Consider the following 228,037-nt stretch of genomic DNA (forward strand, 5'->3'; position numbering starts at 1 on the left):
TGGATGTGTTCTTCGGCCCGCCCGCCACCGACTTGCCACACACGCCCCACGAGCCGCCGCGCTGGATGCGGGCACCGGTCGAGCTGTTGGTGTTCACCTGCCTGCTGGTGGGGATTTTCCCGGCCCAGGTGGTCGGCTCGATCCTCGCCGCTGCCGCCCTGCCGGTGGTGGGCGGTACGTTGCCGGAATATAGCCTGGCGATCTGGCACGGCTGGAACGCGCCGATGATCATGAGCCTGGTGGCGATGACCGGCGGCGTGGTGCTGTACCTGATGCTGCGCAAACAACTCAAGCGTGGCCGCTTCGAATACCCGCCGCTGATCGGCTACTTCAACGGCAAGCGCGGTTTCGAACGCTGCCTGGTGGTGATGATGCGCGGTGTGCGCCGGATCGAGAAACGCATCAGCACCAAGCGCCTGCAAACCCAGTTGTTCCTGTTGGTGCTACTGGCAGTGATCGGCGCGATGATCCCGATGATCAACAGTGGCCTCAGCTGGGGCGACCGCCCGAAAATCCCGGGGTCCATCGTCTTCGTCACCCTGTGGTTGCTGGCGATTGCCTGCGCCCTCGGCGCCGCCTGGCAAGCCAAGTACCACCGGCTGGCGGCCCTGACCATGGTCAGCGTGTGCGGCCTGATGACCTGCGTCACCTTCGTGTGGTTCTCAGCGCCGGACCTGGCCCTCACCCAATTGGTGGTGGAAGTAGTCACTACCGTGTTGATCCTGCTTGGCCTGCGCTGGCTGCCACGGCGGATCGAAGAGGTCTCACCCCTGCCCAGCTCGCTGCGCAAGGCGCGTATCCGCCGCCTGCGTGACTTGCTGCTGTCCACCGTAGTCGGCGGCGGCATGGCGCTGTTGTCCTATGCGATGCTGACCCGCCAGACGCCCAACGATATTTCCTCGTTCTACTTAAGCCGTGCCCTGCCCGAAGGCGGCGGCAGCAATGTGGTGAACGTGATGCTGGTGGACTTCCGTGGCTTCGACACCCTGGGCGAAATCACCGTACTGGGCGCTGTGGCCTTGACCGTGTACGCCTTGCTGCGCCGCTTCCGCCCGTCCAAGGAAAGCATGGAGTTGCCGCCCCAACAGCGCCAACTGGCGCCAGACGTGGCCACCGACCTGGTCAACCCGCGCCAGGCCAGCGACACCGCCCTGGGCTTTATGATGGTGCCGGCGGTGCTGGTGCGCCTGCTGCTGCCGATTGCGCTGGTGGTGTCGTTCTACCTGTTCATGCGTGGCCACAACCAACCGGGTGGTGGTTTCGTCGCCGGGCTGGTGATGTCGGTGGCGTTTATCCTGCAATACATGGTTGCCGGCACCCAGTGGGTCGAGGCGCAGATGAGCCTGCGGCCCATGCGCTGGATGGGCTTCGGCCTGCTGTCGGCCACCTTGACCGGGCTGGGTGCGCTGTTCGCCGGGTACCCGTTCCTCACTACGCATACCTGGCATTTCAGCCTGCCGCTACTGGGCGATATTCATATCGCCAGTGCGTTGTTCTTTGACGTCGGCGTGTACGCCATGGTCGTGGGCTCGACCCTGTTGATGCTCACCGCCCTCGGCCACCAGTCGGTGCGCGCGCATAAACCGAGCAACCAGCCCAAAGTGGTTGCTGCAACCGAAGGAGCCGCCTGATGGAAGAAGTCATCGCAATAGCCATTGGGGTCCTGGCGGCCTCCGGCGTCTGGTTGATCCTGCGGCCACGGACGTTCCAGGTGGTCATGGGTTTGTGCCTGCTGTCCTACGGGGTCAACCTGTTCATCTTCAGCATGGGCAGCCTGTTTATCGGCAAGGAGCCGATCATCAAGGACGGCGTGCCCCAAGACCTGCTCAACTACACCGATCCACTGCCCCAGGCCCTGGTGCTCACGGCCATTGTGATCAGCTTCGCCATGACCGCGTTGTTCCTGGTGGTGCTGCTGGCCTCCCGGGGCCTCACCGGCACTGACCATGTAGACGGCCGGGAGCCCAAGGAATGACGTGGATGAATCAACTGATCGTCGCGCCGATCCTGCTGCCGCTGCTCACCGCCGGGCTGATGCTGATGCTGGGCGAGAAACGCCGCCCGCTCAAAGCCCAGATCAATCTGTGCTCCAGCATCGTCGGCCTGGGCGTGGCCATCCTGCTCTTGTACTGGACGCAACAAGGCGGCCCCGGCTCCATTGGCGTGTACCTGCCGGGCAACTGGCAGGTGCCGTTCGGCATCGTGTTGGTGGTGGACCAACTGTCGGCGATGATGCTGGTGCTGACCGGAGTTATCGGCGTCAGCGCGCTGCTGTTCGCCATGGCCCGCTGGGACCGTGCGGGCACCAGCTTCCATGCCCTGTTCCAGATCCAACTGATGGGGCTGTATGGCGCCTTCCTCACCGCCGACCTGTTCAACCTGTTCGTGTTCTTCGAAGTGCTGCTGGCCGCCTCATACGGCCTGATGCTGCACGGTTCCGGCCGCGCGCGGGTATCGTCGGGGCTGCATTACATTGCGATCAACCTGCTGGCGTCGTCGCTGTTCCTGATTGGCGCGGCGATGATCTACGGCGTCACCGGCACGCTGAACTTTGCCGACCTGGCGTTGAAGATCCCGCTGGTGCCGGAGGCGGATCGCGGCCTGTTGCATGCCGGTGCGGCGATCCTGGCTACGGCGTTCCTGGCCAAGGCCGGCATGTGGCCGCTGAACTTCTGGCTGGCGCCCGCCTATTCCTCGGCCAGCGCGCCGGTGGCGGCAATGTTCGCGATCATGACCAAGGTCGGCGTGTACACCGTGCTGCGCCTGTGGACCCTGCTGTTCTCCGGCCAGGCCGGCGCCTCGGCGCTGTTTGGCGGGGATTGGCTGGTGTATGGCGGCATGGCGACCATCATTTGCGCGGCACTGGCGATGGTGGCGGCGCAGCGCCTGGAGCGCATGGCCAGCCTGAGTATCCTGGTGTCGGCCGGGATCCTGCTGTCAGCGGTAGGGTTTGCCCAGCCGAGCCTGACCGCGGGGGCGCTGTTCTATCTGGTCAGCTCAACCCTGGCACTGAGTGCATTGTTTTTGCTGGCGGAGTTGATCGAGCGTTCGCGTTCGGCCAACGACCTGCCGCTGGATGAGGAGATTGATGCGCTGCCCAAAGCCATGGAATCGCTGCATCCGCGCCCGGGTGTGAACCTGGACGATGAGCAAAAAGCGGTGATCGGCCAGGTCATCCCTTGGACCATGGCCTTCCTGGGCCTGAGCTTTATCGCCTGCGCGCTGTTGATTATCGGCATGCCGCCGCTGTCCGGGTTTATCGGCAAGCTCAGCCTGTTGAGTGCGCTGATCAATCCACTGGGCCTGGGTAACGCCGTGGACGAGTCCATCCGCCCGGCGGCCTGGGGCCTGGTCGCGCTGCTGATTCTCTCTGGCCTGGCCTCGCTCATCGCTTTCGCCCGCCTCGGCATCCAGCGCTTCTGGACCCCGGAAGAACGCCCATCACCGCTGCTGCGCCGCTACGAGTGTGTGCCGATCTTCCTGCTGCTGGGGTTGAGCATCGCGCTGACCTTCAAGGCCGAGGCGCTGATGCGCTACACCCAGGCCACCGCCCAAAGCCTGAACAACCCGGAACACTACGTGATGGCAGTGCTCGCGACCCGCCCAGTGCCCAGCCCTGAAGCCAAGGCCGCCGCCCTGGAGGTGCAGCCATGAAACGTCTGTTCCCGGCTCCCTGGCTGTCGTTGGCGTTGTGGGTATTGTGGCTGGTGCTGAACTTGTCGATCAGCCCCGGCAACCTGCTGCTGGGCGCACTGTTGGGCTTTCTTGCGCCGCTGATGATGGCGCCGCTGCGCCCGCTGCCGATCCGCATCCGTCGCCCTGGGGTGATCATCCGCCTGTTTTTCCGGGTCGGCCTTGACGTAATCATCTCCAACCTGCACGTGGCCTGGGGCGTACTCACTTGCGGCTCACGCCCACCGCGCTCGCGCTTTATCAAGATCCCCCTGGACCTGCGCGACGCCAACGGCCTGGCGGTGCTGGCGATGATCACCAGCGTGACCCCCGGCACCGTCTGGTCGGAACTGGCCCTGGACCGCAGCATCCTGCTGCTGCACGTTTTCGACCTGGATGACGAAGCCTCGTTTATCCAGCAATTCAAGCACGCCTACGAACGGCCCCTGATGGAGATCTTCGAATGAGCGCCCTGCTCGCCAATGCGATCCTGTTCAGCCTGTTCCTGTTCTCCCTGGCCATGGTGCTGACCCTGGTGCGCCTGTTCAAAGGCCCCTCGGCCCAGGACCGGGTACTGGCGCTGGACTACCTGTACATCCTGGCGATGCTGATGATGCTGACCCTGGGTATTCGCTATGCCAGCGACACTTACTTTGAAGCAGCGCTATTGATCGCACTGTTCGGCTTCGTCGGCTCGTTCGCCCTGGCCAAATTCCTGCTGCGTGGGGAGGTGATTGAATGATGCCGTTATGGGTTGAGATTATCGTGGCGGCGTTGCTGTTGCTCAGCAGCCTGTTTGCCTTGATTGGCGCGATTGGCTTGCTGCGGATGAAAGAATTTTTCCAACGCATGCACCCGCCGGCACTGGCCTCGACGCTGGGGGCGTGGAGCGTGGCGTTGGCGTCGATCATCTATTTTTCGGTGCTCAAGTCCGGACCGGTATTGCATGGCTGGTTGATTCCGATTTTGCTCGCGATCACCGTGCCGGTCACCACACTGCTGCTGGCGCGAACGGCGCTGTTCCGCAAACGCATGGCCGGTGATGACGTCCCCGCCGAAGTCAGCAGCCGCCGCTGATGTTTTTGTAGGAGCGCAGATCGTTCCCACGCTCTGCGTGGTAACGCCGCCCAGGACGCTCCGCGTCCGCCCCACTCGGGCGAGCGGGCGACGCGGAGCGTCTCGGTATGCATTCCCACGCAGAGCGTGGGAACGAGAGTGCAAAAAAACGCCCCGAACCAGTCGGGGCGTTTTTCATTCAGCGTGCAGCTTTCAACGATCAGTCAGCCAACCGCCACGTCGTCCCACCCTTGCCGTCTTCCAACACCACACCCATCGCGGTCAGTTGGTCGCGGATACGGTCGGATTCCGCCCAGTCTTTATTGGTGCGAGCCGCCAGACGCGCCTGGATCAGTGCATCTACCTCAGCGGCATCCACACGCCCTTCGGCACCCGCTTGCAGGAAGTCATCGGCTTCCATCTGCAACACGCCCAGCACGCTGGCCAGTTCTTTCAGGCGCGCCGCCAGGCCCGCCGCTGCGTCGATATCGGTCTCGCGCAAGCGGTTGATCTCGCGCACCATCTCAAACAGCACGGCGCAGGCTTCCGGGGTGCCGAAGTCGTCGTTCATCACTTCGGTGAAACGTGCCACGAAGGCTTCGCCGCCTGCAGGTGCCACCGCGGGCAGGCCTTTCAACGCGTGATAGAAACGCTCCAAAGCGCCCTTGGCGTCCTTGAGGTTGTCTTCGGAGTAGTTGATGGCGCTGCGGTAGTGGCTCGACACCAGCAGGTAACGCACCACTTCCGGGTGGTACTTTTCCAGCACGTCGCGGATGGTGAAGAAGTTGTTCAAGGACTTGGACATCTTCTCGCCATTGATGCGGATCATGCCGCAGTGCATCCAGGCATTGGCGTAGGTCTTGCCGGTGGCGGCTTCGCTCTGGGCGATTTCGTTTTCGTGGTGCGGGAACTCAAGGTCGCTGCCGCCGCCATGAATGTCGAAGGTCTCGCCCAGGCAGCAGGTGGACATCACCGAGCATTCGATGTGCCAGCCCGGACGCCCGGCGCCCCACGGCGACTCCCAGCTCGGCTCGCCCGGCTTGGTACCTTTCCACAGTACGAAGTCGAGCGGGTCCTGCTTGGCTTCGTCGACTTCGATCCGCGCGCCGATGCGCAGGTCTTCGATCTTCTTGCGCGACAGCTTGCCGTAGCCCATGAACTTGGCGACGCGGTAGTACACGTCGCCGTTGCCTGGGGCGTAGGCGTAGCCCTTGTCGATCAAGGTCTGGATCATCGCGTGCATGCCAGGGATGTGGTCCGTGGCACGCGGTTCCATGTCCGGCTTGAGGATGTTGAGGCGCGCCTCGTCCTCGTGCATGGCGGCGATCATGCGCTCGGTCAGCGCATCGAACGACTCGCCGTTTTCGTTGGCACGGTTGATGATCTTGTCGTCGATGTCGGTGATGTTGCGCACGTACGTCAAGTCATAGCCACTGAAACGCAACCAGCGGGTCACCAGGTCGAAGGCAACCATGCTGCGGCCGTGGCCGATGTGGCAGTAGTCGTACACGGTCATGCCGCACACGTACATGCGCACCTTGTTGCCATCCAGCGGCTTGAAGACTTCTTTGGTCTTGCTGAGCGTGTTGTAGATCGTTAGCACGATGTTTCCCTTAAATCACTGGCCCCACGAATCTCGCAAGGTCACGGTACGGTTGAATACCGGAGTGCCTGGTTTCGAGTCCTTGATATCCGCGCAGAAGTAGCCTTCGCGCTCGAACTGGAAACGGTCTTCCGGCTGTGCGTCGCCAAGCGATGGCTCGGCACGACAACCAGTGAGTACTTGCAGGGAGTCAGGGTTGATGTTGTCGAGGAAACTCGCGCTGTCTTCCGCCTTCTCAGGGTTCGGCGAGCGGAACAGACGATCGTACAGGCGCACTTCGCACTCGATGCTGGCAGCGGCCGGTACCCAGTGGACCACACCCTTGACCTTGCGGCCTTCAGGGTTCTTGCCCAGGGTGTCCGGATCGTACGAGCAACGCAGTTCAACGATGTTGCCATCGGCGTCCTTGATCGCTTCGTCCGCACGGATCACGTAGCTGCCGCGCAGGCGCACTTCGCCATTCGGCTCCAGGCGCTTATAGCCCTTGGGCGGCTCTTCCATGAAGTCGTCACGGTCGATGTAGATTTCGCGGGCGAATGGCAATTTGCGCACGCCCAGCTCTTCTTTCTGCGGGTGGCGCGGCAGTTCGAGGTTCTCGACCTGGCCTTCCGGGTAGTTGGTGATCACGACTTTCAACGGACGCAGCACGCACATGGCGCGCGGTGCATTGGCATCCAGGTCCTGACGGATGCTGAATTCGAGCATGCCGAAATCGACCACGCCGTCGGAGCGGTTGGTGCCGACCATGTCGCAGAAGTTGCGGATCGACGCCGGGGTGTAGCCACGGCGACGGAAGCCCGACAGGGTGGACATGCGCGGGTCGTCCCAGCCATGCACGTGTTTTTCATCGACCAGTTGCTTGAGCTTGCGCTTGCTGGTGATGGTGTAGTTCAGGTTCAGGCGGCTGAACTCGTACTGACGCGGGTGCGCCGGAACCGGCAGACTGTCCAGGAACCATTCGTACAGCGGGCGATGGCTTTCGAACTCCAGGGTGCAGATGGAGTGGGTGATGCCTTCGATGGCGTCCGACTGACCGTGGGTGAAGTCGTAGTTCGGGTAGATGCACCACTTGTCACCGGTCTGGTGGTGATGGGCATGGCGGATGCGGTACATGATCGGGTCACGCAGGTTCATGTTCGGCGAGGCCATGTCGATCTTGGCGCGCAGCACGCGGGCGCCGTCCGGGAATTCGCCGGCGCGCATACGGTTGAACCAGTCCAGGTTCTCTTCTACCGAACGGTCGCGGAACGGGCTGTTCTTACCCGGCTCGGTCAGCGTGCCACGGTATTCCTTGGCCTGCTCCGGGGTCAGGTCGTCCACATAAGCCTTGCCGGCCTTGATCAGCTCGACGGCCCAGTCGAACAACTGGTCGAAATACTTGGAGGCATAGCGCACTTCACCGGACCATTCGAAGCCCAGCCACTTGATGTCGCTTTCGATGGCGTCGATGTATTCCTGGTCTTCCTTGGCCGGGTTGGTGTCGTCGAAACGCAGGTGCGTGACGCCACCGAACTCCTGGGCCAGGCCGAAGTTCACACAGATCGACTTGGCGTGGCCGATGTGCAGGTAGCCGTTGGGCTCTGGCGGGAAACGGGTGACGATCTGCGTGTGCTTGCCCGAATCCAGGTCCGCCTGGATGATCGGGCGCAGGAAATTGACCGGGACGGCAGGTCCGGCCTTGGTATTCGAGGTAGGGTCGACAGTGGGCTTGCTCATAGGATCCTTGAACAGACAGGTGCATGGCCAGGTGGGGCCAGATAAAACAAAGGGCTCATAATAGCCGAAGCAGTCAAGACACATACAGAGCGCGGCCAATTAATTGCCCGGGCGGTAAAAAACCACCTCGAAATTCCCGCAGGGCACGCTAAACTGCGCGCCTTGGCCGTCGTTTAGCCAGACAGGTAAGGTGCCCAGGCGCCCACACCCACGAATTCCCTGAAAAGAGTAGTGAACATGACTCAAGTCAAACTGACCACCAACCACGGTGACATCGTCATCGAGCTGAACGCCGAGAAAGCGCCGATCACCGTCGCCAACTTCATTGAATACGTGAAAGCCGGCCACTACGAAAACACCGTTTTCCACCGTGTCATCGGCAACTTCATGATCCAGGGCGGCGGTTTCGAGCCGGGCATGAAAGAGAAGAAAGACAAGCGTCCAAGCATCCAGAACGAAGCGGACAACGGCCTTTCCAACGACAAGTACACCGTCGCCATGGCCCGTACCATGGAGCCGCATTCGGCCTCCGCGCAGTTCTTCATCAACGTCGCCGACAATGCCTTCCTGAACCACAGCGGCAAGAACGTGCAGGGTTGGGGCTACGCGGTGTTCGGTAAAGTCACCCAAGGCACTGACGTTGTCGACAAGATCAAAGGCGTATCCACCACCTCCAAGGCCGGTCACCAGGACGTTCCAGCCGAAGACGTGATCGTCGAGAAAGCCGAGATCATCGAAGCGTGATATTGCTGATTTCAGACTTGCATCTGGAAGAGGAACGCCCGGACATTACCCGGGCGTTTCTGGATCTGCTCCACGGCCGCGCCCGTGGTGCCCAGGCGTTGTACATTCTGGGGGACTTCTTCGAAGCCTGGATTGGCGACGATGGCATGACCCCCTTCCAGCGTTCCATCTGCGCGGCTCTACGCGAGCTGAGCGACAGCGGCACCCCGATTTTCATCATGCACGGCAACCGTGATTTCCTGATCGGCAAGGCGTTCTGCAAAGCGGCAGGCGCTACCTTGCTCAAAGACCCGACGGTCGTGCAGTTGTATGGCGAGCCTGTGCTGTTGATGCACGGCGACAGCCTTTGCACCCGCGACCTTGGCTATATGAAGCTGCGGCGCATCCTGCGTAACCCGATTGTGCTGTTTATCCTGCGCCACCTGCCCTTGGGCACCCGCCATAAACTGGCGCGCAAGCTGCGCAGTGAGAGCAGCGCCCAGGTGCGCATGAAGGCCAATGACATCGTCGATGTCACGCCTGAAGAAGTGCCACGGGTGATGCAGCAGTTTGGCGTGCGCACCCTGGTCCACGGCCATACCCACCGCCCCGCCATCCATAAGTTGCAGATCGGCGACCAAGCGGCCAAGCGCATTGTGCTGGGGGACTGGGACAAGCAAGGCTGGGCATTGCAGGTGGATGAGCAAGGCTTTCAACTGGCGGCGTTTGACTTCGTCAATCCGCAGTTGGCGTTGCCTGGCGCCTGAATCTCTGCCACAACAACGATCAACCTGTGGGAGCTGGCTTGCCTGCGATAGCATCACCTCGGTGCATCTGATACACCGAGGTGTCTGCATCGCAGGCAAGCCAGCTCCCACACAAGCCAGCTCCCACAGGAACCGCGCTGACCTTATGATCAGTGCCCCGAAGCCGCAGGCCCGGCCTTTGCGGTAAACGGCGGCTTGGCCAGCCACACCAGCAACATCAAGCCCATGAACATCCACCCTAGCAACGTGAAGTAATCCACGGTGGACATCATGTACGCCTGGCTGGTGAGAATCTGGTCCAGCTGGGTATAGGCCTTCTGCCCTGCCCCGCCCAGCGCCTGCAACGCATCGCGGGTGGTCGAGTCGTAGACGGTCATGTTCTCGCTCATGTAGGCATGGTGCTGGTCGGCCCGGCGGATCCAGATCCATGTGGTCAGCGACGCCGCGAAGCTGCCGCCCAAGGTACGCAGGAAGGTCGCCAGCCCCGCGCCGTCGGCAATCTGGTGCGGCGGCAGGTCGGACATCAGGATGCTCAAGGTCGGCATGAAGAACAGCGCCACGCCGATGCCCATGAACAGCTGCACCATGGCGATGTGGGTAAAGTCCACTTCGTTGGTGAAACCGGCGCGCATAAAGCAACTCAAGCCAATCGCCAGGAACGCCAGGCCCGCCAGCAGGCGCAGGTCGAACTTGTGCGCGTACTTGCCCACGAATGGCGACATCAGCACCGGCAAAATGCCGATCGGCGCCACCGCCAGCCCGGCCCAGGTGGCGGTGTAGCCCATCTGGGTTTGCAGCCACTGCGGCAGGATCAGATTGATGCCGAAAAAGCCCGCATAACCGAGGATCAGCACAATGGTACCGATCCTGAAGTTACGGTGTGCGAACAGCCGCAGATTGACCACCGGGTGCTTGTCGGTCATCTCCCAGATCACGAACACCGCCAGGGCAATCACCGAAATGGCCGCACCGATGATGATGAAGTTGGACTCGAACCAGTCCAGGTCATTGCCCTTGTCGAGGATGATCTGCAAGGCACCCACACCGACGATCAGGCTCAGCAGCCCAACGTAGTCCATCGGCTGGTGACTGGTGACCACCGGGCGCTTTTTCAGCTGCGCACGCACCACCATCACCGCGAAGATACCGATGGGCACGTTGATGAAAAAGATCCACGGCCAACTGTAGCTGTCGGTGATCCAGCCGCCGAGGATGGGCCCGGCAATCGGCGCGACCACCGTGACCATCGCCAATAACGCCAGAGCCATGCCGCGCTTGGCCGGTGGATAGACCGCAATCAACAAGGTCTGGGTCATCGGGTACAACGGCCCGGCGACCAAGCCTTGCAGCACCCGAAAGCCGATCAACTCAGGCATCGAGGTGGAAATACCGCACAGGAACGACGCCAGCACAAACAGCAGGGTCGCCCACAAAAACAGCTTCACCTCGCCAAAGCGCCGGCTCAACCAACCGGTGAGCGGCAAGGCGATGGCGTTGCTCACCGCAAACGAGGTGATCACCCAGGTGCCCTGCTCCGAACTCACCCCCAGGTTGCCGGAGATGGTCGGCAACGCCACGTTGGCGATGGTGGTGTCGAGCACCTGCATAAAGGTCGCCAGCGACAGGCCAATAGTGGCCATCAACAGGCTGGGTGGCGTGAACGAGGCGTTATTGCTCATCAGCGTTGCGCAGCCTTGGGAGCGGCGACGCTGTTGTCATGGATCAACTGGTTGATCATGGCATCGGCTTCGGCCAATTGGCGGTCATACACGTTGGTGGTGAACGAGGCTTTTTGCGGCGCCTGTTGCGCCAGCACCGGGCCGCTCTGGTCGTGCAGGTCTACATTCACCACGGTGCTCAAGCCCACGCGCAGCGGGTGCTTGGCCAGCTCTTCGGCGTTGATGTGGATACGCACCGGTACCCGCTGCACGATCTTGATCCAGTTGCCGGTGGCGTTCTGTGCAGGCAACAAGGCGAACGCGCTGCCGGTGCCGGCGCCGAGGCTGTCGACGGTGCCGCTGTACTTGACGTCGCTGCCGTAGATGTCCGACTCGATATCCACCGGCTGGCCGATGCGCATATCCCGCAGTTGGGTTTCCTTGAAGTTGGCGTCGATCCACAGCTGGTCCAGCGGGATCACCGCCATCAGCGCCGTGCCCGGCTGGACGCGCTGGCCCAGTTGCACGGTGCGCTTGGCCACATAGCCGGTGACCGGCGCGATCAAGGTGCTGCGGGCATTGGTCAGGTACGCCTGGCGCAGTTGCGCGGCGGCCGCTTGCACATCGGGATGGGACGAAATCACCGTGTCATCCACCAGGGCATTGGTGGTTTTGAGTTGTTGCTCAAGGTTGGTCAAGGCGTTCTTGGCGGCGGTCAGGCTGTCGCGAGCGTGGGAGAGTTCTTCCTGGGAAATCGCGCCGCCCTGGGCCAGGGTCTTACGGCGGTTGTAGTTGTCCTGGGCGGTTTGCACATCGGCTTTCTGCGCATTGACCTGCGCTTTCATGCCATCGACGTTGCTATACAGGCCGCGTACCTGGCGCACGGTGCGGGCCAGATTGGCCTGGGCACTTTGCAGGCCGACTGCGGCGTCGTTGGGGTCGAAATTGATCAGCACCTGGCCTTCATGGACCAGGTCACCATCGTCGGCGCCGATGCTGACCACGGTGCCGGTGACCAGCGGGGTGATCTCCACCACGTTGCCGTTCACATAGGCGTCGTCGGTGCTTTCATTGAAGCGCCCGTAGAACTCATACCAGGCCCACACGCCCACCACACTGAGGATGACGATCAGCGCCAGGCCGATCAGCATCACTTTGCGTTTGCGCGGGTTGGTGTCTTTGGGTTGTTCGGTTGCGTTGGTGCTTTCGGCAGTGGCCATGACAAATACCTCAAATTATTCCGTGCGTGTTGCGGGGGTGGTCGCGGCCACGCTGTTGGCGTGATACCCGCCACCCAGGGCCTGCATCAATTGAATCGACAGGTCGATCTGCGCCGCATTCAGGGTCGCCAGCTGACGCTGGGCCTGTAGCAGTTGCTGCTCGATGCTGAGCACATCCAGGTAGTTACCGATGCCTGAGCTGTAGCGTTGCACCCCGGTGTCGTAGGACTGTTGCGCGATGTCGGCCGCGTGTTGCTGGGCCTGGATCTGCCGACCGGTATCGCGCAGTTGGGACAGGCTGTTGCCGATATCACCCAAGGCTTGCACCAGGGTTTTGTTGTACTGGGCCACGGCCAGGTCGTAGTCGGCGTCGCGGGCATCGAGATCAGCACGCAGACGGCCGCCGTCAAAGATCGGCAGCGAAATCGTCGGTGCGATATTGAAGAAGCGGCTGGCCGAACCGAACATCGCATCGCCCAGCAACGACTCGGCACCGGCGCTCGCGCTCAGGTTGAGGTTGGGGTAGAAGCGGGTCTTGCTGGCATCGATGTTCTTGCTCGCGGCCTCTACGCGCCAACGTGCGGCGACCAGGTCCGGGCGACGGCCGAGCAGCTCGGCAGGCAACACCGCCGGCACGGCCACGGCGCTGGGTTTGAGCACCGCTGGGCGCGCCAACTCGTCACCGCGGTCCGGGCCTTTGCCGAGCAACACAGCCAACGCGATCTTGGCGCTTTGCAGTTGTTTTTCCGCATCAATCAGTTGCGACTGAGAACTGGCTTCCAGGCTCTCGGTCTGCTGGAACTGGTACTCGCTGTCGATACCGGAACTCAGGCGGCGCTTGCTCAGGTCGAGCATCTGGCGGGTACGCTTGAGGTCATCGACGGCCAGGTCACGCACGATATGCGCCTGGCCCAGGTCGCTGTAGGCCTTGGCCACGTTCGCGGCCAGTGTCAGGCGCGCGGCCTGCTGGTCGACTTCGGCAGCACGGGCCTCGCCCAACGCCGCTTCCCAGGCGGCGCGCTGGCCGCCCCAGAGGTCGAAGTTGTAATTGAAGCTGGCGCCGATGTTACGCACCGTCGAATAGGCATCGCCCTGCCCGCGTGGGTCCTGGTCCTTGGCCAGGCGCGAACGGCTCACGCCAGCGCTGGCATCCACGGTCGGCATACGCGCGGCGTTGGCGGCATAGGCGGCGGCTTCGGCCTGATGCGCACGAGCGTCGGCGACTTGCATGTCGGGGCTGTTTTGCAGGGCTTCCTGGATCAGGCCGTCAAGCTGAGGGTCGCCCAGGCTTTTCCACCAGTCAGCGGCCGGCCAGGCGGCGCTCGACAGCGTCACCCCGCTCAGGGACTTGCCGGTGTGCAGGGTGTTGGCGTCGAGGCGCTGGCCCTGGGTATCGAGGCCGCTGTAGTTGGCACAACCGGCCAACGTCATCGCCGCCAGCACCAGGCTGAGTGCGCGTGTGTTCATGATCGACCTACCCGCTGGATCGTGATGGGGTCACCCGCAGCGATCAGCATTTTCTTCAGGATCCGCTCCAGGGTTTCCAGCTCGCCCGGCTCAAGCACGCCGGCCAACTGGTTGAGCGCCTTGGCGCCAATATGCGGGAGCATGTCCGCCAGGCGCTGGCCTTCGGCGGTCAGCACCAACTGCACTTGGCGGCGATCCAGCTCGGAACGCTTGCGGCTGAGCAAGTCTTTTTGCTCCAGCCGGTCGAGCATGCGCGTCATCGAACCGCTGTCCAGGGACAGGTTGCGGCACAGCTCCGCCGGGGTGTCGACGCCGAACTGGGCCATGATGATCAACACCTTGAACTGCGCCGCGGTAATGCCGTGGGGTTCCATATGGGTGTCGATGATGCGGTCCTTGAGGATCGCGGCGCGGCCCAGCAACAGGCCGAGGTGGCAGTTGTGGAAGTTGTCAGGGGTGAAGTGAGGCATCGAAAGTCACCTTATTACTGCCTAGGCAGTGAATGTGTGACGGGATGTTACTGCTTAGGCAGCGAATGTCAAATGGAATAATTAGGTTGCTTGGTAGTTGGTCGAAGGCTGGAGTGAAATGAAAACCAAAATGTGGGAGGGTGCTTGCCCCCGATAACAGTATGTCAGTCAACTTGTTTGTAGCTGACCCACCGCTATCGGGGGCAAGCCCCCGCCCACATTTTTACCGGATACCGGTCAGAAATCGCGCTTGTAGAAGATATCCAGAGAGCTGGCGACACCCGTCGCCACTTCCAGGTACACCTTCTTGCTCAGCAAATAGCGCAAGGCAATGGTATTGGCCGGCTCGAACACCCCTACCCCATAACGCAGGCTGAGCTTCTCGTTGATCTTGCCGCTGGCCACCACCGCCGTACTGTTGCCAGTGCCTTGGGTGTCCAGATCAAAGTCCTGAATCCCCAGCTTGTTGGCAATGTCCGAGGTCACCCCCGCGCTGCCCATCAAGCCCAGGCCCAAGGCGGCTTCGGCGAGCATGTTGTTGTCTTCGCCGGTGTTGGTGCGCGAACGGCCCAGCACCAGGTATGACAACGCATCTTCTTGGGCCATGGCCGGCTCGGAAAAGATCTGCGTGGTGGGTTGTTCGGCGCTGCCGCTCAGGCGAATCCCAGCGGTCACGGTGCGCGACGATTCGACCACCACGCGCACAGCTTCGATATCCAGGAACGGTTGGTCCAGCGGCCCGGCAAACAACAGCCGTGCACGGCGCACGTTGAGGCGTTGGCCGTAGGCGCGGTAGCGGCCGTCGTTGAGCCACAGCTCGCCGCGGGTGTCCATGTTGTCGCCGATATGCACATGGCCCTGGACCTTGGCGGTGAGGCCGAAGCCGGCGAAGTTGAGCTGGTCCTCGCCTACCTCCACGTCGATATCCATGGCCATAGCCATCGGCGCTTTGCCCTCTTCGGTCTGGCTGCCAATGATCACGGTGTCGTCGGACACCTTGACCGTCGAAGGCGGCAGTTCGCGTACGGTGATGTCGCCACGGGGGATGTGGACTTTACCGGCAATCGCCAGCTTGTCGTCCTTGAGGCTGATCTTCAGGTCGGGGGCCACTTCCAGCTTGGCGTAGGGCTCCACGGTGACCGGCAGTTGCGAGCCTTTGAGGCTGAGGTCAACCACCAGGGCACGGCCCCAGTCGATCTGCCCCGTGAGGCTGCCCTGCCCGGCCTTGCCGCTGCGCCAGCCGCCGTTGAGCTGCACGCTTTCGCCGGCGATTTGCGCCTGCAGGTTCAGGCCCTCGAGGCTGATGGGCAGTTCCGGCCCGGAGACTTCGCCGTCCACAAGGTTCAGGTTGCCGTTGACCAGGGGCGCGAGCAAGCCGCCGGAGATACGGCCATTGCCGTTGAGTTTGCCGTTGAGCGTTTCCACCATCCGCACAAAGGGCCGCGCGACGGCGAGGTCCAGGCCGGTGAGGCTGAACGTGCCAGTGATCGGCTTGTTGTTCGGCAACGGGTTGATCTGCGCCTGCAACAACAGCTCGCCGAGCTTGCCGCCACGGAAATTCAGCTGGGTGTCGATGCGCTTGGGGTTGAGAGTGGTTTCCAGTTTCAGGGTGTCGTAGGGGAAATCCAGCCACTGGCCCTTGTCGCGCACGCGCAGGGTGCCGCCACTGGCGTCCACCGCGACCACACCTTTTGGGCCGCTCTGGGGCAGGTCCAGTTGCACATCGGCGTTGAGCCTGCCCTGCCAGGCGAAGTCTTTGGGCAAGAACCCCGCGAGGCTGTCGAGGGGGAATTGCTTGAGGTGGTAACGCAACTTCGGCTCGGGCATCAGGCGCTGGTCTTCGCCACACAGGCTGGCGCCGCCGGAGACCCAGCAGTGCGCGCCAAAGGTCAGCTTGCCATCGGCCAGCCGCTCGATTTTTGCCGGGGCTTGCAGCCGCCAGTCCTGGCCACCGGCTTGCACGTCGCCACTGGCCAGGCGCCCGCGCCAGTTGTCTTTGTCGAGGTTGCCGTCCAGGGCCAGGGCCAGTTTGACCAGCGGGCCGGTCAGGGCCAGTTGGACCTTCTGGTTCTTGATATCGGCCTGGGCGCTGGCGGTGAGGTTGCCAACTTGCGTCTCGCCGCTTTGAATGCCGCTGGCCTTGAGGTCGAGCTTGGCGCGTTGGGCGCTATCGAGGTTGGCGTCCAGGTTGAGGCTTTGCAGGCGGTTGTCGGCAAAGGCCAGTTGCTGGCCCTTGAGGTCGAGCTTGCCTTGAGGGGCTTTCAAGGTGCCGGCCACCTCGACACGCCCGTTGACTTGCCCGCGCAGTTGCGGCCACAGCTGGGCCAGGCGCGCCAGCTTGATGTCGATCTGCCCGGCCAGACGCTGTTGCAGGCTGCCGCTGCCGTTGATGCGGTTGTCGCCCAGGCGGATGTCCAGGTTGGCGAGGGTCCATTGTTCGCCTGCACCTTCGGCCTTGGCCGCCAACACAGCGGTTTGCCCGCGCAGGCGCCCCTTGAGGTCCAGGTCTGCGTTGAGCTTGAGCTGTTCGTTCTTGAACTCGCCTTTGCTGCGCAGCGGTCCGGCCAGGGTGCCGGGCAGCTCTGCGACCCAGTAGGCGGGGTTCAGCGCCGACAGATCCAAGGCGGTGTCCCAGGCAATGCCGTCGGCAAATTGCAGGTTCAGGTGGCCTTCGGCCTTGCCTTGGCCGGCACTCAGTTTCAGCTCAGGCAGGAAGACCTGCTTGAGGTCGCCACTGAAGGGCGTGACCACATTGAACTTGCCCGCCGGGCCGTCGAGGTCAGCCTTGAGATTGCCCAGGTAGTTGCCGTCTTTATAGGAGATTTCACCGTTGAAGGTGCGCAAGGCCACTTGCGGTTCGTCGATGAGCGGATAGAGGCGGTGCCAGGGAAAATCCAGCCAGTCGATCTTGGCGTCCGCGCTGAAGCCTTGCTGCCAGTCCAGGTTGGCACTGAGCTTGAGGCTTTGCTTGTCGCCGGCCGTCAGGTCCAGACCGGCGATCTGCGCGCCCTTGGCGTCAACCTTGCCCTTGAGCAGTAAATCCACCGGGCCTTTTTCGGCCGGTAGCACGGCTTTACCCAGCAATTGGTAACCATTGCTCAGGTCACCTTTGGCGCTCAGGTCCAGTTGGTTGAGTTGCAGGGTATCGGGCAGGTCTGCGCTGGGTTTGAACGATTCGGAGGTGATGTGCACCTGCGCTGGCAGGTTTTCCACCAGGGGTTGCAGCTCGCCAGTGAGCTTGGCGGGCAGGTAGCCGCTGCTGTCGGCGTCGAGCTTGAGGGTCTTGAGCAGGTCGCCATCGATCTTGAGCGCAACGCTCCAGGGAACACCGCCTGGGGCGTAGGGCAGGCTGAGGTTGCCGGTGGCGTTCAGCGGCCAGTCGCCGGTGGGTTGCAGCAGGCCGGCGAGGTCCAGCACCAGGTCGTCGCGTTGTAAATGTACCGAGTCGATCTGCATACCGGCGCCAGTCCAATGCGCCGCCAGTTGCAGGCCCTTGAGTTCTTCGCTGCCGTTGAACAGCAGGCGACCGATGCGCACATCGCCCAACTGGATTGCAACCGGCAGCTTGAGCTCAGGCAACTGGATCGGCCCGCTGCTGCTTTCGTCGGTACTGGGCGCAAATTCCAGGCTGACCTGTTCCACATCCAATTGGTCGATGCAAAGGGTCATGCGAAGCAGGCAGCCGGGCGACCAGTCAAACTTTGGCGCATTCAACTCGACGCGGCTGCCATCCTGCTGCCACAGCAGATGGTCGGCGCTCCACTGCCCGCCCAGACGCCCCTGGAAATTTTCCACGCTCAAACCTGGCACCTGGCCCAAGGCCCAGCGACTGCCCGCCTGGGTGCCAAGCACTGACCACAGCGCCAACAACAGCAAGACGAGGATGGCAACCAACGCCAGCCCCGCTATTTTCAAACCACGCATCACAGCTCAGGCCCCATGGAAAAGTGCAAGCGAACGCCGCCCGGATCTTCGAGGGCATGGGCCAGGTCGAGGCGAATCGGCCCCACCGGGGAGACCCAGCGCACGCCGACGCCCACGCCGGTTTTCAGGCTCGGCAGGTCGAGGTTGTTAAACGAGTTGCCCTGGTCGATAAAAGTCGCGATACGCCATTTGTCGGTGATGGAATATTGATACTCGGCGCTCAAGGCCACCATGTAGCGGCCACCGATGCGGTCGCCCCTATCGTTCTCGGGCGACAGCGTCTGGTACTCGTAACCGCGCACGCTCTGGTCACCACCGGCGAAGAAGCGCAGCGACGGCGGCACGGATTTGTAGCCATTGGTGGCACTGCCGCCAAATTGCGCACGGCCCAGGAAGCGGTGGTTGTCCCACAAGGTGGTCAGGCCTTTGACGGTGGCCGTGCCGTAAAGCAGGTTGGTGTCGGACCCCAGGCCCTCTTTGGCGACCTTGGTGTCGAACATCAGGCGGTAACCATGGTGCGGGTCGATGCGGTTGTCACTGCGCAGGTAGGAATAACTCACGCCGGGCATCAGCAGGTTACTCAGGCCCGAGTCATTGCCCAGGCGGTATTCCTCGCGTTGGTACTTGAGGGAGATCACACGCGTCCAGCCACTGGGCAACTTGCTGTGCCATTCGGGGCCGATGGTGAGCAGCTTGCTCAAGGTGTCGGTGTTGGCGATCTCTTCGTTCTGATAGCCGCCGGCAAAGCGCAGTTTGTCGGTGAGCGGCGGGTCGAGCGGGATGTCGTACCACAGCCCGACGTTCTGCCGCGGCGCCGACAGTTCGGCTTCCCAGCCATAACTGTGGCCCTGGGGGTTGACCCAATGGCGCGTCCAGTTGGCTTTGCCCCGTGGGCCGACGTCGGTGGAGTAACCCAGGCCCAGGCCCATGGTGCGCGGCTTGCGGGTGTCCAGTTGCACCGCCACCGGGATCACGTCATCGGTGGCGGCGGTGGGGCTGGCGTCGACGCGCACGCCTTCAAAGAAGCCGCTGGCTTGCAGGTTCTGATTGAGTTCGGCGACCAGTTCGGAGTCATAGGGCGTGCCGGGTTTGAACGGCACCATGCGCTGCAACAGCTCTTCATCAAAGGGCGTGTCGCCCGTAAAGCTGACCTTGCCCATGCTGTAGCGCGGGCCGCTGTCGTAAATGAGTTCGATGTCGGCCACGCCCGCTTGAGGGTCTACGGCAAGTTTCTGGCTGGTGAAGCGCCCGCTGAAAAAACCGTAGCGCGAGGCCTGGTTCTGGATCAGGCGCTTGGCGTCTTCGTAATGGCCGTGGTTGAGCACGGCGCCGGATTTGAGGTCGTCGCTGGCGGGCACGCGAAAGGCCTTGAGGCTCGCAGCCGGGCCATCGACCCGCAGAGTCACGTTGCGCAAATGCACCGGTTCGCCGGGGTCGATGGTGAGGGTCAGGCGCGGGTTCTTGCCGCCCTTCACCTCGCTGGCAATCTGTGGCTGATAGTAGCCCAAGGCCTGCGCGGCTTTGCGCGCCTGCTCCTCGGCGCCACGGCTGAACCGCAGCAAGGCTTCTTCATCACGATCGCCCACACCGCCGATATAGCCTTCGATGTTGGCTTTCAGCGCGTCGTTTGAGGGTTTGATCCGCACGTCCAGTTCGCTTTGCGCCAATGCGCCGCAGCTTGTGAACAGCAGAATCAAGCCGCTGGTAAATCTTCCTGGAAACTTCATAGGCGCGGATGCTACACGAGCGAGGGAGGAACTTTGAACCAGGATTAGTCTGAATAATTCTGTTCTAAGCCGTTGCAGGATGTAACGCCTGGGGATTGGGATGGTAAAACACATGCTCGCGCACCGGCCCCACCGCGACTTCGCCGATTTCCTCATAGCCCTGTCGCTTGTAGAAATCCAGATAACGGGAGTTGCCGGTGTCGAGCACCACGCCAAATGAATGCGGGTCGTCGGCACACCAATTGTGTACCGCTTCCAGCAACTGCTCACCATGGTGCTTGCCCTGAAACTGCGGGTGAATGCCCAGCAGCGGCAACACATGCACAGACTCGTGGGGCAGGCACGCCATGACGGCATGATGGTATTCAAGATAACGCCGCGTACCCCGCACGCCTGTGCTCAGCCACATGCGGATTTGCCAGGCCCAGCTTTCGGTGATGCCCAGGCGCCGTTGCGGCGGTGCAATCAGGGCGATGCCGATCAGCCGGTCGTTGACGAACAGGCCGATGGCCGGAAGTTTCTGGAAGAAATGCTGCTTGACCAGTTCGCGCACAGTGGCACGTACTCGCTGCTCATAGCCCGGCCGCTCGGCTTCGAAAATATAGGCGAAGGTCGGCTCATGGCGATACGCCTGGTACAGCAGGGATCGCGCTTCCCGGGAGTAGCCGCTATTGAGCAGGCGGATTTCGGCAGTGGCCGTCGAAGTGTCTGGCATAACAATCAATCTCCCTGGGCGCCACTCAAACATGGCGTTCTTATGGGTACGAACCTGCACAGCTCCAGTCGTTCCCACCTTAGCAGCGCATTCACCCTACCGCCACGCTGGCCCCCGTCCGACTTGTCGGCTAGCATCGCCCTTTTGCCAGACTGGACTGCCGACCATGAAAATCGTCTCCTTCAATATCAACGGGCTGCGTGCTCGCCCTCATCAGTTGGCGGCGCTGATTGAAAAGCATCAACCGGACGTGATCGGTTTGCAGGAAACCAAGGTCCACGATGATCAGTTCCCGTTGGCCGAAGTGCAGGCCCTGGGTTATCACGTGTACTACCACGGGCAGAAAGGCCACTACGGCGTGGCCCTGCTCTCGCGCAAAGAAGCGTTGAGCGTGCACAAAGGCTTTGCCAGCGATGAAGAAGACGCCCAGCGTCGGTTTATCTGGGGCACCTTCGCCGATGAAAACGGCCACCCAGTGACCATCATGAACGGCTACTTCCCCCAGGGCGAAAGCCGCGACCACCCAACCAAGTTCCCGGCCAAACAGCGCTTCTATGCAGACTTGCAGCACTTGCTGGAAACCCAGTTCAGCAATGACCAGGCACTGGTGGTGATGGGCGACGTGAACATTTCCCCAGAGGACTGCGACATCGGCATTGGCGCCGACAACGCCAAGCGCTGGCTGAAAACCGGCAAGTGCAGCTTCCTGCCGGAAGAACGCGAGTGGATGGCACGCTTGAAGAACTGGGGCCTGGTCGACAGCTTCCGCCACCTCAACCCGGACGTGACCGACCGTTTCAGTTGGTTCGATTACCGCAGCCGTGGCTTTGAGGACGAGCCCAAGCGCGGGCTGCGCATCGACGTGATCTTGGCGTCCACCGGGTTGGTGCCACGGGTCAAGGACGCCGGGGTGGATTATGATTTGCGTGGGCTGGAGAAACCGTCGGACCATGCGCCGATCTGGTTGGAACTGAGCTGACAGTTGGCTTGGTGAAGATCTGAATGTGGGAGCGGGCTTGCCCGCGAAGGCGGTGTGTCAGTCACCGCACCTGCTGCTGCACTAACGCTTTCGCAGGCAAGCCAGCTCCCACAGTTGATTTGTGTTGTGTCGGTCATATGACTGCAATCCAACTGACTTAATCTCCCGGCACTCCCTTGGCTTGAGAAGGTGCCGGCATGATGCTGCGCGTTCTGTTCCTGTGTTTTGCAATCGCACTCCCCGCCGTGGCGGCCCCTCTGTCCATTCCCGACCAAGGCCCGGCCCTGCGCATCCAGGGCTCCAACACCATCGGCGCGGCACTCGGCCCGGCGCTGGTCAAAGGCTTGATGGAGTATCAGGGCTTGCAGGATGTGCGTGCTGAACCGGGTGCCGGGGTGAATGAGCAGCGCGTGGTCGGCAAGACACGCCAAGGCCAGACGGTCACGATCGAGGTCGCGGCCCACGGTTCCAGCACCGGCTTTGCGGCGCTGAAAAACAACCGCGCCGACCTCGCCGCCGCGTCCCGCCCGATCAAAGACAGCGAGCTGGTGGACCTCGATCCCCTGGGGGACTTGAAAAGCCCAGGCGCCGAGCATGTGATCGCCATCGATGGCCTGGCAATCATCGTCAACCCGCGTAACTCACTCAGTACCCTGAACACCGAACAATTGGCGCAGATCTTCAACGGCGAGGTCAGCACCTGGGAGGCGCTGGGAGGTACAGGCGGGCCCATTCATTTATATGCCCGGGATGATCAATCCGGCACCTTCGACACCTTCCGCGAACTGGTGCTGAGCCGCCGCGGCCAACCGCTTGCACCCTCGGCCAAGCGCTTTGAATCCAGCGAACAGCTGTCCGATGCGGTGAGCCAGGACCCCCAGGGCATCGGTTTTATCGGCCTGCCCTCTGTGCGCCAGGCCAAGGCGGTGGCGATTGTCGACGGCGACTCGCAACCGATGTTGCCGCTGACCAGCCTGATCGCCACCGAGGATTACCCGCTGTCACGTCGGCTGTTCTTCTACTTGCCGCCCTCTTCCCGCAACCCATGGGCCAAGGCGTTGGTGGAGTTTTCCCAAGGCAGCAAGGGCCAGGCGATTGTGGCTGCCAATGGCTTCATCGCCCAGCAGGTGCAAGCGATCGGTGTCGCGCCGCGCCCGTCGATGCCCGACGACTACCAGGCCATCGCCCGAGACGCTCAGCGCCTGACGGTGAATTTTCGCTTCGACGAGGGCAGCGCCAGCCTCGACAATAAGGCGCGCCAGGATGTGCAGCGGGTGGTCGCCTATATCAGAAGCCACGGCAAGCTGAATAAACAGGTGACGCTGGTGGGGTTTGGCGACACCAAGAATGATCCGCAACGTGCGGCATTGTTGTCGAAGTTGCGAGCGATGGCAGTACGCCGGGAGCTGGTCAAGAGCGGCGTGGTGCTCAAGGATATTCGCGGGTTTGGCGCGCAGATGCCGGTGGCGGCCAATACTGCGGATGAAGGCCGGATCAAGAATCGGCGAGTGGAGGTTTGGGTGTACTGAGGATCGTTCCCACGCTCCGCGTGGGAATGCCGCTCTGGACGCTCCGCGTCCGCTCTTGAAAGGGTGACGCAGAGCGTCACGGGAGGCGTTCCCACGCAGAGCGTGGGAACGATCATCGGTGTTACTGCCCGCCGCGCATCAATTCCCGCGGCACATATTTGCCAATCTCGAACTTGCCAATCGCCGCACGGTGCACTTCGTCCGGGCCGTCGGCCAGGCGCAGGGTGCGTTGCATGGCGTACATATAGGCCAGCGGAAAATCATTGGACACCCCGGCGCCGCCGTGCATCTGGATCGCGCGGTCGATGACCTTCAAGGCCACATTCGGCGCCACCACCTTGATCTGGGCGATTTCGCTTTTCGCCACTTTGTTACCCACGGTGTCCATCATGTACGCCGCTTTCAAGGTCAACAGGCGCGCCATGTCAATTTCCATGCGTGAGTCGGCGATCTTGTCGATATTGCTGCCCAATCGCGCCAAAGGCTTGCCGAAGGCAGTGCGGCTGACCGAGCGTTTGCACATCAACTCCAATGCGCGTTCGGCCATGCCGACCGAACGCATGCAGTGGTGGATACGGCCAGGGCCAAGGCGGCCCTGGGCGATCTCGAAGCCACGGCCTTCGCCCAGCAACACGTTTTCATAAGGCACGCGCACATTGTCGAACAGCACTTCGGCATGGCCGTGGGGCGCATCGTCGTAACCGAATACCGGCAGCGGCCGCAGGATTTTCACACCTGGGGTATCGACCGGCACCAGGATCATCGAGTGCTGCTGGTGACGCGGTGCATCGGGGTTGCTCAGTCCCATGAAGATCAGGATCTTGCAGCGCGGGTCGCAGGCGCCGGAGGTCCACCACTTCTTGCCGTTGATCACCCACTCGTCGCCCTGGCGTTCGGCGCGGGCGGCCATGTTGGTGGCGTCCGAGGACGCCACGTCCGGTTCGGTCATGGCAAAAGCCGAGCGAATCTCGCCGCGCAGCAAGGGTTCGAGCCAACGCTGCTTCTGTTCTTCGTTGGCGTAGCGCACCAGCACTTCCATATTGCCGGTGTCGGGAGCGGAGCAGTTGAATGGCTCCGGGCCCAGCAACGAGCGGCCCATGATTTCCGCCAAGGGTGCGTATTCCAGGTTGCTCAGGCCGGCGCCCAGTTCGGATTCCGGCAGGAACAGGTTCCACAAGCCCTCGGCCTTCGCCTTGGCCTTGAGCTCTTCCATGATTGCCGTGGGCTGCCAGCGATCCCCTTCGCTGACTTGGCGTTCGAACACCGGTTCGGCTGGGTAGACATAAGCGTCCATGAACGCAGTGACGCGTTCACGCAGTTCCTGAACCTTGGGCGAATAGGCGAAATCCATGAGCAGCTCCCTTCTCTGAGAGGTTGTTTAGGTCATGCATTCGATGCTAGAACAGCGCTCATAATTTACCTAGCCTATTCTCGCCGTGTATTAACATTCATCACCGATATATGATCGGCGTATGAGCACCTCACAATAAGAGCGCAACGAAATGAATCTGAGCAAGGTCGATCTCAACCTCTTCATCGTCTTTGATGCGATCTACACCGAAGCCAACCTGACCCGCGCCGGGCAGATCGTCGGTATCACCCAGCCGGCGGTGTCCAACGCCCTGGCACGGTTGCGCGAGACCTTCAACGACCCGCTGTTCGTGCGCACCGCCCAAGGCATGGTGCCCACGCCCATGGCGCAGAATATTATCGGCCCGGTGCGCAATGCGTTGTCGTTGTTGCGCGTGTCGGTGCAGGAAAGCCGCATCTTCAACCCGCAGCAGGCGGCCAAGACCTACCGCATCAGCATGACCGACCTGACCGAGGCCGTGATCCTGCCGCTGCTGTTCCAGCGCCTGCGTCGCCTGGCGCCGACCGTGGTGATCGAGAGTTTCCTGTCCAAACGCCGCGAAACCACCAAGGAACTGGCCGCCGGGCGCCTGGATTTTGCCGTGGATGCGCCGCTCAATACCGACCCGCAGGTGCGTCACGTCAAGCTGATGGAAGACCGCTACGTGTGTGCCATGCGCAAGGGCCACCCGATGGCGGGCAAGGATAAATTCACGCTGGATGATTACCTGTCGCTGACCCATATCCATATTTCCAGCCGCCGCAACGGTTTGGGCTATGTGGACCTGGCCTTGGGCAAGATGGGCATTCAGCGCAAGATCGCCCTGCGTTCCCAGCATTACCTGATGGCCTCCCAGGTGCTGCAACAGACCGACATGGTGATGACCGTGCCCGAGCGTTTCGCTCGCCGTCATGAACTGCACTGGTTCCATTTGCCGGTCAACAACGTGCCGCCGGTGGAAACCCATTTGTACTGGCACGAAAGCACCGACCAGGACCCGGCGAACCGCTGGATGCGTGAACAGATGATCGAGTTGTGCCAGCAGGTGACGGCCCAGGAAAAGAAAGCCCAGCAGCCTTGACGTTTACGTCAACCTGCAATTAGCTTAGCGCCAAGACTTCCTTGAGCACCGCCATGAGCACCACCTACAGCATCTCCGACCTCGCCCGCGAGCTCGACATCACCACCCGCGCCATTCGTTTCTATGAAGAACAAGGCCTGCTGGCCCCCGAACGTCGGGGCCAGGAGCGCATTTACTCGGCGCGGGACAAGGTCAGCCTCAAGCTGATCCTGCGTGGCAAGCGCATCGGCTTCTCCCTGGCCGAATGCCGCGAACTGATCGAACTCTACGACCCCACCGGCGGCAACCAGATCCAACTCAACAGCATGCTGGCCAAGATCGCCGAACGCCGTGAACAGCTGGAACAACAACTGCTGGATATCGAACAGATGAAGCTGGAACTGGACACCGCTGAAGAGCGTTGCACCCAGGCCCTGGCGCAGACCATCAGCCAAGCCGGCCATTGACCAGAAGGTAACTGCCATGTCCCTCCCCTCCCACGTACGCCTGGTTGAAGTCGGCCCGCGCGACGGTTTGCAGAACGAAGCCCAGCCCATCAGCGTGGCGGATAAAGTCCGATTGGTAGACGCGTTGAGCGCCGCTGGCTTGAGCTATATCGAAGTCGGTAGTTTCGTCTCGCCCAAATGGGTGCCGCAAATGGCAGGTTCAGCCGAAGTGTTTGCGCAGATCCAGCGCAAGCCCGGCGTGACCTATGGCGCACTGGCACCGAACCTGCGTGGGTTCGAGGATGCGCTGGCGGCCGGGGTCAAGGAAGTCGCGGTGTTTGCGGCGGCGTCCGAGGCGTTCTCGCAGCGCAATATCAATTGTTCCATCAGCGAAAGCCTGGAGCGCTTCGCACCGATCATGGCCGCCGCCAAGCAGCACGGCGTCAGCGTGCGCGGTTATGTGTCCTGTGTGCTGGGTTGCCCCTATGAAGGCGAGATCGCCCCGGAGCAAGTGGCGGCCGTCGCCCGCGAGCTGTATGCCATGGGCTGCTATGAAGTGTCCCTGGGCGACACCATCGGTACCGGCACGGCGGGCGCTACCCGGCGCCTGTTCGAAGTGGTCGGCGCCCAAGTGCCACGGGACAAGCTGGCCGGGCATTTCCATGACACCTACGGGCAGGCCATCGCTAACATCTACGCCAGCCTGCTGGAAGGCATCACGGTGTTCGACAGCTCAATCGCAGGCCTGGGCGGCTGCCCTTACGCCAAAGGCGCCAGCGGTAACGTCGCCACCGAGGACGTGCTGTACCTGCTCAACGGCCTGGGCATCGACACGGGCATCGACCTGGAACGCTTGATTGGCGCCGGCCAGCAGATCAGCCAGGTGCTGGGACGGCCTACGGGTTCCCGCGTGGCGAAGGTGCGTAACGCAGGTGAGTAGCACAGCTGTGAGAATGTGTTACCGCTTCCCGGCATAACGGGTAACGCGGGAACAAAATCCGCCGTGCAAACTGAAAGAAAATACTGACAAAAAACCAACTCGTTGATTTTAAAGGCTTTTAAAAAGTTGGCACGCCTTCTGCTATCTCTATGGCATAACAAGAATAAAAAGCGCCAAACCTAATAAAAATAAGACGAAACGACTCTGACATAACAAAAACAACACGGCAGAGACGCAGCTAACAGATTTTTTTGGAGAAGATGTGCTTCCCAGGGTACGGCATGCCGCAACCCGCAACCGGATAGAGAAAAATAAAACTACCTCAGGTAGCTACCCACTGGTTGGATCGTTTACGAAGAAGCAGGTCAGCGTTCAAAAAAATACGTTTGCTCTTGACCCCGGATGGGGGTCGCCAAAAAAAGCGGTACGGGCCACGGCTACCAAAAACAACAACAGGCCGCCCCTCAATAATAAGAAAAGAGCACGCAACGACAAATTAAAGGGGACCTTCGGGTCCCCTTTGTGCTTTCTGGGTTTCACTATTTGGGTGGCACAGCAGGTTCGCGGGGTATCAGGTAGATGTGGGCCGGCAGTCAGGCCGCCATCGCAGGCAAGCCAGCTCCCACAGGGGTTTGACGTTGTCAGCGCGCTTGCAGCTCCTGGATGGAAATCTCGCGCATCCGAAATTTCTGAATCTTGCCCGTCACCGTCATCGGAAACTCATCCACGATCTTGAAATACCTGGGCGTCTTGAAATGGGCGATGCGGTCCTTGCACCAGCTCAACAACTCCAACTTATTGGCCACCTGACCGGGATGGAACTTGATCCAGGCAACAATCTCTTCGCCATAACGCTCATCCGGGATGCCAACGATCTGCACGTCCGCCACCGCCGGGTGAGTAAAGAAAAACTCTTCCAGCTCCCGCGGGTAAACGTTCTCCCCCCCACGAATGATCATGTCCTTGTTACGCCCGGCAATGCACACGTAACCCTCCTCATCCATGGTCGCCAGATCACCGGTGTGCATCCAGCCGGCATCGTCGATGGCCTCACGGGTGCCTTCAGGGTTGTTCCAGTAACCCAGCATCACGCTGTAGCCCCGGGTGCACAGTTCACCGATCACGCCACGGGCCACGGTGTTACCGGCCTCGTCGACAATCTTGGTTTCCAGTTGCGGTTGGGTGCGGCCCACCGTGGTGACACGCCGTTCGATATCGTCATCTGCGCCGGTCTGCAGCGACACCGGGCTGGTTTCAGTCATGCCATAGGCAATCTGCACCTCTGCCATGTGCAGCTCATGAATGACCCGACGCATCACCTCGATCGGGCATGTCGCCCCGGCCATGATCCCGGTGCGCAGGCTGGACACCTCGAACTCGGCCCGGCGTGGGTGATCGAGCAGCGCGATAAACATGGTCGGCACGCCATATAAGCCGGTGGCTTGTTCTTCGGCGACGGCGCTCAGCGTCAGCAACGGGTCGAAGCCGTCATTGGGGTAGATCATGGTGGTGCCGTGAGTGATACAACCGAGGTTGCCCATGACCATGCCGAAGCAGTGGTACAGCGGCACTGGGATCACCAGGCGGTCCCCTGCCGTCAGGCCCAGGCTTTCACCGACCATGTAACCGTTATTGAGGATGTTGTGGTGACTGAGGGTGGCGCCCTTGGGGAAGCCGGTGGTGCCGGAGGTGTACTGGATATTCACAGGTTGATCGAAATGCAGGCTGGCCTGACGGCTTTGCAGTTGCTCGGGCGGCACGCCTGCGCCAAGGGCCGCCAACTGCGACCAGGGCATGAATTCAGGCGGCGGGCTGGGGTCCAGGCTGAGAAGGCCGCGCAGCTCGGGCTTCAGCGCCTGGAGCATGGCGTGGTAATCGGAGCTTTTGAACGAGCCGGCGCACACCAGCCATTGACAGCCGGATTGTTTGAGCACGTAGTCCAATTCGCTGCTGCGATAGGCCGGGTTGATATTGACCAGGATCACCCCGAGCTTGGCGCTTGCCACTTGGCAGATCAGCCACTCGGCACAGTTAGGCGCCCAGATACCCAGGCGGTCACCGGTTTGCATACCCAGGGCGAGGAACGCGCGGGCGTGCAGCTCAACCGTCTCGGCCAGCTGCCGCCAGGTGTAGCGCCGCTGCTGGTGGCGCACCACCAAGGCTTCGCCATCTGGATACTGCGCAACGGTGTGATCGAATGCCTGGCCAATGGTCATGGCCAGCAAGGTCTTGTCCTGGGAGCCACGGCTGTAGCTCGGGTGCAGTTGATCCATAACGACCCCTGTTATCTTTTTTGTAGGTTGACGTATACGTAAACTACGATTGACAGCGCCGTAACGCAAGCTTACGTTAACGTAAAGGTGAGTGCCCTCCTCCCGCGCCCCGCCCACACAACAACAAAGCTCACATTAAGGTGCCTGTCCATGAGTTACCCGTCCCTGAACTTCGCCCTCGGCGAGACCATCGACATGCTGCGCGACCAGGTGCAGTCCTTCGTGGCCAAGGAGATCGCACCGCGCGCGGCCCAGATCGACATCGACAACCTGTTCCCCGCCGACCTGTGGCGCAAGTTCGGCGACATGGGCCTGCTGGGCATCACCGTGCCCGAGGAATACGGCGGTGCCGGCCTGGGTTACCTGGCCCATGTGGTGAGCATGGAAGAAATCAGCCGTGGCTCGGCCTCGGTGGCGTTGTCCTACGGGGCGCACTCCAACCTGTGCGTCAACCAGATCAACCGCAACGGCAACCACGCACAAAAACTCAAGTACCTGCCCAAGCTGATCAGCGGCGAGCACATCGGCGCCCTGGCCATGAGCGAGCCGAATGCCGGTTCCGACGTGGTGTCGATGAAACTGCGCGCCGACAAGCGCGGCGACCATTACGTACTCAATGGCAGCAAGACCTGGATCACCAACGGCCCGGACGCCCATACCTATGTGATCTACGCCAAGACCGACCTGGAAAAAGGCCCCCACGGCATCACCGCCTTCATCGTCGAGCGCGACTGGAAAGGCTTCAGCCGCAGCAATAAATTCGACAAGCTGGGCATGCGCGGCTCCAACACCTGCGAGCTGTTTTTCGACGACGTCGAGGTACCCGAAGAAAACATCCTCGGCGTGCTCAATGGCGGCGTGAAAGTGTTGATGAGCGGCCTGGACTACGAGCGCGTGGTGCTCTCCGGAGGGCCTACCGGGATCATGCAGGCATGCATGGACTTGATCGTGCCCTACATCCACGACCGCAAGCAGTTCGGCCAGAGCATCGGCGAATTCCAGTTGATCCAGGGCAAGGTCGCCGACATGTACACCCAACTCAACGCCAGCCGCGCCTACCTCTACGCGGTGGCCCAGGCGTGCGAGCGTGGCGAGACCACGCGCAAGGACGCCGCGGGCGTGATCCTCTACAGCGCCGAGCGCGCCACGCAAATGGCCCTGGATGCGATCCAGATTCTGGGCGGCAATGGCTATATCAACGAATTCCCCGCCGGGCGCCTGTTGCGTGACGCCAAGCTCTACGAAATTGGTGCGGGCACCAGTGAGATTCGGCGGATGTTGATCGGTCGCGAACTGTTCAACGAAACCCGCTGAAGGAGCACGCCCATGGCCACCCTGCACACCCAGCTCAACCCGCGTTCTGCGGAATTTTCCGCCAACCGCGCGGCGATGCTTGAACAGGTCGACGCCCTGCACAGCCTGCTCGCCCATGTCCATCAAGGTGGCGGCGCCAAGGCCCAGGAACGCCACACCTCACGCGGCAAACTGTTACCCCGCGAGCGTATCAACCGTCTGCTCGACCCGGGCTCACCGTTTCTCGAGCTGAGCCAACTGGCCGCCCACCAGGTGTATGGCGAAGACGTCCCGGCTGCCGGGGTGATTGCCGGCATCGGCCGGGTGGAAGGTGTCGAATGCATGATCGTGGCCAACGATGCCACGGTCAAAGGCGGCTCCTATTACCCGCTGACCGTCAAAAAGCACCTGCGCGCCCAGACCATCGCCGAGCAGAACCGCCTGCCGTGCATCTACCTGGTGGACTCCGGCGGCGCCAACCTGCCGCGCCAGGACGAGGTGTTCCCCGACCGCGAGCACTTCGGGCGGATCTTCTTCAACCAGGCCAATATGAGCGCCCAGGGCATTCCCCAGATTGCCGTGGTGATGGGCTCGTGCACCGCCGGCGGCGCCTACGTGCCGGCCATGGCCGACGAAGCGATCATGGTGCGCCAGCAAGCCACCATCTTCCTCGCCGGCCCGCCGCTGGTGAAGGCCGCCACCGGTGAAGTGGTGAGCGCCGAAGACCTGGGCGGTGCCGATGTGCACTGCAAGGTCTCGGGCGTAGCCGACCACTATGCCGACAGCGATGAACACGCCCTGGCACTGGCACGGCGCAGCGTGGCCAACCTCAATTGGCGCAAGCAGGGTGAGCTGCTGCAACGCCCGCCGGTGGCGCCGCTGTACAGCAGCGAAGAGTTGTACGGCGTGATCCCGGCGGATGCCAAGCAACCCTTTGATGTGCGCGAAGTCATCGCACGGCTGGTGGACGGCTCGGTGTTCGATGAGTTCAAGGCCCTGTTCGGCACGACCCTGGTGTGCGGCTTTGCGCACTTGCATGGCTACCCGATAGCGATCCTGGCCAACAACGGCATCCTCTTCGCCGAAGCCGCGCAAAAAGGCGCGCACTTTATCGAACTGGCCTGCCAGCGCGGGATTCCGCTGCTGTTCCTGCAAAACATCACCGGCTTTATGGTCGGCCAGAAGTACGAAGCCGGCGGCATTGCCAAGCACGGCGCCAAGCTGGTCACCGCCGTGGCGTGCGCCAAGGTGCCGAAATTCACCGTGATCATCGGCGGCAGCTTTGGTGCGGGTAACTATGGGATGTGTGGCCGCGCCTATGACCCGCGCTTTTTGTGGATGTGGCCCAACGCACGCATTGGCGTGATGGGGGCCGAACAGGCCGCCGGGGTGTTGGTGCAGGTCAAGCGCGAACAGGCTGAGCGCGCCGGCAACGGTTTCAGTGCCGAGGAGGAAGACGCGATCAAGCAGCCGATCCTCGACCAGTATGAAACCCAGGGCCACCCCTACTACTCCAGCGCGCGCTTGTGGGATGACGGCGTGATCGACCCGCTGCAGACCCGTGACGTGCTGGCCCTGGCCTTGTCCGCCGCACTGAACGCCCCCATCGAGCCGAGCCGCTTCGGCGTGTTCCGCATGTAGCCTGTAGGAGCGAGCTTGCTCGCGAAGAACCTCAGGGCAACGCGGTCATTCTGAAGCCCCGCGTTATCGTTGACGATCTTCGCGAGCAAGCTCGCTCCTACAGGAGGCCTCTCATTATTTCGGAGCTCCTTGCATGAGCGACTTCAACACCCTCGAACTGATCACTGACCGCCGTGGCTTTGCCACGCTGTGGCTCAGCCGCGAAGCCAAGAACAACGCGTTCAACGCGCAGATGATCCGCGAGCTGATCCTGGCCCTTGACCGCGTACAAGGCGACCCGTCCCTGCGCTTCCTGGTACTGCGCGGGCGCGGCAAGCACTTCAGCGCCGGTGCCGACCTGGCCTGGATGCAGCAATCGGCCGAGTTGGACTACCACACCAACCTGGACGACGCCCGGGAACTGGCAGAGCTGATGTACAACCTGTCCAAGCTGAAAATCCCCACGCTGGCGGTGGTGCAAGGTGCGGCCTACGGGGGCGCGCTGGGCCTGATCAGCTGCTGTGACATGGCCATCGGTGCCGATGATGCGCAGTTCTGCCTGTCGGAAGTGCGTATCGGCCTGGCGCCGGCGGTGATCAGCCCGTTCGTGGTGCAGGCCATCGGCGAACGCGCTGCCCGTCGTTATGCACTGACAGCCGAGCGGTTCGGCGGCCAGCGCGCACGGGAGATCGGCTTGCTGGCGGACAGTTATCCGGCCGAGAGCCTGGATCAACAGGTGGACCTGTGGGTCACCAACCTGCTGCAAAACAGCCCGGCGGCCATGCGTGCCAGTAAGGATTTGCTGCGCGAAGTGGGCAACGGTGCCCTCACCCCCGCATTGCGACGCTATTGCGAAAATGCCATAGCGCGTATTCGGGTGAGCGCCGAGGGCCAGGAAGGTTTGCGCGCGTTTCTGCAAAAGCGTGCGCCAAGTTGGCAAAATCAGGAGCCACGCTCATGAGCACACTCACCACCGTTCTGGTGGCCAACCGTGGCGAGATCGCCTGCCGGGTCATGCGCACCGCCAAGGCCATGGGGTTGACCACCGTGGCTGTGCACAGCGCCATCGACCGCGATGCCCGCCATAGCCGTGAAGCCGATATCCGCGTCGACCTGGGCGGCAGCAAAGCCACCGACAGTTACCTGCAAATCGACAAGCTGATTGCCGCCGCCCACGCCAGCGGCGCCCAGGCGATTCACCCCGGCTACGGCTTCCTTTCAGAAAACGCCGGCTTCGCCCGAGCCATCGAGGCGGCAGGCTTGATCTTCCTCGGCCCGCCCGCCTCGGCCATCGACGCCATGGGCAGCAAATCCGCGGCCAAGGCCTTGATGGAAACGGCTGGCGTACCCCTTGTGCCGGGTTATCACGGCGAGGCCCAGGACCTGGAGACCTTCCGCGCCGCCTGTGAGCGTATCGGCTACCCGGTGCTGCTCAAGGCCACGGCGGGCGGCGGTGGCAAGGGTATGAAGGTGGTCGAGGACGTCAGCCAACTGGCCGAAGCCTTGGCCTCCGCCCAGCGTGAGGCGCTGTCGTCGTTCGGCAACGGGCAGATGCTGGTGGAGAAATACCTGCTCAAGCCGCGGCATGTCGAGATCCAAGTGTTTGCCGACCAGCAAGGTCATTGCCTGTACCTCAATGAGCGCGACTGCTCGATCCAGCGGCGTCATCAAAAGGTCGTGGAAGAAGCACCGGCGCCGGGCCTGAGTGTTGAGCAACGCCGGGCCATGGGCGAAGCAGCCGTGCGCGCTGCCCAGGCAATCGGGTATGTGGGCGCAGGTACGGTGGAGTTTTTGCTGGATGCCCGTGGCGAGTTTTTCTTTATGGAGATGAACACGCGGTTGCAAGTGGAGCATCCGGTGACCGAAGCGATTACCGGCCTCGACCTGGTGGCCTGGCAGATCCGGGTTGCCCAGGGCGAGGCGCTGCCGATCACGCAAGAGCAGGTCGCGTTGAACGGTCATGCAATTGAAGTGCGGTTGTATGCCGAAGACCCGGCCAATGACTTTCTGCCCGCCACTGGGCACCTGGCGCTGTACCGCGAGTCCAGCCAGGGCCCTGGACGCCGCGTGGACAGTGGCGTCGAGCAAGGCGACAGCGTGTCGCCCTTCTACGACCCGATGCTCGGCAAGTTGATTGCCTGGGGTGAAGACCGCGAACAGGCGCGCCTGCGCTTATTGAGCATGCTGGATGAGTTTGCGGTCGGCGGGCTCAAGACCAACCTGGGCTTTTTGCGGCGCATCATCGGGCACCCTGCGTTTGCCGCCGCCGAGTTGGACACCGGGTTTATCCCGCGCTATCAGGATGAGCTGTTGCCGACGCCAGGGGCCTTGAGCGATGAGTTCTGGCAGGCGGCGGGCTCGGCGTTTATGCAGAGCTTGCCGGCGGGTGACGGGCCTTGGGCCAATCGCCAGGGCTTTCGTGCGGGCCTGCCTGCCGAGGTGTCGCTGCACCTGAGCTGCAATGGGCAGGATCGGTTGGTGACACTGACCGGGCAACCGTCTCAGTTATGCGGCGAACAGTTGCTGACTGAACATCAGGGCGTGCGCCGTGCTCATCTGGCGGTGCGCAGTGAAGGCAGCCTGTACCTGCGTTGGGACGGCGAGATGCATGCCGTCAGCCTGTTCGACCCGATTGCGGCGGTCGAGGCCAGTCAATCTCATCAGGGCGGCCTCACCGCACCGATGAACGGCAGCATCGTGCGAGTACTTGTGGAGGTGGGCCAAACTGTTGAAGCCGGCGCTCAACTGGTGGTGCTCGAAGCCATGAAGATGGAGCACAGTATCCGGGCGCCCCACGCCGGGGTGGTCAAGGCGCTGTTCTGCCAGGAAGGTGAAATGGTGGCAGAAGGCAGCGCGCTGGTGGAGCTTGAAACGGCCGGCTAGAACTTCGCCGTGGCTTGCACCACCACACCCAGGAGGCGGCAGCCGTCGGTGAGCAGCACCTTGGGGTAAGTGGGGTTGAGCGGCACCAGGTAGTGCTGGCCGCTTTCTTCCTGCAATCGGCGAAAGGTGGCCTGGGGGGTGCCAGCCCATTGGGCCACCACCAGCCTGCCGGGCTCGGGCGCGATGGCCGGGTCAACCAGGATCATCATGCCAGCCGCAATGCTCATGCCCGTGGGGGCGGTCATGGCGTCTCCCGTCACCGGCAGCCAGAATGCCTCGCCTCGGGCGTGGTAATCGGTCAATTCGTAGCGCTCGGTGCTATAAGGCGCACGCTCTTCACGCAGCTCGCAGGCCTGCTTCCAGTCGCTGACCGGGTAGCGGAAATACGGGTTGTAGTGCGCTTCCCGTTCAGGCACTTGCGCGGCCCGTTCACGAATCTCCAGCGCCACCTCCAAATACCCCAACCCCAGTTCGGCCAGCACGCGGTTCATGTCCGCCAGGCTCGGCACGCGGCGTTTATTGAGCCAATGGCCGATGCCGCCCTGGGACATCCCCAGGCGCTGCGCCAGTTCATCCTGCGTGACCTTGCGGTCTTTCATGTTGGCTTTGACCAACGCTATCCAGTTATCCATGGCGCATCACAATACGGCGCCCATTTTTGCGGGCAATAAACAGTTTGTAGTAATCCATAAAACGACAGGAATACGATACGTACTATCATCAAGCCCAAGGATTTCGACACCCACCGGAGTACTGCCGCTTATGACGACCCGCACACACCCAACGCCCGACACATCCGAACTGACTGAAGTAAACGACATGTGCAACAGTGGCGCAGCCCAGCGCGCACTGGACTACTACTTGAAAGAAAATCGGTCGACGCCGGATTCGGACGGGGCCATGTTCGCGATCAAATCCGATGTCAGCCAGGAGGAAGCCCTGATACACGCCTCGGACCTGTTGCGCAGTGCAGCGGCAACCGCCTACGAGTCGGCGTGCAGCCATCAGGGCAACCAACGCGACCTGGCGTTTTCAGTGGTGTATTTGATCGATATGGCGAAGGCGATGGTGGAGCGGTCGTTGCAAGCGCCCAGAGCGGCGGCAAACGCGTAGCAGGCATGAAAGAAAAATATTTCTATCCCACGGATAAAAACATTTGACTTGCAAATGATAATGATTATTATTGGGCTCAGCTGATCGCAAGATCAGTCGATAGACCAAGAGACCTTAGGTCGGACTCTTGGAATATCTCCTCATCAGGCTAATCACGGTTTTTGACCCGGCTCTTTGGCCGGGTCTTTTTTTTGCCAGTTTTCCTGGCGTGGCTTCAGGCTAATGAAGACTGTGTGTTGCTTGATGCCGCGCATGGTAGCAAAAGACTATCGCCCAACGAAAGTCGTCCGAGTGCTCTAGCGCGTATCTCTGCGAATTAGCGCTTGAGAATCAATCTCATAGACTCTAAGCTGCGGCGGCGTCAGGGATGACGCCCCCTCCCCCTGCAACAATTTTTGCATCCAGGTTTTACCGAACGCCTGTGTAAGATAGCCGCCACATCACTCATATTCAGGCAACCAGACTATGACCGTGGCCTTGACCTCCATCAAGATCAGCACCGACTTCGACAGCGGCAACATCCAGGTCCTGGATGCCAGCGACGCTTATCAGTTGTTGCTGGCAATCAATCCCGACACCCGCAGCGATCACTACCAATGGTTCCACTTCAAGGCCGAAGGCATGCACGTGGGGCACACCCACACCTTTCGCTTGAGCAACGCAGGGCGCTCGTCCTACAAGCATGCCTGGAGCGGTTACAACGCCGTGGCGTCCTATGACCATATCAACTGGTTCCGGGTACCGACGCGCTTTGATGGCGAGATCCTGCACATCACCCTCCAGACCCGGCAAAAGTACGCCTGGTTTGCCTACTTCGAGCCCTACAGCCGTGAACGTCATGACTGGTTGATCGAGCAAGCCCTGAAGTACGCCGGGGTCACCCTGCTAGCCACCGGCAAGAGCGCTGAAGGCCGCGATATCCAACTGCTGCGCCGTGGCAAAGGGATCGAAGGCCGGCGCAAGGTGTGGATCATCGCCCAGCAGCACCCCGGCGAGCACATGGCCGAGTGGTTTATGGAGGGCGTGATTGAGCGCCTGCAAAAGGACGGCGACGACGAACTGAAAAAACTGCTGGCCGTCGCAGACCTGTACCTGGTACCGAACATGAACCCGGATGGCGCCTTCCATGGCCACCTGCGCACCAACGCCATGGGCCAGGACCTTAACCGCGCATGGCAAAGCGCCAGCCAGGAACTCAGCCCGGAAGTCCTGTTCGTCCAGCAACAGATGGAAAAATACGGCGTGGATATGTTCCTCGACATCCACGGCGATGAAGAAATCCCCTACGTGTTCACCGCAGCCTGCGAAGGCAACCCCGGCTACACGCCGCGCATCGAAGCCCTGGAAAAACATTTCCGCAGCCATTTGAGCCACCTGACCCGAGACTTCCAGACCACCCACGGCTACACCCGCGACCTGCCTGGCCAAGCCAACATGACCCTGGCCTGCAACGCGGTGGGGGAAAAGTACGACTGCCTGTCCCTGACCCTGGAAATGCCTTTCAAGGACAACGACGACGCACCCAACCTGCGAACTGGCTGGTCAGGCGATCGTTCGAAACAGTTGGGCAAGGACGTCTTGAGCAGCGTCGCTGATATCGTCGGGCGTTTGCGCTAACCCCTGAGGCGAGCTCTGGTGACGAGCGAGCTTGCTCGCCACCAGAAGCGGTCAATCCTTGCTGCCGGTCATGCTTTGCAAGACACCATCGCGGCGGATCAAACCGTGGAATAACGCGGCTGCCAGATGCACCAGCACGGTGAGAAACAGCAGATAGGCCAAATAACCGTGAGCCTTGCGCAACAACGCAAACAACGGCGCATTCGCCCCCAGCAGCGCGGGCAGTTGCAGGTTACTACTGAGCATCACCGGGTCACCGGCCGCTGAAATCATCGCCCAACCCAGCAGCGGCAACACCAGCATCAACGCGTACAACAGCACATGAGAGGCCTTGGCTGCCAGCCTCTGCCACACCGGCAAATCCGCTGGTAACGGCGGCTGACGGGTGGAAAAACGTACCGCCAGGCGCACGATCACCAGTGCCAGAATCGCAATGCCCAGCGGCTTGTGCAGGTGGATCAGCCACTCATGGCGCTCCGACACCGACGCCGCCAGACCCGCGCCGATAAACAGCATGGCGATGATCATCAACGCCATCAGCCAGTGCAACACGCGCGCCAAGGACGCAAAGAACCGTGGTTGAGCATTCATGGCTTCGACTCCTGAGGGGCGCTGTGCAACGGGCTGACTTCACCGGCGCGGCGCAGGTACGAACTGGCATACGCGGCCGAACGTGCGGCCAGCAAGGGGTCGTCGGAGGCTTGGATACCACTGGGCAGAATCAACGGGTCAAAGTTGATATCGCGGCAATCACCGTCTGCCTGGGGCTGGCTGCTTTGCAACACCAACGTGCCGGCGTTGAGTACCTTGTGCGCGCCGGTCCAAGTCTTGCTTGCGTCGTCCAGCGGGTCGCCGGGGTTGGCCAGGGTCATGTTCAACTGCCACCGCAAGGGCCCGGCAGCCAGGCGTCGCACCAAATCCTGCTCCAGGAAGTCACTGCCAGCAGGTGCGGTATCACCCGCCGCATCCTGGCTCTGGGGCACCACCTCCCAACGCACGGCCTGGCGCGAACCATCGGCAGCCACCAGGTAAAACGCGTTGATGCCGTTATAGGTTTCAGTCGCATAACTGGCCGATGGCCTGGCGGTCTTGACCCAGGCCAAGAATGGCGCTGTCTCCGGGTGTGCGGCAAAAAAAGCCGGCATGCTCGACGGGTTCGGCTTGCCAGTGGCCGGGTCTGGCGCGCCGGCCTTGAGCAACTGGTAGAACGCCTCGGGCGTGCCCACCGGGAACACCGGCATGCTGTTCATCCCTGTACGCCATTGCTGGCCGTTGGCCTGGCTGAACTGCACGGCGAAACTGCGAATCGGCACACTGCTGTCCGGCGCGTAGGGGTTGCCGCTGGGCAAGGCAAACCGGCCGATGATCGGGGTCTTGGCCTCGCTGAACACCTGGGCGCTGGAATAGGCACGGGCCTCGGTACTGCTCTGGAAATAACCCGCCACGCATACGCCCTTGGCATGGTTACGGCGAAAACCCGAATGCACGCCGTTATTGGTTTCCAGGGCATTGACCAAGGTTTTTGGCCGCAGGCGTTGTGGGTCGAGCGTGCCATTGACGTAGGCAAATGCGCCGGCAACAACCGCAACCACGGCACCGATGCCGGCGAGTCGTGCGATCAGGCTCGCAGTGCTCAAGGGAGGACGGGGTGGTGATGAGTGATCTACCATGCAGGAACTCCAGGGCCAGAGGCCTCAGGCTGAAACATAAGGTCGGAGCATTAAGACGAACGCCGATGGGCTCTATTCCCAGGCCCTGGATTTATTTTGCGGGACGGGGAATAACCTTCAACGCCAAACGTCTCTCTAGTCCCAGCGTAGTGATCAGCCAGACACCCATGCATGAACTCGACGAACAGTTACGCGAACTCATCCCCAGGTTGCGGCGTTTTGCCGTGTCCCTGACGCGCAACAGCAGCAGCGCCGATGACCTGGTGCAATCGACCCTGGAGCGCGCGATCGTCGCCTGGGCCGATAAACGTATCGAGGGCGACCTGCGCGCCTGGCTGTTTTCGATCCTCTACCGGCAGTTCCTCGACGCCCACCGCCGCAACCGCCGCTATGCGCGCATGCTCGAATTCTTCACCGGCCGCGATGACGTGCAACCTTCGGTAGAACGCACGGTGCTGGCCCAATCCACCCTGCAAGCCTTCGACCAACTGAACACCGAACAGCGCGCCCTGTTGCTGTGGGTGTCCGTCGAGGGCTTGAGCTACAAGGAAGTGGCCGAGATCCTCAAGGTGCCCATCGGCACCGTAATGTCACGCCTGTCCCGCGCACGCCAAGCGTTGCGTCAGCTCAGCGATGGCGAAATGGCCGGCCCTGCCCTGCGGAGACTCAAATGATCAGCCTGCCCCCCAGCGAACGCGATTTACATGCCTACGTCGATCACCAATTGCCGGACACTGATCGCTGTGTGCTTGAAACCTGGCTGGCCAGCCACCCCGAAGTGGCGGCCCGGGTACAGGCCTGGCAACAAGATGCGCAGTTGCTGCGCGCGTCGTTGAGCGGCGCCCTGCAACAGCCGCACAACCCGGCATTGGACCCGGCGCTGATTCGCCAGCGCATCAAGAAACAGTCCCGTCGGCACTTGGCCACGGCGGCGTTGTTGCTGATCGCCGTGAGCCTCGGCGGGGTTGGCGGTTGGCACGCCCGTGAAGCCACCCAGCCGCCGCTGTTGCCGATGACCGACGCCATGCAGGCCTACCGCCTGTTTGCCCAGGACGGCATCATGCCTGCCGACTACAACGCTCAGGACCCTGGCACCATGCAGGCCTGGCTCGACCGTTATTTCAACCAGGCCCATCGCCTGCCCGACCTGAGCCAAGCCGGTTTCAAGCCGGTCAGCGGGCGCCTGCTCACCACCGACCAAGGCGCGGCAGCCATGGTGCTGTACCAGGACGCGCAAGGCCGGCGCATCAGCTTCTATATCCGCCCGCCGGGCCCGAACAACGGTTTCCTGCCTCGCGGCAGCCGCAGTGCCGATGGCTTGCAGGCCGACTACTGGTCGGGCGGCGGCTACAACTACGCGATGGTCAGCCCGGTGGATCAGGCCGCCGCGTTGCAGACGCCATTCTAGAAACCGACGTCCAGCACCACGTTATCCAGATAGGTGCCAGCCGGCGGCGTGGGCTGGTCGGTGTAGACCTTGGCGTTGTAGTTGTACACCTGGCTGCCATTACCCAAGCCGTTGCCGGGATTGACCTCGGCCGTGGAGCTGGCCCGCCGCGCCGCGCCGACACTGCCCCAACGCGTGGTGCCGGCACTTTTGAAAATGTCATAGGCCAGGTAATTGCCGCCGGAAACCATGCGCCGCCGGCCGCCGACACTCACCGGGTTCTGGCCATCGCTCAAGCCCACGGTATAGGCGCTGCCCTTGGTGCAGGCGATGTTGATGGTCTGCCCGCTCACCGCACTAAACCCACTGACCACCGGCGCGCTGCCGAAGCTGATATTCGGGGCGGTGATCTGGCAATCGTTGGTCACGGTCATGCTGACGGTCAGGGACGCCGTGCCGCTGCCAATGTCACGTCCCAGGCAAATGCCGCCAAGGCCGATCCCCGAGCAATAATTCCACACCCAGGCGATGCTCAATGTCTCGGTGTACACCCCGGCGGCGACGTTGCTGCCAGTGATGCTGCTCAGGTACAACGGCACAGTTTTCGCGCCGGGCCCGGCGATCAGGCCGATGCTCTGGGCGATGCCGCCAGCGCCGCCGAAATCGAATTGGCTGCCACGGGTGATGGGATAGCTGGTGCTGTTGTTGCCATAAATCGTGTAGCTGATCACATCACCGGTCGGCCCGACCATACCGGTCTGGGGCGAGGTGATCGTGGCGTAAAAATGGTCGGTGGACACCAGCAGCGATATCAGCGCCGAGGTGCAACTCAACCCTGAGTTGGCCGTAGAGCTGGTTTGCGCGGCGGTGCGCACCGTCATCGAACTGATCGAACCAAAACTGGCCGGCACGGTGGACACCACCGAACACGCCGCCATGGCCTGCCCGCAAAACAACAAACCCACGCCATACAACCCTACGCTGCCCCTCACCTGAACACTCCCTGTTCAATCCCTCATTGGCACACTAATGGCCCGATCAAGGGCACGTCCTGTTGCTGCTCGTCCATATCGAAGGTTGCCTGGCAGGTGCGGCCCTGTCCCAAAGTGACCTGCAAGGTGTTGTGGGCGCTGAGGTTTTCCAGGTACACCAGGCCATCCCAGCCGACCACCGCCTGGGTGTTGCTTTGCTCGTGCACCACCAGGCTGCCCAGCGGCAACTCCTGATGCTGGCGGTCCACCAGGGTGATGCTTGCAGCGAGCACCCGGCGCAGGGGGAATTCCAGCAGGTAGCCACTGCCTCGGCGCACCGACACGCGCTGTTCCACATTGGGGCTTTGCACATTCGCCGGTAGGTTCAACGGGTCGATCTCGTATTTGCCGCGGTAATAGGCACTGCTCCACGGCACCAGCAAATGGCCGTTGCGGTCGGTCTGGCCCACCAGCTGGTTTTCGTAGCGCACCGGAATCCCGGCAAAGCCCTGGGTGCTCACGACCACAAAGGCGTCATTGATGCGGTTGGCGGCAAAGGTTTCGCCGCCCATCCACACCAGTGAGCCGCTGGCATCGGCCCAGCGCGTCATGGCCTCGCTGCTGCCGTACACGCCGGCCTGCAACTGCACCGACTGCAAGCGCCAGGTCAGGTCGGCCTGTCGATAGCTGGGGGCATCGCCCTGGGCATAGCCGAGGTTGTAGCCCACCCCGCCTTCGCTGGGCACCGCGCGGCTGTAGTTGATGCGCTGGCGACTGGCGCCGTCCTTGCTGCGCTCGGTACTCAAGGCCAGGCTGCCGTTGAGGTCGAACGGGATGACCAGTTGCGCCTGCATGGCCCAGTTGCTGTCACCGATTTCGCGGTTGGCTGACAGATAAAAGCTGGTGTTGCGCCACAACGGTTTGCTCCAGCTCAGGTTGAGCAGGCGCGTGCGCGAGTCGTCCGCCGCCTGCACGTCGAAATAACCCAGGCCCAGGCTGCCGAAACGTTGGAGGTTGAGACTCAGGGTCACCTGCTCGCTGCGCTTGCTGAGGCTGGCGTAAGGGGTATCGACCAGAGTCAGGTCGGCGTAGTCGTCGCGGCGCTCCACCCGTTGGTACATAAAGCTGTAGCGCGTGCTGTTGTACTGGTAACCGAGGCTCAGTTGCTGGCCCGTGCGGCTGTCGAACTGGCTCTGGCTGAGGGCGGTATTGAGCACGCCGAAGTTGCCCAGGCGCAGGTTGCCGCCGAGCCCGCCGAGGGTCAGGTCGCTGGAGGCTTCGGCGTGGCTTTCCAGGGTCAGGTTATCGGAATAGCCGTAGCGGAACGTGCCACTGGCCACGCCCGGCCCGTAGCCGAAGTCCCGCAGGGTGTAGTCACGGCGCAAGGTACCGGCGGCCAGCGAAAAATCCGTCAAGCCTTGTTGCAGCAAGGTGCTGGTGACGTAGAACGGCACCGTGGTCGACACTTGGCGTCCCAGGGCGTCGGTAGTGACCACCACGGCCTCGCCGGCACCGTTGATAAACGGGATGTTGGTCAGGGTGTAGGGGCCGGGTTGCAACTGTGCGCTGTCGGATTTATAGCCGTTGATAAACAGATCCACCGACGACGGCACCGCCGCCTCACCGGCAAACTGCGGCAAGGGGTACGTGACCAGGTCGGGGCGCACGGCAAAATCCCGCGACAGTTGCACCCCGCCCAGGCGCACCGAACTGCTCCAGGGCAGCGCACCGCTGATCACGTCGCCAGCCTCGTAGGTCAGCAGGCGCTCATCGTCGGAGAAACGCCAGGTGGTGTCGTAACGTCGGTAACCATTGTTGAGGGTGCCGCCGCTGACTCCGTCGGACAGGGTCTGGCGCAGTTGCCCGGTGTTGGACAAGGTGCCCCAGGTGTCGAACAGCCGCACTTCGTTCCACGCTGCGAGGTAACTGCCGCCGTCGTCGGTGTCATTGAAATACACGTCATAGTTGAGCAAGGCGCCGAAGCTGCTCATGGCCTGGGTACGCGGATAGGTATTGCGGTTGCCGATGAACTGTTCCTGCAGCCAGGAAGGCGGCACATCCAGCAGCAGGCGCTGGCCGTTGCTGTCGTAGTCGCTGTGCAGGCCCGGCACCTGGTCCAGGGCCACACTGCCGACGGGCTCACCGGGCAGTTTCATGCCCACGTCCTGCAACGCGCTGGCCGGCACAAACAGCTGGCCGGCGCGCTGCTCGACCGCGATGACGCGGCCGGTGTCCATCTGGTTGACCACCAGTTCCAGAAACAGCTGTGCATCGGCAACTGCCTCCATGCTGCCGGGCGGCGGCGGTAAGTCGCCCGCCATCGCTGCGCCCCACAGCCCGCTTGCCACTGCCACCGACGGCCATAAAACCCGAGCCCAACCACGACTCACCATGGCGTTGTGTCCTTCAATGGACATCTCCATCCTGTGAAAACCCGGGCGTGTGCCCGTTGCGCTACATAACGGTTAGCGCTTGGGCGCCAGGCTCTCCAGTTGCGGCGCGCCGTTGACCCTGACCTGCAACGGCTGGTCGGCCGATACGGCATCCGGCACCGGCCAGCGCATGCTCGCGCCCGGCAGCACATAGCCGAGCAAGCCTTCTACCAACGGCCGGGTCTGCCCGCCCTGTTTGAATGACGCATCGGTAAGCCGCGCATGCACGGCGCCCTGGTTGCGCACCTCGATGTAGTTGCGCCCTGCCACGTTGACCTTTTGCCAGCTCAACTGCGGCTTGCCCGCGCCCTTGGGATCGCGCTGCCGGGTAGCGTCATCTTTGCTCCACAAGCCGGCGCCGTAGGCAAACAGCGGCACCGAATAACGCATCTGAAAGCGAATCGCCGCCGCCGTGTTCTTGCCCTCCGGCGGCGCCGGCACCTGCAACGCCGAGGGGATTTCATCAATGATGATGCGATAGGCCAACTCCTGCCCCGGCGGCACTTCCCGGGTGCGGGTCAGGCGCACCAGTTGCTTCTGGCCCGGCTCGATCTTGGCCACCGGCGGGCTGCCGATCACATCGCGCTGGTTCTGGTACTGCTCGTCAAAGCCATTCTGGCTCCAGGCAAACACGCGGATCTGCAGGTTGGCGGTCTCGGTGCCACGGTTCTCCAGCCACAGCGCGCTGGCCTGTTGGTCAGCCTCCAGCACCGGGTCGATGGGCCAGATCAGCACCGAACTGGCCGCCTGTACAAACCCTGCCGAGCACAACGCCCCCAAGGCGAAACCCGCGGTCCATAACCGTCGCAAAGCACAACCCATGACACCCCTCCTTAAAACCGTTAGCCCTACCACGTCAGCTGCACCTGCAGCGTGTCGCTGTACGTCCCCCCAGGCTGATTGCCCGGTAAAACCACCCGCCCGTAAATCGGCAGGCTGATGTTGCTCGCATCGCTGTAGGTCACGCTGACGCTCTGGTTGATCCCCAGGCTCTGGCTGAACGCCGCATCGCGAAACAATTGGTAAGCCACCCGCGCGCTGCCACTGTTGAGCTGCAAATTGCGCCCGGTGCTGCTGTACAGGCCGCCATCCACGCTCATGCTCAGGGCCACGCCCGGTGTGCATTGCAGGGTTACGCCGCCAGTGAGAGCCGCTGTGACCGTGCTGGTGGCCAGGGCCGAATAGCTGCCGTAGGCCAAGGTGCCGTAGTTGGCGCCGCCGCCCACGATCAGACAGCCCGGCGTGATGGTCGCACTCACCTGGAAGCTCTGGTTGACCACCGCCGACAGCGGCAACGGTATCGCCAGGCCGATGGCGAGCAACACCCTGGGCCACATCGTTAGAACGTCAGTTCCACGGCCACGGTGTCGGTGTAGGTGCCCGCCGGCAGTCCCGCCTTGCCCACCGCCCGGCCGTAAAGGTTGACGGTCTGCGCCACGCCGGTACTGGTGGCGAGGGTCACCACGCCGTCAATCGCCAACAGCGCTGAACGCCCGCTGTCAGTGTAGAAATCGTAGGGCACGAAGTTACCCACGCCATCGGCCAGCGCACGGGTGCCACCGGGGGAAGCACCGTCGTGGGCGCCGGCACGCACCTTGATCGTTGGCGCGGTGCCAGCCGAACACAGGATCGACAACGCCCCGCCGGTACCGGTGCCGCCGAGCAGCTGGGCGTCGGCATTGGTAAACAGGCTGTTGGTGGTGCCGAAGTTCAAGCTACCGAAATTCAACCCGGTGGCCGCCCCGGAGCCGTTGACCTGGCAACTGGCGATCAAGGTCAGGCTGGAACTGATCTGCCCGGTCACCGTGGTCGCCGCGTTCAGGCTGGACGCCAGCCCCAGGCCCAGGGCACAGAGGCCGATTCGCGATACAAGTACATGCATGATATCCATCCTCATGGTTTACCAATCCAGAGTCACCGTCAGGGTGTCTGTGTAGAGGCCGGCCGGTAGGGCCCTGGTATTCGCCACCACGGAACCGAATACCGGGATCGGTACCTGGGTGCCCTGGGTCACGACGAAATTGCGTTGCTGGCCGATCCTGTAGGCACTGTGCCCCTGGGGGTCAGCCGACAGTCGATAGGGAATGGTCTGGCGGCCATTGCTCAGGCGTCGCGTGGTCCCGTCGCCGTTAGCACCCCCGTCGATGGTCACCGTGAAACTGCTGACCACCGAAGGATTGCACGACACCGACAGCGGCGCCTTGTCGCCATCGGAGATCGCCGCGTCCAAGGTCTCGTTCCAGGTCGGCCCCTGGCTGCCAAAGTCCAACAGCGCGGTGCCGCCTTCGGGCGTGACCGGCGCGGTTTCCACGCCCTTGCTCACTTCGCAACTGGCGGTGATCACCAACCGCGCGTGGACCTGGCCGTTGACCACCGCCGCCTGCGCGTCATCCGCCAGCAACAGCAGGCCACCCAGGGCCGTCACGGCCAGGTAGCGGCTTACCATGTGACCGTGACCTTGAGCAGGTCGGAATAACGGCCGACGGCGGGGATGTCCTTGAGCGGTTCGATGCGCCCATACAGCGGCAGGTCGACAGAGCCAGTGTCCGGCACGCGGCCACTGATCGGCACGTCCACCGGCAAGGGGATCAGCCGCGCGGCGTCAGCATAGATTCGATAGGGAATGGGCCGGCTGGAGGGCGCCGGATTGGCGAGATAACGCACTTCGCCGGCGCCGCCATGCAGGCCGCCGTCAACGCGCATTTGGTAAGGCGTGTCGGGGTTACATTCCAGGCGCGGCTGGCGCTGGCTGATCAGGGCCGCACTCAGGGGGCCGGCCGGGTCATCCAGACGCGGGCCGCTGCCGAAATCCAATACGCCAAGTTGCTCGATGCCCGCATTGCGGGTGGTGCCCACCAACTGGCAACCCCGCTGCACGTCGATGCGCACCTGCACCTGGAGTTGCGCAGCAAACACCGTGTTGCAGAGCATCGTGCCCATGACAGCCAATACCGCCGGTCCCTTCACAGCCCCAATTCCTTATACAGGGGTGACAACTGTGTATGAGGTTAGCCAGTTAACGCGAAAGTGCCAGTTTGCAAGGCTTGGGGCCCTTCACTATTGGTCAAATGGCATCGGGCGTCCTACAGTGAGCGACCACCGTAATACAGAGTGTTTATTCTTGGCCGTGCTTGCCCTGCTCCAGCGCCTGCTGGGTAAAAAAACCGACGCCTCGGACGCCTCGCCTATCCCGGCGTATTTTCAAAAAAAGGCCGAACAACAGGGCTATACCCTCAGTGATGGGCAAATCCGGGCGATTACCGCCCTGAATCGCGAAGCTCAACACCTGCTCAACGGCCAGACCACGCGCAGCCTGTACCTGCATGGCCCGGTGGGGCGTGGCAAAAGCTGGCTGCTGGATGGATTTTTCCAGGCACTGCCCATCGCCGAGAAGCAACGTGTGCATTTCCACACTTTCTTCGCCCGGCTGCACCAAGGCATGTTCCTGCACCGCGGACATGATGATGCTCTGGGCGTCACGCTGGACGAGCTGCTGGCCGGCTGCCGAGTGCTGTGTTTCGACGAATTCCATGTGCACGATATCGGCGATGCGATGCTCATCAGCCGTTTGTTCAAGGCCCTGTTCCAGCGCGGTGTGCTGGTGTTGGTGACCTCCAACTACCCACCCGAAGGCTTGCTGCCCAATCCGCTGTATCACGAGCGTTTCAAACCGGTGATCGAGCTGATCGCCGCGCGCATGGAGGTGCTGGAAGTCAGTGCGCCTCAGGACTTTCGCAGCCTGGCCCAGGCCCACGCGCAACAGCGCTTCACGGGCGGCCAGTACGTCTGGCCAGGTACCGCTGGACAGCGTGAAAGCCTGGGCCTGCCTGCCACAGATTGCCCGGCGCAAACCCTGAAGGTCGGCACTCGGCAGTTAACGTGCCGAGGCCATCAGGCACGAACCATCGCGTTCACCTTCAATGACCTGTGCGAACAACTCACGGCGGTCATGGATTACCTGTTGTTGTGCCAGGACTTCGACCACTGGATCATCGACGGCCTGCCGCAGTTGGCCGAATGCCCCATCGCCGTGCAACAGCGCTTTATCAATCTGGTAGACGTGCTCTACGACCAGGACAAGCAAGTGACGCTGATCGGCCATCAGCCCTTGGATAAATGCCTGGAAGGCCAAGCCATCGACCTCGCCCGCACCGCCAGTCGCCTGCGCCAATTGCAGACGCTGTGCCCGCAAACCGCGTCCGAGCCGCTATCATGAGCGCCTTTTACGCCCTCTTCCGAGCACCGCGCCCTGCATGAATACCCTCGCCCAACTCAAGGCTGGCCAATTGGCTGGCGTTACGCGCCTGGACCTGGCCTGCGGGCTGACCGAGTTTCCCCGGGAAATCTTCGAACTGGCCGACTCGCTGGAAATCCTCAACCTCACCGGCAACGCCCTGAGCAGCTTGCCCGACGACCTGCACCGCCTGACGAACCTGCGCGTGCTGTTCTGTTCGGACAACGCCTTTACCGAACTGCCGCAATGCCTGGGCCAGTGCGCCAAGCTGAGCATGATCGGCTTCAAGGCCAACCAGATCAGCCAGGTAGCCGCCGCTGCCCTGCCGCCACAATTGCGCTGGCTAATCCTCACCGACAACTGCATCCGCCAATTGCCCGATGAACTGGGTCAGCGCCCGTTACTGCAAAAGTTGATGTTGGCCGGTAACCAGTTGACCGACCTGCCGCCAAGCCTGGCCCAGTGCCAAAACCTGGAGTTGATCCGCATCGCCTCCAACCGCCTCACCCACCTGCCGCAGTGGCTGCTGACCCTGCCGAGCCTGACCTGGCTGGCCTACGCCGGCAACCCGGTGGAAATGGCCGTGCAGGTAAGCGCTGACGAGGCGACGCCGAACATCGCCTGGCAGGAACTGGAAATGGGCGAAGTCCTGGGCGAAGGCGCTTCGGGGATTATTCGCAAGGCGCTGTGGAAACCCCATGCGTTGCCAGTCGCGGTCAAGCTGTACAAGGGCACCATCACCAGCGACGGTTCACCGCTGCATGAAATGCAAGCCTGCATCGCTGCCGGCCTGCATCCCAACCTGATCAAGGTTGAAGGGCGCGTCGTCGGCCATCCCGATAACCAGGCCGCCCTGGTGATGGAGCTGATCGACCCCAGTTACCGCAACCTCGCAGCCCTGCCGAGCCTGGCGTCGTGCACGCGGGATGTCTACGCACCCACCACCCGTTTCAGCCTGGACGTGGCACTGCGCATGGCGCGGGGCATTGCTTCGGTGGCGGCGCACCTGCATCGGCACGGCATTACCCATGGTGACCTGTATGGTCACAATATTTTGTGGAACGCAGAAGGTGATTGCTTGCTGGGAGACTTTGGCGCGGCCTCCTTCCATGCCACGGCGGACACGTTGGAAACCCGTGCGCTGCAGCGTATTGAAGTGCGCGCGTTCGGAGTGTTGCTGGGGGAATTGTTGGCGCGGGTTGAGGCCAGTGACGAAGGCTTGCAGGCACTGCAACAACGCTGCTGCCAGCCGGATGTGCTGGCGCGGCCGGGCTTTGAAGAAATTGAGGTCTTGCTCGAATCTATGCAACACCACTAAACCAATGTGGGAGCGGGCTTGCTCGCGAATGCGGTGGAACAGCCAATACATCTGTTGACTGTCACACCGCATTCGCGAGCAAGCCCGCTCCCACAGGTTGACCGCGTGTACTCAGATAAACATCAGCCCGCCAGGCCGACAAACATATCCTGCACATCATCATGGTTGTCCAGGCCTTCCAGGAACGCCTCGACTTCTGCCATCTGCTCATCGGTCAAACCGCTGACCGGGTTCTTGGAGATATAACCCAGCTTGGCCGACAGCACGGTGAAGCCCTGCTCCGGCAAGGCCTTCTGCACAGCATCCAGGTCGGTGGTTTCGGTGATGAACAAGGTGGCGCCTTCTTCACCCTCTTCAAAGTCCTGGGCGCCCGCTTCGATAGCGGCCATTTCCGGATCAGCGTCCGGCGTGTCCGGCGATGCTTCGATCAGGCCCACATGGTTGAAATCCCAGGCCACCGAACCGGAAGCGCCCAGTTGGCCTTTGCGGAAGGCCACGCGGATTTCCGCCACGGTGCGGTTGATGTTGTCGGTCACGCACTCGACGATCAAAGGCACCTGGTGCGGCGCGAAACCTTCGTAGGTCACGCGGTGGTATTGCACGGTCTCACCGAGCAGACCGGCGCCCTTTTTGATTGCGCGGTCCAGGGTTTCCTTGGGCATCGAGGCTTTTTTGGCCTGTTCCACCACCAGGCGCAGGTGCGCGTTGGTCGCGGTATCGGCGCCGTTGCGGGCGGCGATGGTGATTTCTTTCACCAGCTTGCCGAAAATCTTGCCCTTGGCATTGGCTGCCGCTTCTTTATGTTTGACTTTCCACTGTGCGCCCATGACTTACTCTCTTATTTCCATCGCGCCGAAACGTCTACTGGCCGGCGCTTTGGGGGCAGAGTTTATAGCGCGAGAACGCTTCGTTCCACCAAAAAACCGGCCAGGGTACTCAGGTGCGCAAGGGTTTGATCACCGCATTGCGGTCCGGCACAAAATCCCCCGCCTGGGCCAGTACGGCGGGCCTGGCATTCCAATAGGGCATCAGCACCAACGAAGAAAACAGCGCCGCACCGGCAAACACGATAAATACCGTCACGGTATCGAAATAGCCTGGCAGCAAACCACCCAGAATCGCCCCCACCGAACCGCAGCCGTTCACAAAACCCGCGGCGGTAGCGCCGGCCTTGGCGGTGCCGAAGTCGATGGCCGCCGTGCTGCTGATCATTGAGTCGGGCCCATACAGCGTCAGCCCCATGACAAACAGCAACGTCATCACCAGCACCACACTGCCGGTGTGCAGCGCGCCCATGAAAAGCGCCAGGGCAACCGTCAGCGCCAACAGGCTCAGCACACAGGCGGGCATGCGCCGGGCGCCGAACAGTTTGTCGGAGGCCAGGCCGATCAACACTGGCCCCAGTAAACCAGCCAACTCAAACGCGGTGGGCACGATGGCGGCGCCGACCTTGCCCACCGACGGCATCTGCTCGTAGACGATCACCGGCCCCCACAACAGAATCGCGTAGCGCGCCGGCTTGAGCAGGAAGTACGCCAGCCCCAGGGTCAACACTGTGCGGTTACGCAGGATCGCGCGCAGGGGTTCGAGTACGCTGACGCGCTGCTGGGCGGCCAACTGCTCGGCGCTCAGCACCGGCTCAGGCTCGACTGCCGGCAAGCCCACATCCTGCGGGGTATTGCGCTGGAACATAAAGAACAGCACGGCCACCACCGCTACCACTGCGGCACTGGAAATAAACGCCGCATGCCAACTACCGATCAGCGTATAGGCCCACCAACCGGCAAACGGTGACGCGACCAATCCGCCGAACGCGTAACACGAACTCCATAACCCCAGCACCCGCCCCCGCTGCTGGGCCGGGAAGAAACTGCCGAGGTTCTTGCACAGCCCCGACCAGCCAGTGGACTGGGCCAAGCCCTGTACCAACATGCAGGTAACAAAGATCGGCAAGGTGGCAAAGGTGCCCATCACCAGCGCTGCGCCTGCGGAAATCAGCAAGCCACCGAGCACCACCACCCGTGGTCCAAAGCGGTCGGCAAGCATGCCCCAAGTGAACTGGCCTACGGCATACGCGGCGAGGTAGAGGCCATCCAGGTTGGCCATCATCATTTTGTCGAGGGGGAAACTCGGGTCGTCGCCGATCCCCAGCTTCGCCACTGAAAACGCTTTGCGGGTGAAATAGAACGCGGCATACGCCAGCCAGGTGATGGCAAAAATCTGCACGCGCCAACGCTTGATGCTACCCATAGGGATATTCATGGTGGTTCTGACCTCAGGTGTGAGTGTGCCGGCAGAATCGAAAGAAAACGCCTGTTGTTTTTATGGTTGAGCACTGCAATGCCGGGCCTTGGAGAGCGCGGTATTGGTCAGATGGGTGCGGTGTGCCTGCCCCCATGGCAGCCGTGGTTGTAGGACTCAACCTACGGCGACTGAGGCGCATGAAAGCAATGGCTGACTCATAGGTAAAATCGATTTATCGTATTTCAAATATAAGCCCAGCTTGTAAGAGGACGCGCTATGTCGGTTTCCCATGCCCAGCTCAAAGCCTTCCATGCGGTGGCCATTCACGGCAGTTTTACCGGGGCGGCCGAACGCCTGTTCCTGACCCAGCCTGCGATTTCCGACCAAGTGCGCAAACTGGAAGAGCGCTTCGGCGTGTTGCTGTTCCACCGCAACAAGCGCTCGGTGCGCCTGACCGATCTGGGTGAGCGCCTGCTGGGCATCACTCAGCGCCTGTTTGTGATCGAAGCCGAAGCCGAAGAATTGCTGCAGGATTCACGCGCCCTGCTCACCGGCACCCTCACCCTGGCGGTGGATGCGCCCGTGCACGTACTGCCGCAGATTGCGCGCTTCTGCCAGCGCTACCCTGGGATCAGCGTGAAAATCGAAACCGGCAACACCGATGAGTCGCTGTCGCGCCTTTACAACTACCAGGCCGACCTGGCGCTGTTGGGGCGCGATGTCGATGATCCGCGCCTGTTGTCACTGCCGCTGCCCGACGATCAACTACTGGCTTTTGTCGCACGTGACCATGCCTGGGCCGGGCGCGAATCGATTTGCCTGGCCGACCTCGATAACACTCCGCTGGTGCTGCGGGAAACCGGCTCGGTCACCCGTCAAACCCTGGAGCAGGAAATGCGCCAGGCCGGCCTGCGCATTCGCTCGGCCATCCAGGTGGAAGGCCGCGAAGCCGCCCGGGAAGCCGTGGTGGTGGGGATTGGCGTGGGCGTGGTGTCGGCGGCAGAGTTCGGCGCAGACGCGCGGGTATACGCCATGCCGATCCGCGATTGCACACAACGCATGAAAGAAACCCTGGTGTGCCTGAAAGAGCAGAGTTCACGCCGCGTGGTCGCGACCTTCCTGGAGATCGTGCGTGAGAGCCTTCACGCCAACTCGAAAAACGCCTGAATCAAGCGCAGCGAGCGGCGCCGCTCCATGCAGCCGAGCATGTGCCGGTTCAGCAGGCCATCGCCCAGGATCGGTACCGCCTGTACACGCGGGTCCGGGCTGACCTCCATCGACGACACCACGCCCACCCCTAACTCTGCCGCCACCGCTTCGGTCACGGCTTCACGACTGTCCAGTTCCAGCAGCACCTTGGGTTGCACATTCGCCGCCAGGCACGCGTCATCAAAAGTGCGGCGGGTGATGGAGCTCGGCTCGCGCAGCACCATGATCACCTCATGCAGCTGCGCCAGTTCAATACCGCTGGCCTGCCTGGCCCACGGATGCGCAGCCGGCACCAAGGCGCAAATCCGTGACTCGTCCAGGGGTTGCAAGTGCAGGCCATTGCGCGGCTCCACCTCGGTGAGCACCGCCACATCGGCATGTTCGGACAGCAGCGCCGCCAGGGTTTCCTGAGCATTGCCCAAACGCAGGTTCACGGTAATGCCAGGGTAGCGCGCGCGCAGGCTGGCGATCATCGGCATGACCAAGTGAGGGCCGTCCGCCGCCACTTCCAGGCGCCCGGTGAGCAACTGGCGGTTGGCCTCCAGCATGGTTTGCGCCTCGTCGACCAAACCGAAGATCGCCCGCGTGATGGCCGCCAGGCGTGCGCCCTCCTCGGTCAACTCCACCCGGCGGGCGGTGCGGCGCAACAGCGGGATCTGGTAGTGCTCCTCAAGCGCCTTGATATGCCCGGTCACTGCCGGCTGGCTGATAAACAGCCGAGCCGCCGCGCGGGTAAAACTGCCCTCACGGGCCACGGCATCGAATGCACGCAGTTGGAATAGGTTCATCGTTATCGGCCTCACTGATAGCTCGCATAACAACAAACAATTTGATTGATGACAAGCCAAACTGCAATTTAGGCGCCGTAGCTTGAACCCCAACACCTTGCGAGGATTTGACATGCCCACTGCCGCGCCGATCCTGTTGACCCCCGGCCCCCTGACCACCTCGACCCGCACCCGCCAGGCGATGATGGTGGATTGGGGGTCGTGGGACGACCGCTTCAACCAGCTCACAGCCAGTGTGTGCACGCATCTGCTGGCGATCCTCAACGGTGCGGACAGCCACCACTGCGTGCCGCTGCAAGGCAGCGGCACCTTCGCCGTCGAAGCGGCGATCGGCACCTTGGTTCCTCGCAATGGCAAGGTGCTGGTGTTGATCAACGGCGCCTACGGCAAGCGCCTGGCGAAAATCTGCGAGGTGCTTGGCCGCGAATTCAGCACCTTTGAAACCGCCGAAGACGAGCCCACCACTGCCGCCGATGTGGATCGCCTGTTGAGCTCCGACAGCGCCATCACCCACGTTGCGCTGATCCATTGCGAAACCAGCACGGGCATTCTCAACCCGTTGCCGCAGATCGCCGAGGTGGTCAAACGCCACGGCAAGCGCCTGATCATCGACGCCATGAGTTCCTTCGGCGCGCTACCGATTAATGCCCGCGAAATCCACTTCGACGCACTGATTGCCGCCTCGGGCAAATGCCTGGAAGGCGTGCCGGGGATGGGCTTTGTCTTTGCCGAAAAAGCGGCGCTGGCTGCGTCCCAGGGCAACTGCCATTCCCTGGCGATGGACCTGTTCGACCAGCACACCTATATGGCCAAGACCGGACAATGGCGCTTCACCCCGCCGACCCACGTGGTCGCCGCCCTGCATGAAGCCTTGCTGCAATACGCTGAGGAAGGCGGCCTGCCCGCCCGCCATCAACGCTACGCGGACAACTGCCAGGCACTGCTGGATGGCATGGCCGCGCTGGGCCTGCGCAGCTTTCTGCCGGCGGCAATCCAGGCGCCGATCATCGTCACCTTCCACGCCCCAAAAGACCCGCGCTACCAGTTCAAGGAGTTCTACGAACGGGTCAAGGCCCAGGGTTTCATCCTGTACCCCGGCAAATTGACCCAGGTGGAAACCTTTCGCGTGGGCTGCATCGGCCATGTCGACGCAGCCGGCATGCGCGCGGCGGTCGAGGCCATCGCCGAGGTGCTGCAAGAAATGGAAGTGTTGGATATTTGACTCCCCCCATTACCACAGGATCTGAACCATGAACTATCAAAACCCCAACACCCTCCAGGCCGTTATCCTCGACTGGGCCGGCACCGTGGTCGATTTCGGCTCCTTCGCCCCCACGCAGATTTTTGTCGAGGCCTTCGCCGAGTTCGACGTGCAGGTGTCTATCGAGGAAGCCCGTGGTCCGATGGGCATGGGCAAGTGGGACCATATCCGTACCCTCTGCGACCAGCCGCAGGTTGCCGAACGCTACCGCAAGGCGTTCGGCCGCACGCCGACCGACGACGATGTGACCGCCATTTACCAGCGCTTCATGCCGCTGCAGATCGAGAAGATCGCTGAACACTCGGCCCTGATCCCCGGCGCCCTCGACACCATTGCAGCGCTGCGGGCGCAAGGGATCAAGATCGGCTCCTGCTCCGGCTATCCCAAGCAAGTGATGGACAAGGTCGTGGCCCTGGCCGCCACCAACGGCTATGTCGCCGACCACGTCGTGGCTACCGACGAAGTCCCCAACGGTCGCCCTTGGCCGGCCCAGGCACTGGCCAACGTGATCGCCCTGGGCATTGATGATGTGGCCGCCTGCGTGAAGGTCGACGACACCGTGCCGGGCATTCTCGAAGGCCGACGTGCCGGCATGTGGACCGTGGCCCTGACCTGCTCGGGCAACGCGCTGGGCCTCACCTACGAGCAATTCCGCGCCCTGGACAGCGACACACTGGCTAGCGAGCGCCAGCGCATCGAGGCGATGTTCGAAGCTTCACGTCCACACTACCTGATTGACACCATCACCGATCTGCCACGGGTCATCAGTGACATCAACCAGCGCCTGGCCCGCGGGGAAATGCCGCAGGCCTACTGACCGAAGTCAAGACAAGGGCATTGGCGACAAGCGCAGCGCTCAAAACAGGCATACAGTTAATGCACTCCATCGCTAAAGAATGGAGGTATGCCCTGATGAGTGAGGAACACAGCGATGCCGTGGAAAAATTCCGATACGCGCTACAGCACTATGTCCATTGCGTTGCACTGGTTGATGGTGGTGCTGCTGGCGGTGGTCTACGCCTGCATTGAACTGCGCGGGCAATTCCCCAAAGGCAGCGGCGCACGCACGCTGATTGTGGAAATGCACTTTATGCTCGGCCTTACCGTGTTTGTGCTGGTATGGCTGCGCCTGTTCGCACGCAGCCTGGGGGTGGCGCCGAAGATCGTGCCGGCACCGCCGCAATGGCAGAACCTGCTGGCGAAGCTGATGCACTGGGCGCTGTATGCGTTGATGATCGGGTTGCCGATTGCCGGTTGGTTGATCGTCAGTGCCAAAGGGCATTCGGTGATGTTCTATGGAATGGAATTGCCGCCGCTGATCGCGGAAAACAAGGCGCTGGCCGAGGAGATTGAAGGCTGGCATGTGCTGTTCGCCCAGGTCGGTTATTGGTTGATCGGGCTGCATGCACTGGCGGGGATCTTTCATCATTATGTGGTGCGCGATAACACGGCGCTGCGCATGATGCCGGGTGGGAGGAGGCTTTAAGCCAACCCATTCATCGACTGAACTCAGGCCATCAGTTAAGCGCAACTCCCCTGTGGGAGCGGGCTTGCCCGCGAAGGCGGTGTGTCAGTCACAGTATCTCCTACTGCACTACCGCCTTCGCAGGCAAGCCCGCTCCCACAAGGGGTTTGCGTCAGTCGCTGAAGCCTCGGCGGCCTTGCAGGCCGCCGGTGTGGATGAAGATCAGGCGCGTGCCGGGGGCAAAGCGTCCGGCCTCGATCTGCTGTTTCAATGCCAGCAGCGCCTTGCCGGTGTAGAGCGGTTCCAACGGTAGACCGCATGCTTGCTCGGTGCACTGGATGAAGTCCAACAACAGCGGATCGACCTTGGCAAAGCCACCGCGACTGGCGTCCAGCAATGTATAGCCGTCCTGCACGATGGCACTCACGTTCTGCGCTACACCGTGATCATCCGGCACCGCCAGAGCACCATACACCCGATGCGCACCCGCCTCCGCCAGTGCCAGCCCCGCCACTGTCGTGCCGGTACCTGCCGCCAGCCACCAGGCGTCGTAATCGGTCCAACCGAGGCTGCCCAACTGCGCCCGCGCCTGCTCGGCCAACACGCCACAGCCCTGCGCCCCGGCCAGCCCACCGCCGCCTTCAGGTATCGGATGGAGGTGGGGATATTGTTCGCGCCAAGGCAGCCAAAAGCCCGGCTCGTGGCGTGCGCGATAGCCACCATAACCGAGCCAATGCAGTTGCATGCCGAAGGCCTTGAGGTCGAGCACCGTGGGTGTGTCTTGAGGATGGCCGCGCAACAGGCCGACGGTGGAGAAATCAAAGCGCTTGCCCGCGGCCGCCAATGCGTGCAGATGATTGGAGTAGGCTCCGCCGAGGCTGATAATACCTGACGCTCCGGCATCGCGAGCCTGGGCCAAGTGCTCGGTGAGCTTGAACCACTTGTTGCCGCTGATCAGCGGATCGATACGGTCCAGGCGCAGCACGGCCAGCTCGACTCCGTTCAGCCAATCCAACTGCAAAGATTCAAGGGGCGCGTGGGGCAGCCAGTCGAAAGGACCCATGTGGGCGCATCTGCATGAAAAAAGGGGCGGTAGTCTAACACCGCCCCTATTGTCGCCTTACAACTCGGCCGCCAGGCGCGAGCCCTGGTTGATGGCGCGCTTGGCGTCCAGTTCGGCCGCCACATCGGCGCCGCCGATCAGGTGCACGTTCTGGTTGGCCGCGACCAGGCCGTCGTGCAATTCGCGCAGCGGGTCCTGGCCGGCGCAGATGACGATATTGTCCACCGCCAGGACTTGCGGCTCGCCCTCAGCGCCGATGCGGATATGCAAGCCTTCATCGTCGATCTTCAGGTACTCAACGCTGTTGAGCATCTGCACCTGCTTGTTCTTCAAGCCGGTGCGGTGGATCCAGCCCGTGGTCTTGCCCAGGCCGTCGCCCACCTTGGAAGCCTTGCGTTGCAGCAGGAACACTTCACGGGCCGGCGCGTGGCGCTCGGGTTTGATCCCGGCCACGCCGCCACGGGCTTGCAGTTGGGTGTCGATGCCCCATTCTTTCCAGAACGCCTCGCGATCCAGGCTGGTGGAGACGCCTTGGTGCACGAGGAATTCAGACACGTCAAAACCGATGCCACCGGCGCCGATCACCGCCACGCGCTTGCCCACCGGCTTGCGCTCAAGGATCACGTCCAGGTAACTCAGGACCTTGGCGTTGTCGACACCGGGAATCGCCGGGGTACGCGGTGCGATGCCGGTGGCCAGGATCACCTCGTCATAACCACCCGCTACCAGTTGCGCAACGTCCACACGGGTGTTGAGGCACAGCTCGACGTGGGTGGTCTGCAATTTGCGCTTGAAATAACGCAGGGTCTCGAAGAACTCTTCCTTGCCCGGCACGCGCTTGGCGATATTGAACTGGCCGCCGATCTCGCTGGCCGAGTCGAACAAGGTCACTTGATGCCCGCGCTCGGCGGCCACGGTGGCAGCGGCCAGACCCGCGGGGCCTGCGCCGACGACCGCGACCTTTTTGATCTGCTTGACCGGCAGGTAATTGAGTTCGGTTTCGTAGCACGCCCGCGGGTTGACCAGGCAGGTGGTGAGCTTGCCGCCAAAGGTGTGGTCCAGGCAGGCCTGGTTGCAGCCGATGCAGGTATTGATCTCATCAGCGCGCCCGGCAGCGGCCTTGTTGACGAACTCGGGGTCGGCGAGAAACGGCCGCGCCATCGAGACCATATCGGCGTCGCCTTCGGCCAGGATCTGCTCAGCAATTTCCGGAGTGTTGATGCGGTTGGTGGTGATCAGCGGGATCTGTACCGAACCGCGCAATTTGGCCGTGACTTTACTGAACGCACCACGGGGTACCTTGGTGGCGATGGTCGGGATGCGGGCTTCGTGCCAGCCGATACCGGTGTTGATGAGCGTCGCGCCGGCCTGTTCGATGGCTTTGGCCAACTGCACGATTTCTTCCCAGACGCTGCCGCCTTCCACCAGGTCGAGCATCGACAGGCGGAAGATGATAATGAAGTTCGGGCCTACGGCTTCGCGTACCCGGCGCACGATTTCCACCGCCAGGCGCATGCGATTTTCAAAGCTGCCGCCCCAACGGTCGGTGCGATGGTTGGTGTGGGCGGCAAGGAACTGGTTAATGAAATAGCCTTCGGAACCCATGATTTCGACGCCGTCATACCCGGCGACCTGGGCCAGCAGCGAGCAGGTGACAAAATCCTGGATCTGCTTTTCGATGCCCTCTTCATCCAATTCCTTGGGCTTGAACGGGTTGATGGGCGCCTGGATAGCGCTCGGTGCCACCTGCTTGGGGCTGTAGGCGTAACGCCCAGCGTGGAGGATCTGCATGCAGATCTTGCCACCCGCGTCGTGCACGGCCTGGGTGACGATCTTGTGCTTGCGCGCCTCTTCTTCGGTGGTCAGCTTGGCTGCACCGGCGTACACGCCGCCCTCGTCATTGGGGCCGATACCGCCGGTGACCATCAGGCCCACGCCGCCACGGGCACGCTCGGCAAAGTAAGCGGCCATACGCTCGAAACCGCCGGGCTTTTCTTCCAGGCCAGTGTGCATCGAGCCCATCAGGGTACGGTTGCGCAAGGTGGTAAAACCCAGGTCCAACGGGGCCAGCAGGTGCGGGTAGGCAGCAGCGGTCATGGTACAGCTCCACAACGGATCATCACGGGACGTGGCGCACTCGAACGGCGTGCCATCGGTTTATGTCCCACAGACTAAGAGGCGGTGGACCACGGCTCAATGACTGAAACTGACAAGTTATTGATCCAAATGCACAGTGCCCCTTGGCAAGCCACGCCATGGGCCCTACCCTAGTCGCGAACCCTGCACCTGGTCTGTTGTCTGTTGCCCCATGCGTAAACTTCTAGCGTTCACCGTCATCATGGCCCTGGTTGCCTCCCTCGCCGCGTACTTGGTCTGGACCCAGGAGCGCCCCGTGGCGCATTACCTGTCCGACCTGCGCATCACCCTCGCCGTCAACGAGGGCGAACCGGCCGACCGGGGCAACCTGTTGGGCATCCAGCCGGAACTGTTCCCTGCCGATTACCAAAGCCTGGAACGCCTGCACCTGAAGCTGTCGGCCTACCTGCAAAATGCCCGGGACCTTGGGCTGATCAATGCCAAGACCGTGGTGGTGCTGCCGGAACATATCGGCACCTGGCTGATGCTCGGCGCAGAGAAGAATGAGCTGTACCAGGCCGCTCACCTCAAGGACGCCATGAACTGGCTGTCGATCAGCAACCCGCTGCAATTTGCCAAAGCCTGGATCAGCGCCACCGGCGACAACCGCATGGACGATGCATACCTGCGCATGAAAGCCCCGGCCATGGCCCGCGACTATCAAGTGTTGTTTGGCGGCCTCGCCAAAGAATTTGGCGTGACCCTGGTGGCCGGCTCCATCGCCCTGCCCAACCCAAGCGTGATCCAGGGACAACTGGAGATCGGCCACGGCGCGCTGTACAACGTCAGCGTGGTGTTTGCCGCCGACGGCTTGCCGCTGGGCCAGCCGCAGCGCCAGCTTTACCCGATCTACGATGAGCGTGGCTTTATCGAGCCGGGCGATGAGCATGTCGTCAACGTTGTCGACACCCCCGCCGGGCGCCTGGGCATCCTGGTCGGCAGCGACAGCTGGTACCCGGACAACTACCGCAAGCTCAACGAGCAAGGCGCGCAATTGATCGCGGTACCCGCTTTTGTCACCGGCCGCGATACCTGGGAGCGTCCGTGGCGCGGTTTCAAGAGCGTATCTACGCCCTCAGAAGTGAGCCTCAAGCCCGAAGAAACCAGTGAGGGCGCGGCCTGGCGTCGTCTTACCCTGATCAGCCAGCCACCTGTCAGCGAAGCCACCGCGGGCATGAGCGTTTTTCTGCGCGGGCAATTCTGGGACCTGGGCAGCGCCGGCCAGAGTTTTCTCAGCCGCAATGGGCAAGTCTTCGCCGATGGCGACGCCCGTGGTGCGCGCTTGCTGAATATCTGGCTGTAGCGCCTTGAAGCCGGTGCGCCTGGGGGATCTGTCGGTGGGCTTCGTGCACACCCTGGCCGACGCCATCCACAGCCACGGCCTGGACCCACAGCCCCTGCTGCTGCAATACGGCCTTGATCCAGCTCGCCTGGCTGAGGCCGGCGCACGCTTGTCGATCCCGCGCTACATGCGCCTGGGCCACGCGGCCATCCAACTGACCGGCAACCCCGGCCTGGGCCTGCGTATGGGCCAGCTCAGCCGCTTGAGCCAGGCTGGTCTTGCCGGCGTCACCGCCGCCCAAGCGCCCACAGTGCGCGAAGCGGCGCGCACGCTCACACGCTTTGAAGCGCTGTACGGCTCCAACTATCGCGGGCAATCAAGCTTTCATGAAGACGCTGAAGGCGCGTGGCTGCGGTTTTATTCCATCAGCCCCTATAACGCCTACAACCGCTTTGTGGTGGATTCGATCATCGCCGGCTGGCTGCAGCAATTGTCTGGCCTGGCGCAACAGCCGGTGCAGGCCCAGCGGATTGAAATCGAATTCGACGCGCCGGACTACCACGACCACTACAGGGTGTTGGGAGAGGGCGTGGTCCACTTCGGCGCCGAGGTCAATCAACTGCGCCTCAGCCAACCCACCCTGGCGCTGCGCAACCCGCAGCATTGCCCAAGCACCTGGCACCTGTTGCTACAGCTGTGTGAAAGGGAATTAGAGCAATTGACCCGCACCCGCAGCCTGCGCGAGCGCATTACCCGTTTGCTCGGGCCGATGCTCAATGGCGGCCGGGAACCCGACCTGGAGGAAGTGGCGGCACGCTTGAAGCTGCCAACCTGGACATTGCGGCGCAAACTGGCCGAGGAAGGCACGCAGTTTCGCGCGATCCTCAATGACACCCGTCGCGACCTGGCCATGACCTACATTCGCGATACGGAACTGGCGTTCGGCGAGATCGCCTACTTGCTCGGTTTTGCTTCGGCCCAAGCCTTCCAAAGGGCCTTCAGACGCTGGAACAACCAGACCCCAGGGGAATTTCGCCGCAGTCAGCGGCATTCCGCCTGAAGTCAGCGTTACAGCTCGGTGGCATCGTCGACCGGATCCAGCGGGTCCAATTCGAATGCCTGGTACTCCAACAGCTCTTCCTGGTAATCGTCCATGGTGGACTCCTTTTCGTGTTGAAAGTGGTTGCAGATTAATGACCTGCGAACCCAGCCTAAAGTGCCGTCATGACGAAAAAATGTCGACGTCGTGACATTCCTGCTCTTCAGGATTAAACGTAGCGGCGATCACTGGATTTAACTTAACCGCAACCTCGGTCAAAATGTGGGAGCGGGCTTGCTCGCGAAAGCGGTGTGTCATTCAACACACCTGGCGACTGTTACGCCGTATTCGCGAGCAAGCCCGCTCCCACATTAAAAGAGCATTGCGTTATTGCGCAGGCATCGGAAGCGGTGGAATCGCTTCTGTCGGGGCCGGCAAGGCAGGATCAGTCGGCGCCGGCGCAACCGGAGCGGGCTCTGTCACCGGTGCAATCGGTGCAGCTTCAGGTGGCGGCGCAAGCGGCTCTGCAGCGGCAGGCGCTACAGGCACCTCCTTCGGCGCTTCGACCTTCTCGGGTGCCGAAGCGGGCTTGGGTTCAGGCACGCCCAGGTCAGCATTGGGCTGCTCGGGTATATGCTCGGCCTGCTTGACCTCCTGCGGCAGGAACACGTCCACCAACGCAAAGTAACGCTCGTAGAACTTCGGTGCCGAGACGGTCTCACTTGCCACCTTCACCATCGAGTCGTCGGTGGAGCCAATCGGCATCGACACCGAGCCCAGCACGCCCACACCGAGGCTCGCGGAGTTGTTGACCTTCTTCAGCGCATAGCGGTCCTGCAAGGCGTTGGCAAACATCGTCGAGTGATTGCTGCCCTTGCCATCAGCAGCGCACACCACATTGAAACTGATCTGCAGGTGGGTCTCGCCGGTCTGCTGGAAACTCTTGTTGCCGGCCACCAGTTTCGGATCGCTGCTGGTGATGATATAGCCCTGGCTCAGCAGGGCACGGCGCGCAGCTTCACAGGCCGCCACATCGCTGACCGGGTAATCGCGGGAAAACGTACCGGAATCGTCGAAATTCTCATGTTCATAGATAGCGGTCTTGGGTGACGAGCAGCCCGCGGCGCCCGCCAGCACCAGCGCCAACCCGAGATTGCGCAAGTGAAATGATGTCGACATTGAAAATCCTGAAGAAAACGGTCCGGACGGTATTGTGCAACAGAACGCGACATTGAAGCGCGATTCCTGTCGGTAAAACATCTCAAGCTCAGACAGCGGCGTCAGTAGGAAAAAGCCCGGCGCACATATGATCGATAAAGGCCCGCAGCTTGGCCGAAGCATGGCGACTGGCCGGCCACAGCAACCAGAAACTGCCGCGATGTTCGAGGTGCTCATCCAGCACCCGTCGCAAACGCCCATGTTGTACGGCCTGGTTGATCATGTAGTCCGGCAGGCACGCAATGCCCAGTCCTTCTTGCACCACATGATTGAGGGACTCGATGGTGGTGCTGACCAGCGGTGCGCGCAGGTTCAGTTCCGCAGCCCCCGGGACAGGACGCAGTGGCCAGGGCTCCAGCTTGCCGGTGGCGCAGAATTTGTGCCGCAGGCAGGCGTGATGATTCAGGTCCTGTGGCCGATGGGGCGTACCATGCTGGTCGAAATAGCCGGGCGTACCGACGAGAACCAACTGGTAATGCCCTAGATGGCGCACCATCAAGCGCGAATCTTCTGGCTTGCCGGTGCGAATCACCGCGTCGAAGCCCTCCTCTATCACGTCCACCATGCGGTCGGAAAAATCCACATCCAACTCAATGTCCGGGTAGGCGCGCATAAAATCGCTGATCACCGGCATCAACAAGCCGCGCACTTGGGGCACACTGATCCGCAGCTTGCCGCGAGGGCTGGCAGTGACCTCAGTCAACTCCTGTTCGGCCGCCTCCAGTTCCGCCAGGATGCGCCGCGAACGCTCCAGGAACAGCGCGCCCTCGCTGGTCAGGGTGATACTGCGGGTGCTGCGATGAAACAACCTGACGCCCAGGCGCTCCTCCATCCGCGCAATGCTTTTACCCACCGCCGACGATGACACGCCCAGTACGCGGCCCGCAGCGGTAAAGCTGAGGGTTTGCGCGACCTGCACAAAAACCGAGAGGCTGCCCAGATTGTCCATGGTGATGCCTTTGCCGATTGCGGACATCAACGTCCGATAAGTTCGGAACCTTAGCCTGTTTTTCCGCGCCTCGCAGCCCCCTACCCTGGCTCCTTGCCCTTTCAAGGAGAGCGCCCATGAACGACAGTCCCCTATTGGTCGATACAGCGCCCCACGCTGAACGCCTGCCCCTGGCCGGTCTGCTGGCGTTGGCCTGCGCCGGCTTTATCACCATCCTGACCGAGGCGATGCCCGCCGGCTTATTACCGCAAATCGGTGCTGGGCTTGGGGTCTCCCAGGCCCTGGTCGGGCAACTGGTGACCCTCTATGCGCTCGGCTCGTTGCTTGCTGCTATCCCCCTGACATTGCTGACCCGGGGTTGGCGCCGGCGGCCGCTACTGTTGATCGCCATCGGCGGTTTTGCATTGGTTAACAGCGTCACCGCGTTCTCCAGCCTCTATGGCTTGACCTTGGCTGCACGATTTTTCGCCGGTGTGTTCGCTGGCTTGCTGTGGGCCTTGTTGGCGGGTTACGCCAGTCGTATGGTCGCACCTCATCTGCAGGGCCGGGCGATTGCCGTGGCCATGCTGGGTGCGCCGCTGGCCTTGTCCCTCGGCGTGCCCGCCGGCACCCTGCTGGGCACGCTTGTCGGATGGCGCGCCAGTTTTGCCATCATGACTGGCCTGACCCTGTTACTGCTGATATGGGCGCGTTGGCAACTGCCGGATTTTGCCGGTGAACCGCCAAGCAAACGCCTCGGCTTACGTCAGGTACTGGCGTTGCCAGGCATCAGGCCGGTGCTCTGGGTGACCTTTACCTACGTGCTCGCGCATAACATTCTCTATACCTACATCGCCCCTTTGCTGGTGCCCGCCGGTATCGACCGCGAGATTGATCGCGTGCTGCTGGTGTTCGGCCTGATGGCCCTGCTGAGCATTTGGCTGGTAGGCATCTGGATTGACCGGCACCTGAGGCTGCTGACCCTCATCAGTTGCGCGATGTTCGCCGTTGCGGCCCTGCTGCTCGGACTATGGTTCAACTGCGTAGTCGCCATTTACGTCAGCGTGGCGTTGTGGGGGCTCGCCTTCGGTGGCCTCCCAGCGCTATTGCAAACCGCGCTGGCCAAGTCGGCTGGCAACTCGGCCGATACCGCCCAATCGATGTTGGTTACGGTATGGAACCTGGGCATCGCCGGAGGTGGATTAGTGGGCGGGCTCTTGCTCGAACGTTGGGGCGTCGTGGCATTTCCATGGGCAGTTCTAGGATTGATCGTGTTGGCGCTGGGTGCAATCCGGGGTAAAGCGCTGCCCGCGCGATGACAAGTTTGTTTACAACTTATTCCTCACCTTCCTATCATCGCCCCTGGGTGCGTTGTTGCATAAAGCACGGCGCAGGTTAAAAGCCAAGCATTGGTCGGGCCGCCAATGGAGATTTGTCGTGCCTGATAAACACCCTGCCATCCCCCGCCCCCAGCGTTTGACTGAGGGCGCGCTGTCCGCCCTTGAGCGCTTTTCACACATCGAAGCCGTTAGCGGTATCGTGCTGCTGCTGGCCGCCATCGTCGCGCTGGTGTGGGCCAACAGCCCCGCCGCCGCGACCTACGAGCATTTCTGGAACACGCCCATCACCCTCGGGCTGGGCGATTACAGCGTGTCGCGCTCCCTGCATTTTCTGGTGAATGACGGGCTGATGACCATTTTCTTTCTGGTAGTCGGAGCCGAGATCCGCCAGGAAATCAAAGACGGCGCCCTCGCTAACCTGAAGCTGGCCACGCTGCCGTTGGGCGCGGCGTTGGGCGGTGTGCTGATGCCCGCCCTCATCTATACCCTGCTCAACCACGGCACCACCGCCGCGAGTGGCTGGGCGGTCCCCACCGCGACCGACATCGCCTTTGCCGTGGGCGTGCTCGCGCTGCTGGGCAAATCGATTCCCAGTGGCGTGCGCATCCTGCTGCTGGCCTTGGCGATCATCGATGACATCGTGGCGATTCTGATCATCGCGATCTTTTTCACCGCCAGCCTCGACTACATGGGCTTGGTGATTGCTGTCGGCGGGCTGGCCCTGGTGTTGGTGTTCCAACGCATGGGCATCAGCAAGGCGGCGATCTACCTGCTGCCAGGCGCTATCGTGTGGTTTGGCCTGCTCAAGACCGGCGTGCACCCAACACTCGCCGGGGTGATCCTTGGCTTGATGACCCCCGTCAATTCCAAGCCCACCCGGGAACGCCCGCTGGAAACCATCGAACGCACCTTCAACGAGCTGATGGACCGGTTCTCGCAGCCAGCCGAAGGGGCCCAGCAAGTCGCCACGCCCCTCAAACAATTGCGCGAAGCTCAACGGGAAATACTGCCGCCAGTGCAGCGTGTTCAATCGGCGCTGCACCCCTGGGTCGCGTTCGGCGTGATGCCGCTGTTTGCATTGGCCAACGCCGGTGTGAGCCTGGACGGTTTCAATCTGGATGACCCGCTGGCCCACGGTGTGTTCATGGGCGTCATCTTCGCCCTGGTGCTCGGCAAGCCTCTGGGTGTGATGCTGGCGAGCCTGGCGCTGGTCAAGCTCAACATCTGCAAACTGCCTGACGGTGTGACCTGGACGGGCGTTGGCCTGGTAGGGCTGTTGGCGGGGATCGGTTTCACCATGTCGATCTTTATCTCGTCCCTGGCATTTTCCGACCCGGCCCTGCTGTCGGCTGCGAAGCTGAGCGTATTGGCGGCTTCAACCCTGGCGGCGGTGATCGGGTTGACGTGGGGCAAGCTCAAGTTTGCAGCCAAGAACGCCTAAAGCGCATTCAGCACTCACTTTATCAAGGGCAAAAAAAGACCCCGGCCTTTTCAGGTCGGGGTCTTTTTATTCAGGCCGGCATCAGTACTTCTTGATGTCTGCCTGGGTTTCCAGCTGCTTGCGGTAGGCCGCGAAGTCCTGCTGGCCAATACGGGAAGCGAGGAAGCGGCGGTATTGCGCCTTTTCTTCGTCCGTGGGGGCCGCCGCTTCGTTCACGCCGTTCAAGCGCACGATCATCAGGCTGCCATCGCGCAGGGTCACGGTGGTAAAGGTAGGCTTGTCCTTGGCCGCCGGCTTAGGCATGCGGAACAAGGCTTGCAGCACGGCCGGGTCGATAGACTCCTGACCACGGGTAGCCGCCTCAGTCACCTTCCAAGCCTGACCGTCAACCGGCTGGTCCAGCGCGGTCTTGCCATCACGCAGGCTGGCGATCAACTCGTCGGCACGGGCTTTGGCAGCAGCGCTTGCGCGCTCCTTGGTCATCTGGGTGCGAATGGCCGCCTCGACCTTCTCGAGCGGCAGTTGGGCCGGCTTGAGATGCTCCTTGGCACGCAGCACGATGATGGTTTCCGGGTCCAGTTCGATGGCGCTGCTGTTGGCACCTTCATCCAGCACTTCCGGGCTGAATGCGGCAGTGACCACGGCACGGTTGGCCGCTACACCTTCGCCACCTTCGCGGCCAAACGGCGCGGAAGTATGGACGGTCAGCTTCAGGTCAGACGCCGGCTGGGCCAGGTCAGAGGCTTCGAATGCCGCATCTTCCAATTGCTTGGTCGCTTCGACAAAACGCTGTTCAACCTGCTGTGCCTTGAGCTCGCGGGTCAGCTTGTCTTTCAGGCTGGCGAACGATGGCACTTCAGGCGCTTCAACGCCCAGCAACTTGATCAGGTGCCAACCGAAGGTGGTGCGCACCGGCGCCGACACCTGGTCTTGCTTCAAGCCGTACAAGGCGGTTTCGAAGTCCGGGTCGTAAACACCAGGGCCAGCAAAACCGAGGTCGCCGCCATTGTTGGCCGAACCTGGATCCTGGGAGAACTCCTTGGCCAGAGCTTCGAACTTCTCACCCTTGGCCAGGCGCGCCTGGATGTCTTCGATCTTGGCCTTGGCTTGCGCCTCGGTGACCTTGTCGTTGACTTCAATCAGGATATGCGCGGCACGACGCTGTTCAGCGAGGTTGGCGGTTTCCTTCTCGTAGGCAGCCTGCAGCTCATCGTCCTTGACAGTCACCTGGTCGAAGAAGGAAGACTTCTTCAATTCCAGATAGTCGATGACCACTTGGTCCGGGGTCATGAACTCTTTGGCGTGCTGGTCGTAGTAGGCTTTGACCTCATCGTCGGTGAGTTTCACCGCCGCGGGATCAGCCTTGATGTTGACGGTGGCGAAATCGCGGGTCTGTTTTTCCAGACGGGCAAATGCCAGCACCTCGGCGTCGGTCACAAACCCGCTGCCGGCGATGCCTGCGCGAACCTGGCCGATCAGCATTTCCTGGGTCAGCATCTGACGGAATTGCATGCGGCTATAGCCCAGCTGACGGATCACCTGGTCAAAGCGTTCGGCGTTGAACTTGCCGTCCACCTGGAATTCCGGCGTCTGCAGGATCACCTGATCCAGCGCAGCTTCCGAGAAGCCGAACTTGGAATCGGCAGCGCCTTGCAGCAGCAGCTTGCGATCGATCAGGCCCTTGAGGGCAGCATCGCGCAGCAGTTTTTCGTCGAGCAGGGAAGCATCGAAATCCTTACCCAACTGTTGCATCAGCTGGCGCCGTTGCATATCGACAGCCTGGCTCAGCTCGGTCTGGGTGATTTGTTCACCGTTGACCTTGGCCACGTCCTGCTTGTTATTACCCGAAGCCTGGAAAATGGCTTCGATACCGGTGAACGCCATCAAAGCGACGATGATCCCGATAATGGTCTTGGCAATCCAGCCTTGTGAATTGTCCCTGATATTTTGCAGCATGCGTCCCCCAGAAACGGTTGAACTTCAAAAATTAGGCAACCGTGGAGCGTGGGTAGAGTCCGGATAGAAGAAAGGCGCATCCGAGGATGCGCCTTCTCGTAACTGGCGGAGCGGACGGGGGTTCGAATCTGCACCCCCGGCGTGGCGACCCGATACGTGGGTCAGCTACCGCTCCGCTGCCAGGCCAGACCTGCGTCCGACCCGGGTAAGCAAAGGCTTGAACGAAGCTTAGTTAACGGCTTCTTTCAGGGCTTTACCGGCTTTGAAACCTGGTTTCTTGGCAGCAGCGATTTGCAGTGCTTTGCCGGTCTGTGGGTTACGGCCAGTGCGAGCTGGGCGGTCAGTCACAGAGAAAGTACCGAAGCCTACCAGTACCACGGAGTCGCCGGCCTTCAGAGCGCCAGTGACGGATTCGATTACTGCGTCCAGCGCACGGCCAGCAGCAGCTTTCGGGATATCAGCGGATGCAGCGATAGCATCAATCAGTTCCGACTTGTTCACTCTAAGTCCCCTTATATATCTATTGAGTATGATTCTAAGTTTTTTGGTAAAAAGCAAAACCAGTGCTGAATGGCCTACAGACACTTAAGAGCCGCTTTATAACAAGGGCTCTAAAAAGCTGTCAAGGAAGCCCCCCAGGCTCCAACACATTAATGCGTGCTAATTCTTTCCTTGGAATCGGACTCGCGTTTTTCGTCCTTCGCGACGATCTCCGGGGCCACATCCGGCAAGGGCTCCGGCGCGTATTGCAGCGCAATTTGCAGGACCTCGTCAATCCATTTAACCGGTTTAATCTGAAGATCCTGCTTGATATTGTCAGGAATTTCCTTCAAGTCGCGAACATTCTCTTCAGGAATGATCACGGTCTTGATTCCACCTCGGTGCGCAGCGAGTAATTTCTCTTTCAGACCACCGATCGCCAATACCTGGCCACGCAGGGTAATTTCTCCGGTCATCGCGACATCAGCGCGCACAGGAATGCCGGTCAACGCTGATACCAGCGCCGTGCACATGCCTACGCCAGCGCTAGGGCCGTCTTTGGGGGTCGCCCCTTCCGGCATGTGGATATGGGTGTCGTGCTTCTCGTGGAAGTCCAGCGGGATGCCCAGGCTGCGGGCGCGGCTGCGTACCACGGTCTGCGCGGCCGTAATGGATTCGACCATCACATCACCCAGGGAGCCGGTCTTGATCAACTGGCCTTTGCCCGGAATCACCGCTGCTTCGATGGTGAGCAATTCGCCACCCACCTGGGTCCACGCCAAGCCAGTCACCTGGCCGACCTGATCCTGCTGCTCGGCCAGGCCGTAGCGGAATTTCTTCACGCCCAGGAAGTGTTCCAGGGAATCGGCGACCACCTTCACAGAGAAGCGTTTTTCCAACGCGTGCTCCTTCACCGCCTTGCGGCAGATCTTCGCGATCTGGCGCTCAAGGCCCCGTACACCGGCCTCGCGGGTGTAGTAGCGCACGATGTCACGGATCGCCTCGACCTCGAATTCGATCTCGCCCTTCTTCAGGCCGTTGGCCGAAATCTGCTTGGGCGCCAGGTACTTGACCGCGATGTTGATCTTCTCGTCTTCGGTGTAGCCCGGCAGACGAATCACCTCCATCCGATCCAGCAAGGCTGGCGGAATGTTCATGGAGTTGGAGGTGCACAAGAACATTACGTCAGACAAGTCGTAGTCGACTTCCAGGTAATGGTCGTTGAAATTATGGTTCTGCTCGGGATCAAGCACTTCGAGCAAGGCCGACGCCGGGTCGCCACGCATGTCGCTGCCCATTTTGTCGATTTCATCGAGCAGGAACAGCGGGTTGCGTACACCCACTTTTGTCATCTTTTGAATCAATCTTCCTGGCATCGAACCGATGTAGGTACGGCGATGACCACGGATCTCAGCTTCGTCACGCACGCCACCCAAGGCCATGCGCACGAACTTGCGGTTAGTCGCGCTGGCAATCGATTCCGCCAGGGAAGTTTTACCCACACCTGGAGGCCCGACCAGGCACAGCACCGGACCGCGGATTTTTTTCACACGTTTTTGCACGGCGAGGTACTCAAGGATGCGCTCCTTGACCTCTTCCAAACCGTAATGGTCAGCGTCGAGAATCTCTTCAGCACGGGCCAGGTCCAGGCGCACCTTGGTCTGGGCCTTCCACGGCACTTGCACCAACCAGTCGATATACGAGCGCACCACAGTGGCTTCGGCCGACATTGGCGACATCTGCTTGAGCTTGTTCAGCTCGGCGGTGGCCTTGGTCAGGGCGTCTTTGGGCAGGCCAGCGGCATCGATACGCTTTTTCAGCTCTTCGATTTCGTTGTGGCCTTCCTCGCCGTCGCCGAGCTCCTTCTGAATGGCCTTCATCTGCTCATTCAGGTAGTACTCGCGCTGGCTACGTTCCATCTGCTTCTTCACGCGGCCACGGATACGCTTCTCAACCTGCAACAGGTCGATTTCGCCATCCAGCATCGCCAATACGTGTTCGACACGGGCCGACAGGTCGATGATTTCGAGGATGTCTTGCTTCTGCTCGATCTTCAGCGCCATGTGGGCGGCCATGGTGTCGACCAGGCGGCTTGGCTCATCAATGCTGTTGAGGGACGACAGGACTTCAGCCGGAACTTTCTTGCCCAGTTGCACATACTGCTCGAACTGCGAGAGCAGGCTGCGCACGAACACCTCGGATTCACGCTCCGGGGCTTCGACTTCTTCGATCAGCGCCACTTCCGCGCGCAGGTGGCCGTCCACCTCCATAAAGCGCTCTACGGCACCGCGCTGCTCACCTTCGACCAACACCTTGACGGTGCCATCGGGCAGCTTGAGCAATTGCAGGACAGTGGCAATGGTGCCGACGCGATACAGGGCATCTTCACCCGGATCATCATCAGCAGGATTCTTCTGGGCCAACAGCAGGATTTGCTTGTCGCCCGTCATCGCGGCCTCGAGGGCTTCGATAGACTTCTCGCGCCCCACGAACAGCGGGATAACCATGTGCGGATAGACGACGACATCGCGCAACGGCAGGAGAGGCAATTCGATGGTTGTCTTCATGATTTCGCCTCTATGACAGTTCAAAAATAAGCTTGAAACCAAGATGGGGGTTACATGCAAAAAAAACAAGCTCAATGCCAGTAGTTAAACGCATGAATACACGCGAATTTAACCACCGCCCTAAGAAACGCCCCCAAAGACAAGGGGCCCCTAGAGGCCCCTTGCTTGTACCGCAACTGCTGAACGCTTATGCGTCGGGTGCAGCCTTGGCAGCCGGCTCACTGTTTTCGTAGATATACAGTGGCTTGGACTTGCCTTCGATCACGCTTTCATCGATCACCACTTTACTCACCTCAGACTGCGAGGGGATTTCGTACATGGTGTCGAGCAACACGCCTTCGAGGATAGAACGCAGGCCACGTGCACCGGTCTTACGCTCCAGTGCTCGCTTGGCCACCGATTTCAGCGCGTCGGTCCGGAACTCGAGGTCTACACCTTCCATCTCGAACAATTTGCCGTATTGCTTGGTCAGGGCGTTTTTCGGCTCGGTGAGGATCTGGATCAAAGCCGCCTCATCCAACTCGTCCAACGTGGCCAGGACCGGCAGACGGCCAACGAATTCCGGGATCAGACCGAACTTGACCAGATCGTCAGGCTCGACTTCACGCAGGGACTCGCCCACCTTCTTGCCCTCTTCCTTGCTGCGCACTTCCGCACTGAAACCAATGCCGCCACGGGTGGAACGCTGCTGAATCACCTTCTCCAGACCGGAGAACGCACCGCCACAAATGAACAGGATGTTACGCGTATCAACCTGAAGGAATTCCTGCTGCGGATGCTTGCGACCACCTTGCGGCGGTACGGACGCAACCGTGCCTTCGATCAGTTTCAACAGGGCCTGCTGCACGCCTTCACCGGAAACGTCCCGGGTGATCGACGGGTTATCAGACTTGCGCGAGATCTTGTCGATCTCGTCGATGTAGACAATACCCATCTGGGCTTTCTCTACGTCGTAGTCGCACTTCTGCAGCAGTTTCTGAATGATGTTCTCGACATCTTCACCCACGTAGCCAGCCTCGGTGAGGGTGGTGGCGTCGGCGATGGTGAACGGAACGTTCAGCAGGCGAGCGAGGGTTTCTGCAAGCAGGGTTTTACCCGAGCCTGTAGGACCGATCAGCAAGATGTTGCTCTTGCCGAGTTCAACCTCATCACCTTTCTTGTCACGCTGGTTCAAGCGCTTGTAGTGGTTGTACACCGCTACGGCCAGAACCTTCTTTGCACGTTCTTGACCAATGACGTACTGGTCAAGGATGCCGCTGATTTCTTTAGGCGAAGGTAATTTATGCGCACTGCTCTCGGCCTGGGCTTCCTGCACCTCCTCACGGATGATGTCATTGCACAGGTCGACGCATTCGTCGCAGATAAACACCGAGGGGCCGGCAATCAATTTGCGTACTTCATGCTGGCTTTTGCCACAGAAGGAGCAATAGAGCAGCTTGCCGTTGTCCTCGCCGTTGCGGGTGTCAGTCATTCGTTCGATCCAAATCCGATAGGCTTGCAACACAAGATGAAGGCTTATGCGGGCTTTTTCAAGCCCGCCAGTGGTCGGACATGCCGACCAGCCCTATTTTGAGCGGCTTATATTAAGCGGGGCGCTTGTCGATCACTGCGTCGATCAACCCGTATTCCTTGGCGGCTTCAGCGCTCATGAAATTGTCACGGTTGGTATCGCGCTCGATTTCTTCCAGGGTGCGCCCGCTGTGCTTGGCCATCAGCGTGTTGAGACGCTCACGAATGAAGAGGATTTCCTTGGCGTGGATTTCGATGTCCGACGCCTGGCCCTGGAAACCGCCCAGCGGCTGGTGAATCATCACGCGCGAGTTCGGCAGGCAGAAACGCTTGCCTTCGGCACCCGCAGTCAGCAGGAAGGCGCCCATGCTGCACGCCTGGCCAATACAGGTGGTCGACACGTTTGGCTTGATGAACTGCATGGTGTCGTAGATCGACATGCCCGCAGTCACCGAACCGCCCGGTGAGTTGATGTAGAGATGGATGTCCTTGTCCGGGTTTTCCGCTTCAAGGAACAGCAATTGCGCACAGATCAGGTTGGCCATGTAGTCCTCTACCGGGCCAACCAGAAAGATCACTCGCTCCTTGAGCAGGCGCGAGTAGATGTCGTAGGCGCGTTCGCCACGAGCGGACTGCTCGACAACCATCGGGACCAAGCCGCCTGCGGCCTGGATATCAGAGTTCTGCTGAATATAGGAATTACGGAACATGCTCTGCAGTTACTCCCAAATAGTCATGTCTTGAAAACGCATAAGCCAGCGCGAGGCTGGCTTATGGTTGAATTTCCAACGAGTTGGACAATCAGTCGGCTTGTGCTGCTTCCGCCGGTTTGACTGCTTCTTCGTAAGAGACCGCTTTATCGGTCACCTTAGCCTTCTGCAGAACAGTATCCACAACTTGTTCTTCCAGCACAACCGAACGTACTTCGTTCATCTGCTGCTCATTCTTGTAGTACCAAGCCACGACCTGCTCAGGCTCCTGGTAGGCCGAAGCCATTTCCTGGATCATTTCACGAACGCGGTCTTCGTCTGGCTTGAGGTCGAACTGCTTGACCACTTCAGCCACGATCAGGCCCAGCACAACGCGGCGCTTGGCTTGCTCTTCGAACAGCTCGGCCGGCAGTTGGTCAGGCTTGATGTTGCCACCAAACTGCTGAACCGCTTGAACGCGCAGACGATCCACTTCGTTGGACAGCAGGGCCTTAGGCACTTCGATCGGGTTGGCGGCCAGCAGACCGTCCATGACCTGGTTCTTGACCTTGGACTTGATAGCCTGGCGCAGCTCACGCTCCATGTTCTTGCGAACTTCGGTGCGGAAGCCTTCGATGCCGGTTTCCTTGATGCCGAACTGGGCGAAGAACTCTTCGTTCAGCTCTGGCAGCTTAGGCTCGGAAACGCTGTTGACGGTAACGGTGAACTCGGCGGCTTTGCCAGCCAGGTCCAGGTTCTGGTAGTCAGCAGGGAAAGTCAGGTTCAGAACGCGCTCTTCGCCGGCTTTGGCGCCAACCAGGCCGTCCTCGAAACCAGGGATCATGCGGTTGGAACCCAGCACCAGCTGAGTGCCCTTTGCGGAGCCGCCAGCGAAGACTTCGCCGTCAACCTTGCCAACGAAATCGATGTTCAGTTGGTCTTCGTTCTGGGCGGCACGGTCGGCCACTTCAAAACGAGTGTTCTGCTTGCGCAGGATTTCCAGCATGTTGTCCAGGTCCGAATCGGCCACTTCGGCGCTCAGACGCTCGATTTCGATACCGTCGAAACCGGCCACTTCAAATTCCGGGAACACTTCGAATACGGCAACGTATTCCAGGTCCTTGCCCGCTTCCAGGGACTTGGGCTCGATCGAAGGCGAGCCTGCCGGGTTCAGCTTTTGCTCGACAACGGCTTCGTAGAAAGAAGCCTGGATCACGTCACCTACAGCTTCCTGGCGCGCATCGGCACCAAAACGACGCTTGATTTCGCTCATCGGCACTTTGCCTGGACGGAAACCAGCGATCTTGGCCTTTTGGGCAGTCTGCTGCAGACGCTTGTTGACCGCAGTCTCGATACGCTCTGCCGGCACGGTGATGCTCAGGCGGCGCTCGAGAGCAGTAGTATTTTCAACAGAAACTTGCATGGATATTCCTCGTTGCACAGACATTAGCCGGCCATTTCCGACCCCAATCAAGGGCATGCATTCTAGTGGGTCAAACTCAAGAAGTCACCCTACTGAAAACACAGCGGAAAACAGCCGGCAATTTATCGGTACGAAAGCACTGAAGTACCTCGCCCCGGTGACAAATACAGCCAAATTGCGCCAGGGCCCTGCGCCGCCCCTCTCTATATATAGAAGGAACACGCATCCATCTCCCTGGCGGCCCGCCCTGCGAACAAGGCGAGCAAGCAACGCGGCATCATCGAGATACATAAATACGACGACACGCCCTGCCGGGGCAGCCCAGCACCTGCGACCACCCAATCTCAAACCGCCAAAACCAAAAAAGGCGCCAGACTGTTAAATCTGGCGCCTTTCGAATATGGGGTGGACGAAGGGGATCGAACCCTCGACAACGGGAGTCACAATCCCGTGCTCTACCAACTGAGCTACGCCCACCATATTGCGTTAACAAAGAAACCAAACCACTTCTTTGTTGAGCCCTGCCCCGCCTGACGACCGGGAAAAGCTTTAATTGGTGCGGATGAAGAGACTCGAACTCTTACGCCTCGCGGCGCTGGAACCTAAATCCAGTGTGTCTACCAATTCCACCACATCCGCGCTTGAAGCTCTTAAAGCAAAGGCGCCAGACTGTTAAATCTGGCGCCTTTTCAGAATATGGGGTGGACGAAGGGGATCGAACCCTCGACAACGGGAGTCACAATCCCGTGCTCTACCAACTGAGCTACGCCCACCATATAGCGCTACTTGTGCCAAAGCTGCCTAATGGCGCACCCGGCAGGACTCGAACCTGCGACCATCCGCTTAGAAGGCGGATGCTCTATCCAGCTGAGCTACGGGCGCCTTATTAATCTGTACTCTTGGAGGATTACAAACTAAGTGCTTCCAGCCTTGCAGTACAACTATTCTGCTCGACCTTCTTAACCAGTGCTAGGCTGTGCCCGACAAGTGCGACGAATAGTATAGATGCCCCGGAAACCCGTCAAATCTTTTTTGAAAAAAACTGATTTTATTTAAGGGGTTAGGGCAATTTGCAGACCAAGCGCCTTTGCCCTCGCGCCTTGGCATGCGAGAATGCGCGCACTTTTCTTCCCCCTCTCGATGGTTAATCACGCGTAATGACTGCACAACTTATCGACGGCAAATCAATCGCCGCCAGCCTGCGCCAGCAGATCGCCAAACGAGTCACCGAGCGCAGCCAGCAAGGCCTGCGCACGCCTGGCCTCGCGGTGATCCTGGTCGGCAGCGATCCTGCCTCTCAGGTTTATGTCTCGCACAAGCGTAAAGACTGTGAAGAGGTCGGCTTTATTTCCAAGGCCTATGACTTGCCTTCGGACACCACTCAACAGGCCCTGACCGACCTGATTGACAGCCTCAACGATGACCCGAACATGGACGGCATCCTGCTGCAACTTCCACTGCCCGAGCACCTGGACGCCTCCAAGCTGCTGGAGCGCATCCGCCCGGACAAAGACGTCGACGGTTTCCACCCTTATAACGTCGGCCGCCTGGCCCAACGCATTCCCCTGCTGCGCCCATGCACCCCCAAAGGCATCATGACGCTGCTGGAAAGCACCGGTGTCGACCTGTATGGCCTTGACGCTGTGGTGGTGGGCGCATCGAACATCGTCGGTCGCCCGATGGCCATGGAGCTGCTGCTGGCCGGCTGCACCGTGACCGTCACCCACCGCTTCACCAAGGACCTGGCCGGCCACGTCGGCCGCGCTGACCTGGTGGTAGTCGCCGCCGGCAAGCCGGGCCTGGTCAAGGGTGAGTGGATCAAGGAAGGCGCCATCGTCATCGACGTGGGCATCAACCGCCAGGAAGACGGCAAGTTGGTGGGCGACGTGGTGTATGAAACCGCCCTGCCCCGCGCTGGCTGGATCACGCCAGTGCCAGGCGGCGTCGGGCCCATGACCCGGGCCTGCCTGCTGGAAAACACCTTGTACGCAGCGGAAACCCTGCATGGTTAATAACCAGGCGTAATGAAAAAGCCCTGCCTTAGCGCAGGGCTTTTTATTGCACGTAAAAAAACCGTTTTTTCTTAGTTTTTAAGCACTTTCGTCTGGTTCTAGAAGAACATTCGACAGTTCTTCATCCATACTCCTAAAATGTAACGCCATTTGTCACAAGATCCGTTCTACAACGGCATTTCCTTACTTTTTTAGCGAGTTCATCCGCGTGAAAATTCGTCTTTCTATTGTCAGCCTGTTTTTTGCTTTGGCAGGTACCTTCGCCCACGCCGCCGAAACCACCCTGGCCCCGCGTGACGCCTCCAAGCTGCAGATCGCCTCCGGCAGCGCCATGCTGGTCGATTTGCAGACCAATAAAGTCATTTATTCCAGCAACCCCGACGTGGTGGTACCTATCGCCTCGGTGAGCAAGCTGATGACCGGCCTGATCGTCCTCGAAGCCAAGCAGAATATGGACGAGTACATCGACATCAACATCAGCGACACGCCCGAGATGAAAGGCGTGTTCTCCCGGGTGAAGATCGGTAGCCAGATGCCGCGCAAGGAAATGCTGCTGATCGCGCTGATGTCTTCGGAAAACCGCGCCGCCGCCAGCCTGGCCCACCACTATCCAGGCGGTTATTCGGCCTTCATCGCCGCGATGAACGCCAAGGCCAAATCCCTGGGCATGACCAGCACCCACTACGTGGAGCCCACCGGTCTGTCGATTCATAACGTCTCGACCGCCCGCGACCTGAGCAAGCTGCTGGCCTATGCGCGCAAGTTTCCGATGCTCAGCCAGTTGAGCACCACCAAGGAAAAGACTGTGTCGTTCCGCAAGCCCAACTACACCTTGGGCTTCTCCAACACCGACCACCTGATCAACCGCGCCAATTGGGATATCAAGCTGACCAAGACCGGCTTCACCAACCAGGCCGGCCATTGCCTGGTGCTGGTGACGAGCATGGGCAATCGCCCGGTGTCGCTGGTAATCCTGGATGCCTTTGGCAAGTTCACCCACTTTGCCGATGCCAGCCGTATTCGTAGCTGGGTCGAGACCGGCAAAGGCGGCGCCGTGCCGGATGTGGCGCTGCGTTACAAGGCCGATAAGAACCTCAAGAATCGAGCGACTGCTACGGAAGTACGTCGATAAACAGCGATTTTAGTGTGGGAGCGGGCTTGCTCGCGAATGCGGTGGGTCAGCCTAAGCATTCAGCGACTGACACTGCGCCTTCGCGAGCAAGCCCGCTCCCACATTTGAGTTTCACTTCTTCTCTGCCAACACCTTGAGCGCTTGGGCCGCCGCTTGCTCCTGCCCCGCCTGCGCCGTGGCGTTGGCCGCATCGCGCCAGCGCTGCGCATCCACGTTGGCCGGCAACTGGCTCGGGCGCTGGGTGAGGATGGCCCAATGGCCCGCGCCCTTCCACGCCGAATCGAAGTCGCTGAAGCTCATGCTCAATCGACGCTCCTTGCCTGAGCGCAACAGCACGGTACTTTTCTGCTGGTTGAACCCCACCACCACGACATAACGCTCCCCGGACCAATAGCTGGCGTTGATCCGCGCCATCACCGGGTAACCCGCCGCTACCTGGGCAAACACGGCGGTCAGCTTGGCGTCCAATGGGTACACCATCAGCCCATACTCACGCGCCAGCACCTGCATGTTGCGTTCAAGGTCCGCCTCGGCGCCGGGCAGGCGCAGTGGTTTATCAAGCAAACCCGGCGTCATGACAATGCCTTGTTGCGACAGCATGCTGGCAAGTGCCGCAGGACCACTCTGATAAGCCTCGCTGCGAAAGGTTGGCACGCCATTGAGTTCAACGCGCTCCGGCAAGCCTGGCAGTTTCGACGGGGTACTGGAACAGGCCGCCAGCCCAAGGGCAACGGCCAGCAGCAAGGAAGTTTTAAGGTTCGACCGTAAGCGCAATTTTTTCACTCTCTTGATCAACTGCCGGTAAAGGCCCCGATCATAGGGCGCCCCGCCCCGCCGGTATAGCCCACTGGCCCAGTAAAGCGGCGCTGATAGAGCAAACAAGTTGGACAGACTCGACCATTGGTCAATAGCAGGCAACCGCCGGCTGGCTAGACTGTCCATTGAGAAGACTGTGTGTGCCCCAAGTGGGCGAAAGGAGGCCCGAATGAGCCTTGCGACAACGATTTTCCTGTTGATCTGTGGTTGGCTGGCCGTCGCCGCCGCCATGCTGTGGGGGGTCATGCGCGTGACGCGCCGGCATCATCATCCCCACGTCAAACCTGCTGAACCCGCCGAGCCACGCAAGACGACGGCGCATCACGCCTAGCCAGGCATGCAATTGAAGTCCTGGGTCGCGGCAATTTCCTTGCCGTGGCCGTCCTCAAGGGACGCACGCACCGTGGTGCCCAGGCTCGATTCCACCAGGGTGTAGTGCTCACCTGCCTTGAAATGCTTGTACTCGATGCGGCCCTGGCAGTCCTGCTGGTTGTCATCACCCGGCTCGTCTTCAAATAAAGTCACGTCCAGGCGATGGTCCCCCGGGGTCACTTCAAAATAGCGCCCATCGTCCACACGCTTGCCATCGACACGCTCGGCCATCAGGTCATTCGGCGCTTCTTCCTGCAAGCCGATCCAGGCTTGGCTGGGGTCCGCCTTGGGGATCGGGCCGGCGCACGCCGACAACAAACAGACAAAGCCAAGGACGGGAACTAACAACAGTGGTTTAAGTGACATGACAGGGCTCCAAAGGGCAGATGTAAAAAGGGCGTATCCGATGGCTGACAAGCTTGATCAGCCGCCCTTCCTGGAACAAATGAATCCCTATGAAAGTATCTTCAGCCCTTGACTAAAACTTCCTTCACCTGGCTGAAAGGTGCGTGTTAGGTGGGTCGGTCAAGACTGCCGGGGTTTGCAATCCTGCTCTTCTCGGAGACTCACGCATGCTCGGGCTGGTAAAGACCGCACTGCACAAGCCGTACACCTTCATCGTGCTGGCTATATTCATCTGCATCATCGGGCCGATGGCGGCCCTGCGCACGCCCACGGATGTTTTTCCCGATATCGGCATTCCCGTGGTCGCCGTGGTCTGGCAGTACAACGGCCTGTCCCCGGACGCCATGGCCGGCCGGGTGATCTACACCTACGAACGCTCACTGAGCACCACCGTCAACGACATCGAACATATCGAGTCGCAATCGCTGCCCGGCATGGGCATCGTCAAGATCTTCTTCCAGCCTGGCGTCGATATCCGTACCGCCAACGCCCAGGTCACGGCGGTGTCACAGACTGTGCTCAAGCAAATGCCACCGGGCATCACCCCGCCGCTGATCCTCAACTACAGCGCCTCCACGGTGCCGATCCTGCAAATGGCGTTTTCCAGCCCCAGCCTGTCGGAAGCCAAAATTCGCGACCTGGTGCAGAACAATATCCGCCTGCCCTTGAGCGCCCTGCCCGGCCTGGCCATGCCTACACCGATGGGCGGCAAGCAACGGCAAATCACCCTCGACCTCGACCCTCAGGCGCTGGCCGCCAAAGGCTTGTCGGCCCAGGATGTGGGCAATGCCCTGGCGCTGCAGAACCAGATCATCCCGGTGGGCACCGCCAAGCTGGGCCTCAACGAATACACGATCCTGCTCAATAACAGCCCCAAGGCCATCGATGAACTCAACGACCTGCCGATCAAGACGGTTGACGGGGCGCTGATCACCATCGGCCAAGTGGCCCACGTGCGCGACGGTTCACCGCCGCAAACCAATATCGTGCGGGTCGACGGCCATCGCGCCGTGCTGATGCCGGCGCTGAAAAACGGCAGCATCTCCACCCTGTCGATCATCGACGGTATCCGGCAGATGCTGCCGCGCATCAACGAAACCCTGCCGCCGTCGCTGAAAACCTCGCTGCTGGGCGATGCCTCGGCGTTCGTCAAGCAGTCGGTGGGCAGCGTGGCCCAGGAAGGCATCATTGCTGCACTGCTCACCAGTGCGATGATCCTGCTGTTTCTCGGCAGTTGGCGCTCGACCTTGATCATCGCCGCGTCGATTCCCCTGGCAGTACTGTCGGCCATCGCGCTATTGGCTGTCAGTGGGCAAACCCTCAACGTCATGACGTTGGGCGGGCTGGCGTTGGCGGTGGGCATCCTGGTGGACGACGCCACGGTGACCATCGAAAACATCAACTGGCACCTGGAGCAAGGCAAGGCGGTGAAGGCCGCGATTCTCGACGGCGCCGCGCAAATCGTCGGCCCGGCGTTCGTCTCGCTGTTGTGCATCTGCATCGTGTTCGTGCCGATGTTTTTGCTGCAAGGCATCGCCGGTTACCTGTTCCGGCCAATGGCGCTGGCGGTGATCTTTGCCATGGCCAGTTCGTTCATTCTCTCGCGCACCCTGGTGCCGACACTGGCGATGTTTTTGCTCAAACCGCATAGGCCGGAGCCAGGCGCGGGGCATCATCCGGAAGATGCATTCATCAATCACCACGAGGGTGAACAACACCCGAAACCACGCAATGCGTTGCTGCAATCGGTGCTGAATTTTCAACAGGGATTCGAGCGGCACTTTTCCAATGTCCGCGACACCTACCATGGCCTGCTGACGCTGGCACTGGGCGCACGCAAGCGCTTCATTGTCGGGTTCCTGGCCTGCGTACTCGCGTCGTTCCTGTTGTTGCCGAGCCTGGGCCAGGACTTTTTCCCGGCCACCGATGCGGGTGCCTTGGCCCTGCATGTGCGCTTGCCACTGGGCACGCGCATCGAGGAAAGCGCCGCGGCGTTCGACCGCATCGAAGCGCGGATCCGCGAGGTCATCCCCGCCGAAGAGCTGGACACCATCGTCGATAATATTGGCATTCCGCTCAGCGGCATCGACATGGCCTACAGCAGCAGCGGCACCATCGGCCCGCAGGATGGCGATATTCAAGTCAGCTTGAAAACGCACCACGCGCCCACCGCCGACTATGTGAAAAAACTGCGCGAAGCCCTGCCGCAAAGTTTCCCCGGCAGCCACTTTGCGTTCCTGCCCGCCGACATCAGCAGCCAGATCCTCAACTTCGGCGCCCCCGCCCCGCTGGACGTCAAAATCTCCGGGCGCAATGACGCCGAAAACCGCGCTTATGCCGTCGAGCTTGAACGGCGCTTGCAACATGTACCGGGGATTGCCGACCTGCGGATCCAGCAGTCCACCGGCTACCCCTCGCTGCAAGTAAACGTGGACCGTATGCGCGCCAATGGCCTGGGCATCACCGAGCGTGACGTCACCAACAGCATGGTCGCCTCCCTCGCCGGCAGCTCGCAAACCGCGCCGACCTTCTGGCTCAACCCGGCCAACGGCGTGTCTTATTCCATCGTCGCGGCCACCCCGCAATACCGCCTCGACAGCCTGCCGTCCCTGGAAGCGTTGCCGGTGACCGGTGCCAATGGCCAGGCGCAAATCCTCGGCGGCGTGGCGACTATTTCCCGGGTACAAAGCCCGGCCGTGGTGACCCACTACAACATCGAACCGACCCTGGACCTGTACGCCAACGTGCAAGGTCGCGACCTCGGCGGTGTGGCCCGCGATGTGCAAAAGGTGCTGGATGACACGGCGTCCATGCGCCCCAAAGGCGCGACCATCAGCCTGCACGGGCAGATCGATGCGCTGCATGAGGCGTTCAGTGGTTTGAGCTTCGGACTGCTCGGCGCGGTGGTGCTGATCTACTTGCTGATCGTGGTCAACTTCCAGTCGTGGGCCGACCCCTTTGTGATCATCACGGCGTTGCCGGCAGCATTGGCGGGCATCGTGTGGATGCTGTTCCTCAGTGGCACCTCGTTGTCGGTGCCAGCACTGACCGGTGCCATCTTGTGCATGGGCGTGGCCACCGCCAACTCGATCCTGGTGGTGAGCTTCTGCCGTGAGCGCCTGGCCGAACACGGCGATGCGTTGAAAGCCGCGCTGGAAGCCGGCTACACACGCTTTCGCCCGGTGTGCATGACCGCCCTGGCAATGATCATTGGCATGTTGCCCCTGGCGATTTCCGAGGAGCAGAACGCCCCGCTCGGCCGAGCGGTCATCGGTGGCCTGGTCTTCGCCACCGTCGCCACTTTGTTGTTTGTTCCCGTGGTCTTCAGCCTGGTCCACGGTCGTCATCCTACTCGCGCAACTGCTGGAGAAACGCCCCATGTCGCCTGATCAAAAACCCTCGCGCAAGCGCCTGATGCTCCTGGGTGTCGGTGGCCTGACGTTGGCTGCCTTGCTGGTCGCCAGCGGCCTGCACGCGCGTACGCTGCACGAGCAATCGGTCACTGCCTGGACCGAAGCCGCCGCCGTCCCCCAGGTGATGGTGTTCCAACCCAAGCCAAACGCCGGCGGTGACACCCTGCGCCTGCCCGCCCACCTGGAGGCGTGGAGCAAGGCGGCTATCCATGCGCGGGTGAGCGGCTACTTGAAGGACTGGAAAGTCGACATCGGGACCCAGGTCAAGACCGGGCAAATCCTCGCCGAAATCGACAGCCCCGACCTTGACCAACAACTGGCCCAGGCCCATGCGCGCCTGATCCAGCAACAAGCCAATGCACGCCTGGCAGCCACCACGGCGACCCGCTGGCAAAACCTGCTGGCCAGCCATTCGGTATCGCGCCAGGACGCCGATGAGAAAACCTCCAACGCCGCAGCCGCCAAGGCCAACACCGAAGCCGCTGCAGCAGACTATGCGCGACTGTGCGCCCTGGAAAGCTACAAGACCCTGCGCGCGCCGTTCGCCGGCACCATCACCGCCCGCAACACGGACATCGGCCAGTTGATCAAAGCCGATAACGCCAGCGATCCAGAACTGTTCAACATTGCCGACACCCACCAATTGCGCTTGTACGTGCCGGTGCCGCAGAACTATGCAGCGGTCATTCATGCGGGCCTTGAGGTCGAACTGACCGTCCCCGAGCACCCCGGCGAGCATTTCAAGGCACGCCTGATCGGTGACTCCACCGCCATCGACCGCCGCTCCGGCACCCTGCTGGCCCAGTTCGTCGCCGACAACCCCAACGGCGAACTGCTGCCGGGCGACTACGCCGAAGTCACCCTACCGATTCCGGCTGACACCCATGGCGTAAGCATCCCGGCCAGCGCCTTGATCTTCCGCGCCCAGGGCACCCAGGTTGCGGTGCTGGACGGGCGCAATCATGTGCACCTGCAAGACATTCATATTGGCCTGGACCTCGGCGAGCGCCTGGTGATCGACCAAGGCCTGAAGCCTGCTGACCGCATCATCGACAACCCGCCCGACGCCCTGCGCGAAGGCGACCCAGTGCAACTGGCCGCCGCCTCGGGAGGTGCGCATGCGCCCAAGGCTTAAGTCGCTGGCGGCACTTATGGTGCTGGCGTTGCAGGGTTGCTCGATGGCGCCCACCTATACGGTGCCGTCGATTGACCTGCCCGCCCACTACCGCGAACAAACCAGCGATGGCCCCTGGCACAGCGCGCAACCGTTGGATCAACTGGCGCCCCAGTGGTGGCAGCTCTACAACGATTCGCGCCTGAACGCGCTGCAGCAACAACTGCTCAAGGCCAACCCGGACCTGGCCGCGGCGCTGGCGCACTTCGATGCGTCCCAGGCCTATGCCAGTCAACTGCACGCGGGCCTTTTCCCGCAAATCACCGCCAGCGTGCAACCGCTGCGCCAGCGTCAATCGGATTCACGACCGTTACGCGGTACTACACAGCCGTCGGTGTACAACAGCAATACCGCTGGGTTCTCCCTGGGATACGACCTCGACCTGTGGGGCAGAATCCGCAACCAGGTCGCCGCGGGCGATGCCCAGGCACAAGCGTCCTTTGATGATTTGGCGGTGGTGCGCTTGAGCCTCCAACAGCAGTTGGCGAGCCTGTATGTGCAGCTCAATGGGCTGGATGCGCAGCGCCGAATCCTGAGCACTTCGTTGCAAGACTTCAGCCAGGCGCTGCAACTGACCCGCAGCCGTTATGAAGGCCAGATTGCCTCGGAATTGGACCTGACCCGCGCGCAGAACCAACTGGCCGAAGCCAAGGCGCAGCTGGACGAAGTGCGTGGCCAGCGCAACCTCGCCGAACATGCCATCGGCGAATTGGTGGGCGTGACGGCCAGTGAGTTTTCACTGCCGCCCAGCTCGCAGTTAATGGCGTTGCCAGGCATTCCGGCGCAGTTGCCCAGCCACCTGCTGCAGCGTCGTCCGGACATTGCCGCAGCTGAACGTCGCGTGTTTGCGGCCAACGCAACGATCGGCGTGGCCAAGGCGGCGTGGTTTCCGGATTTCAGTTTGACCGGTGTGCTGGGCGGGCAGACCCAAGGTGTTGGCAACCTGCTGTCCGCCGGCAACCGGTATTGGGCACTGGGGCCGCTGATGAACCTGCCGATCTTCGACGGCGGGCGCTTGAGCGCCAACGAGCGCCAGGCCAAGGCCGAGTTCGAGGAGGCCGCGGCACAGTACCGTAGCCACGTATTGAAAGCCGTGCGCGAGGTGGAAGATAACCTCGCGCAACTGCGGGATCTGCAGCAGCAAGCCGAGGACGAGCAAGCGGCGGCAGAGGCGGCGCAACATACCCAGGCCTTGGCGATGAACAGCTATCAGGCCGGGGCAGTGAGCTATCTGGATGTGGTCACCGCCCAAACCGCCGCGTTGCAGGCACAGAGAACGTTGCAGGCGGTACAGACCCGGCAGTTGCAGGCGAGCGTAGGGCTGTTGACCGCACTGGGCGGCGGCTGGCAGCCGGGTTAATACCCACTGATCGTTCCCACGCTCTGCGTGGGAACGCCGCTCAGGACGCTCTGCGTCTGCCTCTAAAATCGTGACGCGGAGCGTCACAGGGTGCATTCCCACGCGGAGCGTGGGAACGATCAGGCCGCGAGCTGGCCGCTGGCGATGGCCGCTGAAGCGGCCACCATCGCCCGCAACAACACCGCACACCCCGCCGCCAGGTCATCCGGCGCGGCATTTTCGATTTCGTTATGGCTGATGCCGCCTTCACACGGCACAAAGATCATCCCCGCCGGGCCAAGCTCAGCGACGAAGATCGCGTCGTGCCCTGCCCCGCTGACGATGTCCAGGTTCGACAAGCCCAAGCCATTGGCGGCATTGCGCACCGCCTCCACGCAGCTTTTGTCGAAGTACAGCGGCGGGAAGTCCGCCGTAGGCTGCATGTCGAAACTCAAGCCATGTTTGGCGCAGGTGTCTTCGATCACCTGACGCACCTGGGCAATCATCGAATCCAGCCGCGCCGGTTCAAGATGACGAAAATCCAGAGTCATGCGCACTTCACCGGGAATCACGTTGCGCGATCCCGGATACGCTTGCAGGCACCCCACCGTGCCGCATGCATGGGGCTGGTGCGCCAACGCCGCCGCGTTCACGGCGGCCACCACCGCTGCCGCGCCGACCAGGGCGTCCTTGCGCAAGTGCATGGGTGTAGGGCCGGCATGGGCCTCAACACCGCGCAGCTTCAGGTCGAACCACTTTTGCCCGAGGGCGCCGAGCACCACGCCGATGGTTTTGTGTTCATCCTCCAGAATCGGCCCTTGTTCGATATGGGCCTCGAAATACGCGCCGACCTTATGCCCGCTGACCGGCCGCGTTCCCGCATAGCCAATCGCGTTCAACGCCTCCTCCACGCTGACGCCGTCCGCATCGACCTTGGCCAGGGTATCGGCCAGGGTGAACTTCTCGGCAAACACCCCTGAGCCCATCATGCACGGCGGGAAGCGCGAGCCTTCTTCGTTGGTCCACACCACCACTTCCAGCGGTGCCTCGGTTTCCACCTGGAGGTCGTTGAGGGTGCGCAGCACTTCCACACCGGCCAGCACGCCGAAGCAACCGTCGAACTTGCCGCCGGTGGGCTGGGTGTCGATATGGCTGCCGGTCATTACCGGTGGCAGGTCGGGATTGCGACCGGGGCGGCGCGCAAAGATATTGCCGATGCCGTCGACGGTCACGGTGCAACCCGCCGCTTCACACCACTGCACGAAGAGGTCGCGAGCCTTGCGGTCGAGGTCGGTGAGGGCCAGGCGACACACACCGCCCTTGGGCGTGGCGCCGAGTTTGGCCAGGTCCATCAGCGACTGCCACAGACGGTCGCGATTGATGTGCTGATGGGGCGATTGCAGAACGTCGAGGGCAGCGTTCATGGGGGGTCTCCTCAGGCTACAGGTTCTTATGAATTGACGCGGTCAACTGTGGGAGCTGGCTTGCCTGCGATGGCGGTGTGTCAGGCGACACGGTTTTAACTGATAGTCCGCTATCGCAGGCAAGCCAGCTCCCACCTCGACCGTGGTTTACAACGGCGCCTTGGCGGTGATCGGGCTCGCCCCGCGCTTGGCGTTCAAGCCGTAATACAACACCCCGCCCAACGCCGAACCGGTAAACCAGCCGTAGCTGTAGAACCAGCTGAACGCATCGCTGCCCAGCGACAGCAGCGTCAGCACCACCGGTACGCCAAAGGCGATAAAGCCGCTCCAGTTCCAGGCCGGGTACACGTCGTCGCGGTACAGGCCGGCCAGGTCCAACTGTTGTCTGCGGGTGATGAAATAGTCCACCACCATGATCCCGGCAATCGGCCCCAGCAGGCTTGAATAACCCAGCAGCCAATTGGAATACACGGTTTCAAGACTCACGTCCGAGACGATCAGCCCGAGTTTTTTCAGCAGTTCATGGGCCATCAGCGCCAGCCCTACCAGGCCGGTGAGGATCACCGCCGTGGTGCGGTTGATCAGCTTGGGCGCAATGTTCTGGAAGTCGTTGGTGGGCGAGACGATGTTCGCCGCGGTATTGGTGGACAAGGTCGCGACGATGATCAGCGCCATGGCGATGGCCACCCACACCGGGCTCTGGATATGCCCGATCAGGCTCACCGGGTCGGAGACGCTCACCCCCACCAGTTTCACCGAGGCGGCGGTCATCACCACGCCGAGGGCGGCGAACAGGAACATGGTCAGCGGCAAGCCGAAAATCTGCCCCAGAATCTGGTCTTTCTGGCTCTTGGCGTAGCGGCTGAAATCCGGAATGTTCAATGACAATGTGGCCCAGAAACCCACCATCGCCGTGAGCCCCGCCATGAAGTAACCGGTGAGGCTGGCGCCTTCGGGGCGCTTGGGTGGGATCGCCATCAACTCGCTGAGGGACACGTTGGGCATCGCCCATACCAGCAGCCCAACCCCCACCGCCACCAACAACGGCGCCGACAAGGTTTCCAGGCGCTTGATCGACTCGGCGCCACGCAGCACCACCCACAGATTCAAGCACCAGAACAGCATGAAACCGATCACCTCTCCGGTACCGCCGAGGGCTTTCCAGCCGTCGAAAATCGAGCCCAGGAACAGGTGGATCGCCAGCCCGCCGAACATCGTCTGGATACCAAACCAGCCGCAGGCCACCAGCGCGCGGATCAGGCACGGTACGTTGGAGCCGAGGATGCCAAAGGACGAACGCAACAGCACCGGAAACGGAATGCCGTACTTGGTGCCGGGAAACGCGTTGAGGGTCAGCGGGATCAACACCACGATATTGGCCAGCAGGATCGCCATCAGCGCCTCCCCCACCGACAGCCCGAAATACGCCGTGAGCACCCCGCCCAGGGTGTAGGTGGGCACGCAGATCGACATGCCGACCCACAGCGCCGTGATGTGCCATTTGTTCCAGGTGCGCTCGTGTACTTTGGTAGGTGCCATATCGTGGTTGTAGCGAGGGCTGTCGAGGACGTCGAGGCCGGCGTCGAGTTCGTACAGGCCGTTGCGCTCGATGACTTGCGATCTGTTCTGTTGCATGGCCGCTCCACGGTTTTTTTTAAAATTATTGTTGCTCACCTGCACGCTAGGTTCAGGTGGCCGGAGTACCGCATCGACAACATGACATCCAGGGTTCCGGCCAACTGCCCGTGCACTCAATAACCGTGCCGACAACCGTCTCTGAACCCGCACCGCTTATATAACGTGCTGATGTTTATCAGCTTTCCAATTGAACCTGCAGTACTTGCCGCATGCGTCAGGCTAAACAATACGCAAGTTGCCAGAACCTTCAGGTCTCAATCTGGTGCATCACAATTATTTTTATTTCTCGACGGCGTCAAGCGGCATATCTCAAGCGCCTGATTTGCAATAAGAAATATTGATCAGATCAAGAACCTGTCAAGTGCGTCAAAACAGGGTGGGCATGCTTCATTTTGGTGAAAATAGGATTTTTCTTATAAATATCAACAAGATGAAACACACAAAAGTTTGCGAAAAATCTGCTTGCTCATTCGAAAAACTCGGGCTAGTTTCTATTCCTGTCACCGATGACAGGAATTAACCGACCCTCGGTGCGCAGTATTACAACACTTAGAACTGGCACAAGCCGGTCAAGCCTGTGAGGAACTCGACATGTCGCTGTTGATCCGTGGCGCCACCGTTATTACCCATGATGAAAGTTACCGCGCCGATGTGTTATGTGCAGAGGGTCTAATTCGCGCCATTGGCACGAATCTGGATATTCCCGCAGGCACTGAAATACTCGATGGCAGCGGCCAATACTTGATGCCGGGCGGCATCGACCCCCATACCCATATGCAACTGCCCTTCATGGGCACGGTGGCCAGTGAAGACTTTTTCAGTGGCACGGCGGCAGGCTTGGCCGGTGGTACCACGTCGATCATCGACTTCGTGATTCCCAACCCGCAGCAATCGCTGATGGAAGCTTTCCACCAGTGGCGCGGCTGGGCCGAAAAGTCCGCCGCCGACTACGGGTTTCACGTAGCGATCACTTGGTGGAGTGAGCAGGTACGTGAGGAAATGGCCGAGTTGGTCAGCCATCACGGCATCAACAGCTTCAAGCATTTCATGGCTTACAAGAACGCGATCATGGCGGCCGATGACACCTTGGTCGCCAGTTTCGAACGCTGCCTGGAACTCGGCGCCGTGCCCACCGTGCATGCCGAAAATGGCGAGCTGGTGTATCACCTGCAACGCAAACTGATGGCCCAGGGCATCACCGGGCCGGAAGCCCATCCGCTGTCGCGCCCGTCCCAGGTGGAAGGCGAAGCGGCCAGCCGTGCCATCCGGATTGCCGAGACCATCGGCACGCCGCTGTACCTGGTGCATGTGTCGACGAAAGAAGCCCTGGATGAAATCACCTATGCCCGAGGCAAAGGCCAGGCGGTGTACGGTGAAGTGCTCGCCGGCCACCTGTTGCTCGATGACAGTGTGTACCAGCACCCCGACTGGCAGACCGCCGCCGGCTATGTAATGAGCCCGCCATTCCGCCCACGCGGGCATCAAGAGGCGCTGTGGCACGGCCTGCAAGCGGGCAACCTGCACACCACCGCCACCGACCACTGCTGTTTCTGCGCCGAGCAAAAAGCCGCCGGGCGTGACGACTTCAGCAAGATTCCCAACGGCACCGCCGGCATTGAAGACCGCATGGCGCTGCTGTGGCACGAAGGGGTCAATACCGGGCGTTTATCGATGCAAGAATTTGTCGCGCTGACCTCCACCAACACCGCGAAGATTTTCAACCTCTACCCCCGTAAAGGCGCGATACGCGTGGGCGCCGATGCCGACCTGGTGCTATGGGACCCCGAGGGCACGCGGACCATTTCCGCCAAGACCCACCATCAGCAGGTGGACTTCAACATCTTCGAAGGCAAGACCGTGCGCGGCGTGCCCAGCCACACCATCAGCCAGGGCAAGCTGGTGTGGGCCGATGGTGACCTGCGCGCCGAGCGAGGGGCCGGACGATATGTGGAGCGGCCGGCGTATCCGTCGGTGTTCGAGCAGTTGAGCAAGCGGGCAGCGCTTTGCAAGCCAGTGGCTGTGAACCGCTGAGTCCAAAAAAAGCGGACGCGGAGCGTCCAGTGAGGCATTCCCACGCAGAGCGTGGGAATGATCGCCCATCAGAGGCAGCACCTCAATAACCGTGAGGCCAACACCGTGATCCAGACCCTGACCCACCTCCCCCACCCCCGCGAAGACGGGGCCACCCTCGCCAGCCAGTTCACAGACCTGGCACCGCCCCTCAACGCACGCCAGGCCCAACTGGAAGCCTCGCGCTGCCTGTACTGCTACGACGCGCCTTGTGTGAATGCGTGCCCCAGCGAGATCGATATCCCCTCGTTCATCCGCAATATCCACACCGAAAACGTGCAGGGGGCCGCGCAAAAAATCCTCTCGGCCAACATCCTCGGTGGTAGTTGCGCACGGGTGTGCCCGACGGAAATCCTTTGCCAGCAAGCGTGCGTACGCAATAACGCCGAAGAATGCGCCCCTGTGCTGATCGGCCTGCTGCAACGCTACGCCATCGACAACGCGCACTTCAGCGAACACCCGTTCCAACGCGCCGCGTCCACCGGCAAGCGTATCGCTGTGGTCGGCGCCGGGCCTGCCGGTTTGGCCTGCGCTCACCGCGCCGCCTTGCACGGTCATGACGTGGTGATATTCGAGGCGCGGGAAAAAGCCGGCGGCCTGAATGAATACGGAATCGCCAAATACAAACTGGTGGACGACTTCGCCCAGAAGGAACTGGATTTCCTCCTGCAGATTGGCGGCATCGAGGTTCGCCACGGCCAGCGCCTGGGTGACAACCTGACCTTGAGCGAACTGCACCAGCAGTTCGATTCGGTGTTCCTCGGCCTGGGGCTCGCTGCCAGCAAACAGCTGGGCCTGCCCTTTGAGGACGCCCCCGGCCTGCTCGCCGCCACCGACTATATCCGCGAACTGCGCCAGGCCGACGACCTCACCCAACTGCCCCTGGCCGACCGCTGCATCGTGCTCGGCGCCGGCAACACCGCCATCGACATGGCCGTGCAGATGGCCCGCCTCGGTGCCCGCGATGTCAACCTGGTGTACCGCCGTGGTCTGGCCGACATGGGCGCAACCCACCACGAACAGGACATCGCCAAGGCCAATCAAGTCCGGCTGTTGACCTGGGCCCAACCCGACGAGGTGTTACTCGACGACCAAGGCCGCGTACGCGGCATGCGCTTTGCCCGCACCCGCCTGGAGAACGGTCGCCTGCTGCCTACCGGGGAAACCTTCGAACTGGCCGCCGATGCGATCTTCAAGGCGATCGGGCAAGGCTTCGACAACGACGCCCTGCACGACCCGCTGGCCCAGCAGCTGCACCGCGTCGGCGAGCGCATCTTCGTCGATGAGCAACTGCGCACCAGCATCCCTGGGGTGTATGCCGGCGGCGACTGCGTCAGCCTCGGCCAGGACCTCACCGTCCAGGCAGTACAACATGGCAAGCGGGCCGCCGAAGCCATGCATGCCCAACTCATGCTGACTGTGGAGGCTGCGTAATGGCCGATCTCTCGATTGTATTCGCCGGAATCAAAGCGCCCAATCCGTTCTGGCTGGCTTCCGCGCCGCCCACCGACAAAGCCTACAACGTAGTGCGCGCCTTCGAGGCCGGCTGGGGTGGCGTCGTGTGGAAAACCCTGGGGGAAGATCCGGCGGCGGTGAACGTGTCGTCGCGTTACTCCGCGCACTATGGCGCCAACCGCGAAGTGCTGGGCATCAACAATATCGAACTGATCACCGACCGCTCCCTGGAGATCAACTTGCGGGAAATCACCCAGGTGAAAAAGGACTGGCCGGACCGCGCGCTGATCGTCTCGCTGATGGTGCCTTGTGTCGAAGCGTCCTGGAAAAACATCCTGCCCTTGGTGGAGGCGACCGGCTGCGACGGCATCGAGCTGAACTTCGGCTGCCCTCACGGCATGCCCGAACGGGGCATGGGCGCCGCCGTCGGCCAGGTGCCGGAGTACGTGGAGCAAGTGACGCGCTGGTGCAAGACCTATTGCTCGCTGCCGGTGATCGTCAAACTCACGCCGAACATCACCGACATCCGCGTGGCGGCGCGAGCGGCCTATCGCGGTGGCGCCGATGCGGTGTCGCTGATCAACACCATCAACTCCATCACCAGCGTGGACCTGGAACGCATGGTCGCGCTGCCGGTGGTCGGCACCCAGAGTACTCATGGCGGTTACTGCGGCTCGGCGGTGAAGCCGATTGCATTGAACATGGTCGCCGAAATCGCCCGGGACCCACAGACCAACGGCCTGCCGATCTGCGGCATCGGCGGCATCGGTACCTGGCGCGACGCCGCGGAATTCGTCGCCCTGGGCTGCGGCGCGGTGCAGGTGTGCACGGCGGCGATGCTGCATGGGTTTCGCATCGTTGAAGAGATGAAGGACGGCTTGTCGCGCTGGATGGACAGCCAGGGCCATGCCAACCTGCAGGCGTTTTCCGGGCGGGCGGTGGGCAATACCACGGACTGGAAGTACCTGGACATCAACTACCAGGTCATCGCCAAGATTGATCAAGCGGCGTGCATTGGCTGTGGGCGTTGCCATATTGCCTGCGAGGACACCTCGCACCAGGCCATTGCCAGCTTGAAGCAGGCTGATGGCACGCATCTGTATGAGGTGATCGACGATGAGTGCGTGGGCTGCAACCTGTGCCAGATCACCTGCCCGGTGGCCGGCTGCATCGAGATGGTGCCGATCGATAACGGCAAGCCGTTTTTGAACTGGACGCAGGACCCGCGCAATCCTTACCGCGAAGCGGTGTAACCCTTGCCCCTCGTTCCCACGCTCCACGTGGGAACGCATCCTGTGACGCTCCGCGTCACCCTGGCAAGAGCGGACGCAGAGCGTCCAGGGCGGCATTCCCACGCGGAGCGTGGGAACGATCAGCTCAGGGTTCCAAGCCAATCCCGCGCAAAATCACACCGGTCACCGTCTGTATCGCCTTCTCGAACTGCCTGTCCGACAACGGCTGGTGATCATTCAAAATCTTCACTTGGTGGTCGAAGTCGGCATAGTGCTGGGTCGAGGCCCAGATCATGTACAGCAGGCTCGAGGGCTCCACCGGCAGGATGCGTTTGTCTTGCACCCATTGGCGAATCTTCGCTTCCTTCATCTTGGCCCAGTCGTACAGGCTTTCATCCAGGGCCTCGCCGAGTGTGGGCGCGCCGTGGATGATTTCATTGGCCCAGACCTTGGAGCCATACGGGCGCGTGCGCGAGCGCTGCATCTTGGCGCGGATGTAGCTGCTGAGCACTACCCGAGGGTCGTCGAAGGTTTCAAAGCTCAGGGCGTCCTGCTTCCACAATTCCAGCAGGTCGAACAGCACCGCGCTGTACAGCTCGCTCTTGGTGGTGAAGTAGTAATGCAGGTTGGAGCGCGGCAGTTGCGCTTCTTCGGCGATGTCGGCCATGGCGGTGCTGCCATAGCCTTTGTTGGCGAAGACCTTCTCCGCCGCCAGCAGGATTTTCTCGACGTTGACCCGACGAATTCCGATCTTGTGATTGCCCATAAGGGCTCCCTGACAACAACACGGCCTAAAGACTACCACCGGCTCTAGATCGGGGCGACAGGCCAAGCCGAAACTTCGTACACTGCCGGCTCCTATCCTCTGATCGGTGTTGAACAATGTTGCTCAAGAAGTCCCTGACCGCTGCTGTCCTGTTCACTGCCCTGCTGGGCGCTTCTGCCGCGTTTGCCCACGCCCACCTCAAGAGCGCGCAACCTGCGGCTGACAGCCGCGTCGCCGCCCCCACAGACCTGCGCCTGACCTTCAGCGAAGGCGTCGAAGCCACCTTTACCAAGGTCTCCCTGAGCAAGGACGGCACCGAAATTGCCATCAAGGGCCTGGAAACCCCGGACGCCGACAAGAAAACCCTGGTGGTCACGCCTGCCGCTCCGCTGGCAAGCGGCACGTATAAGGTCGAATGGCATGCGGTGTCCGTCGACACTCACAAAAGCGAAGGCACTTACAGCTTCAAGGTCGGCCAATAACCCATGGCAACCCTGCTGGTGCTGTGCCGCTTCCTGCACTTTTGCGTCGTGTTGCTGATGTTCGGGGCCTGGGTGTTCAGGCCCTGGCTGCTCGGCGCTCACGTCGTGCAGCCGACACTGGACCGGCAATTGCTGCGCATCACCCGTGGCCTGGCCAGCCTGGGGCTGCTCACCGGGGTTGCGTGGCTGCTGTTGATCACCGCCAGCATGGCTGGCAGTTGGGACTCGGCGCTGCAACCGGCCACGGTGCAGTTGGTGCTGGGCAAAACCTTTTTTGGCCAGGTATGGACCTGGCATCTGCTGTTTAACCTGCTGCTGGTGATCGTGCTGATCAAGCCCTGGCCGGCCTTGCGCTTGCCGCTGCTCGCCCTGCTGCTGGCGACCCTGGCCCCGGTAGGCCACGGCGCCATGCTCGACGGGCTGAGTGGGCGGCTGCTGATCCTTAACCAGGTGGTGCACCTGCTGTGCGTGGGGGCCTGGCTCGGGGGGTTGCTGGTGTTGGTGCTGATCCTCCGGCAGGCGCATGACCAGCGCTTGGAACCGATTCTGCATCGCTTCAGTGGTGTGGGCTATGGCCTGGTCGGTGGCCTGCTGGTAACCGGTCTGATCAACGTGCGCGTGCTCACCGGGCAACTGTGGCCCACTCCGCTGTTCGAGGGCTTCGCCTTGATCCTGCTGATCAAGGTGGGGCTGGTGCTGGGCATGCTCGGGTTGGCGCTGTTGAACCGGTTGCGTATCAAGCGCTGCGAACAGCGCCTGGGCAGTTTGAGAGCCAGTGTGATGATGGAGTGGCTGCTGGGCCTTGCAGCCGTGGCGGCAGTTTCCCTGCTTGGCACCCTGCCGCCGATGGTCATGGCTGGCTGAAAAGTCTTGTGCAATGCAATCAATGTGGGAGCTGGCTTGCCTGCGATGGCGGTGGATCAGTGACTGCATACTGTCTGATTCGCCGCCATCGCAGGCAAGCCAGCTCCCACACTGACCGTGCCCCATCAGTTGAATCGTTTCACCCAAGTCATCGTATAACTTCTGCTTGACACGCCCTCAAAACCCCGCAAATATCGCGCTCAATGTTGTACGACAACGTATAACAAATAATAAAAACAACAAAACAAAGGGAGCCTCACTGTGAGTCAATCCGCCCGTCATTCTTGCACGCGCCTGGGCCTTCTCGGTCTCGGCAGCCTGGCCGTCACCCTGCCGCTGGGCGTCAACGCCGAAGGTTTTATCGACGACGCCAAGGCCACGCTCAACCTGCGTAATGCCTACTTCAATCGCAACTTCACCAACCCGACCAACCCCCAGGGCAAGGCCGAAGAGTGGACGCAGAATTTTATCCTTGATGCCAAGTCCGGCTTTACCCAGGGCACGGTCGGTTTCGGGATTGACGTGCTGGGCCTGTATTCGCAAAAGCTTGATGGCGGCAAAGGCACCGCCGGCACCCAACTGTTGCCGGTGCATGACGATGGCCGCCCCGCCGACAATTTCGGGCGTCTGGGTGTCGCGCTGAAAACCAGGCTGTCGAAGACCGAGTTGAAGGTTGGCGAATGGATGCCGGTGCTGCCGATCCTGCGTTCCGATGATGGCCGCTCCCTGCCCCAGACCTTTCGTGGCGGCCAGGTCACCTCCAATGAAATCGCCGGCCTGACGCTCTACGGTGGCCAGTTTCGCGGCAACAGCCCACGCAACGACGCGAGCATGGAAGACATGTTCATGAACGGCAAAGCCGCGTTCACTTCGGACCGTTTCAACTTCGGCGGCGGCGAATACACCTTCAACGACAAACGTACCCAGGTCGGCCTGTGGTACGCCGAACTGACTGATATCTACCAACAGCAGTACCTCAACCTCACCCACAGCCAGCCGCTGGGCGACTGGACTCTGGGCGCCAACCTCGGGTTCTTCAACGGCAAGGAAGACGGCAGCGCCCTGGCCGGCGACCTCGATAACAAGACCCTGTTCGCTCTGCTCTCGGCCAAATACAACGGCCACACCTTCTACGTTGGCCTGCAAAAACTCAGCGGCGACAGCGCCTGGATGCGCATCAACGGCACCAGTGGCGGCACCCTGGCCAACGACAGCTACAACGCCAGCTACGACAACGCCAAGGAAAAGTCCTGGCAGGTGCGCCACGACTTCAACTTTGTGGTGCTCGGCGTTCCAGGGCTCACCCTGATGAACCGCTATATCAGCGGCAGCAATGTACACACCGGAGCGATCACCGACGGCAAGGAGTGGGGACGTGAGTCGGAGTTGGCCTACACGGTGCAGAGCGGTGCGCTGAAGAACCTCAATGTGAAGTGGCGCAACTCGACCATGCGCCGGGATTTCAGCAATAACGAGTTCGACGAGAACCGGATTTTTATCAGCTATCCGATTTCGTTGTTGTAGCTCCAAAGGCAAATCCGATCTCTAAGGTGCCACCTATCCATGTGGGAGCTGGCTTGCCTGCGATAGCGGTGGGTCAGTTACCACATCCTTTTCATACTCACCGCTATCGCAGGCAAGCCAGCTCCCACCTTTGATCTCATGTGCCTGGAAGGACGTTGACAACACCAGGAATCCCTAACACTATTTCCCCATAGTCATACGACAACCTACAACAAAAATCTGGAAGGCCCATGACCACCACCACCCCCGCTCCCTTCAACCGTCTGTTGCTAACTGGTGCCGCCGGCGGCCTGGGCAAAGTCCTGCGCGAACGCATGCGTCCTTATGCCCAGGTGCTGCGCCTTTCGGATATCGCTGAAATGGCCCCCGCCACCGATGCTCGCGAAGAGGTACACACCTGCGACCTGGCCGACAAACACGCCGTGCATCAGTTGGTAGAGGGCGTCGACGCCATCCTGCACTTTGGCGGCGTGTCAGTGGAGCGCTCGTTCGAAGAAGTACTGGGCGCGAATATCAGTGGCGTGTTCCATATCTACGAAGCCGCCCGCCGCCACGGGGTCAAGCGGGTGATCTTCGCCAGTTCCAATCACGTGATCGGTTTCTACAAACAGGGCGAGCAACTTGACGCCCACTCCCCGCGCCGCCCGGACAGTTACTACGGCCTGTCCAAGTCCTACGGCGAAGACATGGCCAGTTTCTACTTCGACCGCTACGGCATCGAGACCGTGAGCATCCGTATCGGCTCCTCGTTCCCGCAACCGCAGAACCGCCGGATGATGCACACCTGGCTGAGTTTCGACGACCTGACCCAACTGCTCGAACGCGCGCTGTACACGCCCAACGTCGGCCATACCGTGGTGTACGGCATGTCGGCCAACCTCGATACCTGGTGGGACAACCGCTACGCCGCGCACCTGGGCTTTGCCCCCAAGGACAGCTCCGAGGTGTTCCGCGCCCAGGTCGAAGCCCAGCCGCCCGTGGCCGCCGATGACCCGGCCAAGGTCTATCAGGGTGGTGCGTTCTGCGCGGCGGGGCCGTTCGGTGACTGAGTGCCCAGCAACCCAAGGGAATGACCATGACTGCTGAATTGATTGTCGATGCCCGCAATGCCGTGGGCGAATGCCCGGTGTGGGTGCCTGAAGAAAACGCGCTGTATTGGGTGGATATCCCCAACGGTGGCTTGCAACGCTGGAACGCCGCCACCGGCCATCTGGCAGCGTGGAAAGCCCCAGAGATGCTCGCCTGTATTGCGCGCACTCAAGCAGGCAATTGGGTCGCCGGCATGCAAACCGGCTTCTTCCAACTCACGCCCCACAACGACGGCAGCCTCGACACCGTGCCGCTGGCCAGCCTCGAGCATTCGCGCAAGGACATGCGTTTGAACGATGGCCGCTGCGATCGCCAGGGCCGTTTCTGGGCCGGCAGCATGGTGCTGGACATGGGCTTGAACGCCGCCGATGGTGTCCTTTATCGCTATGGGTCCGGGGCTACGCCCCACGCGCAACTGGACGGGTTCATCACCCTCAACGGCCTGGCCTTCAGCCCCGATGGCCGCACGATGTACGCTTCCGATTCGCACCCGAAGGTGCAAAAGGTCTGGGCGTTCGACTACGACATCGAGACCGGCACACCGTCCAATCGCCGCCTGTTCGTTGATATGAACGACTTCCCCGGGCGGCCCGACGGTGCAGCCGTGGACGCCGAGGGCGGCTACTGGATCTGCGCCAACGACGCCGGACTGATTCACCGTTTCAGCCCCGACGGCCGACTGGACCGCTCCCTGAGCGTGCCCGTGAAAAAACCCACCATGTGCGCCTTCGGTGGCAGCCGCCTGGACACCTTGTACGTCACTTCCATCCGTGACGACCCGAGTGAGCAGTCGCTGTCTGGTGGCGTGTTCGCCCTCAACCCCGGCGTCCAAGGGCTGCCCGAACCCCGCTTCATCGTTTAATCGCTGTGCCTTGAATACAACAATAACAAGACAGGAGTGACTTCCATGGACTTCAAACGCACCTTGCTCGCCGCTGCAATCTTCACCCTCAGCAGCGCCGCCCACGCGCTGGAAATCAAGTTCGCCGACATCCACCCCGCTGGCTACCCCACCGTGGTCGCCGAAGAGAACATGGGCAAGGCCCTGACCAAGGCGAGTAACGGCGAGCTGACCTTCAAGTACTTCCCCGGCGGTGTGCTGGGCTCCGAGAAGGAAGTGGTCGAACAGGCCCAGGTCGGCGCCGTGCAAATGACCCGCGTCAGCCTCGGCATCGTCGGCCCGGTGGTGCCTGACGTGAACGTGTTCAACCTGCCGTTCGTGTTCCGCGACCAGGCGCATATGCGCAAGGTCATCGATGGCGAGATCGGCGACGAGATCCTCGCCAAGATCACCAACTCCGAGTTCGGCCTGGTGGCCCTGGCCTGGATGGATGGCGGCACGCGCAATCTCTATACCAAGAAACCGGTGCGCAAGATCGAAGACCTCAAGGGCATGAAGATCCGCGTGCAAGGCAACCCGATTTTCATCGAAGCCTTCAACGCCATGGGCGCCAACGGCATTGCCATGGACACCGGCGAGATCTTCAGCGCCCTGCAGACCGGGGTCATCGACGGCGCGGAAAACAATCCGCCGACCTTGCTGGAACACAACCACTTTCAGAACGCCAAGTACTACACCCTCACCGAACACCTGATCCTGCCTGAACCCATCGTGATGTCGAAAATCACCTGGAACAAGCTCGACCCCGCCCAGCAGGACATGGTCAAGGCCGCTGCCAAGGCCGCCCAGGCCGATGAGCGCGTGCTCTGGGACGCCAAGTCCGCCAGCAGTGAAGAGAAACTCAAGAAGGCCGGCGTGGAGTTCATCACCGTCGATAAAAAGCCCTTCTATGAGGCCACCGCCCAGGTGCGTGCCAAGTACGGTGCGCCGTATGCGGACATGATCAAGCGCATCGACGCGGTTCAATAACCTCCCCTGCCCCTGCATAAGGCCCGGCGCGGTCGGCATCGACGCGCCCGGTCACGGTGAACGCCATGAAGACTTTACTGCTGCGCTTCAATGACTGCCTTTACATGACCTGTATCTGGGTCGCCGGCCTTTCGGTCCTGGGGGTGGCCTTGATCATTCCCTGGGGTATCTTCACCCGCTACGCCCTCGGTACCGGTTCCAGCTGGCCGGAGCCCACCGCCATCCTGCTGATGCTGGTGTTCACCTTTATCGGCGCCGCTGCCAGTTACCGTGCCGGCGCGCACATGTCGGTGGCGATGATCACTGACCGCTTGCCGCCTGTCCAACGCCGCCTCGTCGGCATCCTCTCGCAACTGCTGATGGGCACCATCTGCGTGTTCATGACGATTTGGGGCACCAAGCTGTGCCTGTCCACCTGGAACCAATTCATGAGCGCCATCCCTACCCTGCGCGTAGGCATCACCTATATGCCGATCCCGATTGGCGGCGTGCTGACCCTGGTGTTCGTGGTCGAAAAGCTGCTGTTCGGTGACCAGAGCAACCGCAAGGTGGTGCGCTTCGACTTGGTTGAAGAAAACGAAGGGGCCGCCTGATATGGACGCATTGATTCTGTTGGGCAGCTTTGTTGTATTGATTCTGATCGGCATGCCGGTGGCCTACGCGTTGGGGCTGTCGGCGCTGATTGGCGCGTGGTGGATCGACATCCCGTTCCAGGCCCTGATGATTCAGATTGCCGGTGGGGTGAACAAGTTTTCGCTGATGGCGATTCCGTTCTTCGTGCTGGCCGGGGCGATCATGGCCGAGGGCGGTATGTCGCGGCGCCTGGTGGCCTTTGCCGGGGTGCTGGTGGGCTTTGTGCGTGGCGGGTTGTCCCTGGTCAACATCATGGCTTCGACGTTTTTTGGCGCGATTTCCGGCTCATCCGTGGCCGATACCGCCTCGGTCGGCTCGGTGCTGATTCCGGAAATGGAACGGCGGGGTTATCCGCGCGAATTCGCCACCGCCGTGACCGTCAGCGGTTCGGTGCAGGCGCTGCTGACGCCGCCCAGCCATAACTCGGTGCTGTACTCCCTGGCGGCGGGCGGCACGGTCTCCATCGCCTCGCTGTTCATGGCCGGTGTGGTGCCAGGCTTGTTGATGAGCGCGTGCCTGATGGTGCTCTGCCTGATCTTCGCGAAAAAGCGCGACTACCCCAAAGGCGAAGTCATCCCCTTGAAGCAGGCGCTGAAGATCGCCGCCGATGCGCTCTGGGGCCTGATGGCCATGGTGATCATCCTCGGCGGCATCCTCTCGGGCATCTTCACCGCCACCGAGTCGGCGGCGATTGCGGTGTTGTGGGCATTCTTCGTGACCATGTTCATCTACCGCGACTACAAATGGCGCGAGCTGCCCAAGCTGATGCACCGCACGGTGCGCACCATTTCCATCGTGATGATTCTGATCGCCTTCGCCGCCAGCTTCGGCTACATCATGACCCTGATGCAGATCCCGGCGAAGATCACCACGCTGTTCCTGACCCTGTCAGACAACCGCTACGTGATCCTGATGTGCATCAACGTCATGCTGTTGTTGCTGGGCACGGTGATGGACATGGCGCCGCTGATTCTGATCCTCACGCCGATCCTGATGCCGGTGATCCTGGGCATCGGCGTCGACCCGGTGCACTTTGGCATGATCATGCTGGTGAACCTGGGTATCGGCCTGATTACCCCGCCGGTGGGCGCGGTGCTGTTCGTTGGTGCGGCGGTGGGCAAGACCAGTATCGAGAAAACCGTGAAGGCACTGCTGCCGTTTTATGCGGTGTTGTTCTTGGTGCTGATTGCGGTGACCTACATCCCGGCGTTGTCGCTGTGGTTGCCCCACTTGGTGCTGTAAACCTTCTTTCAGAAACAAAAGTGAGCAGCTGTGGGAGCTGGCTTGCCTGCGATAGCGGTGTATCAGTCACGGATGCATTGACTGACAGGTCGCTATCGCAGGCAAGCCAGCTCCCACACTTGCATCCTCAGTGTTTGTTTTGACTTCATCAGGCAGGTCAATCGTGATTGAGCTTTCGGATCAATTCACCCATCTGGTGCTCGCCCCCGCCATCGGCGGCAGCCTCGTCAACTGGACGGTGCGCGCCACCGGGCAGCCGCTGTTACGGCACAGCGATGCACAGGCGATCAATACCGGGCTGCCGGGCAAGCTGGGTTGCTATCCCTTGGCACCCTGGTCCAACCGAATCGCCCAAGGCGGGTTCGACAACCCCGGTGGTTGGCTGGCACTGGCAGCTAATAGCCTCACTGATCCTTTACCGATTCACGGCTCGGCCTGGCAGCAGGCATGGCAGGTGGTGAGCCATACCACGCATGAAGTGGTGCTGGAATTGGAATGCGCCACACCCTTCGCCTATCACGCCCGCCAGCGGTTGCGCTTGAACAACGGTGAGTTGAATATTCAATTGTGTGTAACTCACTTGGCCGAGCAACCCGCGTGGCATGGGCTGGGCTTGCATCCGTACTTACCTCGCCGGCCGGGTACGCGGCTGCAGGCCAAGGCTGGGCAAGTGTGGATGAGTGATGCAGCCAAGCTGCCCACCGAGTTGGCACCGGTTCCCGAAGCCTGGGATTTCCGGCAACTCAAAGGATTGCCAGAGGGGCTGGTGGACAACGGCTTTTGCGGCTGGGATGGGCACTGCCTGATCGAACAACCGGAGCTTGGCTACCGTCTCGAATGCCAGGCCAGCGGCGCCGATTATTTCCTGTTGTACTGCCCGCCGGGGTTGGAGTTTTTCTGCATCGAGCCGGTGAGCCATCCAGTGAATGCCCATCACCTGGCGGGCAAGCCTGGCCTGAAGCTGTTGGAGCAAGGCCAGTCAACCCACCTCAATTTCAACCTGAAATACACGCCAAGCGTGCCAGTGTCAGGGCGGTGAATTTTTGAGACGCCCTGCCGTGTCGATACTCACCACCACCGACAACCCCGGCCGCAAGCGCTCACTCTCGGCTTGATCCGGATCCACGGTGATGCGCACGGGCACCCGCTGGGCGATCTTGACGAAGTTGCCGGTGGCGTTGTCCGCCTGCAACAGGCTGAACTCGGAACCGGTGGCCGGGGAAATATGCTGCACCGTGCCATGGAATTTGCGGTGGTTCAGCGCATCCACGGTGAACGTCACCGGCTGGCCGACCTGCACATTGTCCATCTGGGTTTCTTTCATATTGGCAATCACCCACAACTGCTTGGGCACCAGCGCCATCAGTTGCGCGCCGGAATTGACATAAGCGCCCAGGCGCACGCCAATCTGCCCCAGCTGACCATCCCGTGGCGCCGTGATGCGGGTATTGGACAGGTCGATGCGCGCCAGTTCCACTGCCGCCTCGGCACTCGCGACAGCTGCCTCCAGGGAGCCGCGGTTGACGATCACCGTCTGCAAATCCTGGCGCGCAATTTCCAGGCTGGCCTGGGCCTGGGCCACGGCAGCGATGGTCTGCGCGTTGGCGGCACGGGTCACGTCCAGTTCGCGTTTGGACACCGAACCATCGCTGATCAGTTCTTCATTGCGGCGCAAATCCGCAGTGCTCTTGCGTGCCTGAGCCTGACTGTCGACCAACGCGGCCTGGCGCAGCTTGATGGTCGCTTCGGCGCTGTTGCGTTGCTGCACCACGTTGGCCAACGAGGCCTTCTGCACCGCCAGTTGTGCCAGGGCCTGGTCGAGGCGTTGCTTGTAGATACGGTCATCCAGGCGCACCAGCAGGTCGCCGGTCTTGACGTACTGGAAGTCCTGCACCGGCACTTCGAACACATAGCCACTGAGTTGCGGGCCGATAATCGTCACCTGCCCACGCACCAGGGCGTTTTCGGTGGTTTCCACCGCGCTGCTGAACGGCGGCAGTTGCCAGGCGTACAACACGATCAGCACACCGATGATGGCGATGGCGGCAAAGCCCAGGGACGAGATGATCCGCACGCGCAAGGGCCGCAATTGGGTGGGCACCGCGCCCGGTGGCGTGCTGCCTTCCGGCGTGGCGGCAATGGCAGTCGTGGTGGTGGTTGAAGGTTCAGTCATGAAGTCGCGCCGCTGGGTTGAACAGGAGGAGTTGCCTTGGTAGTGCTCATCAGCCACAGGCTGCGGGTGAAGATCCACAGCATGGTCAGGATCGCGATAATCGCGATCAGCATGAAGACATCGTTGTAAGCCATGACGTTCGCCTCACGGGTGGCCGCCGTGGCCAGGCTGCGGATGCCCATGAGGTTGCGCAGTTCCGGGTCAGCGACGATCTTGCCATAGGCCGCCCCACCACTCTGCACCCGCGCCGCCACAAGCGGATCGATCAGGGTCAGGTGCTCGACGATCATGCTCGAATGGTACTTCTCGCGCACAATCTGGAAGGTGCCCAGCAACGCCGCGCCGATCAGGCCGCCAAGGTTCTGGCAGATCCCGAACATCACCGAGAAGCTCACCAGGTTGCGCGGGTTGGTCAGTACGTTTTTGGTGCCCAGCACCATGGTCGGCCCCAGGAAGAATGTACCGCCGAAGCCTAGCAGGAACTGGCTGATATAGAGGTTCTGCGGACGGGTCAGGTTGCTGGAAAAACTGTCCATCACCGAACCGGTCGCCATCAGCGCCAGGGAGATGATCAGCGGCATCAGCAAATGCGCCGGGTTGATCGTCAACGCGCTGACCACCAGCCCGGCAATCGCCCCGGCCAGCATCACCACGTACAGGGTGTGCATCTGCTGGTAGCTCATGTTCAACATCTGCATGAACCCCACCGCACCGGTGGATTGCTCGGACAGCACCATGCGAATCAGCACCACCGCCAACGCCAGGCGGATCATCACGCCGCTGCCCAGCCAGCGCGTCATCAGCATCGGGTTGCTGCGGTTATGCTCGATGGCGAGCCCCGCCATGATCAGCACCAGGGAACAGGCGGAGGCCACGCCGATCCACGGCGCTTCCAGCCACCAGTCAATACGCCCCAGGGACAGCACAGCGCAGAGCAAGGCCACGCCGCTGGCGAGGATGGCAAAGGTTAGAAAATCGAGTTTTTCAAAGGTCTTGAAGCGATCACCCGGCGGCAGCTTGAGCAGGAACACGCAGCCCAGGCAGATCAGCGCCAGGCCCAGTTCGAACAAATACAGCCCGCGCCATTCAGCGATTTGCAGCAAGTCTTCGGAAAACAGCCGCGCCAGCGGTAACGCTAACTGCGCGGTGCCCAGCCCCAGTACCAGCGCTTTCAGCCGCCACTTGGCCGGGAATGCCTGGATCATGTAGTACAAGCCCAACGAACTGAGCGCCGCACCCACCATGCCATGGGCGGCCCGTACCGCAATTGCCGAACTGAGGTCATTGACGAACAAGTGGCCGAAGGTCACCAGCGCGTAGAGCACCAGGAACACCTCGGTAAACGCGCGCAGGCCGAACTGTTGGCGAAACTTTACCAGCAGCAGGTTCATGCACACGTTAGTCATTACATAGGCGGCGGGCAGCCAGGCCATTTCCGCGGTGGTCGCGCCCAGGGCGCCTTGCAGGTATTGCAGGTTGGCGATGACCAGGGCGTTACCCAAGCCGCCGGTGATTGCCACCAGCACGCCGACCAGCGCGAAAAGCCAGCGCTTACGTGTAGGGTGCAGAGGCGTCGACGGCGAGCCAGGCAGGCTTGGCCGCTCGTGGGGTTGCCAGGTGTGGGGGGTGTATTTATCCATTCGGTGACCTTGGTAAGCCGGGGTGCAAGGCCGGTGAATCCGTTACACAGAGGAACAGTAACCTGAGAGGCGTTCATGTTGCCATCTCGTGGACGCATTTGATCCTCAGGTGGACACAGTCACAAGTAGAAGCTTTTAACCTTATAGGACGGCCTTGAGTAACATGCCAACAGCCACTACGACGCACAAACTGGCAAACCCCACTTGCAAGGCCCGTGCGGGAATCACCGAACACAACCGCCTTCCCGCCAACATGCCGACGACGCTCGCACCAATAAACACCCAGCCCACCGGCTCGATGCTCACGCCCGCATGAAACGCACCGGCCACGCCGATCAGCGACAGCAGGCTGACCACCATCAACGACGTGGCGACGATGCCACGCATCTGCACATCGGTGAGCTGCTTGAACGCCGGCACGATCAGGAAGCCGCCACCCACGCCCAACAACCCCGACACGGCGCCGGTCACCGCACCCAATGCGGCCAGGGTGGCGCTGCACTTGGCGGTCCAGGCCAGGCGCCCGGTCTGCTGGTTGAGCATGCAGTTCTTCTGGCCCCACGACGCCGAACCATGGTCACTCGGCCCGGCCTCGCGCTTTTCCCGTTGCAGCATGCGCCAGGCCACCAGCACCATCAGCGCGCTGAACAGTCCCATCAGCACCGGCTCCGACAGTTGATGGGCGAGGAACACACCCAACGGCGAAAACAACGCGCCAAGCAAGGCGATCAGCAACGCCGCGCGATACCGCACCAGGCCATGGCGCAAGCCATCAATGGCCCCCACCGCTGCCGCTGCGCCCACCGCGAGCAATGACACGGGCGCGGCCTGGGTCATGGTCAAGCCCAGCCCCAGCACCAGCGCCGGCACCCCGAGGATGCCGCCGCCCGCGCCGGTCAGGCCCATGACCAGGCCCATCAATACGCCTAACAGACTGGCCAGCAGCATTCAGTCCACCTTGCTCAGACGGGTCAGCCACTCGCGGCCCTTGAGCATGCCATTCCAGTAGAACCACGGCAGCAGCGTGGCCTTGAGGAACCACATCGAACGGCGCGCCTGCGTGGGATCGAGGGGAAAGGTCGGCAGCAATTTGCCGCCGTAGCCAAACTCGGCCAGCACCACCTTGCCCTTCTCCACCGTCAGTGGGCAGGAACCGTAGCCGTCGTATTTGAGCGGCAATGGCGCCTGTTTGCGCAGGGCCAGCAGGTTTTCCGCCACCACCACGATTTGCTTGCGCACCGCCGCAGCAGTCTTGGCGTTGGTGGTGCCGCACACATCGCCAAGGCCGAAGATATGTGGGTAGCGCAGGTGTTGCAGGCTGTGGGGGTTCACTTCGCACCAGCCGGCGGCATCGGCCAGCGGGCTCTGGCGGATAAAGTCCGGGGACAACTGCGGCGGTACGACGTGGAGCATGTCGAAGGTTTTCTCTTCGACCGTCGCGTTGCCTTCGGCGTCTTTGACTTCAAACCAGGCTTTGCGCGCCGGGCCGTCGACTTTCACCAGGTTGGAATTGAACGCCAGGCGGGCGTTGTATTTTTCGACGTACTTCATCAGCGGCGGCACAAAGGTTGGCACACCGAACAACGCGGCACCGGCCAGGTTGAATTCGACGTCGATGTGTTTGAGGTCGCCCTGCTTGAGCCAGTGGTCGCAGGACAGGTACAGGGCTTTTTGCGGCGCGCCGGCACATTTGATCGGCATCGCCGGCTGGGTGAACAACGCCTTGCCACCCTTGAGTTGCTGCACCAACTGCCAGGTATACGCGGCGTGCTCGTAGCTGTAGTTGGAGGTGACACCGTGCTGGCCAAGGGTGTCTTGCAGGCCTTCGATTTTTTCCCAGGCCAGGCGCAGGCCGGGGCAGACGATGAGGTTCTTCCAGGTGACGCGCTGGCCGCTGTCGAGCACCAGCGTATTTTCATCGGGCAGCACTTCGCTGACGGCGGCCTGCACCCAGCTGACGCCATTGGGCAGCACATCGGCCAGGGGCCGGCGGGTCTTGTGCAGGTCGTAGGCGCCGCCGCCGACCAGGGTCCAGGCCGGTTGGTAGCTGTGATAGTCGTTAGGTTCGATGAGGGTGATGTTCAGCTGCGGGTCGCGCTTGAGCAGGCTGGCCAGCAGGCCGATGCCTGCCGAGCCGCCGCCGATGACTACGATATCGCCACTGATGGTGGGTCCCCAGTGTTGTTCGGTCATTGTCTACTGCCTTTTTGAGTCAATGCACACAAGGGTCGCTGCCGGATGGCGTCACGCCCAGCTTCTTATGACCGCGCCGCAATACAGCCCGGACAGGGTCTTCATCACTTGAATCACTTCGTGGCTGGCCAGCCCGTAGAAAATGTATTTGCCTTCCCGACGGGTGGCGACCAGCCCTTCATCGCGCAAGATGCCCAACTGTTGTGACAGGGTGGGCTGGCGTACCCCGGTCAGGGCTTCCAGCTCGCCGACGTTGCGCTCGCCCTGGGTCAACTGGCACAGGATCAACAAGCGGTCTTCATTGGCCAGGGCCTTGAGCAAGGCACAGGCCTTGGACGCCGATGCACGCAGCTGGGCGACCTCGCCCTCACTCAACGTAGATTCCATTTGCCTCGGGTCCTTTAAGTCACTTAAGCTCAAAACATTATGTGTAAACGTAAACTGATTGTAACCACTTTTTTCTTCAGCAGAGACAGCCGCCATGCCAGCGTTGATTCAAGCCTTTCTGGATGACGCATCGTCGACCTACACCTATATCGTCTATGAAGCCGATGGCGGCCCTTGCGCCATCGTCGACTCGGTGCTCAATTACGACCCGGCGTCCGGGCGCACCGACACGACGCAAGCCGACAAGGTGATTGCCTTTGTGCGCGAGCATGGCCTGCACGTGCAATGGCTGCTGGAAACCCACGCCCACGCTGACCACCTGTCCGCCGCGCCCTACCTGCGTCGCACCTTGGGCGGCAAGATCGCGATAGGCGAATCGATCAGCAAGGTGCAGGGCGTGTTCAAAAACCTGTTCAACCTCGAGCCGGAATTTCGCGTGGACGGCTCGCAGTTCGATCACCTGTTTGCGCCGGATGACATCTTTCATATCGGCAACTTGAAGGCCCAGGCGTTGCATGTGCCCGGACACACCCCCGCCGACATGGCCTATTTGATCGATGGCCGCTTGATCCTGGTGGGCGACACCCTGTTCATGCCCGACGTCGGCACCGCCCGTTGCGACTTCCCCGGCGGCGATGCGCGGCAGTTGTACGCATCGATGCGCAAGCTGTTGGCGTTCCCTTCGGACACCAAGTTGTACGTGTGTCATGACTACCCGCCCGAGGGTCGAGAAGCCAAATGCCAAACCACCGTGGCGGAACAGCGGGCGGGCAATATCCATGTGCATGACGGCGTGGATGAAGCGGCGTTTGTAGAGATGCGCACCCAGCGTGATGCCGGGTTGGGAATGCCGACCTTGTTGCTGCCGGCGATCCAGGTGAATGTGCGAGCGGGGAATATGCCGCCGGCGGAAGAGAACGGCGTGACGTACCTGAAAATCCCCCTCAACCAACTCTAGAAACACCGATCCCCTGTGGGAGCTGGCTTGAACTGCGATAGCCATAGGTATCTACACAACTTTTTAGGCTGTCGCAGCAAACGGTAACCACGATGCGAAGCGAGCCGCTCTTGATCTTGATCTTGATCTGCTGTTGATCTTAGGCGCCCCGTTAAACCACGATGGCCGGAATTCGACAGGGATTTGGGGGGTAAACCGGCAGGGATGCCGGTTTAGCCGCCCCGCGCCATGGATGGCGCGTGGCGGCGGCCCCCCAAATCACTGGCGGATTACGGGCACACCGAGCCTGGGCGAGGTGCCGAGTGGTGGGGCAAGAGCCCTTTTGGTGGGCCTGTCCCGTGACAACGGACGCCAAGAAGCGATACTTAAATCGTTCTCTTGGAGGTTGCCATGTATCCATCCACTCGCCGTAACTACACCGATGAGTTCAAGACTCAAGCGGTTGCGTTAGCTGAAAGCGTTGGCAGAACCGAAGCTGCCCGCCAGCTAGAGATGTCCGTCAAAACGCTCGATAACTGGGTGAACGCCACGCGCAAGGGTCAACCGTTGAGCTCGCCCGAGCGCAAGCCCATCACTAAGGAGGACAGCGAGCTTGCCCGCCTGCGAGCCGAGGTTGCCGAGCTAAAAATGGAGCGTGAAATCCTAAAAAAGGCGGCGGTATTCTTCGCCAGAGAGTCCAGGTGAGATACGCCTTCGTCGCTGCTGAACGGACTCAATACCCGGTACGTATGTTGTGCCGGGTGATGGAAGTCTCAACTTCAGGTTTCTACGATTACACGCACAGGCAGCCTCGCCCTGATCCTGACGCTCAGATTCGCATTGAGTTGCGCAGCGTCTATGCGGCCAGTCGACACACCTACGGTCGGCCACGGTTGGTCGCAGCCTTACGCCAGAAATCGTATGCAGTGGGCCACAAGCGAGTCAGCCGGTTGATGCAGGAGGAGGGTATTCACGGCAAGTCCAAACGCGGTTTCAGGCCCTGTACCACTGACAGCAACCATTACTTGCCGGTCGCGAACAATGTGGTGGCGCGGCAGTTTGCCATCGATAACCCCACTCCGACTTGGGTCAGTGATATCACCTATCTCCCAACCAGAGAGGGTTGGCTGTATCTGGCCGTAGTGTTGAGCATCCAGACCCGCCAGATCTTGGGCTACAGCTTGTCAGACCGCATGCCAGATGGCCTGGTGGAAAGTGCGTTTCTGAATGCCTGGAGCGCCTGTTCTGGCACTAGCGGAGCAGTATTTCACTCCGATCAGGGCCGTCAGTACGCAAGCAGTAAGTTCCGTCTAGCGTTAGCTAAGAAGGACTTCAAACAGAGCATGAGTCGAAAGGGAAATTGCTGGGATAACGCAGTGGCGGAGAGTTTTTTCGCTACGCTGAAAAGAGAGGAGGCTTTTGGGGTCTACCCCACCAAAAAACAGGCACAGCTATCGATCGCCAGCTATGTGCATGGGTTTTACAACAGCAGTCGACTGCACTCAGCTTTGGGGTATCGGTCTCCGAACGAATATGCAAAGAGCTTGAGGCAGAAGACTGGATAACCAGCTTCATGGCGTACGCTGCCGGGGGACAGGCCCATGGTTACTTTTGGGGCTCTTTTCCAAAAGTGACCCGCTGTAAAAGCGGAACCCTAGGTGGCCGTTACCGCAGGAATGGATATGTACACAATCCAACTGTGTCGCCTGCCAGGCCGCCTTCGCGAGCAAGCCCGCTCCCACAGTTGGATTGCGGGGGTGTCAGGTAGATATGTGTCGCCTGGGAGGCCGTCATCGCAGGCAAGCCAGCTCCCACATTTGGACTGCGGGGGTGTCAGGTAGATTGGCGTCGGCTGTCAGGCCGCCATCGCAGGCAAGCCAGCTCCCACAGTTGGATCGTTGGGTGTCAGGTAGATTGGCGTCGGCTGGCAGGCCGTCATCCCAGGCAAGCCCCACATTTTGTCCCGTGTTGAATCAGGAACCGAGGCTGATGCCGTTGGCCGGCAATGGCAATGCGGTTTTGTAGCGCACTTGCTTCAAGGCAAAGCTGGAGCGAATGTTCGCCACCCCCGGCACCTTGGTCAAAAAGTCCATCATAAAGCGCTCCAGGGACTGAATCGTGGGCACCAACACGCGGATCAAATAGTCCGGGTCGCCGGCCATCAGGTAGCACTCCATCACCTCAGGCCGATCCGAGATCGCCCCTTCGAATTGCTGCAGCGCCAGCTCGTTCTGTTTTTCCAGGCTCACATGGATGAACACATTGACGTGCAGCCCCAGCAAATCAGCATCCAGCAGCGTGACCTGCTCACGAATCAGCCCCAGTTCTTCCATCGCCTTGACCCGGTTGAAACACGGCGTGGGCGACAGGTTGACCGAGCGGGCCAGGTCGGCATTGGTGATCCGGGCATTCTCCTGCAGGGCGTTGAGAATGCCGATATCAGTACGGTCCAGTTTGCGCATGAGACAAAATCACCTGTTTATTATGTTTATGCAGTTTTTTTATCCGCAAATGACCGTGAGCGCAATGAAACACAGATAAATATTCTTCTACGCCACGCCTATGATTGTTGTAGGACAAGATTTCTTCTACCCGAAGACTGACTGTCAGCTAGCGCGCCCACTACAAGAAATTCACAAGATAGAGCGTAGAAAGCCATGACCCAGCCGTATGCACCGCTGCGCCTGCATGTTCCCGAACCCTCGGGCCGCCCAGGCTGCAAGACCGACTTTACCTACCTGCGTTTGACCGACGCCGGCCTGGTACGCAAACCCGCCATCGACGTAGAACCGGCCGACACCGCCGACCTGGCCAAGGGCCTGATCCGTGTGCTCGACGATCAGGGCCAGGCCCTTGGCCCGTGGGCCGAGGGTGTCTCCACCGAGATCATGCGCCGCGGCATGCGCGCCATGCTCAAGACGCGCATTTTCGACAACCGCATGGTGGTCGCCCAGCGTCAGAAAAAAATGTCGTTCTACATGCAAAGCCTTGGCGAAGAAGCCATCGGCAGCGCCCAGGCCCTGGCCTTGAATATCGACGACATGTGCTTCCCCACCTATCGCCAGCAAAGCATCCTGATGGCCCGCGAGGTGCCGCTGGTGGACCTGATCTGCCAACTGCTGTCCAACGAGCGCGACCCGCTCAAGGGCCGCCAGTTGCCGATCATGTATTCGGTCAAGGAGGCGGGCTTCTTCACTATTTCCGGCAACCTTGCCACCCAATTCGTGCAGGGCGTGGGCTGGGGCATGGCCTCGGCGATCAAGGGCGATACCAAGATCGCCTCGGCCTGGATCGGCGACGGCGCCACTGCTGAATCGGACTTCCACACCGCCCTCACCTTCGCCCACGTGTACCGCGCGCCAGTGATTCTCAACGTGGTCAACAACCAGTGGGCGATTTCCACCTTCCAGGCCATCGCCGGCGGTGAAGCCACCACCTTCGCCGGACGCGGCGTCGGTTGCGGCATCGCTTCCCTGCGCGTGGACGGCAACGACTTTATCGCCGTGTACGCCGCCTCGGCCTGGGCCGCCGAGCGTGCGCGCCGCAACTTGGGGCCCACCCTGATCGAGTGGGTCACCTACCGCGCCGGCCCACACTCCACCTCCGATGACCCATCCAAGTACCGTCCCGCCGACGACTGGAGCCACTTCCCGCTGGGCGATCCGATTGCCCGCCTCAAGCAGCACCTGATCAAAATTGGCCAGTGGTCCGAAGAGGAACACGCGGCGGTCAGTGCCGAACTTGAAGCCGAAGTGGTCAAGGCGCAGAAGGAAGCCGAACAGTACGGCACCCTCGCCGGTGGCCAGATTCCAAGCGCCGCGACCATGTTCGAGGACGTCTATAAAGAGATGCCAGAGCACCTGAAGCGCCAGCGTCAAGAGTTGGGGGTGTGACATGAACGACCACAACAACAGCATCGAACTGGAAACCGCCATGACCACCACCACCATGACCATGATCCAGGCCCTGCGCTCGGCCATGGATGTGATGCTTGAGCGTGACGACAACGTGGTGGTGTTCGGCCAGGACGTCGGGTACTTCGGCGGCGTGTTCCGTTGCACCGAAGGCTTGCAGACCAAGTACGGCAGCTCGCGGGTGTTTGACGCCCCCATCTCGGAAAGCGGCATCGTCGGCGTGGCCGTGGGCATGGGCGCTTACGGCCTGCGCCCGGTAGCGGAAATCCAGTTCGCCGACTACGTCTACCCCGCCACCGACCAGATCATTTCCGAAGCGGCACGCCTGCGTTATCGCTCGGCCGGCCAGTTCACTGCGCCCTTGACCATGCGCATGCCCTGCGGTGGCGGCATCTATGGCGGCCAGACCCACAGCCAGAGTATCGAAGCGGTGTTCACCCAGGTCTGCGGCCTGCGCACGGTGATGCCGTCCAACCCCTATGACGCCAAGGGCCTGCTGATCGCCTCCATCGAAAACGATGACCCGGTGATCTTCCTCGAACCCAAGCGCCTGTATAACGGCCCTTTCGATGGCCACCACGACCGCCCGGTAACGCCGTGGTCCAAACACCCCCAAGCCCAGGTGCCGGACGGTTACTACACCGTGCCGCTGGATGTGGCCGCCATCGTGCGTCCGGGTTCGGCCGTGACCGTGCTGACCTACGGCACCACCGTGTATGTGTCGCAAGTCGCCGCTGAAGAAACCGGCATCGACGCCGAGGTCATCGACCTGCGCAGCCTGTGGCCGCTGGACCTGGAGACCATCGTCAAGTCGGTGAAAAAGACCGGCCGTTGCGTGGTGGTGCATGAGGCCACGCGCACCTGCGGCTTTGGTGCCGAGTTGGTCTCGCTGGTGCAAGAGCATTGCTTCCACCACCTGGAAGCGCCGATCGAACGCGTCACCGGTTGGGACACCCCCTACCCGCACGCGCAGGAATGGGCGTATTTCCCAGGGCCGTCCCGAGTGGGCGCGGCGTTGAAACGGGTCATGGAGGTCTGAATGGGCACGCACGTTATCAAGATGCCGGACATTGGCGAGGGCATCGCGGAAGTTGAATTGTCGGTATGGCATGTAAAGGTCGGCGACCTGGTGGTTGAAGACCAGGTGCTGGCGGATGTGATGACCGACAAGGCGATGGTGGATATTCCCTCGCCGGTCCACGGCAAAGTGATTTCCCTCGGCGGCGAGCCGGGTGAGGTCATGGCAGTGGGCAGTATTTTGATCAGCATTGAAGTAGAAGGCGCAGGCAATACCAAGGATGTACCCGTGGTTGCCGAGCCGGCGAAGGCCGCGCCGCCTGTGGCCGAAGCCAAACCGGTACAGGCGCCGGTAGAAAGCAAGCCCGCTGCAGCAGTGAAAGCGCCGCAAGCGCCCGTGGCCCGTGAAGCCAGCGAACGCCCATTGGCCTCGCCTGCCGTGCGCAAACACGCGCTGGATGCCGGGATTCAACTGCGCCTGGTCCAGGGCACAGGGCCTGCCGGCCGAATTCTGCATGAAGACCTGGAGGCTTACTTGCGCCAGGGCACGGCAACGGGCGCCAGTGCCGCCAACCCTTACGCCGAGCGCAACGACGAACACCAAATCCCGGTGATCGGCATGCGCCGCAAGATCGCCCAGCGCATGCAGGACGCCACCCGGCGCGCCGCGCATTTCAGCTACGTGGAAGAAATCGACGTCACCGCCCTCGACGAGTTGCGCGTGCATCTCAACGAGAAGCACGGTGCGACACGCGGCAAGCTGACCCTGCTGCCGTTTATCGTGCGGGCCATGGTGGTAGCCTTGCGCGACTTCCCGCAGATCAATGCGCGTTACGACGACGAAGCCCAGGTCATCACTCGCCTCGGTGCCGTGCACGTGGGCGTCGCCACCCAGAGCGACGTGGGCCTGATGGTGCCGGTGGTACGTCACGCCGAAGCCCGCAGCCTGTGGGGCACTGCCGAAGAAATCGCGCGTTTGGCCAATGCCGCACGCACAGGCAAGGCCAGCCGCGATGAGCTGTCCGGTTCCACCATCACCCTGACCAGCCTTGGCGCCTTGGGCGGCATTGTCAGCACGCCGGTGCTGAACCTGCCGGAAGTGGCCATCGTCGGCGTCAACCGTATCGTTGAGCGGCCGATGGTGATCAAGGGCCAGATTGTGTTGCGCAAGATGATGAACCTCTCCAGCTCCTTCGATCACCGCGTGGTCGATGGCATGGACGCGGCGCAATTCATCCAGGCCATTCGCGGCCTGCTCGAACAACCCGCCAGCCTGTTCCTGGAGTAAGGGCATGACTCAGACATTGCACACCACGCTGCTGATTATCGGCGGCGGCCCCGGCGGTTATGTCGCGGCGATTCGCGCAGGCCAACTGGGCATCCCGACCATCCTGGTGGAAGGCCAGGCGCTGGGCGGCACCTGCCTGAACATTGGCTGCATTCCCTCCAAGGCGCTGATCCATGTGGCCGAGCAGTTCCAGCAAACCGTGCACCATAGCCAGGGCTCGCAGTTGGGCATTGAGGTGGATGTACCGACTTTGGACATCCGCAAGAGCGTGGAATGGAAAGACGGCATCGTTGACCGCCTGACCACCGGCGTCGCCGCACTGCTGAAAAAACATAAGGTGCAGGTGATCCATGGCTGGGCCAAAGTCATCGACGGCAAGACCGTCGAGGTGGGCGAGCAACGCATCCAGTGCGAACACCTGCTGTTGGCCACCGGCTCGACAAGCGTCAACCTGCCGATGCTGCCGATTGGCGGGCCGATTATCTCGTCCACCGAAGCCCTGGCACCGACCCATGTACCCAAACGTTTGATCGTGGTGGGCGGTGGTTATATCGGCCTGGAACTGGGGATTGCCTACCGCAAGCTGGGTGCCGACGTCAGCGTGGTCGAGGCCCAGGCGCACATTCTGCCGGCCTACGACGCCGAGCTGACCCTGCCGGTGGCTGAATCCTTGAAGAAACTTGGCGTGAAGCTGTACCTGGAACACAGCGTCACCGGCTTTGCCGACGGCAAACTGCAGGTGCGCGCCCCCAACGGCGACATCTTGGCGCTGGACACCGACCAGGTGCTGGTCGCCGTGGGGCGCAAACCCAACACCCAGGGTTGGAACCTCGAAGCGCTGAACCTGGACATGAACGGCGCGGCGATCAAGATCGACAGCCGCTGCCAGACCAGCATGCGCAACGTGTATGCCATCGGCGACCTCAGTGGCGAGCCGATGCTGGCGCACCGGGCCATGGCCCAGGGCGAAATGGTTGCCGAACTGATCAGCGGCAAGGCCCGCGAATTCAACCCGGCGGCAATTCCGGCGGTGTGCTTTACCGACCCGGAACTGGTGGTGGTCGGCAAGACCCCGGACGAGGCCAAGGCTGCCGGCCTGGATTGCATTGTGTCGAGCTTCCCCTTCGCCGCCAATGGCCGGGCCATGACGCTGGAGTCCAAAGCCGGCTTCGTGCGGGTGGTGGCGCGACGTGACAATCACTTGATTGTTGGCTGGCAAGCCGTGGGGGCCGGAGTGTCCGAGCTGTCGACCGCGTTCGGCCTGAGCCTGGAAATGGGTGCGCGCCTGGAGGATGTGGCTGGCACCATCCATGCCCACCCGACTCTGGGTGAAGCGGTGCAGGAAGCCGCGCTGCGGGCGTTGGGCCACGCGTTGCACCTGTAAAACCGTGGCGTGGCTATCGCAGGCAAGCCAGCTCCCACACTTGGAATGCATTCCAATGTGGGAGCCGGGCTTGCCCGCGATAGCGGTGCATTACCCAATGCAGAGGTTGAATGGTCCGCCGCCCTCCTCCCACACCGGCCAAGAATGCAGTATTGTTGCGCCCATCCAGAAAAAAAATCCGACTTGACCAGAGATAGAGGGTGTCATGGGTAACGAGAGCATCAATTGGGACAAGCTGGGTTTTGACTACATCAAGACCGACAAGCGGTTTCTCCAGGTCTGGAAAAACGGCGAATGGCAAGCTGGCACCCTGACCGACGACAATGTGCTGCACATCAGCGAGGGCTCCACTGCCCTGCATTATGGCCAGCAATGCTTCGAGGGCCTGAAGGCCTACCGTTGCAAGGACGGTTCGATCAACCTGTTCCGCCCGGACCAGAACGCCGCCCGCATGCAGCGCAGCTGTGGCCGCCTGCTGATGCCACAAGTGCCGACCGACGCGTTCATCGACGCCTGCAAACAAGTGGTCAAGGCCAACGAGCGCTTCATCCCGCCGTACGGCAGTGGCGGCGCGCTGTACCTGCGCCCGTTCGTGATCGGCACCGGTGACAACATCGGCGTGCGTACCGCGCCGGAGTTCATCTTCTCGGTGTTCTGCATCCCGGTCGGTGCCTACTTCAAGGGCGGCCTGGTGCCGCACAACTTCCAGATCTCCGGCTACGACCGCGCCGCGCCGCAAGGCACCGGTGCCGCCAAGGTCGGTGGCAACTACGCCGCCAGCCTGATGCCCGGCTCGGAAGCGAAGAAATCCGGTTTCGCCGACGCGATCTACCTGGACCCGATGACCCACTCGAAAATCGAAGAAGTCGGCTCGGCCAACTTCTTCGGGATCACCCACGACAACCAGTTCATCACGCCGAAGTCGCCTTCGGTATTGCCAGGCATCACCCGCCTGTCGCTGATCGAACTGGCCCAGACCCGCCTGGGCCTGGAAGTGGTCGAGGGCGAAGTGTTCATCGACAAGCTGGATCAGTTCAAGGAAGCCGGCGCCTGCGGTACCGCAGCGGTGATCTCGCCTATCGGCGGCATTCAGTACAACGGCAAGCTGCATGTGTTCCACAGCGAGACCGAAGTCGGCCCGATCACCCAGAAGCTCTACAAAGAGCTGACCGGTGTGCAGACCGGTGACGTTGAAGCGCCAGCGGGTTGGATCGTCAAGGTCTGACAGCCACGAAAGCCAGCGACACCACAAAACCCCTGTGGGAGCTGGCTTGCCTGCGATAGCGATCTGTCAGCCAGCATATGATCGTTCCCACGCTCCGCGTGGGAATGCAATGCATCCCCTGACGCTCCGCGTCACCTGTTGTCCGGCGGGACGCGGAGCATCCCAGGCGGCATTCCCACGCAGAGCGTGGGAACGATCAAAGGCCCACCGCTATCGCAGGCAAGCCAGCTCCCACACTGGTTTCTACGCCTTCAAGAGCGTGGCGCAATATTCTCGGCAATCTTCTTGCCCATACTGATCCTCGGCTCCACCCCATACCCTAACGCTTCATAAAACCCTAAGTGTTGTCCGGCGGGACGCGGAGCGTCCCAGGCGGCATTCCCACGCAGAGCGTGGGAACGATCAACTGTAAATGCATACACCCTGTCAAGTTTGACAGTAGAGATGCGCAGGGATCGAGATTATAAATGCAGAGGCTGGATTCTCACCAAACCTCAAGGAGACACCTCATGGGCAACTTTATCATTCACCTCACGACAGATGACTTCGAAGGTGACGCAAGCAAAGAAATATTGATGGAAGTATTGAATGCCCCCAACGATCCCGACCCTCTTCTGGTGTATGCCAGCTCCAGCGAAAAAAATGGTTTTTATGACCGCTCCTCAAGCCCGGGGGATGCCGACGGTGACGGCGATGTCGAAGGGGATATTGACGACAAGATCCTGTTTCTGAACTTGGCGAATGCTTTTGCGGCAATGAAAGGCTATACCGCGAAGCGGAAAAAAAATAAGCGTAAGCCTTAAAGGCTAGACGGATGATCAGATTGCTGTCGGTCATCTACTTTGTCCTGGAATACACTCAACGATCCTCTTCCCCATACTGATCCTCGGCTCCACCCCATACCCCAACGCCTCATAAAACCCCACCACCACGTCATTGCCGCCGGTGATCTGCAGGTTGATCTTCATGCAACCCAGCGCCGTCAACGCCTGTTCGGCATAGCGCACCAGCGACGATCCCAGGCCATGGCGCCGATAGTCGGTATGCACCGCCACCGAATACAACCAGCCACGATGCCCGTCATAGCCGGCGAGAATGGTACCGATCACGGCTTTGTTGTCGGTGGCAACGAAGAACAACCCGTCGTTGACCGCCAGTTTCTTATCAATCGCCAGGCTCGGCAGGTTATGCGCGGTGTCATAGCCAAACGCCTGCTGCCATAACTCAATCACCTGGGCACGGTGTTGACGGTCGCGATAAGGCCCTATGGGGTGGCGGGACAACAGCGTTTTTTCCATCACCAACGTGCGCTCATTGCCGTGGTACACGTCACGCACGTTGTGAAAACCCAACTTGGCGTAGAAGGCTTGCGCCGTCAGCGAGGACGGCACGCTCAAGACCGTCACGCCGGCTTCACGGGCGCGCAGTTCGATCTCGATCATCAACAATCGGCCAATGCCCTGCCCTTGCAGCGCTGGGTTGACGAACACCGAGCGCACCACATTGCCATCCAGTGAGGCCGTAGCGACGATCAGTTGAGCCTGAGTCGCCACCAACACTACCCGCCGCTGGAGCAATGCCAGCACAGCGTCGGGGGTGAAGTTGCTGGCAACCCGCGCAATCACATCCGCGGGGTAATCACGTGCGTTGCTGCTGTGCAGCGCAGCCAGGATGACGTGGCTGATACCTTCGGCATCGGAAGGTTGGGCAAGGCGAACAGCGGTAGACATGGTTCCTCCTGGCTGACACAGCGATAACAATCGCCACAATACCAATGTGGGAGCTGGCTTGCCTGCGATAGCGGTGGGCCAGCCAGATGAATGGGGCTGACACACCGCTATCACAGGCAAGCCAGTTCCCACAGTTTGATCGTATTTCAATCTGGCAGCCGATTCGGCTGCGCCACTCCCGTTTTCAGCTTTCTTGGCTGAGCCACCCCGCCGTTTCAGCCGGGATCCTTTCCCCGCAACGCACACAATAGCGGCACAAGATCCCCAACGGACCCGTGCCCCCATGCAAACCACCAACACCGTCCTGATGATCCGCCCGGCGCGCTTTGCCTTCAACCCGGATACCGCGATCAACAACCGTTTCCAACGCCCGCCGCTGGACCCGCTCAGTGCACAGCACAAAGCGCTGGAGGAGTTCGACGGTTATGTCGACACCCTGCGCCAGCACGGCGTGGAGGTGCTGGTGGTGCAGGACACGCCGGCGCCCCATACGCCCGACTCGATCTTCCCCAACAACTGGTGGAGTAGCCATGCCGACGGCAGCCTGGTGCTCTACCCCATGGAAGGCCAGAACCGCCGACTGGAGCGCAACAAGGGCGTGCTGCAAGTTTTGGAGCAGCGCTTTGCGATCAACACCACCATCGATCTCAGCCACTTGGAACAACAGAACATCTTCCTGGAAGGCACCGGCAGCATGGTACTCGACCGCCAGCACCGCATCAGCTACGCCTGCCATTCGGGGCGCACCCACCACGCGGCCCTGCGCCAGTTTGCCGAACGCCTCGACTACCAACTCTGCGTGTTCCACGCCCTGGACCGCCACCAGGCACCCATCTACCACAGCAACGTGATGATGAGCGTTGGCCGCGACCTCGCGGTGGTGTGCCTGCAGGCCCTGCCCGACGACCGCGAACGCCTGGCCCTGGAACGCTCCCTGCGTGATACCGGCAAAGACATCCTCAGCCTGGACTTCGACCAGCTGGAAGCCTTCGCCGGCAACATGCTGGAAGTCCACGACCGTGACGGCCAGCCGTTGCTGGTGATGTCCGCCAGTGCCTGGGGCGCCCTGCATCCGGCGCAGCGTCAGCATGTGGAACGCCATACGCGGCCGGTGGTGGTGAATATCGACAACATCGAACGCATCGGCGGCGGCAGTGCCCGCTGCATGCTGGCTGAAGTGCATCTGCCGGCCCGTCCCTCATTTCAATAAGGAGTCTTGCCATGACCCGTTATATCGACGTCAACGACCTCAGCTACCTGGTTTCGCAAAAAGGCCTGCAAACCTGCATCACCGAAATGGCCGACTACATTCGCGCCGACTACCTGCGCTGGCAGGATTTCGAGAAATGCGCGCGCCTGGCCAACCATTCACCGGATGGGGTGATCGAGCTGATGCCGGTGTCCGACGCCTCGCTGTACGCCTTCAAGTACGTCAACGGCCACCCGAAAAACACCCTGGCCGGCATGCTCACCGTGATGGCGTTCGGTGCCTTGGGCGACGTCGACACCGGTAAACCGGTGCTGCTGGCGGAAATGACCCTGACCACTGCGATCCGCACCGCCGCCACCTCGGCCCTGGTCGCCCGCTACCTGGCCCGCGCCAACAGCCGCAGCATGGCGCTGATCGGCAACGGCTGCCAAAGCGAATTCCAGGCCCTGGCCTTCCACGCCATGCTCGGTATTACTGAAATCCGCCTGTTCGACATCGACCCCCAGGCCACCGCCAAGCTCGCCGCCAACCTCAAGGCGTTCCCGGCGATCAAGGTGATCCTGGCCGCCAGCGTCGCCGAGGCAGTCAAAGGCGCGGACATTGTCACCACCGTGACTGCGGACAAAGCCTACGCCACCATCCTGACTGACGAGATGATCGAGCCAGGCATGCACCTCAATGCCGTGGGCGGTGACTGCCCGGGCAAGACCGAGCTGGACCGCCGCATCGTCGAGCGCGCCCGGGTGATCGTCGAGTACGAACCGCAAAGCCGCATCGAAGGTGAAATCCAGCATATGCCGGAAGATTCGCCGGTCACCGAGCTGTGGCAAGTGATCAACGGCCAACAGCCGGGCCGCGAAAATGACCGCCAAATTACCCTGTTCGACTCGGTGGGTTTTGCCATCGAAGACTACTCGGCCCTGCGCTATGTATTGGACGTGGCCAAAGCCTTGGATGTGGGCAGCGAGCTGGAGCTGGTGCCGGACCTGGCCGACCCGAAAAACCTGTTCGCACGCCTGGCCCAGCAACCTGTGGTACAGCATAAAAAGCGCGCCTGAAACCGCTCTGGCCTGCCGCTTTGCGACCAGGGCAGGCCAGATTCTAGTGGGTTAAAAGCCGATTTTGCCGGTGCCGCAGCCGATTCCGCTGCATTGCTTGTTTTAACAGCGCAATTTGCGCTTTGCGCAGGGGGTAAACGACACAAAAAACGCACCACCATGGAGCATTCTCTGCTCCCAGTTATTCACTGCCCCTGACATCAATTACAAAATATAGGGACCGACACATGACTCCTCTGCGATCACTCTTCGCTGCGTTGCTGTTGCCACTGTGCGCCACCGCTGCCCACGCCCAGGACTGGAAAGAAATCCGGTTTGGCGTGTTCCCCGAATACCCGCCCTTCGAATCTGTCGCCGCCGACGGCAGCCTGCAAGGGTTCGATATCGAACTGGGCAACGCTATCTGCGCCAAGCTCGAAGTGAAATGCACCTGGGTGCACAACGAATTCGACGGCATGATCCCGGCCCTGCGTGCGCGCAAGTTCGACGCGATCATGTCCTCCATGGCCGTGACCCCGGCTCGTGAGAAAGTCATCGACTTCACCGACCGCCTGTTCCTCAGCCCCACCTCGGTGATCACCCGCAAAAACGCCACCTTCGGTGACACCCCCGAGTCGCTGAACGGCAAGCACGTTGGCGTGCTGCAAGGCTCGTTGCAGGAAGCCTATGCCCGCGCGCACCTGGCCAAGCTCGGTGCACAGATCAAGGCATACCAGTCCCAGGAACAGAACTACGCCGACCTGCAAAACGGCCGCCTCGACGCCACCCTGACGGACAAGCTCGAAGCCCAGCTCAACTTCCTGTCCAAGCCCGAAGGCGCCGACTTCAAGACCGGCCCGGCCTTCAAGGACCCGACCCTGCCGCTGGACATCGCCATGGGCCTGCGCAAGAACGACCAGGCATTGCGTGAGCTGATCAACAAGGGCATCGCCGCCGTCCAGGCCGATGGCACTTACGCACAGATCCAGAAGAAATACTTTGGCGATCAAGACATCTACAACGAGTAACCGGCAACCCGTGCCCCTGTGGGAGCGGGCTTGCCCGCGATAACGGTGCTTCAGGCACCCACGCCGTGACTGCACCACCGTTATCGCAGGCAAGCCAGCTCCCACAGTAAATCCGTGCACTCCTTCGAGATCTTCCCCATGAACGACCTCCTCAACCTGCAAGGCTACGGCCCCATGCTGGCCCAGGGTGCCTGGATGACGCTCAAGCTGGCGTTCCTCGCCCTGGCTCTGAGCCTTACGCTGGGCCTGGTCGCCGCTGGCGCCAAACTCTCCAGCGCCAAATGGCTGCGCGTGCCGGCCACGCTCTACACCACGTTGATCCGCAGCGTGCCGGACCTGGTGCTGATCCTGCTGATCTTCTACAGCCTGCAGCTGTGGCTCAACGACCTGACCGAAGCGTTCGGCTGGGACTACGTTGAAATCGACCCGTTTACCGCCGGGGTGATCACCCTGGGCTTTATCTACGGTGCGTATTTCACCGAGAACTTCCGGGGTGCGATCCTCAGTGTGCCGGCGGGCCAACTGGAAGCCGCCACCGCCTACGGCCTGAGTCGCTGGCAGCGCTTTCACCTGGTGCTGTTCCCGCAACTGATGCGCTTTGCCCTGCCTGGCCTGGGCAATAACTGGCTGGTGCTGCTCAAGTCCACGGCGCTGGTGTCCATCATCGGCCTGTCAGACCTGGTCAAGGCCGCGCAGAACGCCGGCAAGTCCACCAGCGAGCCGCTGTACTTCCTGATCCTCGCGGGCCTGGTGTACCTAGTGATTACCACCCTCTCCAACCGCATCTTCAAGCGCCTGGAACGGCGCTATAACCTGGGCATCAAGGGGATGGCGCGATGATCGAACTGTTCCAGCAATACGGCCTGGCCTATCTGTTCAGCGATGGCAGCGGCCTGTCCGGTGTCGCCATGACCTTGTGGCTGTTCATTATCTCGGTGGTGCTCGGCTTTGGCCTGTCGATCCCCCTGGCGCTGGCACGCGTCTCAGAGCATTTCTGGCTGCGCTGGCCGGTGGAGGTTTACACCTACCTGTTCCGTGGCACGCCCCTGTATATCCAACTGCTGATTTGCTACACCGGGCTGTACAGCCTGGAAGTGGTGCAGGACAACGCCCTGCTCAACCAGTTTTTCCGCAACGCGCTGAACTGCACACTGTTGGCGTTTGTGCTCAACACCTGCGCCTACACCGTGGAAATCTTCGCCGGGGCAATCCGCAACATTCCCCATGGCGAGATCGAAGCGGCACGCGCCTATGGCCTGCACGGCTGGCGGCTGAACCTGTTTGTGATCGTACCCGCCGCATTGCGTCGCGCCCTGCCGGCCTACAGCAATGAAATGATCCTGATGCTGCACGCCACGTCACTGGCGTTTACCGCCACCGTCGCCGACATCCTCAAGGTCGCCCGCGATGCCAATGCCGAGACGTTCCTGACCTTCCAGGCCTTCGGCATCGCCGCGCTGCTCTACATGCTGCTGTCCTTTGCACTGGTGGGCCTGTTCAGGCTGGCCGAACGTCGCTGGATGCGCTTTCTTGTTCCTACCCGAGGCTAACCCATGAATCAGTCCGCGCAGGCCCTGGCCGCTTATCCAATGGATATACCCGTCGGCAAAACCGCCACGGCGGCCATCAAGCTGCAAGTCGAAGGTATCCATAAACGCTACGGCGAACACGAAGTGCTCAAGGGCGTGTCCCTCAACGCACGCCAGGGCGATGTGATCAGCTTGATCGGCGCCAGCGGCTCGGGCAAAAGCACGATGCTGCGGTGCATCAACTTTCTGGAACAGCCTGACGCCGGGGTGATCACCCTGGACGGCATCAGCATTGAAATGCAATCAGGCCGCGCCGGCACCCGTGCGCCGCACCAGGCGCAACTGCAAAATCTGCGCACGCGCCTGGCCATGGTGTTCCAGCACTTCAACCTGTGGAGCCACATGACCGTGCTGGAAAACATCACCATGGCCCCGCGCCGGGTGCTGAACGTGAGCGCCGCCGAAGCCGAGAAGCGTGCGCGACTGTACCTGGACAAGGTCGGCCTGCCGAGCCGCGTGGCGGACCAATACCCGGCGTTCCTGTCCGGTGGCCAGCAGCAGCGCGTGGCCATTGCGCGCGCGCTGGCAATGGAACCGGAGATTATCCTGTTCGATGAACCCACCTCGGCCCTGGACCCGGAACTTGTAGGAGAAGTGCTCAAAGTCATACAGACGTTGGCCGAGGAAGGTCGTACCATGCTGATGGTCACCCACGAAATGGGCTTTGCCCGCCAGGTGTCCAGCCAAGTGCTGTTCTTGCACCAGGGCCGAGTCGAAGAACACGGCGGCGCCGAGATCCTCGACCATCCCACCAGCGAACGCTTGCAGCAATTTCTTTCCAACCGTTTGAAGTGAACTCATGGATACCAAGGCCCACGGACCCCATTCTTCCCCTACGCTGGATCGCATCGACGAAGCGATCATCGACGTACTCAGGCATCAGGGGCGTATTACCTACGAAAAGCTCTCGTCGCTGGTACACCTCACCCCCAGGCCCTGCCTGGAACGGGTGCGCAAGCTGGAACGACGCGGGGTGATCCGTGGGTATGGGGCGATCATCGATGTGCAGATGGTCTCACCGGGGCTGTCACTGCTGGTGCTGGTGGCCTTGTCCAACCAAAGCGGGCGCTCGGCGCAAAAGGCCTTCGAAGCCTGCGTGAAAGCCTGCCCGCAGGTATTCGAATGCCAGTTGATCAGCGGGCCATTCGACTACAGCCTGCGCATGCGCTGCCGGGATATGGAACATTACCGGGTGCTGACCGAGACCTGGTTGAACAATGATGAGTTGCACATTGATAAGCTGGTGGCGCATCCGGAGTTGGCGGTGGTCAAGAACACCGCGACCGAACTGGCCTGATCCAGCTGGCTCGTTCCCACGCTCTGCGTGGGAATGCATCCAATGACGCTCCGCGTCACAACTTCAAGAGCAGACGCGGAGCGTCCAGGGTGGCATTCCCACGCAGAGCGTGGGAACGATCATTCACCCCTGCCCACTTAATATTCTTTTGCCTGGCTTGGCACCCACCAGCTTCGCCTGCCCATCTTTCTGCTTGCCCGTGCGGGCTTCACTGATCAGCCCCGGAATCAACTTGCCCTCCGGCAAATTCTTCCAGAAGCGGCTGGGCAAATGCCCTTCCATCACCTTAGGGTTCAAGCGTGCCGGGTTGAAGATGTGGCTGTAGTAGGTCAGCCACATGGCGCTGTGGGGATCTTCAACATTCTGCGCCAGTTGCTGCCAGGCCTCGGGGCACTGGCGCTGATGAATCAATTGCTCGCCGTCGTAATAGACCCCGTCCAGGGGCGTGGCGATCATCCAGCGATGGCGGCCCATGCGCCCGATAAAATGCTCGCTGGCGCTCTTGAGAATGTCATGGGCCGGCTCATGCCAGGCAACGTACTCCGGCAGTTCCGGCCCTGCCTCGGCCGGCAGCGCGATGAAGCGCACAAACGCGTGCAAGTGGTGGGCCTCCCGGCCGACTTGCTTGATGCGCCGCTGCAACTCGCTGCCAAGCTTGTCACCTGCCAGCATGGCCGTGCGATCACCGTGGCTGACCCGCCATAGCACTTCATACAACAGGCTCCAGCGCTGATCACCTTGATAACAGGCAGCGGACTCCAACAATTGCAACAACGCCTTGGGTATGCGCGCCTGAAACGGCCCCATCCCTGGTGGGATAGGTTCATCGGTAGCGAACAGGTCCGCCGCCTGCGCCTCGCCCCAGCTGACCTGGCTGGGGTCGACCTGATGGCTGAGCAACCAGCGGGCCTGTTCGCGCCAGGTGCTGAACAGATTGTCGCACTCCAGGCTGATCATCCCCACAACCCCATCTGTTGCGGCTGCGGACGGTCCCGCAATTGTTCGCGCAACAACACACTGGTGCTGTCGGCCTGCTGCGGGTGATAGTCGCTGGTGATGAAAAACGGCTTGGCCTTGGCCAGCACGCAGCGCATGCGCGCCAGGTCTTCGAAGCGGATCTTGCGCTCACGGCGCAGGTCGACCAGGCGCTGGGTGGTGCGCAGGCCGATGCCGGGGATACGTGCGATCAGGGTCGGCTCGGCGCGGTTGAGGTCCAGGGGGAACACCTCGCGATGCTCCAGGGCCCACGCCAGCTTGGGGTCGATATCCAGTGCCAGGTCACCGGGGCCGGCGAACAGCTCATTGGCGCTGAAACCGTAGCTGCGCAGCAGGAAATCAGCCTGGTACAAGCGGTGCTCGCGCATCAAGGGCGGCGCGGCCAGGGGTACGCTTTTCGGGCTGTTGGGGATGGGGCTGAACGCCGAGTAATACACGCGGCGCAGCTTGAAATTACCGTACAACGCCTCGGCACCGTGCAGGATGGTGCTGTCGTCGGTGTCGTCGGCGCCGACGATCATCTGCGTGCTCTGCCCGGCCGGGGCGAAACGTGGCGCGCGGGGTTCGTTGAGCACCGTCTGTTCGCCGGTGTAGATGGTCTGCATGGCCTGCTTGATCGAGCCGATCTGCTTCTCGGGCGCCAGGGTTTGCAGGCTGGCGTCGGTGGGCAGTTCGATATTCACACTGAGGCGATCGGCATAACGGCCAGCCTCGGCGATCAGGGCCGGGTCGGCATCGGGGATGGTCTTGAGGTGGATATAACCGCGAAAGTCATGCTCTTCGCGCAGCAGTTTGGCGACCCGCACCAGTTGCTCCATGGTGTAGTCCGACGAACGGATGATGCCGGAGCTGAGGAACAGCCCGCTGACGCAATTGCGCTTGTAGAAATCCAGGGTCAGGGTGACCACCTCCTCCGGGCTGAAGCGCGCACGGGGCACGTCGCTGGAGCGGCGGTTGACGCAGTATTGGCAGTCGTAGAGGCAGAAGTTGGTGAGCAACACCTTGAGCAACGACACGCAACGGCCATCGGGCGTGTAGCTGTGGCAGATGCCCATGCCATTGGTGGAACCCAGCCCCGCCTTGCCCTCGGAACTGCGCTTGGGCGCGCCACTGCTGGCGCAGGACGCGTCGTACTTGGCGGCGTCGGCGAGGATGCTGAGTTTTTCGATCAACTGCATGGAGGGCTACCGATACTGGTTTTTTGTACAGTACCAATAGCCACACTTTGTCACAAGTGCCGTCTGTAGGAGCAAGCTCTGGCCACAATAAGCGGATCGGTCAGCTGGCGGTGGCCAGGAGCAGGTCCTGCACCGAACGCGCCTTGCCACGGTGATGGTCCAGCGCATACAACGACGCCGCAATCTCATCCGCCCGAATCGGCAACACCGACAGCAAGGTATCGCTCAAGCCATGGCTGGCCTGGCTGAAGCCCTGGATGTAGATGCCAGCCTTGCAGCGCTCGTCGGTGACGATGCGGTAGTCGCGGGCCACTTCAAAGTCGCCCATGTAGGCTTGCAGCGGCGCCAGCAGTTCACGGTGCATCTGGCGCTCGTAGCCGGTGGCCAGGATTACCGCGTCGTAATGGTTGAGGCTGGTTTCGCCGGTGGCGGTATTGCGCAGGGCCAGTTCGATGCCCAGCGGGCCGGCGGTGGCCTTCTCCACTACGGTCAGGGTGCGGAACGCCTGGCGGGCGATGCCGGAGACTTTCTGGCGGTAGAAAATCCCGTAGATGCGCTCGATCAGGTCCAGGTCCACCACCGAGTAGTTGGTGTTCTGGTACTCGGCGACCAAACGCTCACGCTCGGCACCGACTTGCTGGAACACCAGGTCAGTAAAGGCCGGCGAGAACACTTCGTTGACGAACGGGCTGTCGTCGGCCGGCTTGAGCGCCGAGCCGCGCAGGATCATATCGACCTGCACCGACGGGAAGCTGTCATTGAGGTCGATAAAGGCTTCGGCAGCGCTCTGGCCACCGCCGATCACGGCGATGCGCATCGGCTTGCCGTCTACGCACGGCTGGCTGGCCATGCGCTCCAGGTACTGGGAATGGTGAAACACCCGGCTATCGCCCTTGAGCGCCTTGAATGCATCGGGGATGCGCGGTGTGCCGCCGGCGCTGACCACCACCGAACGGGTGGTGCGCACATGCTGCTCGCCCTGGGCATCACGGGAGATCACGCGCAACGCCTCGACCTGCTGCTGATGCAGGATCGGCTCGATGGCCAACACTTCCTCGCCGTAGTTGGCCTGGGCCTGGAACTGCCCCGCCACCCAGCGCAGGTAGTCGTTGTACTCCATGCGGCAGGGATAGAAGGTGCCCAGGTTGATGAAGTCCACCAAGCGTTCGTGGGCCTTGAGGTAGTTGACGAAGGAGTACGGGCTGGTGGGGTTGCGCAGGGTCACCAGGTCCTTGAGGAAGGAAATCTGCAGTTCGCTCTGGGTCACCAGGGTATTGCCGTGCCAGCGGTAGTCGGCTTGTTTGTCGAGAAACAGCACGTCCAGCTTGCCCTGGGCCTTTTCACGCTCCTGCAGGGCGATGGCCAGCGCCAGGTTCGAAGGGCCGAAACCGATCCCGATCAGGTCATGAACCGCGGGCGAAGCAATTGCCTGTGTCATTCCAGTGTCCTCTGGATAAGCCCCATGGCGGTGGGGCGGGAATACCTTCATGGCCTGAACAACAGGCCGTGTGTTGATAGGAAACGAGGACAGTGAAATAAAATTTAACTAACAGCCGATCAGTGCGCTTCCCACTCGCGCATGCGCACCCGGCAGTGCTTCATCGCATTGACGATGTGTTTTTCCACCAGGCTGCGGGAAATGCACAGGCGTTCGGCGATTTGCACGTGGGACAGGCCTTCGAGTTTGCGCAACAGGAAACTGTCGCGACAGGCCGCCGGCAACTCGGCCAAGGCGCGCTCGAGCATCTCCAGGCGCTGGCCCTGGTGGTGGCTGGTGTGGGGGGAACAGGCGGCGAAGCGCTCTTCGCTGTCCAGCACCTCAAGAGGCTCGGACTGACGCAAGGCATTACGCCGATGGCCGTCGATCACCAGGTTCAGTGCCGTGCGGTAAAGAAACGCGCGAGGCTGCTCGATTGGCGTATCGCTTACGCGCTCCAGCACCCGCACATAGGCGTCATGCACCACATCTTCGGCCACCTGGCGGTTACCCAGCTTGGCGTTCAGGAAACACACCAGCTCGCGATAGTAGTTTTCCAACATGACTCCTGAGCACCTCCCGGTGGTGTTGATCCTGTAGGAGCGTGCTTGCTCGCCAAGAACCTGAGGGCACATCGTTTTATCTGGATGCACGCGTTATCGTTGACGTTTTCGCGAGCGAACTTGCTCCCAACAGACAGCCATCGATGATGGCAGTTTGAGTACGTGCAATTTATAGTAATTCTCATCTACTTTTAAAGAAGTCTTGCTCCCACGTATGGTTTTTTTCGCCGACGCAGCTGTTACTGCGTATGTAAACGCCTAAATATTCGCGCAATTTTCTCGTATAACAGTCAGCTCTTCGCCACTCGGCCCCCTTTCCCTGGCTGGAACCAAAGCATGAAACGCCCTCGCCCCGCCCGCCTCGCCCTGCTTGCTGTGGTGTGCCTGATCCCCCTCCTTGCAGTGGCAGCCTGGCAGCTGTTGCCGCCAGGTCGAGATAGCTTGCCCACGGTCACTGTCGTGCGCGGCGACATTGAGAGCAGTGTCACCGCCCTGGGCACCCTGCAACCGCGACGCTACGTAGACGTCGGCGCCCAGGCCTCCGGACAGATCCGCAAGATCCATGTCGAGGCCGGTGACCAGGTCACGCAAGGCCAGCTACTGGTAGAGATCGACCCTGCCACGCAGCAGGCCAAACTCGACGCCAGCCGCTACGCCATCGAAAACCTCGAGGCCCAGTTGCAGGAACAAAAAGCCCAGCACGAACTGGCGCGCCAGAAGTATCAGCGCCAGCAGCGCCTGAGCGCCGGGAATGCCACCCGCGAAGAAGATGTGCAAACCGCCAAGGCCGAACTGAGTGCGACCCAGGCGCGGGTGGACATGTTCAAGGCCCAGATCCGCCAGGCCCAGGCCAGCCTGCGCAGTGACGAGGCCGAACTGGGCTATACGCGGATTTACGCGCCGATGAGCGGCACCGTAGTGGCGGTAGATGCGCGAGTCGGCCAGACGCTCAACGCCCAGCAACAGACGCCGTTGATCCTGCGCATCGCCAAACTGTCGCCGATGACCGTATGGGCCGAAGTGTCCGAAGCCGATATCGGCCACGTCAAACCGGGCATGAGCGCCTATTTCACCACCCTCGCCGGCGGCACCCGGCGCTGGACCAGCACCGTGCGCCAGATCCTGCCGATCCCGCCCAAGCCCCTGAACGAAACCAGCCAAGGCAGTGGCAGCCCCAGCAGTACCAGCAAAACCGGCAGTGGCCGGGTAGTGCTATACACCGTACTGCTGGATGTGGACAACGCTGACAATGCGTTAATGGCCGAAATGACCACCCAGGTGTTTTTCGTCGCCAGCCAGGCCAGGGACGCTCTCACCATCCCGGTCGCAGCGCTGCTCGGCAGCCAAGGCACCGACAAGCAGATCGCGCGGGTCGTGACCAAAAACGGCGCCATCAAGGAGCGAGAAGTACAGCTGGGTATCAGTGACCGCCTGCGGGTTGAAGTGTTGGATGGCCTGGACGAAGGCGATCACCTGTTGATCGGCCCAGCCAGCGGCAGCGGGGGTTGATGTGAGCACGCCACTGATCGAACTCAAGAACATCCGCAAATCCTACGGCGGCGGCGACAGCCCGCAGGTCGACGTATTGCGTGGGATCGACCTGTCGATCCATGCAGGAGAGTTCGTTGCCATCGTCGGCGCCTCCGGCTCCGGCAAATCCACACTGATGAACATCCTCGGCTGCCTCGACCGCCCCACCGTGGGCGACTACCTGTTCGCAGGGGAAAACGTCGCGCACCTGGACAGCGACGCACTGGCCTGGCTGCGCCGCGAAGCCTTTGGTTTCGTGTTCCAGGGCTACCACCTGATCCCGTCCGGCTCGGCCCAGGAAAACGTTGAGATGCCGGCGATCTATGCGGGTATCAGCGCTGCCGAACGCCATGCCCGTGCCAAGGCTCTGCTGACCCGCCTGGGCCTGGCCGATCGCACCAACAACCGCCCGCACCAGCTCTCCGGTGGTCAGCAACAGCGCGTCTCGATTGCCCGGGCGTTGATGAACGGCGGGCATATAATCCTTGCCGACGAACCCACCGGGGCCCTCGACAGCCACAGCGGTGCCGAGGTGATGGTGCTGCTGGATGAATTGGCGAGCCAGGGCCATGTGGTTATCCTCATTACCCACGACCGCGAAGTCGCGGCGCATGCCAACCGCATCATTGAGATCAGCGACGGCCGGATCATCAGCGATTCGGCGTTGAGTACCCCCCACGTGCCCGTCACGGCCGGCAGCGACGCATTGCAAGCCGTGGATCTGCGCCAGCGCCTGGCCGACGGTGCCGAACACAATGGTGCCTGGAAAGCCGAGCTGCTGGACGCGGTGCAGGCAGCCTGGCGGGTCATGTGGATCAACCGCTTCCGCACCGCGCTGACGCTGCTGGGGATCATCATCGGCGTGGCGTCGGTGGTAGTGATGCTGGCGGTGGGCGAAGGCAGCAAGCGTCAGGTCATGGCGCAGATGGCGGCCTTCGGCTCCAACATCATCTATCTGAGCGGCTTTTCGCCTAACCCGCGCACACCGGCAGGTATCGTGACCCTCAATGATGTGGCGGCATTGGCTACATTGCCCCAGGTCAAGCGCATCATGCCGGTGAACGGCACCTACGCCGGCGTGCGCTTCGGCAACGTCGACTACATGGCCTATGTGGGCGGCAACGACACCAACTTCCCGGACATCTTCAACTGGCCAGTGGCCCAAGGTAGCTACTTTACCGAAGCCGACGAACGCGCCGGGGCCACGGTGGCGGTGATCGGCCATCGCGTGCGCGAAAAACTGTTCAAAGGCCAGCTAGACCCCATCGGCCAATACATCCTGATCGAAAACGTGCCCTTCCAAGTGATTGGCGTGTTGGCGGAAAAAGGCTCCAGCTCCGGGATGCAAGACAGCGACGACCGTGTCGCCATTCCCTATACCGCCGCCAGCGTGCGCCTGTTCGGCACCTATAATCCCGAATACGTTGTCATTGCCGCCGCCGATGCACGCAAGGTGCAAGAGGCCGAGCAAGCCATCAGTCAGCTTATGCAAAAGCTGCACGGCGGCAAACGCGACTTCCACCTGACCAACGACGCAGCGATGATCCAGGCCGAAGCACGGACCCAGAACACCCTGTCGCTGATGCTCGGCTCGATTGCAGCGATTTCCCTGCTGGTGGGCGGCATCGGCGTGATGAACATCATGTTGATGACCGTGCGCGAACGCACCCGTGAAATCGGCATCCGCATGGCCACCGGGGCGCGCCAGCGCGACATCCTGCGCCAGTTTCTCACCGAGGCGGTGATGCTCTCGGTGGTCGGCGGCCTGTTCGGTATTGCCCTGGCATTGCTGGTAGGCGGCGTGCTGGTGCTGGCTGAAGTGGCGGTACAGTTTTCCCTGGTGGCGGTGCTCGGCGCGTTTGGCTGTGCGCTGGTCACCGGCGTCGTATTCGGCTTCATGCCGGCCCGTAAAGCTGCCCGGCTTGATCCGGTTAAGGCGTTGACCAGTGAATAAACGATCTCTCACTCCACAACTGTCAGCGCTCAGTGTGTGCCTGTTGCTCACGGCCTGCGGCACTAACCCGCCCGCCATCGACAGTGGCCTTGCTGCGCCCGCCGCCTGGCATTTTGCCGAACGCGAAGCGACCCAAGCCATCAACCAACGTTGGTGGACGCAGTTTGGCAGCCCGGCGCTGAACCGCCTGATCGACCAGGCCAGCCGTGACAGCTTCGACGTGGCGGCGGCCATGGCGCGTGTCCGCCAGGCCCAGGCCACGGCGGTAATTGCCGGTGCACCGTTGTTGCCGGAACTGAAGTTCAACCTCAGCGCCAGCCGTCAACGGCTGTTGCGCGGCAGCGGCAACTCGGAGCTGGACGCCACCGAGAGCAACAGGACTGTCAACAACTATGACGCCAACCTCACGGCCAGCTACGAAATCGACTTCTGGGGTGGCCGCGCCGCTGCCCGCGACAGCGCCGTGCACAGCTTGCACGCCAGTGAGTTCGATCAGGCCAACGTGGAGCTGACCCTGCTCAGCAACGTCGCCGACCGCTACGCGCAAACCCTGGCCGCACGCCAGCGCCTGCAGATTGCCGAGCTCAACCTGGCGAATGCGCGCAATGTGCTGAACCTGGTGCAGACCCGCCACGACGCAGGTTCCGCCACGGCCCTGGAACTGGCACAACAGAAAAGCCTGGTGGCCGGTCAGCAACGGCAACTGCCGCTGATCGAGCAATCGGCCGAAGAATCGCAGATCACCCTCGCCGCCTTGCTCGGCCAGCCCGTGCAGGCCCTGGAGCTAGGCACAGAACCCTTTCAGGCATTGACCTGGCCAAGTATCGGGCCTGGCGTGCCCAGCCAGTTATTGAGCCGGCGCCCCGACCTCGCCCAGGCCGAGGCCCAGTTGGCGGCGGCCAGCGCCGACGTCACGGTGGCCCGTGCGGCCATGCTACCGACGGTGACGTTGGGCGCAACGCTCGGCTCAGGCGCGTCCAAGGCTGAAGAGATCCTGCGCAGCCCCTTCTACACCCTGACTTCGGGCCTGATGGCGCCGATTTTCAATAATGGCCGGCTGAGCGCCGAGCGCGACAAGGCTCGGGCACGCCAGGATGAACTGCTGCAAACCTACCGTGGGGCGATCATCAACGGCTTTGCCGATGTGGAAAAAGCCCTCAGCAGCATCACCCGCCTGGACCAGCAACGCCAGTGGCAAACCGAAGAGCTGCAACAGGCGCAGGCCGCCTTCCAGATTGCCCAAAGCCGCTATGAAGCTGGCGCCGAAGACCTGCTCACGGTACTGCAAACCCAGCGCACCCTGTACGACGCCCAAGACCAGAACGTGCTACTGCGCCTGTCGCGCCTGCAAGCCAGCATCGCCCTGTACAAGGCATTGGGCGGTGGCTGGAACACCGATATCTGATAAACGAAACTCATATTTCATACACGAGTTGTTTCTTCACCTTACATTTTCCACCCCAAGGTCCTTGGTAAAAAAGCCGTTATCACACGGATGCCCAGGACCTCATGATGAAACCCAGCGCTTTTGTAAACGGCCTGGTCTGCATCGGCTTTTGGCTGATACCAAACCTGGCGTTGGCCGAGCCCTTGATCGCCCCCACCGCGATCGACTGGTTGCTGGACTGCCCACTCACAGCAACAGCGCGCCTGGACCCCGAAGTGGTTGGCCGCACCCAATGCGGCCTGGTCAGCGTGCCCCGCGACCATGCCGCCCCCCAGCGTGGCCGTATTCGCCTGAGCGTGACACGGGTAGGCGCACGGCAGCCGCTCAACCGTGAAGGCGTGGTGTTCATCCAGGCCGGCGACCCCCAGCAGGTCAAAGGCGCACCTTTCGTCCTTCACTTGGCCAGCCGCTGGGAGTCGCTTGCCACCACCGCCTATCGCACCCTGGTCGACCGCTACGACGTGATCGAGCTGAGCACCCGCGACCTGCGCCAGGGCAATGCCGTGGAACAGGCCGCCCGGGACATGGAGTACGTGCGCGGGCAATTGGGCGAGGCGCGCCTCAACTACCTGGGCAACGCCGCTGCCACGCGCCTGGGCAACCGCTATGGCACGCTGTTTCCCGAGCGCGTCGGGCGCATGGTGCTGATCAATACCGAGCCTGGCGAAGCGCTCGCCGCCGGTGTCGAGCAGCTCTTGCTCAAGGAGTCGGCACACGCAGGCGCTGACGGCTGTGTGAGCCGCTGGCTAGGGGATTTTCTCGCTTATGGCAAACAGCCGCCGGCGACCGCACGCTGCCTGGATTTGGGCGCCTGGGAATAACCTGCGCATTTACGACCCCTATTCACCGAAAACGACCCCTTGCGTTGACGCACCTGCCCAATCGTTATTAAGTGCTATTTATCCGCATTAATACGATAAATCACCGCCATGCTGAGTCGTCCGTTACGCCGCAAACGCCAGAAGCTGTCCGATGTGATTGTCGAGTCGGTCAAGCGCTCGATCGTCACCGACGCCTTGAAGCCCGGCGATCGCCTGCCCACCGAACGCGAGCTGATGGAAAGCTTCCAGTGTTCCAAGGGTTCGGCACGCGAAGCGCTCAAGGCGTTGGAAGTGGAGGGCCTGGTGAGCACGCGCACCGGCCCCAGTGGCGGGGCGTACTTGAACCAGGCCGGCACCGAGCCGGCCAGCCGCGCCTTGCGTAATTACCTGCACTTCCAGCACCTGGACGGCGAGCAGGTCTACCAACTGCGCAAGGTCATCGAAGTGGAGTTGGCGGTGTCGGTGCTGGGGCGTTTGAGCGAAGACGACTACCTGGCCCTGCAAGCCAACGTGGATTTTTGCAGCGCCCCCGAAGACAGCGAAGCCGGCCAGCGCGAACAACGCCTGGCGGAACTGGAGTTCCACAACCTGCTGGCCCGGGCCTGCCCCAACCCGCTGCTGAGTTTCATGGCGCAGTTCCTCAATGACTTGCTGCGCGACCTGGTGGTGTTGAAAAAGGCCTACAAGCCCAAGCGCAAGCAGTTCGATGCGGCCAACCTCGACTATCACAAGCAACTGCTGATCGCCTTTCGCGCCGGGGATGAAAGTGCGGTGCGCAGCTTGATGCATGAACACATGTGCGATGCCGAACACCACATGACCGCGCTGGAAGGCCAGGTGAGCCCACACTTTCTCTTGGAGTTCGACCACCCTTAAACACACCAACCATCCAATGTGGGAACCCGTTCAATGTGGGAGCTGGCTTGCCTGCGATGCGGGCGCCTCGGTGTTACAGAGGGACCGAGTAGAAGCCATCGCAGGCAAGCCAGCTCCCACAGTTGACCCCGTTCACCCGCGAAATCGAGTTATCCAATAACAAGCCTGCCCACAGGCCCTTGCTCCACCGTATCGCCCTTGCCGCTCCTGCCAATAACTAAACCAGGGAGTCACCCCATGCAGCGTCGTACGTTATTGAAAGCCAGCCTCACCGCCGCCGCCGCCCTCAGCCTTCCGCTGAGCGTGCGTTCGGCATTCGCCGCCGAGCCCTTTACCTTTTACGGCCTCAAGTCCATGTCTGGCGCCTTTGCCAGCTATGGCAAATTTGCCGATATGGGTTCACGCCTGGCGGTGAAACAACACCCCGACTTGCTCGGCCGCCCGCTGAACTACAAGGTCATCGATACCGAAGGCAACGCCGGCAAGGCGGTGCGCAAGGTGCAAGAGGCCATCGCGCAGGACGGCGCACGGTTCTTCCAGGGCTGCACGCTGTCGTCTTCCGCCCTGGCGGTGGCCAAGGAAGTGGACAAGGTCGGCGGCGTGTTCATGACCCCGGTGGGCGCCGATGAAGTCACAGGCAAGGACTGCAACAAGGCGACCTTCCGCTGGTCAGTGCCCACCTACGGTGCGATCCGCGAAACCATGGTGCCGCTGATCAAGTTGCTGCCGGACGCCAAGCGCTGGTACACCATCACCCCGCAATACGTGTTCGGCGAAGCCTTGCTCGAAGGGGCCAAAAACGTGCTCAAGGAACATAGCCTGGAACACGTGGGCAACAGCTACCACTCACTGCAGGAACAGGAGTTTTCCGGTTACCTGACCAACGCCATTTCCACCAAGCCCGATGTGCTGGTGTTGCTCAACTTTGGCAGCCAATCGTCCAACACCCTGCGCCAGGCCGTGAACTTCGGCATCAAGGAGCGCATGAAGGTATTGCTGGTGTGGTCTGCCGGCCTGGATCAGTTCCAGGAACTGGGCAGCGATGTGCTCGAAGGTGTGTACCTGGGCGCGCAGTACTGGCACCAGGTCGACACCCCGCTCAACCGTGAGCTGGTCAAGCTGACCCAGGCCACCTACGGCATCAACCCCACCTACCCGCTGGCCGCCGACTACATCAGCACCAAAGTCATGCTCGACACCATCATCGCCACCGGCAGTTTCGACGGTCCGACCGTAGCCAAGGCCCTGCAAGGCTTGAGCTACGAAGGCCCGACCGGCAAAGAGTCGATCCGCGCCGGCGACCACCAGGTGATCAAGGATTACTACCTGCTGATCGGCAAGGCCAGCGGCGACATGGCCGACAAGGACGACCTGGCCAAAGTGCTCAGCGCTGGCCAGTCGTTCCCCGCAGTCGAGGCGACGGGCTGCACACTCGGCTGACCGCTTAACTTTTGTCGCGCAGGGCCGCGCAAGCGGCCACCTGCGGAGGGTGCCTGCATGCTTAATCTGTACCTGTTCCAGATCCTCAACGGCCTTGGGTTAGGGATGATCTACTTCCTGATCGCGGTGGGGCTGACGATCATTTTCGGCCTGCTCAACTTCGTCAACTTCGCCCACGGCGCGTTCTTCCTGCTCGGCGCCTACATTTGCTACACCGCGGTAAGCCTCACCGGCAGCTTCTGGCTGGCGTTGCTGATCGCGCCGTTGGTGGTGGCTGCGTTGGCCTGGGTGATTGAGCGCTTGTTGATCCAGCGTATCTACCACTTGCCGCACATGTTCCAGATTCTGGTGACCCTAGGGATCGCCCTGATCATCCAGGAAGCCAGCGTGATGATCTGGGGCCCGGTGGGCAAAAGCGTCGCCGTGCCGGAACTGTTGCGCGGCGTGCTGGTGGTGGGTGATTTCGTCTACCCCTACTACCGCCTGTTCCTCATCATGTTTTCCGGGCTGGTGGGCCTGGGCCTGTGGCTGCTGCTGGAGCGCACGCGCTTCGGTGCCCTGGTGCGCGCCGGCAGTGAAAGCACCGAAACCGTGTCGCTACTGGGCACCAATATTTTCCGCCTGTTCTCCATGACCTTCGCCCTCGGCGTCGCCCTGGCCGGTGTCGCCGGGGTGTTGTTCGCGCCCTTGCGCGGCGCCCAGCCCTTCGTCGGCCCGGAGATTCTCGGCATCGCCTTCGTGGTGGTGGTGATCGGCGGCATGGGCTCGTTCAGCGGTGCGCTGGTCGGCGGTTTGCTGGTGGGCGTGGTGCAAAGCCTGATGACCACACTCTGGCCCCAGGGTGCGAGCCTGATGATCTACGGCGCCATGGCCGTGGTGATCCTGGTACGCCCTTACGGCCTGTTCGGGAGAGCCTGACATGAGCGAGAAAAACTCCCTGCCGTTTGCCAAGACCCAATCCAGAGCCATGTTGCTGTGGGTGCTGGCCGTGCTGATCGGCCTGCCGCTGGTGTTGCCCTCGGCGACCCTGGCCACCGAGATACTGATCTTTGCCATGGCTGCCCTGGCCTGCAACCTACTGCTGGGCTATACCGGGCTGCTGTCCTTCGGCCAAGGCATCTTCTTTGGTGCCGGAGCTTATTGTGCGGCGCTGTTGATGATCCACCTGCAACTGGGCCTGTTCATGGCGTTGCTGGGCGCGGCGCTGGCCGGTGGCGTGCTGGCTTTTCTGGTTGGTGCCCTGGCGATTCGGCGCACGGGCATTTACTTCGTGATGCTCACGTTGGCGTTCAGCCAGATGGCCTACTTCGTCGCCTACACCCTGAGCGACTGGACCGGCGGCGACAACGGCCTGCTCAGCGTGCCACGCCCGGAAATTCGTGTGGGTGACACCGTGCTGCTGTCCCTGGCCGATGCCCGCGCCTTCTACGGTTTTGTCGCGGTGCTGTTCCTGCTGATTTTCATCGGCGCACGCCGGGTGATCGCCTCGCCGTTCGGCAGCACGCTGATGGCGATACGCGAAAATGAAACCCGCGCCTCGGCCATCGGCTACGACACGCGTCACTTCAAGATCCTGGTGTTCGTGCTGTCCGGCGCGGTCACCGGGATTGCCGGGGCGCTGTACGCCATGCTGTTGCACTTTGTGCCGCTGTCGAATATCGACCTGGCGATGTCCGAGAACATCCTGATCATGACCATCGTCGGCGGCACCGGCTCGCTGTTCGGCTCATTGCTGGGCGCCGGTTCCATCGTGCTGCTGGGCGACTTTCTCTCCGATCTGTGGCCGCGCTGGCTGATGCTGCTGGGGGTGATCCTGATCCTGGTGGTGATCTTCATGCGCGGCGGTTTGTGGGGCGGCTTGGCGTCGCTGTTCGAAAAGCTGCGCGGCACGCGCAAACCCGCAGTCGTCGCCAAGGAGGACGGGCTATGAGTATCTTGCTGGAAACCCAGAACCTGGAGCTGGCCTACGGCGCGTTCCATGCGGTCAATGGCGTCAACCTCAAGGTCGAAGCCGGCACCATCCACACCATCATCGGCCCCAATGGCGCCGGCAAGACTAGCCTGTTTCATTGCCTGACGGGCGAACGCCAGGCCACCGCCGGAGCGATCCATTTCGACGGCAAGAACCTGATGCGCAAGCCCGCCCACGGCCGCGTCGGCCTGGGCATGGCGCGTTCGTTCCAGCTCACCAGCCTGTTCCAGAACCTCAGCGTGCGCGAAAACCTGCGCCTGGCCGCCCAGGGCCGCGATGGCTCGCGTGCCTTGAACTTCTGGCGTCGGGTGGACAGCCAGCGCGAACACCTGGAGATGGCCGACCAGGTGCTGGAACGCCTGCAACTCACGGCCCGCGCCGACACCCTGGCCGGTGAGTTGTCCCACGGCCAGCAACGGGTGCTGGAGGTGGGCATGTCGATCTGCTCCAAACCCAAACTGTTGATGCTCGACGAGCCCACCTCGGGCATGGGCATCGACGATATCCCGATCATGACCCAACTGATCAGCGACCTTGGCCGCGACCATACTGTGCTGTTGATCGAACACAACATGAGCATCGTCATGTCCATCAGCCAACGCATCACGGTGATGAGCCATGGGCAGATTCTGGTGGAAGGCACGCCGGCGTTCGTGCGCGCCGATGAACGTGTGCGTACTGCCTATCTTGGGGAGGCTGCCTGATGCTGATCGTCGAGAATATCCATTCCTACTACGACAAGAGCCATGTGCTGGAGGGCGTGTCGCTGAGCGTCAATCCTGGCGAACTGGTGACCCTGCTGGGCCGTAACGGTGCCGGCAAGACCACCACCCTGCGTAGCATCCTCGGCATCATCTGCCCGCGCCAGGGCCAGATCCACTTCAACGGCCAGGCGTTGGTGGGGCAGAAGATTTTCGAAATTGCGCGCCAGGGCTTGGCGCTGGTGCCGGAAAACCGCGGGATTTTCCGCCTGCTGACGGTGGAAGAAAACCTGCGCATCGCCGCCCGCAAACACAGCCGCTGGCAACTGGAAGACGTGTACGCCATGTTCCCGCGCCTCAAGGAGCGGCGCAAAAACGCCGGCCATGCGTTGTCCGGCGGCGAACAACAGATGCTCGCCATCGCCCGCGCCCTGCTGAACGACCCCAAGCTGCTGATCCTCGACGAACCCACTGAAGGCCTGGCCCCGGTGATCGTTGACGAGCTGGTGAAGATCCTGCGCAAGGTCAAGGACGAGGGCCTGCCGGTGTTGCTGGTGGAACAGAACCTGATGGTCTGCGACAAGCTCGCCGACCGCCATTACGTGCTCGAACAGGGCCGCGTGGTGTACGAGGGCAGCGCCGCTGACTTCCGCGCCGACCCGACGATCAAAAACCGATACCTGGCCTTGAGTGCCTGAGTGGAGATTCCTGATGAATAGTCTTGCGCAACCGCTCCAGAGCAATGCCCCGCTGATCAACCGCGACCGCTTGTGGCAGTCGCTGATGGACCTGGCCCAACTCGGCGCCACGGCCAAGGGCGGCGTGTGTCGCCTGGCCCTCACCGACCTGGACCGCCAGGCCCGCGACCTGTTCGTGCAGTGGTGCGAGGCCGCCGGGTGCAGCATCAGTGTGGATGCCATCGGCAATATCTTCGCCCGCCGTCCTGGCCGCAACCCCGCCCTGCCCCCGGTCATGACCGGCAGCCATATCGACACCCAGCCCACCGGCGGCAAGTTCGACGGTTGCTACGGGGTAATGGCCGGGCTGGAAGTGATCCGCACGCTCAATGACTTGCAGATCGAAACCCAGGCGCCCATCGAAGTGGTGGTGTGGACCAACGAAGAAGGCTCGCGCTTCCCGCCGTGCATGATGGGCTCCGGGGTATTTGCCGGGAAGTTCGACCTGCAGGACACCCTCGACAAGAGCGACGACCAGGGCCTGTCGGTAGGCAGCGAATTGCAGCGCATCGGCTATGCCGGTTCGCGTGTGGTGCTGGGCCATCCGGTGGGCGCTTATTTCGAAGCGCATATTGAGCAAGGCCCGGTGCTGGAGGACCAGGCCATTACCCTGGGCGTGGTGATGGGCTGCCTGGGCCAGAAGTGGTTCGACCTGACTCTCACCGGCGTAGAGGCGCATGCGGGCCCTACGCCCATGCACCTGCGCAAGGATGCCCTGGTGGGCGCTGCCGAGGTGGTCAGCGCGGTCAACCGTATCGCCCATCAGCATCAGCCTCACGCCTGCGGCACCGTCGGCTGCCTGAACCTGCACCCTGGCTCGCGCAACGTGATCCCCGGCCAGGTGCACATGACCATCGACCTGCGTCACCTGCACGCCGACAAGCTGCAAGCCATGGTCGATGAAGTGCGCGCAGTGATCGAAGACGCGGCCGCCCGCCACGGCTTGACGTTTGACCTGACGCCCACCGCCGACTTCCCGCCGCTGGACTTTCACCCGACCTGTGTCAATGCCGTGCGCGAGGCTGCCCAGGCATTGGGCTTGAGCCATATGGACATTGTCAGCGGTGCCGGGCATGACGCGATCTTCGTCGCTGAACTGGGCCCGGCCGGGATGATCTTTGTGCCGTGCGAAGGCGGCATCAGCCATAACGAAATCGAAAACGCCGCGCCGGATGACCTGGCGGCGGGTTGCGCGGTGTTGCTGCGCGCCATGGTCAAGGCGGCACAGGGGGATGTGGCATGAGTGAGATTGGCCAACTGACAGCGGTGCAACTGTTGCAGCACTTTCGCGACAAGACCTTGTCACCCGTGGAGGTCACCGAAGACGCGTTGCTGCGCATCGAGCGCTATAACCCGGTGGTGAATGCCTACTGCCATGTCGACCCGCAAGGCGCCTTGGACGCTGCGCGGGCGTCGGAACAACGCTGGCTCAAGGGCGAACCCTGCGGGGCGCTGGATGGCGTGCCGGCGTCGATCAAAGACCTAACGCTGACGGTCGGTATGCCCACGCGCAAAGGCTCGCGCACCTCCAGTGCCGAGGGCCCGTGGGACGTGGACGCGCCCTTCTCGGCCTTCATGCGCAAGGCCGGCGCGGTGCTGCTGGGCAAGACCACCACCCCGGAATTCGGCTGGAAAGGCGTCACCGATAACCCGCTGTATGGCATCACCCGCAACCCGTGGGACACGCGCACCACCGCCGGTGGTTCGTCCGGGGGCGCCGCTGCGGCGGCGGCATTGAACCTGGGCGTGCTGCACCAGGGCAGCGACGCCGGTGGCTCGATCCGCATTCCCTGTGCGTTTACCGGCACCTTCGGGATCAAGCCGACTTTCGGCTATGTACCGCAATGGCCGGCCAGTTCCATGACGATTCTGTCGCACCTGGGCCCGATGACGCGCACCGTGGAAGACAGCGTGCTGATGCTGCAAGCCGTGGCGCAGCCGGATGCGCGAGATGGCTTGATCGGCGCGCCAAGGACCAGGCCCTGGCTCGCTCCAGGAACGGACTTGAAGGGGTTGCTCATCGCCTATAGCCCCACGTTCGGCTATGTGAAAGTCGACCGGCAGGTCGCCAGCGTAGTTGCCCAGGCTGTGGAGGGCCTGGTGCAACTGGGCGCCCATGTCGAGCAGATCGACCCCGGTTTCAGCGACCCGCTGGAGGTGTTCAGCGCCCTATGGGCTGCCGGCGCAGCACGCCTGACCGGCACGATGAGCGAGGCGCAAAGGCAACTGCTGGACCCAGGGCTGCTACGCATTGCACAACGGGGCGAGCGCTTGAGCCTGGATGATTTCAACGCAGCCCTGGAAGCCCGGGCGGCGCTGGTCGCACGGATGGCGGCTTTCCATGAGCATTACGATGTGTTGGTGTCACCGATGATGCCGATCACCGCGTTCGAAGCCGGGCACAACGTACCGCCGGGTTCGGGAATGACTGAGTGGATGGAATGGACGCCGTTCACCTACCCGTTCAACCTCACCCAGCAACCGGCGGCGTCAGTGCCCTGCGGGTTGGCGGCAAATGGCTTGCCAGTGGGCTTGCATGTGGTGGGCGCGCGGTTTGCCGATGAGCAGGTACTTAGGGTGTGTCACGCGTATGCACAGGCATTCCCCACAGCGCACTTGCACACACCGAAAATCCCGACCTGAAATACCTACAACTGTGGGAGCTGGCTTGCCTGCGATAGCGCTGGTTCAATCAGCACATTGACCTCTGACACACCGCCGTCGCAGCTTCTACACAATTTTGTAGGTTGTAGCAGCCAACGGTAACCACCATGCGAAGCGAGCCGCTCTTGATCTGCTTTTGATCTTGATCTCAGGCGCCCCGTTAAACCACGCTGGCCGGAATTCGACAGGGATTTGGGGGGTAAACCGGCAGGGATGCCGGTTTAGCCGCCCCGCGCCATGGATGGCGCGTGGCGGCGGCCCCCCAAATCACTGGCGGATTACGGGCACACCGAGCCTAAGCGAGGTGCCGAGTGGTGGGGCAAGAGCGTTTTGCTTACTTTGCCGCTTTTGCAAAGTGAGCCGCCGTCAGGGCGGAACCCTAAGTGGCCGTTACCTAAATAACGGATATGCACGCGCTCTGATCCAACATCCCAGTTGACTGTCAGGCCGTCTTCGCAGGCAAGCCAGCTCCCACATAGGACTGCGGCGCGTCAGGTGGATAAGCGTCGCTGTCAGGCCGCCACGGGAGCAAGCTCCCTCGCCACAGATACAGCGTCGTACCAAAGTTATGTAGATACCTATGCTGCGATAGCGGTGTGTCAGAGGCCAATGGGCTAACTGAACCAGCGATTTCGCAGGCAAGCCAGCTCCCACATGGATCGCATTCCAATCCTGCATCGCTCTACAATGCCCCTATTCATCCCCGGGGGCTTCATGGACATCGAACTGGCACGCACCTTCCTCGAAATCACCCGCTGCGGCAGCCTGGCCGCGGCGGCCGAGAAACTGCACGTCACCCAGACCGCCATCACCGCTCGTGTCAAAAACCTCGAGAACCAGCTCGGCTGCACGCTGTTTGTACGCAACCGTGCCGGTGCGCGGCTGACCGCCGACGGCGAGGCCTTCGTGGTGTACGCCAACCAGTTGCTGCAGACCTGGGAAGCGGCGCGACGCGACCTGCCGTTGCCCGATGGCTATCGCAATGTGCTGCATATCGGCGGAGAGGTCAGCCTGTGCAACCCATTGATGCTCGGCTGGGCCAAGGCGCTGCGCGAGCACATTCCGGGGCACGCGCTGCGCACCGAGGTGCGTGAAGGCGAGTACCTGCTGCGCCAACTGGAGTTGGGTGTGCTCGACGCCGCCTTGGTGTTCCAGCCGCAATACTGGCCGGGCTTGCAGGTGGAGCAGGTGCTGGAAGAAAAACTGATTCTGGTGCAACTGGCGAGCAAACCCTCGCCCTACGTGTATATCGACTGGGGCCAGGGTTTTCGCCAGCAACACGACGCCGCCCTGCCCGACCGTGCGCGTGCCGCGCTGAGTTTCAACCTGGGGCCGCTGGCGTTGCAGTACATTCTGGAAAACGGCGGTGCCGGCTACTTCCGCACACGGGTGGTGCAAAGCTACCTGGACAGCGGCGTGATGCAGCGCGTGCCCAAGGCGCCGGAATTCAGCTTTCCGACCTACCTGGTGTACTCGCGGGCGCGGGATTCGGCGGTGTTGCAGCAAGCCCTGGAACTGCTACGCGCGGTGGTGAAGGCCGAAGGCGACTGGTCGCAACGCTGGGATCCGCTGATTTGAATCACTCTACATCTGCGCACATGCTAGCCTGCTGGTGTTTCCTCTCGCAGCCTTACCGATGAACAAGAAAAAGTCCGTCACCATCAGCGACATTGCCAAACGGGTCGGCATGACCACCATTACGGTGTCCCGGGCCCTGAGCAAACCCGACCTGGTCAAACCCGCCACCCTGGCGCGCATTCTTGAAGTGGCTCGCGAGCTCGACTACGTGCCCAACGCCTTCGCCCGTGGGCTCAAGCGCAGTGAAAGCCTGATCCTCGGGGTCATCACCGCATCGGTAGACAACCCGTTCTACAGCGAGATGATCAAGGCCATTTCCCGCGAGGCGAAAAAGCACGGCTACACCATCATGCTGGTGGACACCGATGAACTTGAAGAACTCGAAAGCAAGGCAGTCGATACCCTCCTGGGCTACCGCGTGGCGGGGATCATCCTGTCGCCGGTTTCCGACGAGCCAAGCTACCAGCCCGACTACCTGGAGCGCCTGGGCAACGGCAAGACCCCGGTGGTACTGCTCGATCGCACGATCCACGACAGCCCGTTCAGCCGTGTTGTGCTCGACAACTACCACAGCGGCCTGCAAGCCGCGCACTACCTGTTACGCCAAACCCCGAACCTCAAGCGCCTGCTGGTGCTGACCGGCCCCGAGCACTCGCGCATCAGCGTGGAGCGCCTCAAGGGCCTGCGCGAAGTGCTGGCCGAGCACCCCGACATTCAGGTCGAGGTGCAGGCGGGCGACTACACGCTGATGCCGGCTTATTTACATACTCTCGACTACCTGGCCGCACACTCGGCGCCGGATGCGATCATGGGCTTCAACCAGTTGATCACCCTGGGCGCCCTGCGCGCCTTGCGCATGCACAACATCGCCCATGACAGCCTGACCATCTGTGGCATCGACCGCCTGCCCTTCGCCGATATCTTCGGCGTGCCCATCGCTTGCGTAGCCCATGATGCATCCCTGGCCGGCAGCAGTGCCGTGCGCCTGCTACTTGACCGCCTGCAAAACCCGCACAAGCCACGGGACAAAGTGGTCATCGCCGGGCAGTTGGAAAACGGCTAGCGGCTGGTGTAGCCGCCGTCCACCGGCAGGCTGACGCCACTGATCATGCTCGCCGCGTCGCTAAGCAAAAACAGCACCGGTAGCGCCACTTCCGCCGGTTGCGCAAAACGCCCCAAAGGAATCGCTGCCAGCGCCGGGTCGCGCTTGGCCGGGTCGGACCAGGCCATGGCCGCCATCGGCGTCAAGGTCACGGTGGGGTTGACGCTGTTGACGCGTATGCGAAAACGGCCCCACTCGGCGCATTGCACGCGGGTGATCGCATCCAGTGCAGCCTTGGAGGCGCAGTAGCTCAGGTGATCGTCCAGCGCCACCAACGACGCCTGACTGGAGACGTTGACGATGCTGCCCGCCATGTTCGCTTCGATCATCTTTGCCGCGACCCGGCTGGCCACTTGCGCAGCGGCGCGGGCGTTGACGCTCATCACCTGGTCGAAGGCGCTGGCGCTGATGGCCGCGGCAGGCTCCAGGCGTGAGATACCGGCGCAGTTGACCAGACCGTGCAGAGGCGGCAAATCTTGCAGGGTTTTGTCGAGGGCGACGCTGTCAGCGATATCTACGCACAGGGTGTGGCACCCCAATGCAGCCAACGCCTGGGCATCGCGACCGAGAGCGAAGACTTCAGCGCCGCTGGCGATCAGTTGCTGGGCAATTTCGCGACCGATGCCGCTGCTGGCACCAGTGACGAGGATGCGCTGGTGCGAGAAGTCGAAGGTGGTAGTCATAAATAAAGATCTCAAAACCAATGAAGACCCACTGTGGGAGCTGGCTTGCCTGCGATAGCGGTGTATCAGCTCCCGATAAGGAGACTGACACTCCGCTATCGCAGGCAAGCCAGCTCCCACATTTTTGGACTGTGTTGAATCAGGTGGCTTGCAGGTTGTGCATGACCGGTTTCAGGGCCGGATACAGCTTCAGGTACTCGGCAAACGCCCGGTCATAGGTCATGACATTCTCCCGCTTGGGCTGCGCCCGCAATTGCAACTGCACCCAGCCGGTGTCCATCTGCCCATCACTCACCAGCCCCACCGTATGCGCCGCCAACAACGCCGCGCCCAGGGCTGCTTCTACCTCCTGCACGATGGTGTAGACGGGGTAGCGTGTGACATCGGCGATGATCTGCATCCATAGATCCGAATGGCTGGCCCCACCCACCACGATCAAGCGCGGGTCCAGGGAGTGCGCGCCTTGAGTACCCGCTTCGATATTGTGGCGCAGGGCAAAACTCACGCCCTCCAGCACCGCGCGGTACAGGTGAAAGCGGCTGTGGTAGAGGTTGAGCCCGACAAAACTGCCGCTGGCGCGGTCATCCCACACCGGGCTGCGCTCGCCCATCAAGTAAGGCAAAAACACCACGCCTTCGCTGCCTGCCGGAATCTTCATCGCGCTCTGCTCCAGCAGCGCCAGGCTGTCTTGCCCCGTGGCCTGGGCCTGCTGTTCTTCGGCCTGGCAGAACTGCTCGCGAAACCAGCTGACCGAGGCCCCGGCGGTGATCGCACCGCCGAAGATGTACAGGTCGCGGTGGCCGTTGTAGACGTGGGGCATGCTCACCAAACCGTGACGTGCATCCACCTGCTGGTTCAGATAGCCCCAGCACATGCTGGTGCCGATCATCGCCACATGATTGCCTGGCTGAGTGACACCCGCCGCCAGGGTCGCCATGGCCGCGTCCACGCCCCCAGCGAGGATCGGCGTGCCCGCCTGCAAGCCCAGGCGGGCAGCCCAGTCTGCAAGCAAACCACCCACCACCTCGCCGGAATACAGCAACCGCTGGGGCATCATCGACTGCGCGATACCCAACGCCTCCAGCATCTCGCCTGACCAGTTGCGCGCCGCCACGTCGTAGACACCACCGATATTCCCGGCGCTGCTGTGGTCCACCGCCAACTCGCCGGTCAGGCACCAATTGATGTAGCTGTTGGGCGGCAACAGGTAACGGGTATCCGCCCACACCTGAGGCTGGTGCTGCTTGAGCCAGAGCATCTTGGTGAAGCCGTAGTAGCTGTCCACCGAGTTGCCGGTGATGGCGAACAAGCGCTCCAGGTCCACATGCTCACGCACCCAGGCCACCTGCTCGCCGGCGCGGCGGTCCATCCAGATCAGGCACGGGTGCAGCGGCGTCATCTGCGCATCCACGGCAATGCCCGAACCACCGTACAAACTGCTGATGCACAGCGCCTTGACCAGCGGCGCCGGCACCCCGGCCTTGGCCATGCACTGGGCCACGCAAGTTTCGACAGCATCCAGCCACACCTGCGGCCACTGCTCGGCCCAGCGCACTTTCGGGGTGTCCACCCGGTAGCCGTGGCTGTGCTGGGCGATGATCGTGCCTTGGGCATCCACCAGCAGCGCCTTGGTGCTCTGGGTGCCAATGTCTACACCGATGACGTAGTCCATCTCAGAGCACCGGCTTCAACAGCACCTTGATCGACTTGGTCGAATTGGCCAGTTCAAACGCCTCGGCCCAGTCGTCCAGCGGGAAATCATGGGTGACGATGCCTTGGGAGGTGACCAGGCCACGCTCGAACAGGTCGATGGCGATGGGGTAGCAATACGGGCCCAGGTGCGCGCCGCGCACGTCGAGTTCCTTGCGGTCGCCGATGATCGACCAGTCCACACTGGTCTCGGCGCCAAACACGCTGAACTCGACAAAGCGCCCGAGCTTGCGGATCAGGTCCAGGCCCTGGGTGACGCCGGCCGGTACGCCGGTGGTTTCGATATAGACGTCACAGCCGTAGTTGTCCGTCAGCCCGTTGATGATCTCGCGAGCGTTGTCACGGGCGGGGTTGATCACCACATCGGCGCCGAACTTTTTCGCCAGTTCCAGGCGCTCGTCGACCATGTCGATCACCACCAGTTTTTTCGGGGTCTTCAGCGCGGCGACCTGGACCATGCACAGGCCAAGGGTACCCGCGCCGGCAATCACCACCACGTCGTCGAGCTGGATATCGCCACGGTTGACGGTATGGATCGAGCAGGCCATCGGCTCCACCAGCGCCGAGTCTTCCAGGGACACCGATTCGGGGATCTTGTGCACGATGGCGGTCTTGGGAATGCGCATGTACTGGGCCATGCCGCCTTCGGCCACTTCGCGCTGGAAGCCGAAGATGTTGTGCACTTCGCACATCCAGTATTTGCCTGATTTGCAGAAGCGGCATTTGCCACACGGCACGATCTGTTCGGCGATGACCTTGTCACCGACCTTGACCTCAAAGTGCTCCTCGGCGCCCTCGCCGGCTTCGACCACGTAGCCGAAAAATTCGTGGCCCGGTACTACCGGCGCCTTGACCCAGGGGTTGTCGCCGCCCCAGAACATCGCCGCGCCCGAGTGGCACTTGCAGTCACTGGCGCAGATGCCGCAGGCGGCGATACGGATCACCAGCTCATTGGTACGCGCCTGGGGTTTGCCGATGCGCTCCAGGCGGTAGTCTTTCGGGCCGTGGCAGACGACGGCTTGCATGTGAGTGTGCTTGTCCATGTGTTCGGTCCTGTGTAGTGAAGTATTAACGATGGCGCTGACGGCTGATGAAAATCGCCAGCAAGATGATCCCGCCCTTGATCACGCTCTGGACGTAGGGCGACACGCCAAGCATGTTCAAACCGTTGTTCAACACGCCCAGCAGCATGGCGCCGAGCAAGGTGCCGATGATCACTCCGCGGCCGCCGGCAATCGACGCACCACCCAGTACCACGGCGGCAATCGCATCCAGCTCGAACGACACGCCGGCATTCGGCTGGCCGCTCATCAAGCGCGAGGTGAGCACCAGCCCGGCAATCGCGGCGGTGAAGCCGCTGATGCCATACACCAGCAGCTTGAAACGCGCCGCTCGCACCCCGGACAAGCGCACCGCTTCTTCATTGCCGCCGATGGCGTAGATGTAGCGGCCGATGCGGGTGTGTTGCAGCAGCACATAGGCCGCCAGGTAGGTGATCAGCATGATCAGGATCGGCACCTGCAGGCCAAACACACTGGCGCGACCGAAGAATGCGAACCACTCTGGCAAGCCGGAAATCGGGTAGCCGTCGGTGTACATCAGCCCGAACCCACGGGCGATGCCCATGGTCGCCAGGGTGACGATGATCGGCGGCATATGCAGGTACGCCACGAACAGCCCGTTGCCGATGCCGAAGGCCACGCCCACTAGTAGCCCGACGCCAATCGCCAGGCCCGGCGGCAACCCGGCGACCATCAGCCCGGCGGTCAAGGTGCCGGACAACGCCATCACCGGCCCCACCGACAAGTCGATACCGCCGGTGAGAATCACGCAGGTCATGCCCACCGCGATGATGGCGTTGATCGACACCTGGCGGGCGATGTTGGAGAGGTTGCTGGCGGTGAGGAAGGTGTCGCTGGCGAGGATCATCACCAGGGTCACCACCACCAGCCCGACAAAGGGATAAAACGCCGGCGAACGCAGCAGCCGCGCCAGGTTCAGGCGCAACCGGCCGGTGCCGGCGGTGTTAATGGACGTATTCACTTGAGCCCCCTGTTGCATGGCGCATGACCTCTTGAGGATTGACGGCGGACGCTTCCAGTACTTTGACGATGGCGCCCTTGTGGAACACGGCGACGCGGTCGCACATGCCGATGACTTCGGGCAGCTCGGAGGAAATCATGATGATCGCGTAGCCCTGTTCGGTGAGGCTGCGCATCAACGCGTAGATCTGCGCCTTGGCCCCCACATCGATGCCGCGTGTCGGTTCGTCGAACACCAGCACGTCGCAGTGGTGGTTGATCCAGCGGGCGATCACGACTTTTTGCTGGTTGCCGCCGCTGAGGTTCACCACAAGGCTTTCGCCACTGGGCGCCTTGATCGACAGCTGGCGCATCAGCGCTTCGACGCTGGCGCACTCGCGGGCCTTGTCGATCAGGCCCGAGGCGTGCTGATACTTGGGCAAATTGTTCAGGGAGATATTTTCGCGAATGCTGAAGGCGGTGATCAGCCCTTCGCTCTTGCGGCTTTCGGGGAGCAGGCCGATGCCGTGGGCCAGGGCTTGAGCCGGGTCATCGAGGCTGACTTTTTCCCCGCGCAGCCACACGTCTTTGCTCATCGTGGGCAGCGCGCCCATCATGCCCAGGGCCAGCTCGGTGCGGCCCGAGCCCACCAGGCCGGCGAAGCCCAGGATCTCGCCTTTGTGCAAATTGAAACGGTTGTGGGGGCCGTTGCGCACCAGCTGGATATCCTTGACCTCCAGCAGCAAGGGGCCGCGTTCGCTGCTGGGTTTGGGCGGGAAACTGCATTCCAGTCGGCGGCCGACCATCATCTCGACCAAGTGATCGATATCGCTGTCGGCCACTTCGGTAACGCCTGCATTGCTGCCGTCGCGCAGGACGCTGATGCGGTCGCAGACCTGGAAAATCTCTTCCAGATGGTGCGAGATAAAAATCACCGCCACGCCTTGGCGCTTGAGTTCGCGCATGATGTCGAACAGCAACTCGGCCTCACTGGGAGTCAGTGTCGCGGTCGGCTCATCGAGCACCAGCAGGCGTGCATCCAGGGCCAGGGCCTTGGCGATTTCGACAAACTGCTGCTCGGCCACGCTCAGGTGCTTGACCGCGCAGTGCAGGTCAATGCTGACCCCGAGGCGCTGGAACAACGCCTGCGCGGCCTCGGCCATTTCGCGTTTGCGCAACAGGCCGAAGCGGTTGCTCAGCTCATGGCCAAGGAAGATATTTTCTACCGCCGTGAGGTAGGGAATCAGGCTGAATTCCTGGAACACAATGCCAATCCCGGCGGCAATCGCATCCCGATAGGTCGCAAATTGTCGGGCCTGCCCATCGATAAGGATCTGCCCTTCGTCCTGGTGCTCGACCCCGCCCAGAATCTTCATCAGGGTGGATTTGCCCGCGCCATTTTCCCCGAGCAAGGCGTGGATTTCGCCGCGCTCCACTTGCAGGTTGATGGCCTTGAGGGCCTGCACCCCAGGGTAACGCTTACAGATGTTTTCCAGCTTCAGAAGACTGCTCATACCGCCGACCTCGCACTCAGAAGGAAGACCTGGGCCCCACGAACTACGCGGGGCCTGGGGGGTTTACCAGCTGAAGTCCTTGGCCTTGGCCTGGTCGATCAGGGTGATGTCCACCGGCACGCTGGCCGGTACTTGGGCGCCCCACTTCTTGGCCAGGGCAATGCCCAGGGCGAGGCGGATCTGGTCGCGGGGGTATTGGGCCGAGGTGGCGATGAAATGGCTGCCGGGTTTCTGGATCGCCTTGATCGCTTCCGGCGCACCGTCGACGCTGACCAGCTTCACGTCCATACCGCTGGCTTCGATGGCCGACAGCGCGCCGAGGGAGCCATTGTCATTCACGCTGAAAATGCCCTTGAGGGTAGGCTGGGCCTGCAACATGTTTTCGGTGACGGTCAGGGCCTGATCGCGTTCCTGTTTGCCGTTCTGGATGCTGACAATCTTGATGTCCGGGTGCTTGGCCACCGCCTCTTTGCAGCCGCGCACACGTTCGAGGATCGGCACCACGGCGATGCCGTCAAGGATAGCGATATTGCCTTTGTCACCGATGGTTTTAGCCAGGTACTCACAGGCCTGGAAACCAGCGTCGAAGTTCTTCGAGCCCACGAACGAATCCAACGGGCCATCTGCCTGGGCATCCACCGCCACCACTACGACGCCGGCAGCATGGGCCGACTTGACGGCCGATTGCACGCCGACGGAGTCAGTGGGGTTGATCAACAGGATGTCGATGCCCTTTTGCAGCATGTCTTCGACATCACTGACCTGCTTGGACACGTCGTGGCGGGCGTCAGTGATGATCAACTTGGCACCGATGGTCGCGCCGGCTTCTTCCAGGGCGTTTTTCATGGTGACGAAATAGGGGTTGTTGATTTCCTGGAACGAGGCGCCGATGCGGATGGGCTTGGCGGCGTCGGCAAACGCGGGGGTCGCGCTGCCCAGGGTGATGCTGGCAGCCAGTAAACACAGGGTTTTTGGGAGCATTTTCATGGCGTGGGTCTCTGTTTTGTTTTTATTTTTAGAGCAAATGTTATCGTTAACATTTTGCCAGAAGCTAACAATTAATTCAGACCTGTGCAAGTCTCCACTGGTCGGCCTCGGGCAAAAATATGTGAGCTGGCTTGCCTGCGATAGCGCAGTGTCAGTCTACTGATCTGGCCCTGATACACCGCCATCGCAGGCAAGCCAGCTCCCACAGGGCGATGAGGTGGTCAGTAAAAACTCGCACATCCGCTTACGCCAACTAAGCTCAGCCTCAAATAAAAACACAGCGAGCAGCCGGCCATGCCCCACCCGACCGAGACTTTCCGCGACCGTTACCGCGCAAGCGTCAACCCGCGTTACAACCCCTGGCTGCACGCCGCATTCGTGCTTGGCTACGGCATCGCCTGCATCACGCTGGCCTGGTCCTCCACCGCCGATATCACCGCCCTCCAGTGGCTGACCGTGCCCTTGAGCCTGCTGTTTTTCAACCTGTGTATCTATCTCGTGCACCGCCACCTGGGCCATCACAAACATGCCTTCGCCCGGCTGTTCTACGCACGCCACACTGGCGACCACCACAGCTTCTTCACCCCTGATCACATGACTTACGACAGCCCCCGGGACTGGCGCGTCATCCTGTTTCCAGCCTGGCTGATCGTGCTGCACAGCCTGGCCATCACCCTCCCCGCCTGGTGGCTGCTCAGCCAACTGAGCCCCAACGTTGCCGGGTTGTTTGCAGGCTGCATGATCCTTGGCTACCTGCTCTACGAAGTGTTCCATGCCTGCGAACACCTGCCTGCCGAACACCCGGTGGCACGCCTACCGTGGATTCGCCAGATGCATCGCCTGCACGCCTTGCATCACCGTCGTGAGCTGATGCAGGGACGTAACTTCAACATCGTGCTGCCGTTGATGGACTATCTATTTGGCACTTTGCATTGGGAACCCGCGGTAAAAAAAAGGGGCAGTCCAACTGGACTGCCCCCCGCTTCACACACATAGATCAATCAGCGCACGATAGTCTGGCTGCAGATGTGGCCGAGGCTGACGTATTGGACGGTATTGCCACCCACGCCCACACCAGGGAACTCCCTGAGCTCGATGCGCCAGCCGCCCTCGTTGAACCAGGTTTCCCAGTTGTAGGTCTGGCCCGAGGCGCTGTCCGGGTAGCGCACTTTGTAGTCCCCAGAGCAGGTGCCCAGCGCGACATTCCCCGAGGCCGCGCCGGTGATGCCAGTCTTGGCCTCATAGTCGACCCAGTTGTAAGTGGCGCCAAAATGCTTGTCGATCCGCAGTACAGGAGTGACGCCGCGCAGGGGCTCGCCAGTGCTGTCTGACCACTGGGTGCTCCAGCTCAGATTGCGAGCCGCCTGGGTGGCCAGTTGGAAGATCGAGCTGGGAATCCGCACCACGTTATCGCCGTTCACATTGTGCTGGTTCAGGCGTGGCGCCGAGCCGAGGGTCAGCTTGTATTGAGCCTGAGGGTTCAATGCCACCGCCGGGTTGGCCCGCACGCGCACCTTGACCGTGTAGCCCGGCGTCAGGTTGGGATAGGTAGAAGTAGAGCCCTGCGGGACTTCCACCCACTGGGTGCCATCGAACCGTTCGAAGATCCACTGGTTACGCGTGCCCGCACCGTCATCGCCCAGGAACATGCCCACACCTTGGCCACGCAACGAGACGAAGGAGAAGTAATCCACGTCATTGACGCTGTCGAGGTTACCGGTCACCTGGTTCAAGGCATCCGGCAGCGCGAACGCGGTTTGCTCAGTGTCGTTGGGCTCGTAGGCATCAATATTGCTGTCCACTGCCACACCGAAACTGAACTGCGAGTTGCTCGCGGCATTGGCCACCATGAACCAGTAGTAGTCACCGGCCGGCAACACGCCGTTGAGGTATTCATCGGCACTGCCGGGGTTATCCGAGGTGCCCAACGGCGTCAGGTTGCCTTGGCCGTCGTCATGGAACAGCGTCAACGACATATCCGTGCCGGCACTCTGGTTCAGCAGCTGCACCTGGATTCGCGCGTTTTTCGGCAGGTTGAAGTGGTAAGCGATTTGCGCGCCGGTCTCCACACCGGTGAGAGTGTAAAGCGTGTTGATATCCAAGGTGGGAAACAACGGCGTGAAGGCTGCAACCGCGGCCTGTTTCATGTGCGCCGAGTCAGGTTTTTCCAACTGGCCAACCGGGGAGTCGATCGCCACATTACCGACGGCTGCCTTGCTTTTTTTGACGACGTTGGACTGCCCGGTCTTGGCGGCATTGAGCTTTTGCTTGAGCTCGCCCGAGACGCTGGCCTTTTCCAGCGTACCGCCAGGTTTCAACGCTTTGTCCACGGCCTGCTTGACCGCCTGCGCGCTGAGTTTTGCCGGGGTTTGCTCGGCCAGGGCAAAGGCCGAAACGAAGCAAGAGGCCGCCATGGCCGCGCCCAGAATGAAGGCTTTTTTCGATTTCATTTTTTATCCATCCATAGTTAAAAAATTGAAGCTCAGGTAACCGGTGACATCCGGTCACCTGGGATGGACTGTAGGACAAGACTGTATGCATGTACAGTATTTTTTAAAAAATCTGTGGGAGTATTACCCGTCGAGTCGTAGGGAAAAATTAACTCAGCTGTAGCCTCCTAGTAGCCCGTCATCTCCAAATACCCCACCCCACCCTCAAACCGCACCGGCCCTTCCCAATACGGAATACCTAGGTCCATCCACGCCTTCGGGTTGACGGCTTCGGTGGTGATGTCCAGCTGTTTGCCGGGAATTTTCAGCGACCAGCGTGTGGGAATGTTGCGCCCGTCGATGGCCGTAGTGGTCAGCGGTGTGAGTTGGATATCGTTGTTGTGCAAGGTCTGGGTGTGGCCCTGGGCGTCGATCCAGGTGCCGGTGAGGTAACCGTCGCTGTCTTTCTCCCGCACGCGAAACAGCATCAGTTGCGCGCCGCGGTCCAGGTGCAGGGAGAACCAGTCCCAGCCGGTCTGGCTGGCGGCCAGGGGTTGGCTGCTCCACTCGCGGTCGAGCCAGGCTGGGCCGCTGACCTGGTAGGTATGGCCGTCGAGGCTGACGCTGCCGTTGGCAGTGAAAAACGGCTGGCTGTAGTAGTACGACGCCTGGCCCTGGTCGGATTTGCGGCTGTAGCCATGGTCGCCTTGCAGCACCAGCGGGCGGCTGGAGGTCAGGTGCAGATCGTAGGCAAATTGCGCGCCACTGGCCTTGAGTTGCATGTCGGCCAAGGGGCTGGCGGTGCCGGGGCGGCTGGCGAAGTTCCAGTCGTCGATCCAGGCGTTGAACGGCTCTGCCTGGGCCCCGGCTTGCCCCACGCCACCCCGGGCCAGGCGTTCGGCGGCGTAGTGCCGGGTGGCCGAGGTGACGGCGGCGTGGCCGAGCCACACGGTTGAATCGCGCCAGCCCGGTTGGACGGGACCGGCCTTCAATGCGTTGCGAAACAGCGTCCATTGCACGCCGAAGACATTGCCCTGGGCATCCTTGAGGTTGGCCGTGACGTACCACCATTCGATACGAAAGCCGTCATGGGGCCCGTGGTCCTCGGGAAAACTGAAGACTTTGCCGGGCACCACCTGGGCAAAGTCCGCGGCATCGCTGCCCAGCCCGGCGAAACTGTCCTCGGGTGCGGGCGCCTGGTCGCAGCCGCTCAGCAGTAACCAGGCGATGCACGCCAATGCCTTAATCTTCATGGGCGAACGTCCTCAACAAATCCGCCGGGCGGCTGCGGTACAGCTGCCAGAGGGGCCAGGCCGACGCGAGCAAGGTGGCAAGCATCGCCAGCCCCAGCAATTGCGCAAGCTGCCCGGGGAATACTTGCAACGGCAGGCGCCAGCCGAAGGCCTGCACGTTGATCACCGCATCCAGGCACCACGCCAGCAACAGCCCCAGCGGCAACGCCAGGATCAATGTGAGTACCGCCAGCAGCCAGGTCTGGCCGAGGTTGAGCAGCATCAATTGTCGGCGCGTCACGCCCAGCGCCCACAACGGCGCGAGTTGGCCGAGGCGGCTTTGGCTCTGGGTCAGCAAGCTGATGAACAATGCCACGCCGGCGACGCCAAGGGTCAGGCTGTTCAACGCCGCGGTGGCGGCGAAGGTGCGTTCGAAGACCTGGCTGGACCACCCCTTGAGTTGCTGTTGATCGACGATGCGGCTGTCTTCCAGGGCGAACTCACGCTGCACTTCACGGATCAGCGGCGGCACGTCGGCGGGCGCCACCCGCAGGTTGAAGCGCGCCGGTGAGAGCGTCGGCCAATGCGCCAACAGGTGCTGGACATTGACCAGCAGATGGCCCTTGGGGTTGCCGTAGTCGGCATAAATGCCGACGATCTTCGGCGCCCAGGTGCCCTGCGGAGTGGGGATGGACACCGTGTCGCCCAGTTGCACCTTCAGGCGTCGCGCCAGTTGTTCGCTGAGCATCAGGCTGTCGTCTTGCAGCAAGCGGTCCCAGGGCGCGTCCACCGCCTCCAGCAGCGGCCAGTGTTGACGATAAGTGGGGTTGTCGACCACGCCGAACACCTCCGCGGGCCAGCCTTGCAGTTGCACCGCCACCTGCCAGGCGGGCAGTACGGCCTGCACCAGGGGCTGACGGGTCAACCACGTTTTCAGTTGCTCGGCCTGCTGCGGATTTTGCGGGTTGAGGTACAGCTCGGCAGTGAGGCGTTGCTCCAGCCAATGGGTGAAGGTCTGGCGAAAGCCCGAGGTCATGGAGCCGGCGCCGATATTCGCCGCCAGGGCCAACAGCAACGCCATCAGCGCCAGGCTCAAGGCCGGCAGTTGCTGGCGGCAATCGGCCAGGAACCACTGGCCCAGCACCGAGCGGCTGCGCCCCAGCACCGCTTTCAATAACCCGTTGAGCAGCACCGGTAACGCCAACGCCGCGCCCAACAGCAAGGCCGCCATCAGCACAAACCCGGCGGCCAGGCTATCGCCCAGCCACAGTGCCAGCAACGCGATCAGCAAGGCGGCGGATGCCACCCAGCCCTGGCGCCGCAGCCAGCGGCCATGGGCTTGATGCCAGGCTTGGGCGTTGGCCAGCGCGAGTAACGGCAAACGCGCTGCGCGCCACAGGCTGCTGGCTCCGGCGAGCAACGCGCCGAGCAGGCTCACGCCCAGGCCGGCCAGCCACCACCAGGGGCTCAAGTTCAATTGGCCAGCGACTTCGGCGCCGTACAGGCCACGCAAACTGGCGGCGACATCCGGCAGCAACAGGCTGGCCAGCAGGTAGCCGCTGGCGATACCGAGCACACCGCTCAACACCGCCAAAGCGCCCAATTCGACGCCCAGGCTCAGGATCAACATGCGTGCGCTGACCCCACAGGCGCGCAAGGTTCGCAGCAGGCCGCGGCGCTGTTCCAGGGCCAGGCCGATGGCCGCATGCACGATAAACAGCCCCACCACAAAGGATAAAAAACCCACCGCATCCAGGTTCAGGTGAAAGCTTTCGGTGAGGCGTGACAGGTTGCTGTCCTCGCCCTGCTTGAGTTGCAGCGCGGCGGGTGGCGTGGGGTGGTGGGCGGCGAAGGTGTTGTCCAACAGTAGGCGCGACAGGCGCCCAGGCATGTTGAGCAGGGGTTGGGCAAAGCCGATATCGGTCAGCAGCAGGCCGGGCGCCATATCGGCCTGTACCTGCAACGGTGGCAGGCGTTGCCCGGTGGACGTCAGCGGCTGCTCGCCCGCCTGCAACCCCAGCGCCTCTAACGTTTGCGCAGCGACCCAGGTACGCCCCGGCGGCTCGAAGAACGCCAGCATTTGCGCCTGGCTCAAGCGTTGCCCCGCCACGCTGCCGCTGCCGGGCAACGACACAGGGTCGATGCCCATCAATTGCAGACGCTGTTGCTCATGTCCCTTGAGCACCACCCGCCCCTGCACCACCGGGGATACCGGCCAGCCGGCGCGGCGCAGCTCGGCAAACAGTGCCTGGGGGAAACTGGCGGCGTCCGGCGCAACCAGGCTGGCTTGGGGTTCGCCACCGATCAATTGGCTGGCGCGTGCGTAGCTGTCCCGCGCCTGGCTGTTGAGGGCCTGCACGCCGGTCAGTAGCGCGGTGGCCAGCCACAAGCCGGTGAGCACGCTGAAAAATTGCACCGGATGGCGCCGCCAGTGGCTCAGCAATGCGCGTAGCGTCCAGTAAAACAGCGCCATTTCAGCGCGCGTCCATTGGCACGACACGGCCACGGTGCAGCACCACTTGCCGGTCAAGCCGTGCGGCCAGGCGCGGGCTGTGGGTGACCATCAGCAGGCTGGTGGGGCTGTCCCGCAGCAGGTCCAACAGCAGTTGCAGCACTTCATCGCTGGTGGCTTCGTCGAGGTTGCCGGTGGGCTCATCGGCCAGCAACAAACCCGGTCGCGAGGCCAGCGCCCGCCCGACGGCAACCCGTTGCTGCTGGCCACCGGAGAGTTGCTCGGGGTAACGCCGGAGCAAGTCGCCCAGTCCCAGGCGCTCCACCAATTGCGCTTGCCAGTACGGGTCGAAACGCCCCGCCAGCCGCGCCTGGAACGCCAGGTTGTCTTCCACGCGCAAGCTGCCGATGAGGTTGAACTGCTGGAAGACCAGACCGATTTGCGTGCGGCGCCAATGGGCCAGTTGCCCTTCGTTGAGTTGGTCGAGGCGCTGCTCGCCGATGCGGATGCTGCCGGCGTCCACTCGGTCCAGCCCGGCTACCAGGTGCAGCAAGGTGCTTTTGCCACTGCCCGATTCGCCCATCAGCGCCAGGCTGCTGCGCTCACCCAGGTGCAGGTCGACGCCGGCCAGGACGGTCAGCGGGCCTTGCGGGGTCGCGTAGTTTTTAACAACACCTTGCACCTGCAACATAAGAACGCTCATCTGAAGGACCAGCAACGAGAATAACGGCTGACGCTCCTGCCCACGCAAATTTTTCACATGGATTTCACCGTCTGCCCATCCACCGAACTTTAAAGTGCCCGCCAACTCGTGGTGACTCACAACTTATTAGTTAATCCAAGTGACACTCCTAACATGCAAGTGTTCAGCAAAAAGACAGCGGCGCTGTGACAGTCTCCTGCCTCACCAAGGGCAACTGCCCAATCGTGCAGCCTTTTTATAAACACAATAAACAGTGCCGAGGATGAACCGCGTGGCAGACATGATCCTGGCCAACCCCCAACCCAAAAGGTCAAGGTTAAAACGCCTGAGAAAATACCGCCTGCACCTGCTTGGCATCAGCGTCACCGCCTTGTTGTTGACGGGCTTTTTATTCTGGCCCAGCTCGCCCCTGGACCTGGGCGTGGGCAATCGCCTGCTGACCTCCGGGGTGCTCGCCAGTTGGCGCGAGGGTGAGCTGGTGGTGCTGGTGCGCCATGAGGAGCGCTGCGACCGCTCGGCCAACCCCTGCTTCGGCCCCGCCGATGGCCTGACCATCAACGGTACTGAACGCGCCGTCGAACTGGGCAAAGCCTTTGATTCATTGGGCATGGCCCTGACCGACGTACTCAGCAGCCCCACCACGCGAACCGCCCAGACGTCACTGTTCATGTTCGGCAAGACCGAACTGTCCCCCGGCCCGCTGGCCATCTGCGGCGACGCCATGGGCGATGAAATCCTCGGCCACAAACAGCCGGGACGCAACCTGATGCTGATCACCCACAGCGCCTGCATGAGCGATTTCCAGACCAGCCTGGGCTTCCCCCACGCAGCCGCCGCCGAGTACGGCAGCGCACTGTTCGTCAGGGTGCTGCCCAACGGCACCTTCAAGGCCATGGGCACCATGAACAGCGAAGAGTGGACCGCCGCACTCAAACAACTTTAATTACACTTGTTTACATATTAAGCCACAACGTGTTCAGCAAAACGACAGCCCTGTTCTGGCATGTTTAGTCGCGCCTGTTAGTTATGTTTTCCTACAACTACTTAGTGACCCTTACGATGCTTCACCCTATTAAGTTAATACCGCCATTGCCCGTATTTGAACGTTATGGAGCGATGTGCGCATGCCCCGCGTAAACCCTCTGGCCTGGCTATTGCTGGGCGTTGCCGTGTTCATCTTGTTGCCCCTGGGCTTTCACGGTTTATGGACGCCAGACGAAACCCGCTACGCCCAGGTCAGCCAGGAAATGCTGATGAGCGGCAACTGGGTGGCGCCGCACTTCATGGGCGTGCGTTATTTCGAGAAGCCCGCCGCCGGCTATTGGCTCATCGCCCTCGGCCAGACGGTGTTCGGTGAAAACCTGTTCGGTGTGCGCATCGCCTCGGTCCTGAGCACAGTCCTGAGCGTGGTGCTGGCCTACCTGCTCGCCCGGCGCGTGTGGAATGACCCGCGCAAGAGCTTTGCCTGCGCGCTGCTCTACCTGAGTTTTGGCCTGGTAGCCGGGCAAGCCGGGTATGCCAACCTCGACCCGCAATTCACCCTGTGGGTGAACCTGAGCCTGGTGGCGTTGTGGTTTGCCCTGGACTGCCGCACGCCACGCGAACGCCTCTGTGCCTGGGCGGTGTTGGGGGTGGCCTGCGCCATGGGGTTCATGACCAAGGGCTTCCTGGCCTGGCTGTTGCCGGTCTTGATCGCCGTACCCTACCTCGTCTGGCAGCGGCGCGTCGGCGAGTTGATGCGCTACGGGCCGTTGGCGGTGCTGGTCGCCGTGCTCGTATGCCTGCCCTGGGCCCTGGCCATCCACTTGCGCGAACCGGATTACTGGCATTTCTTTTTCTGGCATGAGCACATCCGCCGCTTTGCCGCCGACGATGCACAGCATGCACGGCCGCTGTGGTTCTTCCTGCCGATCATGGTGGTGGCGTGCCTGCCGTGGGCTGCCTTGTTACCCGGCACCCTGCTAAAAACCTGGCAGGAAAAGCGCCAGCCGGTGATTGCCTTTCTCGCCCTGTGGCTGTTGCTGCCCCTGGGCTTTTTCAGCCTGAGCAAAGGCAAATTGCCGACCTACATCATGCCGTGCCTGTTGCCCCTGGCCTTGTTGATGGGCCACGGTTTGATCGACCTGATCAAGCAAGGCAAGGCGCGCCCACTGGTCATCAACGGCGCGCTCAATTTCGTGCTCGGCATGACGGCCATGGTGGCGCTGATTTACCTGCAAATCACCCGCCCGCTGTACGGCAATAGCCATGCGCAGATGTTCAACCTGTCCCTGACGTTTATCGTGCTGCTGGGCTGGATCCTCGCCAACCTGCTGCAAGCGGTGCGCCCGTTGACGTTGTGGGCGATGCCCGCCCTGGGCATTGGCTTGCTGGTGGCCCTGCTACCGGCGGGCATGCCGGCCCTGATCGAAGATAACGAGATGCCCGACCAATTCGTGCTGGAACATCTGGACGAACTGCAACCTACCCGTGCTTTGCTAAGCAATGACCTGGGCCTGGCATCGGCCTTGACCTGGCGCCTGCGCCGGCCCGATGTGGCGTTTTATAACACCCAGGGCGAGCTGCGCTACGGCTTGAACTACGAAGACGCGGCACAGCGCAAGGTCACGCCGGACAGCGTCCAGGCCTGGCTGGTCGAGGCACGCCAACACGGGCCGGTCGGCGTGCTGATGCAGGTCAAGAGCACCAGCGAACATCGCGAAGAAGGGCAATTGCCCCCCGGCGGCAAACGCTATCGCAAGGGCAACCTGGTGCTGACGATTTACCCCCAACAACCTTGAATGCAGCGCCTGCCACAGGGACCACCCCATGAGCTTCTGGAAAACCGAACGCGGCGCCCTGGTGTTACTGCTGGGCACCTCGGCCTTGCTGCTCTTGCTGGGCCTGGGCAGCCGCGACCTGTGGGGGCCGGAAACGCGCTGGGCGAATATCGCCTTGCAGATGCTGCAAAGCGGTGACTACTTCGACCCATACCTCAAAGGCACGCCGTATTACGACAAACCCCTGCCCTCCTATTGGCTGATTACCGGGTTTGCCCACCTGCTGGGCGGCCTCGGCCCGTGGTCGCTGCGCCTGTCATCGGTGCTTGCCGCATGGTTGAGCATCTGGCTGGTGTACCTGATCGGTGAACGCCTGTTTCGCAAAGGCACCGGGCTGATCGCCGGGTGGATGCTCGCCACCACCTTCTATTTCCTGTTCTGGGCTCGCGTGGCCACCGCCGATGTACTCACCGTGTGTGGCGTACTGGCAGCGGTGTGGTGGTATTGGCGTGGGCCGGATGACACGCGGCTGGGGCGCTACACGGTGTTTTTCCTGTTGCTGGCCGCCACCTCGCTGTTCAAGGGTTTGATCGGTGTGGTGCTGCCGGCGCTGATGCTGTTGCCACACTTGCTCAGCGAACACCGCTACAAACGCCACCTCAACCTGCGCCTGGTGCTGGCCCTGCTCATCGCCGGCGTGGTGTATGCGATTCCCTTTGTACTGTCCCACCGCTACGGCGCCCCCACTTACGGCGAGAGCGGCCTGGAGCTGGTGTTCCGCGAAAACGTGGTGCGTTTCTTCGACCCCTTCGACCATATGGGGCCGATCTACACCTACCTGATTTACCTGCCGGTCTACACCCTGCCCTGGGCACCCTGCTGGATACTTGGCCTGTGGCTGGCCGTGCGCAACTGGCGCAGAGCGCCGCCCAACGTACGCTGGCTGGTGTGGGGCCTGGGCCTGTTGTTTGTATTCTTCACCGCCAGCGGCAGCCGCCGCAGCTACTACGTGTTGCCGCTGGTACCCTTTGCCCAACTGCTCGCCGCCTGGTGGCTGAGTGAACGCCTGCGCAAAAAACCGATGAGCTGGCCGCGCTGGCAAACAGGCTTTGGCCTCAGCGCAGGCCTGCTCTTGCTGGTGCTGGGCGTGATCTACCCTTGGACAAATGGCAACGGCGGCGTTACCCGCTTCGCCGCCGACCTGCAAGCCCAGGCGGAGAAAAGCGCGCCCTGGACCCAATGGCAACTGGTGCTGGTAGAGGTCGACAACAAGCTGCCCATGTACCTGCAAAACCACGGTAAACCTTTCTACTACGTCAGCGAAAGCCAGGACTTCCCGCGCCAGGGCAACAGCGTCGCGTTCATGGCCTGGTTGGAAAAAACCAGCGGCCAGGGGTTTGATCCGCAACGCACGATTATCGTCACGCAGTATTCCAAGGACGAGCCGACGCCGTTGGCGTTTCTGGGGGTGGATCATCAGATGGTGACGACCCAGCCGGATAATGGGGAGCGGTTGTTCAGGGCGCGTGAGGGAGGGAGTGTGGCGTTTGTTCCGGGGATACGCTGAGGCACTGTACTTGCTGGCTTTTGTCATGGTTTGTAAAGGGCCAGCCAGCCGTGTCCCTGGTTCTGCTGGGTCAGGATGGCAACCGGTGCGCTATCGTGCAGCAGATACTCCAGGCGTTCGGCGGGATGGGCCGGGTCCAGCGGCACGTAGCAGGCCTCGGACTTGAGGATCGCCATGCTGCATAAGATCCTTCTCATGGGGGGTCAGGCACTCGCCGCGCAGAGGTGGCTCATTACGCCGAAGTTGCCGGATGGGAGCATGGCCGCCGGGGGGGCTGTCACCCGAAACCCGGACATTCAAACGGAGGGATAGGCCTTGGCCGACGGTGCATGGCTGAAATGATTAAAGCGCTGTAGGAGATTGGCTACATCTGATCGATAGTGGCGTTTTTGATACCTCCTGTTTTTTCTATTTTCCTAATTATTTTCAGTAAGTTAAGCAAAACTAAAAATAACTTATGCCTGTACGTAGCCGGCTCAACTCATGAGAAACGTCGGTTTAATGGCGCAGTTTTTATGGCAGCTTGTGTCCCTCGTTCCCGCTACATACGTAGGACAAAGCCCCATGGCTAAATGAAATTTCGAACGCCGAGTTACGTTCAAGCAGTACGGAGCGCCCTGCACAGGCCCTGGGCAACCGTTGACGGTTTTCGACATCAAGGATGAGATGGCTATGAGTCTGACCCCCAGTATTGGCGGCACCTGCGGCCCGCATTTTTTCTATGCCGAAATGGGCGAGTTGATTTCAAACAGCGGCGACGAACATTTCGCCGCCACGATGTTGCAGTTGGTGGGCAAGTGGGTACCGATTCACCTGGTAGACCTCAGCGAATGGACCCTGGATGAACTGCGCGACCGCGTGCTGGGCATCAAGTTACTAGGCAGCGCCGGGGTGAAAAAGGATTTGTCGGTGCCCCAGACCTTGCATGCGCTGAACGACCACCCGCTGTTGCGGCAGATGCTGCACATGCAAGACCCGCTGCTGATCCAAATGAACGCCAAGGCCAACAGCGCGCATCCGCGCGGCACTTCCCACCAATGCAACCTGGTATCGCGCCAGGGCAATCGACGCTGTGTGATTTCGCTCTACCGTCCGCCGACCCAGCAGGGGTTTTCCCTGGCTGAGTTGTCGTTTCTCAAGCGCCTGTCGGACACACTGTTGCCGTTGATGGAGCGGCACGCCCAGAGCCTGCGCCAGGCTCCACGCGCCGAAACTGAGCCGGCCCATACCCTGCTGGAACAATCGCAGTTGCAGCGTGAGTTCTACAAACGCTTGTCTTTGAGCGACATCACCCTTTCGGCGCGGGAACAGGAAGTGTGCCTCGGTCTGCTGACCGGCGGTACCGTGCCGCAAATCGCGGAGAAACTCAGTGTCAAAAACAGCTCGATCGAGACCTACCTCAAGCGCGCAGCCGCCAAGCTGGGCGTGAGCGGCCGGCATGGCCTGGCCAAATGGATGGTGGGCGCCTGATAAACACACGACGTTAGAGTAACTTGAGCCCAACCGCGGCACGCCGGTTTGCATCGCCGCTTTCCAGTGGTTGTTTGTGCCCGTATTTGTCCAGGAAGCCGCCCACCACGGCCATCGAATGAAAGCCGCTGGTGACCGTGCCGATAGCGCCGTTCAGGAAGTCCTGGAGGGTTGCGGGCGCCACGAAGTCTTTCAAGCCCAGGCGACGCAAGGCCTGTCCCGGATACTCGCCATCATTGAGGCTGCGTATGGCTGCGGCAAAACTCTTATTAGCCTCCCCGTCATTATTTTCGAGGTAGGCGCGTTTGGCACTGACGGCATATAGAAAGTGTGCATTGACCAGAACATCGTTGAGCCGGTCGGAGCCGAAGTTGGCGCCGGCCGTGGCCTGCTTCAGTTCGTCATGGGTGATGTGCAGCTTGAACCCATCGCGCGTGACAATACGATAGCCGGTGTCGGTGACCACGATGGATTTGTAAATACCGTAAGGGTTATGGCCGAATCTCATCATCACGGCCTTAATGGCGGATATCGTCACGCAATTACCTTCGGTCAATTGGTAAAAGCTTTTGAAAATATCAGTGGGCTTGATGCCCGTATTCGCAGGCGTACCTTTCAAGAATTCGTCACGATTGACGGTGCGGTTATCGGTGACACTCGCAGGCAAAGGTACTGAATCAACGTCGGGGTTCAACCGAGCGGATAACGTGGCCAACAGACGTTCCAACTCGCCTACCAGGCTACTCAGTTGTTTGGCTTCGCTGGCTGGCGCAGGCGGATTGGAAGAAGACACAACAACTGGAGAAGTTACAGCATCGCTCGCCCTGGCATGACCAAGAGCAACAGCATTAACGCAAGACACTAACATGTTGGATAACCTCCTGACACTTACCGAACACTTCAAATTACCCGCGAAGGGTGACTACCTTCAATGACGGTGAAACCGGCGTGTTGTATAACTGGCCCTCCATCACGCCCTCAATAATCACGCCGTTCTTGTTTCTCCCGCCCTTGTCCAACGGCACCCCGACCTGCGCCCCCAAAGCACTGGCCTCGATGACCTGCATATGTTCTTTCAGCCCCAGATAGGACAGCGCCGTGTCACCGTCGATGCCGCCTCCGGCCCCCACCAGTACACCCGGATAACTAGCCTCGGCATGGTACGCGCTGTCTTTTTCATAGTGGCTGAAGAAACGGTCCGCGGCCCTCTCGCGCGCCAGCTCAATGTGCTGGCGCTTGCTCATCACGCCAAACAGAAATTGCGCATCCTTGACCATGCCTTCATCGCCGCCACTGAACTTTGCCGCCCTGGCCGCCAGTTCAAGTTCTTCAACGGTGATTATCAGCTTGAAGCCGTCTCGCATCGTCACGTCATAGTGGTCGCCATGTTTGACGACGTGCTTGAAAATCCCGATAGGGCTTTGCCCGAATGTAGCCATGACAACCTTGATCGCGGCCACGTGCTCCTCTCGGCCCAAGATGCCCAGGTAAGGAAAGTTCTCATACGTGGCACGCAACCCATTGCGCAGGTCGTCAGGCTTTTGCCCTTTGGGTTTTTCAGACATAAACGTAGTGATTGGCTCATAGTTTTTATCTGAAAACATCTCAGCGAGTTCGGTATCAAACGCGCTTCGGGTCTTGGCCAGGTTCGGCCGGTTCATGAAGGGCGCCAATTGTTCTTTCCATACACTTTTAACGGTTGGCACGGTGTCAGGTGCAGTCTGCGTATTCATCAGTGGTCTGTGCGGCGAACCCACAACAGGGGTTGGGTAAGCCACAACGGGTGGCTGGGGTTTCGGCGCCTCATTCTCCCTGCTCATCCATGTTTTAAGTGCCACGACTAATGTCCCCAACAACCTCAACAGCTCCCCCAGCTCTGCGTCACGGTTTGAGTTAACGCTTGGGCCAATCGGATAATGTGCCGGTGATTGACCCAAGGGATTGGGTCGATCTGTAACGGGTTGATCAAGGGTTTTATCAGGCTGTGTAAACGTTGAGTGCGCAGGTGAGTAAGCAGGCTGAGTGTGCGTGAGCATTGTAGGAAGTCTCATTTAATTGAAGGAGGACAAGCGAAAACTATCAGGCGCTACTTGCTCACCGCCGCTGCCGAAAGCCTGCACTGAACAAGTACTCATGCGTGGCCAGGCGGTCGGAAAAGTTCCTGCCAGACAGGTAACAACATCCTTCTCGTTCAACGAACCGCTATCAGAAAATTCCTCAGCGTTGCGCTTTTTCTCCGAACAATCCTCAGCGTATCGCCGACTGACGCACCCGATATTCCCCCGGCGTCATCTGCGCGTACCGCAAGAAAAACCGACTGAAATACGCTGGGTCCTTGAACCCCAGTTGGTAGCAGATTTCATTCGCGGAACTGCCGGTATACAACAGCAGGCGCTTGGCCTCCTGCATCAGCCGCTCAAGGATCAGGCGCTTGGAGGGCAGGTCGGCGATGCGCCGGCACACTTCATTGAGCCGCGCCTGGGTCACGCCAATACCTTGGGCATAACGCGCCAACGGCCAATGTTCCAGATAGTGGGCTTCGATCAGTTCGTTGAAGCGATGGAAGATACGCAGGTCTTCATGGGCTGTCGGACGTGCGGGCTGGGCGTGGGCGCACAGGCGCAGCAGGCGGATCATGATCAGCCTTGTGAGGCTGTCGAGGGCGGCGGCGCGCCCTGCCCGTTCGGCGTTGATCTCACTGCACAGCGCCTCGAAGAGTGGCTCCAGACCCTCGGCGTCGCCAGTCAAGGCCACACATGCGGCACCGCAAGCAAGGCTGGGGTCGGCGTCGATCAAGCTCCACACCAGTTGCTGGCGCACCGTCAACACATGCCCGTCGGCATCGGCCTCGGTGGCAAAAGCGTGGGCCACCGTGGGCGGCGTGAGAAAAAACATCGGCCCCGATTCAACGTATTGGTGGTCATCCAGATATACCCGCACCGCGCCACTCTTGACGTAATGCACCTGGAAAAACCGGTCATGGCGATGCACCGCCATATTGCGCCCGAAAAAACCTGCCAGGTTGCCGAGCTTGTCGTAATGCACCTCGGCGTCGCTGTAGCGCTGGTCGTAGACCTGCCCGATGTTGATGTTGGGAATCGGCTTCACGGGGCTCTCTTCTTGTTGTTGTGAGGCCAGCGCAGTGTGCCACGCTTGACGGTAGTTAACATATTAATTATAACGTTAACAACTTAACGAACGGCCTGTGCAGCCGTCGTCACCGCCAGGAGAAACGCATGAGCCGTACCCTGCATGATGTTGCCAGCGGCACCCTGTTCGGCGTTGCGCTGAACTACCAAGGCCTGCTGGACCAGCATCTCGCCGCCTTCCAGCAGGCGCCCTACCAGCAGCCACCGACCAAGCCGGTGCTGTTTATCAAAACCCCCAACACGCGCAATGGGCACGACGGCGTGGTGTTACACCCGCACGGCGAGCGCCTGCAACCGGGCCCGGCGCTGGGCGTGGTGATCGGCCAGCGCGCCAGCCGTGTCAGCCCGGAGAACGCCATGGCCCATGTGGCCGGGTATGTGGTGGTGAATGAATTCAGCCTGCCGGAAGACAGCTACTACCGCCCTGCCGTCAAAGCTAAATGCCGCGATGGGTTTTGCGCCCTGGGCCCGCAGTTGGTGGCGCGGGATCAAGTGGCCAACCCCAATCAATTGAGCCTCAAGCTGTTCGTCAATGGCGAGCTGCGCCAGGAAAGCTCTACCGCCGATTGGGTACGCGACATCCCGCAATTGATCGCCGAGATCAGCGAGTTCATGACCCTGTACCCCGGCGATGTACTGATCACCGGCACCCCGCAAGGCCGCGTGGATGTGCAGCCAGGCGACCAGGTTGAGGTCGATATCACCGGCATTGGCCGCCTGAGCAACACCATTGCAGCGGAGGCATCGGCATGAAACGCGCACGTATCCACTTTGAAGGTGCAACCCACAACGTATTGGTGCAAGCCGACTGCAGCGTGCGCCTGGAGGATGGGCGGTTGCTGGCCGAAGACCAGGTGCAATGGCTGCCACCCGCCACCGGCAACATGTTCGCCCTGGGTTTGAACTACGCCGACCACGCCGCCGAACTGGCCTTTACGCCGCCGACCGAACCGCTGGCATTCATCAAATCGGTGGGCACCTACACCGGCCACCGCCAAGTCACCTGGCGCCCGGACAACGTCGCCTACATGCACTACGAGTGCGAGCTGGTGGCGGTGATCGGCAAGACCGCGCGCAACGTCAAGCGCGCCGACGCCCTGGACTACCTGGCCGGTTACACGGTGTGCAACGACTACGCGATCCGCGACTACCTCGAGAATTACTACCGCCCCAACCTTCGCGTGAAAAACCGCGACGCCACCACCCCGGTCGGCCCATGGATCGTCGACGTGGCCGATGTGCCCGACCCAGGCAACCTGAAATTGCGCACCTGGATCAACGGCGAACTGCGCCAGGAAGGCATCACGAAAGACATGATTTTCGATATCCCCTACCTCATCGAATACCTGTCCAGCTTCATGACCCTGCAACCGGGCGACATGATCGCCACCGGCACGCCCGAGGGCCTGGCCGATGTGGTACCGGGGGATGAAGTGGTGGTGGAAGTCGAAGGCGTGGGCCGCCTGGTCAACCGTATTGTCAGTGAAACGGAGTTTTTCTCCGCGCGCAAAGAGGCTTGAGCACCATGATCAAACACTGGATCAACGGCCGTGAGGTCGAAAGCAAAGACACCTTTATCAACTACAACCCGGCCACCGGCGAGGCCATCGGTGAAGTGGCCAGCGGCGGTGCCGAAGAAGTCGCGCAGGCCGTGGCGGCGGCCAAGGCCGCGTTCCCCAAGTGGGCCAATACGCCGGCCAAAGAGCGCGCGCGCTTGATGCGCAAGCTGGGCGAGCTGATCGAACAGAACGTGCCACACCTGGCCGAGCTGGAAACCCTGGACACCGGCCTGCCGATCCACCAGACCAAGAACGTGTTGATCCCGCGTGCCTCGCACAACTTCGATTTCTTCGCTGAAGTCTGCACCCGCATGGACGGCCACACCTACCCGGTGGACGACCAGATGCTCAATTACACCCTGTACCAGCCGGTGGGCGTGTGCGGGCTGGTGTCGCCCTGGAACGTGCCGTTCATGACCGCCACCTGGAAGACCGCGCCGTGCCTGGCGCTGGGCAATACGGCGGTGTTGAAGATGTCGGAACTGTCGCCGCTGACCGCCAATGAGCTGGGGCGCCTGGCGGTGGAGGCCGGGATTCCCAATGGCGTGCTCAATGTGATCCAGGGCTACGGCGCCACCGCCGGTGATGCACTGGTGCGCCACCCGGACGTGCGGGCGATTTCCTTTACCGGCGGCACCGCCACCGGCAAGAAAATCATGCAGAGCGCCGGCCTGAAAAAGTACTCCATGGAACTGGGGGGCAAGTCGCCGGTGCTGATTTTCGAAGACGCCGACCTGGAACGCGCCCTCGACGCCGCACTCTTCACGATCTTCTCCCTCAACGGCGAGCGTTGCACCGCTGGCAGCCGGATCTTTATCCAGGAAAGCGTCTACCCGCAATTTGTCGCCGAATTCGCGGCGCGGGCCAAGCGCCTGATCGTGGGCGACCCTCAGGACCCGAAGACCCAGGTCGGCTCGATGATCACCCAGGCCCATTACGACAAGGTCACCGGCTACATCAAGATCGGCCTGGAGGAAGGCGCCACGCTGCTGGCTGGCGGCCTGGAACGCCCGGCCAACCTGCCGGCGCACCTGAGCCGCGGCCAGTTTATCCAGCCGACGGTGTTTGCCGACGTGAATAACCGGATGCGCATCGCCCAGGAGGAAATCTTCGGGCCGGTGGTGTGCCTGATTCCGTTCAAGGATGAAGCCGAGGCACTGCAATTGGCCAACGACACCGAATACGGGCTGGCCTCCTACATCTGGACCCAGGACATCGGCAAGGCCCACCGCCTGGCGCGCGGTATCGAAGCGGGCATGGTATTTATCAACAGCCAGAACGTACGGGATTTGCGCCAGCCGTTCGGCGGGGTCAAAGGCTCGGGCACCGGGCGTGAAGGCGGCCAGTACAGCTTCGAAGTGTTTGCCGAGATCAAGAACGTGTGTATTTCCATGGGTAGTCATCACATTCCGCGCTGGGGCGTATAGCCCAGGCTCAAACAAGCCTCCTGCGGGAGCCGGGCTTGCCCGCGATGCAGGCACCGCGGTCTACCGAGCCGATGCCATCGCAGGCAAGCCAGCCCCCACAGGGACCTCACAGGCCATACAAGAATAATTATTCAGGAGAGTCATCATGGGCGAAGTGGTTCTGGCAGCGAAGATCTGCCACGTACCGTCGATGTACCTGTCGGAACTGCCCGGCAAACATCACGGCTGTCGCGAAGCGGCGATTGCCGGGCACAAGGAAATCGGCCGGCGCGCCCGCGAACTGGGGGCCGACACCGCGGTGGTGTTCGACGTGCACTGGCTGGTCAACAGCGGCTACCACGTCAACTGCGGCGAACAGTTCCAGGGCACCTACACCAGCAACGAACTGCCGCACTTCATCAAGAACATGGACTACGCCTACCCCGGTTGCCCCGAGCTGGGCGAGCTGATCTCCGCCGAAGCCAACCTGGCTGGCGTGCGCAGCATGGCCCACAACATCCCGAGCCTGGAGCTGGAATACGGCACCCTGGTGCCCATGCGCTACATGCATATGGGCGTGTCCGACGCAGAAAAATTCAAAGTCATTTCCATCGCTGCCTGGTGCGCCTGGCATCGCCTGGAAGACAGTTTTGCCTTCGGCGCCGCCGTGCGCCGGGCGATTGAAAAGAGCGATCGCAAGGTACTGGTGCTGGCGTCCGGCTCGCTGTCCCATCGGTTCTCGGACGACCGCGAGGCTGAGGCGAATATCCACAACTGGACCCGCGAATTCGACAAGCAGGTGGACCTGCATGTCGTGCAAATGTGGAAGCAAGGCCGCTTCAAGGAGTTCTGCGCCATGTTGCCCGACTACGCCGAACACTGTTTTGGCGAAGGCAAGATGCACGACACCGCCATGCTCCTGGGCCTGCTGGGTGGGCCGGACTATGCCAAGCCGGCCGAGATCATCACGCCGCCGTTCGGCAGTTCGGGCACCGGCCAGATCAACGCGATTTTCCCGCTTTAACCCTGGGAGAGCCCCATGCCGCACTTTATCGCCGAGTACACCGACAACCTCGAACAGCAGGCCGACTTGCCCGGCCTGTTTGAAAAAGTCCACCGCGTGCTGGGCGACAGCGGTGTGTTTCCGCTGGGCGGCATTCGCAGTCGCGGCGTACGCCTGGACACCTGGCGCATGGCCGACGGCAAGCATGACTATGCCTTTGTGCACATGACCCTCAAGGTCGGCCATGGCCGCGACCTGACCACGCGCGAGGCCGTCGCCCAAGCGGTGTTCGCGGTGATCATCGCGCACTTCGCCGAGCTGCAGGCACAGCGCTTGCTCGCGTTGTCGTTCGAGATGATCGAGCTGCACCCGCAGCTCAACTTCAAGCAGAACAATGTGCACGCGTTCCTGAACAACGCGGCGAGCTGAAACGACCCCGGCTCCTACAACTACAAGAAGAACACCATCATGAGCACAGCCCATTCCACTGCAAGCCTGCGGCTTGCCGAGCACGACCGCACCCATCGTTTGGTGACCTGGCGCCTGATGCCCTTGTTGCTGGTGTGTTACCTGTTCGCCCATCTGGACCGCATCAACATCGGCTTTGCCAAGATGCAGATGAGCAGCGACCTGCACTTCAGCGACACCGTGTATGGCTTTGGCGCCGGTCTGTTCTTCATCGCCTATGCACTGTTCGGCGTGCCCAGCAACATTGCCCTGGACCGCGTCGGGCCACGGCGCTGGATCGCCTGCCTGATGGTGGTGTGGGGCCTGCTCTCCACCGGCATGTTGTGGGTGGAGAGCGCGCGCGGGTTCTACGTGCTGCGCTTTCTACTGGGGGTGGCCGAGGCCGGGTTTTTTCCGGGGATCCTGGTATTCCTGAACCGCTGGTACCCGGCGCGCCGTCGCGCCCAGGTCACCGCCTTGTTTGCCATTGCCGTGCCTATGGCCGGGGTGTTGGGCGGGCCGATTTCCGGGGCGATCCTGGAAAACTTCCACGACGTCGGCAGCCTGCGCGGCTGGCAATGGATGTTCCTGATCGAAGGCGCGCCCGTGGTGCTGCTGGGGCTGGTGGTGCTCAAGTGGTTGCCGGACAGTTTCGAGTCGGTGCACTGGCTGACTGCCGAGCAAAAACAGCAACTGCGCACCCAACTGAGCAACGAGGAACAGCGCAAGACCATCACCTCGTTCGGCGGCATCCTGCGTGACCCGCAGGTGTGGCTGCTGGTGGCCGTGTACTTTGCGGTGATGCTGGCGGTCAACACCCTGGCGTTCTGGATGCCCACCCTGATCCACGGCGCCGGCATCGGCCGCGACAGCCAGGTCGGCTTGCTCAGCGCCGTGCCGTACCTGGCCGGTTGCTTCTTTATGCTCGGCTGTGGGCGCTCGTCCGACCGCCACCGCGAGCGCCGCTGGCACCTGTGCGTGCCATTGCTGATGGCGGCGCTCGGCATCGCCGTGGCGGGCCTGGCGCCCGCCAATGCGCTGCTGGTGATGGGCGGGCTGGTGGTCGCCGGCATGGGCGCCAGTGCCGCGCTGCCGATGTTCTGGCAACTGCCGCCGGCGTTTCTCTCCCACACCACCCAGGCCGCGGGCATCGCCATGATCAGTTCGTTCGGCAGCATCGCGGCGTTCCTCGCGCCCTACCTGATCGGCTGGATGCGCGACGCCACCCAGAGCGCCAGCCTGGCCCTGTACGTACTCGCGCTGTTTATCGCCCTCGGTGGCTTGCTGGTGCTGCGCACCCAGGCCGCCATCGTCAACCCACACTAGAGACCGTTGCCATGCTCGACTCCCAGCAAATCCTTGCGGCCGCCGCCCACCTGGACCGCGCCGAACGCAGCCGCGAACAGGTGCGCCAGTTTTCCCTCGACTACCCCGATATGACGATCGACGACGCCTACGCCATCCAGCGTGAATGGGTCGCGCAGAAGATCAAGGACGGGCGCACGCTCAAGGGCCACAAGATCGGCCTCACGTCACGGGCCATGCAGGTGTCGTCGAATATCACCGAACCCGATTACGGTGCCCTGCTCGACGACATGTTTTTCGACGAAGGCAGCGACATTCCCTTCGAGCGTTTCATCGTGCCACGGGTGGAGGTGGAACTGGCCTTCATTCTCGGAAAACCGCTCAAGGGGCCCAACTGCACGGTGTTCGATGTGCTCGACGCCACCGAATGGGTAATCCCCGCGCTGGAAATCATCGACGCCCGCATCCAGCAGGTCGACCCGCACACCAACGCCACGCGCAAGGTATTCGACACCATCTCCGACAACGCCGCCAACGCCGGTGTGGTGCTCGGCGGCCGCGCCGTGCGCCCCACCGAGATCGACCTGCGCAAGGTGCCGGCGGTGTTGTATCGCAATGGCGTGATCGAAGAGTCCGGGGTGTCGGCGGCGGTGCTCAACCACCCGGCCAAGGGCGTGGCGTGGCTGGCCAACAAGCTGGCGCCCTATGACGTCACCCTGCTGCCCGGCCAAGTGATTCTCGGCGGTTCGTTTACCCGCCCGGTGGCGGCCCGCCCTGGCGATACCTTCCACGTCGACTACGACCTGCTCGGCTCGATTGCCTGCCGCTTCGTCTGAACCCAGGAGTGCTGTCATGGACATGCCTGTCAACCGCTTCAAGCAACGCCTGCACAACCACGAAGTACAGATCGGCCTGTGGCTCGGCCTTGCCAACGCCTACTGCGCGGAACTGGCGGCCAACGCCGGTTTCGACTGGCTGCTGATCGACGGCGAACATGCGCCCAACCACCTGCCGGGGATGCTCGCGCAATTACAGGCCATCGCGCCCTACCCCAGCCAGGCGTTGATTCGCCCGGTGATCGGCGACACGGCGCTGATCAAACAACTGCTGGATATCGGCGCCCAGACGCTGCTGGTGCCCATGGTCGAAAACGCTGCCCAGGCCCAAGAACGGGTGCGCGCCCTGCGCTACCCGCCCCAGGGTATTCGCGGGGTCGGCAGCGCCCTGGCCCGCGCCTCGCGCTGGAACAGCATCGCCGATTACCTCGACCAGGCCGACGCGCAGATGTGCCTGCTGGTGCAGATTGAGAATGCCGAGGGCCTGGCCAATCTGGACGCCATTGCCGCCGTCGAAGGCGTGGACGGTGTGTTTATCGGCCCGGCAGATTTGAGCGCGTCCATGGGCCATCGGGGTAACCCGGGGCATCCGCAGGTACAGGCGGCGATTGAGGACGCCATCGTGCGTATCGTCAAGGCGGGTAAGGCCGCAGGGATTCTCAGTGCAGATGAAAATCTCGCACGACGCTATATCGAGTTGGGGGCGACGTTCGTGGCGGTGGGGGTCGACACCACGGTGTTGATGCGGGGCCTGCAAAGCCTGGCCGGGAAGTTCAAAGACGTGCCTGTGGCTGCCAATACCGGTGGTGTCTACTGAAATCCATGTGGGAGCTGGCTTGCCTGCTCCCACAGTTGACCGGTGGTGGTTCAGTCACTAGGTCAGCGCTTGATGTTCTTCAAGTCATCCAGCAACCCCAACAAGGTCTGGAATTTCTCTTCGCCAAACTGATCCTGCAAACGCTGGTAGTTGGCCTCCATGCACTGGCTCATGGACTCAAAACTCGCTTTGCCCTTGTCCGCCAGGGTAATCAGCACCCGGCGCTGGTCCTGTTCGGCCTTGCGCCGGTGCACCATGCCGGCCGCTTCCATGCGCACCAGCACGCCGGTCATGCTCGGCTTGAGGATGCAGGCCAGTTCCGCCAGTTGGTAGATCTCCAACTCACCATGCTGTTCAAGGATGCGGATGATGCGCCATTGCTGTTCGGTCAGGCCGTGTTCATTCAGGGATGGACGGAAAAAACTCATCGCGGCCTCACGCGCTTGCAGCAAGGCCAGGGTCAGGGATTGTCGAGGTGTGGACATAGGGCTCAGGGTCACGAAGTATTTAGTTAATAGTTTAACGAAACTCTAACATTCCCGGCCGGCGAGCGCGCTATAACTTGTAGGTGCCCTCGCCCGTGGCGCGCTGAATCAAAAAACCGGGCACGCAGGATCAAGACTTCCAGCCCGCCAGGGGCCCTAATGGAGGCATCCGCTTTAGCGCCTTCCTTCACTTTTTCAGGCTGCGCCATGATCAACATCGAAACCCCCACGTACTACACCGCCACCAAAAAATACAACCTCAGCTTCCCCACCCTGGAACAGGATATCGACGCAGACGTCGTGGTCATCGGCGGCGGCTTTTCCGGGATCAACACGGCCCTTGAGCTGGCGGAAAAAGGCATCACTAACATTGTGGTGCTCGAAGCGCGCTACCTGGGCTTTGGCGGCACGGGCCGCAACGGTGGGCAGATCATGGCGGGCATCGGCCATGACCTGGAGAAGATCAAGAAGGACGTGGGCGAAGACGGGCTGCGCCAAGTGTTCGAGATCAGCGACCTGGGCGCCGACATCATCAAGAACCGCATCGCCAAGTACAACATCGACGCGGACTTTTGCCACGGCTACGGCTATATGGGCTTCAACGCCCGCCAGGAAAAAACCCTGCGCGCCTGGGAGAAAGACTTCAAGTCGATCAACAGCCAGCACGAAATCCGCTTTCTCGGCGGCTCCGATGTGCAGCAGATCATCGGCTCCACCGCCTACACCAGCGCCCTGTTGCACATGGGTGGCGGGCATGTGCACTCGCTGAACCTGCTGCTGGGCGAAGCTACCGCACTGGCCAGCCATGGCGTGAAGATCTTCGAAAACAGCCCGGCGCTGGAAGTCAGCTACGGCGAGCGCATCACCGTGCGCACCGGTCGCGGTTCGGTACGCGCCAGCAAGTTGCTGTGGGCCTGTGACAGCTTTCTCAACAAGCTGGAGCCAGAACTGCACCGCTCGACCATCAACACCTACGCGTTCCAGATGATGACCGAGCCGTTGTCCGAGGAGTTGATCCAGCGCATCAGCCCAATCCGTGGGGCCTACAGCGACATCCGCCCAGTGATCGACTACTACCGCGTCACCAACGAGAACCGCCTGCTGTTCGGCGCCGCGACGCCTTTGGTGGAGCACATTCCCGGCGATCTGAAAGCCTGGAACCGTCACCTGATGCTGAAGATTTTCCCCTACCTCAAGGACGTGAAAATCGACTTGGCCTGGGGCGGCCCGATGGCGTGCAGCCCGAACCTGTTTCCGCAAGTAGGCACCTTGCCGGGGCGCAGCAATGCGTTTTTCGTGCAGGGCTATTCCGGCTTTGGCGTCACGCCCAGCCACATCATCTGCAAGGTACTGGCCGAAGGCATGAGCGAAGGCTCGGCGCGTTATGACCTGGTCAGCTCGATTCACCGCCCCACCATCATCGGCAAGGACGCGATTCGCCCCCTGCTGCTGACGGCGGGCAAATCCTGGCACCAACTTTCCGGCTACTGGAATGGGCGCCGCTAACCCTCTTTTCTCACTCACAGGAACCACTGCCATGCCTCTTACCGCCCTGAAACACAACGTCCAGCTGTCGGAACTCGACGCCTGGGGCACCGTGGCCGACCTCGGCTCGCAAATCCTTGAAGGCGACGTCCGCGCCTTCGGCAAGATGACCTTTGGCGCGCCCACCGATGCGGTCAGCAGTGCGTACTTCGGCACGACCCAGGGCAAGTTCCGCATGGTTTACCCGTTCGCCGAACAGGCCACGATAGTCACCGGCGAAGTGGTGCTGACCGACGAGTCCACCGGCCAATCCACCCGCTACAAGGCCGGTGACAGCTGGTTCGTGACCAAGGGCACGCCCGTGCTGTGGGAAGTGGTCAGCGAGAGTTTCGTCAAACACTACTTCGCCGTCGTGTAAGGGAGGGGTTGCCATGTCGAATTCATCTGACTGGATCACCGTAGGCGCCCTGGCTGAGGGGTTTGCACCTGAGGCCTTCATCCTGCCGAACCTGGCCGACCTGGCCGGCCAGACCTTCACCCTGCACTTTGCCAATGGCTGGCAGATCGAACACCGCTTCGAACAGGAACGCCTGGCCTGGCACGCCGCCGATGGCCACTCCAGCGGCAGCGCCGCCTACCGCGCCAGCTCGATTCGCCCGGGCCTGTACCTGGTGGACTTTATCAAGCACGAGGCCGGGCAAAGCTGGTCGATCAGCCTGGTGCTGGACACACAAAATGCCTCCTTTACCGCGGTGATTGGCCGTATGCCGGAACCAGCAGAGACCCACGAAGGCCTCTACCACCGTGCCCTGGCCGGCAAACCGCTGACCTCGGTACAGGTCGACTTCCTCCACGGCAGCCTCGACCGGCCGTGGCAGGATGGCCACTGCCTGCATGCCCCCACCGACGAGTTGGTCGGCCTGCGCAACCACTATCGCTACAGCCCCAGCGAGGTCTACGAGCACATCTACCTCAACCCTCGGTTCTACGCCTGGCAATGCCTTGAGGGCGTGGAGAAAGGCTTGTGCGACACCGACCGCTGCCATTACTACAAGATCGCCGAACAGCTGTACCTGTTCGTGTGGCAGGAGAAGATCGTACCGACCCTCGGCCTGGTGCTGATCGACCTGCAACAGCACCGCAGCGACGGCAAGATCTTCGGCTATGCCGGGGCGTCCTTCGACGCGTTGTCGAACTTCCCGATCAGTTCCTATTGCCAGGTGCTCAACCGCACGGAGTATCCCCGTGACTGAGCTGCGCACGGTGGTGATCACCGGGGCCGGCACCGGCATCGGCGCTGCCTGCGCACGCTTGTACGCACAGGAAGGCGCACGGCTGGTGCTGATCGGTCGGCGTCGTGAGCCCCTGGAACAGGTGGCGCAGGACACCGGCGGGCTGATCCTGGTGGGCGATGCCGCCTGCCCGGACACCTGGGACGGCTTTATCCAGCAGATCCGCACCCACTGCGGGCGCCTCGATGTGCTGCTGGCCTGTGCCGGTGGCCACGGGCTAGGCAGCGCGACCCAGACCAGCCCGGCCACCTGGGAAGGCGCGCTGCGCAGCAACCTCGACAGTGCGTTCTACAGCGCCCGCGCCTGCCTGCCGCTGTTGCAGGAAAGCGCCGGGAACATGGTGCTGATTGGTTCCATCGCCTCATTGGCGGCAGGCCCCGAGGTGTGTGGCTACACCACCGCCAAGCATGCGCTGCTCGGGCTCAACCGCTCGCTGGCCCGTGATTATGGCCCCCATGGCGTGCGCGTGAACGCGGTGTGCCCAGGCTGGGTGCACACGCCGATGGCCGACGCGGAGATGCGGCCGTTGATGGAGGCGTACGGCGAGAGCTTGCAGCAGGCCTATGCACGGGTGTGTGCCGATGTCCCGCTGCGGCGCGCCGCACGTGCCGACGAGATCGCCAAGGTGTGCCGCTTCCTGGCCAGCGACGACGCCTCGATCATTACCGGCGCCACGTTGGTGGCGGACGGTGGGGCCAGCATCGTCGACGTGCCGACGCTGGCGTTTACGCGCATGGAGCCTGCCCATGACGAATGACCTGGATTTCAGCGGCCAGGTCGTGCTGGTCACCGGCGGCGCCCAGGGCATTGGCCTGGGCATCGTCCAGGCCTTTGCCCAACGCGGTGCGCGGGTGGTGATTGCTGACCGTCTGCTTGAACAGGCTGAAGCCGTGGCTGCCCGGTTGTGCGCACAGGGGCATCAAGTTGAAGCCTTTGGCGTTGACCTGGCGGATGCCAAAGCGGTGTTTGCTTGCGTCCAAGGCTTGGCGCAACTGGATGTACTGGTGCACAACGCCGGGTACTTTCCGCTGACCGCCTTTGCCGACATCACCCCAACGATCCTGGAGCGCACCCTGGCGGTGAACCTGTCGGCGCTGTTCTGGCTGACCCAGGCGGCGTTGCCGAGGTTTCGCGAGCAAGGCCGGGGCTGCGTGCTGGTGACGTCTTCAGTCACCGGCAACCGGGTGGGTTACCCGGGGCTGAGCCACTATGCGGCGTCCAAGGCCGGGGTGAATGGGTTTATCCGCAATGCCGCGCTGGAGCTGGCGCCGTTGAATGTGCGGGTCAACGGCGTGGAGCCCGGCATGATCGCCACTCCGGCGATGGATAACCTGGGCGATGCGGCCGTGAATGACAGCATCGCCCGCCGTGTGCCGCTGGGGCGCCTGGGCGCGGCGGCGGATATTGCCGGGGCGATGGTGTTTCTGGCCTCTGACCTGGCGGGCTATATCACCGGGCAGACGCTGGTGGTGGACGGTGGCGCGACGCTGCCCGAAATCTGAAACCCGATCGTTCCCACGCTCTGCGTGGGAATGCATCCTGTGACGCTTCGCGTCACGACTTCTGGAGCGGGACGCGGAGCGTCCGGGGCGGCGTTCCCACGCAGAGCGTGGGAACGATCACGAGGAGCTGTTTATGCCCCCACCGCCTGCAACCGGCTGGAACGAAACTCCTTGGGCGACACCTCGAACTGCTTCTTGAACGACCGACTGAAATGCGCCGAGTCGGTAAAGCCCCATTTGTACGCAATCGAGGTGATCGACTCACTGCGCAGGAACGGGTTGGTCAAGTCATCCGCACTGCGCTTGAGCCGTGCGCGCTGGATATAGCGGCAGACGCTGTCGTCCTGTTCTTCAAACAGACGGTACAGATGCCGCACCGAAATATTCAGGCGGTTGGCCAGGCCGATCGGGCTCAGGCCTGGCTGGCTCAGGGACTCATCGATGACCTTTTGTACATAGCTGCGCAGGTTATTGCCGTGCAACGCAGCAACGCCCTCGCGACACTCATCGCCCTGCTCCAACGCCGACCCCAACAGCGAGACGAAGGCCGCTTGCAGCGCTTCCACTTGCGTGGCGTCTTCGTCGGTATCGTCCTTGCACAGTTGGTCCATCAGCACATGCAGCATGCGCCCGCAGGCTTTGGTCGAGGAGATCTTGCCGAAGGCCCGTGCCTGGCCGCCCAGGTGCTTGCACACCGCACTGCGCGACAGGGACAACGAGGCGTGTTCGATCAGGCCGAAGGGGGTGATTTCGATGGAGCCCACCGAGTCCATCAACAGCATTTCTCCGGGGGCCAGTTGTACGGTCTGGTCGTTCTGGGTGATCTGGGAGTAGCCGCTGCGCTGGCTGACCAGGAAACATTCCTGGTCGTTGTCATGGTCCGCTTGGTGCGTCGGGCGTTTGATCAGCCCGGCGTTGGTGCGCAGGATGGCCAGGCCACGCGACAGGTTGTGGATCTCGCCGATAAACAGCGAACGGTTGAAAGCCAGCTGAGTATCGAAGTGGCCGCACGCGGCGCGCAGTTCGCGGTTCCAGCTGTCGAGCCCGTCGGGTGCATGCTGTGGGATGCTCATGGGGTGTCTCCGCAGTGGCGTTATTCTTGTTGTTCTGGCGCAATAGTTAACATGTTATCTATATGCACGCAACAACAACCTGTTTGCCCTTTGCAGAAGCACTAATGGTGCCAATCAGAGGTCCGACAATACCCGCCGCAATCCGGCCAGTACGACCAAGAGATACCCGCGTTGCTCGGTGCTCAACGCAATGTAGCGCCGGAACGCCGGCATGCGGTTGACCACCTCGCTGCCGCCCATATGCTCCAGGCGCACGCACCATTGCTGGTCTTGCAGCTCGATGCGCAGGCGCTTGAAATCCAGCGGCATCAACGCCTGGAACAACGCTCTGTCAGCCTGCAAACGCGCCTGCAACTCACGGCCCAGTGCCTGGTTGCCAGCGTGCCGCCGCACATGAATACCGCTGCGCCGGATCGCGCCGCCATGGTGCACCTCGAAGCTGCCAGCGCCACCCGCTGCCGTAGGAACGCGCAGGACACATTCGGTCAGCACCAGGTGCATCAACAACTGCGACTCGGTGCGCTCGACAATCTCGAAGGCCACACCGCCCACTTCAAGGCTTGCCAGGCCCAGGTCACGCCGCAGGTGGGCCAGGGTCACCCCCGGCCGATACCCGCTGGGTGCGCGGTCAGCACGAAACAGCTCAAACAGTTTTTGCCGCAAGGTCGCTATAACTTGCATGGGCGTGCCCCGGTTCGTGATTGAATTCCTTGGCCAACACCTCCTCTACGCAGGCGGGCTTGAAGGGGTTGACCTTCTGCACCACCAGGGTCCAGAACAGCGCGTAGGTGGCCGTCACGCCGAGCATCACGCCAAACGGCACGTAGATGTCCGCCGGGTTCATGCCGGGCGGGGTGATAAACCACATGCCCAACAGAATGCCGATGCTGGAGACGATCTGCGGCAGCGGGAACCACGGCGAGCGATAGGCGCGGGGCAAGTCCGGACGCCGAATGCGCAGGATCACCACCGACAGCGTCACCAACAGGTAAGCGAAACTCCAGGCACACACCGCCGCCAGCACCAGGTGCATGATGTTGTCGGTGTTGCCGCCCAGGTACAGCGCGTGCAGGCACGGGATCAACATGGCCACCAGGATGCACAACAGCGGCGTCTTGAAGCGCGGATGCAGGTAGGTGAACACCTTGGGCAAGGCGCCATCCACTGCCATGCCGTAGAGAATGCGCGGCACGCCGGCCATCAGGGTATTGATGGTCGCAGCGCCAGCGAACAGAAAGCCGATGCCCAGCCACAACGGGCCGATCTGCCCCATCACCTGTTCGGCGAACCGGGGAATGGCCATGGGTGTGTCCAACAGGTGCACCCCCGAAGCTGCGTCGAGCACCACGTTCTCCACCTGGCGTTTCATCGCCGCGCCATAGATGAACATGCAGGTGGCCACGCCCATCAGCCCGAGCATCATCGCCCGTGGCATCACCTTGGCCGATTGGCGCAGGTCCGGCGCCAGCGGGGTGACGAACTCGCAGCCCACGAACATGAACATCGCCATGCCCACCAGCGACAGCACGGTAACCAGGTCGGTGCCCACCAACGACTCGCCGAACCAGCCCTCCAACTGCACCGCCGGCGCGGCGATCAGGCCCAGTACGCCGAACACCATCAGGGTGGTCCACATGCCGAAGGTCAGGATGATCTCGGCGCGGCCAAATGCGCTGACGCCAAAAGCATTCAGCACGCCGAACACCAGTACGAAACCGACGCCCAGCAACCACGAGCCGCCGCCCGACTCTGCCAGGGTATTGAGGTGTTCGAAGTTCACCAGGGCCATGACCCCGGCGAGGATAGTTTCGGCGGTGCCGGCGAACACATGCACGATCAGGTAGGCCGACAAGGTCCCGGTGATCGCAAAGAACCTACCCATGCCACAGTTGATGTAGTCGTACACCGAACCGGCGGTAGGCAGTATCGACGCGGCCTCGGCGAAGGTGGTGGCCTGGGCCAGCATCATCACCACGGCGAGCAGCATCGCCAGGGCAAAGGCGCTGCCGCCGATGCCGAAACCCATGGTGGCGGTGAGGATCACTGGGCTGGCCATGATCAGGCCGATGGTGCTGGCCAACGCAGTGGGAAAACCTACCGTGCCCCGGTTGAGGTGTGCGGTGAGTCGGTCGTTGATCGACATGGAGGGGTCCTCGAAGCGGTTTTTTTTAATGTGTCGGCACTCTGCGCCCCACTCCCGTTGATCGTCTTGCCCCTGTCTGCCGCCGGTTTTGTTGCTGCCTGCCAGGGCGTGTGGCCTGGCGGCCAGAGTCAATTGCCTGGCACGCAGGGAAAAGACTTGGCCTCATACCGCTCGCCCTAATGCGCCCTCACTCTTAACCAAGATGGGGTCAATAACAATGGAGCACACACTGAAAAACCGCCGCCTGCGCCAGACGGTCGGCCTGGGCGTGGCACTGCTGGTGGGCCAGGCGCAGGCCATCGAGTTGTATGCAGACGCCGCCACTCAGGTCACCGGCAACTTCCTCGCCGTGTACGGTATGTTCAATAGCCCGAAGAACTACGATGGGCGCAGCGGCGGCTCCACCTGGCGTGAGGCGTTCATCAAGTACGGCCTGAGCGTTGACCAGAGCCTGGGCAACCTGGGCGGTGTGTATGGCACGGCCAACCTGGTGAGTTCCGGTACCTGGGGCGATGGCGACGCATCCGGGCTGACCAACGGCACCGAGCGCACCACCAAGTTTGACGAAGCCTTCGCCGGCTGGCGGTCCGGGGAGCTGTTCCCGGTGTTGGGCAAGGACGGTGTGGACCTGTCGTTTGGCCGCCAGATCATCATGTTGGGCGACGGTTTTATCCTTAACGACGACGGCCCCAACCTGGGCAACGGTGTGGGCGACGGCGAGTTCAATCGCGGCGGCGCCTACTACATCGCCGCACGCCATGCCTTCGATAAGACGGCGGTGATTCGCCTGGGTGGCAAGGACGGCGTGCATGGCAGCCTGATGTGGATCAAATCCGACAACCGCGCCCAGGCCCTCACCGAAATGGCCGCCGGCACCCTGGAATACAGTGCCGCGCCGGGCACCCTGGGGTTGACCTATATTCACGGCATCGATGTGGATGAGCGCTTCGCCACCGACCTGCAGCGCCAGCGCAAAGGCATGAACCTCTACAGCCTGCGCGGCGCCGGCAATGCCGGTATCGACAACGCGCACTTCGCCTTCGAACTGGCGCGCCAAAGCCGTCGCGACGGCCAGGAAAATGCCGGCTACGCCGAAGCCGGTTACACCTTCACCAACCTGCCGTGGTCACCGGACCTGACCTACCGCTACGCCCGTTATTCGAAGAACTGGGACGGCATGTTCTCAGGCTTCAACCGTGGCTACGGCACCTGGGTGCAGGGCGAAGTAGCGGGCAACTATTCCGGCCCCTTCAACAGCAACACCGCCGTGCAGCACGTGGCGCTCAAGGTCAAGCCACTGGAGAACGTCACGCTTGGGGCGCTGTTCTTCGACTACAACACCGTCAGCACCCGCGGCCAATTGAACCTGGATGGCCGCGAACTGGACCTGTATGCCGAATGGGCCGTCAACGAGCACCTGATCATCACGCCGCTGCTCGGCCTGTACAAACCGAATAAATCAGCCGAAAACGGCGGCAATCAGATCGGCGGCAACGGCACCAATGTCTACAGCCAACTGGTGGTCGCCGTGCCGTTCTAAACCGCCTCGGGCGCGCACGGAGGCAGCGCCCGGACCTCGGCATAGGCGCCCTGATGATAGAGCAGCGGCGCACGGCCAAAATCATCAAAGGCCACCACCTTGCCGATCATGATCCAATGGTCGCCGCCGTCCACCTGCTGGTATTTCTCACAGTGAAAACGCGCCGAGCAATCGGCGAATACCGGCGAGCCTCCCTCCCCCGGCTCGTATTCGATCAGGGCGAAGCGGTCTTCACGGGGGCGCGCGAAATTGTTGGATAGATGCACCTGGTCCGCCGCCAACACATTCACGGCAAAGTGGCTGGCCTCCTCGAACACGGCATGGCTGTTGGAGCGCTTGTCGATGCTCCACAGCACCAGCGGCGGGTCGAGGGATACCGAGTTGAAACTGTTGGCCGTCACGCCCACCTTGCGCCCGGAGACGGTGGCGGCGGTGACCACGGTCACGCCAGTGGCAAAATTGCCCAAGGCGCGACGAAAGGCCCGTGGGTCGAATACGTCAGACATGCAAGACTCCCGGGTGGCCTCTATGGGCCGCCCTGATTGTTGTAGGGAAAACGCAGCTACACCATGCTCGGGTCGGGTTCCAGGCCCATCAGCTCACGGCCAAGGATCTGCGCGCACACGTCATAGTCGGTGTAGGCATGCGCGCCGGTCATGTGGGCATCGCGGAACAGGCGCTGCATTTCGTTGTGTTCGAACCAGGCATTGCCACCGGCGGCGGCGAACAGCCGGTCTACCGCTTCGATGCACATCTTGGTGGCGTAGGCCTGGTTGGTGCGCCAGAACGCCAGGGTTTCTCGCGCTGGGTAGCGGTGGGCGGCGCTGTGTTCGGCGTGGTCTTGCCAGGTCTTCTCCAAAAACGCCCGAGCAGCGGCCACCTGGTGGGTGGACTCGGCCAGGCGCATCAGCGCCGGGGTCGCTGCGCCGACGGCGGCACCGGTATAGGCGCGCACACGGTTTTTGGTTTTTTCGCGGAACACCTCCAGCATGCGCTCGGCCACGCCGAGGCTGACGGTGGAAAAACCACTGGCGAAATACGGCCGGTACGGCGCGTAGAAAATCTGGCTGTCTGGGTAGAGACCAAAGCCTGCGGACTTGCCTTCCATCATGTCCTTGGCCTTCTGGATCCGGTGCTCAGGCACCCAGGCGTTGTCGATGATCAGGGTCTTGGTGCCACTGCCTTTCATGCCGGCCGCGAACCAGTCATCGCGGATCTGATAGTCACTGCGCGGCAGCACGGCAAAGCAGTAATCCTGGGTACCTTCGGCATTCTGGCGACGGCAGCCGACAATCGCCCACTCGCCATGGTCACAGCCGCTGCTCCAGCCCATCTCGCCACTGAAGTACACGCCACCCTCGCCCTCGGTCACCCGGCCGAACGGCGCAATACTGCTGCTGGCCGTGGCATCCGGGTTGGCGCCCCAGATCTCCTCCTGCAACTGCGCCGAGAACAGCGCCAGTTGATGGCTGTGGGTACACAACAAACTCATGGCCCAGGCGGTGCTGGCGCAACTGCCGGCGAGCAAGGCGATGCAGTCGGCGAATTCGGGCAGCGACAGTTCCAGGCCACCGAATGCCTTGGGCTGGAAGGCGCGGTGCAGGCCGATGCTTTTGAGCAGCGCGATATTCTCATCCGGCACCTGGCGCAGCTGTTCGGCACGGCTGGCGTTCGCGGCAATGGCAGGCAGAAGAGGCTTGAGGTCTTTGAGGAGCGGGTTTGGCTTTTTCATGGACGGCCCTGCTTATTATTGGAAGTCCGGCAGGCGCTCCGAATCGTGGAACGGCGCGGGATGCAGGGCCAGTATCGAACGGCTTGCGCCGGCACAACATGCACGTTCGGCAGGCAAGGTTGTACTTTTCACAGGCACGGCAGGCACAGGCATAAAACCTGGCAGGCACAGTCAAGCCGCGTACCTGCGCGTTGGTTAACCTCGGGGTTTCTTTTGTGAACTGCCAGGAACCTGCCATGAGCGATATCCCGCTGCTGCCTCACGTCGAAGCCTTTTTGCGTCGCCGTCATGGGCTGTTTATCGACGGCGCCAGTGTGCGCAGCCACGCCGATGCACGCCTGAGCGTGACCAACCCCGCCACCGGCCAGGTGATCGCCGACGTGGCCGACGCAGACCTGGCGGATATCGACGCCGCGGTCGCTTGCGCCAACCGTGGTTTCCAGCTGTGGTCCCAGACCGCTCCCGCCATCCGTGGCAACGTGCTGCTGAAACTGGCCGACCTGCTGGAACACCATCGCGAAGAACTGGCGCAGATCGAAACCTGCCAGTCGGGAAAAATCATCCAGATTTCCCGCGCCTTTGAGGTCGACCAGGCCGCGCACTTCCTGCGCTACTACGCAGGCTGGGCCACCAAGCTCAGCGGCCAGACCCTCACGCCGTCGCTGCCTTCGTTCAATGGCGAGCGCTACACCGCCTTCACCTTGCGCGAACCGGTGGGCGTGGTGGTGGGCATTGTGCCGTGGAATTTCTCGACCATGATCGCCATCTGGAAGCTCGCCTCGGCACTGGTGACCGGTTGCAGCATCATCATCAAGCCCAGCGAATTCACACCGCTGACCCTGCTGCGCATCGCCGAACTGGCCATCGACGCCGGGTTGCCGGCGGGGGTGCTCAATGTGCTGACCGGCGGCGGCCAAGTCGGCAAGGGGCTGGTGGAACACCCCGGCACGCACAAGGTGTCCTTCACCGGCTCAGTGCCCACCGGTATTGCAGTAGGCCGCAGTGCCATGGGCGCCGGGCTGACCCGCGCGACCCTGGAACTGGGTGGCAAGAACGCCGCCGGCTTCCTGCGCGACATGGATGTAGACAAAGCGGTGGATGGCATTATCGAAGCGGGTTTCCTGCACTCGGGGCAAATCTGCGCAGCGGCCGAACGTTTCTTCGTGCACCGCTCGCAAATCGACGCCGTGCTGGAAAAACTCAAGGCGCGTCTCAGCCGCCTGACCATCGGCTCGCCCCTGGATGAACACACCGAATTCGGCCCGGTGACCCACCAGCAACACCAACAAAAACTGCTCGGCTACTTCAACCAGGCCCGCGCCGAAAACAACACGATCATCCACGGTGGCCACCTCATCGACCGCCCCGGCTGCTACGTCGAACCCACCGTGATCCTCGCCAACCACCTGCACGACACCCTGCTCAACGAAGAGACCTTCGGCCCCATCGCCACCTTCCTGCCCTACGACGATGAAGACGAACTACTGACCATGATGAACCACGGGGCCTACGGGTTGAGCGCCAGCCTGTGGACCAATGACCTGGGCAAGGCCCTGCGCATGATCCCGGCCGTCAAGGCCGGCACCCTGTGGGTGAACATGCACACCTTGCTCGACCCGGCAGTGCCGTTTGGTGGCAGCCGGTCTTCGGGATTAGGGCGGGAGTTTGGCAGTGCGTTCATTGAGGACTACACCGAGCTTAAGTCGGTGATGGTTCGGTATTGAGCCTATTCGCCGGCTGCGAAAAGCCTGCGCCACACTCGCTCCTACATGGGGTATTCGGCGTACCCGCAACGGCGCGGTTGTCAGACCGCTCTTACACAACTTTCGGGTTGCGTCCGATGAACCGCACCGCTAACCATCACGGGTGTTGTGTTGGCTGCTTTGTGGCGGCTGTGCATGGGAGGCTTCGGCCCGCCGGGTTTCTATGACCGGTCTACCACCCCGTGTACAGTCGCCTCCTTACTTCGTGTGGTAGCGAAATGCTGGAGTCCACGACTGTCTGTGCCGAACAGCTTGACGGTCACGCCCGCAAGCAAGTGCTGGCGGTGGTGCAGATGATCGAGATTGCGCAGTTGCTGGTAGATGAAGCATTGAACCGTGAGTGCCCGGTGGCCTGATGAAAACGCGCAAACCCAACAGGCAATGACATTCCCCTGTGGGAGCCGTCGAGCTTTAGCGAGGCCGCGATGGCGGTGGGTCAGGCAATGAATATGTTGACCGTGCCGCCGCCATCGCAGCCTCGCTGGGGCTCGACAGCTCCCACACTGGATAGGCTGCGCCTGGGAGAGTGCATCAGGCTACCAGGTGCCCATCGCCAGGCTGTGTGGCGAAAATTCAGCGAATTGCCAACGCAAGGCCAACGCTGCCGGGCGGCGGACCACATGTTCCACCGTCACCGTCCACAAGCGCTGCGCGCCTTCGAACTCAGCTACTTGCGGCCCGCTCAGGATCAACGAAGTACGCCCGGCCACTTGCAGCACGTCACCCGTCTCAAAATCAACAAACAACAACCCCGCCACCGGGTTGGCGTGCAGGTTGCCGAGGGTGTTGAAGAACAGGTTGCCGGCAAAATCCGGGATGGTCAGTACGTTACCTTCCACTCGCACAAATCCCGTATTGCCGCCTCGGTGGGAGACGTCCACCGAACGTTCGCCGTGCAGTTCGACGTAGCTGGCGACGAAGAAAGTGTCGGCGTGGCGGATCAGCGCTTGAGCTGCATCGTCCAGGCGGTTGCTGCGCTCGGCCAGGTTGCCGGGTTTGCGCGCAATGCCGGCGACGGGGCGCAGTTGGATGTACTTGGGGCAGTTGCCGAAGGTGTGCACTACGTCCACAGTAAAGCCCTCATCCTCAAGCGATCCGATCCGGCCATTCATGCGATTGCGGCGGCGGGTGTTGAGGTCGATGCCCAGCAGGCCGATCGCCGCGCCATCCGTTATCCCAGCCCAGGCGGGATCGCTTTTGGCGGGCAGGCTGTCGATCTGCAGCGTGTGTGGGTCCGGTGAATGCGCAAACCCTGGAGCGCCTTCCAGCATCGTTGCCCAGGGGATGCCTTGTTCGTCCACCACACCCGCGATCAAGTACGGCAGCAGCGGATAAAAATCGCGGTGCTGCTCAGGCAGATGATCACGAATGACCTTAGGCCCGATCATGGCCATGCGTTCAGAGACGCCGGCACTTTCCTGCATGTGTCGTTCGCCGACATGCCAAGGGGTTGGTTCAATCGAGTGCATGGCGCTCACCTCCGGTTAGATACTGAAGATGCTGCACCCACACCGCGATGGAGAGAATGCCCACCCTGGGCAATCCACTATTACGCCAACTGAAACGCCGGATGCTCGCGCAACGCGGTGACGCAGTAGTCGACAAAGCTGCGCACGCGCATCGACGCATGACGACCTTCGCGGTAAACCACATACACCGGCTGCGGCGGCAACTCGAAGGAAGGCAACAGGCGCTGCAACTGGCCGCTCGCCAGGTGTTCGTGCAGGGGGTAACTCAAGGCTCGAATCACGCCAGCCCCCTGCACCGCCGCATTGATCGCACCTTGGACAGTGGCGCAACGCAGCCGGGCGCGAGCCTTGAGGGTGTAATGCGGGAAATCCCAGTGCACCGGGTCGGCGCTGGCAATCAGATGATGCTGCTTGAGGTCGGCCGGATGTCGGGGTTCGCCCCGGTTCGCCAAGTAAGCGGGGCTGGCGCAAAGGACAGTGCCCACCTGCCCGACCTGCCGCGCAATCAGCGACGAACTGGGCAATTCGCCGACCAGCACCGCCACATCCAGCCCTTCTACGTGCAGGTTAGGGAAATAATCGTGGTAGTGCGCGATGACACGCACCGCCGGGTAGCGATCCGCATAGCCGGCCAACAACGGCGCCATGACATAGCGGCTGAACAGCAACGGCAGGAATATCCGCAGGTCGCCCTGGGCCTGCACATGCAAACCGTTGGCCGAAGCCTCGGCCGCGTCCACCGCTGCCAGCAGACGCACACAGTCGGCAAGGTAAGCCTGGCCTGCATCGGTCAGGCTGACCCCACGGGTGCTGCGTTGCAGCAAAACCACGCGCAGGCGTGCCTCTAGGCGCGCAACCGCTCGTACCAGCGTCGGGCCGGAGACCTGCGCATGGCGCGCCGCCGACGCCAGGCTGGGTTGCCCGGCCAGCGCGGCAAACAGCTGCATATCGCGAAAACGCTCCATCAGGCGCGCTGCTTCGTCGCCGCGTTCAGGGCCGGGTCCTGCCCGAGGCGATGGCTGAGGAAATCCACAAACGTATTGACCTTGGCCGGTATGCGGCCGTTTTGCTGGAACACCACGTGGATCGGCAGCGGCGCCGGTTCGAAATCCTCCAGCACCAGCTCCAACTCACCCGCCGCCACCGCTGCCGCGACTTGATAAGACAGTACCCGCGTCATGCCCCAGCCCAGGCGGGCCAGGTTGATCGCGGCATTGTTGGCGGTGACCACCAGGCGTGGCTCGATCGGTACCTTCAGCGGCTGGCCGGCGTCGATGAATGTCCACTCACTGACCAGTTGGCTGGACGATGAGGTGACGAGCTTGGCCTCACGCAACTGCTCGGGGCGCTGGGGCCGCCCGTGTTGGTCAAGATAAGCCGGCGATGCGCACACCACCCGGCGTACTTCGCCGACCTTGATCGCTTGCTGCAAGGATGGCTGCAGGTGGCCGATACGCACCGCCACGTCAACACCTTCGTCGGTCATATTGACCACCCTATCGACCAGCAAGGCGTTGATACTCACCAAGGGAAAACGGTCCAGATAATCCCCCAGTACCGGCGCCACATACAACTCGCCAAACAGTACCGGTGCGGTCACCGTCAACTGGCCGCCCGGGATGGAGTAACTGCCCGCCGCCGCTTCCTCGGCTTCGTCCAGCTCGGCAAGGATGCGTCGGCAGTCTTCCAGGTAACGCTGGCCGGCTTCGGTCAAGTGCAGGCTGCGGGTGGTGCGCGCCAACAACTGGGTGCCGATGCGTTGCTCCATGGCGGCAATGGCGCGGGTCACGCTGGGCGGCGAGGTGTTCAGGCGCCGTGCGGCAGCCGCAAACCCCTCCTCCTCGGCCACGGCCAGGAACACCTGCATTTCATGAAATCGGTCCATCGGCGCCCCTTGGTTGTTATTGCGATTGCAGCCCCACCGCCGTGCGCGGCATGCCAACGAAACCCGGCAGTGCTTCGATGCTGGCGAGCCAGGCGCGCACCTTAGGGTAGTCGGCCAGGGACACATTGCCTTCCGGCGCGTGGGCCACATAGGTGTAGAAGGCGATATCGGCAATGCTGGGCTGTTCACTGGCGAGGAAACGGCTCTGGCTCAGTTGCTGCTCCATCACGCTAAGCAAGGCATGGGCACGGTTGATTGCGCCGACAGTGTCCACCTCGGCGCCAAACACCGTGGCCAAGCGCGCCGTGGCAGGCCCGGCATGGAGTGGGCCGGCGGCGGCCGAGAGCCAACGCTGCACCTTGGCTTGCCCGACAAGGTCGCTCGGCAGCCATTGGCCGCTGCCATAGGTGCTGGCCAGGTAAATCAGGATCGCATTGGAGTCGGCCAGTACCATGCCGCCGTCATCAATCACCGGCACCTGGCCAAAGCTGTTCAGGGTGGTGAGGAACTCAGGCGTTTTATGCGCGCCTTGCTTGAGGTCCACCAGGATAAATTCACTCGCCAGCCCCAGCAGGGACAACATCAGCTCGACCCGGTGGGAGTGGCCGGACAGGGGAAAACCATAGAGTTTGATCGCAGGCTGGGTCATGACAGGCTCCAAATGAGTGGGTATCGACGCCAGGGATGTTCTACCGCTGCCCTGTCTGGCGGAATGACCAGGATTCACAATCCAGCATTTCATCCAGCGAAACAATCTTCATTGACGTCATGCCAAGACGGGCGCGAGGATTTCACGAAAAAATTCAAACTATCGCCGCCCCCATCGTTCACACCTTCACGTGCAACGTTAAGTAGGAGGCAACATGCAGTATCGACAAATGGGTCATTCCGGCCTGCTGGTATCGGAAATCATCCTTGGCACCGTCCCTTTTGGCGGTCGCGCAGAATTTGAAAAATGCGGTGCGGTGGATGTGCCCCTGGCCAAGCGCATGTTCGATATGGCGTTCGACGCCGGGGTGAATATGGTCGACACCGCTGATCTCTATTCCCACGGCTTGGCCGAAGAAGTGGTGGGCAAGGCGCTGGGCGACAAGCGTCACGACATTCTGCTAGCCACCAAGGGCCGCAGCCCGGTGGACGACAACCCCAACAACTCCGGCTCATCGCGCTACCACTTGATCCGCGCGTGCGAAGCCAGCCTCAAGCGCCTGGGTACCGACCACATCGACTTGTACCAACTGCACAACTGGGACGGCATGACGCCAATCGAAGAGACCCTGGAAGCCCTGCGCCTGTTGGTGGGTTCGGGCAAGATCCGCTATTTCGGCACCAGCAACTTCACCGCCTGGCAGATGATGAAAACCCTGGGCAAGGCTGAACTGCACGGCATGCTCAAGCCGATTACTCAGCAGATCTACTACACCCCGGAATCCCGCGAGGCCGAGTACGAGTTGCTGCCGTTGGCCCTGGACCAGCAGGTCGGCACTTTGGTGTGGGGCCCGATGGGCGAAGGCTTGCTGACCGGCACAACCCGACGCGGGCACAAGCCACCGGCCAATACCCGCCAGGGCAGCGGTTGGCCGGAACCCTACGTCCACGACCAGGAACGTGCGCTGGACATTATCGAGACCCTCGCCGCCGTCGGCGATGAACACGGCGTCTCGGTCGCCCGTACCTGCCTGGCCTGGCTCAAGGATCGCCCGGGGATCACCTCGCTGATTGTCGGCGCCCGTACGGAAGCACACCTGCGCGATAACCTGGCGGCCACCGAACTGAAACTCACCGACGAGCAGTCGGCGCGCATCGAAGCCGTCACTCGCCGTCAACCGTTGTACCCCTACTGGCACCGCTTCACCGCCGGGATTGATCGTTTTGATCCAGCGGAGCAACCCTTCCTGGCCGAGCATCAAAAAACCCTGGATGCGCGCCAGGACAAATAAAACAGCACCCGCTCCAATGCCGATGAATTAAGCGAACGCAATGCACGAAGATTCAATGTGGGAGCTGGCTTGCCTGCGAAAGCGGTGGTGCAGTCACAGATGCAGCGACTGACCCACCGCTTTCGCAGGCAAGCCAGCTCCCACAGTTGGAACACGGGTCGTCAGGTAGATATGCGCAGGCTTTCAGGGCGTCACGGGAGCAAGCTCCCTCGCCACAGGTTCGGCATCGCCATCTACACAACTTTTTTGGGCTGTAGCAGCAGACGGTAACCACGATGCGAAGCGAGCCGCTCTTGATCTGCTTTTGATCTTGATCTCAAGCGCCCCGTTAAACCACGCTGGCCGAGCCTAAGCGAGGTGCCGAGTGGTAAGGCAAGAGCCCTTTGGTTACTTTGGGGCTTTTCCAAAGTGACCCGCTGTCAGAGCGGAAACCCTAAGTGGCCGTTACCGCAGCAATGGATATGTACACAATCCAGCTGTGTTGACTGTCAGGCCCTCTTCGCAGGCGCTCGCTACATTACCCGCCAAGGGTGAAGCCTGGCTTTAAGACGATTGCGAAACGGCAACGAGCCGCGAGCATCGCAAGTGATTAGACTGGCGTGCTGACCACGCCACCACGCTCTTCGAGACCCAGCCCATGCGCAACCTGTTCTTTGCCAGCCTCTGCTTGCTCACCACCGCCCTCGCAGGCTGCCAGCAACACCCGCCGGCCAATGACCAACTCGACGCCGTGCTCTGGACCCAGACGTCCATCGAGCACGAACTGATCTACCGCCAGCTCTTCGCCAATGCCACCCGTCAACTGGACGTCGCCCTGGCCGACCCGAGCTGGGACGCCCTGCCTTTTGCCCCACGCAACCTGGCCGGCCTGCCCCCGGCGGTGGTGGTGGACATCGACGAAACGCTGTTGGACAACGTGCCCCTCAACGCCCGCGACATCATCAACAATCAGGTCTATTCCTATGATCGCTGGAACACCTGGGTCGACCAGGCCAAGGCCCAGGCACTGCCAGGCTCGGTGGCGTTCCTGCAGGCGGCCCGGCAAAAAGGCATCCAGGTTTACTACCTCACCAACCGAGAACACAGCCAGGTCGCGGCCACCGCCAAAAACCTGCGTTTGCGCGGTTTCCCGATTGAGAGCGACGCACAGATCCTGGCGGCCAGTACCCCCACCGGCCACTGCGAAAGCGCGGGCTACGGCAAGCAGTGCCGCCGTCAGTGGGTCGCCAGGCATGCCCGCGTGCTGTTGATGGCCGGTGACTCGCTGGGAGATTTCGTGCAAGCCGAACACAACACCCTGGATGCACAACGCAAGGCCGTCGAACCCTATGTGAATTGGCTAGGCCAGCGTTGGTTCCTGCTGCCCAACCCGAGCTACGGCAACTGGTACAGCGCACCGTATGGGGATGATGAGAGCTTGCCGTTTGCGCAGAAACGCAGGCTCAAGCAGCAGGCGTTGCTGTTGCAGCAATAGGGTGACGCCCTGCCGTGATGATCGTTCCCACGCTCTGCGTGGGAATACATCCTGTGACGCTCCGCGTCACGTTGTGCAGATGGGACGCGGAGCGTCCAGGGCGGCATTCCCACGCAGAGCGTGGGAACGATCAATGTGGGAGAGGGCTTATTGGGCGGGTCGCAACAACTGCATCTGCTGGCGATAATCATCCGTCACCTGCCGCGCCTGGCTGCTGCTGGTAATCACCCTCGGCGTAATCAGCACAATCAGCTCCGTGCGGTCCTTGGACTTGCCGGTATTGCCAAACAACCAGCGCAACCCCGGTATCTTCGCCAGGTAAGGCACGGCACTGACGCTCTCGGCATTGTCCTGCTTGATCAACCCGCCGAGCAACACCGTCTGCCCACTCTGCACCGCCACCTGGGTGGACACCGAGCGCGTGGAGATACGCGGGTTCACCGGCGTCTCACTGTTCCCCGTCGGGTTCTGGGCATCACTGACCTGTTGCTGGATATCCATGTACACCAGCCCACCCGGATTGATGCGCGGCACCACATCCAGAATCACCCCCGTCTGCACATATTCCACACTGCTCAAGGTGGTGTCGGCGTCCCCGGTATTGACGGTGGTCTGGCTGATGGGAATGTTGTCCCCCACCTGGATCTGCGCCGGCTGGTTGTTCATCACCACCAGCGATGGCGCCGATAGCACCTGGGTGCGGCCGTTGGTCTCCAGGGCGTGCAGGGCCACTTGCAGGTTGGAACTGACGAAGGAGTAGAACAACGAGTCCGCCGCCCCCAGCCCTGCCCCGCCACCGCCCAAGGCGCCTTGGCTGCCGGAAGCATTGGCCACCGTGGTGCTGGTGGAATTGCCGGCCAGGCGGCCCAGGTACCACTGCACCCCCAGGTCCAGTTCGCCGGTGAGCTTGACCTCCAGGATGCGCGTCTCGATCTGCACTTGCAGCGGTGGGTTGTCGAGGCGTTTGATCGCCGCTTCGATCTCTTTCCATTGCGCCGGGCGGGTGCGTACCAGCAGTTGGTTGCTGCTCTTTTGCGCGGTGATGCGCGTGCCCGCTTCGAGGTCGCTGGTGGGCGATGCCTGGGTGTTTTCGGCAGGCTCGGATTCAGGTTCTTCGGCTGCGGGCACCGGGGCGCTCGCCTGCAAACCGGCACTGGTGGACGAGGACAGGGTGGTGGTACGCAAGCCCGGTGCTACCTTCGCCGGGGCGTCATCCTTGATCGCGCCATTACCGTAGATCTGCCGCAGGTACTTGGCCAGATCAGCGGCCTTCATATTGCGCACGTCGTACACATACATCTGCGGCTCGTTGCCGCCGCCCTCGTCGATGGTGCGGATCCAGTCGCCCACTTCGGTGAGGTACTGGGGCTGGGAAGAAATCGCCACCACCGAGTTGGTGCGCTCGACCGGCAAGAACCGCAGCATGCCGGCCAGGGGTGTGCCACTGTCCGCGCCGAACATGGCTTGCAGCTCGGGCATCAGCTCGGCCACCGAGGCGCGTTGCAGGCCGAACACCGCCACCGACATGCCCTTGAGCCAGTCCACGTCGAAGGTGTCGATGGTGTCCTGGTAGTTGGCCAGTTCGTCGGGCGTGCCGGCCAGGCTCAGGACATTACGCGCCGGGTCGACCAACAAAAAAGCGTTTTCACGGGCGAAGGGTTTGAGCAGTTTCTGCATCTCGGTGGCCGAGATATAGCGCAGTGAAAACAGACGTGCCGAGAGGCCGCTGGCCGGTTGCGCCACGCGCATCTGCGGCACCAGCTTGCCCGCCACTGCCTGGTTGGCCGGCAGGATCACATAGCGGTTGCCCTGCTTGATCATGGCGTTGTCGGTCCAGGACAGCAGGGTTTCGAGAATCGACAGCGCCTGCTGTTTGTCCACGGGTTTGGAGGTGGAGAAGCTGACAGTGCCCTTCACGCCCTCGGCGATGCTGTAGTTCTCGTGCAACAGGTCGCCCATCACGCTGTTGATCACGGCCTCGATGGGCTGGTCGGCGAAGTTGAACACGATGTCGCCCCCCTGCTGCGGCACGTTTGCCGGCGCTGCGGGCTGGCGCACAAACGCTTGATTGCCACGAATCAGCTGGCGCTGCGGCGGAGCCTGGGTGGCAGGTGGAGGGCTTTCGGCCACAGGCGCCTGAAGCGCCGGGCGTTGTGTGCCGGTGCCCTGCAGGGCCTCGTGCAGCAGGTCGTCGTCCGGGTCGAGGGTGTCGGGCAAAGAGCCACAGCCGCTCAGGGAGACGGCGGTAGCCAGGCAAAACAGCGAAGTGCGCATATCAATCAAGGGAGAGACTCGCGGGGATGTGAGATCAGGGGTAACCGCTTACCGTAGAGGCTCAGGGTCTGGGTGCGCCCGTTGAGGGCAAAACGAGCGTATTGCGGGGTCAGGTGTTCCAGGCGCCAGCCGTTGGGCAACGCCTGGCCCAAGCGCACCGTGAGCGTTGGGCCACCGGCTTGCTTGAGCATGGCCATTTGCAGGTTGCCGGTGATCATGATGCCGCTGAGGGTCAGGTTGGCCAGGCTCGCCACCTGGGTTTTACCCACCTCCCGGTCCGGGCGGCGATCCGGGCTGAACAGCGGCGCTTGCCAGGTACCGGCAAGGTCTCGCAACGCCGGCGTGGGAGCGGCCTGCACCTGGAAAGAGGGTGGCGCGTGCACCGGCGCATCGGGTAACCACCGGGGGGCATCGCCGATGCTGCTGAGGATCATCGCCATCAACAATCCCAAGAGCCCGGCCACGCCGAGCCAGCCCCATTCAAGAGGACGCAAGGGGCCGATCATGGTGCCACCCGCGCCGGTTGCAGGTAGCCGCGCACCAGCAGTTGCACCGCCAGCTTGCCTGCTCCACCACTGGCTGGCGCCTGTTTGTCGCGACGAATATGCAGCTCATCGACGAACAGAAAAGGCGGCTGATATTCCAGCCCATGCAGGATCGCGGTCAGCGGTTCGATGGCGCAATTGAGCGTGAGGCTGACCTTGACCTGACGATAGGGCTCGCTGTCGTTTTGTTCAGGCGTGATCGGCTGGCGCTGGGTGAGGTTGCAGCCGCCGCCGAGGTTGGCGTGGCTGTTGATCAGGTCGGCAAGACGCTGCATCAGGTCGGCGGCGACCACGTCCGGGTCGTCCCCTGGCAACAGGCTGGCGCTGCTGGCCGGGTCTTGCTGTGCCTGCGCCAGCTGTTCGCGCAAGGCATCGCCCTGGCGTATGACGCTGGCATAGCGCTGCTGCTGTTCACGCAACTGTTCGGCCTGTTCACCCATGGCCCGCAGCGGCCCGGCGAACCAGCTGTCGATCAACAGCCAATAGGCCGCGCCGAGCACCAACGCCAGGGTCAACAAGGCGGCGCCGCGGCGTTCACGGCGTGTGAGGGGTCGGCGCATCGGCGGCCTCCTGGCGTAAGTGGGCACGCAAGGCAAACTGGTCCTTGCCGGTGCGTGCGTCGGGTTGGATCACCCCTTCGAACTGCGCGTTGTCCAAGCGCTGGCAGCCTTTGATGCGGCTGATCAGGCCACTGGCCTTGGCGCTCTGGCCGGAAAAGCTCACCTCGCCGTCCTTGACGTCCAATTGGTCGAGCCAGGTGTCGGCGGGCAGACAGCTGGTCAAGTCATTCAGTAGGCCGGCCAGGGGGGGTTGCGCCCGTTTGCGCTGGGACAGGTACTGCGCCGCACCACGGGTGTTGAGCAGTTGCTGGCGCAGGGCGTGCACCTGCGCGACCTCGGCTTTTTGCTGTTGAACAGTGGCGTGCATGCTGTCGAGTACCCGCTGGCGATCGTTGAGCCACAACAGCATCGCCGCAATCAGCAACGCGCCGCACAACCACGGCAGGCTGCGCTGCAATTGCTTGCCGGCAGAACGTGAACGCGGGCGCAACGGCGCGGGCAGCAGGTCGATACCCAGGCCCGCCGCGTCCACACGGTGTGGGTACAGGCCGAGGGCGGCACAGTCAGTGAGGACCTGGTCCAGGCGCTCGCGCAGGATCGCCACCACCCTCACCTCCAGGTGGCTGGGTGTGCGCCGCTCCTGGCGGGCGACAAAGTAGAGCTGCTCGGCGTTGAACGGGGTATAGCGGTCCAGTTCATAGCCAACCACCTCCACGAGGTTGCGCGCGGCAGCCAGAGGCAGTTGCACGCTTTGCTGCAACACAGCATCAGGAGCAAGCATCAGCACCTGGCGCGCATTGCCTGGCACCACCGGTGCCGTGAGCGGCCAGTGATGAACGTGCTCGGGCGGGTCCTGGAACGCCAGCCACTTCGGCACACAGCCGCGTAACTCTGTGAGCCACAGGCGCCAGCCTTGTTGCAGCAGGCTGCCGCGCCAATAGCGGGCAATTGGTTCGAGTTGAATCATTCTTGCCACCGCACCACCCGATAGGGCTGTGCGCTGTCCTCCGCAGGGCTTAATAAAAGGGTCAGTCGCAGGCGTGCCTGATAGCCGCCGGGGCGCTCGGCGCGGCTGTCGATTTCCACGACCTGGCCGGGGTCGACGCCCTCGGCGTCCTGGCGTGGCAGGTTCAGCGCCTTGCGCATCAAGGGGCTGGCGAATGCCGAAGCGGGCCGGTCGAGGTCGCTCCACAAGGTAATTTCCGGCAGTAGTTCGCTGTAGAGCGCCTGGGTCATGCCGGGAAGTTGACGCACTTGCTCCAGTACCCGAAACGGCGCCAGGCCCTTATGGCGCCGCGTCTCAAGGGCCTTGGCCAACTGCTGGGCCTGAACCGGTGTGGCGCCGCAGGCCAGGGCCAGGCGCGTGAGGTCTTGGGGGGCAGCGTTGACCAGGTACAACTTGCCACGCTCACTGCGCAGACTGACCTGCAAGCGGGCGTCGTCGAAGGTCAGCGCCATAGAACGCCCGTCCGCCACCCACTGCCCTTGCGCCATGACCTGTGCGATACCGGCCTGGGCGGCCAATAGTGTCTGGGTATGCTGGCGCAGCCACAGCGCCTGGCGACTTTGCAGCTGCACCCACCCGGCCAGGCCACCCAGCAATACGCTGAGCAAGGCCAGCACCCACAACACCAGCAACAGGGCCGCACCGCGTTGGCGCTTCATTCTTCGCTGCTCGCGCTGGACAGGTTCAGGCGCAGCGCAACCACCTGGGCGACCCATGGCACCGGCCCGTCGACGGTGGCGTCGATGCGCACCGCTGTGGGCAAGCGCCGGGGCCAGGGCCACGGGCTCAACCAGTCGGTGGGCTGGCCCAGTGGCGAGACACCGCGATAGCTGAACTGCAGCGCCTCGACGTTGTGCAAAAGTACCTGCGGCTCATCGCGCTGCGCGTTGGCCTGCGATGCCCTCTGCGAAAAAGCCACCTGCAAATCCTGCCCGACCCGTTGGAGGGTAAAGCGCTGGATCCCCCCGCCCAATACACCGGGCAAGGTCGCCACAAATTGCAGACGCTCAGGCGTGCCGATAAAAAAACCTTCGGCCTGGCTGTCATCGTCAGTGAGCTTTAGCGGCAGCGCCTCGCTGATCGAGGTGCGCAAAAACTGTTGGGCGGCGCGCATTTCATCCAGGCTGACGGTGTAGGCCTGGGCCTTGGCCACCGCCCGATTGGCCCCCAGCAACGCTGCGCTCACCAGCAGCAACAACACCGACAGCAAGCTGAGCACCACGAGCACTTCCAGCAGGGTGAAACCCTGCTCACGGCGCTTCACAGGCGCGCCTTCAAAGTGCTGAAGTGCGCCTGATGCGCGCCTTCACGCACGTTCAGGTCAAGACGAAACAGGTGCGGCTGTTGGCGGGTGCTGGTCAGTTGCCAATGGATGCCGTCGAGTTGGCCTTGGCGGGTTCCTTCAATCAGCGGGCCGGCAGCTTCCTGGTCCAGCAGCGTGAGCGCGGCATGGGTAAGGCGGTCACTGCGGGCCACCTGGGACAAGGCGCGCGCGCTCTGGCCGAAGGCAACCAGCAACACGCTGCTGCACACCGCCATCAACGTCAGGGCGGCGAGCATTTCCAGTAAGGTGAAGCCGGCCTGGTGCTTCATGGCAGCGCCTTGGATTGCACACTGCCGGTAAGCCAGCCAATATCGATGCGCCAACGACGGCTGCCGTTGGCCAGCAGCAGGTTGCCGCCGGTAGAACTGCCGTCGGGATAGAACACCACGGCGGACCCTGCCTGCTCGGCACTGTGCAAGGTCACTTGCACCTGCGCTGGCCACTGCTGCGACGCACGCCCTGAAGCCTGGAATGTGCGGCCCTGGAGGTCAAACCGAGTGTGCGTCGCCTGGCCGCTGACGATGGCGCGCGCGCGCGTGGCGCGCAGCGCCTCGACCATCTGCGCGACCACCCGCCGCTCCTTGGCCACCTGCAGCCCTTGCCGTACACCCAGCCCCAACAAACCCGCCGCAATGCCGATCAATAGGATGACCACCAGCATCTCCAGCAGGGTAAAGCCTCGCTGGGCCACGGGCGGGTTATTCCCAGTTGCCCAGGTCGGCACTGTAGCCCTCGCCGCCGGGTTGGCCGTCCTGGCCGTAGAAGATCAGGTCGAAGGCGCCGTGCTCACCGGGGAAGCGATAGCCAAACCCGTGGCCGAACGGGTCTTTCAGCTCCGAAGGCTTGGCGTAGGGGCCGGCCCAGTTCGAAGCACTGGCCGGCTTGTCGAGCAGCTGTTGCAGGTTGTTGGGCGGCGCGCCCACGTCCAGGGCGTAGCTGTCGATCTTCATGCTCAAACTGGCCAGTTGCGCCTTGCCCGCGCCGTACTTGCCCTTGTCCACATTGCCACCGACCTGGCGCACCACAATGGTCGCGACAATGCCCAGCAGCACAATCACCGCCAGCATTTCCAAAAGGGTGAAGCCGCCTTGGCGGTGTCGGGTTTTCATCGGTTCTGCTCCTTGAAAGTTCATATATGGCTGGTGAGGCTCATCAGCGGCAGCATGATCGCCAGCATGATCACTGCCACCAGCACCGCCATGACCACGGTCAGGGTCGGCACCATTGCCGCGAGCAAGCGTTCGATGGCGCGCTTGGCCTCGACGTCGAAGATGTCGGCGACCTTGAGCAGCATGCTGTCCAGTTCGCCGGCCTGTTCACCGACTTCGATCATGTGCAGCGCCAGCTCCGGTAGCAGCGGCTGGCGACCGAACGCATCGGCCAGCGTACCGCCGCCCTTGACCCGTTGCGCTGCCAGCGCCACTTGCGCCTGGAGCGCACGGTTGCTGCAGACTTGCCGGGCGATCACCAGCGCGGGCAGCAGCGCCACGCCATTGCTGAGCAACGTGCCGAGGGTGCGGGTCAGGCGGGCGGCTTGCACCCGTTGCAACAGCGGGCCGATCACGCGGATGCCCAGCACGTGACGGTCGTAACGCTCACGGCGCAGGGGGTCGCGCAGGCGCGCCGCCAGGATCCACCCACTGATCGACAACCCGGCCAGCACCACCAGGCCATAGGCACCGAGGAACTCGCCGAGCGCCAGGATCACCTGGGTGATCAGTGGAATCGGCACGCCAAGGTCCTGAAAAATCGGCACGAATTGCGGCACCACATAGGCCAGCAACAGCGCCAGGGAACCCAGTACACCCACCACCAGGAACGCCGGGTAGATCAGCGCATTGATCACCTCGCCGCGCAGTAACTGGCTGCGCTCCAGGTAGTCGCTGAGCTGGCGCAAGGTGCCCTCCAGCGCCCCGCCGGCCTCACCGGCGCGCACCATGCTCAGGTACAGCGGGGAAAACGTGCCGCCCTCCTCCTCCAGCGCCGCCGACAGCGGTTTGCCGGCCTTGACCTGGTCGCGAATGCGCTCGATCAAGGCCTGCACCTGAGGATGGCGGGCTTGCTTGAGCAACAGGTTTAAAGCGCGTTCGAGGGGCTGGCCGGCGCCCAGTAGCGTGGCCAATTGCTGGGTGAAACTCACCAGCGCTACGCCCTTCAACTGCCCACGTGCCTGGCGCAACAAGGGGCCGCTGGCCGTTTCGATGTGCAGCAACAACCACCCGCGCTGATGCAAGACGGCGACAGCGGCCGCTTGGTCAATGGCCTGCAACGTGCCGCTCTGGGCCACGCCCTGGCTGTCCAGGGCGCGGAACTTGAACAGGCTCACGCGTCATCTCCGCGGGTGACGCGCAGCACTTCTTCCAGGGAGGTGACACCGGCCAGGGCCTGGCGCAAACCGTCTTCATACAAGGTGCGCAAACCGGCGCGGCGGGCGGCGTGCTCGAGGCTGGCGGCGTCGGCGTGGCCCATCAGCAAGCCACGCAACTCATCGTTCATCACCAACAATTCAGTGAGGGCGCTGCGGCCGTGATAGTCACCGCGGTAAAGCAGGATCGGACGCTGCTCGGTCAGGCGATCCAGGCCATGCTCCTTGATCAATTCCGCTGGGGCCTGGAAGGCTACTCGCGTGGCCGGGTCCAGGCGCCGCACCAGGCGCTGGGCGAGAATACCGCTGACCGTGGAGGCAATCAGGTAGCTTTCCACGCCCATGTCCAGCAAGCGCGTGATACTCGCCGCAGCGCTGTTGGTGTGCAGGGTCGAGAGGACCAGATGGCCAGTGAGTGACGATTGGACGGCAATGCGGCAGGTTTCCAGGTCGCGGATTTCGCCGATCATGATCACGTCCGGGTCCTGGCGCACGATGGCGCGCAGCGCTCCGGCAAAGTCCAGGCCGATGGCCGGCTTGACCTGGATCTGGTTAATCCCTTCAAGCTGATATTCCACCGGGTCTTCCACGGTGATGATCTTGCGTTCAGCGGTATTGAGCTGCGACAACGCGGTATAGAGCGTGGTGGTTTTGCCAGAGCCCGTAGGCCCGGTGACCAACAGGATGCCGTGGGGCCGCGCCAATAGATCCTGGAAGGCCGCCAGGCGCGGGCCATCAAAGCCCAGGCTGGGGAAATCGAATTGCACGGTTTGCCGGTCCAACAGGCGCATCACCACCGACTCGCCGAAGCTGGTGGGCACCGTGGACACCCGCAGATCCAGCGCCTTGCCCTGGATGCGCAGCATGATGCGCCCGTCCTGGGGCAGGCGTCGTTCGGCGATGTCCAGGCGCGCCATTATCTTCACCCGCGAGATCACCGCCGCCGACGAACTGGCAGGCGGTGCTTCGGCGTCGTGCAGCACGCCGTCGATGCGGTAGCGCACCTTGAGTTGGTTTTCGAAGGGTTCGATATGGATATCCGAGGCGCGCTGTTCCACGGCGCGCTGCAGGATCAGATTGACCAGGCGAATCACTGGCGCTTCGGAGGCCATGTCCTTGAGGTGCTCGATGTCTTCCAGCACGCCGCCCTGCTCATCGAGGTTTTCGATCAGGCTGCCCATGGCGGAACGGCCCTGGCCGTAATAGCGCTCGATCAGTGTGTCGACTTCATTACGCGAACCGATGGCCAGCCAGACCGGCACCTCACAGGCATACGCCAGGGCCTGGAACGGATACCACTGCGCCGGGTTGGCGGCCATTACGCGCAACCCGCCCTGATGCCAACCCATCGGCACGACCTGGTAATGACGCATAAAGCGCTCGGTGAGCACGGGAAGCGGGTCGAGCAACGGCGGCGCCGCGTCGGCCAGCAGCAGTGGCGCATTCAGCAAATCGGCCCAGGCGCGAGCCAGTTCGACCTCGGACACCAGGCCCAGGCGCGTGAGTAAACCGAGCAGGTCGCCAGGCTCAGTGGATAAACGCTGGGCGCGTTCCAGATCAGCGATTTTGAGCCCGGCGTGCTGCATCAGCCACGCGCACACCTGGTCGGTATGCGGGATCTGCATTTTGCAAGCATCGATGGGCGCTGACGACATCATTGAGGAATATCTAACGTTGCGAAAAGTATGGCTATTTAGAACTACCGAACAATGCCATTAGTTCGCCATAGCCCAGGCAGGCGTTAGCCGGGTGTATCGACTGGAAGTTATAGCCCTAGTTCCGGACGAGGGGGTAATTAAATACAAAACATTGCCAAATGCACTGATTTAGAGCGTTGGCAGCCAATAGCCACTAGTTGCACTTAGCCATAATGAAGTTGTTCAGGTGCTCTCTCGTTCAATTAACTGACAGTGCAAAAGATTCAAGCGCTCAACTTCCTCATCGGTGGCTAACACACCCAGACTTTGCAGGACGCGTGTGGCGGCGAGCACACCGATCTCCAACGCGGGTGGCTGGAGGGTGCTGAGGCTGGGCAACAACATGTGGGCAAACGGGTAATCGCCAAAACCCAATACGGCGCAGTCCTGGGGGATGCTCAGCCCGGCGCGTTGACCGGCCAGCAAACCGCCCGCGGCGAGGTTGTCATTGGCGAAGAAAATCGCGTCGGGCGTGATCGCCTGCCCCATCAGCGCTTCCATGGCTTGCTTGCCGGCTTCGAAGGGCGCACGGTCGGCGTCCGGCACAAAGACCCACGGGTGCACACCCAACTCGGAGAGGGTCGCGGTAAATCCATCGCGCCGCTCCAATGCGCTGAAGTCGCCCACTGCACTGTTTTGTACGAAGGCGATGCGTCGATAGCCTTTGCCATGCAAGTAGCGCGCGGCGGTGACGCCCACTTCATAATGAGAAAACCCCACTTGCAACGGCGCGCGTTCCGGCACGTAGTCCCAGGTTTCGACGATCGGTATATCTGCCTCGGCGATCATCTTCTCGGTGCCAGGGCTGTGAAAGCGGCTGGTCAGCACCAGCGCTGCCGGCGACCAACCGAGAAAAGCGCGCACCGCGCTTTCCTCCTGCTCGACGCTGAAATAGCTGGAGGCCAGCAACAGTTGGTAGCCGTGACGATTGAGGGTGTCGCTGAAGCCCTGCAGCGTATTGGCAAAAATCGGCCCCGAGATATTCGGAGTCACCATCGCAACGATTTTGCCGCGCGCGGAGGCCAACCCGCCGGCCACCAGGTTCGGCACATACCCCAACTGCGCGACTACCTGGGCGATACGTTCACGGCGCTCGGGTGACACCTGTTCAGGTTGGTTGAAGTAACGCGACACCGTAATGGCCGACACCCCGGCCTGGCGCGCCACGGTATTGAGGGTGACGCGGCCGGCGCCCCGGCGCTTGCGCGGTTTGTGTTCGTTCACGGCAAAAACCTCAAAAAGGAATATAAAACTAATTTTTTAGTATTTGACGCTCTAAACCGACGCCTTCAATAATGCCGATGTTAGCGCTAACAAAGCGCACTGTCTGCTACTCGCTCGAGCGAATGCCCAAGACATTTTCAGGCGCTGAAGGTCGCAGAACCGCAGCGGACCAGGGTATTTTTTCGAGCGGGCACAGCATGCATAACTTTCCACGGCACACCCATTTGTTGCTTCTGGCAGGCCTCTGCGCCTTGCCCGTCTGCGGCGCTGTAGCGGCTGACGAACAGGAACCCACGCTCCAATCCGTGACAGTCACCGCTACCCGCCGCGAAGAATCGCTGCAAAAAGTCCCGGTGGCCGTCTCGGTGCTCGATGGCGAGCAACTGGAGCGTGACAATCGCAACGGGGTGGCGAGCATCGCGCAGCAAGTGCCGTCGCTGAACTTTCGCACCGGCGCCTCGAACAAGGACACCTCGTTGTTCGTGCGCGGCGTGGGCACCATTTCAACCTCGCCGGGCGTTGAGCCAACGGTGGCTACGGTGATCGATGGCGTGGTCTATGCACGCCCCGGCCAGGCCACACTCGACCTGTTGGATTTGGAGCGCATCGAAGTGCTGCGTGGCCCGCAAGGCACGCTGTTCGGCAAGAACGCGTCGGCCGGTGTGCTGAATATCACCAGTAAGGCGCCGACTGCCCAGACCCACGGTTTTATCGACCAGTCGTTCTACAGCGGCCATGAAAGCCGCACGCGCTTTGGCATCGGTGGCAGCCTGGTGCCGGAGGTGCTCAAGGGCTCGATCAGTACTTTGTTCGGCAGCTACGACGGTAACGTCGACAACCGCCACAACGGCCAGGAGGTCAACGGTTACAACCACAAGGGCATTCGCGGCAAGCTGGAATTCACGCCCAACGACGACGTGACACTGACCCTGATCGCCGACTACATGCAATCCCACGACGACGCGCCCAATGGCGTGGTCAGCAAGTCCCTCAGCCCGGCGTTCAGCAATGCCTTGAGACCGGTGCGCGCCTCAAGTGACAACCGCGATATCAACACCGATACCCGCAGCCATGTGGAAGACATTAACAAGGGCTTGTCGGCGCAGTTGGATTGGAATCTGGGTGACTACACCCTCACGTCAATCACCGCCTGGCGCGGCTGGGACAACACTCAATATCAGGATGGCGACCGTCTGGGCACGGTCACCGCCGCGTTCCCCGGCACCGCTGACAAGGGCGACCTGGCGTTCGACCAGTATTCCCAGGAGCTGCGCCTGGCCTCGCCCAAAGGCGAGTTCTTGGAGTACGTCGGCGGCCTGTTCTACATGCATGGCAAGGATGAGGAGACCTATCAGCGTACCCTCACCACCACGACGCGGGTCGATAGAGGCATTGCCGACTACAGCACCACCAGCGACAGCTACGCGGTGTTCGGCGAGACCACGCTCAACTTCACCTCGCGCTTTCGCGGCATCGCCGGGTTGCGTTACACCCATGACGACTTGCAGTACGACCATCGCCGCGTGTCCACCTCTGCCACTACCGTCAGCGGCATTCAACCGGCGACGTCGAGTTCCGGTTCGGTAGACGAGGATGGTTGGTCCGGTCGGCTGGGCGTGCAGTACGACCTCAGCGACAACATCACCAGCTACCTCACCTACTCACGTGGCTACAAAGGCCCGGCCTACAACGTGTTCTTCAACATGCAGCCGCGCGATACCGACGCGCTCAAGCCGGAGACCTCCAATACCTGGGAAGCCGGAATCAAGGCCACGGCCTGGAACAACCGCCTGACCACCAACCTGGCGGTGTTCCACAGTGACTACGACAACTACCAGGCCAACTTTTTTGACACGGTTGCCGGCCAAGTCGTGACGCGCCTGATCAACGCCGGCAGCGTCAGCACCGAAGGCGTCGAGCTCGATTACGCCCTGCAAGCCACTCAGCAACTCAAGCTCTCCGGCGCCCTGGCCTATACCCGAGCGCGCATCGATCAGTTCGCGTGCCCGCCAGGCGCAGCAGCAACCTGCAACGTCAATGGCAAACCACTGCCGTTCAGCCCGGACTGGAAAAGCTACGTGCGCGCCGACTACAGCATCCCTCTGGATAACGGCCTGGATATCGAACTGGGCACTGACTACAGCTGGCAGAGCGAAGTGCAGTACGACATCAGCCAGAACCTCGACACCAAACAAGGCGCCTACGGCCTCTGGAACGCCAGCGTGGCCCTGGCCGACTATACCAATGGCTGGCGCGTGGCGCTGTTGGCGAAGAACCTCGCTGACAAATCCTACTCACCGCTGCTGGCCAGCGGCGGCAACTACATCTACCGCGCCGTGCCTCGTGACGATGAGCGTTACTTCGGCGTGCAACTGCGCAAGGATTTCTAGCATGGGCCGTCAACTCAAACTCGGCGCCTTCCTGATGGCTACCGGGCACCACGTGGCCGCCTGGCGCCACCCCGACGTACCGGCGAACGCTGGCCTGGATTTCGCCCACTACAAGCATTTGGCACGGGTGGCGGAAGCGGCGAAATTCGACGCACTGTTCGTGGCCGACAGCATCGCCGCCGCCACCGGTGAGGTCGCCAGCCAAATGGCGCGTTCGGATCATTTCGAGCCGCTCACTCTGCTCTCGGCCCTCAGTGCCGTGACCGAACATATCGGCCTGATCGCCACCGCCACCACCAGCTATAACGAGCCGTACCACGTGGCGCGTAAATTCGCCTCGCTGGATCACCTCTCCGGCGGTCGCGCAGGCTGGAACCTGGTGACCTCGGATAACGCGGCCGAGGCGCTGAATTTCGGTCGCGACGAGCACCTGGGGCATGCCGAACGCTACAGCCGCGCACGGGAATTTCATCAGGTGGTGACGGGGCTGTGGGACAGCTGGGACGACGACGCCTTCGTGCGCGACAAGGCCAGCGGACGCTATTACGAGCCAAGTAAACGCCATGTGCTGGACCATGTGGGCGAACACTTCCGAGTCAAAGGCCCCCTGAACGTGGCGCGCTCGCCCCAGGGCCAGCCTGTGATCGTGCAGGCTGGTTCCTCGGAAACCGGTCGTGAACTGGCCGCGCAGACCGCCGAAGTGGTGTTTACCGCGCAGACCTCATTGGCCGACGCGCAGGCCTTCTATAGCGACCTCAAAGCTCGCCTGGGCCAATACGGGCGCGAGGCCGACTCGCTGAAAATCATGCCGGGCGTGTTTGTGGTGGTGGGCCAAACCGAAGCACTGGCCCAGGCCAAATTCGAAGCGTTCCGGGCGCTGGTCGAACCCGAGGTGGGGGTGGCGTTGCTGGGGCGCATGTTGGGTAATTTCGACCTGTCCGGCTACCCCCTCGATGGGCCGCTGCCCGAGTTACCCTTGACCGACAGCGGTCAACGCAGCCGCCAGCAACTGCTGAGTGAACTGGCCCAGCGCGAACAGCTGACATTGGCGCAACTGGGCCGACGCATTGCCGGTGGCCGCGGTCATTACAGCGTGATCGGCACGCCGATTCAGATCGCCGATGAACTGCAGCGCTGGTTCGAAGAAGGTGCGGCGGATGGCTTCAATATTCTGGTACCGCACCTGCCGGGCGGGCTGGAGGATTTTGCCCGCCTGGTCATTCCCGAGTTACAGCGGCGCGGCTTGTTTCGGCGCGAATACACCGGCACCACACTGCGCGAAAACCTTGGTTTGGCGCGCCCGGTCAGCCGTTACAAGGCGGCTCGATCATGAAGAACACGGTCCGCTCGCCGAGCAAAGGTGGCCTGAGCGATTACTGTTTTGTCGCCAACACGAACCTGTGCACCAGCCCACCAAACACGCCACCGAGCAAAGGCACCACCCAGAACACCCACAACTGGGCTATCGCCCAATCGCTTTGAAACAGTGCCACGCCCGTACTGCGCGCCGGGTTAACCGATGTATTGCTCACCGGAATGCTGATCAGGTGAATCAAGACCAGGGCAAACCCGATGGCCAGCGGCGCAAAACCGGCCGGCGCCTTCTTATCGGTAACACCCAGGATAATCAGCAGGAAAAACGCCGTGAGTACAAACTCGGTGACCACCACTGACAGAAACGAGAAGCCACCTGGAGAGTGCTCACCATAACCATTGGTGGCAAACCCCGCCGACACATCAAACCCGGCCTTGCCGCTGGCGATCAGGTACAACACCCCGGCAGCTGCAATCGCGCCCAAGACCTGAGTGAGGATGTAGGGCGCCACGTCCTTGCCGTCAATCCGCCCGGCGGCGAGCAAACCCAGGGTGACCGCGGGATTGAAATGCCCGCCGGAAATATGGCCGACGGCGTAGGCCATGGTTAATACGGTTAAGCCAAATGCCAAGGCCACGCCGACAAAGCCGATGCCCAGCTCAGGGAAGGCGGCAGCCAGAACGGCACTGCCGCAACCGCCCAGTACCAGCCAGAATGTGCCGAAGAACTCGGCGGCTAGACGTTTTGTCATCAGGTAACTCCTTGAAGTTAGGTCAAAGAGTGGGAGCCTAACAACGGGGTACCGGCGTTGGATGTGGGAAATTTCCTTGGTGTGTGGTGATTATGAAAAATGGCGACGGATGCTGGGAAGGGCATTTATTCCCTGAAAAAGCCCAACCGTCACCGATTGGGCTAATTCATTGAATAATATGGTCGGGACGGAGTGACTCGAACACCCGCCCCCTGGCGCCCCATGCAAGCGGACACCTCTGCTGGTCTCGGTCGTCGACTGGGCGATTTCAACGGAAAAGGCCGCGCTGAGAACAAAGTTGATGCCGATCTGCACGCCCATCCGTATGAACCCGGAGCCGAAAGCAGCCCCGCCCGGTAAAGGCTATGGATTACCTACCAGTCGGGTTGCCTTGAGGCGAAACAATAGCCCGGCGCTGGGCCGGGCTATCGTCATTGCTACCTGCTAAGCCAGCAGGTCTGCGTCCCGCTCCCGCCACAGAGCTTCCAGCTTCGTCAGCCCCATCCCGGTAATCAGCGTCGAGCATGTTGGGATCATGGTTCACCCCGCGCTCAGCCAACCAATGCCGCGCGCCGTTGGTCGACTTTTTCAACCACGCCGCAGCCAAGGGCCTGTGCCCGGACAACCCAGCGGCCAGCACCATCAAACGAGTCGAGAAGAAGCAGCGCAAGCGGCACACCGCTGAGGGCCTGAAGGCTATCAGGGAAAAGTCGCCTGCCTGGCTACAGAACGCCAATCGGCCTGGCGCTTATCACCGCTCAGCGGCGGACCGACATCCTAGGCATGCGTTTCGAGGGGCAGAAGATCTGCGGGTCATGCGAGCGAGGGCATGACCAAAAAATACCAGCGAGACCATGAGGAAATCATCTGGTCCGAGGCAGTTCCGGACCTGAATATCAGTGAAATCACCAGGTAGTTTTTCGCGGGTTTTGCGCAGGCACAAAAAAGCCGATCTAGCTGATCGGCTTAAGTGTCTGATTTTACTCAGGAATAATGGTCGGGACGGAGTGATTCGAACACTCGACCCCTAGCACCCCATGCAAGCGGACTCCTCTAGAGCCCGCTAACTACAAGGCTTCGCGCCTGGCGCTCGCTGCAACGATGCCCAACAGTGCGCAACCGTATTTTACAAAGTCACTCGTAAAGTCACTGAGCCTTTTCGGCCCCCTCCCTCGGCGTCCTGCCGACCGAACACAACCCTCTATTTCCCCAAGGCATCATACGCCTGCTCGCAGGTCACTCCCCGGCCGTGGCTTTGGTCAGCATATCCTGCCAGGTCGCCCGCTCGCTGGTCAGCACGCTTGAGCACGTCGGCAAGCACCATGGCGGCGCGGGAAGCTGCCGCGCTTGCGGCGGCAGTGCAGGAATTGCCGCCGGCTTGACTGGCTGCGATGCGACTGGCAAGGCCGTCGGCTGCGCTGCGCAACCTGTCAGACTCGCGGTTAGCAGCAGTGACAGCAGCAGCGGTATCGATAAGAGCTTGGCCATTCTGGACTACCTTGTTGATCGCCTGTTGGCGGGATTGTTCTTTGGTGCGCTCGGCGGCCTCGTTGGTGGCCTGGGCGGCTTCATCGCGAGCATCCCGCTCGCTCCACTTGGCCTGCCACTCATCGTTGGTGACCGTCACGCCGTGGTGGTACACCCCATATAGCGAGCCGAGCACGAGCAACAGCACGGCCAGATAGGGGAGGATTTTCATCCAGATCGCGATCATGCCAGCACCTTCAATGCCTTGTCGTACAGCGCCTGGCGGTCGGCCTGGCCATTGGTGCCGCCGTTGATGCGCTGAGTGATTTTGGTCAGGTCACCAGCATCGGCCAGGGTATTCAGCCCATTCGCCGACCAGAACCACGCAGCCGACATCGCTGCATATTGGGACTGCTCCAGCAATTCGGGCTGATTGATCAGGTCCAGGCCAAGGGCTTCGCCGCATACCGCGTAGTTCGCCTTTCCGGTCACCTGAATCAGCCCGCGCCCGCGATACTTCCAGCCATCGCCGGGCGCGGTGTTACCCATGCGTCCGGCATACACGATGTTCGCAATCTGCTCAGGGTTGCGAGCTGCGGCAGTTGCTCGTACCGAGTCGAACCGGCTCGGCCAGGTCTTCATCAGGCCGTCGGCGCTGTAGTTCAGGTTTTCCACCAGTCGCGTCAACTGGCCCGACTCGTGGCCAACCTGGGCGATGAACGCAGCAGCGCGCGGCGTGCCGACGATGCCGTAACGGTTCATGGCCGTGTTCAGGACAGGAACAAAAACGCCGGCTTGGCGGCCGGCGTTCGGGAGGATCTGCAGCAACTGCCGCTCGGTGATCGACATGCTTTTCTCCAGGCATAAAAAAGCCCGCACATGGCGGGCCTTTGTATTGGTTGTTTTTTATTGAGAAAGGATTCCAGGGGCATGAGTCTTGGCCCACTCGGCGAACATCTTGCCAAGTTTCTCACTGGCATATTCCGAGTAGTGGCTGTCCTTGTCGCGGAACACCGGCATCCCATCAATTACGAGCGAACATTTATCCGATGTACAGTAAAGGTCGTTCGGATCAAACACAGGAACATCAGGGTTTGACTTGGCCAGGCTTTCAATTAGCGGTGCGAATCCAGCATTGATTGTCTCCCTGACGCTCACGTCAACCTGACAATCAGAGGTTGCCGATAATTTGAATGGGCGAGTGAAACACCCCTTTAAGTCGTGGTACGCCGATACGTGGGGAACAAATACTATTGGCTTCACGCCTTTTGACTTAACGAACGCAATTGCTTCCTCGACAGATGCAATAGCCTCCGACGTCTGAACGCTGTGAAGTCCGCCGATGATCGCGTACCTGACGGTGCCGCTTGCGGTAATAATGTTTCTGAGGTGGTCCTGCTGATCCTTAGGGCGCGAGCCAGCGCACGGTGATGTAGGTGCCAGTTTGCTCAGTACGGCAATGTCGGCCGACGAGATATCAACAGCACACGCGCCGAAAGACAACACGCTATTACCCTTGAGACCATCAGTGTTGGCAAAGGCAGGATACAGGTGATTCGCAAAACTGTTTCCCATCAACACAACAGTGGGCGGGGCTTCCTTGCTGGCCATGCAGAAGCGCCATGCGTAATCCTCGGAGCCCGCCAGTGGGTACTTGGTGAGACACGTTTCATTTGTTGAGTATTTCCAGTTGGACGACACGAACTGACTGTTGAATCGTTCGCTCGCCTTTACTGCTGGACGGCCTGCAATGCCAGCCTGGCTGTATATGTAGTAGCCGGCGCCCGCTATAGCAGCCATTGCCATGACCAAGGCGGCCGTCTTGAGCTTGTGGTCGCGGCGCTTCAACGGGGTCTCGATCAATCGGTAGGTCAGCCATGCAAGAACAATAGAAAGGACCATCGCGCCAGCCCTGATTTCAGGCGACGGCACCTGGCCTTCAATGATTCTGGCGAACGAGAGCAGCGGCCAGTGCCACAGATATAAGGGGAAGCTGATCAGGCCAACCCAAACAAATGGCTTGCTCGCTAACACTTGGCGATTAAGCCATGCGCTTGGCCCGGCGTAGATGATCAAGAAGGCGCCCGTACACGGGAACACTGCCCACCACCCTGGAAAGCTCAAGGCGCTGGTCATCATGTAGACGCTTGCCGCAATGATCAGTACGCCAGCGAAAGACATGAGGTTCTTTATGGTGCTGCCGTCGGCTGGGCGACTATCAGAAAAAATCATTGGTGAAAGCAGCTTGTCGACGAGCAACAACGCTCGCTGCTGTCGCCAATACAGCGACACATAAGCCAGCACCGTGCCTGCCAACAGTTCCCATATTCGGGTTTGCGGCAGGAAGAACACGCCAGTTCCATCGGTGTGGATATTGCCTACATTCAAGGCAAAGGATGCAAACAAGATGACCAGCGTGAAGGTCAGCGCATTCAGGCGGATCTTCCAAATGGCCCAGGCTATAGCAGGCCAGACGATGTAGAACTGTTCCTCAATGCCCAGTGACCATAGATGCAGCAAGGGTTTTGTGTCGGCAGCGGTATCGAAGTACCCCGACTCGCTCCAAAGCATAATGTTGGAAACAAACCCAGCACCACCAATCACATGCTTCCCAAGCTGCATATACTCATCCGGGAAAAGGGCAAACCAACCAAACACAAGGCATGCAACCAGGACGACTATTAAGGCAGGGAAAATACGCTTAACTCGACGAGCATAAAATTCAGTCAGGCTGAAAGAAGACTTGTCGAGGCTTCCAAAAATTATGGTGGATATTAAAAATCCAGAGATAACAAAGAAGATGTCAACACCAACAAACCCGCCGGTAAGCAGCGAAGGAAATGCGTGATACACGACAACAGAAAGAACGGCTATTGCCCTAAGCCCGTCTATATCAGGTCGGTACTTTGGATGGGAAAGGTGGCCGTTAGCTGTTGCACCTATTTCTTTGTAAGCCACCATGCAAAACAATCCCTTTGATTAAATGTTGCGCTATGAGCTGACCGGAAGCCGCCGTAGGGTATATGACCGGTCCGCAACGTTCAATCAGTCGGCATGGCAAAGCGCCTTCCCTGGCGCAAAAACTTACGACGATCTTGCCAATTCAAGCTCATAGCTCAAGCTGAATGCCGGCGCGCTGCCCGTTGCGGTGAGCGTGATCGGTAGGTCCATGTAATGATCTGCGCCACTACCTATCTGCGACACGCCCGCAAACGATGGGGCGCTGATAGTTATCACCACACCACCTGGATTTTCCCCAGCCTGACCCGACAGACCGCTTGTAAAAACGGCCGTTGTGGGGAAATAGAGTGCCGACGTGGACTGAACAGAGAACGAGAAGTTGAAGTGTTTTTCCTGTGTGGAAAATGACCCAGACGATGAATGCGCAACCGTTGCAAACAGCTTGATCTTGCCGGTGACAACGTTAGCCTGGGATGAATCGCTAAAGGCGTTCACATGGACACGGAGCGTGGTGCCTACAGGAGAGGCGACCGTGCGATTGGCGAATACACCACCCCTCGCAATCAGTCTCCCATTCGCATGCGGAACCATCTGTGAGCGTGGGTCAACGTGGTAAACGCCAGTCAGCAGATAGGCATCCAGAGGCACATCGAAATCAATGCGGGTTGGACAAAGCGTCAGAGCGACACCAGGGGTGCGAGAAGACTTGTCGCCAATTCGGTTTCCTGTGCCGATAATCAGCTGCTTGACCTGGTCTCGTCCACCAAACGACGTGATGATGTCATTGACCTTCGTCCCGCTAACAGTGACCGTCCGGCCGTACCGCACGCCGAATACTGCTTTTGTCAGGCGGTTAGGAACCCTGAAATCAACGTCTACGCAATAAAAGTCCGCATCATCATAAAGGTATTCATAGCCAGCGTTCATCGCCGCATTCTGGAATTGTGGAAGCTCTGCTGTGTCATCAACAGACGAACGAATTACACCATTCTTTATGCCGCCGCCAAAGCACCGGAAATTGGATAGCCCGTAGTCATTATGAACGTTGAAGTTTTCGGCTGTGGCGCGGATGACAGGGTGAGTAGAAATACTCTGATAGTTATTTGCTCCATTCATCCCTACTAGCTTGTAATCACTAGAATAATCTCCAACATCCGCATGGCCGTGGTGGCAGTAGTTTGTATTCGTGTTGAGCTCAGTGATGTACCTGCTGCCGCCATAGATTCCTATATGGTAGGACATAGCCTCTGCAACACAATTTATTATGTTAATACCTCGGCAGGCAATCGTCTGAATGCCTACCCTGTATGGGTTTGCATCTCTATTGAATGGGTACTGCCCCCTGATAACGTTATCAACTATGTTTACAACATGGCAGCCCTCTGTCTGTATTCCAACGTACTGCGTAGGGTCGGAATCAGCCGCAACCAGTAAGTGGTTGAAGTTTTTCAAATCAACACGAACTGGGCGATATACCTTGATCGCGATGCCAGCGTCCGCAGTTGTGTAGTGGAAATTCAAGGGGTCGGCAAGCGTAACGGAGTTTCCTGAAACGCCGTTAACAAGCACGCAGTCCTTCTTTGTATCGTTCCACTCGGACGATGGCTTGATAGTGGTAGTGATGTAAACCAAGTCGCCCCGCTGAATCCCTGCCGCGCTGCTCAGTGGCAGAACAAGCGCGGCGCGTGCGACGTTTGCCGTCAGCGTCAAGCCCGTGGCAATGGTTGGCGACTTTAGGATGATCTGCCCGTTTGTCCAGCGCGAAAGCTGGCCGTTGAAATCAATCACAGTGTCCTTAGTCAGCGTGATAGAAACCTTCGACTTGAAGTCGTATCCGTTAGGGCTTTGCGCGAACTTTATTTGGCTGGTGGTGGCAAGAGCGGTCACGACTTTACCCATGTCGTCCGCTACCCCGTTACCTGGAGAGATACTAACCCCAACGGCCAGAAGAGCGTCATGAATGGAGCGGTCACCATCAAAAACGTATTTTGCACCATCAGGACCAGCCAGGATCTGGCGTAGGGCTGAATCACCTACAGCCATAAGTTTTGGTGCGTCGGTGACCCAGTTACCCGCTAGCGTAAGCGGCAAATCCGATGCATTCAAAACCCTGTACAGCTCTCCAGAGCGCTGTACCAGCTGAGTTTGACGCAAAACAATAACGCCAGAGCCATATGTTAAATATGTCGACTCATAGCCGCTGGCATCCATAAATGCCCTGAATTCTGTCTCGCGCTCAACTTGATCGGCTTCGAAAATATCCTGAAAATCTTCTGCGGCGTTAGCCGCTGCTGCCTGAGCAGCTACCGCAGAGGCTTCTGAAGCCTCTGCACTGCCCTGCGCAGAGCTAACTGCGGCCTGTGCCGCTTGCGCCGATAACGCGCGCTTGCCCGTATCTACCGCAACTCCGGAAACCTTCCTCCAAACCTCATAGATCTCGCCGGCATCAGCGGAGGCCACCAAGAACATACCGCCCTCAACAGTTGCAGCAAGACCCGATGCAACAGTTGGGTAAATAGCGGTCGAGATGCTTGCCTTATCCTCAATGGACTTGATCACCTGCTTAAGGTTTGGAATCGAGCCAGAGTCCGTGGGGATTCCGCCCGCATCAATCGCGTCATTGTTGAATCGATAGGTGATGTTGCTGCCGATCTCCGCGCGAACTGTGGCGATCTCAAGACGCTGAGTCTGGTCAGTCATGTCGTTTCCTTGGGGCGTGTTTAATGAGCGCAGCCGAGTTCGGCCAACGAAAGTTGGGGCGGTTTAGGGTTTTCGGTTAAAGCCAGTTGCCGGAGAAGAAGTCGCCGCTATTACTGATAAGCATGTCCGCGACCGCGTCGAACATGGTGTCTACTTGGTCGTCGTGGTCATGACTGTCGTCGGCCGTGAAGGCTGATGCTTCCGTTAGGAATGGCGCTACCCAGTCGGTGCTGGCGATTGTTTCGCCGCGATGATCCTTCACGTGCTCGATTTTGCGGCCCTGGTCATCGAAAATAGCCGGAACAAATACCCGGCCAGACTTGATCCATGGAACAGCATCCATGCAGCGAGTCACCTTGTTTGCTGCCGGACCGCGCGGCTGAGGCTCAATTGGGATTGCACCTTTCTTGCTGATGGTCTGAATGAGACCAGTGCCAGAAGATTTGTCCTCCACTCGCATGTACCGCAGTGCCGCCGGCCGGAACTGGTCCCAGTCCTTCCACTTCTGCCATATGCGTAAGGCTTCCGTCTCAAGATCCCCTGCATCCCATTTGCCGCGGTGCACATCGATGATGTAGAGGTTTCCGTCAACGCCCAGGCCGCAATGGGTGAATACCGAGAAGTCGTGCTGCTCGCCCGTTTTCTGTGCGGTATCGACGTACACGCCGCGCCAAACCAGAAACGGCAACTGCTCATAGGTCTTGAACCAGTCAGCATCAATCATCCCGCCGGTCAGCGCTACGGGCTCTTGCTGGTATTGGCTGACCATGGTGTATGGGTCGCGATCCCACAGCGCCATCAGGTCGACGACAGTTTCCTTGGCCGGCCAGTACGACCAATACTCGACACCGCCACGGACGATTGAAGGGCTACCAAAAACATCGCGCTCGGCGTGTTCGCGTATCTCCTCAGGCAAGCTGGCGATGTACTCGCGAGTAACCAGGGCAGGAACCTTGATGTGCGCGAAGTCCAGGCCCATGCCACCCTTGAGCAGAAAGCCAGACACGTCATCCGTGTGCAGGCGCTGCTGCGTGCAGATGACAGGAGTGTCTGGAGAGGCCCTACGGCTTCGCAGGGTGTTGGTGACGATACGCTGGGCCTTGGCTCGCATGGTTGCGCTGAACGCGCTGTCCGCCTTTTCCGGGTCATCCAGGTTGATGAAACCGGTAAAGCCTTCCGAGATGTAGCCGCCACGTACACCAGTGATCTGGCCGCCAGTGGATCTGCTGAAGATCTGATGCTTGTTGCGCCCGCGCTCGTCGGTGATGACCCAGTTGGCCACATCGGCCTTGCCTAAGTCGCACGGCCACAAATCCTGATATTCATCGCTGGTGATGATGGATTTGATGCGGTTCGAGTTCTCTTCGACCAAGGCTTTCGAGTACGAAACGTTGAGCGTGCGCGTGCGGTCGAACTTGGTCATGGCGTATGAAGGCACATGGATTGACCAGAATTCGGTCTTAGTGCCGCCTGGGGGCATATTGAACACGACGTTCTTGAGCTCACCAGACAGCACCCTCAAGGCTGTGTGGTCCATGTAGCGATGGTGCCAGTTGCAGAGCATCTTCATGCCCTGGTTCAGCTGGAAAAAAACACGCATGAACGACAGCGGCGAATGTTCGCTGATGAGTTTTGCTGCTTGTCGTTCCGCGCTGCTCATTACATCCCAGTCGAGCAACTTGCTCATAGGCAGCCCAGCACGGAGCTCAAGGCCTTCTGGTCAACCGTGACCGTCGAACTGGTTTCAATCGGCGCGCCGTTCTTCCCGGTAAGCTCCACGATCTTCTTGTCCAGGCCCAATAACTTGGCCTTGCCCATGGTGGCCGAGACCGCCGCAGATGTCTGAGGTGTTTCGGCACCCAGTGCGGCCTTCCTGGCCTCTTCCAGCTCAGCCAGGAGTGTGTCCACGGTGATTTCGTGACGCTCCATGACTTTCTTCCTTAATTCTTCGAGCCTGGCTTGAACCTGGGGCTTCTGTAGGGTGTTGTAGCCTTCTCGGCCGATGGTGGCTGCTGCCATATTTTCGGTGTTGTAGGCTATTCGATAGGACTCCGCCGCGTTGGCCGTCTCGACGTAGGCAAGACAGAACTTTTCCATCTTGTCGCTGAAGTGACGTTTGCGCTTGCGTTCCATATTTCACCTATTGATTAACAAGCTTCCACTTATAGCCAACCCACTTTGGAGTTTTTCCACCGGTAAAAATAGGTGGCCGTTCGTCTGTTGTTCTTGCTGGCAAAAGCCAGTTACCAGGAACTACTTGATCCGCTTCGGCCAATGTTTCACCAACGTAAATTCCATTTTCGTCGTACTGGTATACAATTTTCTGACTCATAAATAACGAATCCATCTAACTTGCACCAAGTTAATAGGGCGAGATTCGGTGCCGCCACTTTCAATGGTTACAATATCCACTCCTCTTGTGCCTATAGCATCTGCACCTACTGCGTAAGGGCCGCCAGTAGGGTCGGGACCGCTGGAGGCCCAAGCTTCAATTGAGTGTGTATGACTTTTATTCTGACTTAACTGAATAGAACTGCCAATTGTTCTTCCGCTATCTATTCCTCGCCCATCATCCAGGCAGCGAGGAAAAACACCGCGCCAGTCAGGTATTCTGAATTGGGTACTCAATTCCCCGCCAAGATTATAAGAGGTGCCAATTTTAGCAAACAGCTTAGGATATGCAGACCTAGAAATGACGGCGCCGTTACATTTCAACCATCCATAATCAGGGCTATCGTTGTGAGAGACATCCTTGTATTCGCCAACGCTACTTGAAGAGTAGAGCGACCTCCCGATCTGGCGCCAGTAGCCATAACTTGAAATAGGGTCGTTGTTTGTATTTGCTGGAGATAGCGACTCGTAATAGTATCCGTCTGTCGCATAGCATGGAGCCCCAAGCCCGTATATAGCCTGGGCATGCCACGTCATCGCTCCCTGACGCTCCAAGTCCTGAAGCGCGCTATCAACTCGATTGTGCCACCAGTTTTCCTGGCCTGCAGGCGGTGCGTCCTTGTCTTGCCCACCCTCCCATCCAGTAGTTAAGCGAATATCCCCTGGCGCCTTGAAGGTATTTAGATTGTCTTCGGACTCGACGCCCTGAGCCCATCTTGTGTTAAAAGGCTGTCGTGCCATTAGGCTAAATCTCCAGGTAGGGTTATGTTTCCGTACTCATAAATATGCGATGAGGACGATTCTATTTCGTCAATTTCGGGAGGAAGCACGAACACCTGGCCGATCCTTGTGCCTTGAGGTCTTGGTATCAGGTCGAAATTCTCAATCAGGTAAAGTGTCGTGTTGTCCAACTGGGAAGCAACGCCCAGATCAAACGACTTATCTCCATTATCGACAAGCGCAGTAACTCTTACGCCTATGATTATTTCAACGAGTTGAATGATGCTGTCAGCAGTTCCATCGCTTATATTTCTAGCAATCTTCGCCTTGATCAGCTTTCGGTACAGATCATTGTTTAGCGGCGCGTCAATGGCCTCGCCATCACCGATATATGGGGCGATGTTGTAATTGGTGTAACTGTCGTTGCCAGCGTATCCAAAGACATCGAACTCGGCGTCACGCAGTATTGGGCGGGCAACACCAACAATCCGTCCGATGATGTCAAGCATCTCTCCTGACACGGTGTCTACGTCGTAGCTCCCATAGATTTGATCAAGTGGGCGCTCGACGCGATCGTTTGATATCTCTGGTGCAATGGTCACCCATCTGACCATCCTGTTCTTGCCGCGATACTCGTTAATGATTCGAGATTTGGCGCGCTCGACGTGGTCCATGATCATGGAATCACCGTGACTTGAATGTTGTCAGGGTCAAAGGTGGCTATCTGGGCAATCGTCGGCTGTATCGGCGTTAACCCTTGAGCTACCGCGCTAATCCCAATCGTCAAGGAAGTGATGTAACTGTCACCATACTGACCGAGCACCTTGTTGACTGGCGTGTATATCCGGCCCGGTGGGACCTTCTCGCCGATGTCATACCCGCCCCTGTTAAAGCCAGTGGTGGTCTCGCCACTGAATAGGCTTCGGGTCGAATCGGCGATAACCGCTTTTTTTATGAGATATTCAATATTTGAAGGCAGATCGCCCTCGCGCTGGATCGTGATGGCAACGAATATCGGAAGCCCGGTAGCGCGCTGGAAGGTCATGACGGCCTTGTTGCCCGTGACGGGTGACGTCACATCAACCTTGACTCCATTCGCGCCTGGTGGATCAACCCATGTGTCAGTCTTCGAACTGTAGCGCGGGAGCATCGGCGTGCCGGGGTTGTGCTTTTGATACATGGCCAGGCCGATGTCAGCGTCAGCCCCGCCATTCACAATCACCGCAATGCCGGTGTAAGGGACGCCGTCGACGTCGAAAGGCGAGTCGCTGCTGTTCTCCAGAACCTTGACGTCGGTAACACCGGGGACACTAGCGATGTTCGCTTCCATGTTGTCCCGCATGTTGCTGCCAGCGCGTGACACACCATTATTCCTGCGGATGCGAAAGTCTTCGTCGCTTTCCGCCGCAACACCTGCAGCTGCCTCCCCATTGGTGACAGAGGACCAACCGCCAATGGGAGTGCCGATAATCGTCAGCTCGCCTGGAGATGCGAGGACTCGGCCCGGGGTCGTGCACGTTGCGAAGCCGGTGGCGGTCTGTCCGACACCTATTACTATCACGGCCGTTGTCAGCCAAACGGTGTTATCAATCCTGCTTCTGACCTGCGACTGAGCAGGAATAGGGGTTCCTGTCTGCCCGGTCACGGTAATGGGTGCGACTGAATAGGTCGCCTCTCGGATCGGGATACCTGAGATTTTGCCGATGTCGCGTAGAGCCTCACCGGTAGCGCTGTCCGGGTCCTTGCTGCGATAGGCCGCTACTACCGCCTCGTCGAGGTTGGCGAACATCTCGGCCTCGATGCCGATCCGCTGACCGTCCGGGCTGTCTGGGTCAATGTTCCATTCAGGGTCAATCGCCAGCGTCTTTTCTTTAATGTCGCCGAGGTACTCGTTCAGCGAGCGCCCGGTGATTCCTTGGTCCGTGATCTGAGCCATTAGACGATCGCCTGAACATAATTGATTTCTGCGTTATCGCCTGAGGTGCTGACGATTGACGCGGTGACGGTAAGTTGTCGGGTATCGATGTCTGTAGTGAGGCTGAATGACGTCATGCCCGCGCACCCGGGTGTTAGCAGGATGCGACGACGAATCACCGACTCGCGAGACGCCAGAACCGATCCTTTGCCCAACACGCTGCCGAACCAGTCCGTTCCGTCGGTTGTATCCAGGAACCACTCGCCGAAGAAGAACTTGAGACGGGTAACTACGTTCTGCGCGACTTCCTCGGCGGTATAGCCTGTCAGGAACTCCTGAGGCCCCATGGCCAGGTCGCCGTCTGCGTCCAGTTTTCGTACCGTCATGGCGTCACCACTCCAGATGTTCCACTTCCAGGCATTACGCCCCCGTGGGTGTGCTCGAGGCCGATGCTGACGCCCTGATTGGTAATGGTGGTCATGGTGGTTACGGCCCGCTCAAAGTTGGCAGGCTGTTCAAAGTTGGCTGCGCACTTAACGTTGAGCGAGACGCCGTCCATTTCGAGCGTCTTGTCATCGCGAATCCAAAAGTAGGACGATCCGTCATTGCTTCGCAGGCGGATTCCGTCATTTGAGAAATCGGTGATCGCGCCCGGGATAGATCTGACTCCAGGGATGAAGTACGCATCGTTGATGGAGAACCTGCGAGGCTCCGACTTAACGGCCACTCCGCCCTGGTCGACCCATGAGTCAATGCACTCCTGGGAGAAGAACAGGACGCCCTCGGTATTTCTGGCAACTCGGCATTCGAGTGTGCCGCCGGCGGCTCCCCAGAACTGAACCGGGACATGAATGATTGGGCGGCGTGGCTGCTGCGAGCCAAGGCGATCTTCCAGCATCAGGCCGATCTGAACCTCTGCCATCTGCGTAGACGGGTCGAAACTCAGGACATGACCAGGAACGCTGGTGCGCATGTTGTCTTTCAGGTACTCACCGAATATCCCGCGCAGCATCTTGGAGTATTCAGCCTGCGTTCTGGAGGAGAGCGGATCACTCATCGGGTTGCCCTTTCTGAAATTCCGGCCTGGGCCGCTGCACTGAGGCGTAGACAGCTGATCTGGCTTTCCCACTGGTCACCGTGGGAGTCGCCCGCGAACACTAGTGAGTTGACCTTGTAGTAGCCCTCGCCGATGGTGCGCGGCACGTCGTAGAAGAAAGCCCCGGAGAACTCGAAGCGAGGCGCCATAGATTCAAGCTTGATGGTGTCGCCGAGCTTTATCTTGGGGTTTAGCGTGTAGCGGATGCCTACTTCGGTGTCGCTGACCACCGGCGAGCCGATCATCCCGGTGCCTGAGCTGATCACGTAGACCTGATTGTCCAGCGCAAAGTCGCGTTTGATGATCTTGATGGCGCCGTTCTCAACCATCCAATCGAATGCGAAGGTCTCGCCAAGCTCGTTCATGCAGGAGGTCGGGCTGCCCTGGAGGACCGTTCCACGCGAGCGGCGCTTGAGTCCTGAGAAATCCCCGTAGAACTGGATCTCGGCGCCGAACACTGAAGCGCATTCCTCAATGATCTGTACGGGGTCAGTCTCGGGCGCCAGGGTTAAATTGATCAGATTTTGATCGCGCTCTTTCGCGGAAGATTTGCAGAAGAAGCGAATCCCGCGAGTAGCGCCGCCATCCTCAAGGTGAATCTGAACGTTGGTGATTTGGCCCACGAATATCGAACCAAACAGCCCGTCGTACCCAGCCTCCAAGGAAATGAACTCATATTTCCCCGTTGAGCCGTCACCTAGCATCTGCCTGGATGCGTAGCGCGACACGTTGTAGATGGTTATTTCGGCAACGCTGAATGCCCCGCCGGCGAAGTGGGTGACCTGGAATGTGAGGCGCAGCCCGTCCTGATCTGGGCTGGTTTCGCTGGGCCGCATCTCGTAAACACGAGAGCCCGTGCTGCGCCCGATCTTCAGCCGGTAGTTGCGAAGAAAGATTTCATCATTCATCTGACCACACCAGAACGTTGTCGATGCCCAGGTTATCGGGCGTTGCCGGGTCTCCCTCCAATACGAGCGACCCGTAGGAAATGGATGGCGGTGGGTAAAGGCCGGCCAGAAGGTCGATGCTCGGCAGAAGGAATCGCCCCATCGTGAGGGGGGAGCCCAAGGCGGTCAGGATGTTCACGCGAAACACCTCAAACCGTGCCATCCATTGCAGCTCTACGGTCACAGTGTTTTTGCCAAGGCGCGCAGTGAAGGTCTGGGCCGGCAGCGCTTGAACGGCAACGCTATAGCGGGTCATGGCATTACCTCTACAGCAGCATCGCCGGCGGAGATCATCGGGGCGCCCTGGGTGGACACAGTGTCGTTCTTCATGAGCTGATCAGCCGATGTGACGCCGCGGCCAACAGTTGAGCGAACAATCCGAACCTGCTGAAGCTCGGCGATAAACACCAGGCCATCCTCGTTCTCTGGGCGCGTACGCTCATCAAGCCGGATGATCATCATGTCGCGCATGATCTCCTTGCCTGTGTCCAGATCGAACTTGGCGCGGGCCTCCATGATGGCGGTGAGGGATGCCCAGGCTGTTGACGCCCGGGTGTCATCACCGCCAGACAGCAGGTATGCCGACACGGCCGTAATCGCCGCCCCGCCAACACCGCCGACGGCCGTAGCAATGGCTCCGGCGCCCAT

204 protein-coding genes, 4 tRNA genes and 3 pseudogenes (2 of these 211 cut by a window edge) are annotated in these 228,037 nt (G+C 61.3%); 105 read left to right on the plus strand and 106 right to left on the minus strand.

Translation table 11 applies throughout. The annotated features are described in order from the left end of the window. The 6 genes in view from AB4P90_RS17610 to AB4P90_RS17635 are tightly spaced (each overlapping or abutting the next) and all read left to right on the plus strand, a layout consistent with a single transcriptional unit that may run on beyond the window. Positions 1-1,631: the 3' portion of a monovalent cation/H+ antiporter subunit A gene (locus AB4P90_RS17610; protein ID WP_137271343.1), read on the plus strand. 1,291 nt of this gene lie to the left of the window's left edge; the window shows 1,631 of its 2,922 coding nt (coding positions 1,292-2,922); its start codon lies off the left edge, out of view; its stop codon occupies positions 1,629-1,631. After that, positions 1,631-1,975, plus strand: coding sequence for a Na+/H+ antiporter subunit C (locus AB4P90_RS17615; protein WP_003192163.1), 345 nt, complete (start codon positions 1,631-1,633; stop codon positions 1,973-1,975). The genes AB4P90_RS17610 and AB4P90_RS17615 overlap by 1 nt, the downstream gene beginning before the upstream one ends. Further along, positions 1,972-3,654, plus strand: a complete 1,683-nt coding sequence (locus AB4P90_RS17620) for a monovalent cation/H+ antiporter subunit D (RefSeq protein ID WP_014718933.1) — start codon at positions 1,972-1,974, stop codon at positions 3,652-3,654. Before AB4P90_RS17615 ends, AB4P90_RS17620 begins: the two co-directional genes overlap by 4 nt. Next, entirely contained in the window at positions 3,651-4,139 is a 489-nt protein-coding gene (locus tag AB4P90_RS17625) for a Na+/H+ antiporter subunit E (protein WP_014718934.1), read from the plus strand. The genes AB4P90_RS17620 and AB4P90_RS17625 overlap by 4 nt, the downstream gene beginning before the upstream one ends. Further along, positions 4,136-4,414, plus strand: a complete 279-nt coding sequence (locus AB4P90_RS17630; RefSeq protein WP_003192168.1) for a K+/H+ antiporter subunit F — start codon at positions 4,136-4,138, stop codon at positions 4,412-4,414. Before AB4P90_RS17625 ends, AB4P90_RS17630 begins: the two co-directional genes overlap by 4 nt. Then, positions 4,411-4,749, plus strand: coding sequence for a Na+/H+ antiporter subunit G (locus AB4P90_RS17635; protein WP_020302326.1), 339 nt, complete (start codon positions 4,411-4,413; stop codon positions 4,747-4,749). The genes AB4P90_RS17630 and AB4P90_RS17635 overlap by 4 nt, the downstream gene beginning before the upstream one ends. A gap of 199 nt (positions 4,750-4,948) precedes the next feature. On the opposite strand, the gene cysS is transcribed toward AB4P90_RS17635, so the two are convergent. Both cysS and AB4P90_RS17645 read right to left on the minus strand, forming a co-directional pair. After that, positions 4,949-6,331 (minus strand): cysteine--tRNA ligase, encoded by a 1,383-nt coding sequence (gene cysS, locus AB4P90_RS17640; RefSeq protein ID WP_032902823.1) that lies wholly within the window; start codon positions 6,329-6,331, stop codon positions 4,949-4,951. Positions 6,332-6,346: 15 nt separating this feature from the next. Next, a complete protein-coding gene (locus AB4P90_RS17645; RefSeq protein ID WP_014718939.1) occupies positions 6,347-8,047 on the minus strand; it encodes a glutamine--tRNA ligase/YqeY domain fusion protein in 1,701 nt (566 codons plus the stop codon). Between the two features lie 237 nt (positions 8,048-8,284). Between AB4P90_RS17645 and AB4P90_RS17650 the strand changes: the two genes are divergently transcribed. Together AB4P90_RS17650 and lpxH are read left to right on the plus strand one after the other, a co-directional pair. Beyond that, on the plus strand, positions 8,285-8,791 hold the full coding sequence (locus AB4P90_RS17650; RefSeq protein ID WP_014718940.1) for a peptidylprolyl isomerase: 507 nt from the start codon (positions 8,285-8,287) through the stop codon (positions 8,789-8,791). Beyond that, on the plus strand, positions 8,788-9,537 hold the full coding sequence (gene lpxH, locus AB4P90_RS17655; RefSeq protein ID WP_034133801.1) for a UDP-2,3-diacylglucosamine diphosphatase: 750 nt from the start codon (positions 8,788-8,790) through the stop codon (positions 9,535-9,537). The genes AB4P90_RS17650 and lpxH overlap by 4 nt, the downstream gene beginning before the upstream one ends. Before the next feature lie 149 nt (positions 9,538-9,686). Here the strand turns inward: lpxH and AB4P90_RS17660 are convergent, their stop codons facing one another. From AB4P90_RS17660 to AB4P90_RS17690, 7 genes are all read right to left on the minus strand, one after another. Further along, a complete protein-coding gene (locus AB4P90_RS17660) occupies positions 9,687-11,216 on the minus strand; it encodes a DHA2 family efflux MFS transporter permease subunit (protein ID WP_395605192.1) in 1,530 nt (509 codons plus the stop codon). Continuing rightward, positions 11,216-12,415, minus strand: coding sequence for an efflux RND transporter periplasmic adaptor subunit (locus AB4P90_RS17665; protein ID WP_014718943.1), 1,200 nt, complete (start codon positions 12,413-12,415; stop codon positions 11,216-11,218). The genes AB4P90_RS17660 and AB4P90_RS17665 overlap by 1 nt, the downstream gene beginning before the upstream one ends. 15 nt (positions 12,416-12,430) lie before the next feature. After that, entirely contained in the window at positions 12,431-13,882 is a 1,452-nt protein-coding gene (locus AB4P90_RS17670; protein WP_020302330.1) for an efflux transporter outer membrane subunit, read from the minus strand. Next, entirely contained in the window at positions 13,879-14,352 is a 474-nt protein-coding gene (locus AB4P90_RS17675; RefSeq protein ID WP_014718945.1) for a MarR family winged helix-turn-helix transcriptional regulator, read from the minus strand. Before AB4P90_RS17675 ends, AB4P90_RS17670 begins: the two co-directional genes overlap by 4 nt. A 237-nt stretch (positions 14,353-14,589) precedes the next feature. Next, a complete protein-coding gene (locus tag AB4P90_RS17680) occupies positions 14,590-18,276 on the minus strand; it encodes a translocation/assembly module TamB domain-containing protein (RefSeq protein WP_395605193.1) in 3,687 nt (1,228 codons plus the stop codon). Next, positions 18,276-20,003 (minus strand): autotransporter assembly complex family protein, encoded by a 1,728-nt coding sequence (locus AB4P90_RS17685; protein WP_014718947.1) that lies wholly within the window; start codon positions 20,001-20,003, stop codon positions 18,276-18,278. The genes AB4P90_RS17680 and AB4P90_RS17685 overlap by 1 nt, the downstream gene beginning before the upstream one ends. 64 nt (positions 20,004-20,067) lie before the next feature. After that, on the minus strand, positions 20,068-20,718 hold the full coding sequence (locus AB4P90_RS17690) for an N-acetyltransferase (protein ID WP_236466161.1): 651 nt from the start codon (positions 20,716-20,718) through the stop codon (positions 20,068-20,070). A gap of 166 nt (positions 20,719-20,884) precedes the next feature. Between AB4P90_RS17690 and xthA the strand changes: the two genes are divergently transcribed. Together xthA and AB4P90_RS17700 are read left to right on the plus strand one after the other, a co-directional pair. Beyond that, a complete protein-coding gene (xthA, locus tag AB4P90_RS17695) occupies positions 20,885-21,697 on the plus strand; it encodes an exodeoxyribonuclease III (protein WP_014718949.1) in 813 nt (270 codons plus the stop codon). Between the two features lie 197 nt (positions 21,698-21,894). After that, a complete protein-coding gene (locus AB4P90_RS17700) occupies positions 21,895-23,226 on the plus strand; it encodes a substrate-binding domain-containing protein (protein ID WP_038450561.1) in 1,332 nt (443 codons plus the stop codon). Between the two features lie 121 nt (positions 23,227-23,347). Here the strand turns inward: AB4P90_RS17700 and AB4P90_RS17705 are convergent, their stop codons facing one another. Next, the gene (locus AB4P90_RS17705; protein WP_395605194.1) at positions 23,348-24,577 is read right to left on the minus strand and encodes an acyl-CoA dehydrogenase; all 1,230 of its coding nucleotides are present in this window, start codon (positions 24,575-24,577) and stop codon (positions 23,348-23,350) included. Positions 24,578-24,728: 151 nt separating this feature from the next. Between AB4P90_RS17705 and AB4P90_RS17710 the strand changes: the two genes are divergently transcribed. The 3 genes from AB4P90_RS17710 to AB4P90_RS17720 are packed head-to-tail and all read left to right on the plus strand — an operon-like array spanning position 24,729 to position 27,023. After that, the gene (locus tag AB4P90_RS17710; protein ID WP_014718952.1) at positions 24,729-25,658 is read left to right on the plus strand and encodes a LysR family transcriptional regulator; all 930 of its coding nucleotides are present in this window, start codon (positions 24,729-24,731) and stop codon (positions 25,656-25,658) included. A gap of 53 nt (positions 25,659-25,711) precedes the next feature. Next, a complete protein-coding gene (locus AB4P90_RS17715; protein ID WP_003192195.1) occupies positions 25,712-26,104 on the plus strand; it encodes a MerR family DNA-binding transcriptional regulator in 393 nt (130 codons plus the stop codon). Between the two features lie 16 nt (positions 26,105-26,120). Then, positions 26,121-27,023 carry a hydroxymethylglutaryl-CoA lyase gene (locus AB4P90_RS17720; RefSeq protein WP_014718953.1) on the plus strand — a complete coding sequence of 301 codons (903 nt, stop codon included), beginning with the start codon at positions 26,121-26,123 and terminating at the stop codon, positions 27,021-27,023. Positions 27,024-27,664: 641 nt separating this feature from the next. Here AB4P90_RS17720 and AB4P90_RS17725 read toward each other — a convergent pair. After that, positions 27,665-29,296 carry an AMP-binding protein gene (locus tag AB4P90_RS17725; RefSeq protein WP_395605195.1) on the minus strand — a complete coding sequence of 544 codons (1,632 nt, stop codon included), beginning with the start codon at positions 29,294-29,296 and terminating at the stop codon, positions 27,665-27,667. A 150-nt stretch (positions 29,297-29,446) separates the two neighbouring features. On the opposite strand from AB4P90_RS17725, the gene AB4P90_RS17730 reads away from it, so the two are divergent. From AB4P90_RS17730 to AB4P90_RS17745, 4 genes are all read left to right on the plus strand, one after another. Then, complete coding sequence (locus AB4P90_RS17730) at positions 29,447-30,610, plus strand: isovaleryl-CoA dehydrogenase (RefSeq protein ID WP_019819448.1); 1,164 nt, start codon at positions 29,447-29,449, stop codon at positions 30,608-30,610. Positions 30,611-30,622: 12 nt separating this feature from the next. Beyond that, positions 30,623-32,230, plus strand: a complete 1,608-nt coding sequence (locus AB4P90_RS17735) for a carboxyl transferase domain-containing protein (RefSeq protein ID WP_019819450.1) — start codon at positions 30,623-30,625, stop codon at positions 32,228-32,230. 133 nt (positions 32,231-32,363) lie between these two features. Beyond that, entirely contained in the window at positions 32,364-33,170 is an 807-nt protein-coding gene (locus tag AB4P90_RS17740) for a gamma-carboxygeranoyl-CoA hydratase (RefSeq protein ID WP_014718957.1), read from the plus strand. Then, positions 33,167-35,092, plus strand: a complete 1,926-nt coding sequence (locus AB4P90_RS17745; RefSeq protein ID WP_032902817.1) for an acetyl/propionyl/methylcrotonyl-CoA carboxylase subunit alpha — start codon at positions 33,167-33,169, stop codon at positions 35,090-35,092. The genes AB4P90_RS17740 and AB4P90_RS17745 overlap by 4 nt, the downstream gene beginning before the upstream one ends. Here AB4P90_RS17745 and AB4P90_RS17750 read toward each other — a convergent pair. Beyond that, positions 35,089-35,724, minus strand: a complete 636-nt coding sequence (locus AB4P90_RS17750) for a LexA family transcriptional regulator (RefSeq protein WP_014718959.1) — start codon at positions 35,722-35,724, stop codon at positions 35,089-35,091. The genes AB4P90_RS17745 and AB4P90_RS17750 overlap by 4 nt on opposite strands. Positions 35,725-35,911: 187 nt before the next feature. On the opposite strand from AB4P90_RS17750, the gene AB4P90_RS17755 reads away from it, so the two are divergent. Both AB4P90_RS17755 and AB4P90_RS17760 read left to right on the plus strand, forming a co-directional pair. Next, positions 35,912-36,205: a DUF6124 family protein gene (locus AB4P90_RS17755; protein WP_014718960.1), complete on the plus strand. Its 294-nt coding sequence runs from the start codon at positions 35,912-35,914 to the stop codon at positions 36,203-36,205. 465 nt (positions 36,206-36,670) lie between these two features. Then, complete coding sequence (locus AB4P90_RS17760) at positions 36,671-37,822, plus strand: M14-type cytosolic carboxypeptidase (protein ID WP_014718961.1); 1,152 nt, start codon at positions 36,671-36,673, stop codon at positions 37,820-37,822. A 51-nt stretch (positions 37,823-37,873) separates the two neighbouring features. Here AB4P90_RS17760 and AB4P90_RS17765 read toward each other — a convergent pair whose 3' ends face one another. Both AB4P90_RS17765 and AB4P90_RS17770 read right to left on the minus strand, forming a co-directional pair. Beyond that, positions 37,874-38,413, minus strand: coding sequence for a cytochrome b (locus tag AB4P90_RS17765; protein WP_395605196.1), 540 nt, complete (start codon positions 38,411-38,413; stop codon positions 37,874-37,876). After that, positions 38,410-39,492, minus strand: a complete 1,083-nt coding sequence (locus AB4P90_RS17770) for a catalase family peroxidase (protein ID WP_395605197.1) — start codon at positions 39,490-39,492, stop codon at positions 38,410-38,412. Before AB4P90_RS17770 ends, AB4P90_RS17765 begins: the two co-directional genes overlap by 4 nt. A gap of 167 nt (positions 39,493-39,659) precedes the next feature. On the opposite strand from AB4P90_RS17770, the gene AB4P90_RS17775 reads away from it, so the two are divergent. Together AB4P90_RS17775 and AB4P90_RS17780 are read left to right on the plus strand one after the other, a co-directional pair. Continuing rightward, positions 39,660-40,166, plus strand: a complete 507-nt coding sequence (locus AB4P90_RS17775) for a sigma-70 family RNA polymerase sigma factor (protein ID WP_014718963.1) — start codon at positions 39,660-39,662, stop codon at positions 40,164-40,166. Continuing rightward, entirely contained in the window at positions 40,163-40,900 is a 738-nt protein-coding gene (locus AB4P90_RS17780; RefSeq protein WP_014718964.1) for an anti-sigma factor, read from the plus strand. Before AB4P90_RS17775 ends, AB4P90_RS17780 begins: the two co-directional genes overlap by 4 nt. On the opposite strand, the gene AB4P90_RS17785 is transcribed toward AB4P90_RS17780, so the two are convergent. From AB4P90_RS17785 to AB4P90_RS17815, 7 genes are all read right to left on the minus strand, one after another. After that, a complete protein-coding gene (locus AB4P90_RS17785) occupies positions 40,897-41,817 on the minus strand; it encodes a spore coat U domain-containing protein (protein WP_014718965.1) in 921 nt (306 codons plus the stop codon). The genes AB4P90_RS17780 and AB4P90_RS17785 overlap by 4 nt on opposite strands. Positions 41,818-41,894: 77 nt before the next feature. Then, the gene (locus tag AB4P90_RS17790; RefSeq protein WP_014718966.1) at positions 41,895-44,243 is read right to left on the minus strand and encodes a fimbria/pilus outer membrane usher protein; all 2,349 of its coding nucleotides are present in this window, start codon (positions 44,241-44,243) and stop codon (positions 41,895-41,897) included. 72 nt (positions 44,244-44,315) lie between these two features. Then, positions 44,316-45,104 carry a molecular chaperone gene (locus AB4P90_RS17795; protein ID WP_072433893.1) on the minus strand — a complete coding sequence of 263 codons (789 nt, stop codon included), beginning with the start codon at positions 45,102-45,104 and terminating at the stop codon, positions 44,316-44,318. 26 nt (positions 45,105-45,130) lie between these two features. Next, a complete protein-coding gene (locus tag AB4P90_RS17800; protein ID WP_014718968.1) occupies positions 45,131-45,619 on the minus strand; it encodes a spore coat U domain-containing protein in 489 nt (162 codons plus the stop codon). Between the two features lie 2 nt (positions 45,620-45,621). After that, entirely contained in the window at positions 45,622-46,164 is a 543-nt protein-coding gene (locus AB4P90_RS17805; protein WP_003192220.1) for a spore coat protein U domain-containing protein, read from the minus strand. An 18-nt stretch (positions 46,165-46,182) separates the two neighbouring features. Further along, a complete protein-coding gene (locus AB4P90_RS17810; RefSeq protein WP_395605198.1) occupies positions 46,183-46,728 on the minus strand; it encodes a spore coat protein U domain-containing protein in 546 nt (181 codons plus the stop codon). Next, on the minus strand, positions 46,722-47,213 hold the full coding sequence (locus tag AB4P90_RS17815) for a spore coat U domain-containing protein (RefSeq protein WP_093114405.1): 492 nt from the start codon (positions 47,211-47,213) through the stop codon (positions 46,722-46,724). The genes AB4P90_RS17810 and AB4P90_RS17815 overlap by 7 nt, the downstream gene beginning before the upstream one ends. A gap of 190 nt (positions 47,214-47,403) precedes the next feature. Here AB4P90_RS17815 and zapE point away from each other — a divergent pair, with 190 nt between their 5' ends. Further along, the gene (zapE, locus tag AB4P90_RS17820) at positions 47,404-48,498 is read left to right on the plus strand and encodes a cell division protein ZapE (protein WP_395605199.1); all 1,095 of its coding nucleotides are present in this window, start codon (positions 47,404-47,406) and stop codon (positions 48,496-48,498) included. A 37-nt stretch (positions 48,499-48,535) separates the two neighbouring features. Next, entirely contained in the window at positions 48,536-49,834 is a 1,299-nt protein-coding gene (locus tag AB4P90_RS17825; RefSeq protein ID WP_395605200.1) for a protein kinase, read from the plus strand. A gap of 122 nt (positions 49,835-49,956) precedes the next feature. On the opposite strand, the gene AB4P90_RS17830 is transcribed toward AB4P90_RS17825, so the two are convergent. Next, entirely contained in the window at positions 49,957-50,661 is a 705-nt protein-coding gene (locus tag AB4P90_RS17830) for a YebC/PmpR family DNA-binding transcriptional regulator (RefSeq protein WP_003192227.1), read from the minus strand. Positions 50,662-50,770: 109 nt separating this feature from the next. Then, the gene (locus AB4P90_RS17835; RefSeq protein ID WP_020302353.1) at positions 50,771-52,096 is read right to left on the minus strand and encodes an MFS transporter; all 1,326 of its coding nucleotides are present in this window, start codon (positions 52,094-52,096) and stop codon (positions 50,771-50,773) included. 258 nt (positions 52,097-52,354) lie between these two features. On the opposite strand from AB4P90_RS17835, the gene AB4P90_RS17840 reads away from it, so the two are divergent. Next, positions 52,355-53,245 carry a LysR substrate-binding domain-containing protein gene (locus AB4P90_RS17840; protein WP_275968188.1) on the plus strand — a complete coding sequence of 297 codons (891 nt, stop codon included), beginning with the start codon at positions 52,355-52,357 and terminating at the stop codon, positions 53,243-53,245. Here the strand turns inward: AB4P90_RS17840 and AB4P90_RS17845 are convergent. Then, positions 53,221-54,075 carry a LysR substrate-binding domain-containing protein gene (locus tag AB4P90_RS17845; protein WP_014718975.1) on the minus strand — a complete coding sequence of 285 codons (855 nt, stop codon included), beginning with the start codon at positions 54,073-54,075 and terminating at the stop codon, positions 53,221-53,223. The genes AB4P90_RS17840 and AB4P90_RS17845 overlap by 25 nt on opposite strands. A 112-nt stretch (positions 54,076-54,187) precedes the next feature. Here AB4P90_RS17845 and AB4P90_RS17850 point away from each other — a divergent pair, with 112 nt between their 5' ends. The 3 genes from AB4P90_RS17850 (at position 54,188) to AB4P90_RS17860 (ending at position 56,822) form a co-directional block, all read left to right on the plus strand. After that, on the plus strand, positions 54,188-55,297 hold the full coding sequence (locus tag AB4P90_RS17850) for a 2-aminoethylphosphonate--pyruvate transaminase (RefSeq protein ID WP_395605201.1): 1,110 nt from the start codon (positions 54,188-54,190) through the stop codon (positions 55,295-55,297). A 28-nt stretch (positions 55,298-55,325) separates the two neighbouring features. After that, a complete protein-coding gene (gene phnX, locus AB4P90_RS17855; protein WP_014718977.1) occupies positions 55,326-56,153 on the plus strand; it encodes a phosphonoacetaldehyde hydrolase in 828 nt (275 codons plus the stop codon). 114 nt (positions 56,154-56,267) lie between these two features. After that, positions 56,268-56,822, plus strand: a complete 555-nt coding sequence (locus AB4P90_RS17860) for a cytochrome b (protein ID WP_014718978.1) — start codon at positions 56,268-56,270, stop codon at positions 56,820-56,822. Between the two features lie 151 nt (positions 56,823-56,973). Here the strand turns inward: AB4P90_RS17860 and AB4P90_RS17865 are convergent, their stop codons facing one another. Together AB4P90_RS17865 and AB4P90_RS17870 are read right to left on the minus strand one after the other, a co-directional pair. Then, on the minus strand, positions 56,974-57,864 hold the full coding sequence (locus AB4P90_RS17865; RefSeq protein WP_289328775.1) for a 1-aminocyclopropane-1-carboxylate deaminase/D-cysteine desulfhydrase: 891 nt from the start codon (positions 57,862-57,864) through the stop codon (positions 56,974-56,976). Positions 57,865-57,921: 57 nt separating this feature from the next. Beyond that, positions 57,922-59,961 carry an NADPH-dependent 2,4-dienoyl-CoA reductase gene (locus AB4P90_RS17870; RefSeq protein ID WP_019819476.1) on the minus strand — a complete coding sequence of 680 codons (2,040 nt, stop codon included), beginning with the start codon at positions 59,959-59,961 and terminating at the stop codon, positions 57,922-57,924. A gap of 211 nt (positions 59,962-60,172) precedes the next feature. Between AB4P90_RS17870 and AB4P90_RS17875 the strand changes: the two genes are divergently transcribed. Both AB4P90_RS17875 and AB4P90_RS17880 read left to right on the plus strand, forming a co-directional pair. Then, on the plus strand, positions 60,173-61,303 hold the full coding sequence (locus AB4P90_RS17875) for a carbon-nitrogen hydrolase family protein (protein WP_019819478.1): 1,131 nt from the start codon (positions 60,173-60,175) through the stop codon (positions 61,301-61,303). Between the two features lie 4 nt (positions 61,304-61,307). Beyond that, positions 61,308-62,342, plus strand: coding sequence for an AraC family transcriptional regulator (locus AB4P90_RS17880; RefSeq protein ID WP_019819480.1), 1,035 nt, complete (start codon positions 61,308-61,310; stop codon positions 62,340-62,342). Between the two features lie 366 nt (positions 62,343-62,708). On the opposite strand, the gene AB4P90_RS17885 is transcribed toward AB4P90_RS17880, so the two are convergent. Beyond that, entirely contained in the window at positions 62,709-63,500 is a 792-nt protein-coding gene (locus tag AB4P90_RS17885) for a DUF2242 domain-containing protein (protein ID WP_395605202.1), read from the minus strand. Positions 63,501-63,588: 88 nt separating this feature from the next. Continuing rightward, on the minus strand, positions 63,589-64,488 hold the full coding sequence (locus tag AB4P90_RS17890; RefSeq protein ID WP_395606103.1) for a LysR family transcriptional regulator: 900 nt from the start codon (positions 64,486-64,488) through the stop codon (positions 63,589-63,591). Between the two features lie 116 nt (positions 64,489-64,604). Between AB4P90_RS17890 and AB4P90_RS17895 the strand changes: the two genes are divergently transcribed. Together AB4P90_RS17895 and nhaA are read left to right on the plus strand one after the other, a co-directional pair. Beyond that, complete coding sequence (locus AB4P90_RS17895) at positions 64,605-65,786, plus strand: MFS transporter (RefSeq protein WP_395605203.1); 1,182 nt, start codon at positions 64,605-64,607, stop codon at positions 65,784-65,786. 118 nt (positions 65,787-65,904) lie between these two features. After that, positions 65,905-67,248, plus strand: a complete 1,344-nt coding sequence (gene nhaA, locus AB4P90_RS17900; protein ID WP_395605204.1) for a Na+/H+ antiporter NhaA — start codon at positions 65,905-65,907, stop codon at positions 67,246-67,248. An 81-nt stretch (positions 67,249-67,329) separates the two neighbouring features. Here nhaA and AB4P90_RS17905 read toward each other — a convergent pair whose 3' ends face one another. From AB4P90_RS17905 to AB4P90_RS17950, 10 genes are all read right to left on the minus strand, one after another. Continuing rightward, the gene (locus tag AB4P90_RS17905; protein WP_014718987.1) at positions 67,330-69,204 is read right to left on the minus strand and encodes a SurA N-terminal domain-containing protein; all 1,875 of its coding nucleotides are present in this window, start codon (positions 69,202-69,204) and stop codon (positions 67,330-67,332) included. Positions 69,205-69,432: 228 nt separating this feature from the next. Beyond that, the gene (locus AB4P90_RS17910; RefSeq protein WP_003174819.1) at positions 69,433-69,705 is read right to left on the minus strand and encodes an HU family DNA-binding protein; all 273 of its coding nucleotides are present in this window, start codon (positions 69,703-69,705) and stop codon (positions 69,433-69,435) included. Positions 69,706-69,854: 149 nt separating this feature from the next. Beyond that, positions 69,855-72,251, minus strand: a complete 2,397-nt coding sequence (lon, locus tag AB4P90_RS17915; protein WP_003192252.1) for an endopeptidase La — start codon at positions 72,249-72,251, stop codon at positions 69,855-69,857. A gap of 187 nt (positions 72,252-72,438) precedes the next feature. After that, the gene (clpX, locus tag AB4P90_RS17920) at positions 72,439-73,722 is read right to left on the minus strand and encodes an ATP-dependent Clp protease ATP-binding subunit ClpX (RefSeq protein WP_003192254.1); all 1,284 of its coding nucleotides are present in this window, start codon (positions 73,720-73,722) and stop codon (positions 72,439-72,441) included. Positions 73,723-73,834: 112 nt separating this feature from the next. Further along, entirely contained in the window at positions 73,835-74,470 is a 636-nt protein-coding gene (gene clpP, locus AB4P90_RS17925) for an ATP-dependent Clp endopeptidase proteolytic subunit ClpP (protein ID WP_003192255.1), read from the minus strand. A gap of 91 nt (positions 74,471-74,561) precedes the next feature. Next, the gene (gene tig / locus AB4P90_RS17930) at positions 74,562-75,872 is read right to left on the minus strand and encodes a trigger factor (protein WP_014718988.1); all 1,311 of its coding nucleotides are present in this window, start codon (positions 75,870-75,872) and stop codon (positions 74,562-74,564) included. A gap of 401 nt (positions 75,873-76,273) precedes the next feature. After that, positions 76,274-76,349 (minus strand) — tRNA-His (locus AB4P90_RS17935). A 77-nt stretch (positions 76,350-76,426) separates the two neighbouring features. Continuing rightward, a tRNA-Leu gene (locus tag AB4P90_RS17940) sits at positions 76,427-76,511 on the minus strand. Between the two features lie 58 nt (positions 76,512-76,569). Next, a tRNA-His gene (locus AB4P90_RS17945) sits at positions 76,570-76,645 on the minus strand. A gap of 32 nt (positions 76,646-76,677) precedes the next feature. Then, positions 76,678-76,754 (minus strand) — tRNA-Arg (locus AB4P90_RS17950). A 275-nt stretch (positions 76,755-77,029) separates the two neighbouring features. Here AB4P90_RS17950 and folD point away from each other — a divergent pair. After that, positions 77,030-77,884, plus strand: a complete 855-nt coding sequence (folD, locus tag AB4P90_RS17955) for a bifunctional methylenetetrahydrofolate dehydrogenase/methenyltetrahydrofolate cyclohydrolase FolD (protein ID WP_014718989.1) — start codon at positions 77,030-77,032, stop codon at positions 77,882-77,884. Positions 77,885-78,092: 208 nt separating this feature from the next. Beyond that, on the plus strand, positions 78,093-79,016 hold the full coding sequence (gene pbpG, locus AB4P90_RS17960) for a D-alanyl-D-alanine endopeptidase (RefSeq protein WP_395605205.1): 924 nt from the start codon (positions 78,093-78,095) through the stop codon (positions 79,014-79,016). A gap of 111 nt (positions 79,017-79,127) precedes the next feature. Here the strand turns inward: pbpG and AB4P90_RS17965 are convergent, their stop codons facing one another. After that, a complete protein-coding gene (locus AB4P90_RS17965; protein ID WP_032903451.1) occupies positions 79,128-79,790 on the minus strand; it encodes a cysteine peptidase family C39 domain-containing protein in 663 nt (220 codons plus the stop codon). 211 nt (positions 79,791-80,001) lie between these two features. On the opposite strand from AB4P90_RS17965, the gene AB4P90_RS17970 reads away from it, so the two are divergent. After that, a complete protein-coding gene (locus AB4P90_RS17970; RefSeq protein WP_003192266.1) occupies positions 80,002-80,163 on the plus strand; it encodes a hypothetical protein in 162 nt (53 codons plus the stop codon). Here AB4P90_RS17970 and AB4P90_RS17975 read toward each other — a convergent pair. Beyond that, positions 80,160-80,570 carry a hypothetical protein gene (locus AB4P90_RS17975; protein WP_003192269.1) on the minus strand — a complete coding sequence of 137 codons (411 nt, stop codon included), beginning with the start codon at positions 80,568-80,570 and terminating at the stop codon, positions 80,160-80,162. The two genes, AB4P90_RS17970 and AB4P90_RS17975, sit on opposite strands and share 4 nt — an antisense overlap. Before the next feature lie 206 nt (positions 80,571-80,776). Here AB4P90_RS17975 and AB4P90_RS17980 point away from each other — a divergent pair, with 206 nt between their 5' ends. The 3 genes from AB4P90_RS17980 to AB4P90_RS17990 are packed head-to-tail and all read left to right on the plus strand — an operon-like array spanning position 80,777 to position 86,556. After that, positions 80,777-83,998: an efflux RND transporter permease subunit gene (locus tag AB4P90_RS17980; protein ID WP_014718992.1), complete on the plus strand. Its 3,222-nt coding sequence runs from the start codon at positions 80,777-80,779 to the stop codon at positions 83,996-83,998. Further along, on the plus strand, positions 83,988-85,157 hold the full coding sequence (locus AB4P90_RS17985) for an efflux RND transporter periplasmic adaptor subunit (RefSeq protein ID WP_020301673.1): 1,170 nt from the start codon (positions 83,988-83,990) through the stop codon (positions 85,155-85,157). The genes AB4P90_RS17980 and AB4P90_RS17985 overlap by 11 nt, the downstream gene beginning before the upstream one ends. Next, a complete protein-coding gene (locus AB4P90_RS17990; RefSeq protein WP_395605206.1) occupies positions 85,141-86,556 on the plus strand; it encodes an efflux transporter outer membrane subunit in 1,416 nt (471 codons plus the stop codon). Before AB4P90_RS17985 ends, AB4P90_RS17990 begins: the two co-directional genes overlap by 17 nt. A gap of 119 nt (positions 86,557-86,675) precedes the next feature. Here the strand turns inward: AB4P90_RS17990 and AB4P90_RS17995 are convergent, their stop codons facing one another. Then, positions 86,676-87,959 carry a Zn-dependent hydrolase gene (locus AB4P90_RS17995; RefSeq protein ID WP_395605207.1) on the minus strand — a complete coding sequence of 428 codons (1,284 nt, stop codon included), beginning with the start codon at positions 87,957-87,959 and terminating at the stop codon, positions 86,676-86,678. 147 nt (positions 87,960-88,106) lie between these two features. After that, positions 88,107-89,594, minus strand: coding sequence for an NCS1 family nucleobase:cation symporter-1 (locus AB4P90_RS18000; RefSeq protein WP_395605208.1), 1,488 nt, complete (start codon positions 89,592-89,594; stop codon positions 88,107-88,109). A 594-nt stretch (positions 89,595-90,188) separates the two neighbouring features. Between AB4P90_RS18000 and hydA the strand changes: the two genes are divergently transcribed. The 3 genes from hydA to preA all read left to right on the plus strand — a co-directional run bounded on the left by hydA (position 90,189) and on the right by preA (position 94,375). After that, positions 90,189-91,628 (plus strand): dihydropyrimidinase, encoded by a 1,440-nt coding sequence (hydA, locus tag AB4P90_RS18005; RefSeq protein ID WP_019818077.1) that lies wholly within the window; start codon positions 90,189-90,191, stop codon positions 91,626-91,628. 105 nt (positions 91,629-91,733) lie between these two features. Further along, the gene (locus AB4P90_RS18010) at positions 91,734-93,101 is read left to right on the plus strand and encodes an NAD(P)-dependent oxidoreductase (protein WP_166405436.1); all 1,368 of its coding nucleotides are present in this window, start codon (positions 91,734-91,736) and stop codon (positions 93,099-93,101) included. Then, positions 93,101-94,375, plus strand: coding sequence for an NAD-dependent dihydropyrimidine dehydrogenase subunit PreA (gene preA / locus AB4P90_RS18015; protein WP_014718999.1), 1,275 nt, complete (start codon positions 93,101-93,103; stop codon positions 94,373-94,375). The genes AB4P90_RS18010 and preA overlap by 1 nt, the downstream gene beginning before the upstream one ends. A 124-nt stretch (positions 94,376-94,499) precedes the next feature. Here preA and AB4P90_RS18020 read toward each other — a convergent pair whose 3' ends face one another. Next, positions 94,500-95,120, minus strand: coding sequence for a TetR/AcrR family transcriptional regulator (locus tag AB4P90_RS18020; protein WP_014719000.1), 621 nt, complete (start codon positions 95,118-95,120; stop codon positions 94,500-94,502). 116 nt (positions 95,121-95,236) lie between these two features. On the opposite strand from AB4P90_RS18020, the gene copC reads away from it, so the two are divergent. The 9 genes from copC (at position 95,237) to AB4P90_RS18065 (ending at position 103,863) form a co-directional block, all read left to right on the plus strand. Beyond that, positions 95,237-95,602: a copper homeostasis periplasmic binding protein CopC gene (gene copC, locus AB4P90_RS18025; RefSeq protein ID WP_014719001.1), complete on the plus strand. Its 366-nt coding sequence runs from the start codon at positions 95,237-95,239 to the stop codon at positions 95,600-95,602. Positions 95,603-95,605: 3 nt separating this feature from the next. Further along, entirely contained in the window at positions 95,606-96,466 is an 861-nt protein-coding gene (gene copD, locus AB4P90_RS18030; RefSeq protein ID WP_395605209.1) for a copper homeostasis membrane protein CopD, read from the plus strand. 261 nt (positions 96,467-96,727) lie between these two features. Continuing rightward, a complete protein-coding gene (locus AB4P90_RS18035) occupies positions 96,728-97,990 on the plus strand; it encodes an OprD family porin (RefSeq protein ID WP_014719003.1) in 1,263 nt (420 codons plus the stop codon). A 230-nt stretch (positions 97,991-98,220) separates the two neighbouring features. Next, positions 98,221-99,039, plus strand: a complete 819-nt coding sequence (locus AB4P90_RS18040; protein WP_032903439.1) for an NAD(P)-dependent oxidoreductase — start codon at positions 98,221-98,223, stop codon at positions 99,037-99,039. Between the two features lie 26 nt (positions 99,040-99,065). Then, the gene (locus AB4P90_RS18045) at positions 99,066-99,941 is read left to right on the plus strand and encodes an SMP-30/gluconolactonase/LRE family protein (RefSeq protein ID WP_014719005.1); all 876 of its coding nucleotides are present in this window, start codon (positions 99,066-99,068) and stop codon (positions 99,939-99,941) included. A 45-nt stretch (positions 99,942-99,986) separates the two neighbouring features. Continuing rightward, a complete protein-coding gene (locus AB4P90_RS18050) occupies positions 99,987-100,949 on the plus strand; it encodes a TRAP transporter substrate-binding protein (protein ID WP_014719006.1) in 963 nt (320 codons plus the stop codon). A 65-nt stretch (positions 100,950-101,014) separates the two neighbouring features. Next, positions 101,015-101,542, plus strand: a complete 528-nt coding sequence (locus AB4P90_RS18055) for a TRAP transporter small permease (protein ID WP_019818083.1) — start codon at positions 101,015-101,017, stop codon at positions 101,540-101,542. Between the two features lies 1 nt (position 101,543). Beyond that, a complete protein-coding gene (locus AB4P90_RS18060; protein WP_014719008.1) occupies positions 101,544-102,824 on the plus strand; it encodes a TRAP transporter large permease in 1,281 nt (426 codons plus the stop codon). Positions 102,825-102,987: 163 nt separating this feature from the next. After that, complete coding sequence (locus tag AB4P90_RS18065) at positions 102,988-103,863, plus strand: aldose 1-epimerase (RefSeq protein ID WP_014719009.1); 876 nt, start codon at positions 102,988-102,990, stop codon at positions 103,861-103,863. On the opposite strand, the gene AB4P90_RS18070 is transcribed toward AB4P90_RS18065, so the two are convergent. From AB4P90_RS18070 to AB4P90_RS18090, 5 genes are all read right to left on the minus strand, one after another. Then, complete coding sequence (locus tag AB4P90_RS18070; RefSeq protein WP_003192298.1) at positions 103,852-104,997, minus strand: HlyD family secretion protein; 1,146 nt, start codon at positions 104,995-104,997, stop codon at positions 103,852-103,854. The genes AB4P90_RS18065 and AB4P90_RS18070 overlap by 12 nt on opposite strands. Continuing rightward, positions 104,994-106,637 (minus strand): MFS transporter, encoded by a 1,644-nt coding sequence (locus tag AB4P90_RS18075; protein WP_054917398.1) that lies wholly within the window; start codon positions 106,635-106,637, stop codon positions 104,994-104,996. The genes AB4P90_RS18070 and AB4P90_RS18075 overlap by 4 nt, the downstream gene beginning before the upstream one ends. A gap of 141 nt (positions 106,638-106,778) precedes the next feature. Beyond that, entirely contained in the window at positions 106,779-107,585 is an 807-nt protein-coding gene (locus AB4P90_RS18080; RefSeq protein ID WP_395605210.1) for a sulfite exporter TauE/SafE family protein, read from the minus strand. Further along, positions 107,586-108,830: an FAD-dependent oxidoreductase gene (locus AB4P90_RS18085; protein WP_395605211.1), complete on the minus strand. Its 1,245-nt coding sequence runs from the start codon at positions 108,828-108,830 to the stop codon at positions 107,586-107,588. A gap of 51 nt (positions 108,831-108,881) precedes the next feature. Beyond that, positions 108,882-109,217, minus strand: coding sequence for a helix-turn-helix transcriptional regulator (locus tag AB4P90_RS18090; protein ID WP_038450607.1), 336 nt, complete (start codon positions 109,215-109,217; stop codon positions 108,882-108,884). 94 nt (positions 109,218-109,311) lie between these two features. On the opposite strand from AB4P90_RS18090, the gene AB4P90_RS18095 reads away from it, so the two are divergent. The 3 genes from AB4P90_RS18095 (at position 109,312) to AB4P90_RS18105 (ending at position 111,719) form a co-directional block, all read left to right on the plus strand. Then, a complete protein-coding gene (locus AB4P90_RS18095; RefSeq protein WP_014719014.1) occupies positions 109,312-110,175 on the plus strand; it encodes an MBL fold metallo-hydrolase in 864 nt (287 codons plus the stop codon). A 390-nt stretch (positions 110,176-110,565) separates the two neighbouring features. Further along, the gene (locus tag AB4P90_RS18100; protein WP_020300742.1) at positions 110,566-110,859 is read left to right on the plus strand and encodes a transposase; all 294 of its coding nucleotides are present in this window, start codon (positions 110,566-110,568) and stop codon (positions 110,857-110,859) included. Then, complete coding sequence (locus AB4P90_RS18105; protein ID WP_020300743.1) at positions 110,856-111,719, plus strand: IS3 family transposase; 864 nt, start codon at positions 110,856-110,858, stop codon at positions 111,717-111,719. The genes AB4P90_RS18100 and AB4P90_RS18105 overlap by 4 nt, the downstream gene beginning before the upstream one ends. 408 nt (positions 111,720-112,127) lie before the next feature. Here the strand turns inward: AB4P90_RS18105 and bkdR are convergent, their stop codons facing one another. Next, a complete protein-coding gene (bkdR, locus tag AB4P90_RS18110) occupies positions 112,128-112,616 on the minus strand; it encodes a Bkd operon transcriptional regulator BkdR (RefSeq protein ID WP_003174877.1) in 489 nt (162 codons plus the stop codon). 195 nt (positions 112,617-112,811) lie between these two features. Here bkdR and AB4P90_RS18115 point away from each other — a divergent pair, with 195 nt between their 5' ends. The 6 genes from AB4P90_RS18115 to AB4P90_RS18140 all read left to right on the plus strand — a co-directional run bounded on the left by AB4P90_RS18115 (position 112,812) and on the right by AB4P90_RS18140 (position 119,785). Continuing rightward, the gene (locus AB4P90_RS18115; protein ID WP_014719015.1) at positions 112,812-114,047 is read left to right on the plus strand and encodes a 3-methyl-2-oxobutanoate dehydrogenase (2-methylpropanoyl-transferring) subunit alpha; all 1,236 of its coding nucleotides are present in this window, start codon (positions 112,812-112,814) and stop codon (positions 114,045-114,047) included. A 1-nt stretch (position 114,048) separates the two neighbouring features. Then, on the plus strand, positions 114,049-115,107 hold the full coding sequence (locus AB4P90_RS18120) for an alpha-ketoacid dehydrogenase subunit beta (protein WP_005789444.1): 1,059 nt from the start codon (positions 114,049-114,051) through the stop codon (positions 115,105-115,107). Further along, positions 115,108-116,373 (plus strand): dihydrolipoamide acetyltransferase family protein, encoded by a 1,266-nt coding sequence (locus AB4P90_RS18125; protein ID WP_395605212.1) that lies wholly within the window; start codon positions 115,108-115,110, stop codon positions 116,371-116,373. It begins immediately after the preceding gene. A 4-nt stretch (positions 116,374-116,377) separates the two neighbouring features. After that, complete coding sequence (gene lpdA, locus AB4P90_RS18130) at positions 116,378-117,757, plus strand: dihydrolipoyl dehydrogenase (RefSeq protein ID WP_058410691.1); 1,380 nt, start codon at positions 116,378-116,380, stop codon at positions 117,755-117,757. 205 nt (positions 117,758-117,962) lie between these two features. Beyond that, positions 117,963-118,982, plus strand: a complete 1,020-nt coding sequence (locus tag AB4P90_RS18135) for a branched-chain amino acid aminotransferase (protein WP_003192309.1) — start codon at positions 117,963-117,965, stop codon at positions 118,980-118,982. 509 nt (positions 118,983-119,491) lie between these two features. Beyond that, complete coding sequence (locus tag AB4P90_RS18140; RefSeq protein WP_137270572.1) at positions 119,492-119,785, plus strand: hypothetical protein; 294 nt, start codon at positions 119,492-119,494, stop codon at positions 119,783-119,785. Between the two features lie 30 nt (positions 119,786-119,815). Here the strand turns inward: AB4P90_RS18140 and AB4P90_RS18145 are convergent, their stop codons facing one another. Continuing rightward, positions 119,816-120,712, minus strand: a complete 897-nt coding sequence (locus tag AB4P90_RS18145; protein ID WP_137270573.1) for a GNAT family acetyltransferase — start codon at positions 120,710-120,712, stop codon at positions 119,816-119,818. Between the two features lie 283 nt (positions 120,713-120,995). On the opposite strand from AB4P90_RS18145, the gene ctlX reads away from it, so the two are divergent. From ctlX to AB4P90_RS18180, 7 genes are all read left to right on the plus strand, one after another. Beyond that, entirely contained in the window at positions 120,996-121,922 is a 927-nt protein-coding gene (gene ctlX / locus AB4P90_RS18150) for a citrulline utilization hydrolase CtlX (protein WP_014719020.1), read from the plus strand. Positions 121,923-121,933: 11 nt separating this feature from the next. Next, the gene (locus tag AB4P90_RS18155) at positions 121,934-122,980 is read left to right on the plus strand and encodes an ornithine cyclodeaminase (RefSeq protein ID WP_020301301.1); all 1,047 of its coding nucleotides are present in this window, start codon (positions 121,934-121,936) and stop codon (positions 122,978-122,980) included. A gap of 227 nt (positions 122,981-123,207) precedes the next feature. Further along, a complete protein-coding gene (locus tag AB4P90_RS18160) occupies positions 123,208-123,987 on the plus strand; it encodes an ABC transporter substrate-binding protein (protein ID WP_014719022.1) in 780 nt (259 codons plus the stop codon). Between the two features lie 138 nt (positions 123,988-124,125). Next, positions 124,126-124,827, plus strand: a complete 702-nt coding sequence (locus AB4P90_RS18165; RefSeq protein WP_014719023.1) for an ABC transporter permease — start codon at positions 124,126-124,128, stop codon at positions 124,825-124,827. Then, positions 124,824-125,537, plus strand: a complete 714-nt coding sequence (locus AB4P90_RS18170) for an ABC transporter permease (protein ID WP_014719024.1) — start codon at positions 124,824-124,826, stop codon at positions 125,535-125,537. The genes AB4P90_RS18165 and AB4P90_RS18170 overlap by 4 nt, the downstream gene beginning before the upstream one ends. Before the next feature lie 3 nt (positions 125,538-125,540). Further along, positions 125,541-126,371 (plus strand): ABC transporter ATP-binding protein, encoded by an 831-nt coding sequence (locus AB4P90_RS18175; RefSeq protein WP_395605213.1) that lies wholly within the window; start codon positions 125,541-125,543, stop codon positions 126,369-126,371. A gap of 4 nt (positions 126,372-126,375) precedes the next feature. Beyond that, the gene (locus AB4P90_RS18180) at positions 126,376-126,873 is read left to right on the plus strand and encodes an Lrp/AsnC family transcriptional regulator (RefSeq protein ID WP_014719026.1); all 498 of its coding nucleotides are present in this window, start codon (positions 126,376-126,378) and stop codon (positions 126,871-126,873) included. Between the two features lie 123 nt (positions 126,874-126,996). Here AB4P90_RS18180 and AB4P90_RS18185 read toward each other — a convergent pair whose 3' ends face one another. From AB4P90_RS18185 to AB4P90_RS18200, 4 genes are all read right to left on the minus strand, one after another. Next, complete coding sequence (locus tag AB4P90_RS18185; RefSeq protein ID WP_395605214.1) at positions 126,997-127,830, minus strand: TIGR03915 family putative DNA repair protein; 834 nt, start codon at positions 127,828-127,830, stop codon at positions 126,997-126,999. After that, positions 127,827-129,047 carry a putative DNA modification/repair radical SAM protein gene (locus tag AB4P90_RS18190; RefSeq protein WP_014719028.1) on the minus strand — a complete coding sequence of 407 codons (1,221 nt, stop codon included), beginning with the start codon at positions 129,045-129,047 and terminating at the stop codon, positions 127,827-127,829. Before AB4P90_RS18190 ends, AB4P90_RS18185 begins: the two co-directional genes overlap by 4 nt. 100 nt (positions 129,048-129,147) lie before the next feature. Beyond that, positions 129,148-130,485, minus strand: a complete 1,338-nt coding sequence (locus AB4P90_RS18195) for a lysine N(6)-hydroxylase/L-ornithine N(5)-oxygenase family protein (RefSeq protein WP_395605215.1) — start codon at positions 130,483-130,485, stop codon at positions 129,148-129,150. Between the two features lie 119 nt (positions 130,486-130,604). Next, on the minus strand, positions 130,605-131,087 hold the full coding sequence (locus tag AB4P90_RS18200) for a sigma-70 family RNA polymerase sigma factor (protein WP_014719030.1): 483 nt from the start codon (positions 131,085-131,087) through the stop codon (positions 130,605-130,607). A gap of 336 nt (positions 131,088-131,423) precedes the next feature. Here AB4P90_RS18200 and AB4P90_RS18205 point away from each other — a divergent pair, with 336 nt between their 5' ends. From AB4P90_RS18205 to AB4P90_RS18270, 14 genes are all read left to right on the plus strand, one after another. Then, positions 131,424-132,596, plus strand: coding sequence for an efflux RND transporter periplasmic adaptor subunit (locus AB4P90_RS18205; RefSeq protein WP_166405935.1), 1,173 nt, complete (start codon positions 131,424-131,426; stop codon positions 132,594-132,596). A gap of 1 nt (position 132,597) precedes the next feature. Next, entirely contained in the window at positions 132,598-134,571 is a 1,974-nt protein-coding gene (locus AB4P90_RS18210; RefSeq protein WP_073454496.1) for a MacB family efflux pump subunit, read from the plus strand. Beyond that, complete coding sequence (locus AB4P90_RS18215; protein WP_032873929.1) at positions 134,564-135,976, plus strand: efflux transporter outer membrane subunit; 1,413 nt, start codon at positions 134,564-134,566, stop codon at positions 135,974-135,976. Before AB4P90_RS18210 ends, AB4P90_RS18215 begins: the two co-directional genes overlap by 8 nt. A gap of 107 nt (positions 135,977-136,083) precedes the next feature. Further along, complete coding sequence (locus AB4P90_RS18220; protein WP_073454494.1) at positions 136,084-136,839, plus strand: alpha/beta fold hydrolase; 756 nt, start codon at positions 136,084-136,086, stop codon at positions 136,837-136,839. 108 nt (positions 136,840-136,947) lie between these two features. Continuing rightward, positions 136,948-137,715 (plus strand): FadR/GntR family transcriptional regulator, encoded by a 768-nt coding sequence (locus tag AB4P90_RS18225; RefSeq protein ID WP_395605216.1) that lies wholly within the window; start codon positions 136,948-136,950, stop codon positions 137,713-137,715. 237 nt (positions 137,716-137,952) lie between these two features. Then, positions 137,953-139,155, plus strand: coding sequence for an ABC transporter substrate-binding protein (locus AB4P90_RS18230; RefSeq protein WP_014719036.1), 1,203 nt, complete (start codon positions 137,953-137,955; stop codon positions 139,153-139,155). Between the two features lie 57 nt (positions 139,156-139,212). After that, positions 139,213-140,073, plus strand: coding sequence for a branched-chain amino acid ABC transporter permease (locus AB4P90_RS18235; RefSeq protein ID WP_014719037.1), 861 nt, complete (start codon positions 139,213-139,215; stop codon positions 140,071-140,073). 1 nt (position 140,074) lies between these two features. Continuing rightward, positions 140,075-141,085, plus strand: a complete 1,011-nt coding sequence (locus AB4P90_RS18240) for a branched-chain amino acid ABC transporter permease (RefSeq protein WP_395605217.1) — start codon at positions 140,075-140,077, stop codon at positions 141,083-141,085. Further along, entirely contained in the window at positions 141,082-141,831 is a 750-nt protein-coding gene (locus AB4P90_RS18245; protein ID WP_038450629.1) for an ABC transporter ATP-binding protein, read from the plus strand. Before AB4P90_RS18240 ends, AB4P90_RS18245 begins: the two co-directional genes overlap by 4 nt. Continuing rightward, positions 141,831-142,526, plus strand: coding sequence for an ABC transporter ATP-binding protein (locus AB4P90_RS18250; protein ID WP_003192343.1), 696 nt, complete (start codon positions 141,831-141,833; stop codon positions 142,524-142,526). Before AB4P90_RS18245 ends, AB4P90_RS18250 begins: the two co-directional genes overlap by 1 nt. A gap of 13 nt (positions 142,527-142,539) precedes the next feature. Continuing rightward, positions 142,540-143,808: a Zn-dependent hydrolase gene (locus AB4P90_RS18255; RefSeq protein WP_395605218.1), complete on the plus strand. Its 1,269-nt coding sequence runs from the start codon at positions 142,540-142,542 to the stop codon at positions 143,806-143,808. After that, positions 143,805-145,208 carry an amidase gene (locus AB4P90_RS18260; RefSeq protein WP_395605219.1) on the plus strand — a complete coding sequence of 468 codons (1,404 nt, stop codon included), beginning with the start codon at positions 143,805-143,807 and terminating at the stop codon, positions 145,206-145,208. Before AB4P90_RS18255 ends, AB4P90_RS18260 begins: the two co-directional genes overlap by 4 nt. Positions 145,209-145,943: 735 nt before the next feature. Beyond that, positions 145,944-146,807: a LysR family transcriptional regulator gene (locus AB4P90_RS18265; protein ID WP_014719042.1), complete on the plus strand. Its 864-nt coding sequence runs from the start codon at positions 145,944-145,946 to the stop codon at positions 146,805-146,807. Positions 146,808-146,865: 58 nt separating this feature from the next. After that, positions 146,866-147,870: a LacI family DNA-binding transcriptional regulator gene (locus tag AB4P90_RS18270; RefSeq protein WP_122301603.1), complete on the plus strand. Its 1,005-nt coding sequence runs from the start codon at positions 146,866-146,868 to the stop codon at positions 147,868-147,870. Here the strand turns inward: AB4P90_RS18270 and AB4P90_RS18275 are convergent. The 6 genes from AB4P90_RS18275 to AB4P90_RS18300 form a co-directional block, all read right to left on the minus strand. Beyond that, positions 147,867-148,592 carry an SDR family oxidoreductase gene (locus tag AB4P90_RS18275; RefSeq protein WP_014719044.1) on the minus strand — a complete coding sequence of 242 codons (726 nt, stop codon included), beginning with the start codon at positions 148,590-148,592 and terminating at the stop codon, positions 147,867-147,869. The two genes, AB4P90_RS18270 and AB4P90_RS18275, sit on opposite strands and share 4 nt — an antisense overlap. A 139-nt stretch (positions 148,593-148,731) precedes the next feature. After that, on the minus strand, positions 148,732-150,264 hold the full coding sequence (locus tag AB4P90_RS18280; protein ID WP_395605220.1) for an FGGY-family carbohydrate kinase: 1,533 nt from the start codon (positions 150,262-150,264) through the stop codon (positions 148,732-148,734). 1 nt (position 150,265) lies between these two features. Beyond that, positions 150,266-151,345, minus strand: a complete 1,080-nt coding sequence (locus AB4P90_RS18285; protein ID WP_014719046.1) for an erythritol/L-threitol dehydrogenase — start codon at positions 151,343-151,345, stop codon at positions 150,266-150,268. A gap of 25 nt (positions 151,346-151,370) precedes the next feature. Next, positions 151,371-152,363, minus strand: a complete 993-nt coding sequence (locus AB4P90_RS18290) for an ABC transporter permease (RefSeq protein ID WP_014719047.1) — start codon at positions 152,361-152,363, stop codon at positions 151,371-151,373. Further along, positions 152,329-153,837 (minus strand): sugar ABC transporter ATP-binding protein, encoded by a 1,509-nt coding sequence (locus AB4P90_RS18295; RefSeq protein ID WP_014719048.1) that lies wholly within the window; start codon positions 153,835-153,837, stop codon positions 152,329-152,331. Before AB4P90_RS18295 ends, AB4P90_RS18290 begins: the two co-directional genes overlap by 35 nt. A 63-nt stretch (positions 153,838-153,900) precedes the next feature. Next, positions 153,901-154,824 carry a substrate-binding domain-containing protein gene (locus AB4P90_RS18300; protein WP_014719049.1) on the minus strand — a complete coding sequence of 308 codons (924 nt, stop codon included), beginning with the start codon at positions 154,822-154,824 and terminating at the stop codon, positions 153,901-153,903. 294 nt (positions 154,825-155,118) lie between these two features. Here AB4P90_RS18300 and AB4P90_RS18305 point away from each other — a divergent pair, with 294 nt between their 5' ends. After that, positions 155,119-155,820 carry a sterol desaturase family protein gene (locus tag AB4P90_RS18305; RefSeq protein WP_038450634.1) on the plus strand — a complete coding sequence of 234 codons (702 nt, stop codon included), beginning with the start codon at positions 155,119-155,121 and terminating at the stop codon, positions 155,818-155,820. Positions 155,821-155,825: 5 nt separating this feature from the next. Here AB4P90_RS18305 and AB4P90_RS18310 read toward each other — a convergent pair whose 3' ends face one another. The 4 genes from AB4P90_RS18310 to AB4P90_RS18325 form a co-directional block, all read right to left on the minus strand. Further along, the gene (locus AB4P90_RS18310; protein WP_395605221.1) at positions 155,826-157,274 is read right to left on the minus strand and encodes a hypothetical protein; all 1,449 of its coding nucleotides are present in this window, start codon (positions 157,272-157,274) and stop codon (positions 155,826-155,828) included. A gap of 167 nt (positions 157,275-157,441) precedes the next feature. Next, positions 157,442-158,506 carry a lipocalin-like domain-containing protein gene (locus AB4P90_RS18315; RefSeq protein WP_168224110.1) on the minus strand — a complete coding sequence of 355 codons (1,065 nt, stop codon included), beginning with the start codon at positions 158,504-158,506 and terminating at the stop codon, positions 157,442-157,444. Then, positions 158,496-160,958: an ABC transporter permease gene (locus AB4P90_RS18320; RefSeq protein ID WP_395605222.1), complete on the minus strand. Its 2,463-nt coding sequence runs from the start codon at positions 160,956-160,958 to the stop codon at positions 158,496-158,498. The genes AB4P90_RS18315 and AB4P90_RS18320 overlap by 11 nt, the downstream gene beginning before the upstream one ends. Position 160,959: 1 nt before the next feature. Next, the gene (locus AB4P90_RS18325; protein ID WP_014719054.1) at positions 160,960-161,628 is read right to left on the minus strand and encodes an ABC transporter ATP-binding protein; all 669 of its coding nucleotides are present in this window, start codon (positions 161,626-161,628) and stop codon (positions 160,960-160,962) included. Between the two features lie 274 nt (positions 161,629-161,902). On the opposite strand from AB4P90_RS18325, the gene AB4P90_RS18330 reads away from it, so the two are divergent. The 3 genes from AB4P90_RS18330 to AB4P90_RS18340 all read left to right on the plus strand — a co-directional run bounded on the left by AB4P90_RS18330 (position 161,903) and on the right by AB4P90_RS18340 (position 165,966). After that, positions 161,903-162,583 (plus strand): histidine phosphatase family protein, encoded by a 681-nt coding sequence (locus tag AB4P90_RS18330; RefSeq protein WP_395605223.1) that lies wholly within the window; start codon positions 161,903-161,905, stop codon positions 162,581-162,583. A gap of 181 nt (positions 162,584-162,764) precedes the next feature. After that, positions 162,765-164,420: a lipid IV(A) 4-amino-4-deoxy-L-arabinosyltransferase gene (arnT, locus tag AB4P90_RS18335; protein WP_395605224.1), complete on the plus strand. Its 1,656-nt coding sequence runs from the start codon at positions 162,765-162,767 to the stop codon at positions 164,418-164,420. Positions 164,421-164,448: 28 nt separating this feature from the next. Beyond that, a complete protein-coding gene (locus AB4P90_RS18340; RefSeq protein ID WP_395605225.1) occupies positions 164,449-165,966 on the plus strand; it encodes an ArnT family glycosyltransferase in 1,518 nt (505 codons plus the stop codon). 59 nt (positions 165,967-166,025) lie between these two features. Here AB4P90_RS18340 and AB4P90_RS18345 read toward each other — a convergent pair. After that, positions 166,026-166,142: pseudogene (locus tag AB4P90_RS18345) on the minus strand (AMP-binding protein); the annotation flags it as partial. A 496-nt stretch (positions 166,143-166,638) separates the two neighbouring features. On the opposite strand from AB4P90_RS18345, the gene AB4P90_RS18350 reads away from it, so the two are divergent. Further along, on the plus strand, positions 166,639-167,436 hold the full coding sequence (locus AB4P90_RS18350; protein WP_014719066.1) for a helix-turn-helix transcriptional regulator: 798 nt from the start codon (positions 166,639-166,641) through the stop codon (positions 167,434-167,436). Positions 167,437-167,449: 13 nt separating this feature from the next. Here the strand turns inward: AB4P90_RS18350 and AB4P90_RS18355 are convergent, their stop codons facing one another. The 3 genes from AB4P90_RS18355 to hpaA all read right to left on the minus strand — a co-directional run bounded on the left by AB4P90_RS18355 (position 167,450) and on the right by hpaA (position 170,544). Then, entirely contained in the window at positions 167,450-168,304 is an 855-nt protein-coding gene (locus AB4P90_RS18355; RefSeq protein ID WP_395605226.1) for a hypothetical protein, read from the minus strand. 37 nt (positions 168,305-168,341) lie between these two features. Further along, complete coding sequence (locus tag AB4P90_RS18360; protein ID WP_224796950.1) at positions 168,342-169,169, minus strand: type III secretion protein; 828 nt, start codon at positions 169,167-169,169, stop codon at positions 168,342-168,344. Between the two features lie 514 nt (positions 169,170-169,683). Continuing rightward, positions 169,684-170,544: a 4-hydroxyphenylacetate catabolism regulatory protein HpaA gene (gene hpaA, locus AB4P90_RS18365; protein WP_395605227.1), complete on the minus strand. Its 861-nt coding sequence runs from the start codon at positions 170,542-170,544 to the stop codon at positions 169,684-169,686. A gap of 128 nt (positions 170,545-170,672) precedes the next feature. On the opposite strand from hpaA, the gene AB4P90_RS18370 reads away from it, so the two are divergent. From AB4P90_RS18370 to hpaI, 8 genes are all read left to right on the plus strand, one after another. Continuing rightward, on the plus strand, positions 170,673-171,338 hold the full coding sequence (locus AB4P90_RS18370) for a fumarylacetoacetate hydrolase family protein (RefSeq protein ID WP_395605228.1): 666 nt from the start codon (positions 170,673-170,675) through the stop codon (positions 171,336-171,338). Continuing rightward, positions 171,335-172,105 carry a fumarylacetoacetate hydrolase family protein gene (locus AB4P90_RS18375; protein WP_395605229.1) on the plus strand — a complete coding sequence of 257 codons (771 nt, stop codon included), beginning with the start codon at positions 171,335-171,337 and terminating at the stop codon, positions 172,103-172,105. Before AB4P90_RS18370 ends, AB4P90_RS18375 begins: the two co-directional genes overlap by 4 nt. Positions 172,106-172,110: 5 nt before the next feature. After that, positions 172,111-173,571, plus strand: coding sequence for a 5-carboxymethyl-2-hydroxymuconate semialdehyde dehydrogenase (gene hpaE, locus AB4P90_RS18380; protein WP_014719072.1), 1,461 nt, complete (start codon positions 172,111-172,113; stop codon positions 173,569-173,571). Positions 173,572-173,716: 145 nt separating this feature from the next. Then, entirely contained in the window at positions 173,717-174,574 is an 858-nt protein-coding gene (gene hpaD, locus AB4P90_RS18385) for a 3,4-dihydroxyphenylacetate 2,3-dioxygenase (RefSeq protein ID WP_058410666.1), read from the plus strand. A 15-nt stretch (positions 174,575-174,589) separates the two neighbouring features. Continuing rightward, entirely contained in the window at positions 174,590-174,982 is a 393-nt protein-coding gene (locus AB4P90_RS18390; RefSeq protein ID WP_014719074.1) for a 5-carboxymethyl-2-hydroxymuconate Delta-isomerase, read from the plus strand. A 39-nt stretch (positions 174,983-175,021) separates the two neighbouring features. Beyond that, on the plus strand, positions 175,022-176,326 hold the full coding sequence (locus AB4P90_RS18395; protein ID WP_072433831.1) for an MFS transporter: 1,305 nt from the start codon (positions 175,022-175,024) through the stop codon (positions 176,324-176,326). 11 nt (positions 176,327-176,337) lie between these two features. Then, a complete protein-coding gene (gene hpaH, locus AB4P90_RS18400; RefSeq protein WP_014719076.1) occupies positions 176,338-177,141 on the plus strand; it encodes a 2-oxo-hept-4-ene-1,7-dioate hydratase in 804 nt (267 codons plus the stop codon). 16 nt (positions 177,142-177,157) lie between these two features. Next, complete coding sequence (gene hpaI / locus AB4P90_RS18405) at positions 177,158-177,958, plus strand: 4-hydroxy-2-oxoheptanedioate aldolase (RefSeq protein WP_019821182.1); 801 nt, start codon at positions 177,158-177,160, stop codon at positions 177,956-177,958. 62 nt (positions 177,959-178,020) lie between these two features. On the opposite strand, the gene hpaR is transcribed toward hpaI, so the two are convergent. Then, complete coding sequence (hpaR, locus tag AB4P90_RS18410) at positions 178,021-178,443, minus strand: homoprotocatechuate degradation operon regulator HpaR (protein ID WP_014719078.1); 423 nt, start codon at positions 178,441-178,443, stop codon at positions 178,021-178,023. Positions 178,444-178,650: 207 nt separating this feature from the next. On the opposite strand from hpaR, the gene AB4P90_RS18415 reads away from it, so the two are divergent. The 5 genes from AB4P90_RS18415 to AB4P90_RS18435 are packed head-to-tail and all read left to right on the plus strand — an operon-like array spanning position 178,651 to position 182,722. Further along, complete coding sequence (locus tag AB4P90_RS18415; RefSeq protein ID WP_020301330.1) at positions 178,651-179,949, plus strand: FAD-binding oxidoreductase; 1,299 nt, start codon at positions 178,651-178,653, stop codon at positions 179,947-179,949. Positions 179,950-179,980: 31 nt separating this feature from the next. Continuing rightward, the gene (locus AB4P90_RS18420) at positions 179,981-180,346 is read left to right on the plus strand and encodes a cupin domain-containing protein (protein ID WP_014719080.1); all 366 of its coding nucleotides are present in this window, start codon (positions 179,981-179,983) and stop codon (positions 180,344-180,346) included. 13 nt (positions 180,347-180,359) lie between these two features. Next, complete coding sequence (locus AB4P90_RS18425; protein ID WP_395605230.1) at positions 180,360-181,181, plus strand: molybdenum cofactor biosynthesis F family protein; 822 nt, start codon at positions 180,360-180,362, stop codon at positions 181,179-181,181. Continuing rightward, positions 181,174-181,977 carry an SDR family NAD(P)-dependent oxidoreductase gene (locus tag AB4P90_RS18430; RefSeq protein ID WP_395605231.1) on the plus strand — a complete coding sequence of 268 codons (804 nt, stop codon included), beginning with the start codon at positions 181,174-181,176 and terminating at the stop codon, positions 181,975-181,977. The genes AB4P90_RS18425 and AB4P90_RS18430 overlap by 8 nt, the downstream gene beginning before the upstream one ends. Then, positions 181,967-182,722, plus strand: coding sequence for an SDR family oxidoreductase (locus AB4P90_RS18435; protein ID WP_060767785.1), 756 nt, complete (start codon positions 181,967-181,969; stop codon positions 182,720-182,722). Before AB4P90_RS18430 ends, AB4P90_RS18435 begins: the two co-directional genes overlap by 11 nt. 131 nt (positions 182,723-182,853) lie before the next feature. Here the strand turns inward: AB4P90_RS18435 and feaR are convergent, their stop codons facing one another. The 3 genes from feaR to AB4P90_RS18450 all read right to left on the minus strand — a co-directional run bounded on the left by feaR (position 182,854) and on the right by AB4P90_RS18450 (position 185,938). Beyond that, positions 182,854-183,795 (minus strand): transcriptional regulator FeaR, encoded by a 942-nt coding sequence (gene feaR, locus AB4P90_RS18440; RefSeq protein ID WP_014719084.1) that lies wholly within the window; start codon positions 183,793-183,795, stop codon positions 182,854-182,856. A 114-nt stretch (positions 183,796-183,909) separates the two neighbouring features. Beyond that, positions 183,910-184,476 carry a DUF3156 family protein gene (locus AB4P90_RS18445; protein ID WP_395605232.1) on the minus strand — a complete coding sequence of 189 codons (567 nt, stop codon included), beginning with the start codon at positions 184,474-184,476 and terminating at the stop codon, positions 183,910-183,912. Then, positions 184,439-185,938 carry an APC family permease gene (locus tag AB4P90_RS18450; RefSeq protein ID WP_395605233.1) on the minus strand — a complete coding sequence of 500 codons (1,500 nt, stop codon included), beginning with the start codon at positions 185,936-185,938 and terminating at the stop codon, positions 184,439-184,441. The genes AB4P90_RS18445 and AB4P90_RS18450 overlap by 38 nt, the downstream gene beginning before the upstream one ends. Before the next feature lie 217 nt (positions 185,939-186,155). On the opposite strand from AB4P90_RS18450, the gene AB4P90_RS18455 reads away from it, so the two are divergent. Further along, on the plus strand, positions 186,156-187,478 hold the full coding sequence (locus AB4P90_RS18455; protein WP_395605234.1) for a hypothetical protein: 1,323 nt from the start codon (positions 186,156-186,158) through the stop codon (positions 187,476-187,478). Positions 187,479-187,510: 32 nt separating this feature from the next. On the opposite strand, the pseudogene AB4P90_RS18460 reads toward AB4P90_RS18455, so the two are convergent. Together AB4P90_RS18460 and AB4P90_RS18465 are read right to left on the minus strand one after the other, a co-directional pair. Next, positions 187,511-187,984, minus strand: a pseudogene (locus AB4P90_RS18460) (flavin reductase family protein); the annotation flags it as partial. Positions 187,985-188,040: 56 nt separating this feature from the next. Then, positions 188,041-189,210, minus strand: coding sequence for a p-hydroxyphenylacetate 3-hydroxylase oxygenase component (locus AB4P90_RS18465; RefSeq protein ID WP_395605235.1), 1,170 nt, complete (start codon positions 189,208-189,210; stop codon positions 188,041-188,043). A 236-nt stretch (positions 189,211-189,446) separates the two neighbouring features. Here AB4P90_RS18465 and AB4P90_RS18470 point away from each other — a divergent pair, with 236 nt between their 5' ends. Next, complete coding sequence (locus tag AB4P90_RS18470; RefSeq protein WP_072433822.1) at positions 189,447-190,934, plus strand: aldehyde dehydrogenase family protein; 1,488 nt, start codon at positions 189,447-189,449, stop codon at positions 190,932-190,934. A 257-nt stretch (positions 190,935-191,191) separates the two neighbouring features. Further along, positions 191,192-191,329 carry a DUF6124 family protein gene (locus tag AB4P90_RS18475; RefSeq protein ID WP_014719091.1) on the plus strand — a complete coding sequence of 46 codons (138 nt, stop codon included), beginning with the start codon at positions 191,192-191,194 and terminating at the stop codon, positions 191,327-191,329. Positions 191,330-191,509: 180 nt separating this feature from the next. On the opposite strand, the gene AB4P90_RS18480 is transcribed toward AB4P90_RS18475, so the two are convergent. The 4 genes from AB4P90_RS18480 to AB4P90_RS18495 all read right to left on the minus strand — a co-directional run bounded on the left by AB4P90_RS18480 (position 191,510) and on the right by AB4P90_RS18495 (position 194,976). After that, positions 191,510-192,442: a pyridoxamine 5'-phosphate oxidase family protein gene (locus tag AB4P90_RS18480; protein ID WP_020300748.1), complete on the minus strand. Its 933-nt coding sequence runs from the start codon at positions 192,440-192,442 to the stop codon at positions 191,510-191,512. An 80-nt stretch (positions 192,443-192,522) separates the two neighbouring features. Next, positions 192,523-193,407, minus strand: coding sequence for a LysR family transcriptional regulator (locus tag AB4P90_RS18485; RefSeq protein ID WP_395605236.1), 885 nt, complete (start codon positions 193,405-193,407; stop codon positions 192,523-192,525). Beyond that, a complete protein-coding gene (locus AB4P90_RS18490) occupies positions 193,407-194,327 on the minus strand; it encodes a LysR family transcriptional regulator (protein ID WP_073844906.1) in 921 nt (306 codons plus the stop codon). Before AB4P90_RS18490 ends, AB4P90_RS18485 begins: the two co-directional genes overlap by 1 nt. A 16-nt stretch (positions 194,328-194,343) precedes the next feature. Beyond that, on the minus strand, positions 194,344-194,976 hold the full coding sequence (locus AB4P90_RS18495) for a glutathione S-transferase family protein (protein ID WP_019821152.1): 633 nt from the start codon (positions 194,974-194,976) through the stop codon (positions 194,344-194,346). A gap of 214 nt (positions 194,977-195,190) precedes the next feature. Here AB4P90_RS18495 and AB4P90_RS18500 point away from each other — a divergent pair, with 214 nt between their 5' ends. After that, positions 195,191-196,267, plus strand: coding sequence for an aldo/keto reductase (locus tag AB4P90_RS18500; protein WP_032874237.1), 1,077 nt, complete (start codon positions 195,191-195,193; stop codon positions 196,265-196,267). A gap of 637 nt (positions 196,268-196,904) precedes the next feature. After that, positions 196,905-197,741, plus strand: a complete 837-nt coding sequence (locus tag AB4P90_RS18505) for a 5'-nucleotidase, lipoprotein e(P4) family (RefSeq protein WP_019821149.1) — start codon at positions 196,905-196,907, stop codon at positions 197,739-197,741. 147 nt (positions 197,742-197,888) lie between these two features. Here AB4P90_RS18505 and gspD read toward each other — a convergent pair whose 3' ends face one another. The 12 genes from gspD to AB4P90_RS18565 form a co-directional block, all read right to left on the minus strand. Next, positions 197,889-200,015 carry a type II secretion system secretin GspD gene (gspD, locus tag AB4P90_RS18510; protein WP_032901999.1) on the minus strand — a complete coding sequence of 709 codons (2,127 nt, stop codon included), beginning with the start codon at positions 200,013-200,015 and terminating at the stop codon, positions 197,889-197,891. Positions 200,016-200,020: 5 nt separating this feature from the next. Then, on the minus strand, positions 200,021-200,521 hold the full coding sequence (locus AB4P90_RS18515) for a general secretion pathway protein GspN (protein ID WP_102666129.1): 501 nt from the start codon (positions 200,519-200,521) through the stop codon (positions 200,021-200,023). Beyond that, entirely contained in the window at positions 200,518-201,120 is a 603-nt protein-coding gene (gspM, locus tag AB4P90_RS18520; protein ID WP_395605237.1) for a type II secretion system protein GspM, read from the minus strand. The genes AB4P90_RS18515 and gspM overlap by 4 nt, the downstream gene beginning before the upstream one ends. After that, positions 201,095-202,087: a PilN domain-containing protein gene (locus AB4P90_RS18525; protein ID WP_019821142.1), complete on the minus strand. Its 993-nt coding sequence runs from the start codon at positions 202,085-202,087 to the stop codon at positions 201,095-201,097. The genes gspM and AB4P90_RS18525 overlap by 26 nt, the downstream gene beginning before the upstream one ends. Continuing rightward, positions 202,084-202,785, minus strand: coding sequence for a hypothetical protein (locus tag AB4P90_RS18530; protein ID WP_014719112.1), 702 nt, complete (start codon positions 202,783-202,785; stop codon positions 202,084-202,086). Before AB4P90_RS18530 ends, AB4P90_RS18525 begins: the two co-directional genes overlap by 4 nt. Beyond that, the gene (locus AB4P90_RS18535; RefSeq protein WP_395605238.1) at positions 202,782-203,390 is read right to left on the minus strand and encodes a prepilin-type N-terminal cleavage/methylation domain-containing protein; all 609 of its coding nucleotides are present in this window, start codon (positions 203,388-203,390) and stop codon (positions 202,782-202,784) included. Before AB4P90_RS18535 ends, AB4P90_RS18530 begins: the two co-directional genes overlap by 4 nt. Next, a complete protein-coding gene (locus tag AB4P90_RS18540) occupies positions 203,387-203,719 on the minus strand; it encodes a type II secretion system protein (protein WP_014719114.1) in 333 nt (110 codons plus the stop codon). The genes AB4P90_RS18535 and AB4P90_RS18540 overlap by 4 nt, the downstream gene beginning before the upstream one ends. After that, a complete protein-coding gene (locus AB4P90_RS18545; protein ID WP_060767774.1) occupies positions 203,716-204,141 on the minus strand; it encodes a GspH/FimT family pseudopilin in 426 nt (141 codons plus the stop codon). Before AB4P90_RS18545 ends, AB4P90_RS18540 begins: the two co-directional genes overlap by 4 nt. A 7-nt stretch (positions 204,142-204,148) precedes the next feature. Continuing rightward, on the minus strand, positions 204,149-204,559 hold the full coding sequence (gene gspG / locus AB4P90_RS18550) for a type II secretion system major pseudopilin GspG (protein ID WP_019821138.1): 411 nt from the start codon (positions 204,557-204,559) through the stop codon (positions 204,149-204,151). Positions 204,560-204,579: 20 nt separating this feature from the next. Next, positions 204,580-205,776 (minus strand): type II secretion system inner membrane protein GspF, encoded by a 1,197-nt coding sequence (gene gspF / locus AB4P90_RS18555; protein WP_073452974.1) that lies wholly within the window; start codon positions 205,774-205,776, stop codon positions 204,580-204,582. Beyond that, entirely contained in the window at positions 205,773-207,440 is a 1,668-nt protein-coding gene (gene gspE / locus AB4P90_RS18560) for a type II secretion system ATPase GspE (RefSeq protein WP_230957573.1), read from the minus strand. Before gspE ends, gspF begins: the two co-directional genes overlap by 4 nt. A gap of 255 nt (positions 207,441-207,695) precedes the next feature. Next, entirely contained in the window at positions 207,696-208,736 is a 1,041-nt protein-coding gene (locus tag AB4P90_RS18565; protein ID WP_019821135.1) for a LacI family DNA-binding transcriptional regulator, read from the minus strand. A 197-nt stretch (positions 208,737-208,933) separates the two neighbouring features. Between AB4P90_RS18565 and AB4P90_RS18570 the strand changes: the two genes are divergently transcribed. Together AB4P90_RS18570 and AB4P90_RS18575 are read left to right on the plus strand one after the other, a co-directional pair. Then, a complete protein-coding gene (locus AB4P90_RS18570; RefSeq protein ID WP_289328806.1) occupies positions 208,934-211,126 on the plus strand; it encodes a TonB-dependent receptor in 2,193 nt (730 codons plus the stop codon). 1 nt (position 211,127) lies between these two features. Next, positions 211,128-212,459 carry an LLM class flavin-dependent oxidoreductase gene (locus tag AB4P90_RS18575; protein ID WP_395605239.1) on the plus strand — a complete coding sequence of 444 codons (1,332 nt, stop codon included), beginning with the start codon at positions 211,128-211,130 and terminating at the stop codon, positions 212,457-212,459. Positions 212,460-212,499: 40 nt separating this feature from the next. Here AB4P90_RS18575 and aqpZ read toward each other — a convergent pair whose 3' ends face one another. Then, the gene (aqpZ, locus tag AB4P90_RS18580; protein WP_288856243.1) at positions 212,500-213,192 is read right to left on the minus strand and encodes an aquaporin Z; all 693 of its coding nucleotides are present in this window, start codon (positions 213,190-213,192) and stop codon (positions 212,500-212,502) included. A 542-nt stretch (positions 213,193-213,734) separates the two neighbouring features. Here aqpZ and AB4P90_RS18585 point away from each other — a divergent pair. Then, positions 213,735-214,108 (plus strand): annotated as a pseudogene (locus AB4P90_RS18585) (integrase); the annotation flags it as partial. 285 nt (positions 214,109-214,393) lie between these two features. Here AB4P90_RS18585 and AB4P90_RS18590 read toward each other — a convergent pair. From AB4P90_RS18590 to AB4P90_RS18660, 15 genes are all read right to left on the minus strand, one after another. After that, entirely contained in the window at positions 214,394-214,903 is a 510-nt protein-coding gene (locus AB4P90_RS18590) for a DUF2514 family protein (protein ID WP_395606104.1), read from the minus strand. After that, positions 214,903-215,508, minus strand: a complete 606-nt coding sequence (locus tag AB4P90_RS18595) for a glycoside hydrolase family 19 protein (RefSeq protein ID WP_395605240.1) — start codon at positions 215,506-215,508, stop codon at positions 214,903-214,905. The genes AB4P90_RS18590 and AB4P90_RS18595 overlap by 1 nt, the downstream gene beginning before the upstream one ends. Positions 215,509-215,565: 57 nt before the next feature. Beyond that, positions 215,566-217,620, minus strand: coding sequence for an acyltransferase family protein (locus tag AB4P90_RS18600; protein ID WP_395605241.1), 2,055 nt, complete (start codon positions 217,618-217,620; stop codon positions 215,566-215,568). Positions 217,621-217,743: 123 nt separating this feature from the next. After that, on the minus strand, positions 217,744-220,320 hold the full coding sequence (locus AB4P90_RS18605; RefSeq protein WP_395605242.1) for a hypothetical protein: 2,577 nt from the start codon (positions 220,318-220,320) through the stop codon (positions 217,744-217,746). Positions 220,321-220,396: 76 nt separating this feature from the next. After that, the gene (gene terL / locus AB4P90_RS18610) at positions 220,397-222,007 is read right to left on the minus strand and encodes a phage terminase large subunit (RefSeq protein WP_395605243.1); all 1,611 of its coding nucleotides are present in this window, start codon (positions 222,005-222,007) and stop codon (positions 220,397-220,399) included. Next, on the minus strand, positions 222,004-222,453 hold the full coding sequence (locus tag AB4P90_RS18615; protein WP_395605244.1) for a terminase small subunit: 450 nt from the start codon (positions 222,451-222,453) through the stop codon (positions 222,004-222,006). Before AB4P90_RS18615 ends, terL begins: the two co-directional genes overlap by 4 nt. A gap of 7 nt (positions 222,454-222,460) precedes the next feature. Continuing rightward, entirely contained in the window at positions 222,461-222,652 is a 192-nt protein-coding gene (locus AB4P90_RS18620; RefSeq protein ID WP_198719832.1) for a hypothetical protein, read from the minus strand. Then, complete coding sequence (locus tag AB4P90_RS18625) at positions 222,649-223,452, minus strand: phage tail protein (RefSeq protein WP_395605245.1); 804 nt, start codon at positions 223,450-223,452, stop codon at positions 222,649-222,651. The genes AB4P90_RS18620 and AB4P90_RS18625 overlap by 4 nt, the downstream gene beginning before the upstream one ends. Beyond that, a complete protein-coding gene (locus tag AB4P90_RS18630) occupies positions 223,452-224,111 on the minus strand; it encodes a DUF2612 domain-containing protein (protein ID WP_198719830.1) in 660 nt (219 codons plus the stop codon). Before AB4P90_RS18630 ends, AB4P90_RS18625 begins: the two co-directional genes overlap by 1 nt. Beyond that, complete coding sequence (locus tag AB4P90_RS18635; protein ID WP_198719829.1) at positions 224,108-225,367, minus strand: baseplate J/gp47 family protein; 1,260 nt, start codon at positions 225,365-225,367, stop codon at positions 224,108-224,110. The genes AB4P90_RS18630 and AB4P90_RS18635 overlap by 4 nt, the downstream gene beginning before the upstream one ends. Beyond that, the gene (locus AB4P90_RS18640; protein WP_395605246.1) at positions 225,367-225,732 is read right to left on the minus strand and encodes a hypothetical protein; all 366 of its coding nucleotides are present in this window, start codon (positions 225,730-225,732) and stop codon (positions 225,367-225,369) included. Before AB4P90_RS18640 ends, AB4P90_RS18635 begins: the two co-directional genes overlap by 1 nt. After that, on the minus strand, positions 225,729-226,403 hold the full coding sequence (locus AB4P90_RS18645) for a Gp138 family membrane-puncturing spike protein (protein ID WP_395605247.1): 675 nt from the start codon (positions 226,401-226,403) through the stop codon (positions 225,729-225,731). The genes AB4P90_RS18640 and AB4P90_RS18645 overlap by 4 nt, the downstream gene beginning before the upstream one ends. Further along, positions 226,400-227,350 (minus strand): baseplate hub protein, encoded by a 951-nt coding sequence (locus tag AB4P90_RS18650; RefSeq protein WP_198719826.1) that lies wholly within the window; start codon positions 227,348-227,350, stop codon positions 226,400-226,402. The genes AB4P90_RS18645 and AB4P90_RS18650 overlap by 4 nt, the downstream gene beginning before the upstream one ends. Further along, positions 227,343-227,645 carry a phage baseplate plug protein gene (locus AB4P90_RS18655; RefSeq protein WP_198719825.1) on the minus strand — a complete coding sequence of 101 codons (303 nt, stop codon included), beginning with the start codon at positions 227,643-227,645 and terminating at the stop codon, positions 227,343-227,345. The genes AB4P90_RS18650 and AB4P90_RS18655 overlap by 8 nt, the downstream gene beginning before the upstream one ends. Further along, positions 227,642-228,037, minus strand: partial view of a phage baseplate protein gene (locus tag AB4P90_RS18660; protein WP_044274816.1) — the 3' portion only. It continues 225 nt past the right edge of the window; 396 of the gene's 621 nt are visible here — the last part of the coding sequence; its start codon lies off the right edge, out of view; the stop codon is at positions 227,642-227,644. Before AB4P90_RS18660 ends, AB4P90_RS18655 begins: the two co-directional genes overlap by 4 nt.

Origin of the sequence: Pseudomonas sp. B16120 (genome assembly GCF_044218845.1) — a bacterium.
Classification (GTDB): domain Bacteria; phylum Pseudomonadota; class Gammaproteobacteria; order Pseudomonadales; family Pseudomonadaceae; genus Aquipseudomonas; species Aquipseudomonas paracarnis.

Excerpts from the sequence above, each read along its gene's own strand:
- AB4P90_RS18230 (WP_014719036.1), top strand. The coding sequence starts at position 137,953 with ATGCAGCGTCGTACGTTATTGAAAGCCAGCCTCACCGCCGCCGCCGCC.
- AB4P90_RS17625 (WP_014718934.1), top strand. The coding sequence starts at position 3,651 with ATGAAACGTCTGTTCCCGGCTCCCTGGCTGTCGTTGGCGTTGTGGGTA.
- AB4P90_RS18530 (WP_014719112.1), bottom strand. The coding sequence starts at position 202,785 with ATGAAGCGCCAACGCGGTGCGGCCCTGTTGCTGGTGTTGTGGGTGCTG.
- gspM (WP_395605237.1), bottom strand. The coding sequence starts at position 201,120 with ATGCGCCGACCCCTCACACGCCGTGAACGCCGCGGCGCCGCCTTGTTG.
- AB4P90_RS18650 (WP_198719826.1), bottom strand. The coding sequence starts at position 227,350 with ATGAATGATGAAATCTTTCTTCGCAACTACCGGCTGAAGATCGGGCGC.
- AB4P90_RS17845 (WP_014718975.1), bottom strand. The coding sequence starts at position 54,075 with ATGAACCTATTCCAACTGCGTGCATTCGATGCCGTGGCCCGTGAGGGC.
- aqpZ (WP_288856243.1), bottom strand. The coding sequence starts at position 213,192 with ATGACAAAACGTCTAGCCGCCGAGTTCTTCGGCACATTCTGGCTGGTA.
- AB4P90_RS18655 (WP_198719825.1), bottom strand. The coding sequence starts at position 227,645 with ATGACCCGCTATAGCGTTGCCGTTCAAGCGCTGCCGGCCCAGACCTTC.
- AB4P90_RS18040 (WP_032903439.1), top strand. The coding sequence starts at position 98,221 with ATGACCACCACCACCCCCGCTCCCTTCAACCGTCTGTTGCTAACTGGT.
- AB4P90_RS18085 (WP_395605211.1), bottom strand. The coding sequence starts at position 108,830 with ATGACCGAACAACACTGGGGACCCACCATCAGTGGCGATATCGTAGTC.
- AB4P90_RS17750 (WP_014718959.1), bottom strand. The coding sequence starts at position 35,724 with ATGGATAACTGGATAGCGTTGGTCAAAGCCAACATGAAAGACCGCAAG.
- AB4P90_RS18280 (WP_395605220.1), bottom strand. The coding sequence starts at position 150,264 with ATGGACTACGTCATCGGTGTAGACATTGGCACCCAGAGCACCAAGGCG.
- phnX (WP_014718977.1), top strand. The coding sequence starts at position 55,326 with ATGAACTATCAAAACCCCAACACCCTCCAGGCCGTTATCCTCGACTGG.
- AB4P90_RS17725 (WP_395605195.1), bottom strand. The coding sequence starts at position 29,296 with ATGGATCAACTGCACCCGAGCTACAGCCGTGGCTCCCAGGACAAGACC.
- AB4P90_RS18500 (WP_032874237.1), top strand. The coding sequence starts at position 195,191 with ATGCAGTATCGACAAATGGGTCATTCCGGCCTGCTGGTATCGGAAATC.
- AB4P90_RS17990 (WP_395605206.1), top strand. The coding sequence starts at position 85,141 with ATGCGCCCAAGGCTTAAGTCGCTGGCGGCACTTATGGTGCTGGCGTTG.
- AB4P90_RS18645 (WP_395605247.1), bottom strand. The coding sequence starts at position 226,403 with ATGAGTGATCCGCTCTCCTCCAGAACGCAGGCTGAATACTCCAAGATG.
- AB4P90_RS18320 (WP_395605222.1), bottom strand. The coding sequence starts at position 160,958 with ATGGCGCTGTTTTACTGGACGCTACGCGCATTGCTGAGCCACTGGCGG.
- AB4P90_RS18170 (WP_014719024.1), top strand. The coding sequence starts at position 124,824 with ATGATCGAACTGTTCCAGCAATACGGCCTGGCCTATCTGTTCAGCGAT.
- AB4P90_RS18270 (WP_122301603.1), top strand. The coding sequence starts at position 146,866 with ATGAACAAGAAAAAGTCCGTCACCATCAGCGACATTGCCAAACGGGTC.
- AB4P90_RS18120 (WP_005789444.1), top strand. The coding sequence starts at position 114,049 with ATGAACGACCACAACAACAGCATCGAACTGGAAACCGCCATGACCACC.
- AB4P90_RS18070 (WP_003192298.1), bottom strand. The coding sequence starts at position 104,997 with ATGACTGAACCTTCAACCACCACCACGACTGCCATTGCCGCCACGCCG.
- AB4P90_RS18340 (WP_395605225.1), top strand. The coding sequence starts at position 164,449 with ATGAGCTTCTGGAAAACCGAACGCGGCGCCCTGGTGTTACTGCTGGGC.
- AB4P90_RS17840 (WP_275968188.1), top strand. The coding sequence starts at position 52,355 with ATGTCGGTTTCCCATGCCCAGCTCAAAGCCTTCCATGCGGTGGCCATT.
- AB4P90_RS18300 (WP_014719049.1), bottom strand. The coding sequence starts at position 154,824 with ATGAAAATGCTCCCAAAAACCCTGTGTTTACTGGCTGCCAGCATCACC.
- AB4P90_RS18495 (WP_019821152.1), bottom strand. The coding sequence starts at position 194,976 with ATGACCCAGCCTGCGATCAAACTCTATGGTTTTCCCCTGTCCGGCCAC.
- AB4P90_RS18445 (WP_395605232.1), bottom strand. The coding sequence starts at position 184,476 with ATGCAAGTTATAGCGACCTTGCGGCAAAAACTGTTTGAGCTGTTTCGT.
- AB4P90_RS18190 (WP_014719028.1), bottom strand. The coding sequence starts at position 129,047 with ATGCAGTTGATCGAAAAACTCAGCATCCTCGCCGACGCCGCCAAGTAC.
- AB4P90_RS18475 (WP_014719091.1), top strand. The coding sequence starts at position 191,192 with ATGCTGGAGTCCACGACTGTCTGTGCCGAACAGCTTGACGGTCACGCC.
- AB4P90_RS17635 (WP_020302326.1), top strand. The coding sequence starts at position 4,411 with ATGATGCCGTTATGGGTTGAGATTATCGTGGCGGCGTTGCTGTTGCTC.
- AB4P90_RS18620 (WP_198719832.1), bottom strand. The coding sequence starts at position 222,652 with ATGAGTCAGAAAATTGTATACCAGTACGACGAAAATGGAATTTACGTT.
- AB4P90_RS18350 (WP_014719066.1), top strand. The coding sequence starts at position 166,639 with ATGAGTCTGACCCCCAGTATTGGCGGCACCTGCGGCCCGCATTTTTTC.
- AB4P90_RS18195 (WP_395605215.1), bottom strand. The coding sequence starts at position 130,485 with ATGACACAGGCAATTGCTTCGCCCGCGGTTCATGACCTGATCGGGATC.
- AB4P90_RS17975 (WP_003192269.1), bottom strand. The coding sequence starts at position 80,570 with ATGTCACTTAAACCACTGTTGTTAGTTCCCGTCCTTGGCTTTGTCTGT.
- AB4P90_RS18245 (WP_038450629.1), top strand. The coding sequence starts at position 141,082 with ATGAGTATCTTGCTGGAAACCCAGAACCTGGAGCTGGCCTACGGCGCG.
- AB4P90_RS18575 (WP_395605239.1), top strand. The coding sequence starts at position 211,128 with ATGGGCCGTCAACTCAAACTCGGCGCCTTCCTGATGGCTACCGGGCAC.
- AB4P90_RS18375 (WP_395605229.1), top strand. The coding sequence starts at position 171,335 with ATGAAACGCGCACGTATCCACTTTGAAGGTGCAACCCACAACGTATTG.
- AB4P90_RS18355 (WP_395605226.1), bottom strand. The coding sequence starts at position 168,304 with ATGTTAGTGTCTTGCGTTAATGCTGTTGCTCTTGGTCATGCCAGGGCG.
- AB4P90_RS18480 (WP_020300748.1), bottom strand. The coding sequence starts at position 192,442 with ATGCACTCGATTGAACCAACCCCTTGGCATGTCGGCGAACGACACATG.
- AB4P90_RS17885 (WP_395605202.1), bottom strand. The coding sequence starts at position 63,500 with ATGTCGACATCATTTCACTTGCGCAATCTCGGGTTGGCGCTGGTGCTG.
- AB4P90_RS17700 (WP_038450561.1), top strand. The coding sequence starts at position 21,895 with ATGATGCTGCGCGTTCTGTTCCTGTGTTTTGCAATCGCACTCCCCGCC.
- AB4P90_RS17745 (WP_032902817.1), top strand. The coding sequence starts at position 33,167 with ATGAGCACACTCACCACCGTTCTGGTGGCCAACCGTGGCGAGATCGCC.
- AB4P90_RS18290 (WP_014719047.1), bottom strand. The coding sequence starts at position 152,363 with ATGCAACAGGGGGCTCAAGTGAATACGTCCATTAACACCGCCGGCACC.
- AB4P90_RS18075 (WP_054917398.1), bottom strand. The coding sequence starts at position 106,637 with ATGGATAAATACACCCCCCACACCTGGCAACCCCACGAGCGGCCAAGC.
- hpaI (WP_019821182.1), top strand. The coding sequence starts at position 177,158 with ATGGACATGCCTGTCAACCGCTTCAAGCAACGCCTGCACAACCACGAA.
- AB4P90_RS17805 (WP_003192220.1), bottom strand. The coding sequence starts at position 46,164 with ATGCATGTACTTGTATCGCGAATCGGCCTCTGTGCCCTGGGCCTGGGG.
- AB4P90_RS18450 (WP_395605233.1), bottom strand. The coding sequence starts at position 185,938 with ATGTCGATCAACGACCGACTCACCGCACACCTCAACCGGGGCACGGTA.
- AB4P90_RS18360 (WP_224796950.1), bottom strand. The coding sequence starts at position 169,169 with ATGAATACGCAGACTGCACCTGACACCGTGCCAACCGTTAAAAGTGTA.
- AB4P90_RS17670 (WP_020302330.1), bottom strand. The coding sequence starts at position 13,882 with ATGAACACACGCGCACTCAGCCTGGTGCTGGCGGCGATGACGTTGGCC.
- AB4P90_RS18330 (WP_395605223.1), top strand. The coding sequence starts at position 161,903 with ATGAACCGCGTGGCAGACATGATCCTGGCCAACCCCCAACCCAAAAGG.
- AB4P90_RS17835 (WP_020302353.1), bottom strand. The coding sequence starts at position 52,096 with ATGAATATCCCTATGGGTAGCATCAAGCGTTGGCGCGTGCAGATTTTT.
- AB4P90_RS18490 (WP_073844906.1), bottom strand. The coding sequence starts at position 194,327 with ATGGACCGATTTCATGAAATGCAGGTGTTCCTGGCCGTGGCCGAGGAG.
- AB4P90_RS18175 (WP_395605213.1), top strand. The coding sequence starts at position 125,541 with ATGAATCAGTCCGCGCAGGCCCTGGCCGCTTATCCAATGGATATACCC.
- AB4P90_RS17615 (WP_003192163.1), top strand. The coding sequence starts at position 1,631 with ATGGAAGAAGTCATCGCAATAGCCATTGGGGTCCTGGCGGCCTCCGGC.
- AB4P90_RS17685 (WP_014718947.1), bottom strand. The coding sequence starts at position 20,003 with ATGAAGTTTCCAGGAAGATTTACCAGCGGCTTGATTCTGCTGTTCACA.
- AB4P90_RS18485 (WP_395605236.1), bottom strand. The coding sequence starts at position 193,407 with ATGGAGCGTTTTCGCGATATGCAGCTGTTTGCCGCGCTGGCCGGGCAA.
- gspE (WP_230957573.1), bottom strand. The coding sequence starts at position 207,440 with ATGCAGATCCCGCATACCGACCAGGTGTGCGCGTGGCTGATGCAGCAC.
- terL (WP_395605243.1), bottom strand. The coding sequence starts at position 222,007 with ATGAGCAAGTTGCTCGACTGGGATGTAATGAGCAGCGCGGAACGACAA.
- AB4P90_RS18205 (WP_166405935.1), top strand. The coding sequence starts at position 131,424 with ATGAAACGCCCTCGCCCCGCCCGCCTCGCCCTGCTTGCTGTGGTGTGC.
- AB4P90_RS18465 (WP_395605235.1), bottom strand. The coding sequence starts at position 189,210 with ATGAAAAAGCCAAACCCGCTCCTCAAAGACCTCAAGCCTCTTCTGCCT.
- AB4P90_RS17785 (WP_014718965.1), bottom strand. The coding sequence starts at position 41,817 with ATGGCGGCGTGTTCGGTGGTGTCCACCGTGCCGGCCAGTTTTGGTTCG.
- feaR (WP_014719084.1), bottom strand. The coding sequence starts at position 183,795 with ATGAGCATCCCACAGCATGCACCCGACGGGCTCGACAGCTGGAACCGC.
- AB4P90_RS17985 (WP_020301673.1), top strand. The coding sequence starts at position 83,988 with ATGTCGCCTGATCAAAAACCCTCGCGCAAGCGCCTGATGCTCCTGGGT.
- AB4P90_RS17715 (WP_003192195.1), top strand. The coding sequence starts at position 25,712 with ATGAGCACCACCTACAGCATCTCCGACCTCGCCCGCGAGCTCGACATC.
- lpdA (WP_058410691.1), top strand. The coding sequence starts at position 116,378 with ATGACTCAGACATTGCACACCACGCTGCTGATTATCGGCGGCGGCCCC.
- AB4P90_RS17825 (WP_395605200.1), top strand. The coding sequence starts at position 48,536 with ATGAATACCCTCGCCCAACTCAAGGCTGGCCAATTGGCTGGCGTTACG.
- copC (WP_014719001.1), top strand. The coding sequence starts at position 95,237 with ATGTTGCTCAAGAAGTCCCTGACCGCTGCTGTCCTGTTCACTGCCCTG.
- AB4P90_RS18630 (WP_198719830.1), bottom strand. The coding sequence starts at position 224,111 with ATGATCATGGACCACGTCGAGCGCGCCAAATCTCGAATCATTAACGAG.
- AB4P90_RS18080 (WP_395605210.1), bottom strand. The coding sequence starts at position 107,585 with ATGCTGCTGGCCAGTCTGTTAGGCGTATTGATGGGCCTGGTCATGGGC.
- AB4P90_RS18160 (WP_014719022.1), top strand. The coding sequence starts at position 123,208 with ATGACTCCTCTGCGATCACTCTTCGCTGCGTTGCTGTTGCCACTGTGC.
- AB4P90_RS18200 (WP_014719030.1), bottom strand. The coding sequence starts at position 131,087 with ATGTTGGAAAACTACTATCGCGAGCTGGTGTGTTTCCTGAACGCCAAG.
- AB4P90_RS18100 (WP_020300742.1), top strand. The coding sequence starts at position 110,566 with ATGTATCCATCCACTCGCCGTAACTACACCGATGAGTTCAAGACTCAA.
- AB4P90_RS17760 (WP_014718961.1), top strand. The coding sequence starts at position 36,671 with ATGACCGTGGCCTTGACCTCCATCAAGATCAGCACCGACTTCGACAGC.
- AB4P90_RS18600 (WP_395605241.1), bottom strand. The coding sequence starts at position 217,620 with ATGGTGGCTTACAAAGAAATAGGTGCAACAGCTAACGGCCACCTTTCC.
- AB4P90_RS18295 (WP_014719048.1), bottom strand. The coding sequence starts at position 153,837 with ATGAGCAGTCTTCTGAAGCTGGAAAACATCTGTAAGCGTTACCCTGGG.
- AB4P90_RS18050 (WP_014719006.1), top strand. The coding sequence starts at position 99,987 with ATGGACTTCAAACGCACCTTGCTCGCCGCTGCAATCTTCACCCTCAGC.
- AB4P90_RS18095 (WP_014719014.1), top strand. The coding sequence starts at position 109,312 with ATGCCAGCGTTGATTCAAGCCTTTCTGGATGACGCATCGTCGACCTAC.
- AB4P90_RS18255 (WP_395605218.1), top strand. The coding sequence starts at position 142,540 with ATGAATAGTCTTGCGCAACCGCTCCAGAGCAATGCCCCGCTGATCAAC.
- hpaR (WP_014719078.1), bottom strand. The coding sequence starts at position 178,443 with ATGTCCACACCTCGACAATCCCTGACCCTGGCCTTGCTGCAAGCGCGT.
- AB4P90_RS18325 (WP_014719054.1), bottom strand. The coding sequence starts at position 161,628 with ATGTTGCAGGTGCAAGGTGTTGTTAAAAACTACGCGACCCCGCAAGGC.
- AB4P90_RS17740 (WP_014718957.1), top strand. The coding sequence starts at position 32,364 with ATGAGCGACTTCAACACCCTCGAACTGATCACTGACCGCCGTGGCTTT.
- AB4P90_RS18250 (WP_003192343.1), top strand. The coding sequence starts at position 141,831 with ATGCTGATCGTCGAGAATATCCATTCCTACTACGACAAGAGCCATGTG.
- AB4P90_RS18055 (WP_019818083.1), top strand. The coding sequence starts at position 101,015 with ATGAAGACTTTACTGCTGCGCTTCAATGACTGCCTTTACATGACCTGT.
- AB4P90_RS18140 (WP_137270572.1), top strand. The coding sequence starts at position 119,492 with ATGGGCAACTTTATCATTCACCTCACGACAGATGACTTCGAAGGTGAC.
- AB4P90_RS17815 (WP_093114405.1), bottom strand. The coding sequence starts at position 47,213 with ATGCTCTGCAACACGGTGTTTGCTGCGCAACTCCAGGTGCAGGTGCGC.
- AB4P90_RS17790 (WP_014718966.1), bottom strand. The coding sequence starts at position 44,243 with ATGGTGAGTCGTGGTTGGGCTCGGGTTTTATGGCCGTCGGTGGCAGTG.
- AB4P90_RS17810 (WP_395605198.1), bottom strand. The coding sequence starts at position 46,728 with ATGGTAAGCCGCTACCTGGCCGTGACGGCCCTGGGTGGCCTGCTGTTG.
- clpP (WP_003192255.1), bottom strand. The coding sequence starts at position 74,470 with ATGTTCCGTAATTCCTATATTCAGCAGAACTCTGATATCCAGGCCGCA.
- AB4P90_RS17720 (WP_014718953.1), top strand. The coding sequence starts at position 26,121 with ATGTCCCTCCCCTCCCACGTACGCCTGGTTGAAGTCGGCCCGCGCGAC.
- AB4P90_RS17875 (WP_019819478.1), top strand. The coding sequence starts at position 60,173 with ATGCGTAAACTTCTAGCGTTCACCGTCATCATGGCCCTGGTTGCCTCC.
- ctlX (WP_014719020.1), top strand. The coding sequence starts at position 120,996 with ATGCAAACCACCAACACCGTCCTGATGATCCGCCCGGCGCGCTTTGCC.
- AB4P90_RS17690 (WP_236466161.1), bottom strand. The coding sequence starts at position 20,718 with ATGCCAGACACTTCGACGGCCACTGCCGAAATCCGCCTGCTCAATAGC.
- AB4P90_RS17770 (WP_395605197.1), bottom strand. The coding sequence starts at position 39,492 with ATGGTAGATCACTCATCACCACCCCGTCCTCCCTTGAGCACTGCGAGC.
- AB4P90_RS17795 (WP_072433893.1), bottom strand. The coding sequence starts at position 45,104 with ATGGGTTGTGCTTTGCGACGGTTATGGACCGCGGGTTTCGCCTTGGGG.
- AB4P90_RS18185 (WP_395605214.1), bottom strand. The coding sequence starts at position 127,830 with ATGATCAGCCTGGAGTGCGACAATCTGTTCAGCACCTGGCGCGAACAG.
- AB4P90_RS17710 (WP_014718952.1), top strand. The coding sequence starts at position 24,729 with ATGAATCTGAGCAAGGTCGATCTCAACCTCTTCATCGTCTTTGATGCG.
- AB4P90_RS17630 (WP_003192168.1), top strand. The coding sequence starts at position 4,136 with ATGAGCGCCCTGCTCGCCAATGCGATCCTGTTCAGCCTGTTCCTGTTC.
- AB4P90_RS18165 (WP_014719023.1), top strand. The coding sequence starts at position 124,126 with ATGAACGACCTCCTCAACCTGCAAGGCTACGGCCCCATGCTGGCCCAG.
- AB4P90_RS18470 (WP_072433822.1), top strand. The coding sequence starts at position 189,447 with ATGAGCGATATCCCGCTGCTGCCTCACGTCGAAGCCTTTTTGCGTCGC.
- AB4P90_RS17680 (WP_395605193.1), bottom strand. The coding sequence starts at position 18,276 with ATGCGTGGTTTGAAAATAGCGGGGCTGGCGTTGGTTGCCATCCTCGTC.
- AB4P90_RS18515 (WP_102666129.1), bottom strand. The coding sequence starts at position 200,521 with ATGATCGGCCCCTTGCGTCCTCTTGAATGGGGCTGGCTCGGCGTGGCC.
- AB4P90_RS18640 (WP_395605246.1), bottom strand. The coding sequence starts at position 225,732 with ATGACGGTACGAAAACTGGACGCAGACGGCGACCTGGCCATGGGGCCT.
- AB4P90_RS18260 (WP_395605219.1), top strand. The coding sequence starts at position 143,805 with ATGAGTGAGATTGGCCAACTGACAGCGGTGCAACTGTTGCAGCACTTT.
- gspG (WP_019821138.1), bottom strand. The coding sequence starts at position 204,559 with ATGAAAACCCGACACCGCCAAGGCGGCTTCACCCTTTTGGAAATGCTG.
- AB4P90_RS18570 (WP_289328806.1), top strand. The coding sequence starts at position 208,934 with ATGCATAACTTTCCACGGCACACCCATTTGTTGCTTCTGGCAGGCCTC.
- AB4P90_RS18615 (WP_395605244.1), bottom strand. The coding sequence starts at position 222,453 with ATGGAACGCAAGCGCAAACGTCACTTCAGCGACAAGATGGAAAAGTTC.
- AB4P90_RS18020 (WP_014719000.1), bottom strand. The coding sequence starts at position 95,120 with ATGGGCAATCACAAGATCGGAATTCGTCGGGTCAACGTCGAGAAAATC.
- AB4P90_RS17800 (WP_014718968.1), bottom strand. The coding sequence starts at position 45,619 with ATGTGGCCCAGGGTGTTGCTCGCCATCGGCCTGGCGATACCGTTGCCG.
- AB4P90_RS18305 (WP_038450634.1), top strand. The coding sequence starts at position 155,119 with ATGCCCCACCCGACCGAGACTTTCCGCGACCGTTACCGCGCAAGCGTC.
- AB4P90_RS18240 (WP_395605217.1), top strand. The coding sequence starts at position 140,075 with ATGAGCGAGAAAAACTCCCTGCCGTTTGCCAAGACCCAATCCAGAGCC.
- AB4P90_RS17890 (WP_395606103.1), bottom strand. The coding sequence starts at position 64,488 with ATGGACAATCTGGGCAGCCTCTCGGTTTTTGTGCAGGTCGCGCAAACC.
- preA (WP_014718999.1), top strand. The coding sequence starts at position 93,101 with ATGGCCGATCTCTCGATTGTATTCGCCGGAATCAAAGCGCCCAATCCG.
- AB4P90_RS18540 (WP_014719114.1), bottom strand. The coding sequence starts at position 203,719 with ATGAAGCACCAGGCCGGCTTCACCTTACTGGAAATGCTCGCCGCCCTG.
- AB4P90_RS17775 (WP_014718963.1), top strand. The coding sequence starts at position 39,660 with ATGCATGAACTCGACGAACAGTTACGCGAACTCATCCCCAGGTTGCGG.
- AB4P90_RS17665 (WP_014718943.1), bottom strand. The coding sequence starts at position 12,415 with ATGGCCACTGCCGAAAGCACCAACGCAACCGAACAACCCAAAGACACC.
- AB4P90_RS18625 (WP_395605245.1), bottom strand. The coding sequence starts at position 223,452 with ATGGCACGACAGCCTTTTAACACAAGATGGGCTCAGGGCGTCGAGTCC.
- AB4P90_RS17860 (WP_014718978.1), top strand. The coding sequence starts at position 56,268 with ATGCCGTGGAAAAATTCCGATACGCGCTACAGCACTATGTCCATTGCG.
- AB4P90_RS18455 (WP_395605234.1), top strand. The coding sequence starts at position 186,156 with ATGGAGCACACACTGAAAAACCGCCGCCTGCGCCAGACGGTCGGCCTG.
- AB4P90_RS18060 (WP_014719008.1), top strand. The coding sequence starts at position 101,544 with ATGGACGCATTGATTCTGTTGGGCAGCTTTGTTGTATTGATTCTGATC.
- AB4P90_RS18135 (WP_003192309.1), top strand. The coding sequence starts at position 117,963 with ATGGGTAACGAGAGCATCAATTGGGACAAGCTGGGTTTTGACTACATC.
- AB4P90_RS17995 (WP_395605207.1), bottom strand. The coding sequence starts at position 87,959 with ATGAACGCTGCCCTCGACGTTCTGCAATCGCCCCATCAGCACATCAAT.
- AB4P90_RS17730 (WP_019819448.1), top strand. The coding sequence starts at position 29,447 with ATGAGTTACCCGTCCCTGAACTTCGCCCTCGGCGAGACCATCGACATG.
- hpaH (WP_014719076.1), top strand. The coding sequence starts at position 176,338 with ATGCTCGACTCCCAGCAAATCCTTGCGGCCGCCGCCCACCTGGACCGC.
- copD (WP_395605209.1), top strand. The coding sequence starts at position 95,606 with ATGGCAACCCTGCTGGTGCTGTGCCGCTTCCTGCACTTTTGCGTCGTG.
- AB4P90_RS18180 (WP_014719026.1), top strand. The coding sequence starts at position 126,376 with ATGGATACCAAGGCCCACGGACCCCATTCTTCCCCTACGCTGGATCGC.
- bkdR (WP_003174877.1), bottom strand. The coding sequence starts at position 112,616 with ATGCGCAAACTGGACCGTACTGATATCGGCATTCTCAACGCCCTGCAG.
- AB4P90_RS17980 (WP_014718992.1), top strand. The coding sequence starts at position 80,777 with ATGCTCGGGCTGGTAAAGACCGCACTGCACAAGCCGTACACCTTCATC.
- AB4P90_RS18605 (WP_395605242.1), bottom strand. The coding sequence starts at position 220,320 with ATGACTGACCAGACTCAGCGTCTTGAGATCGCCACAGTTCGCGCGGAG.
- AB4P90_RS18000 (WP_395605208.1), bottom strand. The coding sequence starts at position 89,594 with ATGCAACAGAACAGATCGCAAGTCATCGAGCGCAACGGCCTGTACGAA.
- AB4P90_RS18090 (WP_038450607.1), bottom strand. The coding sequence starts at position 109,217 with ATGGAATCTACGTTGAGTGAGGGCGAGGTCGCCCAGCTGCGTGCATCG.
- AB4P90_RS17705 (WP_395605194.1), bottom strand. The coding sequence starts at position 24,577 with ATGGATTTCGCCTATTCGCCCAAGGTTCAGGAACTGCGTGAACGCGTC.
- AB4P90_RS17645 (WP_014718939.1), bottom strand. The coding sequence starts at position 8,047 with ATGAGCAAGCCCACTGTCGACCCTACCTCGAATACCAAGGCCGGACCT.
- hpaE (WP_014719072.1), top strand. The coding sequence starts at position 172,111 with ATGATCAAACACTGGATCAACGGCCGTGAGGTCGAAAGCAAAGACACC.
- AB4P90_RS17735 (WP_019819450.1), top strand. The coding sequence starts at position 30,623 with ATGGCCACCCTGCACACCCAGCTCAACCCGCGTTCTGCGGAATTTTCC.
- AB4P90_RS17755 (WP_014718960.1), top strand. The coding sequence starts at position 35,912 with ATGTGCAACAGTGGCGCAGCCCAGCGCGCACTGGACTACTACTTGAAA.
- AB4P90_RS18155 (WP_020301301.1), top strand. The coding sequence starts at position 121,934 with ATGACCCGTTATATCGACGTCAACGACCTCAGCTACCTGGTTTCGCAA.
- gspD (WP_032901999.1), bottom strand. The coding sequence starts at position 200,015 with ATGCGCACTTCGCTGTTTTGCCTGGCTACCGCCGTCTCCCTGAGCGGC.
- AB4P90_RS18045 (WP_014719005.1), top strand. The coding sequence starts at position 99,066 with ATGACTGCTGAATTGATTGTCGATGCCCGCAATGCCGTGGGCGAATGC.
- tig (WP_014718988.1), bottom strand. The coding sequence starts at position 75,872 with ATGCAAGTTTCTGTTGAAAATACTACTGCTCTCGAGCGCCGCCTGAGC.
- AB4P90_RS18415 (WP_020301330.1), top strand. The coding sequence starts at position 178,651 with ATGATCAACATCGAAACCCCCACGTACTACACCGCCACCAAAAAATAC.
- AB4P90_RS18115 (WP_014719015.1), top strand. The coding sequence starts at position 112,812 with ATGACCCAGCCGTATGCACCGCTGCGCCTGCATGTTCCCGAACCCTCG.
- folD (WP_014718989.1), top strand. The coding sequence starts at position 77,030 with ATGACTGCACAACTTATCGACGGCAAATCAATCGCCGCCAGCCTGCGC.
- AB4P90_RS18395 (WP_072433831.1), top strand. The coding sequence starts at position 175,022 with ATGAGCACAGCCCATTCCACTGCAAGCCTGCGGCTTGCCGAGCACGAC.
- AB4P90_RS17780 (WP_014718964.1), top strand. The coding sequence starts at position 40,163 with ATGATCAGCCTGCCCCCCAGCGAACGCGATTTACATGCCTACGTCGAT.
- AB4P90_RS18125 (WP_395605212.1), top strand. The coding sequence starts at position 115,108 with ATGGGCACGCACGTTATCAAGATGCCGGACATTGGCGAGGGCATCGCG.
- AB4P90_RS18285 (WP_014719046.1), bottom strand. The coding sequence starts at position 151,345 with ATGGACAAGCACACTCACATGCAAGCCGTCGTCTGCCACGGCCCGAAA.
- AB4P90_RS18595 (WP_395605240.1), bottom strand. The coding sequence starts at position 215,508 with ATGTCGATCACCGAGCGGCAGTTGCTGCAGATCCTCCCGAACGCCGGC.
- AB4P90_RS17620 (WP_014718933.1), top strand. The coding sequence starts at position 1,972 with ATGACGTGGATGAATCAACTGATCGTCGCGCCGATCCTGCTGCCGCTG.
- AB4P90_RS17870 (WP_019819476.1), bottom strand. The coding sequence starts at position 59,961 with ATGACCGCTGCTGCCTACCCGCACCTGCTGGCCCCGTTGGACCTGGGT.
- AB4P90_RS18225 (WP_395605216.1), top strand. The coding sequence starts at position 136,948 with ATGCTGAGTCGTCCGTTACGCCGCAAACGCCAGAAGCTGTCCGATGTG.
- AB4P90_RS17660 (WP_395605192.1), bottom strand. The coding sequence starts at position 11,216 with ATGAGCAATAACGCCTCGTTCACGCCACCCAGCCTGTTGATGGCCACT.
- AB4P90_RS18145 (WP_137270573.1), bottom strand. The coding sequence starts at position 120,712 with ATGTCTACCGCTGTTCGCCTTGCCCAACCTTCCGATGCCGAAGGTATC.
- arnT (WP_395605224.1), top strand. The coding sequence starts at position 162,765 with ATGCCCCGCGTAAACCCTCTGGCCTGGCTATTGCTGGGCGTTGCCGTG.
- AB4P90_RS18635 (WP_198719829.1), bottom strand. The coding sequence starts at position 225,367 with ATGGCTCAGATCACGGACCAAGGAATCACCGGGCGCTCGCTGAACGAG.
- AB4P90_RS18265 (WP_014719042.1), top strand. The coding sequence starts at position 145,944 with ATGGACATCGAACTGGCACGCACCTTCCTCGAAATCACCCGCTGCGGC.
- AB4P90_RS18390 (WP_014719074.1), top strand. The coding sequence starts at position 174,590 with ATGCCGCACTTTATCGCCGAGTACACCGACAACCTCGAACAGCAGGCC.
- lon (WP_003192252.1), bottom strand. The coding sequence starts at position 72,251 with ATGAAGACAACCATCGAATTGCCTCTCCTGCCGTTGCGCGATGTCGTC.
- AB4P90_RS17765 (WP_395605196.1), bottom strand. The coding sequence starts at position 38,413 with ATGAATGCTCAACCACGGTTCTTTGCGTCCTTGGCGCGCGTGTTGCAC.
- AB4P90_RS18310 (WP_395605221.1), bottom strand. The coding sequence starts at position 157,274 with ATGAAATCGAAAAAAGCCTTCATTCTGGGCGCGGCCATGGCGGCCTCT.
- AB4P90_RS18235 (WP_014719037.1), top strand. The coding sequence starts at position 139,213 with ATGCTTAATCTGTACCTGTTCCAGATCCTCAACGGCCTTGGGTTAGGG.
- AB4P90_RS17970 (WP_003192266.1), top strand. The coding sequence starts at position 80,002 with ATGAGCCTTGCGACAACGATTTTCCTGTTGATCTGTGGTTGGCTGGCC.
- hpaD (WP_058410666.1), top strand. The coding sequence starts at position 173,717 with ATGGGCGAAGTGGTTCTGGCAGCGAAGATCTGCCACGTACCGTCGATG.
- AB4P90_RS18220 (WP_073454494.1), top strand. The coding sequence starts at position 136,084 with ATGAAACCCAGCGCTTTTGTAAACGGCCTGGTCTGCATCGGCTTTTGG.
- AB4P90_RS18315 (WP_168224110.1), bottom strand. The coding sequence starts at position 158,506 with ATGAAGATTAAGGCATTGGCGTGCATCGCCTGGTTACTGCTGAGCGGC.
- AB4P90_RS18505 (WP_019821149.1), top strand. The coding sequence starts at position 196,905 with ATGCGCAACCTGTTCTTTGCCAGCCTCTGCTTGCTCACCACCGCCCTC.
- xthA (WP_014718949.1), top strand. The coding sequence starts at position 20,885 with ATGAAAATCGTCTCCTTCAATATCAACGGGCTGCGTGCTCGCCCTCAT.
- AB4P90_RS17830 (WP_003192227.1), bottom strand. The coding sequence starts at position 50,661 with ATGGGCGCACAGTGGAAAGTCAAACATAAAGAAGCGGCAGCCAATGCC.
- hydA (WP_019818077.1), top strand. The coding sequence starts at position 90,189 with ATGTCGCTGTTGATCCGTGGCGCCACCGTTATTACCCATGATGAAAGT.
- AB4P90_RS18425 (WP_395605230.1), top strand. The coding sequence starts at position 180,360 with ATGTCGAATTCATCTGACTGGATCACCGTAGGCGCCCTGGCTGAGGGG.
- AB4P90_RS17650 (WP_014718940.1), top strand. The coding sequence starts at position 8,285 with ATGACTCAAGTCAAACTGACCACCAACCACGGTGACATCGTCATCGAG.
- AB4P90_RS18420 (WP_014719080.1), top strand. The coding sequence starts at position 179,981 with ATGCCTCTTACCGCCCTGAAACACAACGTCCAGCTGTCGGAACTCGAC.
- AB4P90_RS17895 (WP_395605203.1), top strand. The coding sequence starts at position 64,605 with ATGAACGACAGTCCCCTATTGGTCGATACAGCGCCCCACGCTGAACGC.
- AB4P90_RS17865 (WP_289328775.1), bottom strand. The coding sequence starts at position 57,864 with ATGGGTCCTTTCGACTGGCTGCCCCACGCGCCCCTTGAATCTTTGCAG.
- clpX (WP_003192254.1), bottom strand. The coding sequence starts at position 73,722 with ATGACTGACACCCGCAACGGCGAGGACAACGGCAAGCTGCTCTATTGC.
- AB4P90_RS18275 (WP_014719044.1), bottom strand. The coding sequence starts at position 148,592 with ATGACTACCACCTTCGACTTCTCGCACCAGCGCATCCTCGTCACTGGT.
- AB4P90_RS18435 (WP_060767785.1), top strand. The coding sequence starts at position 181,967 with ATGACGAATGACCTGGATTTCAGCGGCCAGGTCGTGCTGGTCACCGGC.
- AB4P90_RS17850 (WP_395605201.1), top strand. The coding sequence starts at position 54,188 with ATGCCCACTGCCGCGCCGATCCTGTTGACCCCCGGCCCCCTGACCACC.
- AB4P90_RS18370 (WP_395605228.1), top strand. The coding sequence starts at position 170,673 with ATGAGCCGTACCCTGCATGATGTTGCCAGCGGCACCCTGTTCGGCGTT.
- AB4P90_RS18525 (WP_019821142.1), bottom strand. The coding sequence starts at position 202,087 with ATGATTCAACTCGAACCAATTGCCCGCTATTGGCGCGGCAGCCTGCTG.
- AB4P90_RS17675 (WP_014718945.1), bottom strand. The coding sequence starts at position 14,352 with ATGCCTCACTTCACCCCTGACAACTTCCACAACTGCCACCTCGGCCTG.
- AB4P90_RS17905 (WP_014718987.1), bottom strand. The coding sequence starts at position 69,204 with ATGCTGCAAAATATCAGGGACAATTCACAAGGCTGGATTGCCAAGACC.